Below are 230038 nucleotides of genomic sequence, written 5' to 3' on the forward strand. Positions count from 1 at the left end.
GCGCGTCGAGCACCTGGACGCGGACCGCGAGCACCCGCGTCAACCCCTCCGAAGGGGCCTGTTCTCGCAGCTCATAGCCGTCCTGGGCGAGGATCGACGCCGCCTCGGCGAGCCGGTCCGGCGGCAGGAGCAGGTGGTGCCGCAGGACGGCCGGTGCCGCGGCGACCCAGGCGGGTGAACCGGCGAGCACGGCGGAGTCCGCGACGACCGGGTCGAAGGCCTCGGCGACGATCTCCAACCCCGGCGCGTCAGGCGTCAGACCGGGCGTTTCCCGCTTCTTGACCAGGTCAAGCAGGCGGTCGAGTAAACCCATGAGTAGCTCTCACCTTCCCGGGCATCCGGTGTGATCGGTTACGCAGACGGCTCGCCGTGGACCCACCCGGCGGAGCGGCGGTGCGAGAGGACATAATGCGACGCGTGACAACGGCAGCTCCCACCATCAGTCAGCGGGTCCACTCGCTGAACCGGCCGAACATGGTCAGTGTCGGCACCATCGTGTGGCTTTCCAGCGAGCTGATGTTCTTCGCCGGACTGTTCGCGATGTTCTTCACCGTCAAGGCGCAGAACTCGTCCGGCCAGTGGCCGCCGCCGCTGCACGGCGAGGAGTTCCACCTCAACGTGGCGTACGCGATCCCGTTCACGGTGATCCTCGTGCTGTCCTCGCTGACCTGCCAGTTCGGCGTGTTCGCGGCCGAGCGCGGCGACGTCTACGGGCTGCGCCGCTGGTACATCATCACGTTGATCATGGGCGCGATCTTCGTCGGCGGCCAGGCCAACGAGTACCACAACCTGGTCGAAGAGGGGATGACGATCCCGTCCGGCCCGTTCGGCACGGTCTTCTACCTCGCCACCGGGTTCCACGGCCTGCACGTCATCGGCGGGCTCGTCGCCTTCGTGTACCTGCTCATCCGCACGAAACTGAGCAAGTTCACGCCCGCCCAGGCCACGTCGGCGATCGTCGTGTCCTACTACTGGCACTTCGTCGACATCGTGTGGGTCGGCCTCTTCGGTGTGATCTACCTCCTTCCGTAGGTCCCACCCAGCCGCCACCACCTTCACCATCGGCCTGAACTGACAGCAAGGGTTGCCGCAAGATGACCACCAGCACGAAATCCTCGGAGCGCCGCTACCGCGCGCGGTCGAAGCTGCGGAGGCGGTTCGCCGGCCTGCTCGCGCTCGGCATCGCGCTGGTGGGTGCCGGCGCCGGCTACGCCCTGCTCGTGCCGGAGCCGCAGACCGCGCAGGCCCAGGGCACGCCGGCGCAGCTGCGCCTCGGCGAGCAGGTCTACAACAACACCTGCATCGCCTGCCACGGCGCGAACCTCGAGGGCGTGCAGGACCGCGGGCCGAGCCTGATCGGCATCGGCGACGCCGCGGTGTACTTCCAGACTTCTTCGGGTCGCATGCCGGCCGCGCGCCAGGAGGCCCAGGCCGCGCGGAAGCCGCCGAAGCTGACCGAGGCCGAGATCGACGCGGTCGGCGCCTACATCCAGGCGCACGGCGGCGGCGTCCAGCGTCCCGCGGAGAAGGGCGAGGCCCTGCGCGGCGACGACCCGGCCCGCGGTGGCGAGCTGTTCCGCCTCAACTGCGCGTCGTGCCACAACTTCACCGGCCGCGGCGGTGCGCTGTCGGCGGGCAAGTACGCGCCGAACCTGGACCCGGCCAGCGAAGAGCAGATCTACACCGCCATGCTCACCGGCCCGCAGAACATGCCGAAGTTCTCCGACCGGCAGCTGTCGCCGGAGGAGAAGAAGGACATCGTCGCCTACGTGAAGTCGGTGTCGGACGGCAACAATGACCCGGGTGGTGCCGGCCTCGGCGGGGTCGGCCCCGCTTCGGAGGGCGTCATCGCCTTTATCGTCGGGATCGCCGCGCTGATCGGCGTGACGTTGTGGATTGGATCGAAGGCATGAGTGCCGAGGGGCCGAAGCCGCCGTCGGAGGCGGAACTGGCTGAGATGGACCGGGACCAGCTGGTCAAGCTGGGTGGGCAGCTCGACGGTGTCGAGATCGTTGAGTACCCGACCCCGTGGCCCGTGGAGGGCACCCGCGCGGAGAAGCGCGCCGAGCGCCTGGTCGCGTTCTGGTTCGGCCTGTCCGCGCTGGCCGGGATCGGGTTCGTCGTCTCGCTGATCTGGTGGCCGTGGCAGTACGAGGCGCCGGACAACGAGAGCGGCCACTTCTGGTACAGCCTCTACACCCCGATGCTCGGCGTCACGCTCGGCCTGGCCATCCTCGGCCTCGGCATCGGCGTGATCCTGTACACGAAGAAGTTCGTGCCCGCCGAGGTCGCGGTGCAGCAGCGCAGCGACGCGGGCGGCGAGGGGTCGGCCGAGGTCGACCGCCAGACGATCCTGGCGCACCTGGCCGACGCCGGGAACCGCAGCACCATCGCCCGCCGCTCGCTGATCAAGCGCTCGGCGATCGCCGGTGCGGGTGCGCTCGGCCTCGCGGCCGCGGCGCTGCCGATCGCGTCCTTCATCAAGAACCCGTGGAAGGACACGGAGACCCGCGATTCGCTGTGGCACACCGGCTGGCAGCCGAACTTCCCCGGCGAGAAGGTCTACCTGCGCCGGGCCACCGGCAAGCCGGTCGAGGTGGAGCACGGCAAGGAGACCGAGATCTCCCTGGTCAAGGCCGAGGACCTCGACGCCGGCGCGATGGAGACGGTGTTCCCGTTCCGCGAGTCCGAGCGCAACAACGCCGAGGCGCTGGCCGCCGCGCTGATGCGCGTCGACAACCCGGTCATGCTGATCCGCCTGCGCCCGACCGACGCCGCCAAGGTCGTCAAGCGGGCCGGCCAGGAGGACTTCAACTTCGGCGACTACTACGCGTACACGAAGATCTGCAGCCACGTCGGCTGCCCGACCTCCCTGTACGAGCAGCGGACCAACCGCATCCTGTGCCCGTGCCACCAGTCGCAGTTCGACGCCCTCCACTACGCCAAGCCGATCTTCGGCCCGGCGACCCGTCCGCTGGCCCAGCTACCGATCACGGTGGACGAAGAGGGATACTTGATCGCGCGAGGCGACTTCATCGAGGCCATCGGTCCGGCCTTTTGGGAGCGTAAGTCATGAGTTCACTCACCACGCCGACCAAGGGCTCGAGTGCCGTCGAGCGGCACCTGGGCGAGGCCGCGAACAACGCCGACCAGCGGTACCACCTGGCCAAGGGCCTGCGGCACCAGATGAACAAGGTGTTCCCGACCCACTGGTCGTTCCTGCTGGGCGAGATCGCGCTCTACAGCTTCATCATCCTGCTGCTCACCGGTGTGTACCTGACGCTGTTCTTCGACCCCTCCATGCAGGAGGTCGTCTACCACGGCAGCTTCAAGAACATGCAGGGCCTGGAGATGTCGCAGGCGTTCCGCACGACGCTGGACATCTCGTTCGACGTCCGCGGCGGCCTGTTCATGCGGCAGCTGCACCACTGGGCCGCGCTGATCTTCGTCGCGTCCATGGCCGTCCACATGCTCCGCATCTTCTTCACCGGCGCCTTCCGGCGGCCGCGTGAGGCGAACTGGGTGATCGGTGGCCTGCTGCTGATCCTGGGCTGCTTCGAAGGCTTCTTCGGCTACTCGCTGCCGGACGACCTGCTCTCCGGCACCGGTATCCGCGCGACGCTCTCGGGCATCGTGCTCTCGGTGCCGGTGGCCGGCACCTGGATCCACTGGGCGCTGTTCGGCGGGGAGTTCCCCGGCGACCAGATCATCCCGCGCCTGTACACGCTGCACATCCTGCTGATCCCGGGCATCATGCTCGCGCTGGTCGGCGCGCACCTGGCGCTGGTCTGGTACCAGAAGCACACGCAGTTCCCGGGCGTGCGCCGCAAGGAGACCAACGTCGTCGGCGTCCGGATCATGCCGTACTTCGCGCTCAAGGGCGGGGCGTTCTTCACCCTGGTCGTGGGTGTGCTGGCACTGATGTCGGGCCTGTTCCAGATCAACCCGGTGTGGAACTTCGGCCCGTACAACCCGGCGCAGGTGTCGGCGGGTTCGCAGCCCGACTGGTACATGGCCTGGGCCGACGGCATGCTCCGGATCTGGCCGGCGTGGGAGGTCTACCTCGGGAACTACACGATCCCGGCGGTGTTCTTCCCCGGCGCGGTCGGCATGCCGATCCTGTTCGGCCTGCTGCTGGGCTACCCGTTCATCGAGCGGAAGCTGTCCAAGGACACCGCGCACCACAACCTGCTCCAGCGGCCGCGTGACGCACCGGTCCGCACGGCGCTGGGCGCGATGGCGCTGGGCTTCTTCATGGTCATCGAGCTGTCGGGCTTCAACGACATCATCGCCGACCAGTTCGACATCTCCCTGAACGCGACGACGTGGGCGGGCCGCATCGGCGTGCTGATCGTGCCGCCGCTGGCCTACTACTTCACCTACCGCATCTGCCTAGGCCTGCAGCGGGCCGACCGCGAGGTGCTGGAGCACGGCGTCGAGACGGGCATCATCAAGCGGCTGCCGCACGGTGAGTTCATCGAGATCCACCAGCCGCTGGCCGGCGTCGACAGCCACGGCCACGCGGTCGCGCTCGAGTACCAGGGCGCGTCGGTGCCGAAGAAGATGAACAAGCTGGGTTCGGCCGGTCAGGCCGTGCCGGGCACGTTCTGGTCCCCGGACCCGGCCGAGGAGACCGCGGCGCTGCAGCGGGCCCACGGCAACGGGCACTCCGGCGGCGAGAACGGGCAGCACGGCCAGCACGGCGAGTTCGACTCCGCCGAGGCCGCGTCGTCCGCGAAGCAGTCGGACCACTAGGTCCACCCACACCGAAGGCCACCTCCCGCGGGAGGTGGCCTTCGGCGTTCCGGAACCTGCGTATTGGCCGACGGCCAGCGCCCCAATGTGGCGTTCGGTGCGTCAGACGCACCCAATGTGGCGTTCGGTGCGTTGAACGCAACCAACGCCACATTGGGGCGCGGGAGTGGCTCGGAGCCCGCTCAGTCCTCGACGCCGATCGAGAAGGCCGATTCGGTGTCGGTGCGGCTGTAGGACCGGAACGCGATGTGCGTGACGGTGTCCAGCACGCCCGGCACCTTCCCGATCTTGCCGGGGATCAGGTCGGCGAGGTCCTCGTGCGTGGACACCTGCACCGTGGCGATGAGGTCGACGTCCCCGGCGCACGAGTACACCTCGCCGACCCCCTCGATGTCGGCGATCGCCTGCGCCGCGTCCGGGATCGCGTCCGCCTCTGCCTGGATCAACACGATCGCGGTGATCACCTGGGTCCTCCAAGACTCGTCTGCGGGTGTCCTCCGCGATCCTAGCTACGCCGCGGTGTGGGCCAGCCAGTGCGCGGCGAGTGCTTCGTCGCCGGTGACGGCGACGCTCTGGGCGGGCCGGCGCCGGCTGAAGACGAGCAGGAGGTTCTGCACCGGGCCGGTCAGCGTGACGTCCGCGGGTTTCGTGGCGCGGGTCCACCGGACGCCGTCGGGGGAGCGGGTGATGTGCCAGCCCGGGTCGGCGTCGTCGGGGTTCAGGAGGAGAGTCTGGCCGGTGCCGCGCAGCTCGGCGAAGGCCGGGTTGAGGGTCGCGGTGGTGGGGTCGGACAGCACTTCCAGCCATTCGCTGATCGCGTCGGCGGCGACGTCCGGCGCCACGGTGAACGCCCTGCTCGTCGTCAGGGCCGCGTCGGCGTGGTGGACGACCGTGTCGTGCAGCATCCGGCGCAGCCAGAACCGGGCGGGCTGCGGCCCGAAGAACGTCCACACCGGAGTGTCGCCGGCGGCTCGCACGGCGGCTTCGAGCTCCTCGGCGCCCTCGCGGAGCCAGGCGGACCACTTCTCGGGCGCGCCGGGGTCGGCGTCGAAGGGGTCGGGGACCGGCGACGGCCCGTCCCGGACGATGCTCGCGGCCCAGCGGTGGGCCTGTCCGATGTGGCCGGTGAGCGTCCGCAGGGGCCACTCCGGGCAGGTGGGCACCATCGTGGCGGGATCGGCGTTCTCGACGGCCGCGGCGAACCCCGCGGTGTGTTCGTGGAGGCCGTCGGCGAGTCTGGCGTTGTCCATGGCCGTACCGTAGGAATTCCACCCGGCTGGAGGTTCGACGGAAGGTGACCGGAGACACACTCGGCATCGGCGAGCTGGCGCGCCGGACGGGCGTGCCCGTCCGCACGATCCGCTTCTACTGCGACGAGGGCGTACTGGAGCCGGTGCGCAGCGCGGGCGGTCACCGCCGCTTCGACAGCGCGGCGATCGACCGGCTCACCCTGGTGCGCCGCCTGCGCGGGCTCGGGCTGGGCCTGCGCCCGATCACCGACGTCCTCGACGGCCGCCGATCCCTCGACGACGCCGTCGCGGCCGAGCGGACGGCCCTCGACCGCGAGCTGGCGACGCTGAGCTGGCGTCGGTCGGTGCTGCGCGCGGTGTCGGAGGTCGCGCCGGCCGACCGGGCGGCCCGGCTGGAGCTGCTGTCCGCGGTCCAGGACGGGTGGTCGGCCCACGAGACGCTGGTCCGCTTGTGGCGCCCGATGACGACGGGCCCGATCCCCCCGGACACGGCCCGCATGTTCCTGGCCGTCAGCGCACCGGAGCCACCGGCCGAGCCGTCGACGGCCCAGGTGGTGGCGTACGCCTCGCTGGTGCTGCTCGCGGCGGACACCCGGCTGGCCACGGACCTCGCGGCGAGCACGCTGGCGGGCCACGACCGCATCGCGGACCTGGGCGAGCTCCACGCGGAGGTGGGCGAGGCCTGCGCCTCGGCGGCGGTGCTCCTGGCGGCCGGAGCCGAGCCGGCGGCGGGCCCGGAGCTGGACCGTTTCGTGGCAGCCCACGCGACGGCTTTGGGCGCGACGGACAGTGTGGCGTTCCGCAGGGCGCTGAACCACCGGACGGCTCCGGATCGGAATCCGCGGCTGCGCCGCTACTGGCAGCTGACAGCCGAGGTGACGGGTGCTGCGGCGCCCCTGGGGCTGGCCCACACGTGGCTGCTGGACGCCCTGGACTCCTCGGTGGCCTGAGTCCTCGGCAACCACACGGTCGGCCCGCGTGCCTGGAGGGTCGGCAGGGGGTGCCGGGGTGGTCGGTGTGCGTGCTGGGCGGGGTTGGCTGGTGTGCCGGGGTGGTCGGTGTGCGTGCTGGGCGGGGTTGGCTGGTGTGCCGGGGTGGTCGGTGTGCGTGCTGGGCGGGGTTGGCTGGTGTGCCGGGGTGGTCGGTGTGCGTGCTGGGCGGGGTTGGCTGGTGTGCCTGGTCGGTCGGCGTGCGTGCCGGGCGGGGTCGGCCGGTGTGCCGGGTGGTCGGCGTAAGTGCCGGGCGGGTCGCCCGGTGTTCCTAGGCAGTCGGCCCGCGTGCCTGTGCGGTCGACCGTGGGCCGGCTCGTCGCGTGCGTGGGCCGGGCCGTCAGTGCACGTGTTCCAGCGAGTGCGCGTCCGCGACCAGGTCCAGCCACCCCCGCCACCCCGCCACCGCCGCCGGTTCGGCCCAGGGGCGGGTTGTCCGGACCAGCCGGACTCCCGGCCTTGCCAGCCAGCGCAGCAGCACCCCCACCTCCTCCGGGGGCGCTCCGTGCAACGGCCCCGGCTCCGGGAACACCGTCTCCGCCGACGCCACCAGCGCCTCCACCACCGGCATCGGCGGCACCCCGCGCCGCGCGACGCCTGCCGATGCCAGGCGGCCGTAGCGGATCACCGACAGCTCCCAGCCGCCCGCGCCGTCGGGGGCCGCCGCGATCAGCTCGCCGATCGATGCCAGCGATGCCTGCCTGTGGGCTCGCCCCAACGCGCGGATCAGCGCCGCCAGCTCGTCGCGGTGGCGCGCTGCCTGCTCGTAGTGCTGCCCCGCCGCCAGGCGCTCCACGTGCGCCGCCGCCGTGTGCAACGGGCCGCCGTCGACCCCGGCGATCAGGGCCGAGACCGACTCGACCGCCGGGACGTACGCCGCCTCGCTCTGCCGTCCCGCGCACGGTGCTCCGCAGCGCCCCAGCTCCGCCAGCACGCACGGGGTCCCGTTCGCCGACCGCGGCGAGATCCGCTGGGTGCACGTCCGCAGCCCCGATGCCCCCGCCAGGGTGTCGGCCGTCGTGCGGGCGTCCGCCTGGTTGCGGAACGGGCCCAGCACCCCCGGCCGCGGCAGGCGGACCACCGACAGCCGGGGGAAGGCCTCGTCCGTCAGGCCGATCCACCAGCCCTGGTGCCGGTTCTTCGACCGCCGGTTGTACGCCGGCCGGTGCGCCGCGATCAGCCGGAGCTCGCGGACCTCGGCCTCCAGCGCGTGCGCGCACACCACGTGGTCGACGCCCTCGGCCAGCGCGACCATCTCCCGGATCCGGCTGCGGTTCTCCGATCCCGTGAAGTACGTCCGCACCCGCCGCCGCAGGTCCTTGGCCGTGCCGACGTACAGGACCTCGTCCTTCGGCCCCTTGAACAGGTAGACGCCCGGTGCCGACGGCAGGTCGGCCGCCAGGTGCCGCTTCGCCCGCTGGGCGACTGTGACCTCCGGCAGGTAGCCCATCAGCTCCTCGAGCGAGTGCACGCCCAGGTTGCCGACCCGCTCCAGCAGGCCGTGCAGGACGTCCACCGTCGCGCGCGCGTCGTCGAGCGCCCGGTGCGTCGGCCGCGTCTTCGCGCCGAACAGCAGCGCCAGCGCCGTCAGGTTGTACCGGCCGACCTCGTCGCGCGGCACCACCCGCCGCGCCAGCCGGACCGTGCACACCACCGTCAGCTTCGGCCACACGTACCCGTGGCCCTCGCACGCCGCCCGCATGTGGGACGTGTCGAAGCCCGAGTTGTGCGCCACCAGCACCGCACCCCCGACGAACTCCAGGAACGCCGGCAGCACCTCCTCGATCGGCGGCGCGTCGTAGACCATGGCCTGCGTGATCCCGGTCAGTGAGACGATCTGCGGCGGGATCGGTGTGCCCGGGTTCACCAGCGTCGCGAACTCGCCCAGCACCTCGCCGCCGCGCACCTTCACCGCGCCGATCTCGGTGATCCCGGACGGCCCCGGCGGAGCCCCGGTCGTTTCGAGGTCGAAGACGACGAAAGTGGTGTCCCGCAAGGGAGTTCCGAGCTCGTCGAAGGCGAGCTGAGCCTGGACCGAACGCATGGGCGGGACTTTAAGGGTGACCACCGACAGTTTCGGCGCGCAGCCGGTCCGTGTGGTGCGCGGCGCGGGATGCGGGGGCGGGGCCTACCCTGGACCAATGCACCCGCAGCCGCTCGTGCCGGAGCCGCCGGAGGACCCCACGGGGCCCTCGGGCGTCGCGTCGCGTCCCGAGCCGGCCGAGGAGGCCGCTGACCAGGCCGGACATCCCGAGCCGGGCAGCTGGCCCGCCCTGCCCGAACCGGTCCGCGACCGGATCGCCGAGCTCGCCGCGGCCGCCGTCGCCAAGCTGCCCGCCACCGACGTGCCCCGCCAGCTGCGGCCGGTCGCCAAGTTCGCCCCGGCCAAGCGCGCCAAGCTCGGCGGCGCCGCCCTGCTCGCGGCGCTGGCCGACTCCTCCCAATTCCGGACCGCGGTCATCGAGTGGCTGCGCGAACACCGCACCGACGCCCTCGACCCCAACGCCACCGACTCCGTCGCCGCGGCGGCCGCCGCCGTCCTCCTCGGCGAGTCCGGGGCCACCGGGCGCGTCCGGCTGGTCGCGCGGAACGCCGAGGAAAACGCCCTGCGCGCCGAACGCGACGCCGCGCTCGCCCGCACCCAGCGGCTCGAAGCCGAGCTCGCCCAGGTCCGGGCCGAACTCGCCGAAGCGAAACAAGCCGCCGAAAACGCCCGCGGCGAGCGCGAGGGCGAAGTCGAGAAGCTCCTGAAGCGCCTTCGCGAACAAGGCGTCCAGCTGCGCCAGGCCAGGGACGCGGCCGAGGCGGCGGCCGCGGACGCCGAACGCGGCTCCGCGGCCCGCACCGACGAAATCGCCGCCCTGAACACCCAGCTCGAGCGCGAACGCCAGCGCGTCGCCGTCGAACGCGCCCGTGCCGAACGCGCGGTCGCCGACGCCGAGATCGCCCGCCAGTCCGCGCGCGAGGCCCGCCAGGCCGACGAGGTGCGGCTCGCCCTGCTCATCGACACCATCGACGGCGCCGTCACCGGCCTCCGCCGCGAGCTCGCCCTCGGCGCGCGCGGCGCCCGCCCGGCCGACATGGTGCGCGGCGCCAGCGCCGGCACCGGCCAGGGCGGCAAGATCGCCGACGTGTCCACCCTGGACCGCTACCTCGCGCTGCCGAACGTGCACCTGATCGTCGACGGCTACAACGTCACCAAGACGGGCTATCCCGAGCTCGCGCTCGCCGACCAGCGCGACCGGCTGATCCACCAGCTGTCGGCGCTGGCCGCGCGCACGTCCGCCGAGGTCACGGTCGTGTTCGACGGCGCCGGCGTGCTGTCGGTCCCGGCTTCGGTGCCCCGCGGGGTGCGGGTGCTGTTCTCCGACCGCGGGGTGCTGGCCGACGACGTGATCCGCAACCTCGTCGCGGCCGAGCCCGCCGGGCGGCCGATGGTCGTGGCGACGTCGGATCGTGCGGTGGCGGACTCGGTGCGTGGCCGCGGCGCCCATCCCGCTCCCTCATCCGTGCTGGTCAGCCGCCTGTCGAGGGTCTGACCGCCCGAAATTGTCGGTGGTGGCGCCTACCGTTCTCCCCAGTCGATCCCGACGTGAGGAGGACCCCATGAGCGGCACCCCCGAGCTGTCCGAAGTGGACGTCTCGCACATCGCCGTTTCCGACATCGAGAACCTGGTGGTCGATTGCGACCGCTGCGTCGTGCGGGGCATCTCGTGCCACGACTGCGTGGTGAGCGTGCTGCTCGGCGCGCCACCCGCCGTGGTGTGGGACGCCGACGAGCGGCGGGCGATCGATGCGCTGGCCGAGGCCGGGATGGTGCCCCGGCTGAGGCTGGTCGAAGACCCTGCCGCCTGATTTCCACCGTTTCGTGACGGCGCGCCGAATGGTCGATTGAATCGGTGAACGGTCGGTAGTCGAAAAGCGCTCCGGAGAAACCCCAGCGTGTAACGCCCATCACATGTATTCTCCCGCCCTGGTCCGATGGTGTTCAGCGGCGTCACGCACAGTTTTTGGGCGAGAGGTGGTGGACGCGGTGGCGCTCTTTTCGTAACCTGTCCGAGATCTCGTGGCCCCCGGCCGTCGGTGGAGACGGCGACGCGAGATCGCCGCCGGACGCAGCTTTGTCGGGAAGCTGGGAACCGGAACCACCACCGCGTGCTTCACCTGTTGCGGCTCGTGCATGGCAAAAGCGTGCATGCCAGAGCGCACGGTACGGGCGCGTGGTGGCGGGACAGCGGTGAAGAGGAAATCCCCGGCCTCTTCGTGCCCCGGTCCCCGTCGGCGGCCGAGACGCAAAGGAGACCCGCGCGACCGTGCAGTCGCATTCCCTCAGGCGCGTGGTTTCAGGTGCCCTCGCCGCGGCCTCGGTGATCACGCTCGTCACCGTGGCCCAGCCGTCGGCCATCGCCGCCCCCGTCCCCGTTCTCCAGACCCCGCCCACCGGCTCCGACGCCCTCGCCCAGTACCGCGACCTCGCGGCGCAGGCCGAGAAGCTCAACGAAGACCTGCTTTCGGCGCAGGACGACCTGAAGAAGAAGCAGGCCGACTTCGACAAGGCCACCGCCGACGTCAACGCGGCGAAGGCACAGGCCACCACGGCGTCCGAGAGCCAGAAGAAGTACCAGACCGAGGTCGACAAGTTCGCCGGTGCGTCGTTCACCAGCGGTGTCCAGCTGAACAAGCTGTCGGCGCTGCTGGCGGGCACGTCCACCCAGGACTTCCTCGACCGCTCCTCGGCGCTCGAGGTGCTCGCGACCGGCAAGAACGCCGCGATGGACAACCTCACCGGCGCCGTCCGGCAGGCCACCGACGCCGCGGCCAAGGCCAGCGACGCCGCGAAGCGCGCGCAAGACGCGCGGGACGCGGCGGCCAAGCTGACCGAGGACATCAAGGCCAAGCAGAAGACGCTCAACGACCAGATCGAGCAGCTCAAGGCGGCTAACCGGAACCTCAGCGCCGCCGACAAGGCCGCCCAGCGGGACCGCGGCGCGACTCCGCCCAGCAACATCAAGGCGCCCACCGCCGCGGCGCAGGCGGCCGTGGACGCCGCGCTGAGCAAGCTCGGCAGCGCCTACGTCTACGGCAACACCGGCCCGAACACCTTCGACTGCTCGGGCCTGACGTCGTGGGCGTACAAGCAGGCCGGGCTGACCATCCCGCGGACCAGCCGCGAGCAGTCGACCTTCGGCACCGCGGTGCCGCGTGACCAGCTCCAGCCGGGCGACCTCGTGTTCTTCTACTCGCCCGTTTCGCACGTCGGCATGTACATCGGCAACAACCAGATGGTGCACGCGCCCGACACCGGCGACGTCGTGAAGATCTCGCCGCTGCAGAGCCAGTACTCGGGAGCGCGCCGCCCGACGGCGTGAATTCGCAGCACTGTGTCCGATTCGAGGGGCGGTACCGCACACGCGGTGCCGCCCCTCCGGCGTCCGTTAGCCTTCTGGGCGTGCTCAAGACCCTGCTCGTGACCAACGACTTCCCGCCGCGGCCCGGGGGGATCCAGAACTACCTGAACTCCCTCGCCACCCGGCTGCCGGCGGACGACCTGGTCGTCTACGCGCCGTCGTGGGAGTCGCGGACGGGGTCGCACGAGGAGTTCGACGCCGAAGCGCCGTTCGAGGTCGTCCGGCACCCGACGTCGCTGATGCTGCCGACGCCGGACGTGCTCCGCCGGGCGAAGCAGATCATGCGCGCACGGGACTGCGAAGCCGTCTGGTTCGGTGCGGCGGCGCCGCTCGCGCTGCTGGGGCAGCCGCTGCGGCGGGCCGGGGCGCGCCGGGTCGTGGCGTCGACGCACGGCCACGAGGTCGGCTGGTCCATGCTCCCGGCTTCCCGGCAGGCGCTGCGGCGGATCGGCGACACGACCGACGTCGTCACCTACGTCAGCCGGTACACCCGCAGCCGCTTCGCCGCGGCCTTCGGCGCGATGGCCGGGCTGGAGCCGCTGCCGTCCGGGGTCGACACCGAGGTGTTCCGGCCGGATCCGGCCGCTCGCGCGGAGATCCGCGCCCGGCACGGCCTCGGCGACCGGCCGACCGTCGTCTGCGTGTCGCGGCTGGTCCCGCGCAAGGGCCAGGACCAGCTGATCCGCGCGCTGCCGTCGATCCGCGAGCGCGTGCCGGGCGCGGCGCTGCTGATCGTCGGCGGCGGCCCGTACCGCAAGAGGCTCGCCGGCCTGGTCACCGAGCTGGGCCTGGAGCGCGACGTCGTGCTCACCGGGTCGGTGCCGTGGGCCGAGCTGCCGGCGCACTACACCGCGGGCGACGTCTTCGCGATGCCCGCGCGCACCCGCGGCAAGGGTCTCGACGTCGAAGGGCTCGGCATCGTCTACCTGGAGGCCTCGGCGACCGGGCTGCCGGTGGTCGCCGGCAACTCCGGCGGGGCGCCCGAGGCGGTGCTCGACGAGGTCACCGGGCACGTCGTCGACGGCCGGGACGTCGGCCAGCTCGGCGAAACCCTGGCCAGCCTGCTGGCCGACCCGGTGCGCGCGCGCCGGATGGGCGAGGCCGGGCGCGCGTGGGTGACGGCGAACTGGCGCTGGGACGTGCTGGCGCGGCGGCTGTCCGGCCTGCTGGACGGCGATCCGGTGGCCGCCGTCCGCTAAGGCGTGTAGAGGGCCGGGTGCCGGGGATCGTCGACGCGCACCACGACGTCGGCGAGCGAACTCGGGCCGACCTCCTCCTCGTAGCGTTCGTAGGCCGGGACCGCCCAGGTTTCCGGGACGCGGCGGCGCAGCGCGGCGGGGGAGAGCCACAGGTGCACGGCCAGGTCGACGGCGAGGCCGGCGCCGAGCAGCAGCTCGCCGTCCAGGAGCACGACCCCGCCTTCGGGCAGCGGCACCCGCTCGGCGCGGGTCGCCCGGTCGCGGCCGGCGTCCCACAGCGACGGCAGGACCTCGCCGGACCCCTTGAGCGGGTCCAGGACCTCGCGGCGGAGGGCGCCGAGGTCGAGCCAGTCCGTGTAGCGGGCGTCGGGGTTGGTGCGGCCGTGCTCGAAGCGCAGTGACGCGGGACGCAGGAAGTCGTTCGCCGACACGCGCAGGGTCGCGCGGCCGCGCAGGCGCAGGGGATCGACCAGGGCGTCCGCCAGCTCCGCGGTCCCGGTTGCGCCCGCCGCGCCGTCGACGGCCACCGCGAGCCGCGGCCCGGGGAGCGCGTCGATGCGGTCGGTCAGTTCTTCGGCGAGGACGGCGGGGGAGATCGGGCGGTAGCGCACGGGTCCCCATCCTCCACCCGGACCGGTCGCCGGTTTTGTCGTACCCCGGTGCGAGGATGAGGCCATGACTTCTTCAACGGGGAAGACAGCCGATGTCGGGTGGAACATCGGTGTCTCGCGCACGCTGCCGTACCCGGCCGATGCGGTGTGGGACTTCCTGGTCAGCCGGGACGGCGTCGCGATCTGGCTCGGCCCCGGCGTCGAGCTGCCCAAGGAAGCGGGCGCGGAGTACGAAACGGCGAACGGCACGGTGGGCGAGATCCGCAGCTTCGTCGACGGCGACCGCGTGCGGCTCACGTGGCGGCCGAGCGACTGGGACCACGACTCGACCGTGCAGGTGCGGCTGAGCGGTTCGGGCGCCAAAACCACGCTGCGGTTCCACCAGGAATGGCTTGCGGACGCGGAAGAGCGCGCGGAACAGCGGGCATACTGGCAGGACGTGACCGAGCGCGTCGTGGCGGCACTCGCCGAACGCTGACGCCGCTGGACGGGGGGATGCCATGACGAGCGACGAGATCCTCGAGGTGCCGGAGGACTTCGCCCAGGATGCGCACGTCTTCGCGGAGATGCTGCGCGGCGGCGGCCCGGTGCGCCGGGTGCGGCTGCCACCGCGGGGGCTGCCGGCCTACGTGGTCACCGGGTTCGCGGACGCCCGGGCGCTGCTGGCCGATCCGCGGCTGCGGAAGAGCAGCCAGGGCATCCGGGAGCTCTTCGTGGCGAAGCTGCCGCCGGAAGCCCTGTTGAGCGGCTCCGGGGCGGACCTCAGCCAGCACATGCTCAACTCCGACCCGCCGGACCACACGCGGCTGCGGAAGCTGGTGAACAAGGCGTTCACCGCGCGGACGGTGGCGCGGCTGCGGCCGCGGGTCACCGAGATCACCGCCGAACTGCTCGACGCGCTGGCCGGGCAGGAGCAGGCGGACCTGGTGGCGTCGTTCGCCGCGCCGCTGCCGATCACGGTGATCTGCGAGCTGCTCGGCGTGCGCGAGGAAGACCGCTCGGAATTCGCCGGCTGGTCGAAGACGCTGCTGAGCGCGGCGGTGCGCGAGCAGGAGATCCAGGCCGCGGCGGCGAGCATGTTCGCGTACCTGTCGGGCCTGATCGCCCAGAAGCGCGCCGAGCCGGCCGAGGACATGCTGTCGGACCTGGTGCACGCGAGCGACGACGGCGATTCGCTGTCCGAGACCGAGCTGGTGTCGATGGCGTTCCTGCTGCTGGTCGCCGGCCACGAGACCACGGTCAACCTGATCGCGAACGGCGTGCTGGCGCTGCTGCGCGAGCCGGAGCAGCTCGCCCGGCTGCGCGCGGAGCCGGCGCTGCTGCCGGGCGCGGTCGAGGAGTTCCTGCGCTTCGACGGCCCGATCCACCTGGCGACGCTGCGGTTCACGGCGGAGCCGGTGGAGGTGGGCGGGGTGACGATCCCCGCGGACGAGTTCGTGCTGGTGTCGCTCCTGGGCGCCAACCGCGACGCGGAGCGGTACCCGGAGCCGGACAAGCTGGACATCACCCGCGCCGCCGGCGGTCACCTGGCCTTCGGGCACGGGATCCACTACTGCGTGGGCGCGCCGCTCGCCCGGCTGGAGGCGGAGATCGCGCTGGGCGGGCTGCTGGCGCGGTTCCCGGAGATCGCGCTGGACGCCAAGCCGGACGAGCTGGTGTACCGGCGCAGTTCGCTGGTCCACGGGTTGGAGGCGCTGCCGGTGCGGTTGCGCTGACCACCGCGGCAGACCGGCCGGCCGAGGCCGTGTCGTAGGGTCGGCGGATGGACTCCGCCGACCTGCTCGCCCTCGACGCCCAGCACGTCTGGCACCCCTACGCGCCCATGCCGGCGAAGGTGCCGTCGCTGCTGGTCACCGAAGCGAGCGGGGTCCGGCTGAAGCTGGCCGACGGGCGGGAACTCGTCGACGGCATGTCCTCGTGGTGGTCGGCCATCCACGGCTACCGGCACCCCGTGCTCGACGCCGCCCTCACCGCGCAGGCCGGGCGGATGAGCCACGTCATGTTCGGCGGCCTCACCCACGAACCCGCCATCACCCTCGCGAAGACCCTCGTCGACCTCAGCCCCGACGGCCTCGAACACGTCTTCCTCTGCGACTCCGGGTCCGTCTCCGTCGAAGTCGCCGCGAAGATGTGCCTGCAGTACCAGCGTTCCCGCGGGCGCACCGGCAAACACAAGCTGCTCACCTGGCGCGGTGGCTACCACGGGGACACCTTCACCCCGATGAGCGTCTGCGACCCCGACGGCGGCATGCACTCGCTCTGGCGCGGCGTCCTGCCCGAACAGGTCTTCGTGCCCGCGCCGCCGTCCGGGTTCGACACCCTGCCCGACCAGTCCTATGTGGACGTTCTCGCCGCCGCAATCGAGCAGCACCAGGACGAACTCGCCGCCGTGATCGTCGAGCCCGTCGTGCAGGGCGCCGGCGGGATGCGGTTCCACCACCCCGCCTACCTGCGTGCCCTCCGCGAAATCACCGAAGCGCACCACGTTCTCCTCATCTTCGACGAGATCGCCACCGGCTTCGGGCGCACCGGCGCGCTCTTCGCCGCCGAGCACGCCGGCGTCACGCCCGATGTCCTGTGCGTCGGCAAGGCGCTCACCGGCGGCTACCTGAGCATGGCCGCCGCCCTCTGCACGCCGGAAATCGCCGCCGGCATCGCGCGGGGCGAGCTGCCCGTCCTCGCCCACGGCCCCACCTTCATGGGCAACCCGCTCGCCTCCGCCGTCGCCAACGCCTCCCTCGGCCTGCTCGCCGACGGTCGCTGGCGCGGCGACGTCACGCGGCTGGAAAAGGGCCTGCTCGACGGCCTCGCCCCGGCGCGCGACCTGCCCGCGGTCGCCGACGTCCGGGTGCTGGGCGCGATCGGCGTGCTGCAGCTCGACCACCCCGTCGACATGGCCGTCGCCACCGACGTCGCCACGGCGCACGGTGCGTGGCTGCGGCCGTTCCGGGACCTCGTTTACGCCATGCCGCCCTACGTTTCGACTGACGACGACCTCGGCGTGATCACCCGGGCGATGCTTGCGGTCGCCGAAAAGGCCTGAATTCAGCACATCGGGTGTGACCACCGGCACACCGAGACCCGAAGGTCCCTCATCGTCGCCCTGCGTGGCAGACCGGGGTCGAAACCACGCGAACGGTCGAGACGGTAAGTGTGAAGGGACCGGGAAACCCGGTCCGTCCTGTGCCCGGGCGAACGCGAGAAATGCTTGCGTAGCGGACTTTTCGCGCGGTTTCGGCGATCCTGCCCCCATGATCGAGATCGTTCGTGGCGAACACGACACCGGACCCCCGAAGCGTTCCGCACACCGGGAGAACCTCAAGCACGATTTCCTCGCGTCGATAGTCGTCTTCCTCGTCGCCGTCCCCCTGTCCCTCGGCGTGGCCTTCGCCGCCGGGGCGCCGCTGCTCTCCGGCCTGATCTCCGCCGTCGTCGGCGGGCTGGTCGCGAGCCTCTTCGGCGGATCACCGCTGCAGGTCAGCGGCCCGTCCGCCGCCCTCACCATGGTGGTGGCCGACACGATCGCCACCCACGGCTGGCCCGTCACCTGCGCGATCACCGTCGCCGCGGGCCTGCTCCAGATCCTCTTCGGCCTCACCCGGGCCGCCCGTGCCGCGCTCGCCGTGTCGCCGGCGATCGTGCACGGCCTGCTCGCCGGCATCGGCGTCACGCTCGTGCTCGGCCAGCTGCACGTCGTCCTCGGCGGGACGGCGCAGGGATCCGCGCTCGCCAACGTCCTGGCGCTGCCCGGGCAGATCGCCGCGCACCACGACCAGGCCGTGCTGATCGGCGTGGTCACCCTCGGCGTGCTGCTGGCCTGGCCGCGGCTGCCGCGGGCCGTCCGCCGGGTGCCCGCGCCGCTGGCCGCCGTCACGCTGGCCACCGGCCTGTCCGTCGCGGTCGGCATGACCCTGCCGCGCGTCGACCTCCCCGCCGGCCTGCCCTCGCTGGGCCTCGTCCCGCAGCTGCCGGGCGGCGGCTGGGGCAGCTTCGCCGCCGCCGCGGTCACCATCGCGCTCATCGCCGGCCTGGAGAGCCTGCTGTCGGCCGTCTCCGTGGACAAGCTCCGCGGCGGCTCGCGCACCGACCTCGACCGCGAACTCATCGGCCAGGGCACGGCGAACGTCGCCGCCGGCGCGCTCGGCGGGTTCCCCGTCACCGGCGTCATCGTGCGCAGCATGACCAACTACGAGGCCGGCGCGCGCACCCGGGCGTCGGCGGTCCTGCACTGCGTCTGGATCCTCGCCGCCTGCCTCCTGCTCACCGGCGTGCTGCGGCTGATCCCGCTCGCCGCGCTGGCCGCGCTGCTGGTGTACGTCGGGATGAAGCTGGTGAACCTCCCGGCGCTGAAGGAGGTCCGGCGCCACGGCGACCTGCCGGTGTACGCCGTGACCCTGGCCGGCGCGGTCGCCGTCAACCTGCTCACCGGGGTCGCGGCGGGGATCCTGCTCGCGCTCGCGCTGATGCTGCGGCGGATGATCTTCTCCGGGATCCACGTCGAAAAGGACGGCGACCGCCACCGCGTCGTCATCGAGGGCGCGCTGACGTTCCTGTCCGTGCCGCGGCTGACCCGCGTGCTCGCTGGTGTGCCGCCGCACGCCGAAGTCACCCTCGAGCTGCTCGTCGACTACCTCGACCACGCCGCGTTCGACTGCCTGCGCGGCTGGCAGCAGGCCCACGCCGGGCCGGTCACGGTCGACGAGATCGGGCACCCGTGGTTCGAGCGCGGCCGCGCGGGGGAGCCGACCGTGCGGCGCAGCGTCGCCGCGCGGGTCGTGCCGCGGTGGCTCGCGCCGTGGTCGCAGTGGCAGGCCGAGCACGTCGTGCTGCCCGCCCAGCGCACCGCCAGCTCGCTGCTGTGCCGCGGTGCTTCGGAGTTCCAGCGCCGCACCGCGCCGCTGCTGCGCGAGACGTGGGACGGGCTGGCGCACGGCCAGCAGCCGCACACGCTGTTCATCACCTGCGGCGACGCGCGGATCGTGCCGAACCTGATCACCACCAGCGGGCCGGGCGACCTGTTCACCGTGCGGAACATCGGCAACCTCGTCCCGCCGTCCGACGGCAGTGACAGCTCGGTCGGCGCGGCGATCGAGTACGCCGTCGGCGTGCTGGAGGTGGCCGAGATCGTCGTGTGCGGGCACTCCGGCTGCGGCGCGATGAAGGCGCTGCTCGGCCGGGCCCCGGACGGGCTCGACCAGCTCGGCAGCTGGCTGCGGCACGGCGAAGCGACGCTGCGGCGCCGCAGCCGCGAGGCGCCGCTGCTGCTCGGCGGCGAGCGGCCGGCCGCCGAGGCCGACCAGCTCGCCCTGCAGAACGTGGTGCAGCAGCTGGAAACCCTGCGCGGTTACCCGGTGGTGGCGGCGGCCCTGGAGCGGGGCGCGCTGCGGCTCACCGGGATGTACTTCGACGTCGGCGCCGCGCAGGTGTCCCTTTTGGACGATGCCGCGCGGGGGTTCGTCCCCGCGAGCGCGCTGGAACACTGATCACCGGCGGAGGCCGCTTCCGGGCACCTGTGCTCCGGAGGCGGCCTTCGCCGTGCCCGGCCTCGCCTCAAGCGCCCCAATGTGGCGTTGGTTGCGTTCAACGCATCGAACGCCACATTGGGTGCGTTGGACGCACCGAACGCCACATTGGGGCGCTCGGGGCCCGAGAGAACCGTTGTATAGCACCGGATTTATCTGTCACGTGACAGGTCGGCGACGTGTTACCGACGTGTTAACGGCATGTCCGATTTGTGACAAAAGGGTGAAATGTGGCCAGTTCTTCACTCGATCGGGTGGAACGTAGCGGACATTTCACTCGATTTCCGGTTGCATGGTGATCATGAGACCCCTCGCCGTGCTCCGACACGACCTGCCGGCCTCACTGGTCGTCTTCCTCGTAGCTGTTCCCCTGTCCCTGGGCATCGCCCTCGCTTCGGGCGCCCCCGTGGCCGCCGGGTTGGTGGCCGCCGTCGTCGGCGGCATCGTCGCCGGTGCGCTCGGCGGCTCCGCGCTGCAAGTCAGCGGGCCCGCCGCCGGCCTCACGGTCGTGATGGCCGAAACCATCCAGACGTTCGGGTGGGCCGTCACCTGTGCGATCACCGTCGCCGCCGGCGCGTGCCAGATCCTGCTGGGGCTGAGCCGCATCGCGCGCGCCGCGCTGGCCATCTCGCCGGCGATCGTGCACGGCATGCTGGCCGGTATCGGCGTCACGATCGTGCTCGGCCAGCTGCACGTCATCCTCGGCGGCAAGGCCCAGAGCTCCGCCGTCGAGAACGTCGCCCAGCTGCCCGCCCAGATCGTCGCCCACCACGACTCCGCCACCATCGTCGGCCTCGTCACCATCGGCCTCCTGCTGGTCTGGCCGAAGCTGCCGGCCGCGGTCCGCAAGGTGCCAGGGCCGCTCGCCGCGATCGCGGTGGCCACGGTGGTGTCGGTCGTGTTCGGGATGACGCTGCCGCGCGTCGAGCTGCCCGGCGACCTGCTGAACATCCACCTCGTCCCGCAGCTGCCCGACGGCTGGGGCGGGTTCGCCCTCGCCGTCATCACGATCGCGCTGATCGCCAGCGTGGAAAGCCTGCTCTCGGCGGTCGCGGTCGACCGCATGCACACCGGGCCGCGCGCCAACCTCGACCGCGAGCTGGTCGGCCAGGGCACGGCCAACATGATCTCCGGCGCGCTGGGCGGCCTGCCCGTCACCGGCGTGATCGTCCGCAGCTCCACGAACGTCGCGGCCGGGGCGAAGTCCCGGGCGTCGGCGGTGCTGCACGGCGTCTGGGTGCTGCTGTTCGTCGTCCTGCTCGCCGGGCTGATCGAGAGCATCCCCCTCGCCGCGCTGGCCGGCCTGCTGGTGCACGTCGGCGCGAAGCTCGTCAACCCCGGGCACATGAAGACCGTGCTGGCCCACGGCGACCTGCCGGTGTACCTGCTGACCCTCGGCGGCGTCGTGGTGTTCGACCTGCTCACCGGCGTGCTGGCGGGCATCGGGCTGGCGGTGGTGCTGATGCTGCGCCGCACCGTCTGGTCGGGGATCCACGTCGAACGGGAAGGTGACGACTGGCGCGTCGTCGTCGAAGGCGTCCTGACGTTCCTGTCGGTGCCCCGGCTGTCGAAGGTGCTCGGGAGCATCCCGGGCGGTGCGGCGGTGCGGCTGGAGCTGGTCGTCGACTACCTCGACCACGCCGCGTTCGAAAGCCTGCACACCTGGCAGCAGGCGCACGAGCGCGCCGGCGGCACGGTGGAGGTCGACGAGGTCGGCCACCCGTGGTTCGGCAACGGCAAGGACGGCCGCCCCACCCGCCACCGCTCCGCGGCCCGGGCGGTGCCGCGCTGGCTGGCGCCGTGGTCGGAGTGGCAGGCGGCGGAGGGGGTCGAAATCCCGGCCCAGCAGACCCGCCGCGGGGCCACGGAGTTCCACCGCCGGGCCGCGCCGTTGCTCAAGGACACCCTGTCCGGTCTGGCCGACGGCCAGCGGCCGCGCACGCTGTTCATCACGTGCGGCGATTCTCGCATCGTGCCCAATCTCATCACCACGAGCGGGCCCGGGGACCTCTTCACCATCCGCAACATCGGGAACCTCGTGCCACCCGGGCAGGCCGACCCGTCGATGAACGCGTCGATCGAGTTCGCGGTCGGTGTGCTCGGGGTGTCGGAGATCGTCGTCTGCGGTCATTCCTCCTGTGGCGCAATGAAAGCCGTCGCGGACGGCGCGCCCGAGGGGCCGCTGGGCGACTGGCTGCGGCACGTCGGGCCGAGCACGCAGCGGTCCGGCGCGCTCACCGTCGACGGCGTCCGGCCCGCTCGCGACGCCGATCGGCTGGCCCTGCACAACGTTCTGCAACAGCTCGAGCACCTGCGGGAGTACCCGCTGGTCGCGGCGGCCGAGAAGGCCGGGAAGCTGCAGCTGACCGGCATGTACTTCGATGTCGGGGCGGCGAGCGTGCACCTGCTCGACGGGGAGGCGCGCACGTTCGTCGCCGCCGGGCAGTAGCCCGAACGGCGGTTCCCGGGTCCGGCCCGGCATGGAAACCTCCGGCGTCCACACGGCACACGGGATGGGGGCCCGCGCCGTCGCGCCGAAGGGGGATGGCCAGTCCATGTCGCTATCCAGACGTTTCCGGGTGCTCGTCGTGGCCGCGCTGGCCGCGGTCACCGCGTTTCCCGCCGTGCCGGCCGTCGCTTCGACGGCCGGCACGGCACTCACCTGGCAGCCCTGCGCCGGGGTGCCCGAACCGGCCCAGGGGCTGCAGTGCACGACGATGAGCGCGCCGCTGGACTACGCGCAGCCGTCGGGAGCCAAGATCACGCTCGCGTTCTCCCGGCTGCCGGCCGCCGATCCGGCCAAGCGCCGCGGGGTGCTCCTGCTGAACCCGGGATCGCAGGGCGACTCCCAGCTCGCCCTGCCGCTGCAGCTGCTGGCCCTGGGCCTGCCGCAGGCCGTGCGGGACGCCTACGACCTGATCGCCTTCGACCCGCGCGGGGCCGGGAACAGCACCCGGGTGACGTGCAACCTGCCCGTGACGTTCATGATCCCGCCCGCCTACGCCGTGACGCCCGCGGGCGTCGACACCCAGGCCGCGGTGGCCAGTCAGAACGCCCAGGGCTGCGCGGCCGCGCCGTCGGCACCGCTGCTGCCGCACATCACCGTCCGGAACGTCGCGCGTGACCTCGACGGCATCCGGGCGGCCCTCGGCGAACGGCGGATCTCCTTCCTCGGCTACTCGTTCGGGGCCTTCCTCGGCGCGACCTACGCGACGATGTACCCGCACCGCACCGATCGGGTGGTGCTGGACAGCTCGACCGGGCCGGGCGGGCTCGACTACACCTGGTCGCGCCGGTTCGCTTCGGGCTTCGAGAAGCACTTCCCCGACTTCGCCGCCTGGCTCGCCGCCCAGGACGCGACCTACGGCCTCGGCAGCACGCCGGAAGCCGTGAAGGCCAAGTACTTCGCGCTCGCCGCGAAGCTCGACCAGACGCCGATCGAGACCGTCGACGGCGCCACCTTCCGCTGGATCAACGAAGCCCTCACCCAGTCGGACGCGACCTTCCCGCTGCTCGCCCAGGTCTGGCAGCAGGCCGACAACGGCACGATCGCGCGGCCGCCGCTGCCGCCCGGGTTCGACTTCTCCGGGCTGCTGGCGATCGTCTGCAACATGGACGGCTGGCCGAAGGACGTCGAGGTCTACCGGCAGGCCGTGGCCGAGGACAGGGCCCGCTACCCGATGCTCGGCGCGGCCGCGGCGAACGTCTGGGCCTGCGCGTTCTGGCCGGCGCAGCGGACGGAGCCGCAGGTGCGCATCACCGACCGCGGCCCGTCGAACATCCTCATGGTGCAGAACCTGCGCGACAACGGCACCGACTACCCGGGCGGCGTCGAGATGCGCGCGGCGCTGGGGCACCGGGCCAGGCTGCTGACGGTCGACCAGGGCGGCCACCGCGCCTACCTGTTCGGCACCAACGCCTGCGCGAACACGGCGGTGGCCCGCTACCTCGCCGAGGGGGTGCGCCCGGCCGGGGACACGTTCTGCCCGGCCTGACCCGGTCGTCGCCCGCCGGCCGGGGTCACTATGTTGGTTGGTCGTGACCATGCTGGTGATGACGGGAACCGGGACCGGGGTCGGCAAGACGATCACCACGGCGGCGATCGCGGCGCTGGCGGTGGCCGGCGGGCAGCGGGCGGCGGTGCTGAAACCGGCCCAGACTGGTGTCGGCCCCGATGAGCCCGGTGACCTGCAGGACGTCGTCCGCCTCGCCGGGCCCGAGGTGACGACGCGCGAGCTGCGCCGGTACCCGGACCCGTTGTCGCCGGAGGCCGCGGCCCGCCGCAGCGGCCTCCCGGCGCTCGACCCCGGCGAGATCGCGCAGGCGGCGTCGGACCTGGACACCGGGCACGACCTCACCCTGATCGAAGGCGCGGGCGGGCTGCTGGTGCGCTTCAACGGCACCGGCGCCAGCCTCGCCGACGTCGCCTGGTCGCTCGGCTCGCTCGTCATCATCGTGGCCGAGGCCGGCCTCGGCACCCTCAACGCCACGGCGTTGACCGCCGAGGTCGCCACCAGGCGCGGGCTCACCGTCGCCGGGGTGATCATCGGCGCGTGGCCAGCCGAACCGGACCTCGCGGCGCTGTCCAACCTCGAAGACCTGCCGGTCGCGGCCGGGGCCCCGCTGCTCGGGGTGCTGCCCGCGGACATCGGCCGGGCCTCCCGCGAGGACTTCCTGACCGCGGCGCGGGCCGGGCTCTCGCCGTGGTTCGGCGGCGAATTCGACCCGGAGCTGTTCGCGGGCTGCGCTTCCGCCGGGAAGTGACCTGCATCGCTGTCCCCTCGACGTCCCTTCGTGCACGATGAGGGACGTTTGCCGCACCACCTCGATCAAGGAGCCGCCGTGACCGCAGTCCCGGACACCGATGTCCTCGCCCTAGCGCGCGAGCAGGTCCTCGAGAACGGCGTCGGCCTGGGTGAACAGCAGGTCCTCGACGTGCTCCGGCTGCCCGACGAGCGGCTGCCCGACCTGCTCGCCCTGGCGCACGAGGTGCGGATGCGCTGGTGCGGCCCCGAGGTCGAGGTCGAGGGCATCATCAGCCTCAAGACCGGCGGCTGCCCCGAGGACTGCCACTTCTGCTCCCAGTCCGGCCGCTTCCCGACGCCGGTGCGCTCGGCGTGGCTCGACATCCCGAACCTGGTGAAGGCCGCCCGGCAGACCGCCGAAACCGGCGCGACGGAGTTCTGCATCGTCGCCGCCGTCCGCGGCCCGGACAAGCGGCTGCTCTCGCAGGTCCGCGAGGGCGTCCGCGCGATCCGCGCGGACGGCAACGACATCCAGATCGCCTGCTCTCTGGGCATGCTGACGCAGGAGCAGGTCGACGAGCTCGTCGACATGGGCGTCCACCGCTACAACCACAACCTCGAGACGGCGCGCTCGCACTTCCCGTCCGTGGTCACGACGCACACGTGGGAAGAGCGCTGGGACACGCTGCGGATGGTCGCCGAGGCGGGCATGGAGGTCTGCTGCGGCGGCATCATCGGGATGGGGGAGACGGTCGAGCAGCGCGCGGAGTTCGCCGTGCAGCTGGCCGAGCTGAACCCGCACGAGGTGCCGATGAACTTCCTCATCCCGCAGCCCGGCACGCCGTACGAGCACTACGAGATCGTGGAGGGCCGCGACGCCCTGCGGACGGTCGCGGCGTTCCGGCTCGCGATGCCGCGCACGATGCTCCGGTTTGCGGGCGGCCGCGAGCTGACGCTCGGCGACCTCGGCGCGGAGCAGGGCATGCTCGGCGGCATCAACGCGATCATCGTCGGCAACTACCTGACCAACCTGGGCCGGCCGGCTTCGGCGGACCTGGAGATGCTGGACGAGCTCAAGATGCCCATCAAGGCGCTCAGTGACAGTCTCTGAGCCTGCCTTGGACGCTGCCTTCTGTGTCCACTGTGGACAGCAGTCGCCGGGTGGGGCGGACCACCCGGCGTGCCACAACCCCCGGACGGCGCTGGAGCCGCCGCGGTACTGCACGTTCTGCGCGCGCCGGCTGGTGGTCCAGGTGAGCCCGCTCGGCTGGACGGCCCGCTGCAGCCGCCACGGCGAGACGGCCAGCGGCTGACGGCGCCGCGCGGCTGGGTAACTAACCGGATCGTTCATTGGTGCGGCGCCGCGAGGGTGCTGCCGCCGGCGTAACTAACCGGATCGTTCACCAGCACCCCCGAGCGCGACACGGCGAGCGCCTCACCGCGCGCCCGCACCGACCGGTTACGCTCGGTGGGCACAGCCGCAGGAAACCGTCGCAGGAAGGAGTCCGGGTGAGTGAGTCGTCGGGGCCCGCGCACCGGCCGTCGGCCGTGGCCGGCCCGTGGTCCGTGCCCGTGCTGTTCCGGGAACGGCGGCCGCGGGTCGTCGTCAAGGCCGACCTGCTGCCCGCCGTCAGCGTGCTCGGCACCCTGACCCTGCTGAGCTTCCCGCTCGCCTTCGCGTGGTCGCGGCTCGCGCCGCCGGAGCGGGTCCGGATCGTCGCCGCCGACGGCACCCAGGGCGCGCTGGAACTGGAGAGCTGGCACCGCTTCGACGACCTGGCCGTCTTCGGGTTTCTCCTGCTGGGGCTGGGGATCGTCGTCGGTGTCGTCGTCTGGCTGCTGCGCGAACGGCGTGGCCCCGTGGTGTTCCTCGCCGCCGTGCTCGGCGTCGCGCTCGCCGGGGCGCTCGCGATGCTGCTCGGCGTCGGCTGGGCGAACAGCCACTACGCCGTCACCGGCCCGCCCGCGCTCGGCTCGGTGATCGAACTGGCGCCCCGCCTGGAATCCTGGTGGGTGCTGCTCACCGGCCCGCTCGGCGTGTCGATCGCCTACAGCCTCCTGGCCACCTGGAACGGCCGCGACGACCTGGGTCGCCGCCTCGGCTGACCGGTTTCCCCTAAGGTGGTGTCCGTCACCTACAGGGGGGATCCAGCAGTGACCGAAGACATCGAAGTTTCGCGGCACAACGCCGTCCGCTTCCCCGGCATCAGCCCGAGAGCGTACGAGCACCCGGTCGACCGCGGCGCGCTCGCCACGCTGCGTGCGGTGCCCGGGTTCGCCGACGTCGTCAAGGCCGTTTCGGGTTTCTACAACGAACGCGGCGAGCGGCTGATGGCGCTCGCGTCGTCGATCCGCGTCGGGCCGAAGCAGTACCCGGAGCTCGAGCGGCTGCGCCACGAATGCGCCGAGACGCTCGACCTGCCCGCGGTGCCGAACGTGTTCGTCTTCCAGGACCCGCAGATCCGGGCCGAGGCGGTCGGCATGGACGAGCCGTTCATCCGCGTCAGCACCGGGCTCGTCGAGCTGATGAGCGTCGACTCGCTGCGGTTCGTGCTCGGGCACGAGATGGGCCACGTGCTGTCCGGGCACGCCGTCTACCGCACGATCATGGTGCGCCTGATCCGCCTGCAGCTGGCGATGTCGTGGACGCCGGTCAGCGCGCTCGGCATCCGCGCCATCGTCGCGGCGCTGCGCGAGTGGTTCCGCAAGGCCGAGCTGTCGTGCGACCGGGCCGGGCTGCTGTGCAGCCAGGACCCGACGGCGGCGCTGCGCGCCCAGATCCAGGTCGCCGGCGGCATCGACCCGGCCCGCATCGACGTCCCGTCGTTCCTGCAGCAGGCCGCCGAGTACGAGTCCGTCGAGGACATCCGCGACAGCTTCCTCAAGCTCAAGTCCGTCGAGACCGAGGTGCACCCGTTCGCCGTGGTCCGCGCGGCCCAGCTGCAGAAGTGGGCGGCCTCCGAGGAGTACCGCGCGATCCTGGCCGGGGACTACCCGCGCCGCGACGGAGACTCGCCGTCGTCGGACTGGATGGACGACCTGAAGTCGGCGGCCAAGTCCTACAAGGAGGCGTGGAACTCGTCCACGGACCCGCTGACGAAGGTGTTCAGCGACGTCGGCGGGGCGGTCTCCGGCGCGGCGGGCAAGGTCTGGAACAAGTTCGGCAACGGCTCGGGGGACTGAGCCCCCGGCCGGGCCGGTCAGGCGCGGTCGTGCAGGGTGACCCGGTAGCCGTCGGGGTCGGCGAAGGTGAACGTCCGGCCGAAGGGGCCGTCGATCGGTGCGGAGACGATGGGGTGGCCGTCGGCGGCCAGCGCGTCGTGGATCGCCTGGACGTCGGTGGCGTGCAGCCAGATCGCGGCCCCGGCGCCCGGCTGCGCGAGATCGGTGCCGGGGATGACCTCCCGGAGGGCGAACGCGATCGGCTTCGTCTCGAAGACGACGGCGTGCGGCGGGCCGGCCGGCGAGCGGACGAGGCCGAGGTACCGCTCGTAGAACGCCTGGGAAGCGTCGAGGTCGCGCGCTTGGAACGAGATGAAGTCGGGGCCGGTGGCGGGCAAGGTGACGCTCCTTCGTTTCGTGTCAGGTTCCTGACACGGCCGACTGTATGTCAGGATACTGACATGAGTCAAGACGGCATCGACCTCCAGACGTCGCTGGGCTATCTGCTGAAGGAGGCGTCGAGCGCCCTCCGGGTGGCCATGGAGGAGGTGCTGCGGCCGCTCGGGATGAGCGTGACGCACTACTCCTGCCTCGAGCTGCTGGCCCAGCGGCCGGGCCTGTCGAACTCTGAGCTCGCGCGCGGCGCCTTCGTGACCCGGCAGTCGATGAACGTGCTGCTCCAGGCGCTCGAACGGGACGGCTACGTGACCCGGCCGGCCGCGCCGCCGGTCGGGAAGGCGTTGCCCACCCGCCTCACGCCGCTCGGCAGGCGCAGCCTGGAGCAGGCGACCGCGGCGGTGCGGGCGGTCGAGGTCAGGATGCTGTCCGGGCTGACCGGCGCCGAGCAGGCGGAGGCGTTCCGGCTCCTGCGGGGCATGGTCCGGTCGCTGCGGGACGGCTAGCGGTCAGTTCAAGCTGGCCGGCCGGCTCAGGTCGGTCAGCTCGCCCGGGGGCAGCGGCACCGCGCCCAGCGTGTTCAGGAACCCCGTCTCGCGCGTCAGCAGGCGGCAGGCGATGCGGAGCCGGCGCAGCGGGTGGAGCTCCTCCAGCAGCCGCTGGCGGTCTTCCAGTGGCAGCAGGCAGTCCGCGGCCAGCGCGTACGCCAGCTCGGCGAGCGTGGTGTCCGGGTCCGGGGCGTGCCAGTCTTCGCTGCGCCACGCCGTTTCGCAGTACCGCTGGTGGGCTGCGCGGGCCACCGTGGCCAGGCAGTCGGCCATGCCGCCGGACGGGGCGGGCGGGTCGTCGTCGACCCACTCCACCGAGGCGATCAGGTAGGGCGCCGAAACGCAGTCGAGCTCGCGCAGGCGGAAGCGGCGCCGAGCCTGCGTCACCACGTCGAACCGGCCGTCCGGCAGGCGCTTGGCCTCGCGCAGGACCGTGCTGCAGCCGATCTCGTACAACTGGTCCAGACCACGCACTTCGCGGGTGAGCGACGACCGCAGCGCGACCACGCCGAACTCGCGCCCCGGCACCGTGCCGCTCACCAGATCCGCCGTCAGCTGGCGGTACCGCGGCTCGAAGATGTGCAGCGGGAGCTTGGTGCCGGGCAGCAGCACGGTCTGAAGCGGGAACAACGGCAGGATCGTCGTCGTCGCGTCACTTTCCGATTCCGGCTCCGTCACGCGTCCACGGTAAAGGGAGAACGCCTCCGGCGCAGCACGGTCACTTGGACGGCGGCTTGAAGACCGCGAACGGATCGGTGATCTGCATGCCCTTGCCGGCGAAGGAGAACAAGGCCGCGGGCCGTCCGCCCGAGCGGCCCGGCGGCGCCGTGTGACCGGTGGGCACCAGCAGTCCGCGCCGCGACAGCACGCGCTGCAGGTTCGTCGCCGAGACGCGGTAACCGAGTGCCGCCGAATACAGGCCGCGCAGCGCGGAAATCGTGAACTCGTCGGGCGCCAGCGCGAAGCCGAGGTTGGTGTAGGAAAGCTTCGAACGCAGCCGGTCGCGGGCGCGCAGCACGATCGCCTCGTGGTCGAAGGCCGTGCGCGGCAGCTTCGCGACGTCGTGCCACTGCGTGTCCTCGGGCACCTCGGGGTCGACGTCGGACGGGACCAGCCCGAGGAACGCCGTCGCCACCACGCGCGGCCCCGGCACGCGGTCCGGGGCGCTGAACACCGCGAGCTGCTCGACGTGCTTGAGCTGGCGGACGTCGACCTTCTCGGCGAGCTGGCGCCGGATCGACGTCTCGACGTCCTCGTCGGGGCGCAGCCGCCCGCCCGGCAGCGACCAGCGGCCGAGGTGCGGGTCGAGTGCGCGGCGCCACAGCAGCACCCGCAGTGTGTCCGAGCGCACTTGCAGGACCGCGCCCAAAACCTCGTGGGCCAAGGGGGCCTGGGTGTTAAGATGACTTCGCACGGTTTTCGATTGTAAGGCGAAAACCGGAGACCGGTCCAGGAGGGCCAGCATGACTTCCACGCTCGATCAGGACCTCACCCCCTACGGCGGGGTCGAGGCGAACGCGGCCTGGGCCGAGGAGGTGCGGCGCCTGGCGAAGCAGCGCGACGCGGTCCTGCTCGCGCACAACTACCAGGCCCCGGAGATCCAGGACATCGCCGACCACACCGGCGACTCCCTCGCGCTCAGCCGCATCGCGGCGAGCAGCGACGCGTCCACCATCGTCTTCTGCGGTGTGCACTTCATGGCCGAGACCGCGAAGATCCTGTCGCCGGAGAAGACCGTCCTGATCCCGGACGCGCGGGCCGGCTGCTCGCTGGCCGACTCCATCACCGGCGCCGAGCTGCGGGCCTGGAAGGCCGAGCACCCGGGCGCGGTGGTCGTCTCCTACGTCAACACCACGGCCGAGGTGAAGGCCGAAACGGACATCTGCTGCACGTCCTCGAACGCCGTCGACGTCGTCGCGTCCATCCCCGCTGACCAGGAAGTTCTCTTCCTGCCGGACCAGTTCCTCGGCGCCCACGTCAAGCGCGTCACCGGCCGGGGGAACATGCACGTCTGGGCGGGGGAGTGCCACGTCCACGCCGGCATCAACGGCGCCGAGCTGGCCGAGCGCGCGGCCGCGGAGCCGGAGGCCGACCTGTTCATCCACCCCGAGTGCGGGTGCGCGACGTCGGCGCTCTACCTGGCCGGCGAGGGGGCCGTGGCGCCGGAGCGGGTGAAGATCCTCTCCACCGGCGACATGGTCCACGAGGCCCGCGACACGAAGGCCAAGACCGTGCTGGTGGCCACCGAGATCGGCATGATCCACCAGCTCCGCAAGGCCGCGCCGGGCATCGACTTCCGCGCGGTGAACGACCGAGCCTCCTGCCGGTACATGAAGATGATCACGCCCGCGGCGCTGCTGCGCTGCCTGCGTGACGGCCTCGACGAGGTCCACGTGGACGTCGAGACGGCCGCTCGCGCGCGGGCTTCGGTGCAGCGGATGATCGAGATCGGGCAGCCCGGCGGCGGCGAATGACCACGCCGGTTAATGACCCACGGGCGAAAACCCCGGTCTGGGAAGCGCGTGCCGACCTGGTCGTGATCGGCAGCGGCGTCGCGGGGCTGACCGCGGCGCTGCGCGCGCAGGCCCTCGGGCTGCACGTCCTGGTGGTCACCAAGGCCGCCGTCGCGGACGGCAACACGCGCTGGGCACAGGGCGGCGTCGCCGTCGTCCTGGAAAACGAGCACGACCTCGACGACTCGGTCACCCGGCACGCGGAGGACACCCTCACCGCGGGCGCCGGCCTGTGCGACGAGGTCGCGGTGCGCTCGATCATCGACGGCGGCCCGGCCGCGGTCGCCCGGCTGCGGGCCGACGGCGCGAAGTTCGACGTCGCGGCTTCCGGGTTGCTCGCGCGGGGCCGCGAAGGCGGGCACAGCGCGTTCCGCGTGATCCACGCGGGCGGCGACGCGACCGGCGCCGAAGTCGAACGCGCCCTGGTCGCGCAGGCCGGGCAGGCGGGGGTGCCGGTGCTGGAGCACCACATCGCCGTCGACGCGCTGCTCACCCCGGGCGGACGGGTCGCCGGCGTGACGGTCCTCGACCGCCACGGCGTGCCCGGCGCCGTCCGCGCGTCGGCCGTGCTGGTGGCCAGCGGCGGCCTCGGGCAGCTCTACCAGGCGACGTCGAACCCGGAAATCGCCACCGGCGACGGGCTGGCGCTCGCGCTGCGGGCCGGCGCGACCGTGGCGGACATCGAGTTCGTGCAGTTCCACCCGACGGTGCTCTACACGCCGGGCGCGCGCGGCCGCTGCCCGCTGGTCACCGAGGCGGTGCGCGGCGAGGGCGCGACCCTGGTCGACGGCGCCGGCCTGCCGGTGATGGCCGGCGTGCACCCGCTCGGCGACCTCGCGCCGCGCGACGTCGTCTCGGCGGCGATCACGCGGCGGATGGGGACAGCGCCGGGCGGCATCGACGACCACGTCTTCCTCGACGCGACCGGCGTCGCGGGCTTCGCGCAGCGGTTTCCGACGGTGTTCGCCGCGTGCGCGGCGCTCGGCCTCGACCCCGCCGTGGACCCGATCCCGGTGACCCCGGCGGCGCACTTCTCGTGCGGCGGCGTGGTGACCACTACCGACGGACGCTCGTCGGTGGCCGGGCTCTACGCGGCCGGCGAGGTCGCGCGGACCGGGCTGCACGGCGCGAACCGCCTGGCCTCCAACAGCTTGCTCGAAGGCCTGGTCGTCGGGCAGCGCGTCGCGGAGGCCGTCGCGGCGGACCTCGCGGCCGGGCTGCTGGCCGACCCGGCGCGGGGGCGCCTGCCGTCGCGGACCACCGCGCCGGCGGCCGAACGCGACTCCCTGCAGCGCGTGATGAGCCGGTACGCGGCCATCGGCCGGGACGCCGACGGGCTGGCCGCGGCCGGCTCGGTGCTCGACCTGTCCCTTTCGGACACTCCGTTGTGGACGTACGCGGGCGTCGAGGACGCGGCGCTGACCGTGGTGGCGCAGGCGTTGCTCGCCGCGGCCGTCCGGCGCACCGAGTCGCGGGGCTGCCACGTGCGCACCGACTTCCCGGGGCGCGAAGACGGCCGGCGGCGCAGCCAGCTCATCCGCCTCAGCCCGTCCGGCCAGCCCGTGCTGGCCGACCCGATCCCCCTGGAGGGCGTGGCATGACGTTCCCGATCTCCGACTCCGTCCGCCGCCTGATCGCGGCCGCCGGGCTGGACGTCGACGACGTCGAGCGCGTGGTCACCACGGCGCTGGGCGAGGACCTGCGGTACGGGCCGGACGCGACGACGGCGTCGACCGTGCCGGCTTCCGCCGTCGCCGTCGCCGAGCTGACCCCGCGGGTGGACGGCGTGGTCGCCGGGCTGCCGGTGGCGCTCGCCGTGTTCGACATGGTGCTGGGCGACGGCTACGAGGTGCTCGCCCGGCGCGAGGACGGCGACCGGCTGGTCGCGGGCGAGCCCGCGCTGGTGCTGGCCGGGCCGGTGCGCGGGCTGCTCACCGCCGAGCGCACGGCGCTGAACCTGCTGTGCCACCTCTCCGGCGTCGCCACCGCGACCGCCGCGTGGGTGTCCGAAGTGGACGGTACCGGGTGCGCGATCCGGGATTCCCGCAAGACGTTGCCGGGCCTGCGGCTGCTGCAGAAGTACGCCGTCCGCTGCGGCGGCGGCGTCAACCACCGGCTGGGCCTCGGCGACGCGGTGCTGATCAAGGACAACCACGTCGTCGCCGCGGGCTCGGTGACGGCGGCGCTGGCCGCGGCCCGTGCGCACGCGCCGGAACTGGCCTGCGAGGTCGAGGTCGACACCCTCGAGCAGCTGGAGGAGGCCCTGTCCGCCGGGGCGGACGAGGTGCTGCTGGACAACTTCACGCCCGAGGAGTGCCGCCGGGCGGTGGCGCGCCGCGACGACGTCTCGCCGAAAACGCGGCTGGAATCCTCTGGTGGGCTCACCCTCGACCGTGGTAAGGCCTACGCACTGTCCGGTGTGGACTATCTGTCGGTGGGCGGGCTGACGCATTCCTCGCCGGCGTTGGATCTCGGCATGGACCTTCGCTGAGACGTCGTTCCGGGCTAGACTGGCGGTGGCGGACTTCCTTGTCCGCCACCGTCTTTCGGTTTCGGGGGTTCGGGTGCGGTTACCGGCGGTGCTCGCGGTGGCGGGTCTCGTGGCGGCCTCCGGCGCCTGTGGCGTCTTCGGGGCACCGGCCGCTTCGGCGCAGGGGTGCGCGAACCCGTCCGGCACGTACTCCGGCGAGATCCCGTGGGGCCAGCGGCTGGTCGACCCGGCGCGGCTGTGGCCGCTGACGCGGGGCGAGGGCCAGCTGGTCGCGGTGATCGGCACCGGCGTCGACGGGCAGAACGCGCAGTTCGCACCCGGCCAGCTCGAAGGCGGCGCCCGCACCGAGCGCACGGACTGCGACGGCCGCGGCACGATCGCGGCCGGGATCGTCGGCGCGCAGCCGGACCCGTCGACGACGTTCGCCGGCGTCGCGCCCGGCGCGCACCTGCTGCCGATCCGCTACGCGACGTCCGACGGCGGAGACCCGGGCGAGCTGGCCGAGGCGATCGACACGGCCGTCGACCGGCGCGCGGGCGTCATCCTGGTGGCGGTGCCCGCGGCGGCCGACAGCCCGGCGCTGTCGTCGGCGGTCGCGCGGGCGCGGTCGGCAGGCGCGGTGGTCGTCTCGGCGGCAGCGGCGTCCCAGCAGGGCGCCCGGACGTACCCGACGGCGACGTCCGGCGTGCTGGCCGTCGGGTCGGTGAACCCGGCGGGCGAGCCGGTGCAGACGGAGGCGGGTGACCACGTCGGCCTCGCGGCCCCGGGCGCGGAGCTGGTGAGCACGTCGGCGGGCGCGGGCGGTGCGGTGGCCCACCGCTGGCCGGTGACCGACCCGGGCCTCGCGGCGGCGTACGTCGCCGGGGTCGCGGCGCTGGTGCGGGCGTACCACCCGGCGCTGTCCGGGGAGCAGGTCGTCACGCGCCTGACGCTGACGGCCCACCGCCCGCCGTCCGGCGCGCACGACCCGCGGCTAGGCTGGGGAGTCCTGGACGCCTACGCGGCGGTGTCGTCCACCCTGCCGGCCGACGTCGCCGGGCCGGGCGCGGTTGCGCCTGCAGCCTCTGCGCCGACGGTGGTCCCGGCCGCCGCACCCGCGCCCCGCCCGTCCGACGTCACGGCCGGCACGATCGCGCTGGCCGGAGTGGCTCTGGCCGCGGCCGCGGGAGTCACGGTGGCGGCGGTCCGCCGGGCTCGCCGCCGGGGCTGGCGCCCCTCCCGCTTCACCCCGTAGCCCGTGTCGACCCCTCAATCACGCGTGTCGACCCCTCAATCACGTGAGTTGACCCTTCCATCACGCGAGTTTGAGGATCTCGCGTGATGGGGGAGCCGACACGCGTGATTGGAGGGTCGACACGCGTGATTGGGGGGACGACACGGGGGTCAGGCCGGGACGGGGCGGGTTGAGCCGATGATCGTCACCGCGGCGGCCACGTGGACCGTGAAGTCGGCGCCGTCGCGGGTGAAACGCGTGATCTGTTCACGGGGGGTGCTGCGGTCGTGGGATTGCCAGCCGTCGCGGTGCAGCGTCGGGAGCAGCGTGGCCAGGCCGGTGGAGGGCGAGGCCGGGTGGTCGACGCGGACTCCGTACTGCCAGCACGTCAGGTGACCCGGGCGGGTCGGGTCGCAGTCGAGCTCGCCCGAGACCGTCGGGGCGGCCGCGCCGAACGCTGCCGCGGCGTCGTCGATCACCGACGTCAGCTCGGTTGCCAGGCGGCTGAGTTCCGGGGTCACAGCTCACCGCCCGAGGTGAGGACGCGGTAGATGTTCGTCCACGAATCGGAACCCGGCTTCAGGACGTCGTTGTGCGACGACACGCCCCAGAGCACCGAACCGTCGGCGGCGGAACCCGTGCCCAGTTCCGTCACCCCCGGGAAGACGTCCGGGTCGGCGCCGTGGCCGATGCCCGTCCACTCCAGGCCCCACGCGTTGCCCTGCGCCACCACGATCGGGTCCAGGGGCGCCGTCATCGAGAACCGCTGGACGCCCGCCTGGCTCGCCGGCAGGTCCGCCGGGGACCACACGCCGTGGCCCATGCCCGCCGACTCGACGTGCAGGACGCGGTCGACGTCGAGGCCGTGCGCTTCCGCCAGCCCGACCGTCGCCCCGCCGTAGCTGTGCCCGATCGCCGTCAGCGTGACGCCGGAACCCGCGTGGCCCGCGATCTCGCCGCGCAGGTCGTCGGCGAAGTGCTTGAGGTCCGGCGCCATCGCCTGCGCGTACCCCGCGTCCGGTCCCTGCGCCACCGGGCCCTGCGGGAACACCCCGTCGGCCCAGACGACGACCGCCGTGCGCCCGGACGGGTCCGCGGCCACCAGGCTGCGCCCGAGACCGGCGTAGGCGTCGAAGTTCGACAGCTGCGTGTTGACGCCCGGCACGAACAGCCCGACGTTCCGCGTCCCCGGCTCGATGTGCCCGACCAGCTCGGCGATCCGGCCGTTGCCCGCGGGATCGAACCGCAGGATCTGCCGGTCGTGCGCCAGGATGTCCTCGTAGAGCTTGATCCGCGCCTGCGACCGCGCGATGGCGTCCGCGTCGGTCGACGCCGCCAGCCGCGCACGCTCGGCCGTCAGGGCGTCGGCGACCTTGACGCGGTTGTCCGCGATCGCGTGCGCCCACGCGCCGGTGTCGGCCGCACCGCCGATCCCGGCCGGATTTCCCGCGCGGGGCAACGGTTCCTCGGGCAGCAACGCCCGGTACATCGCGGCCACCTGCGCGTCCGCCCGCCGATAGCCGGCCGCGCAGGCGGTCAGTCCATTGTGGATCGTCCGCAGCCGGGAGACGCCGGACTGGAGCTGCGAACCCAGCTCCGTCATGGTTTTCTCGAACGTCTTGGCCGCGGCGGCGGACTCGCTCACCTGGCCGAACGCGGCGGCCGGCAGCTGCTCACCCGCCACCGCGGACTGCACCGAAGACAGCGCCTCGGCACGGGAACCGGACTCGCCGGCCACCGCGTCGAGGCGGGCCGGCGCCACGCGATAGCCCGCCGCCGTCATCAGGAGCCGTCTTCGCCGATGACCGGCGGCGCGACCGGCGCCGACTGGCCCCAGACGTTCTCCGTCTCCACCAGCCACGCCGGGATCCGCCGCCCGGAGCCCATGTCCCCGCCGCCGCCCATGCCCATCGGCATCATGGGCATCATCGGCATCGCGCCCTTGGCCGCCGCCGCGCCCGCGGCCCCGGCCGCGCCCCCGGCGAGCCCGCTCAGGGCGTTGCCCGCCCCGCCGTCGCCGGCCAGGCCGGAGTGCGCCGCCGGGACTTCGCCGGGACCGGTCAGCCCGCCGCCGACCGGGACGCCACCGCCGCCGAGCGAAGGCGCGTCACCGCCGCCGATCGGGATGCCGCCCCCGGCGCCGCCCGCGACCCCCGCGCCGCCCCCGCCGAGCTTCGTGCCCGGCGGCTGTTCCTTGTCGTCCTTGGCATCCTTGCCGGTCGCCCACGACGGCACCTTCGGCATGATCGAGCCGAACCGGCCGAACGCGGCGGCCGAGGCCGCGGCGAGCCCGGCGGTGAACATGTCGCCGAACAGCGGGTTCGACGTCGGCACGGTCGTCCCCGGCTGGGTCGTGGTCCCGCCGCCGGGCAGCGGGTGCCCGTCGGCCGGGGTGACGACGACGCCGCCCCCGCTCATGCCGTTGCCGACGAGCCCTGGCGAACCGGGGCTGCCCGCGCCGCCACCGGCGGGCGGGGTCGACGGCACCGGCACGGCGTTCGGCGACGCCGGGATCGACTCCTCGGCGGCGGTGTACTCGCCGGCCAGCTGCGTCATGACGACGATCGCGCGGCCGTGCGCCGAGCCCGCGGCGTTCGCGGCGGCCTGCTGGGCCTCGACGTTCGCGATGGCCTGCTGGCGCTGCTGCGCGGCGGCCTGCACGAGCGCGGGCGAGGCGTCCGGCGGCAGCAGCGGCGGGTTCACCGCGAGCGCGACGTCGGCCGGGGCGACGTCCGGCACCGAGACCGGCGGTGGCATCTCCTTCTTGGCCTTCACCAGCGCGTCGGCGGCGTCGCCGAGCGTCACGTTCATCGCCTCCGCGGTCCGCGCCACCTTCGAGATGCCGTTCGCGAGGTCGATGATCATCCGCTGGTACTGGTCCGCGGCCCCACCGGTCCACTGGTCCTTGAACTCGAGGAGCTCCGCGTTCAGGTTGTGGGCCTGCTCGTGCAGGTGCCGCGCGGCGGACTGCCACTTGTCGGCGGCGTGCCGCGCGCTGTTCGGGTCGCCGGCCTGCAGCATCGCGTACAGCTGCTGGTGGCTGAACGCGGCGAAGTTCGTGTGGGCGGTGTTCGTCATCCCTTGCGGCTCCCGTCCGTGTTCCCGCCGCCCAGCAGGCCGAGCACCGGGTCGAGCAGGCCGGTGACGGCGCCCGACGCGTGCAGGTCGCCGGCCACCGACTGGTCGGCGTGCTGGTAGCCGTCGGCGACCGTGGTGGTCACGTCCTGGGCGAACCCGATCGCGCTGCGGACCTGGTCGAGCAGGCCCTGCATCTCCGAGACGGCCGCGCGGTGGGCGTCGGCCAGCGACCCGGCCTCGCCGAACTCGCCGAACAGCAGCGGTTCCTCGCCGAGGGTGAGCAGGAAGTCGTTCGGTTTCGACATCGCGTGGATCTGGGTCTCCAGCTCCCGCACGAAGTCCTTCAGCGATTCCAGGTGGACGTAGTACGACTGGTCTGGCATCGGTCCCGGCTCTCTGGCGCGACGGCTGACATGGGGAAAGCCGGTCGGCCGGTGCGAGCGGGGGGTTTCCCGCACCGGTCGACCGACGTCTTGGCGCGGCTCAGCCCGCGAACAGTCCCTGGTTGCGGTTCTCCAGCGACTGCTGGAGGTCGTGCGCCTCGCCGACCTTCCCGCCGAACTGCGCGATGATCGCGACGATGTCCGCGGTGGCCTGGCGCAGGCGCGTCTCGGCCTGGCGGGCGGCGTCACCGGCGGAGCTGCCGGAGGCGTACCAGGTCGCGGTGATCGGCTGCAGGTTCTGGTGCAGCTGCTCCAGCTGCGAGGTGAGCGCCTTGGCCTTGGCGGCCAGGGATGCCGAGCTGTGCTGCAGCGCGGCGAAGTTGATTTCGACGACGTCGGCCATGGTGGGCGTCCTTCCGGTCAGGGGTTGAGGCGGGGGAGCACGCCCGAGCCCTCGAGGGAGTTGCCGACCCCCTGGAAGCTCTGGTGGACGTCGGCGTCGCCGCGGCCGTAGTTCGCGTGGCTGGTGTGGACGAGCTGCGACATGGTGTCGAGCTCCTTCACCGCGACGCTCATCTTCTCCTGCAGCCGCCGCTGGAGGTCCCAGAAGGCCACGGCCTGGTCACCCTTGTAGTTGCGCAGCGCCTCGGTCAGCTCGGACTCCAAGCTGGCCATCGTGGACTTGGCGTTCGTCGCGGTTTCCTCGAAACCCTGGACGGCGCGCGTCATGGCAGCGGAATCTGCCTGGAATCCCGGACTGGACATCGACGGGCCACCTCCTTCCTGAAGCGAATTCCCCTGGCGCGGTGGTCCGCGCGGTGTGAAAGTCACGCTAGAAAAGAGGCCTGTGTGGTCAAACGGCACAACTGCCGGTCGTGGTGACGGCACTATTACCCACGCGGGCGGCGGTAGGGCGTTCCCCACCTGCCGACGGTGGCGCGCTCCAGTGTTTCCGCGCCGCGCCCGCGCCAGGCTTGAGCCCATGGCAGACAAGGGAAATCCGCTGGTCACGCTCCGCGCGTGGCACCGCCCGCTGGTGGTGCTCGCCGGGGCGATGGGGGTGCTGTGCGCGGTCTCGCTGCTCGGCTTGCTCTTCGATGATCGCACGCTGGTCAATGCGCCGATCTGGCTGAAGCCGTTCAAGTTCGCGGTTTCGGTCGGGTTGTACGCGCTGACGCTGGCCTGGCTGCTGACGCTCCTGCGCCGCGGCCGGCGGGCGGGGTGGTGGTTCGGCACGGTCTTCGCCGTGGCCATCGGCACGGACGTGGGCCTGCTGGTGTGGCAGCTGACCGTCCGCGGTCACACCCTGCACTTCAACAAGGCGACCCCGGCCGACGTCGCGATCAACAACGTGGTCGGCGGCGGCGCCTACCTGGCGTGGCTGATGACGGCCGCCGTGGTCGTCCTGCTGCTGTTCCAGCGCCTGCCGGACCGGGCCCTGAATTCGGCGCTGCGCTGGGGGACGAGCCTGGCGCTGGCCGGGATGGCCACCGCGATGCTGATGTTCTCGCCCACGCCGGCGCAGCAGGCCGTGCTCGACGCGGGCAGCAAGCCGTCGACGTTCGGCGCGCACTCCGTCGGCGTCGAGGACGGCGGGCCCGGCCTGCCCGTGCTCGGCTGGAGCACCGTCGGCGGCGACCTGCGCATCCCGCACTTCGTCGGCATCCACGGCCTGCAGGTGCTGCCGCTGGTCGCGTTCGGACTGCTCCTGCTGGCCCGCCGCCACCGGGTGCTCGAATCCGACCTCGTCCGCCGCCGGCTGGTCCGGACCACGGGCGCCGGCTACGCGGGCCTGCTCGCGCTGCTCACCTGGCAGGCCCAGCGCGGCCAGTCCGTCGTGCACCCGGACTTCTGGACGCTCACCGCGGCCACCGGGCTGCTCGCGGCGGTCGCCGTCGCGGCCACGCTGTCGCTGCGGACGCGGCCGCGGGTCGGTTCTGCCGAAATTCTGAGATCCGCCCGGTAGACCGGGAGCCCCCGGGCGAAAGGTGCGTCGAGATGGTCCACCCGCAGGCACTGCTGGACGAGCTGGCACGCGCACCCGAGGTCCCCGCGTTCGAGCACGGCTCGCGGGTGACGACCCGCGGCGAGCTGCGGGAACTGATCGGCCGGTGCGCCGCGGGCCTGCGGGCGGCCGGGCTCGGCCCCGGCGACGGCGTCGGGCTCGCCACCGGCGTCACCCCGGAGGGGTTCGCCGCGCTCGTCGCGGTGCACGTGCTCGGCGCCCGCGCGGTCGCGGTGCGGGCCGGGTTGCGCCAGGCGCAGCTGCGGCACATCCTCGGCGACGTCGCGGTGGTGGTTGCCGACGAGCCGTGGGAGGCCGGGGTCCCCGTGCTGCCGGTGGAATCCCTGCCGGGTCCCTGCATCGAGCCGGTGCCGCAGGGGCGGCTCGACGACATCGCGACGGTCGTGTTCACCAGCGGCAGCACCGGCGTCCCCAAGGGCGTGGCCTACAGCTACCGCGCGCTGACCGAAGGCCGCGTGTGGCGGCCGCCGGTGCCGGGCTCGGCGCACGAGCGGTTCGGCGCGGGGTTCGGGCGGTACCTGCTGTTCGGGTCGCTCGCCAGCGCGGTGATGGTCGAGCAGCTGGGGGTGTGCCTGTTCGCGGGCGGCACGGCGGTGATCCCGCAGGCGCCGCCGGACTTCCCGGGCGTGCTGCCGCGGCTGGGCATCACGGCGGCGCTGACGACGGTGCCGCGGCTGAACGGGATCCTGGACGTCCTGCGCGCCGAAGACGTCGACCTGGGCTCACTGCGGCGGCTGGTCGTGGCCGGCTCGCCGGTGCCGCCGCACACGCTCGCCGAGGCGGCCGAGCGGATCGGGCCCGCGATGCACCACGCGTACGGCCAGACGGAGACGGGGATGCTGACGATCTGCCGCGCCGACGAGGGGCTCGGCTCGGTCGGGAAGCCGTGCGACACGGTGGAGATCTCGGTGCGGGACGGCGAGGTGTGGGTGCGCACGCCGTCGGCGTTCGCGGGCTACTGGCGTGATCCGTCCGGCTCCGCCGAGGTGCTGCGTGACGGCTGGGTGCGCACGCAGGACCTGGGGTTCGTCGACGCCGAGGGCTACCTGCACCTGTCCGGCCGCGCGCGGGACGTGGTGATCGTGAACGCGATCATCCACTACACCGGCCCGATCGAGCGGGCGATCGCGGCGCACCCGGACGTCGACCAGGCGTACGTGGTCGCGGTGCCCGACTCCGCGACCGGGGAAGCGGCGCACGCGTTCCTGGTCGCGGCGCCGGGCCGGACGCCGGACCTCGACGAGGTGCGCAAGGCCGTGGCGGCCGAGCTGGGGGAGGCGGCGGTGCCGGCGCGGTTCGCCTTCGTGGACTCGGTTCCCGTGGCGCCGTCGGGGAAACCCGACAAGGCGGCGCTGCGGGCGTCTGTTGTGGACTGATTATTCTCCGGCACGCAGGTCGGTGATCACCTTGGCGACGCGCCGCTGCCGGGTCTCCTCGGTCTTCGCCTGGCCGATCGGCAGCACGAACCGCTGTTTCGCGCTGTAGGACAGGCTTTCGAACCGGGCCCGCGCGGTCTCGTCCGCGGCGAGCGCTGCGGCCAGGTCGTCGGGGATCTCGAGGACGCGGGGTGCCGTGTCGAGGGCGATCTCCACCTCGACGTCGTCCCCGGCGGCCACCCCGGCCAGGCCCCGGTTCTCCGCGCTGAGCGGCACGAGGAACTGCCCGCCGCGGCTGGCGACGGTCGTGCGGTACGTGTGCCCGCCGAGGGTCACCGTGACCGCGGGCTTCTTGCCGGCGCCGAGCGCCTCGACGACGTCGGCGGGAACCGGCAGGCCGGTCGCGGTCTTGCCGCCGAGCAGGACCTGGGTGCGGAATCTCATCCACCGAGTATGCCGCGAGCCGGGCGCCCGGCTCGCGGCATACGGCGTCGTCAGACGCCGGCGGTGTTGCGGATCCAGGTGCGGCTCGAGGCGATGCTCGCGTAGTTCTGCGTGCCCTGGGTGTTCGAACCGGAGTTGCTGCCCGTGGAGCACACGCCGACCTGCACGCCGTTGTACAGCTGCGGGCCGCCCGAATCGCCGTGCCACGCCGAGCCGGTGACGCCCTGGCTGGCGATGGCCGTGCCGCCGTACGCGTCGGAGCTCAGGCCCGTGACGCGCACGTTGGCGGTCTTGAGGGTGCTCGACGGCGGGCTGCTGCCCTGCGTGCGGCCCCAGCCGTAGATCTGGTTGGTCGACCCGGTCGGCGGGTTGCCGGTGCCGAGCTTCATGTACGTCGTGTTCACCGCGGTCGTCAGGTGCAGCAGCGCGATGTCCCCGTTCGGGGAAGCTTTCTGCTGGTCGACGTCGGCGCTCGTGCCCTGCTGGAGCGCCACGTTCCCGACCTTGACGTTCATGCCCGGCGAGTTCAGGCAGTGCCGGGCGGTGAGCACCCACTGCGGGGCGATGATCGTCCCCGAGCACTCGAAACCGCCGTAGGTCGTGACGTTGTCCCAGTAGATCTGGGCGCCCCACGGCGCGGAGGAGACGGTGGTCCCGCCGATGATGTCCTGCTGGGCGTCCGCCACTCCCGCGGAGACCAGGCTCAGCGCCGCGGCGGCCGCTCCGATCGCGCCCACAGCCCTCGACATTCGCATGAAAATGCCCTTCGGCCAGGTGATCCGGATATCCGCCCCGAACGGGACGGTCCGCTCAACGTAAAAGCCGTGAAGGATTTTCGGAACCTACCGAAGTCGGTAACTCTCCCCCGGGACCCGTGGGTCCCGGGGGAGAGCGCGTCAGAGAACCGTGATCGCCCGCGGCACGGGCACCTCGGCGTTGTAGGCGAAGAAGTCGTGCCACTTCGCGCTGGTGCCGAACCTGGTGCCCTCCGAGCGGGCGACGAACACGTCGGCCGCGGAGCCGCGGACGAACAGCCCGAGGTCGGCCTTGCCGTCACCGTCGAAGTCCCCGACGGCGGGGATCTCGCCGTTGATGCCGAAGAACTCGTGCCAGAGCGCCGAAGTACCGAACTTGGTGCCGTCGGACAGTGCGACGTAGACGTCGCCGGCGGTGCCGCGGACGAACACGACGATGTCGTCCTTGCCGTCGCCGTTGAAGTCGCCGACGGTGGGCACTTCGGCGGCGATGCCGAAGTAGTCGTGCCACTTCAGCTCGTTGCCGACGAACCTGGTGCCGTCGGAGAGGGCGACGTAGACGTCGCCGGTGGTGCCGCGGGTGAACGTGGCGATGTCGTCCTTGCCGTCACCGTTGAAGTCGCCGACCGCGGGAACTTCGTCGTTGGGGGCGAAGTAGTCGTGCCACTTGGCGCTGGTGCCGAACTTCGTGCCGTCGGAGAGGGCGACGAACACGTCGGCCGTGGAGCCGCGGACGAAGACGGCGATGTCGTCCTTGCCGTCGCCGTTGAAGTCGCCGACCGCCGGGATCTCGGCGCCGATGCCGAAGAAGTCGTGCCAGAGCGTCGCGGTGCCGTACTTGGTGCCGTCGGACAGGGCGACCACGACGTCACCGCTCGAGCCCCGCTTGAAGACGGCCGTGTCCACCTTGCCGTCGCCGTTGAAGTCGCCGCCCAGCGGGAGTTCGCCGTCGGCCGCGAGGTTGTCGTGCCACTTCACCTCGTTGCCGACGAACTTCGTGCCGTCCGAGGTCGCGGTGTAGGCGTCCGCGGCGGTGCCGCGGGTGAAGGTGGCGATGTCGTCCTTGCCGTCGCCGGTGAAGTCACTGGCCGACCGCCCGCGGGTGGTGACGACGATCTGCGGGCTCGTGACCCCGACCGAAACCATGACCAGGTAGTGCCAGGTCTTGTGGGCCGTGGCCGAGTGCAGCAGCGTGGTCGACTTCGTGCTGCCGATGAACTGCTCGGCGGAGTAGGCGGCGGGGCCGTCCGGGCTGGCGTAGACGGAGTAGGTCGCGTCGTCGGAGGCGGCGAGCGGGGTCCAGTTCAGCGTGACTCCGTGGCCGGCCGCCGTGGCCGTGCCGGTGATGGCCAGGCCGCGGATCCAGTCGCGCAGGTCGTCGGCCCGGGCGGCGGTCGTGCCCTGCCGGGTCCCGGTTTCGCCGAGGCAGCCGTGCTGCCAGGACGCCCCGGCGACCGCGACGAGCGTGCCGTCCGCGCGGAAGACCGGTGCCCCGGCGTCGCCCTTGCAGGCGTCGGCGGCGCCGGTCAGCGACAAGGTCGTCGCGCTGGAAGCCGAGACGGTGAACTTGCCGGTGTGGGCCTCGTTCGGCAGCCACTCGGTGTCCGTGCGGCCCCAGCCGGCGAGCGTCAGCTCTTCCGACGCACCGGGCACGCCGGCGGTCGCGCCGAGCTTCAGCGTCGCGACGTCGGTGATCGTGGTGTCGATCCGGACGAGCGCGACGTCGCGATCGGTCCGGGGCAGCACCGCCGTCACCTTGGCGACGTGCGACCCGACGGTGACGCTGACGGGCTTTTCCGCCGGGTTCCCGGCGAGGCAGCTCGCGGCCGTGAGGACGAGCGCGGGCTCGACCAGCGCGCCGCTGCAGGCCCGGCCCTCGGTGGTGATCTTGGCCGCGAAGCCGAGGTTCACGGCGGCCGGGCCGGGCACGGCGGCCGCGGGGACGATGCCGGCCGCGGTCGCGGCGAGCACGGCGGCCGAGACCGCCGTCAACCTCTGACAAGTGCGTGAACGCAACGAAACTCCTTGCGGGAAGGTCAGCCGGCGAGCTTGCAGGTGTCGGGCGCGGCGGTCACGTGGAGCTCGGTGTTCCAGCCCGAGCCGATCGTGACGCCCATGTGGTCGGGGCCGGACGGGGCCCACGTCTCGGTGTTCGCGGTGTAGCGGTACCAGCGCAGCACCGGGCCGGTCTGCCCGTTGAAGGGGCTGGTGCCGGTGCTGCCGCGGCCGTACAGGATGTCGCCGCCCGGCGAGAAGATCTCGCTGAACATCTGCCAGCCGACGCCGACCGGCTTGCCGGGGCCGGCCCACGCCTTGGCCGTGAAGTCGTACTTGAAGCGGAACAGCTCGCCGCCGGGCTTGCGGGCGTACAGCACGCCGTCGCCGGCCGCGGTGATCGAGTCGAAGCGGGACCAGCCGGTGTCGAGGACGTCGCCGGCGCCGTTGACCCACGCGCCCGTCGTGTCGTTCCAGAGGTAGTACTTCAGCTGGCCCTGGTCGTCGATCATGAAGATGCGGTTCTTCTCGTCGACGGTGATCCGGTTCTTGTACTCGTCCGTGAGGTACCGGCCCCAGCCGCTGCCGACCTGGCCGCCGCCGCTCCAGCCGGTGCTCGTCGAGTACACCCAGCGCTTCAGCGAACCGTTCGGGTACGGGTCGCCCGCGCTGTTGTTGCGGTGGATGTCCCAGATGACGCCGCCCTTGCCGGCCAGCACGCGGCCGGTCCAGCCGGAGCCGACCGCGCTGCCCGGCTGCGTCCAGCTGACCGCGCCGCCGGCGGGGTCGAGGTGGACGTAGCGCCACAGGGAACCGTCGGCGCGGGCGGTCCAGATCGGGGCGCCTGCCGGGCACGAAACCGGGGTCGGCACGGTGTTGTCGCGGATCCAGCCGGCGAGGTCGTCGACGCGGGTTTCGGTGCCGCCGGAGCGGGTTTCGGTGACGTCGAGGCAGCCGTGCTGCCACGACGTGCTGCTCAGGGCCACCAGCTGGGCGGTGCCGCCCGCCAGGCGGAACGCGGGACCGCCCGCGTCGCCCTTGCAGGTGTCGGTGCCGTCGGCCGACGAGACCGACACGGTGGCGCCGGTGACGGCCGAGACGGTGAACGGCGCGACGCGCGGCCGCGCGGGCACCCACTCGGTGGCGGTGCGGCCGAACCCGGCCACCTGCAGGGTTTCCCCGGCCTGCGGCGCGGTGGTGGCGAGGGCGACCGTCGCGACGCCGGTCGCCGGCTTCTCCAGCTTCGCCAGGACGACGTCGCGGTCGGTGCGGCGCACGACCTTGGTCAGCGTCGTGGTGAAGCCGGCGCCGGTGCTCAGGTCGACGTCGCCGACCACGACGGTCGCGGCCTCGGCCGGGGCGCCGGAGTCCGCCGCCGTCAGGCAGGACGCCGAGGTGAGGATCCAGGACGGGTCGACGAGGGCGCCCGTGCAGGCCTTGGTGGGCGTGGCGATCCGGGCGAGGAACGGGTGGGTGCCGACCGGCACGGCGGTGCCGCCGGACAGGGCCTGCGCGGGGGTCGCGGCCAGCAGGCCGCCGGCGAGCAGGGTGACGGACAGGGCGGCGGAACTCAGTTTGCGCATGGATTTCCCCTCGGGTGGCCCGCGGTGGCGGCGTCCGCGGGGGACACCGCCACCGCGGGGGTCAGAGCAGGGTCGACTGGGCGGCGTTGAACGTGCCGTTGCTGCTCCACTTGACGCCCTCGTGGTCGAAGCCACCGGTGGCGTTCGCGCGGAAGCGGAACACGTTCGTGTTCGAGCCGCCGTAGTCGTAGGTGGCGAACAGGTCCGTGCGGCCGTCGCCGTCGAAGTCGCCCGCGGTCCACTGCGACTGGCCGAGGTTCCACTGGCCCGGCCCGCTCGTCCACTGCGTGACCGGGGCGTCGACGCCGGTGGCCGTGGCGTGCCAGGTGCGGAACGTCAGGTTCGCGCCGCCGAGGTCGATCGCGGCGCCGAGGTCGGTGCGCCCGTCGCCGTCGAAGTCGCCGGAGACGAACTTCGCCTTGCCGGTCGGGATGCCGCCGTTCCACTTGACGCCCTGCGCGTCGAGCCCGCCGGAAGCGTTGCCGTGGAAGAGGAACAGGTTCGCCGTGTTGTCGTGGTAGTCGTAGAACGCGGCCAGGTCGGCCCGGCCGTCGCCGTTGAAGTCGCCGCCCCGCCAGCTGGACTGGGCGAGGTACCAGTTGCCCGGCCCGGTGCGCCACTGCGTGACCGGGGCGTCGAACCCGGTCGTCGTCGCGTGCCAGGTCAGCATGCTCAGGTCGGCGTTGCCGTTGTCGTAGGCGGCCGCGATGTCCGTGCGGCCGTCGCCGTCGAAGTCGCCCGCGGTGAGGCGCGCGTTCAGCGGCCGGAAGGCCCCGCCCCACTTGATGCCCTGGTGGTCGAACCCGCCGGAGCTGTTGGCGTACCAGAGGAACAGGTTCGAGCCGCCGTCCAGGTAGTCGTAGAACGCGGCGATGTCGGTGCGGCCGTCGCCGTTGAAGTCGCCGCTGACCCAGCGGGCCTTGCCGGCCTCCCAGCCGTCGGCGCTCCACTTCAGCGCCGGCGCGCCCACGCCGCCGGCCGCGGTCGTCGGCCAGACGTACATGCCGGTGCGGGCGTTGCGCAGGTCGTAGGCCGCGCCCGCGTCGTCCTTGCCGTCGCCGGTGAAGTCGTTGCCCGCCGAGACCGGCGTGGTCGCGGAGAGCACGTCGGTCGGCGTGCTGGTGCCACCGTCGGTCGTCGCGACGACGACGCGGTAGTAGCGGGTCTGCTTGGCGGGCAGGCCGGTGTGCGTGTACGACGTGCCGTCGACACTGCCCAGCAGGTGCGTGCCGTCGACCGGGACGTCCGGGGTGGCCGAGGCGTAGACGCGGTAGGCGGTGCGGTCGCTCACCGGGTGCCAGGACAGGGTGATCGCGTGCCCGACGGCCTTGGCCGACGGTGCCAGCGCCTGCTGCCGGATCCAGCCGGCGAGGTCGTCGACGCGGGCGGCGGTGGTGCCCTGCCGGGTCGTGGTCTCCCCGAAGCAGCCGTGCTGCCACGAGGCGCCGGCCACGGCGACGACGTCGGTGCGGCCGCCGGCGTCGCGGAAGATCGGCGCCCCGGCGTCGCCCTTGCAGGCATCGGTGCCGTTCGTGCCGGTGAGGGACAGGGTGGTCGCCGTCGACGAGGAGGCCTTGAACGCGCCGACGTGCAGCGTGTCGGGCACCCATTCGCTTTCGGTGCGGCCGTACCCGGCCAGGCTGAGCGTCTCATCGCCGGCCGGGGTGGTGCCCAGCGGCAGCGGAGCGATACCGGTGACGGGCGTGGCGAGCCGGGCCAACGCGACGTCCCGGTCGGCCCGGACGACGACGTTCGTGACGGCCGCGACGTGGCCGCCGGTGCCGCTCAGGCTGGTTTTGCCGATGGTGGCGGTGGTCGCCCTGGCAGGCACCCCGCCCTGCGGGTTTTCGGGGAAGCAGCTCGCGGCGGTGAGGACGAGATCGGGTTCGACGAGCGAGCCCCCGCAGGCCCGCCCGTCGGCGGTGAGCTTGGCGGCGAACGGATAGGCACCCGGAGTGGCGGCGGTACCGCCGGAAACGGCCTCGGCGGGCGCTGCGGTCAGCAGCCCGGCCGCGATCAGGGCGACGGCCGTGGCGGTGCGGGAAACAGACATGAAGGCTTGTTCTCTCTCGCGGATCGGTGGATTCGTCCGCTACGCCGTCACTCGGATTTCGAGAAGCGCGGCCGGGTCGTGGTTCGGCATCGATTCGCCGACCGGGGTCCACTGGCCCGGCTGGATGACGACCGTTTCCGTCGCGCTTTTCGCCGTCAATGTGGCTTTCGCGGTGTGGCTGTCACCCTTGATGAAGTAGGTCTCTGGGATCTGCATGGTCACGAAGCCGGGCGTGCCGGTGACGCGGAAACAGGCGTCCCCGCCCTTGATCTTGTAGCTCTGCACGACGATGAGGTCGCCGCCGCTCGCGCAGTCCACCAGCAGGACGTGCCCGTCGCCCTTGAGCAGGGTGATGTTCCGCTCGGCGAGGATCCGGTCCGCGCCGGGGTAGTCGTAGGTTTCGACGATCGGCGGCGGGGTGTCGTCCGCGGTGGTGGCGCCGGTCGCGCCCGCCGGGGCGGTGATCACCGTGGTGGCCAGCGCGGCCAGCCCGAGCAGGCCGGCGCCGAAGGCAGCGAGACGGGTGCGAGCAGAATTCACGATGACCGTTCCTCCGTGTCGAAATCGGGAAACGGTGCCCAGGCAGATGCTTGGCACGACAGACCGCCCCCCTTGCGAAACGCTAGGCAGGACAGGTGTCGGAAGAATTCCTGGATGGTAAAATTCACATAACTATGACTTTGATCACAATTTAGGCTGGGCGGCTAACGTTTTGCCGGAATGCAATCCGACGTGATTAATCGCGCTGGCCTTCGGTGTGCCGACGAACGGAGGATTGACAGATCCCGGAATCGATGCCGCCTGGTGCTGTGCATTGTCGGGTGGTTATGGTCGCTTCGTCTGATCATGCGAATTCATTCGAGGGGGATCGAGCAGGGTGGGAACCAGACGTGGCGGCGTGCCGGTGCGGCGCGCCCTGGTGGTGCTGGCCATGGTCGGCACGTTGGTGGCGGGAACGGCGGGTGCCGGGCCGGTCGCCGGCGCCGACACCCCGGACGGCGGGACGGCCGACCGGGCGCGGGTGCTGGCGATCGTGCAGACCGGCACAGCGGGGGTGGCCAGGGCGGCGGAGATCGCCTTGGCGGGCTCCGACGCGGAGGTCGCCGAATTCCTGCGGACCGGCGAGACCGCGGCGCGCGTGCAGGACGACCGCGTCCGGGTCGGGCAGGTCCTCGCCACCGGCGGCCGGGGGCTCCGGGAAGCGGCGCAGGCCGCGCTGAACGGGACCCCCGAGGACGTGCGGGCCTTCCTGGCCGACGGCTGGCGGGCCCCGCTCGAGCAGGACATGCGGGTCCGGGTCGGCCAGATCATGAGCACCGGCGGCCGCGGTGTCCGGGAAGCCGCGCAGGCCGCGCTGAACGGGACCGCCGACGACGTGTGGCGGTTCCTCACCACGGGGCAGTTCGAGCCGGCCGAGCGCGACAACCGGGTGCTCGTCGGCCGGATCATGGTCGAAGGCGGCCCGAACGTGAAGCAGGCGGCCCAGATCGCCCTCTCGGGCACCGCCGACGACATCAAGGAGTTCCTCGCCTCCGGGCAGTACATCGCGCGCGCCCGTGACCAGGAGACGACGTCCGTCGCGCAGCTGGCGGCGCTGGCCAAGCAGTCCGGTGAGGAAGCCGCCCGCGAGACCGAAGCGGCCAAGGAAGCTTCGGCCCGTGCGGTCGAGTCCTCCCGCCTGGCCAAGGAGGCCGCGCAGCGGGCGGCCCAGGAGACCGAGGCGGCGAAGAACGACGCCGGCCGGGCCGCGGAGGCCGCGGGCCGGGCCGCCGATTCGGCCGGGCGGGCCGCGGACGCGGCGCAGGCCGCGATCGCGGCGGCCAACGCGGCGAACCAGGCCGCGCGGGTCGCGGCGAACGCCGCGGCCAAGGCCGCTTCCGCCGCCGCGGCCGCGGGGCAGGCCGCGGTCCGGGCCCGCAACGCCGCCGCCGCGGCGGCCGGTGACGCGAGCCAGGCCGACGCGGCCCGCCAGGCCGCGGTGGACGCCAGGGCGGTCGCGGCCGCGGCCAACCTCGCCGCCGACGCGGCGACGGCGGCCGGTGCCGCCGCGGTGAACGCCGCCTCCGCGGCCGGCTCGGCCCGCAGCGCCGGCGCGAACGCCGACGCCGCCGCGGCCGCCGCGAGCGAAGCCGCCGGGTACGCCGGCTCCGCCGGCGCGGAAGCCCAGCGGGCCAGGAACGCGGCAGCCACGGCGAAGCGGAAGGCCGCCGAAGCCAACCGCGCCGCGAACGCCGCGGAGTCGTTCGCCAACCAGGCGGCGAGCGCGGCGGCCGAGGCGTCCCAGGCGGCCCGTTCCGCGGCCGGGCACGCGGAGGCGGCGGCGACGGCCGCCGAAGAGGCGGCCAAGCACGCCGGACAGGCCCAGGACGCGGCCAAGGAAGCCACGCTCCACGCCGAAGCGTCGCTTCGCGCGGCAGACGCCGCCACGGCGGCGGCCACCGAGGCCGAACGGATCGAGGCGACCGCCAGGCAGAGCGAGGCCGACCGGCTCGCGAACGACACCGCCGAGGCGATCGGCGTCGCCGAGCAGGCGAAACAGGCGTACGACACGCGACGAGCCGACGCCGAGTGGGAAGCGGCCGAGGCCGCCCGGCTGGACCAGGAGACCCAGCGGCTGATCGCCGAGGCCGGGGCACCGGACGCGTCGGTCGCGACCAAGGTGGCGAACGGGCGCAAGATCGCGATCCAGCTGCGCAGGACCGGCGGGTCGTGGACGAAGGAGGCCGCGGAAGCGGCGCTGGCCGGCAACGAGGCCGACGTGCTTTCGTACGTGCGGACCCAGCGTCAGGTCGCGGCCGAGAAGGACGACCGGGCCCGCGTCGCCTACCTGGCGGACTCCGCGGGCAAGGCGGCGAAGAAGACCGCCGCCGAAACCGCGTTGTTCGGTGCCTACCCGGGTGTCCAGGAGTTCCTGCGCACCCAGTACTACGACGGCAAGGTGGCCGACGACCGGGTGCGCGTCGGCCAGATCATGAGCACCGGCGGACCGGCCACGAAGGACGCCGCGCAGCAGGCGCTGAACGGCACCCCGGCGGACGTCGAGCAGTTCCTCGCCGTCGGGCAGTACACGGCGGCCGAACACGACGACCGGATCGCCGTGGGCCGGATCATCAGCACCGGCGGACCGAACGTCAAGGCCGCCGGCCAGGTCGCCCTGTCCGGGCCGCCGTCCTTCCTGCGGATCTTCCTCCAGGTCGGGCAGTACAAGGCCCAGCGGATGGACCACGACGCGGCGACCCACGCCGCGGAGATCCGGCGCTACGTCGCCGAAGCGGCGCGGCTGGCGGCCGAAGCCAGGGCGAGTGCTGCCGAGGCGGCGCGGGCGGCCGCGGTGGCCCGCAACGCCGCCGGTGAGGCGCAGGCCTACGCCGACCAGGCGAAGCGGGCGGCCGAGGAAGCCAAGGGTGCCGCGGATCGGGCCGCGCAGTCCGCCCGCGAGGCACAGGAGTCGGCGGACGCGGCCGCGCGCTCGGCCCAGCAGGCCCGCGACGCGGCGAACTCGGCACAGAGCTCCGCACGGTCGGCCGAACAGTCGGCTGCCGAGGCGTCGTCGTCCGCGGCGCAGGCCCGGGCGTGGGCCGCCGAGGCACAGGAATCGGCGGACCAGGCCCGTGCTTCGGCCCTCGCGGCCAGGAAATCGGCCGACGAAGCCGCGCAGGCGGCGGCGGACGCGTTGAAGATCTATTCGGACAAGCGCGACGCGGAGGCGAAGGCCCAGCGCGAGAACCCGGTGCCGGTGCCGCAGGAACCGACCGGTGAGGCCGATCCGGTCGTGCCCGAGGAGATGGTCCTCGAGGGCGGGATGTCGCTCGCCGACCTCGCCGGCCTGCTGATCGACATCGCGAGCATGTTCGACCCGACGCCGGTGACCAACGTCGGCTCCGGTCTGATGAGCCTGTTCAACGGCGACTGGGCCGGCGTGGGGATGTCGGTCGTCGGGGCCATCCCGGGGCTCGGCGCGGGAGCGGACCTGGCCAAGGCCGCGCGCCGGATCGAAAAGGCGTTCGTGAACCTCGCGCCCTACCTGGGGCGGCCGGGATTCCTGGAGAACGTCGCGCACAACCTGAAGGGCCTCTCGCCCGAGCACGCGAACCGCGCGCTCGGCGTGATGAACGCCATGCAGCGGGACGCGGAAAAGTTCCTCAGCGGCAAGGGACCGGAGTTCCTCCGTGCCCTCAAGGACGCCAGGCTGCCGACGATGGGGCCGATCCGGTTCGTGCCGCCGAAGAACTTCAACCCGGCCAAGCCCAAACGCAACGGGATGTACGAGGACGCCTACGGCAACGGCTGGAAGTGGGACCCGAACAAGTCCGAATGGGACGTCCAGATCAGAAATGGCGATGGTAAGATGGACTACTTCGCCAAGGACGCAGGGCACGCGAATATCTCGCCTGAAGGACGTGTAACGCACAAATGAGGTTTTCCACATCGGACGTCGTGGCGAATATCCTGATCGGCGTCGAAACCGAGGAATTCGCCACGGCGGCCGGTGTGTCCGCGGCGCTGGCCGGGGAGTTCGGGGCTTCGGCACTGGAGCTCCGGCGCGCCGACCCGGAAGGCGGCCGGAAGGGCTTCACCCTTTCCCTGTTCCTTTCCTGTCCGGTGGCCGAGGCGGAGACCGCCGGCGAGGCGCTGCGGCGCGCGGTGCTGCCGGTGGCCCTTAAGTACCGCCTTGATCCCGCCGCCCTCGAAATCCACGGTGACCCGGAGGCGGGCGGCTACGCCGACCTGCCGTTCGGGGAGCTGGCGGTCGACGGCTACGTCGTCTACGGGCTGCTAGCCGTCCCCGGGGGCGGCGAAACGCGGGTCGCGACCTACGTGACCCGCCCCGACTTCACCCCCCGGGCGGACTCGGACCTCGTTTCACGGGTGCACCTGCGGGTCCCGGGGGCCGATCCGGGGCAGGCGCTCGAGCGGTACCGGCCGGTCGCCGAAGCGACGCGGGCGTCGACCGTCCAGATCGTCTCGGCGCGGGCGGCAGGCTCGGCGGCGGAGTACTGCGAGGTCGCGCTGCTCTCGGCCGTCCCCGCGCTCGACGGCGAGGACGCCGAGGCGGGGCAGCGGCGGGTGGCCGGGATGCTCGCCGACCGGCTGGACGCCGTCCCGGCCGGCCACCTCGAATCAGTGGCCGTGCGGGTCGAGGACGATCCGCTCTACGAGGATTGAGACCTGGGCGGGATGTCCGAGCGACAGCACGATCCCGAGCTCTTCGACGAGCTGATGCGCACCGAACTCCGGCAGCAGCCGGTCAGCGGGTACGCGATCGCCACCCTGGTGTTCGGCCTGATCGGCGGGGTGCTCGCGCCGGTGTGCGGTGCCGTCGCGATCTCGCGGATCCGGAAACAGCGGCAGCGGGGTCTCGGGTTCGTCGTCTGCGGGCTGGTGGCCTTCGTCGCCTGGGTGGGCGTCTTCGCGTACGGGGTCGGCACCGGGACGTTGGGGTGGCCGCGGCCGGCCGCCCAGGAACGGCTGCCCGAGGGGGTGGTGCACGGGCTCGACCTCGCCGTCGGCGACTGCTTCTGGGCGCCGGCCACCTCGGGTGAGGCCGACGTGTTCCGGAGGCCGTGCGCGGCCGGGCACACCGGTGAGGCCTTCGAGGTGCTCCCGCTGGGGGAGGGCCCGATGCCCGACGTCCTCGAGCTCTACCGGACCACCCTGGCCCGCTGCGAAGCCGGCGCCCGCTCGGTACCCGGCGTCCGCGTGCAGGTCATGACGCCGACGTCGGCGCGCTGGGCCGAGGGCAAGCACCGGGCGATCTGCTGCTCGGCCTGCTGCGGGCCGGTGGGCGGGCCGTGGGTGCGCGCGAGGTGCTTGAGTGCCGTCACGGCGCGGCTCCGGTGAAGCGGCCGCTGGACGAGTGGCCGTGCTCGTCACCGGCCTCGGGTACGCCCTGGTCACGGGCACTCCGCGGTTCCTCCGCGCCGCGCTGCCGCACGGGGTCGACGACGCGCGGGCGCGGTTCGGCCGGGTGGCTCGGCGGCTGGGCTGTCCCGAATTGCTGGCTGCCGCCGAGCGGTTCCCGCCCGGCGCGCACGCGTGGCGGTCGCCGGCCGAGGTGGCGTCCGGTTCGGGGGTGGCGTTCGCCCACGGGGACCTGTCCGGCGCCGAGTTCGCCCGGCGCTGGTACGCCGCTCGCCGACGGGCGGACGAGCGCGGCGAGCGGGTGCGCGACCGGTTGGCGTGGCTGCTCGGCGAGGTGTTCTTCCTGCTCGAGGACTACCCGATCGACCCCGAGCTGCGCGAGCCGGGCGACGTCACCGACGAGGAGCTCCTCGCGGGTGTGCGGACCCTGCTGGAGTGACCACGGGGGCTACGACTCCGCCGGCTTCGTCCACGCCACCTGCACCAACCCGGTCCCGTGCCGTCGCGACACCAGCGTTCCCCGCCCCGGCGGCTGCGGCGAAGGCTTCACGTCCGCCAGCAACGCCCCTTCGTCCTTCGTCCCCGACATGATCAACCCCGGCGAGCCCAGCTCTCGCAGCCGCTGCAGCACCGGCTCGAACAGCGCCCGCCCGGCGCCGCCCGAACCGCGGACGATCACCAGGTGCAGGCCGATGTCCCGGGCCTGCGGCAGGAACTCCAGCAACGGCTGCAACGGGTTCCGCCCGACCGTCGCCACCAGTTCGTAGTCGTCCACCAGGACGAACAGCTCCGGTCCGCGCCACCACGAGCGGTTGCGCAGCTGCTCCGGCGTCACCGACGGGCCCGGCAGGCGGTTGCGCATCGCCGTCGCGCACTCGCCGATCAGGTCCGTCAGCTTGCCCTCCGCCCCCGCGTAGCCCAGCAGGTGCGGCTCGGACACCGCACCCAAGAGCCCCCGGCGGTAGTCCGCCACGATGATCGCCGCTTCCTCCGGGGTGTACGCCGATGTGATGCCCTGAGCCAGCGCACGCAACAGCGAACTCTTGCCCGACTCCACGTCGCCGAAAGCCACGAAGTGCGGGTCCGTCGCGAAATCCAGGTACACCGGGCGCAACGTCGACTCCGCGATACCCAACGTCACCTGCCGCGAAGGGGCCGCGGGCAACCCGTCGAGGGGCACCTCGGGTGGCAGGAGCCGGACCTGGGGGGCGCGCGGTCCCTGCCACGCCTCGGAAATCCGCCGCACCAGGTCGACGCCGCCGGCGCCGATCGTCTCCGGGCGCTGGTCGGTGTCTATGCGGGGTAGCGCCGCCAGGAAGTGGAGCTTCTCCGCCGTGATGCCGCGGCCGGGGCGGTCGGCGGGGACGTTGGCCGCCACCTTGCGGTCGATCGACGAATCCATCGGGTCGCCCAGGCGCAGCTCGAAGCGGGTGCCGATCGCGTCGCGCAGCTGCGCGCGGACGCCGATCCACTGGTTGAGCGAGACGATCACGTGGATGCCGAAGCCGAGGCCGCGCGCGGCCAGCCCGGTGATCTGCTCCTCCAGCTGCTCGTACTCCTGGCGGATCGTCGTCCAGTTGTCCACGAACAGGAACACGTCGCCGAACTCGCGCTCGTCCGTGCTCTCGGTGAACTCCGCGCGGCGGGCGCGGAACGCCGCCATCGACTCGATCCCCTGTGCCGCGAAGAACTCCTCGCGCTGCTCCAGCAACGTCGTCAGCTCGGCGACCACCCGGCGGCAGCGCTGCGCGTCGCGCCGGGTCGCGTAGCCCGACACGTGCGGCAGGCCGGCGATCGGCGCCAGCGCGCCGCCGCCCATGTCCAGCACGAACAGCTGGACCTCGGCCGGCGTGTGCGTCAGGGCGAGCATGCCCGCGATGTCCTTCATCAGCGTCGACTTGCCGCTCTGTGGGGCGCCGACGATCAGCGCGTGCCCGGCCGCTCCCGAAAAATCCGCCCACAGCAGGTCGCGGCGCTGCTCGAACGGCTTGTCCACCAGCGCCACCGGGATCGTCAGCTTCCCGTTGCCGCCCCAGCCGAGCGGGCACAGGCCGCGCGCCGCGTCCTCGCCCAGCGGCGGCAGGAGCTGGTCCAGCGTCGGCGGTTCGTTCAGCGGCGGCAGCCAGATCTGGTGCGCGGCCGGGCCGCGGCCCTCCAGGCGGGACAGCATCGCGCCGATGATCGTCTCGCCGGTGCCCTCCGCTTCCGCAACGGGAGACACCTCGGTCGTGACCGGGATTTCCACCGGGGCCAGGGAAAACGGCAGCACACCCAGCTCCTGGCCGTCCTCGCGCACGACCGTGCTCCGCGGCGGCAGCTCCCCGGAGACGTAGGCCGCCTTGAGCCGGACCAGCGTTTCGGTGTCGGACTTCAGGTACGCCGACCCCGGCACCGGCGGCAGGTGGTAGGCGTCCGCGACACCCAGCACCGCCCGGCTTTCCGCGGCGGAGAACGTCCGCAGCCCGATCCGGTACGACAGGTGCGAGTCGAGCCCGCGCAGCCGGCCCTCCTCCAGCCGCTGGGACGCCAGCAGCAGGTGAATCCCCAGTGAGCGCCCGAGCCTGCCGATCGCGACGAACAGGTCGATGAACTCCGGCCGCGAGGACAGCAGCTCGCTGAACTCGTCGATGATCACCAGCAGCGACGGCAGCGGTTCGAGCGGCGCGCCGTCCGCGCGGGCCTTCTCGTAGTCCCGCACCGACGCGTAGTTCCCGGCCGCGTGCAGCAGTTCCTGCCGCCGCAGCAGTTCGCCGTTCAACGCGTCCGCCATCCGGTCGACCAGCGCGAGGTCGTCGGACAGGTTGGTGATGACGGCGCACGTGTGCGGCAGCCCGGTCATCCCGGCGAACGTCGCGCCGCCCTTGAAGTCGATGAGCGCCAGGTTGAGCGTCTCCGACGAGTGCATCACGGCCAGCGCCGTCACCAGCGTCCGCAGCAGCTCGCTCTTGCCGGACCCGGTCGCGCCGATGACCAGCCCGTGCGGGCCCATCCCGCCTTCGGCCGACTCCTTGAGGTCCAGCTCGACCGGCCGGCCTTCCGGGTTGACGCCCAGCGGGATCCGCAGCCGGTCGCGGGCCGCGCGCGGGGCCCACGTCACGGTGGTGTCGGTGTCGCGCGGATCGCCGATGCCGAGCAGCCCGGCCAGCCCGAACGTCGTCGACATCGGTTTCTCGCCGACGACCGCGGCCGCGGTGTGCAGCGGCGTCAGCATCCGGGCCAGTGCCTCGGCGGCGCCGCGGTCGAGGGTGTCCGGGCGGCCGAGGAAGCCGAGCCGCGACTCGCCGCCGTCGCTGACGACCATGCCGAGCGACTCGGGTGCGGTGTGCAGGCTCAGCAGCTTCTCGGTCGACGACGCCCGCGGGTGCTCCGGCCCGGCCTCGATGACGGTGACGCCGAGCCTGCCGTCCTCGCCGATCAGCCGGGGTTCGCCGTGAGCGGTGCCGCCGTCGACGACGACCACGAGGTGCGGCAGGTCCAGCTCCGCCGCGGCGCGCCTGCTGAACGCGGGGCGTTCGCCCAGGTCGGCGCCCAGCAGTTCGGCGAGCCCGGCCGCGGTGTCGGCGGCGAGCCGTTTCGCGCCGACGGCGTCGGCCGCGCCGGCCGCCGTCGCGTGCGGCAGCCACTTGAGCCATTCCCAGTCGTGCTGCCGGTCCGGTGACACGCAGACCGCGACCCGCAGGTCCGCGGGGGAGTGGAAGGTGACGAGCTGGCACAGCAGCGCCCGCACCAGGCCGAGCACGTCGGGCCGCCGCCCGGCCACGGTGACCGCGGCGAACGACCGCAGCGACAGCGCGACCGGCAGCCCGTCCACCGTCGAGTAGGTGCGGATGAAGTGCTTGAGGCTGGTGGAGGACACCGGGTCCAGGTCCTCCAGCGGCACGGTCTGCGGCGCCTTCAACGGCGTCGCGAGCCGCTGCGGCCCGGTGCCCGCGCGCACCTGCGCGAAGTGGCCGTCGCCGCGCCGCCGGTCCCACAGCTTGCCGGTCTCGACGTAGGCCCACAGGTCGGCCGGGTCGGGCTGGACGGCGATCATGGCCGCGCGCTGGCCGTCGGCGATGTCGCGGACCTGGGCGCGCAGCCCGGAGAGGTAGCGCTGGTAGTCCCGGCGTTCGTCGTTGATCTGCGCCTTCTTCGCCATCCCGCCGCGGCCCAGCGACATCACGACCATGCCGCCCATGGCGCAGATGAACAGGGCGCCGAAGATCCACGTCATCACGCCGCCGTCGCGTCCGATGTAGACGAACGACATCGCGCCCATGCCGAGCATCATCGGCAGGAACATCATCAGCTGCACCATGCCGCCGGACGAGCTCTTCGGGAGCATCGGCGGCGACTGCAGCACGATCTCGGACGGGCGCTCGGGCGGGATGCTCATGCAGCAATGCTCCAGCGGATCGGGGCGGCTCTGACCGGTATTTTGGCCACTTGCCGCTCGCGCGCGGTGGGTACTTTTGCCGTCCGCCCGCTTCCGGGGCCGAACTTACGCTCGGGCCGTGCAAGCCACCCGGAAGGAGAGCCATGGCCGGCGAGTACCGGGCTGAGCCCGAGGCGATGCGCTCCGCCGTGGGCAACGTCGGGGGCATCATCGCGCACGGCATCAACGCCGTGGCCGACCTCGAACGGCTCGTGGTCCAGCCGATGTCGTTCGCGACGTTCGGCAGCGCGGTCGCCGCCGCGAACGCGGCCCTGCACTCCAGCCAGATCACCGCCGTCCGCACGCTGCTGCAGCTGCTGCAGCAGGTCAACGGGCTCGTCAAGGCCAGTGCCGACGCCTACCAGGCGGCCGACCAGGACGTCGCTTCGGGCTACGGCGGCGGGCACGCACCGGGCGGCACCGCGTCGTCGATCTGGGGCAGCTCGCACGCGTCCGAGCTCGCCACCCTGGCCATCAACGACAGCGCGGGCGCCCGCGGCGAGCCGTCGTCGGTCGGGAACGTGCTGCGCTACCTGGGGGACGCGCGGCTGGGCAGGCTCGGCGACCACCCGATCACCGACACCCGCTTCCACGGCGTCGCCGACTTCAACGACTGGCTCGCCGGCGACGCCGACAACCAGGCGCGCGTCGGGCTGATCGAGGTCTACGCCGGCACCGCGCGGACGTTCTCCGACGTGCCCGGCGGCGTGCACAGCGGTGACGTCGTGGTCGTCGAGCCGCTGCTGTTCTCCGACCGGCAGCCGGTCATCGGCGTCGCCGGCGACGGTGGCCGCCTCTACAACCACGGGCTGCTCGACGCCCGCACCGGCGGGCTGGCGAAGGTCAGCGTCTACCGGCCCGCGTCCGTCGTCTGATCGTCCGCCCTCGAATCTTTGTGAGGATTGATGCTGACTTTCCCGAACTCCAGCGCGATGGACGCGACCGCGTCCTCGGGCGGGCCGATCACCATCCTGCCGCAGATCGTCACCGGGCAGCCGGAGCAGATCGCCAAGCACGTGGTGGACCTGGTCCGCAAGGCCGAGCAGTTCCTCTCGATGTACAACGAACTGACCAAGGCCGCCGACCAGCTCGGCAAGATCTGGTCGGGCGCGGCGAGCGAGTCGGCGCTGAAGAAGATCAACGACTCGCTCGACCAGCTGACGAAGATCATCAACGTCGTCCAGAAGGGCGCCGAGCTGCTCGGTGTCTCCGGCACGCTGATCAAGACCGCGCAGGAGGCCTACCGCGCGGTCGTCTCCGCGGTGAACCCCACGGTCGCCGCGCTGATGTCGAACTGGTGGACCTACGGGGCGGCGGTCGCTTTGTCGACCGCGACGAGCGCGTCGCTGCGGGCGTTCATCACCGCGATCGGCGCGCTGCTCAAGGCACTCGGCGCGGTGGACCTCGCCCAGCAGGTCACCACGCTCGCGCAGGTCATCGGCCAGATCGAGAAGCTCTTCCACCACTCCTCCGGCAGCTCGAGCGCGACGTCGCCGTCGATCGGGAGCACCCCGGTCACGGCGCCGCAGACCCCGCCGCCGGTGGCGAGCCCGTCGGGGCAGCAGGCTGCGTCGTCAAGAAATCCCACCCCCGGCGGTGAGGGGATCCCGCAGCAGCCCTCGTTCACTGACTACACCCCGCCCGCGCTCGCCACCGGCGGCGGTTCCAGCGGCGGCGCCGCGAACAGCTGGATCCCGATCGACCATCCCGCAACGCCGCCCTCGATCCCGGCCCCGGCACCCGCTCCGGCGCCGCTGCCCGCCCCCGCCGGGCACGCCGACGAGGTCGTCATCCGCACCAACCTGACCACCGGCGAGTCCACTGTGGAGGCTCCCGGCGGTCAGGACTTCGACCTCGACATCAGCATGGACTACAACGGCAAGCACTTCAGCCAGCACGTCGACTACGACGCGGCGGAGAACTAGCCGATGGGCGGGGCGGTCGATGCGTCGGGAGTGGTCAGCTCCGTGCTGTCCGGGTACCGGCGCGTGCTCGTCGAGTGCCGTCGCCGCGTCACCGGCGATCCCGGCGCGCTCAGCGCCGCGTCGCAGCGAGTCGCGACCCGGGCAACGGCCGTTTCGGGCCAGGCGCGGGAAATCGACGAGTCCGCCAAGGCGCTGCACGCGGACTGGGACGGCGACGCCTACACCGCGTTCGCGACGGCGGCGGGCGAACTCGGCAAGGAGCTCGCCGGCACCGCCACGAAACTCGACGACCAGGCGAAGCGGCTCGCCGCGGCGGCGCGGCTCGTGCAGTCCGCGGAAGCCGCCGTGGACTCGGTGCTCGCGCAGTTCGACTCCTACGCCGCCCAGCTGACCGCCCAGGCCCGCGCGGTGAACTCCGCCGCGGTCGGGGCGTTCATCCAGGCCGCGCGGCAGCTCGGCGAGCAGAGTGGCGCGGCGGCCCGCCAGGTGGTCGACGAGTTCTCCGACGCCCTCGCCGAGCTGTTCCCGCCCGAAGGCGTCGGCCGGCTCGAGCACGAGCTCGGCAAGTGGGCGCGCGGCCCCCTGCACTGGCTCAACGGCGAGCCGATGGACGGCCGGAAGCGGCCGCGGACCGTGCCCTCGTGGTTCGGCAACTCCGGCTGGAAGAAGCTCACCTGGGACGGCCTCGAAGGCACCCGCGCGCCGAGGAAGGCCGACACGCCGTTCGGGCAGCCGGAACCCGACGGCGTCAAGGAAAAGCTCGCCCGCAACACCGAGATCACCTACTACAAGTTCCAGCACGAGCAGGACGGCTGGTCGCCGGGCTACGACGGGAAGATCACGTCGAAGGGCTGGGACGCGTCCGCGTCCGGGCACGCGGAACTCGCGGCGCTGCACGGCGAAGCCGAAGCCAAGAAGGCGTGGGGCGTCGCCGAAGCCCACGCCAAGGGCACGGTGTTCGCCGGCGGCGAGGTCAGCGCGTCCGGCACGATCGGCGCGCACGGCGTCGGCGCGCACGCGAACGCGTTCGTCGGTGGGAAGGTCGAAGGCGAGGTCGCCGCGGACGTCGCGGGCATCGGTGTCGGCGCGAACGGCACCCTGCAGTACGGCCTCGGCGCGCAGCTCGACGCCCAGGCCGTCTACGACGCCGGGCACCTCAAGGTGAGCTTCAAGGCGGGCGCGGCGCTCGGCCTCGGCCTGGGCGTCGGCGCGAAGATCGACATCGACCTGCCGAAGCTCGGCCACACGATCGGCGAGTACGGCGGCGCGGCCGTCGACGCCGTCAGCCACGCGGCGTCGGACGCGGCCGACGCCGTGGGCTCCGCGTGGGACGACGCCGTCGCGTACGTGGGGTTGTGATGACGCTTCCCCTCGACTTCGTGATCCCGGACGGCTGGACCGCCGTCGACCCGGGCGACTCCGGCGCGGTGTTCGTCGCCGTGCACGACGCCGCACCGGGCGAGTTCACCCCGAACATCACCGTGAGCGTGCAGCAGCGGCCGGACGACGCCACGATCGACGCCATCGCTGCTGAGGCCGTCGAACGCCTTTCGCGGACGCTGGCCGGGCTCGACGTGCTGATCGTCCGCGACGTCGGCGAGCCGGCCGCGCCGGGCGTCATGCAGCTGCTGCGGCTGCGCACCGGCGAAGGCACCGAGCTGATCCAGACCCAGGTGCACCTGACGGTCCCCGGCGCCACGCCGGCGGAGCGGCTGGTGCTGGAGCTCGCCTGCACGGCCGCGCCCGCGACCGCCCGGCGGCTCGCACCCGGATTCCAGCGGTTCGTGGCGAGCGTCCACGTCCGCCAGCACGAAGGGACACAACAGTGACCGATCCGTACGCGGTGCCCGACATGGACGAGCTGCTCGCCCAGGTGCGCAAGCAGACCGAAGAGGTCCAGCGGATCCAGCGCACGGTCGAGGCGATGGAGGTCAAGGCGCACTCGCGGCAGAACGAGGTCACCGTCACCCTCCGCGGCGACGGCCGGTTCACCTCGATCGACATCGACCCCCGCGCGATCCGCGAGTACGACGCGCGCAACCTGTCGGAGATCGTCCTGGAAGCGGTGAACGCCGGGCTGCAGAAGCTGGCCGAAGCCAGTTCCGCCAAGTTCGCCCCGGTCATCGCGGCCGCGAAAGACGTCTGATGACGGCTTCTCTGACCGGGACGACGCGCCGGGTCACGGTGGTCACGCCGCGGGCCCGCGTCGACGTCGCCCTGCCGCAGCAGTCGACGTTCGCGGAGCTGGTCCCGCAGCTCGTGCGGCTGGCCGGAGCGTCCGGCCAGGCGTCGGCCGAGCACCCCGGCTGGGTCCTTTCGCGGCTGGGTGGCGCACCACTGGCACTGGGCCTGAGCGTGGCGGCGGCCCAGATCCGGGACGGCGAAGTGCTGCACCTGACCCCGCGGGAGCGCCCGCGGGGTCCGCTGCTGTTCGACGACGTCGTCGACTCGATCGCGAGTGTGGCGGACGCCGACGGCGGCTGGGGCCCGTCGGTCGCCCGGCGGTCCGGCCTGGTCGCCGCGGTGGTGCTGCTCCTGGCGGGCGGCCTGCTGGTGCAGGCGGCGGCGTCGGGCAGCGTCCTGGCGCCGATCGGGACGGGGTTGCTGGCGTTGGTGCTGCTGCTCGGCGGCGGCGCGTTGAGCCGGGCGTACGGCGACGCCGAGGCGGGCGCGGCGGGTTCCCTGGCCGGCGTCGGCGTGGCGCTGCTGGCCGGGATGTCGGTGCTGCCCCCGCATCCGCTGTTCTCGCTGTCGGCGGGCCCGCTGGCCGCGGGCTTGGCGGCGGTGACGGTGTACGGCGTGCTGGCGGCGGTCTCGGTGGCGGACCGGCTCCCGTGGTTCGTGGCGATCACCGGCGCGGCGGGCTTCGGCGCGGTGACGTCCGGGGTCGTGCTGCTGGGCGGCGTCTCCGCGGTGTCCGCCGCGGCGGTGGTCGCGGTGGTGTGCACGGCCCTGGCGGCGGTGGCGCCGATGCTGGCGCTGCGCCTGGCCCGCCTGCCGCTGCCGCGCGTGCCGGACGACATGGCGGCGTTCCGCGCGGACGAGCAGCCGTCGCTGGGCACGGAGATGATCGGCCGGACGTCCCGGGCCCAGGCGGTCCTCACGGGACTGCTGGTGGCGCTCGGCCTGGTGGTGCTGGCGGGTTCGATGGTGCTCGCGTCCGGGGGTCCGTGGGAAGCCGGGCTGGCCGGTTTGCTGGGCCTGGCGTGGATCCTGCGGTCGCGGTCGTACGCGGGCCGGGCACAACGGCTGGTCCTGGTGGGTTTCGGCGTCCCGGCGCTGGTGTGCGCGGGGGTGTGGCTGGTGGCCTCGGGCAACCGCACGGCGGTGTTCGCGGCCGGGTGCGCGGTGGTGCTGGCGGCGGTGGTCTGCCTGGTGTACGCGACGCGGGTGGCGCGCGGACTGCGTTCGCCCTACTGGTCGCGGCTGCTGGACGTGACGGAGTTCCTGGTGCTGCTGTCCCTGGTGCCGGTGGTGGCGATGATCGCCGGGGTGTACGAGGCCGTGCGCGGCTGAGCCTTCTCCCGGCGGTCGACACATTCGACTGAACCTTTCATTGACGGTGCCGCGCGGGCACTGTTAGGACTGTTTCGGGAGCGCTCCCAGGTGGTTGCCGGCCGACTTTCCAGGGAGATGCCATGTCAGCACGTCCAGAGCAGTCCGAAAGTTCGCCGCTCGTGCGCCGGCGCACCGTGCTGGCGGCAGGCGCCGCCCTGCCGGTGGCGCTGGCGGCGACCGCGACCCCGGCCGCGGCGGCCGCGGCGGTGGTCGTCGAGCCGTCGAACGTGCAGCAGACGATCCTCGGCTTCGGCGGGATGAACCACACCGTCTGGATCAGCGACCTCACCGCCGCCCAGCGCGAGACGGCGTTCGGCAACGGCACGAACCAGCTCGGGTTCACCGTGCTGCGCATCCCCGTCCACGAAGACCGCAACAACTGGAGCCGCGAGGTCGCCACGGCGAAGCGGGCGAGTGAGCTCGGAGCCAAGGTCATGGCCTCGCCGTGGAACCCGCCCGCCTCGATGACCGAGAGCTTCTCCGGTGGCAAGCGGCTGAAGTACGGGTCCTATGGGGCTTATGCGCAGCACCTGAACGACTTCACCGCGTTCATGAAGAACAACGGCGTGAACCTGTACGGGATCTCGGTGCAGAACGAGCCGGACTACGCGCACGACTGGACGGCGTGGACCGCCGCCGAAATCGTCAAGTTCCTGCGCGAGAACGCCGGCTCGCTCACCACCCGGGTCATCGCGCCCGAGTCGTTCCAGTACCGCAAGAACATGTCCGACCCGATCCTCAACGATCCCGTCGCACTGGCCAATGTGGACATCATCGGCGCGCACCTCTACGGCACGTCGTTCTCGAACCTGCCCTACCCGCTCTTCCAGCAGAAGGGCGCCGGCAAGGAGCTGTGGATGACGGAGGTGTACTACCCCAACAGCACCGATTCGGCCGACCTGTGGCCGCAGGCGCTCGACGTCGGTGAGCACGTCCACCGCGCGTTGGTCGACGGCCGGTTCCAGACGTACGTCTGGTGGTACATCCGCCGGTCGTACGGGCCGATGCGGGAGGACGGGCAGATCAGCAAGCGGGGCGCTTGTATGGCGCACTTCGCGAAGTGGGTCCGGCCTGGGTACCAGCGCATCACCGCTACCGCGAATCCGCAGTCGAATGTCTATGTTTCGGCGTTCAAGAGCGGGGCTCGGGTTGTCATCGTCGCCATCAACAAGAACACGTCGGTGGTCGATCTTTCCGTTACGATCCGGGACACCGGTTCGGGGACCGCTCAGACCTGGTTGACCAACCAGAGCGCGAATCTCGCGCCCGCCACCGGCATCACCATTTCCAATGGGGCTTTCAACGCCCAGCTGCCGGCGCGCAGCATCCGGACGTTCGTCGTGAACTGAGGTCAGCCGTCCAGGGCGAGGGGGAGGGTGCGGCGCACCCCCGCCTCGTGGCGGCCGTGCAGCGGGATCATCGCGGGGGGCGCGGGCACCGGAGCACCTGCCCGCGCCCCCACCCGAACCGTCACCTCCGCCTTCTCCCTGCCGGCGGCCGTTTTCGTCAGCGTGTACGACGTTGCCGTGAATGCTGCTCCCGGGACTGCCATGTCCAGTACCCGCGGTGAGCGGGGGCGGAAGCAGGCCTGGGCCGACTGGCCCCACGTCCACGACTTCCAGCGATCCGGAGGTCCCGAAGCCGGCCCCTGGACGCCCAGCGCCACCCGGAGTTCCTTGGCCAGCTCGCCGGCCTCCAGGACCGTGCTCTGGTAGCCCGCTTCGGCCAGTGCTCCCATCAGGCTCAGCGCCGCCGACGCCGTGCTCCGGAGGGCTCCCAGGTCGCCGCCGCCGCGGGCCAGTGCTGCGGTGGGGGCCTGGTCCGGCCGGTAGCGGACTGCCAGCCAACGCACCTTGAGTACCTGGTCGGCGCGGGGGATGGCCCAGGTCAGCAACTGGGCCGATGCCAGGGGGATGTCCGTGCGCCCGTACGCCGCGTGCAGGGCGTCCACCAGGGGCTCCGGTGCGCCCGGTCCCGGCGTCAGGCGGACCAGTGCACTCCAGCCGCCGTCGACCTCCGCGACGCCGAAGCGGTTTCCCGCCCGGTCGACGTGCTGGCGTACCTTCACCGGTCCGGCCACGCGGAACAGCGGGTCCGGGTTGTCGCGGCGCGTGTCGTGGCGGCGCAACCGGTAGCCCGTCCACGTCAGGGCCCAGCCCGCCAGATGACGGCCCGCGAACCGCGCCGACGTCAGCAGCACCACCAGCCCCGCGGCCACGCTCACGCCGATCCGCGCCGGCTGCGCGACGCCGTCGACGAGCCACGCGAGCAGCACCGCGATCGCGGCGAGCTCCCACAGCGCGGCCTGCAGCGGGCGGATCGGCAGCAGCCACGGCAGCGGTGCGGGCGCGGGCCGGGACGGTGCCGGGCGGACGGCGGTATCGACGGACACGGGCTCCCCTTTCCCCGGCCTTCGACGCTACTGGCTGCCCGGATACCGCGTGGGCGTAAAAATTACCCTCGCCGCGCCCCGGTCCGGTGCCTAGCATCGGCTGCTCGGGAGGATGACGCACACATCCGGGGGCACAGCAGCGTGTGGACGCAGCGGGACCAGATCCAGGCGTACCAGTTCCTCCGCCGCAGGCTCGTTTCCGCGCTCGTCGCCGCCGACGCCAACCATCCCGTTTCGCCGAGCCGGCGGCTCGTGCTGGGCACCGTCCTCGGCGTCGTGGCCGCCCTGCTGGTGACCGCCGTCTTCGGCATCATCGGGCTGCTGAACCCCTCCGGCGGCAAGGACTGGCTGGCCGGCGGCAAAGTCATCGTCGAAGAAGGCACCGGCGCGCGGTTCGTGCTCGGGGCCGACGGGGTGCTGCACCCGGTGCTCAACTACGCGTCCGCGCGGCTGCTGGCCGGCGGCACCGGCGACGCCACCGTGACCGTGTCGCCGTCGAACCTCGGCAAGGCGGGGCGCGGGACCCCGATCGGCATCCCCGGCGCCCCCGATTCGCTGCCGCTGAAGACCGCGCTCGGGACCACGCCGTGGACGAGCTGCAGCCGGACCACCCAGGACGCGCCCGCGTCGGCCGAGCCGCGCACCGCCGTCCTGCTGGCCGCGCCCGCCTCCGGTGTCGAGCTGCCACGCGACCAGGGCGTGATCGTGCGGCTGCCGCAGGGGGAACGCTTCCTGCTCGCCGGCGGCCGACGTCACAAGCTGAGCGACGAAGCCGCGACCGCGCTGCAGTTCGACAGCTACCCGACGATCGCCGTGTCCTCGCGGTGGCTCGACACCGTCCCGGCCGGCCGCGACCTCACCGCGCTGCCGGTCGACGGCGCCGGCGACCCGGGACCCGCGGTGGGCGGCCGCGGCACCCGCGTCGGCGAAGTCCTCGCCGTCGTCGACGCGATGGCCGCGCCGGGCAGCGCCACGTCCTACTACCTGGTCCGCCGGGACGGCCTGGAGCCGGTCGGGCAGACCGAAGCGAGCCTGCTCGTCACCACCGAGGCGAACGCGTCCGCCTACGAGGGGACGCCGAAGCCGGTCGACGTGCGCGCCGCCGACGTCGCCGCGGTCGCGAAGGCCGGCGCGCCGCGGGCCGGCGGTGCCGACCCGGCCGCCTACCCGGACCGCATTCCCGGCAAGGCGCCGATCACCGGGAACTCCGCGGCGCTGTGCGTTCAGGGCAGCCGGTTGCTCGTTTCGGCCGAATTTCCGCTTCCCGTTGGCGCCCAAGCAATCCAGGTCGCCACCCGGACCGAAGCAAGGGTGGCGGACGAGGTGTTCGTGCCTCCCTCGGGGGGAGCCGTCGTCGTCGAAGCCGGTTCGGTCACCACGTACCTCGTGACCGACACGGGCCGGAAGTACCCGGTGGTGAACGCGCAGGCCTTGGCCTCGCTCGGCTATGGAGGCGTGGCCGCACCACCGGTCGCAGGTAGTTTGCTGGCATTGGTGCCGACGGGCCCCGCGCTGGACCCGGCCACGGCCGGACGGCCGGCTCCGTCGGGTGGAACGGGGTGAAAGTCGTGCACATGACAGAAGAGCGTCCGACCGAGGGTGAACTGGGCCAGGGGCGGGTCCGGGTCGCGGTCATCGAAGACCACCCGCTGTACCGCGTCTCCGTCGAACGCGTACTGGCCGAAGCCGACTTCGTCGAGCTGGGCGCGGTCGTCGATTCGGTCGCCCGGTTCCACGTGCACCGGCAGCCGCCGGGCAGCGTGGTCCTGCTCGACCTGGGCCTGCCGGGCGTCGCGGGGGCGGCGGCCGTGCTGGAGGTGTGCGAGCTCGGGCACCACGTGCTCGTGGTCTCCGCACAGGCGGAACCGGAGGTCGTGCTCGGCGCGATCGCGGCCGGGGCGCGCGGGTTCCTGTCCAAGGACGTCGACGCCGACGAGCTGCTGATCGCGATCAAGACGGTCGCCGGCGGCGGCGCGTACGTCTCGGCGGTGGTCGCCGGGATGATCATGAAGGACAACGCCGACCGGCCCGCCGTGTCGGCCGACGCCGAGCTGTCCCCGCGCGAGGAACAGGTGCTGCGGCTGGTGGCGGCCGGGGAGCGGGACGTCGACATCGCGCTGATCCTCGGCATCGGCGTCCGGACGGTCCGCGGCTACCTGGACCGCATCCGCGACAAGACGGGCGAGCGGCGGCGGCCGGGCCTGGTCAAGGAGGCCATCCGGCGCGGCCTGATCGGTGAGGCCGGCCCGCGGCGCGGCGGCCGCAAATGAGCGGGCGCATCGCCGTCGGCGTGATCGAGGACCACCCGCTCTACCGGTACGCGCTGACCCGCGTGCTGACCGAGGCGCCGGACATCGAGCTCGGCGCCGTGGCGGACTCGGTGGCCCGGTTCGCGGTGCAGGACCAGCCGGCGGGCAGCGTCGTCGTCCTCGACCTCAAGCTGCGCGGTGTCCAGGACGCGGCCGCGGTCCTGGAAGTGGGGCAGATGGGGCACAAGGTGCTGGTGGTGTCCGCGCACGCGGAACAGCCGGAGGTGCTCGGCGCGATGCAGGCGGGCGCGAAGGGCTTCCTGTCCAAGGACGTCGACGGCGACGAGCTGCTGCGCGCGATCCGCACGATCGCCGACGACAACGCGTACGTGTCGCCGACGCTGGCCGGGATGATCATCCAGGACAGCGAAGAGCGGCACGCGGGTCCGAAGATCGTGTTGTCGGAGCGGGAAAAGCAGGTGCTCCGCCTGGTGGCGGCGGGGGAGCGGGACGTCGACGTCGCGGAGATCCTCAACATCAGCGTCCGCACGGTCCGGTCGTACCTCGACCGCATCCGCGACAAGACCGGCGAACGGCGACGCGCGGGCTTCGTGCGCGTCGCCATCCGCGAAGGCCTCCTCCGCTAGCGCCTGTAGGGCACTTTCACGTAAAAGTGCCCCGGAGCGCGCACTCCAGGGCACTTTCACGTGAAAGTGCCGCTTTGCGGTTCAGAGGCGGCGGTTGGCCAGGGCCCCCGTCGCCGCGCGGGCCTTGGCCGACACCGCCGGATCCACGTCGACCAGGAGCGTTTCCGTGCCCGCGCCCGCGGCGGCGACCACCCGGCCGAACCCGTCCGCGACCAGCGAATACCCGATCCCCGTCGGCGCGTTCGGGTTGACCGTGACGCCCGTCGCCGCGGGGTCGGCCTGGCCGCACGCCAGCACCCAGCAGCCCGAGTCCAGCGCCCGCGCCCGGACCAGGACCTCCCACTGCTCGCGCTTGCCCTCGCCGGCGCCCCACGACGCCGGCAGCAGCACGACGTCGGCGCCGTCGTCGGCCAGCGCGCGGAACAGCTCCGGGAACCGCACGTCGTAACAGGTCGCGACGCCGAAGACGACGCCGTCGAGTTCGAACGTCATCGGCGCGGTGCCCGGCGCCACCGTGTCCGACTCGGCGAACCCGAACGCGTCGTAGAGGTGGATCTTGTCGTAGCCGCGGTGGTGGCCGCCGCCGGTGATCAGGAGCGTGTTGCGGACCCGCCCGTCGTCCGCCGGGGTGAACATGCCGGCGACGACGACCACGTCGTGCTCGGCCGCCACCGCGGCCACGGCCGACGCCCACGGGCCGTCCAGTGGCTCCGCGACCGGCTCCAAGGGCCGCCCGAACCGCGCCATGGCCGCTTCCGGGAACACGACGATCCGCGCGCCGTCCGCGACCGCTGCTTCGACGCCTTCGCGAACGAGCTTCAGGTTCGCCTCCGGATCGTCACCCGAGTTGACCTGGCACAACGCGATTCGCGCCACCGCTGCCTCCTGCATGCTGGGATCGGCCTTCACGGGGGAGTATCGCTGAAAAGGCGCTGGGCGTGACCTCGTACCCTGGTGGTCATGTTGAACCGCACCGACCTGCGCGGGCAGGTCCCGACCACCGCCGAACTGCGCGCCACGCTCCCGCGCGCCGAATACGACGTGGACGCGGCGCTGCATCACGTGCGCCCGGTGGTCGAGGCGGTCCGTGACCGCGGTGTCGAAGCCGTCCTCGACTACAACGAGAAGTTCGACAAGGTGCGTCCCGCGTCCGTGCGGGTGCCGCGGGCCGCGTTGACGCAGGCGCTGGCGGAGCTCGACCCGGCGGTGCGCGCGGCGCTGGAGGAGTCGATCGCCCGCACCCGGAAGGTGCACGCCGAACAGCGCCGCACCGACGTCACGACCACCGTGGTCGAGGGCGGCACGGTCACCGAGAAGTGGGTGCCGGTCGAGCGCGTGGGCCTCTACGCCCCGGGCGGGCTGGCCGTGTACCCGTCGACCGTGGTGATGAACGTCGTCCCGGCGCAGATCGCCGGCGTCGGCTCGCTGGTCGTCTGCTCGCCGCCGCAGGCCGCGTTCGGCGGGCTGCCGCACCCGACGATCCTGGCCGCGGCCGAGCTGCTCGGCGTCGAGGAGGTGTGGGCGGCCGGCGGCGCGCAGGCCGTCGCGCTGCTGGCGTACGGCGGCACGGACACCGACGGCGCCGAGCTCGCCCCGGTCGACACCGTCACCGGACCGGGCAACATCTACCTCACCGCGGCGAAGCGGCTGCTGCGCGGCCTGATCGGCATCGACGCCGAAGCCGGGCCCACCGAGATCGCCATCCTCGCCGACGAGACGGCCGACCCGGTGCACGTCGCCGCCGACCTGATCAGCCAGGCCGAGCACGACCCGCTGGCCGCGAGCGTGCTGGTCACGACGTCGCCCGAGCTGGCCGACGCCGTCGACCGGGAGCTGACCGGCCGCGTCGCCGCGACGAAGCACAGTTCGCGGGTCGCCGAAGCCCTGTCCGGCAAGCAATCCGGGATCATTCTGGTGTCCACAGTGGACGAAGGGCTGCGCGTCGTCGACGCGTACGCCGCCGAGCACCTGGAGATCCAGACGGCGGACGCGCGCGCGGTGGCGGCCCGGGTCCGCAACGCGGGCGCGATCTTCGTCGGCGCGTACGCCCCGGTGTCGCTCGGCGACTACTGCGCCGGGTCCAACCACGTGCTGCCCACCGCCGGGTACGCCCGGCACTCCTCGGGCCTGTCCGTGCAGAGCTTCCTCAAGGGCATCCACGTCGTGGACTACAGCGAGGAGGCGCTGCGCGAGGTCGCCGGCCGCGTCGTCGCGCTGGCCGACGCCGAGGACCTGCCCGCGCACGGCGAGGCCGTCACCGCGCGCTTCGGAGGTGCGGTCCGATGACGATCGGCGAAGAGGTCACCCTCGACCAGCTGCCGCTGCGGGACGACCTGCGCGGCAAGTCGCCGTACGGCGCGCCGCAGCTGGACGTCCCGGTCCGGCTCAACACGAACGAGAACCCGTACCCGCCGCCGCCCGCGCTGGTCGCGGACGTCGCGGAGGCGGTCCGGCTCGAGGCGGCCGAGCTGCACCGCTATCCCGACCGGGACGCGGTGGCGCTGCGGCAGGACCTGGCCGACTACCTGAGCGTGTCGACACGGGTGGTGCTGTCGGAGGCGAACGTCTGGGCCGCCAACGGGTCCAACGAGGTCCTGCAGCAGATCCTGCAGGCGTTCGGCGGGCCCGGGCGCAGTGCGCTCGGCTTCGAGCCGTCGTACTCGATGCACCCGATCATCGCGTCGGGCACCCGCACCGAGTGGGTCCCGGCGCCGCGCCGCGACGACTTCAGCCTGGACACGGCCGCGGCGGCCGCTCTTGTTCGCGCGAAGCGGCCGGACATCGTGTTCGTGACCAGCCCGAACAACCCGACGGGTGGGTCGATCCCGCTCGACGAGCTGCGCTCGGTGCTCGACGCGGCCACCGGCGTGGTGGTCGTCGACGAGGCGTACGCGGAGTTCTCGTCGCAGCCGAGCGCGGTCTCGCTGCTGGCGGACTACCCGTCGTCGCTGATCGTCTCGCGCACGATGAGCAAGGCATTCGCCTTCGCCGGCGGCCGGCTCGGCTACCTGGCGGCGGCCCCGGCGGTGGTCGACGCGCTGCAGCTGGTGCGCCTGCCGTACCACCTTTCGCGGCTGACGCAGGCGGCCGCGCGGGCGGCGCTGCGGCACGCGGACGCCACCTTGGCCAGCGTGCACAAGCTGGCGGCCGAACGCGACCGCGTCGTGGAAGCGCTGGCGGGCCTGGGCTACGACCCGGTGCCGAGCGACTCGAACTTCGTCCTCTTCGGACTCTTTTCAGACCCGCACGCGACTTGGAAGTCCTATTTGGACCGCGGGGTGCTGATCCGCGACCCGGGCATCCCGGGTCACCTGCGCGTGAGCATCGGCACCCCGGAAGAGAACGACGCCTTCCTCGAGGCGAGTAAGGAAGTCTCGCGATGACCCGCATCGGCAAGGTCGAACGGACCACCAAGGAGTCCTCGATCACCGTCCAGCTGGACCTGGACGGCACGGGCGAGGTCGAGATCTCGACCGGCGTCCCGTTCTACGACCACATGCTGACGGCGTTCGGCGTCCACGGCTCGCTCGACCTCAAGGTCGAGGCCACCGGCGACGTCCACATCGACGCCCACCACACGGTCGAGGACACGGCGATCGTGCTGGGCCAGGCGATCCGCCAGGCCCTGGGCGACAAGAGCGGCATCCGCCGCTTCGGCGACGCCTGGATCCCGATGGACGAGACGCTGGCCCACGCGGCGATCGACGTCTCCGGCCGCCCGTACTGCGTCCACGTGGGCGAGCCGGAGCAGTTCAACACCTTCACGATCGGCGGCAACTACCCGTTCGTGCTGACCCGGCACGTGTTCGACTCGCTGGCGTTCCACGCCCAGATCGCGTTGCACGTGCGGGTGATCCACGGCCGCGACCCGCACCACATCGCGGAGGCGGAGTACAAGGCGGTGGCGCGGGCGCTGCGGGCGGCCACGGAGCCGGACCCGCGCGCGGGCGGCATCCCCTCGACGAAGGGCGTCCTGTGAGCAACGGAGTCGTCGGCGTCCTGCTGCTCGCCCTGGGCGGTTTCCTGGTGGGCGGCGTCTATTCGACCTGGAAGACGGCCAAGTTCATGGCGGTGGTGCTGGGCATCGCGGCGCTGCTCGCCATCGGCGGCGCGATCTTCTGGTTCTCGAGCTGAGCAAACGGAAAAGGCCCCCTCCTGCGGGAGGGGGCCTTTTCCGTGTTCGCTAGCGGCTCGCGCCGACCAGTTCCCGGTCCTCGGGTTCGTCGAGGTGCTTCGTGAGCTTCTCGCCCTCGACGTCGACGTCCGGCAGGATCCGGTCCAGCCACTTCGGCAGCCACCACGCGCCGCGGCCGAGCAGGGACATCACCGCCGGGACCAGCGTCATGCGGACCACGAACGCGTCCACCAGCACGCCGAACGCCAGCGCGAAGCCGATCGACTGGATCAGCGAGGACTCGGCGAGGACGAAGCCGGCGAACACGCTGATCATGATCAGCGCCGCCGCGACCACCACGCGGGCGCCGTGGCGGAAGCCCGTCACCATCGCCTCCTGCGGCTCGGCGCCGTGGACGTGCTCCTCGCGCATCCGCGTCACCAGGAACACCTGGTAGTCCATCGCCAGCCCGAACAGCACGCCGATCAGCAGGATCGGCAGCATGCTCATGATCGGGCCGGTGGATTCGACGCCGAGCAGGCCGGTCAGCCAGCCCCACTGGAACACCGCGACCACCGCGCCGAACGTCGCCGCGACCGAGCCGAGGAAGCCGATCGTCGCCTTCAGCGGCACCACCACCGAGCGGAACACCAGCATCAGCAGCACGAACGCCAGCCCGACGATGAGCGCCAGGTACGGCAGCATCGCGTCCGACAGCTTCTCGGAGACGTCGATGTTAGCCGCGGTCTGGCCGGTGACGGACAGCTTCGCGTCCAGGTGGCCGGATTCGGTGCGGATCGCGGCGACCAGGTCCTCGGTCTGCGCGCTGCTCGGGCCGCTCTTCGGGATCACCGTGAGCAACGCCGTGTCGCCGGCCTGGTTGAGCCGCGGCGGGGTGACGGCGGCGACGTCCGGCAGCTTCTGGATGTCGGCCGCGGCCTGGCCCAGTGCGGCCTGGCGGTTGGCGCTGCCGGAGACGTCGACGACGACCAGCAGCGGGCCGTTGGACCCCTCGCCGAAGCTGCGGCTGGCGATCTCGTACGCCTTGCGCTGCGTCGACTCCGGCGCCGCGGTGCTGTCGTTGGGCAGGCCGAGTTGCATGCTCAGGGCGGGCAGCGCGACGACGGCCATCCCGGCCAGCGCAACCAGCAGCACCGGGATCCGGTGGCGGCCGACGAACCGCGCCCAGCGCTCGCCGTGCGTCGTTTCGACCGGCTTGCGGCGCAGCCGGACGCGGCCGCCGGCGACCCGGGACCCGGCGAAGCCGAGGATCGCGGGCAGCAGCGTCAGGGCGATGAGCACGGCGATCGCGACGGTGACGGCGGCGGCGACGCCCATCTGGCCGAGGAACGGGATGCCGATCACGGTGAGGCCGGCCAGCGCGATGATGACGGTCAGCCCGGCGAAGACCACGGCGGACCCGGCCGTGCCCGCGGCGCGGCCGGCGGCTTCCTCGGGGTCGCGGCCGAGACCCAGCTCGTGGCGGTAGCGCGACACGATGAACAGCGCGTAGTCGATGCCGACGGCCAGGCCGATCATCAGTGCCAGGACCGGCGTGTTCGAGTTCAGCTCGAGGAACCCGGAGGCGAAGAAGATGCCCGCCATCCCGGTGCCGACGCCGATCAGCGCGGTGAGCAGCGGGATGCCGGCGGCCAGCAGCGAACCGAACGTGATGACCAGCACGACGGCGGCCACCGCGACGCCGAGGCCCTCGGTGGCGCCGGTCGCGGGCACGCCCTGGACGGCGTCACCGCCGAACTCGATGGTGAACCCGGCCGCGCGGCCGGCGTTCGCGGTGTCCAGCAGCGCCTGACGGTCTTCGTCGGTCAGTTCGTACGCTTTCGCTCCGTAACTGACCTGGGCGAGCGCGACGCGCCGATCGGGTGAGATCGACTGCGCCTGGAACGGGTCGACCACGGCCGCGACCTTCGGCGCCGTCTTCAGCTGCCCGACGAGCGCTTCGACGGCGGCCTTGCCCTTGGCGTCGGTCACCGTGGTCCCGGCCGGGGCCTCGATGACCACGCGCGCGGTGGCGCCACCCGCGTTGGCCTGCGGAAACTTCTCGGTGAGCTGGTCGATCGCCCGCTGCGACTCGGTACCGGGGATCGTCACCGAGTTCGACAGCTGGCCCGAGAGCGTCAGCGCGCCGAGGCCCAGCGCCACCAGGACCGCCGCCCAGACGGCCGCGACCAGCGCTCTGCGCCGGAAGGAAAACCGGCCGAGCCGGTACAGGAAGGTCGCCACGAGTCAGCTCCGTTTCGCCCGAACGGGGTCGGTTCACTCCACAGGGTCGTTTCCAAGCTAGCCGATCGGCAAGTGAGACTCCAAGCCGATCGGCAAGTATGTGACTTGCCGAACAGCAAGGTTTATCCCTAGCCGTTCGGCTAGTAAGGCGGTTTGCCGATCGACAAGGCGTGACGTAGGCTCCGACGGCTCGCTGAGGAGGAAGAATGACCGCCGGCCCGGCCGAGGACACCCGGACCCGACTGCTGCAGACCGCGCTGCGCCTGTTCACCGAACACGGGGTCGAGGGCACGTCGCTGCAGATGATCGCCGACGCGCTCGGGATCACGAAGGCGGCGGTGTACTACCACTTCAAGACGAAGGCGGAGATCACCGAGGCGGTGGCCGAGCCGGGCGTGCGCGACCTGGACGACCTGGTCCGCCGCGCGGCGGCCCAGAAGCGCCGCGGCGTGCAGGTGGACCTGTTGCTGGAGGGGTTCGTCGACCTGGTGATCCGCCACCGCGCGCTGGTGGCCCTGTTTTCCAGCGACCCGGGCATCGCCCGCGCGATCGAGAAGTCGGCCCACGGCGGCACGGAGGGCTTCGGCCAGGCACTCCTCGGCATCTTCTCCGGCCCCGACCCGGACACGACGGCCCGCGTCAACGCCCTGGTCGCCCTGACGGGCATAGCCATGGCAGGCGGCTCCCCGGAACTGGCCGGCCTGGGCGACGAGGAACTGCGCACGGAACTCCTCGACGTCGGCCGCCGCCTCCTCGGCCGCCCCCGCCGCCGAACCCTCACCCCCGTGTCGTCCCTCTGATCACGCGAGTCGACTCCCCAAACACGCGAGTTCCGCCCGTGATCACGCGAGTTCCGGCTTTGATCACGCGAGTCGCGCCCCCAATCACGCGAGTTCCGGCCCCAATCACGCGAGTCGCGTGTACCGGAGCGGACGACTCGCGTACCGGGGTGGACGACTCGCGTACCGGGGTGGACGACACGCGCGCCGGAAGGGTCGGTTCGGGTGTCGTCCGTCCGGGTACGCGTGTCGTCCATCGAGATACGCGTGTCGTCCGTCCGGGGTGCGCGAGCCGACCCTTCCGGTGCGGCTCAGCCGGTGTGCGACAAGTACTCCGGGGGAACCGCGGCGGTCAGCCAGACTCCGTTGGCGCTCACCTGGAACGCGTGGCCCGCCGCCGACATCGCCGCCGCGTCGATGCGGAGGATCACCGGCTTTCCGCGGCGGGCGCCGACCGTCCGGGCCGTGTCCGGTGTTGCCGACAGGTGGACCGCGTGGCGGTTCATCGGGCGCAGGCCCTCGCGGAAGATCGCGTCGAGGTACTTCGCCACCGTGCCGTGGTACAGCACGTCCGGTGGGGGTGCGTCCGGCAGGCCCAGCTCGACCGTGACGCTGTGGCCCTGGCTCGCGCGGATGCGCGTGCCCGTTTCGTCGTACGCGAACCGGCGCTTGTTGTTCTTCTCGACGACTTCGTCGAGTTCCGCGCGGGTGATCGACAGCGCGCGCACGAGGGTGTCGACCGCCACCCAGCCGCCGGGGGCGAGGGTCAGGCCGAGGGCGGCGGGATCGTGGCGCAGGTGCCGCGACATCCGCTTCGAAAGGCGGATCAGTTCTTTTTCGTTCATTGCCTCCCCAGCATCCTCCCCGCGCGCAACCGGTTTAGATGCCGCCTTCGACCGCGGGACGCAGTTTGCTCGCGCCCGGCCCGAAGCGGGCCAGCTCGTCGTCGTTGTTGTACAGCGCGCAGCTGCGCAGGGACAGGCACCCGCAGCCGACGCAGCCGGTGAGCCGGTCGCGAAGCCGTTGCAGGGCGTCGATCCGCGCGTCGAGCTCGTGCTGCCAGTCGCGGGACAGGCGCGCCCAGTCCGCCTTCGTCGGGGCGTGGTCCGCCGGCAGTGTCGCCAAGGCCGAACTGATGTCCTCGAGCGAGAGCCCGACCCGTTGCGCGGCGCGGATGAACGCGATCCGGCGCAGCACCGAACGCGCGTAGCGGCGCTGGTTGCCCGCCGAGCGCTCCGAACTGATCAGCCCCTTCTCCTCGTAGAACCGCAGTGCCGTGTGCGGAACCCCGCTGCGTTCCGCCACCTGTCCGATGCTGAGATGTTCAGCGAGCCTGGTCACCAGGTCAGGCTATCCTTGACTTCGAGTTTAGTCGAGGTTGCATCGTCGGTTCATGACCACGATGACCGAACGGGGCTACGCCGACCTGCCCCGGCTGATCTCCTTGATGACCGGCGACGAAAAGCACCACGGCGCCGCGGAGTCCACATTGGACGTCCTGTGGGTGCTCTACGACCGCGTGCTCGACGTCACGCCCGCGAACTTCCGCGAGCCCGGCCGCGACCGTTTCCTGCTGTCCAAAGGGCACGGGCCGATGGCGTACTACGCGGTGCTCACCGCGAAGGGGTTCATCGCCGAAGCGGAACTGGCGACGTGGGGCGACGCGGTGTCGCGGCTGGGCTACCACCCCGACCGGCGGCGCGTCCCGGGCGTCGAAATATCCAGCGGTTCGCTCGGTCACGGCCTGCCGATCGCGTTCGGCACCGCGCTCGGCCTGCGTGCCCGCGGCCTGACGGACGCGAAGGTCGTGACGCTCGTCGGTGACGCCGAGCTGGACGAGGGCTCGAACCACGAGGCGATCGTCGTCGCGGCGCGCGAAGGCCTGGAAAACCTGACCACCGTGGTGATCGACAACCAGTCGTCGACGCGCGGCTGGCCGGACGGCATCGCCCGCCGCTTCGCCGTCGAAGGCTGGGAGACGCGCACGGTGTCCGGCCGCGACCACGACGCGCTGTACGACGCCTTCACCGCACCCCACCCCGGGCGGCCGCTGGCCGTGGTCGCCGTCGTCGAACCCAAGGAGTGACCATGCTGCCGATGCGGGAAACCTTCCTCGCCGCCACCGAACGGATCGTCGACGCCGACCCGGACGTCGCGGTCGTGCTGGCCGACATCTCGGCGGCACAGCTCGCCGACGTCGCGCGGCGGCACCCGGACCGGGTGATCAACGTCGGGATCCGCGAGCAGCTGCTGGTCAGCACGGGCGCCGGGCTGGCGCTCGCGGGCCTGCGGCCGATCGTGCACACGTTCCCGTCGTTCCTGGTCGAGCGAGCCTTCGAGCAGATCAAGCTGGACTTCTCGCACCAGGAGACCGGCGGGGTGCTGGTGTCGTGGGGAGCGTCGTACGACATGTCGACGGCGGGGCGCACGCACCAGTCCCCGGGCGACGTCGCGCTGATCGATTCCCTGCCGGGCTGGACGGTCCACGTACCGGGCCACCCGGCGGAGGCCGAGCGCCACCTGCTGGAGTCGATCCCCGGCGACGACCGCGTCTACCTGCGGCTTTCGGCGCAGGAAAACGCTTCCCCGCACCTGGGAGTGGGCTTCACCCGCGTGCGCCAGGGGTCTCGCGGCGTCGTGGCGGCGGTGGGCCCGGTGCTGGACCGCGTACTGCGGGCGACGGCGGGCCTGGACGTGACGGTGCTGTACGCGTCGACGATCCGCCCGTTCGACGCGGCCGGCCTGCGGTCGGCGGTGCTTTCGGCCGCGCCTTCGGTGGTGCTGGTGGAGCCGTACCTGGCGGGGACGTCGGCGGCGTGGGTGGCGGAGGCACTTTCGGACGTACCGCACCGGCTGCGGTCGCTGGGGGTGCGGCGGGATGCGGAGGTGAGGATGTACGGGGGGATCGCGGACCACGATCTGGCGCACGGCTTGGACGCCGGGTCGCTGGGGTTGTCGATCAGGGAGTTCTTGGGGGAGTAGGAGCGGTACTGCCGGTGTCGGCACCCGGGTGTTCGTAACGCAGATTCACGTCGCTTCCGGCAATCAAGTGCATCAGTTTGAGGTTGTTATCGCGTTCTTCTTCAGTGTCCCAGGGAAGCTTCACGTGGAGGCTTTCGTAGAGCCTGAAGCGGTTGAGGTCGAGCACTGTGCCCACTGTGGCCATGTATTGGTCGGCCGCTGCAACGGCCGCGCGGTAGGCGATCCACGCGAGCAGGTACGGAGCGATCGTGGCGAGGAGCCACCAGCGGTCGGTCAGCAGCGCTGCCGCCGATTCCACGGTGGCGAGCAAAGCGACAACGCAGAGCCGGATCGAGGTATCCATCTGTTGCCGGGTGTCCTGCAGATAACTCAAGTGCAGTTCCGGAGCGACAAGGGCGATGTGCGGCGCAGCGCGGATGGCGTCCAGTCCGTACTGCGTGCCGATCCGGTCTTCGGCGGATCGTAGCGCGTTGCCCAGCCGGGTGGGCATCATCCGGCGGCTGGCCGGGTAGCGTTCGAGCTGGTGCGGGATCGACTCCAACGCAGCGTGTGCCCCGCTTGCGGCGTGTGCTCTCTTGTCGGGGAGCAGCTTCAGGAGCTCCTTGCGGAACTCGGAGTCTTCCATGGTGGCGGGATCTTTGACCGTATCAGGGTCGGTAGCGAGTCCGGTCCGGTAATTGCGCACGAGGATTTTCCGCAGCACGCGTTCACGTTGCCGGTCGAGCCGCTTTCGGCGGGCGTTGAGCCGGGCTCGTTTTTTGCGGTAATGCGTGATGCGCACGCGTAGCAGAACCGTGGCAACCCGCGAGCTTCCCCAATAGCCTTCGAGCAAGCGGGTCATTCCGAGCTGCAGAGGGTGCAGGAACAGCGCAAAGGTCACAGTCGCCAGCAAGATCCAGGCGTAACCGCTGAAGCTAACTGTGGTGAGCGCATCGGCCAGCTTCTTCGGATCCGGCTCGCCCGACCACGCCCCGCTGGCGACGAGGACGACGCTCCAAGCTGCGAGGAACAGTGCGGGCAGGAGGCTCACGAGGCTGAAGTATCGTCCGATCCGGGCGCCCGCGTTGAGCGCGACATCGGTCAGCGACGGTGTCGTCATGGCAGGAGACGGTCTTCTTTGGCGACGTAATGTCCATACTTTTCGCAGAAGAAGCCGTCGGGCTCCTTGACCAGGTACTCGCGCGGGTGCTTGGGGCAGCGACCCTGCCCGCCGTCCTCGCCTTGCCCCGGCAGATGCACAGGGGACTTGTCTGAACTGAGCGCGGCGAGACCGAAGATGAGCCGAAGTCTGCGCATCCGCCTCACCCCGCCCTCCAGGATCCGACCATGTTAGGTCAGCATTCAGGCCCAGTCGAGGTGTGCGGAACGAGGTGGGGATGGGGTTTTCGCCCTGGGTGGTGCCTCCCGTCGGGATCGTGGTCGTCGCTGTGGCCGGGGTGTTCGGGGCGTCGTGGGCCTGGCTGGCTGTCGGGGTGCTTGCCGGGGCCGGGGTCGGGTGGGTGGGACGGCTCGTTCTCAGGGAGGCTCGGGCCGCTAGCGTCACCGGCATGCCATCGATCCGGCCCATCGTGCTCGCCGTCATCCGGCGGGGGGACGCCCTTCTCGTGTTCGAAGCGCACGATGATGTCAAGGACCAGACCTTCTACCGGCCGCTCGGGGGTGGGATCGAGTTCGGTGAATACGCCGAAGCCGCCCTTGTGCGTGAGTTCCTCGAGGAGCTCGGCGCCGAGATCGCCGTCGGTGAACGGCTTGGCGTGCTCGAGAACGTCTTCGACTGGCGGGACCAGCCCGGGCACGAGATCGCCTTCGTCTTCGCCGCCGAGTTCGTCGACGAGCGCTTCTACCGGCGCGAAGCCATGAAGATCATCGACGACCCCGCCACCGCGCGCTGGGTCGACGTCCGGGACTTCCGGGACGGTGGCAAGATCCTCTACCCCGAAGGGCTCATCGGGCTCCTCTCAGCGGATCAGTGACCGCGACGTCGGGACCAGCTCGAACGACGACTCCGACGCGGTCCGGCCGAACCACACCGAAAACGGCCCGTCCGTGCGGACCGGCAGCCGCGGGAACGTGTTCGGGGACGGCTCCGTCTCGAACGCCGCGAACGCCGACTCGGGCGCCGGTGAAGAACCAGGGGAGATCGTGACGTGCACGCCCGCGCCCGGTGGTGGCGCCGCCAGGCCGCGGCGGACCGGGCGCAGCAACAGCACGTTGTCCGAGTCGGCCATCGTCGCGTTCGCCGCCGCGCGGTGGGCCTTCCAGACCGGGCCGGAGTAGAACTCCTCCAGCGCCGCCTTGCGCTCGGGCATCGAGCGGAATCCGCGCAGCCACACGAACTCGTCCGGCGACGCCCGCGCGCGGAAGAGCCCGAACAGGTGCGCGCCCGCCGCCTCCTGCGGCTCGACGAATTCGCGCTCGAACAGCTCGATCAGCTCGTCGCGCCGCCCCGGGTGCAGGGTGTAGCGACGGAGCTCCAAAACGGTTTCGAAGTCGGTTGACGTCATACCGCGCACGCTAGCGGCCACCACCGACAAAAACGGATCAGCGGAACGCCGGCAGCCCCGTCACGGCCTGGCCGAGGGACAGCGCGTGCATCTCCTCGGTGCCCTCGTACGTCAGCACCGTCTCGAGGTTCGCCATGTGCCGCATCACCGGGTACTCCAGCGAAATCCCGTTGGCGCCCAGCATCGACCGGGCCGTCCTGGCCACGTCCAGCGCCGACCGGACGTTCGCCAGCTTCCCGAAGCTGACGTGGTTGTGGTGCAACTGCCCGGCGTCCTTCAAGTGCCCGATCTGCAGCGCCACCAGCCCCGCGCGGTTGACCTCGACGACCAGGTCGGCGAGCTTGCGCTGGGTCAGCTGGAACCCGGCCAGTGGCTTCCCGAACTGCGACCGCGAGAGCGTGTACTCCAACGCCGCTTCGTAGCACGCGCGCGCCGCGCCGACGACGCCGAACAGGATGCCGTAGCGGGCTTCGTTCAGGCAGGACAGGGGCCCGCGCAGGCCGCGGACCTCGGGGAACGCCGCCGACGACGGCAGCCGGACGCCGTCGAGCACCAGCTCCGCCGTCAGCGACGCCCGCAGCGACAGCTTGTGCTTGACCTCGTTCGCGGTGAAGCCCGGCGTCGACGTCGGGACGACGAAGCCGCGGATCCCGTCGTCGGTCTGCGCCCAGACGACGGCGACGTCGGCGACGGTCCCGTTGGTGATCCACATCTTCGTGCCCGAGAGCACCCAGTCGGCGCCGTCGCGCACCGCGCGCGTCCGCATCGAGCCCGGGTCGCTGCCCGCATCCGGCTCGGTCAGCCCGAAGCAGCCCAGCGCCTCGCCGGTGGCCATCCGCGGCAGCCACTCCTGCCGCTGCTCTTCGCTGCCCCACCGGTGGATCGCGTACATCGCCAGCGACCCCTGCACCGAGACGAAGCTGCGCAGCCCCGAGTCGACGGCCTCGAGCTCGCGGCAGGCGATGCCGTAGGCGACGGCGCTGGTGCCGGCGCAGCCGTAGCCCTCCAGGTGCATGCCGAGCAGGCCGAGCGAGCCGAAGCCCTTCGCCAGCTCCGCGGCGGGGAGTGCGCCCGTTTCGTACCAGTCGGCGACGTGGTCGAGCAGGTGGTCCTTCGCGTACGCGCGGACGGCGTCGCGGATGGCGCGTTCCTCCTCGGCGAGCCCGGCGTCGAGGTCGAGGAAGTCGTGCGGATCAGGGGCACTGGACATGAGGACTCCCGGAGGACGCGTCGATGCGGCCACCGCAGGAAACCACAGTCAGGCGTCTGTTCTCCGCGTGGCGTTCGTCACGCGCGCGGCAGACGCGCCGGGCGTGCACCGGGGCCGGGTCTGCTGGCGCGGGATCAGCAGCTCGCTGAACTGCGGAAACGGCACGCTTTCGATGTCGTCGCGCCAGGCGTGCAGCATCTGGGACAGCACATCGTCCTCGGCCATCTTCGCCTCCCTGGCGTCCGGTCGTGGCGGCTGAAGGCACACGATCGGGTGACTTGATACCCGGTGTGCGGGACGGTCAAACGGGCTTCTCCAAGATTTTTCCGGTCGTCGACCGTCGTGTGGCAGGCCTATTCGGTCGAAGGTCGCCGGGCGCTGCGGCTACGCTGGGTGGCGTGTCTCGTGTGGTGATCCTCGACTACGGTTCCGGCAACCTCCGCTCCGCCGAACGCGCCGTCGCGCGCGCCGGGGCCGACGTCGAGGTCACCGCCGACCCGCATGCCGCCGTCGAAGCCGACGGCCTGGTCGTGCCCGGTGTCGGCGCCTACTCCGCCTGCATGGCGGGGCTGCTGGACGTGCAGGGGCACCGGATCATCGGCAAGCGCCTGGCCGGCGGCCGTCCGGTGCTCGGCATCTGCGTCGGCATGCAGATCCTCTTCTCCCGCGGCGTCGAGCACGGCGAGGAGACCGAGGGCACCGGCGAGTGGCCCGGCGTCGTCGACCGGCTGCACGCCGACGTCCTGCCGCACATGGGCTGGAACACCGTGCGCGCGCCCGCGGACTCGCAGCTGTTCGCCGGGCTCGACCCGGACGAGCGGTTCTACTTCGTCCACTCCTACGCCGCGCGCCGGTGGGAGCTCGACGGCCTGGTCGGCCAGGAGCCGAAGGTCACCTGGGCCCACCACGGCGAGGACTTCGTCGCCGCGGTCGAGAACGGGCCGCTGTGGGCCACCCAGTTCCACCCGGAGAAGTCCGGCGACGCCGGGGCGCACCTGCTGCGCAACTGGCTGGCGACCCTCTGACCGGGTGATCCGGGGCGCCGCCCTAGAGTTACCCGCGTGACTTTCACGCTGCTTCCCGCCGTTGATGTGGCCGATGGCCAGGCTGTGCGACTCGTCCAGGGCGAGGCCGGCACCGAGACCTCCTATGGCAGCCCGCTGGAGGCGGCGCTCGCCTGGCAGCGCGACGGCGCCGAGTGGATCCACCTGGTCGACCTCGACGCCGCCTTCGGCAAGGGCAGCAACCGCGAGCTGCTCGCCGAGGTCGTCGGCACGCTCGACGTCCAGGTCGAGCTGTCCGGCGGCATCCGCGACGACGCGTCCCTGAAGGCCGCACTGGACACCGGCGCCCGCCGGGTCAACCTCGGCACCGCCGCGCTCGAGGACCCGGAGTGGACGAGCCGGGTCATCGGTGAGTACGGCGACCGCGTCGCGATCGGCCTCGACGTGCGGATCACCGAAGCCGGCCACCGGCTGTCGGCCCGCGGCTGGACCTCCGACGGCGGCGACCTGTGGGACGTCCTCGAGCGCCTCGACCGCGACGGCGCGTCCCGCTACGTCGTCACCGACGTCAGCAAGGACGGCACGCTGCGCGGCCCGAACCTCGAGCTGCTGCGTGACGTCGTCGCCCGCACCGACGCGCCGGTGATCGCGTCCGGCGGGGTGTCGAGCGTGGCCGACCTGGTCGCGCTGGCGGGCCTGGCGTCCGACGGCGTCGAGGGGTCGATCGTCGGCAAGGCGCTGTACGCCGGGGCGTTCACGCTGCCGGAGGCGCTCGCCGCGGTCGCGAAGGTCTAGACGAGTAATGCGTAACTTGGTCAGTGGTCGTAGGCGGTCAGGGACCGGGTGGTGGGTTGGCCGGTGGCGCGGTTGTGCCAGATGGCGGCGGTGAGGGCCAGGAGGCGTTGGGCGATGCGGACTCCGACGCCTTCGATGGTGCGGCCGCCGTGCTGTTCGAGGTTGAGCTGGCCTTTGAGGGTGTCGTTGACCGACTCGATGAGCTGGCGGATGGACTTCAGCAGCGGTTCGCCGGGGTGGGGCGGCGGTTGCGGTAGGACGGGCGGATCAGCCGAATCCCGCGTTCGGTGAGGTAGTGGTCGAGCTCGCGGGAGACGTAGCCCTTGTCGGCGATGATCAGCAGGCCGGGACGCTCGGTGAGCAGGTGGGGTTCGTGGTCGCAGAGGGCCATGAGCACCTTCCGCTCGTCGACCTTCGGGTCGGCCAGGGCCCAGGCGATGGGGAGTCCGGCCGGGGTGCAGACCAGATGCAGCCGCAGTCCCCAGAACCAGCGCGAGTGTGAGCGGCAGAAGCCGTACTTGGCCCACCCGGCCAGCTCCGAACGCTGGACCGTCGGCCGGGATCGGCCGCACTCGACCGGGGTGGAGTCGACGATCCAGGTGGTGTCGGTCCACAAGTCCGTGTCCGCCGCCAGCCAGCGCATCACGTGCTTGATCAGCGTAACGCGGCGCGCAGGCGGCGGTTGTAGCCGGATTGGCCGGGTAGGTAGCGGAACGCGCCGGGCATCCGGGCGGGCAGGAACCGCAGCCAGCGGGCCTCGGAGGTGAACCCCAGCAGCGCCTGGGCCACGGCCAGGGTCACCAGCTCGGCGTCGGTCAGCTTCGGTGGTCTGCCCGTTCGGCGCCGGCCTGCGAGGTGGTCGTCGATCTTGACGTAGAGTGCGGTGAGAAGGGTGTTCAGGTCTGTCGTCACAAACGGATCTTGGACACCCTTCGTCCGTCTCCGGTCACCACCCGGACTTACGCATTACTCGTCTAGCTCGCGCGGTAGGTGGTGATCGTGCCGCCGTGGCCGAACGTCAGCACCTCCGCCGGCGTGAACGCGCGCGGCCCGAAGCCACCGGTGAACATCGGCAGCCCGCCGCCCGCCGCCACCGGGTAGGACTTGACCACCAGCTCGTCGATCTCCGGCAGCAGCTGCCCGGCCAGGTCCGCGCCGCCGCACAGCCAGATGTCCAGGCCGTCCTCGGCCTTGAGCCGCCGCACCAGCGCCAGCGGATCGCCGGGCACCAGGGTGACGGCCGGGTCGGCCTCGGTCAGCGACCGTGAGACGACGTACTGCCGCAGGTGCGGGTACGGGTTGGTGACGCCTTCGGCCTGCGGGACCACGTAGGTCCCGCGCCCCATGAGCACCGTGTCGTACCGCCGGTTCGGCGTGTCGGCGGCCATCCCGATGAGCGGCCGGATGTGCACCGGCATGGTCTCCGGGTACTCGGCGCGCACGTGGGCGACCATGTCCGGGTCGAGCGGGTGGAAGTCGGTCTCGCCGCCCGGTCCGGCGATCACGCCGTCGATGCTGACGCCGACGAAGTACACGAGCTTGCGCACAGATCAACTCCGGATGTAGTACTTTGCTTGAAGTGGTTCGAACCGTAGTACTACATCTGGAGTGGTGTCAACGTCATGGTGCGACGCAACCCCGAGCGGCGGGCGGCCCTGCTCGACGCCTCGATCGAGGTCCTGGCCAACGAAGGCGCGCGCGGGCTCACCTTCCGCGCGGTCGACCAGCAGGCCGGGGTGCCGGTCGGCACGGCGTCCAACTACTTCGCCAGCCGTGACGAAATCCTCACGCACGCGGGGGAGCGCGTGTACGAGCGCCTGATCGACGAAGCGGTTCTCGCGGACGGCTTGGCGGGCTCGCGCGACCGGGCCCGCGTCACGGAGCTGATGCACGAGCTGGTCGACCGCGTGGCCGCCTTCCCGACGGGGTTCGTGGCCCTGCTGGAACTGCGGCTGGAGGCCACGCGCCGCCCGGAGCTGCGTGCCGTGCTGACCCGCCGCATCCGCGCGGACGTCGACTTCAACGTCGAGTACCACGAGAAGTCCGGCCTGCCCGGCGACGGCACGATGGTGGTCCTGCTGTGGCTGGCGCTCAACTGGCTGATCATGGAACGGCTGACGCTGCCCGACCTGTTCACCGAGCGGGAGCGCCACGACCTCGTCACGGCGCTGGTGGACCGGCTGCTGGCCGGGCAGCCGGCGTGATCGACGCCGCGGCGCGGCTTGACGCCGAAAAGCGGCTGACAGCGATCCCCGGCCGTCGTAGGTTGCCGCGGGTGGAGGAGATCGTCACCCAGCTCGAGATGACCGCGCCCGAGCAGCTCAACCCCGCCCCGCTCGTCGACGGCGTCGGGCTGCGGACCACCGGGCCGGGGCCGCTGGTCCGCGCGCTGCACGTCCGGATCGGGACGCCGTACCGGTGGCCGAGCGCGACTCGCGGGGACGTCGAATGGGACCGCTGGCTCGCCGCGCCGCAGCGGGAATACCGGCTGATCGAGTACCGCGGTGAGATCGCCGGCGCCGCGGATTTCGAGCCACAGCCCGGGAACGCCGTCGAGATCACCACGTTCGGCCTGCTGCCGGAGTTCGTCGGCAAAGGACTCGGCGGGTTCGCGCTCACCCTCGTCGTCGCCGACGCGTGGGCGCTGCCCGGGACGCGGCGCGTCTGGCTGCACACCTCGACGCTCGATCACCCGAACGCGCTGCCGAACTACCTGCGGCGCGGCTTCCGCGGCTTCAGCCGTCCACACTGATCGCGATGCCGACCGTCCGGTCTTCCGGGCCGCGCAGCTTCGAGAAGAACATCGTGACGCGCCCGACGATGCCGTACTTGCGGGCGATCGCGCGCCGGGCCAGCTCGGTCTCGGTGGCGTCCAGCAGCCGGGCCTGGCCGGACACCTTCGCGCCGTGCGTCTTCTGCCCGCGGACGTCGCAGGCCTGGACCTCCACCCGGCCGCTGTTGCGGATGCGCTTGACCTTGCCGGTGTCCCGAGCCGACCACAGCACGAGCTCGCCGTCGCGGCCGGCCACCCAGATCGGGGTCGGCACGGCCCGCCCGTCGCGCCGGAACGTGGTCAGGACGACGTAGCGCTCGGCGGCGAGGCGGTCGGTCTCGGAGGTCATGCGCCCACCGTAGCCGGGTGGCGGACGGCGATGCCGGGATAGCGGGTGATCAGGCCCGTGTCGTCGTATTCGAGGACGCACGCGAAGCCGAACGCCGGCGCCGCGTAGGCGTACCGGCCGGGCGACAGGTGCTCGTAGGTCTGCTCCAGCCGGTCGACGCCGAGGTCGGCCGCGCGGACGTAGGCGGCGGGCGCGTCGGCCCGGGCGCCGGTGGGCAGGGCGAGCCGGTGCACCGGGAAGGTGTTCGTCATCGCCGAGGCTTCGAGGTCCAGGTCGAGGCAGCCGTCCAGGTGCGGCGCGGGTTCCCCGTCGAGCCGCCAGTGCCCGCGGCCGTCCGCTTCGACCGTCAGCTCCCGTGCCCCGAGGCCGCCGATCCGCGCCGACCGCAGTGTCCACTGTGGATCGACGGTCAGCGAGTACCGGACGGCCCAGGCGACGCCGTCCTCGACAGCGCTCGTGGCGCCTTCGACGAGCCAGCCGCCGTCCTGCCGGCGGAACCGGGCGACTTCGAAGCCGGTGCGGGCGTCTTCGTGCCGCCAGGCGGCGCTGCCGGGGAAGGTCATGGCCCACCGTAACCGGCGGGAAAAGTGCCTAGGCCTTTCGGCGCCAAAACCCCACACGCCTGGCCGAAGCGTTTCAACACCTGCGCCTGCAACGCTTCGTGGGCTGCATTCCCGCATCCTGGAGGGCGTAGATGGCGGTCAAACAGCAGGTTCCGGTTCATCCGCAAGCAGGCTTCTTCGGCGCCGGGCCCTATCCGGCGCGCCGGGCCGCCATCGCCGTCGCGGCGATCGTGGCGGGGTTCGTGCTCACCACCATCTGGTCGGCGCCGTTCGTCGACTCCGTGATCGGGGACAGCGTCGCGAACGGCCTCCTCGGCCACGACGCCAAGGCCACGCCGATCAGCGGCGTCGTCGCCGGGACGCTCTTCGCGTTCGTCTCCGGCCTCGCGGGCTCCTTCACCGCCTGCAACATCGCCGCGTTCGGCGCCGTCGCGCCGCTGGTGGGCGACCAGGCGGGCGGGAAGCGCAGCGCGCTCAAGCCGCTCGGCTGGATCTCCGCCGGCATGCTCACCGTGTCGGTGGTCTACGGCGTGATCGTCGCGCTCGTCGGCACGCGGATGCCGCAGTTCTCCACCGCGAAGACCTCCGGGCTCTCCCCGCGCAGCATCCAGTCCATGGTCGCCTTCGGCATCGTCGGCGTGATCTTCCTGCTGATGGGCCTGATCGCCCTCGGCATCCTCCGCAACCCCTTCGAGAGCTTCACCCGCCGCCACCCCGCCGCGCCGCTGGTGCTGATGGGCGCGCTCATCGGCGGGTTCCTCATCGGACGGCCGTACCCGTTGTTCCGGATCATGTTCCGCGACGCCGCCGAGCAGCACAACGTCTTCTACGGCGCCGCCGCGTTCGCGCTGCAGTCGCTCGGCAACATCGTCGTCATGGCGGTGCTGTTCCTGATCCTGACGTACGCGACGGGCGGCCGCGTGCAGCGCTGGCTGGCCGCGAAACCGGCCCGGATCGCCACCGTGACCGGCGTCGCCCTGCTCGTCGGCGGCACGTTCACGCTGCTCTACTGGGACGTCCGCGTGCTCGGCAGGCTCGGGATCATCTGGTTCCCGATGATCAACTGGTAGTCCCGAGCCAGCGGTAGTCGGGTGCCGGGTCGAGCTGGACGCCGTTCGCGACGGCGACCAGCTCGGCCTGCGGCCGCGCGCCCGACACCCGCAGCCAGCGCCCCGACGGCAGCCGGACGAAGACCATCGGGTCCTTCCCGTCCGCCGGCGCCACGAAGAAGCCTTCGCCGCCGCGGACGGTCACCGACACCGCCACCTTCGGAGTCGGCGGGTTCGGGCCGGCGGTGACCCGCAGCAGCGGAACCGACGGCCGGGCCGGGTCCGCCGCGGTCAGCTCGGTGCTCGCGGTGCCGGCGCCGGTGCCCTGCACCGCGGCCGAGCGTTCGGCCAGCCCCGGCGGCAGCGGGCCGAACCGCACCTCGCCGCGGACGCCGACCGGGTCGGCGGCGACCGCGTCGGCGACCCGCTGGGCGACCGCGCGGGCGTCCGGGAGCCCGGCGATCGACGCGCGCAGCACGTGCGTGTCGTCGGCCAGCCAGGTGAGCTCCGCGGCGACGCCGGAGCCGGTGACCATGCCGACCCGGCCGTGCACCACGACCTGGTCCTTGATCGCCGCGATCTTCAGCGCGGCCTGCGACCACTCCGGGTCGGCGGTCGAGTACGCCGTCAGCGTGATCGACGCCGGCCCGGCGACCCACCGCCGGACCTGCGGGGTGGTCCCGGGCCCGCCTTCGCGGAACTGCTCGGTGAAGCCGCCGGGCAGCCACTCCGGGCCGTAGCCGAGCACCGGGCGGCTCGCGGCAGGCTCGAGGTCCGGCCGGGTCAGCAGCTGCGTCCCCGCGACGGCGCCGAGGACCAGCACCACCACGGCGGCGGCCACCAGTGCCAGCCGGGTCGACGGCCGCCGCGGCCGTCCGGCGCGCGCGAGGGCCTCGTGCACGGCCCGCCCGTCCGGGGCGCGGGTCGCGAGCCGGTCCAGGCTCTCCCGGATCAGCGTCTCGGTCTCGGACTCGGTGCGGGTCATTCGGGGGCTCCGGTCGTGACGGCGGTGTGCGGCAACCCGGCGTGGCGCAGGGTGGTCAGCGCGCGCGAGATCTGGCTGCGCACGGTGGAGACGCCGCACCGCAGGACCGCGGCGATCTCGGCGTCGGAGTAGTTCTCGTAGTAGCGCAGCACGACGGCCGCGCGTTGCTTGCGGGGCAGCGTGGCGAGCAGCCCGAGCATGGCGTCCCGCTCGTCGTAGGCGGCCGCCGGGTCGGGTTCGGGCGGGCCGAGCGCGTCGAGGTCGTCGTGGCTGCTGAGCACCAGCCGCCGCACCGCGCGCCGCCGCCACGAGAGGTACTCGTTGGTGATCATCCGCCGGACGTACGTCGGCGGCGCGGCGATGCCGTCCCAGCGCTGCTGGGCGCGCAGCAGGACGTCCTGGACGACGTCCTGCGCCAGGTGCGGGTCGTTCGTCAGGACGGTGGCGTAGCGGAGCAGCCCGTCCAGCCGCTCCGCCACGAACTCTTCGAAGGTCACACGCGTCCTCTCGGTCACTCCTGTGGACGCATGAGGGGGCCGTGCCGCTGCACGGCGGACGGAAGATTCTTATCGCCCGAGGACGTCCTCCAGCCGGAGGAAGGCGAAACCGGTGGTCGGGAGGTCGCCCACGGCCGGACGGCGCTCGCCGTCGTGGACCACCAGGAGGCCGTGCGGGAAGCGGTGGCCGAGAGACGCGGTGCTGATCGCCGAGCCGTCGGAGTGCTCGACCGAGTCCGTGCCGCGGCCGGCGACGATCCGCAGGTCGCGCACGTGCCTGCCGTACACGACGAACCGCGAGTCGCCCTGGCTGGAGGCGAACAGCGTGCCGTTCGCCACGGCCAGGCCCTCCGCGTCGGCGGTCAGCCACCGGCCGCCGAAGCCGGGGTCGGGGCCGTCCGGAACGCACTCCTCGCTTGCCGCGTCCCAGCGCTGCGGGACGCCGAACGAGCGCACGCGGTCGACCAGCTCGGGCTTCCCGAAGCCGGTGGACGTGAGCGGGATCCGCCAGATCCCGACGTCCTCCTGGGCGGTGTAGAGCACCCGGCCGTCGATGACCGAGCCCTCCAGCTGCGGTCCCTCGCCGGGCTCCTCGCACGGCGACCACGTCGAGCCGTCCGGCAGGCGGAACTCCGACGGCAGGTCCACCGTGTCGATCGGGGCGGTGCCGACCGTCCCGTCCGGCCGGTCGACCAGCCGCCGCAGCGCCACGCGCGTCTCGTGCCGCCGGGTCACCGCGACCCACCGGACGCCGGTGCGCGGGTCCCGGCCCGCGGCCAGGCCGTAGGCGGTCCGCTGCTCGTCCACTTCGGACTCCGACGCGGAGAACACCGGCGCGGCGGCGGGATCGGTGACGTCCCGCAGCACGTGCGCGCCGGCGGCCGAGCCCGCGGGATCGATCCGGTAGACGCGGACCCGGTCCCGGCCGCGATCGCTGACGACGGCCAGGTCGCCGACGACGTCGACGTTGTTGAACCGCCCGCCCGGCCCGGCGGGGACCAGCTGAAGGGTCCGCGCGCCCAGGTCGAACACGGCGAGGCCGCCCTCCTTGAGGGTGCCGAGCACGACGCTGCGTCCGGGGTCGTGCGGGTGCACCCAGATCGCGGGGTCGTCGGCGTCGGCGCCGGCCGGGGTGGCCCCGGCGTCGTCGACGAAGGCCTGCGTCTGCAGGACAGGCGCCGGGTCGCGGGGCGCGGCGGAAGCGGGGACGGCGGTCAGGAGCGAGGCGGCGGCCACGGCCACCGGGAGGAGTCTGCGCACGCGCGGAACCTAGCCGGACCGGGTGGCCGGGGCGTGAACAGCGGATGCCGGATCGCGGGTCGCCCGGGCCCCATGACTACGCTGGTGGGCATGTCTGTCGCGGTGCGGGTGATCCCCTGTCTCGACGTCGACGCGGGCCGGGTGGTGAAGGGTGTCAACTTCGCCGGTCTCCGTGACGCCGGTGACCCCGTCGAGCTGGCCCGGCGCTACGACGCCGAGGGCGCCGACGAGCTCACCTTCCTCGACGTCACGGCGTCCTCGGGCGACCGCGAAACCACCTACGACGTCGTCCGCCGGACCGCCGAGCAGGTCTTCATCCCGCTCACGGTCGGGGGTGGCGTCCGCAGCAACGACGACGTCAACCGGCTGCTGCGGACCGGGGCCGACAAGGTGAGCATCAACACCGCCGCCATCGCGCGGCCCGAGTTCCTCAGCGAGGCGTCACGGCGGTTCGGCGCCCAGTGCATCGTGCTGTCCGTCGACGCCCGGCGCGTGCCCGAAGGCGGCGAGCCGACCGCCTCCGGCTTCGAGGTCACCACCCACGGCGGCCGCCGGGGGACCGGCATCGACGCCGTCGAATGGGCCGCCCGCGGCGAGGAGCTCGGCGTCGGGGAGATCCTGCTCAACTCGATGGACGCCGACGGCACGAAGAACGGCTTCGACCTCGAACTCATCGGGCTCGTCCGCAAGGCGGTGCGCGTCCCGGTGATCGCCAGCGGGGGCGCCGGCGCCGTCGGGCACTTCCTGCCCGCGGTGCGGACCGGGGCCGACGCCGTGCTCGCCGCCAGCGTGTTCCACTTCGGACAGCTGAAGATCGGGGACGTCAAGGACGCCCTGCGCGAAGGCGGGGTCGAGGTCCGGTGAAGTCCTGGCAGGCACCCGTCGAGGTGAAGGTCACCGCCGGCCTGCTGGCCGGGCTGCCCGTCGCCTGGGCGCTGCTCAACCTGATCCCCGTGCTGAGTGCCGGGGCGAGCCTGAACATCTACCGGATGCCCGCGCTCGCGCTGATCCTCGGCGGCGTCGTCACCACCGGGCTGGTGCTGAAGATGGGCAGCGCGCGGATCGGCGGCCTGGTCGTCGCCGTCGTCTTCGCGCTGCTGCACGCGTTCCTGCTGCTCGGTGCCGAGCTGTGGTTCAACAAGCTGTTCTCCGGCCTCTCCTTCGCCGGTTACGCCTACGCGTTCGTCCTGCTGAACTCGATGCCGCTCAAGCGGCACATCCTGGGAGCCCGAGCATGACCCTGGACGCGGCCGTCTCGGCGCGCCTCAAGCGCAACGCCGACGGCCTGATCGCCGCGGTCGTCGTCGAGCACGCCACTTCGGACGTGCTGATGATGGCCTGGATGAACGACGACGCCCTCGCCGCCACCCTCGCCACCCGCCGCGGGACGTACTGGTCGCGCAGCCGGCGGAAGCTGTGGGTCAAGGGCGAGACGTCGGGGCACTACCAGCACGTTCGCGAGGTGCGGATCGACTGCGACGGCGATACGGTGCTGCTGCGCGTCGACCAGACCGGCCCGGCCTGTCACACCGGCACGCACACCTGCTTCGACACCGAGGAACGCCTCCTCCTGGCCGATGAGAAAGAGCACGCGTGACCATCGTCGCCGATATCCTGGTCGGGCTCGTCGCCCTGATCCACCTCTACATCGTCGTCCTGGAGATGTTCCTCTGGACGAGCCCCCGCGCTCGCGCCGGCTTCGGCACGACGAAGGAGTTCGCGGAGCAGACGAAAACGCTCGCCGCGAACCAGGGGCTCTACAACGGCTTCCTGGCGCTCGCGCTGGTGTGGGGGCTCGTCGCGAGCGACCCGACCGGGTTCCAGCTCAAGCTGTACGGCATCGTCTGCGTGATCGTCGCGGGCCTCTACGGCGCCGCGACGGCCAGCAAGAAGATCCTCTTCGTGCAGGTGGTCCCGGGCGTGCTGGCGCTCGCCGCGCTGCTGCTCGCCCGCTGACCGTCACCGGGCGGCTTCGCGCAGCAGCGCCTGGGACTCCTCTTCGCCCAGCGCCGTTTTGAGCAGGAGCTTGGCGACTTTCTGGTGCCCGGAAATCTGCGTGTCCTCGTGGAGGAAAGCCGTCGAGCAGACGTGTTCGACGGACGCGATCGGGGGCGAGCCGGGGAACTCGTGGATTTCGAACGGGCCGACCAGGCCGGGGTGGTAGCCGATTCCGGCGGGGACGATGCGCAGGCTGATGTTCCGGCGCGCGGACAGCGCCAGCAGGTGGTCGATCTGGTCGGACATCACCCCGGGCGGGCCGAAGTTCTCCTGGAGCGCCCGTTCGCCGAGCACCGCGGTGAAGCGGATCGGGTCGTAGCCGGTGAGGATTCCCTGCCGGGCCAGCCTGACCCGCAGCTGCCGGTCGGCCTGGTCGATCGGGACCGCGGAATTGTCCATGATGGCCCGGATGTAGTCCGGGGTCTGCAGCAGTCCGGGCACGATCAGCGGCGCCCACGCCGTGATGGCCGACGCGGTCCGTTCGAGGTCCAATTTCGTGGTGAGCGCGAACGGGATGTCGGTGTTGCCGGACGCGAGCCAATTGGGTTCGCGGGTGTGCCGGGCGAGTGCCCGGATCCGGTCGCGCTTTTCGCCGGTGACACCGAGCAGCGCGAGGATCGCGGACACGTCTTCGACGCTCGGCAGGCGATGTCCCTTTTCCCAGACGGACAGCAGCTGGGGCAGGATACCCAGTTTGTCGGCGAGCGCCCGCAAACCGATTTTGCGTGCTTCGCGTTCTTCACGCAGTGAAGCGGCGAGAGTTCTCGCGGCGGGTCCCGAAGACGTTGGCTTCATGCGGCGATGATACGAATACCGTCGATTCCCCGATTGTGCGAATGGTGTCCACGAATCACGATTCGCCGCCATTTCATCCGGCGTCCGGGTGACGATTGCCTGCTCACTTGCACGTCCGGCGCGGGCGTCCGGTTGCCTTCGGGCGCTGTGCCTTTTCTCGCAGCATCGGCGCCGCGCACGGCTCCTGTCCGTTGGATCGCCGTGGCCGGCAGCGGGATCGCCGGACTGGTCCTGTTCGACAAGGCGGCCGACGAGCTCCGTGCAGCACCACACCCGGGGCCGGATGACGTTCCGGGTGCGCTACGGCACCCGGACCGCGGAGATCGCCCGTGATTCGAGGGATTCCTGCTCCGTCGGCGAGAAAGTCACCGTGATCTACGACCGCGCGGACCCGGACCGGGCGCGCACGCCGAAGGAGGCGAACAAGAGCCGCGGTGGGCTGGTGGGGCCGGGCCCGCGCGGTCGCGGCCACCGGGTGGCGGAACGCGACGGTCGACATCGTGCGCGTCTTCGTCCCCCGGCACCGCTCCCTGCGGCGGCCCCCGCCGGACATCCACGTCCGCTACCGCGAAGGCACCGGGATCCGGTTGCGGGCCATGTCTTCGACGCACGGGGCCAACGCGCTCGCGGACTTCACCGACCGGCTCGCGTGGGCCGGGGGCTGGGCACGGCACATGGTCGTCCTCTTCCCGAACGGCCCGCGCCGCCCCGGGCCCTACGCGGTGCCGGCGTACGCGCTGACGCGGCGCACCGAGGGCGGGGACCACCGGTGAAGGGGTGGTTCGTGGTGACCGCGGCGCTGGGCTGGTGGCGCCGGGTGGCGGATCGCGGCGGTGACGGTCGGGCCGTGGGCCCGGCGCGGGCCGGAGATCGAGGCCCGGTACCGCGACGGCAGCGGCATCACGCTGCGTGGCGCGCCGTCGCCGCACCGCCCGGCGTCGTGGTCGGCCGTGGATCGGCGGCTGGGGGCGGCAGGTGGTCGTGCTGTTCGCGGGCGGGCGCGCGATCCCGGTGCGCGCGACCGGGCCGCGGGGCTAGCCGATGTCGCCGGTGAGGTAGCGCTGCAGGTTGGGCGCGATCGCCCGGACCAGTACCTCGACATCCTCGGTGGTGAGCGGCTCGAACTTCGCGACGTACCGGACCATGCCCAGGCCCACCATCTGGGTCGCGCAGAGGTTCATCCGCAGCGGGATGCGGTCCGAGCCGACCGAGTCGATCAGCGCGCTGAAGAACCGCTGGAAGAAGTCGCGCAGCACGTGCCCGGCCTGCTCGTGGCCGGTGATGCTGCGGATGAGCGCCACGAACACGCCGCCGCCCGCGGTGTCCCAGCTGGTGATGAAGGTGCGGACGATCCGCTCGCCCAGCTCGTCGGCGGGGCCGTCGAGCAGCGCCTTCTGCAGCACCAGGGGATCGAACGGCAGCTCGAGGACGGCCTGGGCGAACAGGCCCTCCTTGCCGCCGAACCAGTGGTTGACCATGGCCGCGTCGACGCCGGCGCGGGTGGCGATCGCGCGCACGGTCGCGCCGTCGTAGCCCGTTTCGGCGAACACGGCCCGCGCGGCTTCGACCAGCGCCGTGCGGGTGTCCTGGCCCGCGGGCCGCCGGCCGCGGCGGCGGGCCGTAGTCTCGGTGTTGTCGGTGGTGCTCACGGTTCCATCATGACGCACGGTGCCATCAAATTCAAAGAGTGTTGAATTTGACACCCGGCATCGCCGGTCGTCCGCGGACCGGCACAATGAGGGCCATGGTCAGCGCATCCGCCGGTTCGACCGGTCCCGGCCCGGTCAGCCCGTCCCGCGAGGACTTCCGCGTCCTCGCCGAGAGCCGCCGCGTCATCCCGGTCGTGCGCCGGGTCCTCGCCGACGGCGAGACGCCGATCGGGGTGTACCGCAAGCTCGCCGCCGACCGGCCCGGCACGTTCCTCTTCGAGTCCGCCGAGAACGGCGCGTCCTGGACCCGCTGGTCGTTCATCGGCGTCCGCAGCCCGGCCGCGCTCACCGTCCGCGACGGCGAAGCGGTCTGGACCGGCACCCCGCCGGTCGGCCTGCCCACCGAGGGCAACCCCCTCGAAGTCCTGCGCGAGACCATCGAGGCCCTGCACACCGAGCCGCTGCCCGGGCTGCCCCCGCTGACCGGCGGCATGGTCGGCTACATCGGCTACGACGCCGTGCGCTGGCTGGAAAAGCTGCCCGAGCTGGCCGAGCGCGACCTCGACGTGCCCGAGCTGACCATGCTCCTGGCCACCGACCTCGCGGCCTTCGACCACCACGAGGGCACGGTCACGCTCATCGCGAACGCCGTCAACTGGGACGACTCGCCCGAGCGCGTGGACGCGGCCTACGACGACGCCGTCGCCCGCCTCTCCGCCATGACCGAGCAGCTGCAGGTGGCCGCGCCCGCCACTGTCGCCGCGTTCGACCGGCCCGCGCCGGAATTCACCCGGAAGCGGTCGAAGGCGGACTTCCACGCGGCCGTCGAGAAGGCCGTCGAGGCGATCAAGGCCGGCGAAGCGTTCCAGATCGTGCCGTCGCAACGGTTCGAGATCCCGACCGCGGCCGACGCGATCGACATCTACCGCGTGCTGCGGACGTCGAACCCGAGCCCGTACATGTACCTGCTGCGGCTGGAGGGCTTCGACATCGTCGGCTCCAGCCCCGAATCCCTCGTCACCGTGCGGGACGGCCGCGCGACCACCCACCCGATCGCGGGCACCCGCTGGCGCGGCGCCGACCCGGAGGAGGACGCCCAGCTGGCCAAGGACCTCCTGGCCGACGAGAAGGAGCGCGCCGAGCACCTGATGCTCGTCGACCTCGGCCGCAACGACCTCGGCAAGGTCTGCAAGCCGGGCACCGTGCGCGTCGTCGACTTCTTCCAGATCGAGCGCTACAGCCACGTCATGCACATCGTGTCCACCGTCACCGGCGAGCTGGCCGAGGGCAAGACGGCGTTCGACGCGGTCACCGCGTGCTTCCCGGCCGGGACGCTGTCCGGCGCGCCGAAGGTCCGCGCGATGGAGCTGATCGAGGAACTGGAGCCGGTCCGCCGCGCGCTGTACGGCGGGGTGGTCGGCTACCTCGACTTCGCCGGTGACGCCGACACGGCGATCGCGATCCGCACCGCGCTGGTCAAGGACGGCATCGCGCACGTCCAGGCCGGGGGCGGGGTGGTCGCCGACTCGGTGCCGGACTACGAGGACACCGAATCGCTGAACAAGGCCCGGACCGTGCTGTCGGCGGTGGCCGCGGCGCAGACGATGGTGGCGGCGGGCGCCCTCGACCCGGCCGCGGACGCCGCGCATGTCTGACACGCCGGACGCGCCGGGGCAGCCGGGCGCCGCCGCGCCGGCCAGGGACGCGGCCACAGATGCGGCCGGCGGCGCCCCGGCCACGGATGCGGCCGCTCCGGCGGCGAAGCGTCCACTGTGGATGATGGTCGTCGCGCTGCTGCTCGGCGCGCTCGCCCTGTGGGGTGCGTCACGCCTGACGTGGTTCGCCGAGTTCCGCGACGGCGGCGTTCGCGGCACCGTCCTGTACCGCGAGACCGGCGAGCAGCGGGCGAGCGCGCTCGTGCCGCTGGCGCTGCTGGCACTGGCCGGCGTGGCCGGGCTGGTGGCCACCGGCGGCTGGGCGCGGCGCGTGCTCGGCGTGGTGCTCGCGCTGGCCGGCGTGGCGGCGGTCTGGCTCGGCGTCGCCGGGGTCCGGTTCTCCGGCTACGCCGACGGCCTGCCAGTGACGGAGATGCTGCTGGGCCGCGGGCTCGTCGTGCTCGGGGGAATTCTCGTCGCCACCGGCGGGTTGGCCGCCGTCAAGGGCGCGTCCCGGGCCACCCGGCTCGGCGCCAAGTACGCGGCTCCGGCCACCCGGAAAAAGGTCCGTGACCCCGACGCCCAGCTGTGGGACGCCCTGTCCGAAGGGGAAGACCCGACCGACGTCCGGGGCAGGCATTCGGAGTAACGCGCACACCCGGAACCGGGCGTCTCGGATGCGGGGGTTAGCATCGTTTCGGCGGGAAGGGGAAGGTTTTTGTGAGCGACCTTGCGAGTGAATCCGTGAGCACGCGCCCTGGTGGGGGCGCCCGGTGAGCGTGCTCGAAGACATCGTCGCCGGCGTGCGGGAAGATCTCGCCGTGCGGGAATCCGCGCTGCCGTTCGACGAGCTGAAGATCCGCGCGGCCGCCGCCCCGGCGCCGCGCGACGTGATGGCCGCCCTGCGCGAGTCCGGCATCGGCGTCATCGCCGAAGTCAAGCGGCGCAGCCCGTCGAAGGGCGAGCTGGCCGACATCCCCGACCCGGCCGCGCTGGCGAAGGACTACGAAGCCGGTGGGGCGCGCGTGATCAGCGTGCTCACCGAGCAGCGCCGCTTCGGCGGCTCGCTGGCCGACCTGGACGCGGTCCGCGCCGCGGTGGACATCCCCATCCTGCGCAAGGACTTCGTCGTCAGCCCCTACCAGGTGCACGAGGCCCGCCTGCACGGCGCCGACATGGTGCTGCTGATCGTCGCCGCGCTGGAGCAGAACGCGCTCGTCGCCCTGCTCGACCGCGTCGAGTCGCTGGGCATGACGGCGCTGGTGGAGATCCACAACGCCGAGGAGGCCGACCGCGCGCTCGAAGCGGGCGCCAAGGTCATCGGCGTCAACGCGCGCAACCTGCACACCCTCGAGGTCGACCGCGACGTCTTCTCGCGGCTGGCCCCCGGCCTGCCGATGGACGTCTACAAGGTCGCCGAGTCCGGCGTCCGCGGCCCGGGCGACTTGATGTCGTACGCCGGTCACGGCGCCGACGCGGTGCTGGTCGGCGAGGGGCTCGTGGCCTCCGGCGACCCGAAGGGCGCCCTGGTCAAGCTGGTCACCGCCGGATCCCACCCCGCCTGCCCGAGGCCGTCGCGGTGACCGCAGAGCACGACAAGCACGACCCGGACGAGCGCGGCTACTACGGCCCGTACGGCGGGCGGTTCATGCCGGAGGCGCTGATCGGCGTCGTCGACGAGGTCGCCACCGAGTACGACAAGGCCCGGCACGACCCGGAGTTCCTGAACGAGTTCAACCGCCTGCTGCGTGAGTACGCGGGCCGTCCGTCGCTGCTCACCGAGGCCAAGCGCTTCGGCGAGCACGCCGGCGGCGCGCGGGTGTTCCTCAAGCGCGAGGACCTCAACCACACCGGCTCGCACAAGATCAACAACGTGCTGGGCCAGGCGCTGCTCACCAAGCGGATGGGCAAGAAGCGGGTCATCGCCGAGACCGGCGCGGGCCAGCACGGCGTCGCGACGGCCACCGCGTGCGCGCTGCTCGACCTCGACTGCGTCGTCTACATGGGCGAGGTCGACACCGAGCGCCAGGCGCTGAACGTGGCTCGCATGCGGCTGCTCGGCGCCGAGGTCATCCCGGTCAAGACCGGGTCGCGGACGCTGAAGGACGCGATCAACGAGGCGCTGCGCGACTGGGTCACCAACGCCGACACCACGCACTACCTGTTCGGCACGGCCGCGGGCCCGGCGCCGTTCCCGACGATGGTGCGCAACTTCCACCACGTCATCGGCACCGAGGCGCGCGAGCAGATCCTCGAGCAGGCCGGTCGGCTGCCGGACGTCGTCGCGGCGTGCGTCGGCGGCGGGTCGAACGCGATCGGCATCTTCTCGGGCTTCTACGACGACCCGTCGGTGCGGCTGGTCGGCCTGGAGCCGGGCGGCGAGGGCATCGAGGGCAACCGCCACGGCGCGACGCTGACCAAGGGCACCCCGGGCAACCTGCACGGCGCGATGACGTACCTGCTGCAGGACGAGGACGGCCAGACGGTCGAGTCGCACTCGATCTCGGCCGGGCTCGACTACCCGGGCGTCGGCCCGGAGCACGCGTGGCTGAAGGACACCGGCCGCGCCGAGTACCGCCCGGTGACCGACGCCGAGGCGATGGACGCGTTCAAGCTGCTGTCCCGCACCGAGGGCATCATCCCGGCGATCGAGTCGGCGCACGCGCTGGCCGGCGCGCTGGAGCTGGGCCGCGAGCTGGGCCCGGACGGCCTGATCGTGGTGAACCTGTCGGGCCGCGGCGACAAGGACATGGACACGGCGGCGAAGTGGTTCGGACTGGTGAACGAATGAGCGGGTTGGACGACCTCTTCGCGGCCACGCGTGCGGAGGGCCGCGGAGCCCTGATCGGCTACCTGCCCGCCGGGTTCCCCACGGTCGACGGCTCGAAGGACCTGATCGCGGCGTGCGTCGACGGCGGCGCGGACCTCATCGAGGTCGGCGTCCCGTACTCGGACCCGGTGATGGACGGCCCGACCATCCAGGCCGCCTCGGTGACCGCGCTGGACAACGGCTTCCGGTTGAAGCACCTGTTCGAGGTCGTGGAGTCGGTGTCGTCGCGCGGTGGTCGTGCGGTCGTGATGACGTACTGGAACCCGGTCAACCGCTACGGCGTGGACCGCTTCGCGCGCGACCTGGCGTCGGCGGGCGGGCTCGGCCTGATCACGCCGGACCTGATCCCGGACGAGGCTTCTTCCTGGATGACTGCCTCTTCCGAGCATGGTTTGGACCGCACGTTCCTGGTGGCGCCTTCGTCCTCGGAGGAGCGGCTGGCGTTGACGGCGGCGGCGTCGTCGGGCTTCATCTACGCGACCGCGGTGATGGGTGTGACGGGTGCGCGTGACCAGGTCGGCGCGGGCGCGGAGGAGCTGGTGCGGCGCACGCGCGCGCACACGACGTTGCCGATCGGCGTGGGCCTGGGCGTGCGTTCGGGCGACCAGGCGGCGGAGGTGGCATCGTTCGCGGACGCGGTGATCGTGGGCTCGGCCCTGGTCACGGCGGCGGCCGAGGGTGCCGAGGGCGTTCGTGCGCTGTCGGCCGAGCTGGCGGAAGGTGTGCGCCGGGCCGTCACACCTGCGTGACACCCCTCGCCCGATCAGGCCTGCCGGTGGCGGTGGGCGCGCTGGACCGTCGACGAGGTTCTCACCCTGCCCGCGGCACAAACCTTGGCGCAGCGGATCGAACTCGTCGGCGGAGTCCTCGTCGTGAGCCCGTGGTCGGAGCACCGAGCTGCTGCCCGGCCATCACGAAGAGCGGCGAAACGGATATCGAGCTCACAAGGCCCTTCAATGCCACAATCCGCCTCGCCTGACCGCCTCTTGTACGAAACCTGTACGCACCCGCGTCAAAGTCCCGCCCATGGACATCGCACACCTCCCGCGGCGCAGCTTCCTCCGCGGTGCCGCCGGCCTCGCCGTCGCCGGGGCTGCCGGCCTGGTCCTCCCCGGCGCCGCCCGCGCCGCCGGGACCGAGCCGCGCATCTACAGCTGTGACGAGTGGGGTGCGCGGCCGCCCGCCGATGCGCTCACCACGCTCGACCACCCCGCGAACCGGATCCTCGTCCACCACATGGCCAGCGCCAACACCACCGACTACTCGCTGGCCCAGGCGTTCCAGATCGCCCGCGACACCCAGCACGACCACATCGACAACAACGGCTGGTCGGACTCCGGCCAGCACTTCAGCGTCAGCCGCGGCGGGTACCGGCTCGAAGGCCGGCACGGCAGCCTCGGCACCGTGCGCGGCCGCACCACCATGATCCAAGGCGCGCACTGCCCCGGGCAGAACACCAACGCCATCGGCATCGAGAACGAAGGCCTCTACAGCGCTGTCGAGCCGCCCCAGGCGCAGTGGGCGTCGCTCGTAGTGCTGTGCGCCTACATCTGCCGGCAGTACGGCATCCCCGTCGACGAGATCAAGGGCCACCGCGACTACTACAACACCGAATGCCCGGGCGACAAGCTCTACGCGAAGCTCCCGCAGCTGCGCAGCGAAGTCGCCAAGGCGCTCAAGTCAATGTAGGTACCGCATCACGGCGCACAGCTCGTCCGGCGGCAGCGCACCCAGCCGGTCGAGCTCGCCGCGGCGGACGTCCGCCAGGGTCGTCGCCAGCTCCGGGCCGAACGCCGACGTCAGCGCCGCGTCCGCCTCGAACGCCGTCACGGCTTCGGCCAGCGAGGTCGGCAGCCGCTCGGCGCCGGGGAGCGTGCCCGGGTCGACGTCGACCGGCTCGGGCAGCGTCGAGCGAGCCGACACCCCGGCCAGGCCCGCGAAGATCAGCGCCGCCACCACCAGGTACGGGTTCGCCGTCAGGTCGAAGCACTTGACCTCGAAGTTCGCCGCCCGGTCACGCTGCCCGGCCGGGCCCTGGACCAGCCGCAGCGGCGCCTCGCGGTTCTCCAGGCCCCACACGCGGAACACCCCGGCCCAGTGGTGCGGTTCGAGCCGCAGGTAGCTGACCACCGACGGCGCGCCGATCGCCAGCAGCGCCGGCAGCCGCGAAAGGATCCCCGCGCCGAACGCCTCCGCCGTCTCCGTGAGCCCGAACCGCCGGTCGCCGCCGGAGCACAGGTTGCGGTCGCCGTCCCACAGGCTCAGGTGGACGTGGCCGCCGTTGCCGACGCCGTCCGGGGCGAACTTCGGCGTGAACGACGCCCGCAGCCCGTACTGCTCGCTGACCGTCCGGATGGTCTCGCGGGTCAGCACCGCGACGTCCGCCGCGCGCACCGGGTCGCCCGCGGCCACCGACACCTCGAACTGCCCGGCCGCGTACTCCGGGTGGATCTGTTCCACCGCGACCCCCTGGGCGGCCAACGTGGCCACCAGCTTGCGCAGGTAACCCGCCTGCGAAGACAGCCGCGCGTAGCCGTAGGCCGGGCCCGCGGTGGCCGAGCGCGGGTCGTCCGGCGCGTCCGCCGCCGTGATCACCCACTCGATCTCGAACGCCGTCCGCGCGTTGTAGCCCAGGTCCGCGAGCCGGGCCGTCGCGGTCGCGGCCAGTGCCCGCGCGTCCTGCGGGTGCGGCTCGCCGTCCTGGTCGTACCGCCACGCCGGCGCCCACGCCCAGCCGGGCTGCGCGGCCAGCGGCACGAGCGCGTCGAGGTCCGGGTGCAGCCGCAGGTCGCCGACCGGGCCGCGGGAATGCGCACCGCCGACGATGTCGTCGGTGGCCAGGAAGAAGTCGAACGAGTTCGACGCGCCGACACCCCACGCCGCCGCGGACCACAGCCGGTCCACCGGCACGGCCTTGACCCGCGCGATGCCGCTGTTGTCCACGAAGGTCAGCGCGACGAGCTCCACGCCGGCGGCGCGCAGGCCGTCGGCCCGGAGTGCGCCCTGTTGCGCGAGTTCTGCCCGATCGAGCCGGCTCATCCCGCCCCCGTCCGTTCCGCTGCGAAGAAGGGAAGATCGTGTCAGACACCGTCGGAACGCGTCCAGGTCTCGCCGCCGGGGGTTCGCTCGTAGGGTGGGGGAGAGGCCGACGAGTGTGGACGGAGGCGCATGAGGAGTTTGCTCCCGTTCGTCGCGGATCTGCCGCTGGTGGACCACCACTGCCACGGCGTCGTCACCCGCGACGTCACCCGCGCGGACTTCGAGGCGATGCTGACGGAGGCCGACGCGCCCTCGCCCCTGGGCACGAGCCTGTTCGACTCGTTGATCGGGCTGGCCGTGCGCGAACGCTGCGCACCCGTGCTCGACCTGCCGCAGCACGCGGACGCCGACGTCTACCTCGAGCGCCGGGCCGAACTCGGCGCGGCCGAGGTGGCGCGGCGGTTCCTGCGGGCCACCGGCACGACCGACTTCCTCCTGGACGGCGGGTTCCTGCCGGACGCGCTGACCACCACGCCGGAGTTCGCCGGGCTCGCGGGCACCCGCGCGCACGACGTCGTCCGGCTGGAACAGGTCGCCGAAGCGGTGATCCACGGGACGACCGCTCGTGGGTTCGCCGGAGCCTTCGCCGACGAGCTGGGGAAACGCGCCGAGACCGCGGTCGGGCTGAAGTCGATCGCGGCCTACCGCGTCGGCCTGGAACTGGCGGGTTCGCCGCCGTCCGCGTCGGAGGTCGAAGCCGCGGCCGGGCGGTGGCTCGCCGCGGGCGGCGGCAGGCTGGCCGACGAGGTGCTGCACCGGCAGCTCGTGTTCACCGGCCTCGATCTCGGCCTGCCGGTGCAGTTCCACGTCGGCTACGGTGACGCCGACGTCGACCTGCGCCGCTGCGACCCGCTGCTGCTCACCGGCCTGCTGCGGGCCACCCGCGGCGGCGGGGTGCCGATCCTGCTGCTGCACAACTACCCGTTCCACCGCCAGGCGGCGTATCTGGCGCAGGTCTTCGAGCACGTGTTCGTCGACGCCGGGCTCATCACGCACAACGCGGGGTTCCGGGCGCCGGCCGTGCTGGCCGAGCTCCTGGAGATCGCGCCGTTCGGGAAGGTGCTCTTCTCCACCGACGCCTTCGGCCTGGCCGAGCTGTACCACCTGGGCACCGCCCTGTTCCGGCAGGGCCTGTCGGACTTCGTGCGGGCCGCGCTCGACGCCGGCGCGATGTCCGAAAAGGACGCCGTCCGGCTGTGTGCTTTGGTGGGACACGAGAACGCGAAGAGGATCTACCGCTTGGAGCACGTGTGAGTGATCTGTGGACCCGGTGGACGCAGGCGATCGCCGCCGAACTGCCCGCCGCCGTCGAGCTCCGGCACGCCGTGCACGCCGACCCCCGCGGCTCCGGCGACGAGGAGGACACCGCCCGCCTGGTCGCCGGCGCGCTCGGCATGGGCGACGGCACCCGCGTCGCCAAGACCGGCCGGGCCGTCCCGGTGGCCGGCGGGACGGGCCCGGCGGTGGCGCTGCGCGCCGAGCTCGACGCGCTCCCGGTGCTGGAGGGCACCGGCGTGCCGTGGGCGTCCGGGAACGAGTTCATGCACGCCTGCGGCCACGACGTCCACCTCGCGGCGCTGGTCGCCGTCTGCCGGGCCGCGCGGCACGTCGGCGTGCCGCGGCCGATCCTGGCGCTGCTGCAGCCGCGGGAGGAGACCTCGCCGCCCGGCGCGGTGGACGTCGTCGAGTCCGGGGTGCTGGCCGAGCACGGGGTGGACACGGTGATCGGCGCGCACGTCCAGCCGCGGATCGCGCACGGCGTCGTCTCGGCGGCGCCGGGCCCGGTGAACGCCTCGACCGACGAGTTCGAGGTCACGATGCACGGCCAGGGCGGCCACGCCGGCTACCCGCACCTGCTGCGCGACCCGATTCTGGCGCTGTCCCAGCTGGTGGTGAGCCTGCAGCAGCTGGCGTCCCGCCGGATCGACCCGGTGTTCGGCGCGGTCTGCTCGATCGGGCGCATCCAGGGCGGCGCGGCCGCGAACGTCGTCCCGAACAGCGCGAGCGCGTTCGGCTCGCTGCGCCTGATGCGCACGAAGGACCGCGAGCGCGCCCTGGAGACCCTGGCCGACATCGTCCACGGCACCGCGCGGGCCCACGGCTGCACGGCCGAGCTGGAGATCAGCCCGTGCGAGCCGGTGCTGGACAACGACGCGGCGCTGGCGGCGGGTGCGCAGCAGTGGCTGCGCCACGCCGGCTTCGTGGTGGACGAGGGGTTCCGCTCCTTCGGCGCCGACGACTTCGCCCACTACTGCGGCGGCGCGACCCGCGGCCTGATGTTGTTCGTCGGCCTCGGCGACACGGCGGGCGTGCCGAGCCTGCACGACGAGCGGTTCCTGCCGCGTGACCAAGCCGTCACCCAGGTCGCGCACGCGCTGGTGGCGGGGTACCTGGCCGCCTTGGATGCTCCGGTGCGTTAGCGCTACGGTGGCCGCGTGATGAGCGCCTTTCTCGCGACGATCCCCAGCCCCGACCGCGGCGTCTGGCACCTGGGACCGATCCCGCTGCGCGCGTACGCCCTCTGCATCATCGCCGGCATCATCGTGGCGATCTGGTGGGGCGAGCGCCGCTGGGTGGCCCGCGGCGGCACCAAGGGCACGGTGATCGACATCGCGGTGTTCGCGGTGCCGTTCGGCCTGGTCGGCGGCCGGTTGTACCACGTGATCACCGACCCCGAGCTGTACTTCACCGAGGGCCGCAACCCGTGGAACGCGTTCGCCATCTGGGACGGCGGCCTCGGCATCTGGGGCGCGATCGCCCTCGGCGCGGTGGGCGCGCTCATCGCCTGCCGCCGCCGCGGCATCCCGCTGCCGGCGATGGCGGACGCGGTCGCCCCCGGCATCGTCGTCGCGCAGGCGATCGGGCGCATCGGCAACTACTTCAACCAGGAGCTGTACGGTGCGCACACCGACCTGCCGTGGGGCCTGGAGGTCTACCAGCGCTTCAACCCGGAAGACCCGAACAACCTGCTGAACGGCGTCGCGACGGGCCACATCCCGCTGCCGGAGAGCCCGGTCCACCCGACGTTCCTGTACGAGCTGATCTGGAACCTGCTGGTCGCGGCCCTGGTGGTGTGGGCGGACCGCCGCTTCAAGCTCGGGCACGGCCGCGCGTTCGCGCTGTACGTGGCGGGCTACACGGCAGGCCGCGGCTGGATCGAGATGATGCGCACGGACACGGCCAACCACATCCTCGGGCTGCGGGTGAACGTGTGGACGTCGATCCTGCTGTTCGCGGGCGCGGTGGCGTACTTCGTGGTGGCGGCGAAGCGGGGGCCGCGGGAGGCGCCGGAGACCCTGGCGGGCAAGGACGCGGCGGCGGCTGCTGCGGACGCTTCGGGCTCGGGTTCGGATTCGGACGCGCCTGAGGTGGCCGAGGAGCCCGAACCCGCCAAGGTGACGGCCGACGCGCCAGCTTCGGAAAAGCCCGCTCCGGAAGCACCGGCCGAGGAGCCGAAGAAGACCGACGAGAGCTGACCGCTCAGGTTTCAAGCGCCCCAATGGGGTTTTCTCAGTAGCGGCCGTGGTGTTCGTGGTGGGTGAGGACGAGGGCTGCTTGGACGATGTGGCCGATGCGGTGGGGGCAGAGGGTGATTCGTTGGAGTGCTGACCAGCGGGTTTTGAGGAGTGCCATGGCGCGTTCACCCAGGGCGCGGGCTCGGGCGTGCAGCAGGTTGTGGACCCGTTGCCGGGCGTTGAGGGGTGGTTGACCTGCGGTTTTCTTGAACGGGGTGAGGATGCCGATCCCGGCGGCGTGGTAGGCCTTGTCGGCCAGAGTTCTCAGGCCCTGGCCGGCGGCGGCGGTCAACGCGCCGACGATTCCGTGGTCGCGGGCGGCGGAGAGGTCGTTGCGGGAGCCGGGCAGCACCGCCGAGACCCACAGCGGGAACCCGTCGGGGCTGGCCAGGAACTGGATGTTCCCGCCGAAGGCGCGGTGCTTGCCCGAGTACCACAGGTGCACGATCCGGCCACGGTTCTTACCTTTGGTTTTGATCGTGGTCGCCGCGACCCGGTCACACGGGATCAGGGTGCCGTCCAGGATCACATGCGTGTCACCGGCGGCGTGCCGCTCGCGCAGGACCTGATGCAGGTCCGGGGCGCAGGCGGCGAGGGCGGTGATCGCTTCGTGCAGGTAGCGGTAGGCGGTGGCGACGCTGATGCGATGGTCGGCCGCCAGCCGGTGCAGAGGGGTGGCGTCGCGGAACCAGCGCAGCACCAGCACCGCCTGCCAGTACGGGGTCAACGCGCGCCGGCCCCGGCGGGTGCCACGCCGCCGACGCTCGGTGTGCAGGACACGGGCAACGAACCAGACCAGTTCACGCGCCACATCGAGGGTGGCACCATAATGGATCACGTGGGGCCTCTGGAACTCTAGGATTCGATCTTCGCAAATCCAGTCCTACCAGGGGCCCCACGCCTCATCCCACGCCAACACGCCCACCCGAGCCCAGCCCTACTGAGAAAACCTCAATGTGGCGTTGGTTGCGTTCAACGCACCGAACGCCACATTGGGTGCGTTGGATGCACCGAACGCCACATTGGGGCGCTGGCGGCCGGTCAACAGCGGCGGGGTCAGAGGTCCGGCAGGCCCAGCTCCAGGTTCGGCGTCTGCAACCCGCCGTCCACCTCGAGGATCTTGCCCGTGATGTACCCGCCGGCCCGGGACGCCAGGAACACCACCGTGGCCGCGATGTCCTCCGCCTCGCCGATCTTCCGCAGTGGTGTCGCCGACTCCATTGTGGCGCGAAGCTCCGGGTTGCCCACCACGATCTCCAGCGCCGACGTCGCCACCGAGCCCACCGAGATCGCGTTGACCCGCACTCGCGGGGCCAGGTCCGCCGCCGCCAGGCGGGTGTAGTGCGCCAGGGCCGCCTTCGCCGTCCCGTACGCCGCGAAGCCGCGGCCGGACACCCGGCCCATCACCGACGAGATGTTGACGACCGAGCCGCCCGTCTCCAGCAGTGAAGGCGCCGCCGCCACCGTCAACGCGTGGGCCGTGGCCACGTTGAACCGGAACGCCTCCTCCATGAACTCCACCGACGACTCCAGCAGAGGCCGCGGGTACGTGCCGCCCACGTTGTTGACCACCAGGTCGAGCCGGCCGAACTCGGACACCGCCGTCGATGCCAGTGCCGCCGCCGCTTCGGGCGACGAGAGGTCGGCGGGCACCGGAAAAGCCCGGCGGCCCGCTGCCGACACGAGAGCGGCGACCTCGGAAAGCTGGGACGAAGTGCGCGAGGCGATGACCACGTCGGCGCCCGCCTGGGCGAGGGCCACGGCCGTGGCCGCGCCGATCCCGCGCCCGGCGCCGGTGACCACCGCGACCTGGTCGGTGAGCTTGAACCGGTCGAGGATCATGGCGCGAAATGTAACACGTTCTAGTGACCGGGGACACACCGCGCCGATCACGTCACGTTGGTCTTGACCGGAGTTGACGAGCCGTATACTTAGCGGACCGAACTACCGGGAACCCATCAGGAACTATGTCGTTCCGCGCAGCCAGATCGTTACCGTCCGACGTCGTCCGGGGCGCTCCGAAGTGCTGCTCCCGTGTTTCCCAGGTGTTAAAGTCGCGCTAACGAAGCGGGCCATCGTCGTCCCGTGCGCTCCCCCGGCCGGTAGCCCGGCCCCGCACGACAAGACGACGAAGGAGGTCCCGTTGATCTTCTCCGCCATGCCCGGCAAGCAGGGTCTGTACGACCCGGAGACCGAGCAGGACTCCTGCGGTGTGGCCATGGTGGCCGACATCCGCGGGCGCCGTTCCCACGGCATCGTCACCGACGGCCTGGCCGCGCTGACCAACCTCGACCACCGCGGCGCCGCGGGGGCCGAGCCCACGTCCGGCGACGGCGCCGGCATCCTGCTCCAGCTGCCCGACGCGCTGCTGCGCGCCGAGGCCGGCTTCGAGCTGCCCGCCCCCGACGAGCAGGGCCACCACACCTACGCCGCCGGCATCGCCTTCCTGCCGCAGGACGCCGAGCAGCGCCGCAAGGCCGTCGAGCTGGCCGAACGCATCGCCGTCGAAGAGGGACTCGAGGTCCTCGGCTGGCGCGAGGTCCCGGTCGACGCCGACCGCGCCGACATCGGCCCGACCGCCCGCTCGGTCATGCCGCACTTCGCCATGCTTTTCGTCAGCGCTGACGAAAAATCAGGCCTGGAGCTGGACAGGTTGGCCTTCTGCCTGCGCAAGCGCGTCGAGCATGAAAGCGCGAACTCGGGCTGTGGCACCTACTTCCCGTCGCTGTCCTCGCGGACGATCGTCTACAAGGGCATGGTGACGCCGGAGCAGCTGCCCGCGTTCTTCGGCGACCTCCGTGACGAGCGGCTGGAAAGCGCCATCGCGCTGGTGCACTCCCGCTTCTCCACCAACACCTTCCCGTCGTGGCCGCTGGCCCACCCGTTCCGGTTCGTGGCGCACAACGGCGAGATCAACACCATCCGCGGCAACCGCAACCGCATGCGGGCCCGCGAGGCGCTGCTCGAATCCGACCTGATCCCCGGCGACCTCTCCCGGCTCTTCCCGATCTGCTCGCCGGACGCGTCGGACTCGGCGTCCTTCGACGAGGTCCTCGAGCTGCTGCACCTCGGCGGCCGGTCGCTGCCGCACGCCGTGCTCATGATGATCCCGGAGGCGTGGGAGAACCACGCCACCATGCGGCCAGAGCGCCGCGCCTTCTACCAGTTCCACGCCAGCCTCATGGAGCCGTGGGACGGCCCCGCGTGCGTCACCTTCACCGACGGCAGCCTGGTCGGCGCGGTCCTCGACCGCAACGGCCTGCGCCCGGCGCGCTGGTGGCAGACGGCCGACGGCCGCGTCGTGCTCGCCAGCGAGGCCGGCGTCCTGGACGTCGCCCCGAAGGACGTCGTCGCGAAGGGACGGCTCAAGCCCGGCAAGATGTTCCTCGTCGACACCGAGGCCGGCCGGATCGTCGACGACGAAGAGGTCAAGTCCGCGCTGGCGAGCGAGCTGCCCTACGACTCGTGGCTGCACGCCGGCCTGCTCCAGATCGCCGAGCTGCCCGACCGCGACCACGTCGTGCAGAGCCACGACTCCGTGCTGCGCCGCCAGCTTTCCTTCGGCTACACCGAAGAAGAGCTCAAGATCCTGCTCGCGCCGATGGCCGAGAAGGGCGCCGAGCCGATCGGCTCGATGGGCTCGGACACCCCGCCCGCGGTGCTGTCGAAGCGGTCCCGGCTGCTCTACGACTACTTCAAGCAGAACTTCGCCCAGGTCACCAACCCGCCGCTGGACGCGATCCGCGAGGAGCTCGTCACCTGCATGGCGCGGATCATGGGCCCGGAGCGCAACCTGCTGGCCCCCGGCCCGGCGTCCTGCCGCCACCTGAAGCTGCCGTACCCGGTCATCGACAACGACGAGCTCGCCAAGCTCATCCACATCAACGACGACGGCGACCTCCCCGGCTTCGCCTGCAGTGTCCTTTCCGGACTGTACGAAGTGGACGGCGGCGCCGAGGCGCTGGCCGGCGCGATCGAGCGCGTCCGGCGTGAGGCGTCCGAGGCGATCGCGGCCGGCGCGCGCACGCTCGTGCTGTCCGACCGCGACTCCGACCACCGGATGGCGCCGATCCCGTCGCTGCTGCTGGTCTCCGCGGTGCACCACCACCTGGTCCGCACCAAGGAACGCCTGCGCGTCGCGCTGGTCGTCGAATCCGGCGACGCGCGCGAGGTGCACCACATCGCGCTGCTGCTCGGCTACGGCGCCGCCGCGGTCAACCCGTACCTGGCCTTCGAGACCATCGAGGACATGATCTCCCAGGGCGCGGTCACCGGCATCGAGCCGGCCAAGGCCGTCCGCAACTACGTGTACGCGCTGGTCAAGGGCGTCCTGAAGATCATGTCCAAGATGGGCATCTCGACGGTCGGCGCGTACACCGCCGCCCAGGTCTTCGAATCCCTCGGCCTGAGCCAGGACCTGCTCGACGAGTACTTCACCGGGACGTCGTCGAAGCTCGGCGGCGTCGGCCTCGAGGTGCTCGCCGAAGAGGTCGCGACGCGCCACCGCCGCGCGTACCCGGAGAACCCGACCGACCGTGTCCACCGTGGACTCGAGACCGGCGGCGAGTACGCCTACCGCCGCGAGGGCGAGCTGCACCTGTTCACGCCGGAGACGGTGTTCCTGCTGCAGCACGCGTCCAAGACCGGCCGCGACGAGGTGTACCGCAAGTACACCGACGAGGTGCACCGCCTCTACCGCGAAGGCGGCACGCTGCGCGGGCTGTTCAAGTTCAAGGACGGCGTCCGCGAGCCGGTGCCGCTCGACGAGGTCGAGCCCGCCGAGGCGATCTTCAAGCGCTTCAACACCGGCGCGATGTCGTACGGCTCGATTTCGGCCGAGGCGCACGAAACGCTGGCCATCGCGATGAACCGCATCGGCGGCCGGTCCAACACCGGCGAGGGCGGCGAGGACCCCGAGCGGCTCTACGACCCCGAGCGCCGCAGCGCGATCAAGCAGGTCGCCAGTGGCCGCTTCGGCGTCACCAGCGAGTACCTGGTGAACGCCGACGACATCCAGATCAAGATGGCGCAGGGCGCGAAGCCCGGCGAGGGCGGCCAGCTGCCGCCGAACAAGGTGTACCCGTGGATCGCGCGGACCCGGCACTCCACGCCGGGCGTCGGCCTCATTTCGCCGCCACCGCACCACGACATCTACTCCATCGAGGACCTGGCCCAGCTGATCCACGACCTCAAGAACGCCAACGAGCACGCCCGCATCCACGTGAAGCTGGTGTCCTCGCTCGGCGTCGGCACGGTCGCGGCCGGCGTGTCCAAGGCGCACGCCGACGTCGTGCTCATCTCCGGCCACGACGGCGGCACCGGCGCGTCGCCGATGAACTCGCTCAAGCACGCGGGCACGCCGTGGGAGATCGGCCTGGCCGAGACCCAGCAGACGCTGCTGCTCAACGGCCTGCGCGACCGGATCACCGTGCAGGTGGACGGCGCCATGAAGACCGGGCGTGACGTCGTCGTCGCGGCGCTGCTCGGCGCCGAGGAGTACGGCTTCGCGACGGCCCCGCTCGTCGTCGCGGGCTGCATCATGATGCGCGTCTGCCACCTCGACACCTGCCCGGTCGGCGTCGCCACGCAGAGCCCCGAGCTGCGCAAGCGCTACACCGGCCAGGTCGAGCACGTCGTCAACTTCTTCAAGTTCGTCGCCGAAGAGGTCCGGGAAACGCTGGCAGCACTCGGCTTCCGTACGCTCGACGAGGCCATCGGCCACGCCGAGCTGCTGAACACCGACGAGGCCGTCGACCACTGGAAGGCGTCCGGGCTGGACCTGGCGCCGATCTTCGAGATGCCGTCCGAGACGCCTTATGGTGGCGCGAAGCGGCGCACCCGCGGCCAGGACCACGGCCTCGAGCACGCCCTGGACCGCACGCTCATCCAGCTCGCCGAGGCGGCGCTGGAAGACGCGCACCACGTGAACATCGAGCTGCCGGTGCGCAACGTCAACCGGACCGTCGGCACGCTGCTCGGCTCGGAGATCACCCGCCGCTTCGGCGGCGACGGCCTGCCCGACGACACGATCAACGTCAAGCTCACCGGTTCGGCGGGCCAGTCGCTCGGCGCGTTCCTGCCGCGCGGCATCACCCTCGACATGGTCGGCGACGCGAACGACTACGTCGGCAAGGGGCTTTCGGGCGGCCGGATCGTCGTCCGCCCCGACCCGGAGGCGTCCTTCGCCGCCGAAGCGCAGACGATCGCGGGCAACACGATCGCCTACGGCGCCACCGGCGGCGAGATCTTCCTGCGCGGCCAGGTCGGCGAACGCTTCTGCGTCCGCAACTCCGGCGCCACGGTCGTCGCCGAAGGCGTCGGCGACCACGCCTTCGAGTACATGACCGGCGGCCGTGCGGTGGTGCTCGGCCCGACCGGGCGCAACCTGGCGGCCGGCATGTCCGGCGGTATCGCCTTCGTCCTCGACATCGACGCGAAAAAGGTCAACCAGGACATGGTCGACCTGCTGCGCCCGACCGCCGACGACCTGGCGTGGCTCAAGAAAACCGTGCAACAGCACTACGATCTCACCCGCTCCGCGGTGGCGGCCTCGCTGCTCGGCGACTGGCCGCGCCGCTCCGTGGCGTTCACGAAGGTGATGCCGCGCGACTACCAGCGGGTCCTGGACGCGGCGAAGGCGGCTCGCGCCGCCGGCCGCGACGTCGACGAGGCGATCATGGAGGCAGCTCGTGGCTGACAATTGGCGGAGCCTCGGCCACGAGGGCCGACTGGGTGCGGGTATCCCGCAGGACACAGGGGCCGCTCGTGGCTGACCCGACCGGTTTCCTGAAGTTCGACCGCGAAGAGCCGAAGAAGAAGTCCACAGAAGAGCGGCTCGCGACCTGGGGCGAGGTCTACGCGGACGTCGACCCGAACGAGCGCAACGAAAGCGTGCGCAAGCAGGCGTCGCGGTGCATGGACTGCGGCATCCCGTTCTGCCATTCCGGTGGTTCCGGCTGCCCGCTGGGCAACCTGATCCCGGAGTGGAACGACCTCGTCCGCCGCGGCGACTGGGCCGCGGCGAGCGACCGGCTGCACGCCACCAACAACTTCCCCGAGTTCACCGGGAAGCTGTGCCCGGCGCCGTGCGAGGCCGGCTGCGTGCTGTCGATCTCGCCGCTTTCGGGCGGGCCGGTGTCGATCAAGCGCGTCGAGCAGACGATCGCCGACCAGTCCTGGGAAGCGGGCTACGTCCAGCCGCAGGTGTCCGAAGTGTCCAGTGGCCGCCGGGTGGCGATCGTCGGCTCCGGGCCGGCCGGGCTCGCCGCCGCGCAGCAGCTGACCCGCGCGGGGCACGAGGTCACGGTGTTCGAGCGCGACGACCGCCTCGGCGGGCTGCTGCGCTACGGCATCCCCGAGTTCAAGATGGAGAAGAAGGTCCTCGACCGGCGCCTCGCGCAGCTGCGCAAGGAAGGCACCCGGTTCGTCACCGGCTGCGAGGTCGGCGTCGACCTGTCGGTGGACGACCTGCGCGCGCAGTACGACGCCGTCGTGCTCGCGGTCGGCGCCCTGCGCGGCCGTGACGACACGACGACGCCGGGCCGCGAGCTCAAGGGCATCCACCTGGCGATGGAGCACCTGGTGCCGGCCAACAAGTTCGTCGAGGGCGACGGCCCGCCGTCGATCGACGCGCGCGGCAAGCACGTGGTGATCATCGGCGGCGGCGACACCGGCGCGGACTCCTACGGCACGGCCACCCGCCAGGGCGCGCTGTCGGTGACGCAGCTCGACCAGTACCCGATGCCGCCGGTCGCCCGCGACGACAACCGGTCGCCGTGGCCGACCTGGCCGTACATCCTGCGCACGTACGCGGCGCACGAGGAGGCGGGCGAGCGGAAGTTCGCGGTCGCGGTCAAGCGGTTCGCCGGCGACGACGAGGGCCGCGTGACGGCGGTGGAGCTGCAGCAGGTCCGCGTCCAGAAGGACCCGGCCACCGGCCGCCGCGAGGTCATCCCGGTCAACGACGAGGTCGAGACGTTCCCGGCCGACCTGGTCCTGCTGGCGATCGGCTTCGAGGGCGTCGAACAGATGCCGCTGCTCGACGGCCTCGGCCTCTCGCTCACCAAGCGGGGAACGCTCTCGTGCGGCGCGGACTGGCAGACGGAGACCCCGGGTGTCTTCGTCTGCGGCGACGCGCACCGCGGGGCGTCGCTGGTGGTGTGGGCGATCGCGGAGGGCCGCTCGGTGGCCAACGCGGTCGACACGTACCTGACCGGAGCGTCGGACCTGCCGGCCCCGGTGCACCCGACGGCGCTGCCGCTCGCCGTCGTCTGACGTACTACGCCGCCATTCGGCCGTAACGGATACGGCCGAATGGCGGTGTGCGCTCTGTGGTCCGGCGCTTACTTTCGAGTAGCTGTGTCGCCTTTGCGACGATTCACTTCTGCCGAAGGTGGGGCGTCTTGAAGCACACGAAAACCGCGGTGGTCACCGCGATCCTCTCGCTCGCACTGGCCCTGGTCGGCACCCCGGCCCAGGCCGCTCCGAAGCCCTTCTGGACGCCCGACGCCATGCGGGCGGCCGTTCCGATGGACTCTCTCGTCAAGGCCCCGGCCTTCACGCCGAAGGACGTGGCGAAGGGGCAGAGCGCGATCATCCAGAGCATCCCCAACGGCGGGGGCCCCTGGACCGGCGGCGGCAAGGTCACCCAGACCGCCGGGCGCGTGTTCTTCCTCTTCAACGGCCAGAAGGCCTCCTGCTCCGGGGACGCCGTCACCAGCACCAACGGCAGCGTCGTCATCACCGCCGGGCACTGCGTGAAGTACCAGGGCAGCTGGCACACCCAGTGGGTCTTCGTGCCCGGCTACAACAACGGCAACGCCCCCTACGGCCAGTGGGCGGCGAAGACCACCCTCACCACGCCCCAGTGGGAAGCCAGTGAGGACATCAACTACGACGTCGGCGCGGCGGTGGTCAACCCGCTCAACGGCCAGCGGCTCACCGACGTCGTCGGCGCGCAGGGCATCGCCTTCAACCAGCCGAAGAACCAGAGCATGTACACCTTCGGCTACCCGGCCGCGGCGCCCTACGACGGCACGAAGCTGATCTATTGCAGCGGCAGCACCTTCACCGACTTCCTGCTGACCAGGGACCACGGCATGAACTGCAACATGACCGGTGGTTCCAGCGGCGGTCCGTGGTTCCTGTCGTTCAACGAGGGCACCGGCACCGGTGTGCAGGCCTCGGTGAACAGCTTCGGCTACAACTTCCTGCCCGGTTACATGTTCGGGCCGTACTTCGGCACCGACGCGCAGAACCTGTACAACCGCGCGCAAGCCGCGTGAGGTGAACGTCGGCCCAGGGGCGGAGCGGGAGTTCCGGTCCCTGGGCTGACGTCCGCGCGAACGGACCACAGCAAGCTCGGGGCATGCGGAAAATGCTGATCGCCCTGGCCTTCCTGCCGCTCCTCGCGGCACCCCCGGCGGACGCGGCGCCGACACTCCGGTGGACGGCACCGTGCCCGGACTACGGCATGTCGCCGTCGCCGACGGCCGGCCTCGAATGCGCCACCCTGCGCGTGCCGCTCGACTACGCGCACCCGGACCGCACCATCGAGCTGACCCTGTCCCGCAGCGCCGGCACGCCCGGCAAGCGCCGCGGGGTGCTGCTGATGAACCCCGGCGGCCCGGGCAGTCCCGGGCTCGCCATGCCCGCCCAGCTGCGGCAGCGCATGGGCGGCTCCGGCCTGCCGGACGCCTACGACGTGATCGGCTTCGACCCCCGCGGCACCGGCTACAGCACGCCGGTGACGTGCGGCATGACGACGGCGGAGGAGCGCGGCGCGGTGCTCGGCCCGTACGCGGACGGGCCGCGTGACGTCGCCGCCACCGCGGCGAAAGCGCGTGCCGTGGCCGAAAAGTGCGGCCGGGCGGCGACCCGGGACCTGCTGCCGCACATGACGACCGCCAACACCGCCCGCGACCTCGACCGGATCCGGGAAGCGCTGGGGGAGCGGAAGATCTCCTACTACGGCGTCTCCTACGGCAGCTACCTCGGCGCCGCCTACGCGTCGATGTTCCCCGGCCGCACCGACCGGATCGTGCTCGACAGCGTCCTCGGCCCGCGCGGTCTCGACGTCCGCGCCAACCAGCGGTTCGCCGAAGGCTTCGACGACCGCTTCCCGGACTTCGCCGCGTGGGCGGCGCAGCGCGACGACGTCTACCACCTGGGCCGGACCCCGGCGGCGGTGACGGCGAAGTTCTTCGAGCTCGCCGCCGCCCGCGGGCCCGAGTTCCGGGCGAACACGTGGAACGGCCTCTACGACGACGCCTTCTTCCCGGCCCTGGCCCGGGAGTGGGCGGGCACCGCGCGCACGGCGGCCGGTCCGCTCGACGGCGACAACCACGCCGCGCTGCAGCTGCAGGTGCTCTGCAACGACGCGAACTGGCCCGAGCAGGCCGGCTACTACCAGCGCGCGGTCGAACGCGAGCGGGCGCGGCACCCGATGTTCGGCCCGGCCGCGGCGAACGTGAACCCGTGCGCGTTCTGGCCGGTGGAACGGGCCGAGCCGCCGGTGCGCGTCGGCGGCCCCGGCCCGGCGAACGTCCTGCTGGTGCAGAACCTGCGTGACCCGGCCACCCCGCTGTCCGGCGCGCGCGAGACGCGGGCGGCGTTCGGCGCCCGCGCGCGGCTGGTCACCGTGGACGACGGCGGGCACGGCGTCTTCACCCGGGAAAACGCTTGCGGAAACGAAACAGTGCTGGGCTATCTGCGTGACGGGGTCTTCCCCGCCGCGGACGGTTTCTGCCAGTCTTGGCGGTGAGGGGGACATTTCCCCCTCGGGGGAAATACGGGGAGAAAATGATGAAAAAGATGATGTTCTTCGTCGTGTCCGTGCTGGCCGCGGTGCTGCTGGCGGCGCCTTCGGCGACCGCGGAATCCGCACCGGCAGGCCCGGTCTGCATTTCGGAAGCCCTGTGGCTGTACGGCCCGAACGGAACGGCGATGTGCACGGGGGCGGCGATTCCGTCGATCAATCCGGCGTTCACGGCGGTTTCCGAAAGCAATGGCAGCCAGAACGCCTGGTGCCTGTACTCGCAGCCGAACTACCTCCGTTTGGTGGCCCGGATCCCGGCGTTCTCCCGTGCCGACGCGTGGGTGACGGTCGCCTCGGCGCGGCCCTGCTGATTCCCGCGGTCAGCTCGCGGCGGTGAGCAGCGCCCAGTAGCCGCCACCGCCGACGACGACCCCCATCAGCAGGCCGGCCAGCACCTCCGGGGTGGTGTGGTCGCGCAGCGCCACGCGCGACCACGCCACCCAGGCCACCGGCAGGGCGAGCAGCAGCGCCCACGGGCCGTACGTCAGCGTCAGCACCACGAGGGCGGCCGAGGCGACCGCGGCGTGCAGGGAGATCTTGAACTTCGCGCCGAACGTGATCGCCACCGCGACCACCAGGCTCGCCAGCATCGACGCCGCGAGCGCGACCAGCTGCGCGGGGGCGTCGCCCACCAGCAGCGCGACGAACCCGAGGCCGAGCGACACCCCGGCGACCAGCAGCGGGACCCGGCGGCCCGCCCGGTTCGTCACGTGGTGGCCGTCCCACCTGCCGCGTTTCGCCCCGCGGACGATCACCGCCATCGGGATCAGCGAGCCGGTGACGGAGATCAGCAGTCCCCAGCCCAGCGTCGGGAGCGGCCGGTGCCCGGTGGCGGCCCAGGCGACGGCGAGGGGCAGCGTGAGGACCCATACCCAGGGGGCCAGGACTTCGGTCGCAAACCTGGCGAAGCGGAGCACGACGGGAACCCTATATTGGAGGGTGTGAACTGGACTGTGGACGTCCCCGTCGACACACTGCCCGAGCTGCCGCCCCTGCCGCCCGAACTGCGAGCGCGGCTCGACAAGGCCCTGGCGCTCCCGGCCGCGCAGCAGCCGGAGTGGCCCGACCCCGAGGCGACCCGGCGGGTCCGCGCCGTGCTGGAGAGCGTGCCGCCGATCACCGTCCCGCCCGAGATCGACCGGCTGAAGGGCCGGCTGGCCATGGTCGCCCGCGGCGAGGCGTTCCTGCTGCAGGGCGGTGACTGCGCGGAGACGTTCGAGTCCAACACCGAGCCGCACATCCGGGCCAACCTGCGCACCCTGCTGCAGATGGCGGTCGTGCTCACCTACGGCGCCAGCCTGCCGGTGGTCAAGGTCGGCCGCATCGCGGGCCAGTACGCGAAGCCGCGCTCGGCCGCGACGGACGCGCTGGGCCTGCCGGTCTACCGCGGCGACATCATCAACTCCCTGGTCGCGAAGCCCGAGCTGCGCGTGCCGGACCCCGGCCGGATGATCCGCGCCTACGCGAACGCGGGCGCGGCGATGAACCTGGTCCGCGCCCTCACCGCCGCGGGCATGGCCGACCTGCACCAGGTGCACGACTGGAACAAGGACTTCGTGTCGGCGTCGCCGGCGGCACAGCGCTTCGAATCGCTGGCCAACGAGATCGACCGCGGCCTGCGGTTCATGAGCGCCTGCGGCGTCACCGACACGTCCCTGCAGTCGACCGAGATCTTCGCCAGCCACGAGGCGCTGCTGCTCGACTACGAGCGCTCGATGCTGCGGCTCGACCACGCGGACTCGGCGAACCCGAAGCTGTACAACCTCTCGTCGCACTTCCTCTGGATCGGCGAGCGGACCCGCCAGCTGGACGGCGCGCACATCGCCTTCGCCGAGCTGCTGGCCAACCCGATCGGGTTGAAGATCGGCCCGACGACCACGCCGGAGCAGGCGCTGGAGTACGTCGAGCGGCTCGACCCGCGCTTCGAGCCGGGCCGGCTGACGCTGATCGCGCGGATGGGCAACGGCAACGTCCGCGAGGTGCTCCCGGCGATCGTCGAGAAGGTCGAGGCGTCCGGGCACAAGGTCATCTGGCAGTGCGACCCGATGCACGGCAACACCCACGAGTCGTCGACCGGGTACAAGACCCGCCACTTCGACCGGATCGTTGACGAGGTCCAGGGCTTCTTCGAGGTGCACAACCAGCTGGGCACCTACCCGGGCGGCATCCACGTCGAGCTGACCGGCGAGGACGTCACGGAGTGCCTCGGCGGCGCCCAGGAGATCTCGGACGTGGACCTTTCGGGCCGCTACGAGACGGCGTGCGACCCGCGGCTGAACACGCAGCAGTCGCTGGAGCTGGCGTTCCTGGTCGCGGAGATGCTGCGCGGCTGACCCTCACACCGGGGCCAGGCCCGCGGTGCGGGCCAGGGTGATCGCCTCCGCGCGGCCCCTGGCCCCCAGTTTCACGCTGATCACCGACACGCGGTTGCGCACCGTCTTCGGGGCGATCCCGAGGCGGCGCGCGATCACGGCGTCGGCGACGCCACCCGCGGCCAGCGCCAGGATCTCGCGGTCCCGCGGGCTGAGGTCCGGCAGCGGCGCGGGGGAGCGCAGCAGCCCGGGAATCCGGTCGGCGATGCCGTCGCCGAACACGACCGCGCCGGCGGCGACGTTGCCGATCGCCCGCGTGACGTCGGCCGGGGCGGTGCGCGCGGGCAGGAAGCCGCGCACCCCGGCACGCAGGGCGCCCGCGATCGCCGTGTCGTCCGGCTCGGTGATCGCCAGGACCGGCACCCCGGCGCGAGCCGCCACACCGGCGCCCAGCGCGAGGTCCAGCACCAGCACGTCCGGGCCGTGCGCGCGGACGGCCTCGATCGCTTCGGCGCCGGTGCCCGCCGTGGCCACCACCGCGATCTCGGCGGTGGCCACGGGGCAGGTGCCGGCCAGGACGACGGTGGTCATTCCCCGACCGGGACGGGCGGGCCCTGCCAGACGTTCTCGCGGCTGATCCGGCCGTCGCGGAACTCGCAGACGTGCAGCAGCCGGAAGGTCACCCGCTGCCCGGCCGGCGCACCCGGGAACCCCTCGCCGGTCAGGCAGGTGACCTGGCATTCGTCGACGAGGAAGTCGTCGCCGTACCGCCGGGAGACGGGTTCGATCCGCTCGTCCAGCATCGCCGTGAACAGGAACTCGTAGCGGGCGCGGATCGCCTCGGGGTCCCGCAGCTTCTCCACCGGGAACCCGACCGCGTCGTGCACGACGTCGTCGCTGAGCGTCGCGAGGATCGCGTCGAGGTCGTGCGCCGCCTCGGCCGCGAAGTGCGCGCCGAGGACTTTGTCCATTTCTTCCGGAGTCATGAGCCTCCCCCTCCTGTGACGATGCTATCGTCATGAGAAACGCCTCTCATGTCAAGGAGAATTTCCCACGATGAGCCGCGACAACCAGAAACAGCGCACCCGCGTCGCGCTGCTCGAGGCGGCGGCCGGCATGGTCAAGGACGGGCACCCGCTGACGGTGGCGGCGGTCGCCGAGGCCGCGATGGTGTCCACGGCGACGGCGTACCGCTACTTCCCGAACCCGCAGTCGCTGTGGGCAGGGCTGGCCGAGCGCTCGGGCCAGAACCTGCACGTCGGCGGCCTGCTGGCGGAGGCGGGCGACGACCCGGCGGAGCGGATGGACGCGATGATCCGCTACATCGCCGGCCTGCAGTTCGGCGACGAGCCGTCGTGGCGCGGCCTGGTCCGCGCCAACCTCGACCGCTGGTTCGAGCAGGGTGGCAGCTCGGCCGAGTCCCCGGTGCGCGGCGAAACCCGCATCCGGATGACGCGCCAGGTCCTGGAGCCGCTGGAGGGCGTGCTCCCGCCCGAGGTCCACCGCCGGCTGACGATGGCCCTGATGCTCGTGTACGGCGTCGAGGCGCTGATCGTCACCCGCGACGCGTGCCACCTGGAGCCGGCGGAGGCCACGGAGGTGATGCGCTGGGCCGCCCAGGCCCTGATCAGGGCGGCCGAGGCCGAGCGCGGTTAGCGCCCCAAGCGCCCCAATGTGGCGTTGGGTGCGTTGGATGCACCGAACGCCACATTGGGTGCGTTGGATGCACCGAACGCCACATTGGGTGCAATGGATGCACCGAACGCCACATTGGGTGCGTTGGATGCACCGAACGCCACATTGGGGCGCATGGGCGGGCTGCGCGAGGTTGAGCGTGGCCGCCGGGGGTCAGGAGGCGTCGAGCAGCCGGGCCGCCGACTTCAGCACCGCGTCCCGCAGGGAACCGACGTCCGGCACCGCCGCGCCGTTGGCCTGCAGTCCGATGTGGACCGAATCCCGGTACGTCGCGACCGCGATGCCCACCGCGTGGCGCGGGGCCAGCGGCACGAACGGGTAGACCTCGGCCAGGCGGGCGCCGTCGAGGGACAGGCGGGCCGGGGGCAGGGGGACCGTGGTGATCACCAGGTCGAACAGCATCGGCGCGGCCTGGCCCGCCGTGCGGGTGCCCAGGCGGTGCAGCAGCGGCGGGACGCGGTCGGCCAGCAGCGGCAACGCGCCCGCGCCGCGGCTGGGGCCCGCCGCCTTGTTGCGTGTCATCGCCCGGCGGACCACCCGCAGCCGCTCGACCGGGTCGTCCTCGCCGACCGGCAGGTCACACAGGTAGCCCGAAAGCTTGTTGCCGCCGAGCTGCTCCCCGGCCCGGCCGCGCACGCTCACCGGGATCAGGGCCCGCAGCGTGCGGCCGTCGGCGCGCTGCCCGCGGTTGACCAGCCATTCGCGCAGCGCCCCCGCCAGCACCGCCAGCACGACGTCGTTGGTCGTCCCGCCGTGGGCGCGGCGCACCCGGCGCAGCTCGGTGAGCGGCAGCCGCACGAACCCGAGGCGCCGCTCGGCCGACGGCGGGGCCGACACCGGCGACAGCGGCGGGCGCGCGGCCCGCACGAGCGACGACGCGATCCCGGCCTGGCCCCACACCGTGCCCAGCGCGTCCCGCACCGTGTCCAAAGTGGACCGCGGCGCGGGGATCGGCGCGGGGATCCGCTCCGGCAGCTTCACGCCGTCGAGCAGCCCGGCCGCGACCGCGTACGCGCCGGCGCCGTCGGTCAGCGCGTGGTGCAGTTTCAGCAGCAGCGCGAACTTCCCGTCCGGGAGCCCGGTGACGAGCGTCAGGTGCCACAGCGGCCGGGTCGTGTCGAGCGGCTCGGCGATCCAGCGGGACGCGTACGCGGAGAGGGGGTCGGGCTCGTACAGGGAGCTCAACACGACGTGGTGAATGTGGTCGGCCGCAACAAATCCCGGGTCGTCGCTCCAGCTGGCCGAGCCGGGCGGGAACAGCTCCGCGCGTGCCCGCTGGCGCAGTTTCGGCAGCCGGGCGGCCCGCTCCGCGAGCAACGCCGTCAACGCGGCCGGGTCGACCGGGCCGCGGGCGGTGAAGGTGACCACCGCTCCCATGTGCATCGGGGTGGTGTCGCTTTCCAGGCAAAGGAAAGCGACGTCGAGTGCGCTGAGCGGCGAGCCTGCCATGGGCGACCTTTCCGGGTTCGCGGGGGGCGCACGGCCACGTGCGTCGGAAGGGAAGGAACCCACTGCACCAGCCCGACATGACGGCCGGGTGGTCGAAGTGTTTCCACGACGCTAACTCGCCACCCCGTTCATCCATTCGAGATACCCCGGGCCGCGGTGCCCGGGCTCACAGATCGAGAAAGGGATTCATTCCCCTGGAGCAGGCCGGGGTTCTTCCGCCTGGCCGACCGCGGCCCCCCAATCGGGGGTGAGCGCGACCTGCTTGCCGACGCGGCGCACCGGCAGGCCGTTCACCTGCCGCTTGCCGAGCCCCGGCCAGATCTCCGCGGCGTCCTTCGCCGCGGCGCGGATCGCCCCGCCGTCGAGCGTCGTGCGGGTCTCCGGGATCTCCCGGTCCGTCCACTGCACGACGAGCTTCAGCGGGCCGGCCGAGGGGAGCGGCCACAGGAACACCTCGTGCTCGACGGCGAACCGCGTGCCGCCGACCGGCGTGGCCCGCAGCACCGGGGCGTCCGGTTCGGACGCGGACGGCACCGAGATCGTCTCGGAGCTCGCCCGGCTGCCGTCGGCGTAGAGCACGCCGATGAGCAGCCCGTTGTAGTCGGGTTTGCGCCGGTGGTCGATCAGGCCCTCGGCGGGGTCGTCGACCAGGCTGTCCCGGGAGTACACCGTGACGCGCAGGGTCACCGCCTGCGGCCACACCTCGATGACCCGCAGCGCCACCACCGTGCGCTCGGACCGGCCCAGCGGCTGCGCCCACGGCAGCACGGCCGGGACGATGTGCTCGCGCGGGGGATCGGTCCAGTGCCGTCCGTTGAACGCGTAGAGCTCCTGCTCCGGGACGGGGAACAGGGGACGCTCGCGCGGACCGCCGGTGAAGAAGCTGCTCATCGGGCGGCCCGCGACACGCTGTCCGGCACCATGCGCCCACGGTAGGACAACCGCCCGGGAATTTCCGCCCCCGATCGGGCGTACGGCCCGTGCTTCCCGTGATCCGGGACACACCGGGCCGTACGCAGCGTGACCCGTCAGTCGCTCAGCTTGAGCTCGCCGTTCTTCCGGGCGGCCTCCGGCTCGGCCGGCTTGCCCATGGCGTCCATCAGCTGCCGGGCCAGGCCGAGGCCGGTCCCGCCGAGCGACAGCGCCTTGGCGAACATGTCGGACATGCCGTCGGCGCCGTTGAGCACGACCATGTGGTCGACGTTGCCGAACGCGCTCGCGCCCGCCTCGACGATCTCCGGCCAGCGCTCGGCCAGCTGCTGCGCGACGACGGCCTCCTGGTTCTCCGCCAGCGCCGCCGCGCGCGCCTTGATCGCGTCCGCCTCGGCGAGACCCTTCGCGCGGGCCGCCTCGGCCTCGGCGAGGCCACGCGCCTTCGCCGCTTCCGCGTCCGCGAGGCCGCGGGCCTTGGCCGCGGCGGCTTCGGCCTCACCGGTCGCCCGGGTGGCGCCCGCCATCGCCTCGGCGCGGGCCTTGGTGGCCTGGGCCTCGGCCTCGGCGGCCGTCTTGACGCGGGTGGCGTCCGCGGCGGCCCGCAGCTCGGTCTCCCGCGCCTCGGCCTGTGCCTTGGCGATCGAGGCGTCCCGGGCCGCGTCGGCCGCCGTCCGCGTGTCGTACGCCTTCGCGTCGGCCGGCTTGCGGACCTGCGACTGCAGCCGCTGCTCGGCGAGTGCGGCCTCCAGCTCGGCGGCCCGCGTCTCCTGGACGACGACCTCCTGGCGCGCCGACGCTTCGGCCAGCGGCCCGGCCTGGCTGGCCTTGGCCCGCGCTTCGTCCACCTCGGCCTGGTAGCCGGCCTGGTGGATCTGGCTCTCGCGGACCGCGGCCGCCTTCTTCGCGGCGGCGATCTGCTCGGCCTCGGCGGCCTCCTGGTCGCGCTGCGCCTCGGCGATGCGCGCCGACGCGGCGACCGCGGCGGCGTGCGGCTTGCCGAGGTTCAGGATGTAGCCGGTCTCGTCGTCGATCTCCTGGATCTGCAGGGAGTCGACGATCAGCCCGAGCTTGATCATCTCGTTCGCCGACGACTGCCGGACCTCGCCGGTCAGCGCGTCGCGGTTGTGGATCATGTCCTCGAGGGTCAGGCCGCCCACGATCGAGCGCAGGTGGCCGCTGAACAGCTCGTGGATCGTGTCGTTCATGCCCTTCTGCTGGTCGAGGAACCGGCGGGCGGCATTGGCGATCGAGGCGTAGTCGTCGCCGACCTTGTAGATGACGACGGCGCGCACGGTGACCGGCAGCCCCTGCTTGGTGACGCAGGAGACCTGCAGGTTGACGCCGCGGGTGTCCAGTGAGAGCCGCCGGGCGGTCTGGAACCCGGGGATGACGTTCACCCCGCGGCCGGTGATGATCTTGAAGCCCAGGCTGTCCGCGGTCTCGGCGCGGTCGACGCGCACGCCCAGCCCGGAGATGATCAGCGCCTCGTTCGGTTCGGCCACCTTGTAGAGCAGCCGCAGGATCCCGAACACGACGATCAGCACGGCGATGACTCCACCGGCGGAAACCAGCAGGATTTCCACGAGGCTCATGGCACCGACCCCTTGTTTCTTTTCGGTTGTGGGTTGTGCCTCTTCCACGCCGTCAGCGGGTCAGGGGTTGCCACCGCTCGACGTAAACCGTCCGCGGCGGCTCGAAGTCCACGACCAGCACCTGCGTGCCCGAAGTGAACGTCTCCGCCGGGTCCGCCGGGTACGCGTAGAACGCCTCCGTGCCGCCCCGGACGTTCAGCAGCACCTCGCCGATGAGGCCGGGGCCGATCGTGCCCGTCACCCGGCCCCGGCTGCCGATCATCCCCCGAAGCCCTTCAGCTTGACCTTGGAGTTCTTCGCCACGAACGTGCCCGGCTCCGGGTCCTGCTGGAACACGAAGTCGAACCCGCCGCCGCCGTTGCCGCGGCCGCGGCCGCCGTCGCGGTCGGCCTTCAGGCCCGCCTGCTCCAGGAGCTTCTGCGCGTCCTCGAACGAGCGGAACCGGACGTCCGGCACCTGGACGGCGTTGTTGACGAACACGCCGATCCGCTTGGCCTTCGCCTGCGAGCCACCCGGCGGGTCGGTCCGGGTGACCGCGCCGGCCGGGACGTCCTGCTTGAACTCCTCGCCCGCCTGGAACGGCTCGAACCCGGCCTGCTGCAGCAGCTGGAACGCCTCGTCCTTGGGCCGGCCGGTGACGTCGGGAACCGGCGGCAGCGGGATCGGGCCCTTCGACACGATGATGGTGACCTGGCCGCCGATGGTGAGCTGGCTGCCCGCCGACGGCGTCGTGCGGATGACCGCGCCCTGCGGGACCTCGGCGTCGAAGTCGTCGGCGCCGCGGACCGGCGTCAGCTGGGACGCCTTGATCGCCTGCTCGGCGTCGGGCAGCGCGGTGCCGGGGCGGATGTCCGGCACCACCGGGCGGCCCTTCGACAGCACCACCGACACCGTCGCGTTCGGCGACAGCGGCGTGCCCTCCGCCGGGTCGGCGCGCAGCACCGTGTTCGACGGGGCCGTGTTGTCGTATTCCTGGCTGAAGGTCGGGTTCAGCTTCACCGCCCGCAGCGCGTCGCCGGCCGCGGCCTGGTTGAGCCCGACGAGCTTGGGCACCCGTGCGGTCTTGTCGCCGCCGGTGTCGGTGAGGATGAACGCGAACGCCCCGATCAGCCCGCCGAGCAGCAGCACCGCGGCCGCGATCACCAGGATCCGCTTGCGGTTGTCCGGCGGCGGCTGCTCCGGTTCCGGCCGGCTGCGCCGCCGCGGCGGGGGCGGCGCCACGGGCGGCACGTGCGTGGTCGGCGGCCCGGCGGCGTGGCTCAGCGCCCGCGTCGCGTTCGGGCGGTGCACCGGCATCGTCCGCTCGGTGTCCGGCACCTGCGGGATGCGCGGCAGCGTGCGCTCGGTGTCGGCGAGGTCGCCCTGGCCGTGGGACACCGGGATCGGCACGGTCACCGGCAGCAGTCCCAGCTGCGCGCGCACCGCGGTCAGCTCGGTGAGGAACTCCCCGGCGTCGGCCGGGCGCAGCCGCGGGTCGCGCCGCGTCGCCCGGACGACCAGGTCGTCGAGCGCCGGCGGCAGGTCGGGGCGCAGCAGGCTCGGCGGCGGCACGTCGTCGTTCACGTGCCGGTAGGCCACCGAAATGGCGGTGTCCCCGGTGTAGGGGACCTGGCCGGTCAGCATTTCGTACAGCAGGATGCCGGCCGAGTAGACGTCGCCGCGCGACGACGCCGCGCCGGTCTCGACCTGCTCGGGGGCGAGGTAGGCGACCGTGCCGAGGATGACGCTCGAGGAGGTCGTGCCCGCGCTCGCCACGGCCCGCACCAGGCCGAAGTCCGCGACCTTCACCGCCCCGCCGGTGTGCTGCCCGACCCGGCCGATCAGCACGTTCTCCGGCTTCACGTCCCGGTGCACCAGCCCGGAGGCGTGCGCGGCGGCCAGCGCCGACAGCACGGGCTCGGCGACGCTCAGCGCCACCGCCACGTCCAGCGGGCCCTCGTCGTCCAGCAGGTCGCGCAGCGTCCCGCCGTCGACCAGCTCCATCACCAGGAAGGCCAGCCCGGTCTCCGCGCCCGGCGGCAGGTCGAACCCCTGGTCGTGCACCGCCACGACGTGCGGGTGGTGCAGCTGCGCCGCCGACTGCGCCTCGCGCACGAACCGGTCCACGAACGACCGGTCGTCGGCGAAGCGCGGGTCCATGATCTTGATCGCGACCGGACGGTCCAGCCGGGTGTCCGTCCCCCGATAGACGGAAGACATTCCGCCGTGGGCGAGCAGCCGGTCCACCCGGTAGCGCCGCTCCAAGAGCGTGCCGACCAGGCTGGGTTGGGTGCGTGTCACGAGTATGGATCGTACGGAATCGCACACGCCTCGTGGAGGAGACCTCGCGGGTCACCCGTGCGCACTAGCGGGTGAGGGGACGAAATGTGGCACAGTGTCACCTGTGAGTGGGATTCCTGTCGCCGAAGACATCCTCGACACCGCCATCGCGGTCCTCCCGTTGACGGAGGTGGCGACCGTCCTCGGGACCTCGACCAACAAGGTCCGGCAGATGCTGCGCGACGGGCAGCTGATCGCGCTGAAGCGCGGCGGTGAACTGTGCGTGCCCAGCGACTTCTTCGTCAAGGACGGCGTCGTCAAGGGTCTGACCGGCACGATCACCGTGCTCGCCGACTCCGGGTTCAGCCGCACCGAAATGCTGCGGTGGCTGTTCACCACCGACGACACCCTGCCCGGCAGCACGCCGATCAACGCCCTGCGGACCAGCCACGGCACCGAGGTCAAGCGGCGCGCCCAAGCGATGGCGTTCTGACCTGCTGAAACAGGTCGCGATCAGCTGAACGCCCGCCGCGGCCAGCAGGCACGCGGGGAGTGACCACGCGGCCAGCGGGCCGGCCAGTGCCGCGCCCGCGGCCAGCCCGGTGATCTTCACGCTCGCCGCCGTCGTGAACACCTGCGCCCGGACGTGCTCGGGTGCCTCGCGGTGGCGGATCGCGAACAACGCCGTGAGCTGCGGACCTTCGGCGATCCCGGCCAGCACGGCCGCGACGACCGCGTGCCCACCGGCGGCCAGGAGGCAGCTCGCGGCCAGGAGCAGCGTGCTCAGCCGGATGATCCGGTCGGGCGCCCACGGCAGCGGCCACTTCGCGAAGACGGCGTTGGCCAGCAGGGACGCCACCGCGAGGACGGCCAGCAGCAGCGCGCCGTCCGCCGGGCCGCGCAGGTGCGCCGCGCCCAGCAGCGGGTAACACACGGTGACCATGCCGATGCCGGCGCAGGAGACCGTCGAGGCGACGGTCGCCTGCCGCAGCGGCACGTTGCGGACCAGCACCCGGAAGCCGTCCTTGAGACGCGTCTTCGTCGGTGTCCGCTTCGGCAGGAACCACGCCACCGGAATCGCCGCGGCGACCATGCCGACCGCGACGACGAGCCCGGCCGGACCGCCGAGCAGCCCGGCGAGCCCGGGCCCGGCGAGCGCGGCGGCGGTGAACGTCATGGCGTCGAAGCGGCTCGCCCGCGGCAGCAGCTCGGGCCCGGTGACCGCGGGCAGCTGAGCGGTCCAGCCGCCGGCGATGGCGGGGTTGAGCAGTCCGGTCACCACCGCCACGGCGACGACGGCTTCGAGCGGCAGGTGCCCGAAAATTGCGCTGACCAGCGCGATCCCGCCCGCGTAGCCGCCGAGGGCGACGGCGAGCAGCCGTCCCGGGGTGGCGCTGCGGTCCAGCAGGGCGCCGAACACCGGCCCGCCCACCGCGGCGGCCGCGGTCAGCCCGGCGAGCAAGGCGGCGCCGGCGTGCGGGCCCGTGGTCATCCCGAGCAGCAGGAGCGCGGGCGCGGACAGTTCGTCGCCGGTCCGGGCGAGGGCGGCACCGACCAGGTAACGTCTTATCATCGACAAGACGTTACAATGCGGCATGGCTTTTCCGCACCGTGATTCCGTGCAGCGCGCGGTGGACCTGCTGAACGTTCTGCTGGGGGACCCCGACGCGGTCGCCGTCGCGCGGGTGCTGCGCGAGCACGGCGAACCGGAGCCGTCGCTGTCCGAGGAGGACGTCGCAGAACTACGGGCGGCGGCTCTGGAGCTCCGCGAGGTCTTCGCGGCGCCCGACGTCGCTTCGGTGGCTTCGGTGCTGAACCGGCTTTTCGCCGCGTACGCGCGTCCGCCGCGGCTGACCGACCACGAAGACGGCTACGGCTGGCACCTGCACGTCGACGCGGCGGACGACGGGCCGTGGGGCGCGTGGCTGGTGACGTCGTCGGCGCTGGGGCTGGCGTCGCGGCTGGCCGAACGGCAGGACGTGCCGGGCGCGTTGTGCGCGTCACCCTCGTGCGGGAAGCCGTTCGCCCACACGGGTGGCGGCAGCCCGCGGCGGTACTGCTCGCCCCGGTGCGCGACGCGCGAACGCGTCGCCGCGCACCGAGCTGCCCGAGGTGTCACGCAATAAGGTCGATGGGCTCAGGGAGCAGGGTCTTTCGGCCTGTTTCTGGTTGCACTGGGTAACGACGCCCCGGAGGAGCGCGACCTCGCGGAGGAACGTTTCGCAGACCAGGAATCGAGCGCGCATGTCCGTCCCCGCCATCCAGCCGCCGGTACTCGGCCGGAAGAAGTGTTTCAAGTGGCCGTGGTTCACCGCCGCGGCGGCCGCGGCTGTCCTTGTCGGCGCGATCTCCGTCGCCACCGAGCCGAAACCGGCGTTGACGGCCGACGCCACCTCGGTGGTGGCGACCGAGCCCGTCCGCACGACGGATCCGGTGGTCGCGGCTGCCGAGAGGTCTGCCGCCGAGGCTGCCCGGGAAGCGGAAGAAAGCTGTGCATCGGAGTCCGCGCGCCGGTTCTTTGAAGCGGCCGCCAGTTCTTCCGCAGCCGCCGAGGCGCAACGCAAGGCCGACGAAGAGGCCGAACGCAAGGCGAACCAAATTACCTACAGCGTCACGACGACCGGCTCCGGGATCTCGACAGTCACGTACTCGAAGCCGGACTTCAACATCTCGCAGGAAAGCGATGTCCGCGGCCGGAAGTGGTCGAAGACCATCGACACCGCCGGGGACGCCGTGAGCATCGGGCTGAACGCCCAAAACGCCGGCGGGGGCACGATCACCTGCCGGATCACCCGCGGCAACGGCAGCGTCGTGGCCGAGAACAGCAGTTCCGGTCAGTATGCCGTCGTCACCTGCGGCTGAAGGTGGTCGAGACCCGGACGGGTCTCGACCACCACCGCGGTGAGTTCAGCCCTGGGTCTTGTCGCGCCAGGCGATCCAGGACTTCAGCGCGTCGAGGTCGTAGTCCGGGCCGCCGACGCCGACGGTGAACGTCGTGACGCCCAGCTCCAGGAGCTTCGGGCCCAGCTCGTCCGGCTCGCCCTGCACGCCGCAGGACCGCTCGATCTCGCTCGGGTCGCGGCCGACGTCCGCGCAGTGCTGGTCGAGGATCTTGACCTTGCGCCCGACGACCTCCGGGTCGCCGAAGCCGTGCCAGATGTCGCCGTGCCTGGCGACCAGCTTGAGCGTCTTCTTCTCGCCGCCACCGCCGATCAGGACGGGGATCTTGCGGGTCGGCGCCGGGTTCAGCTTCGCCAGGCGCGATTCGATCCGGGGGAGGGACTCGGCGAGGTCGTCGAGGCGGCCGCCCGCGGTGCCGAACTCGTAGCCGTACTCCTCGTAGTCCTTCTCGAACCAGCCGGAGCCGATGCCGAGGATGAGCCGCCCGCCGGAGATGTGGTCGACGGTGCGGGCCATGTCGGCCAGCAGTTCGGGGTTGCGGTAGCTGTTGCACGTGACGAGCGCGCCGATCTCCACCCGGGACGTCGACTCCGCCCAGGCACCGAGCATCGTCCAGCACTCGAAGTGCAGGCCGTCGGGGTCGCCGTACAGCGGGTAGAAGTGGTCCCAGTTGAAGACGATGTCGGCCCCGAGGTCTTCGGCGGCCGACGCGGTGCGCCGGATGCTGTCGTAGTCGGCGTGCTGCGGCTGGAGCTGCAGGCCGATCCGGATGCGTCGTTCGGTCATGATCGCAGCCTACGACCGCCGCGGAACGTCTCGCGCGCCCAGACGGCGGCCAAGGGTGGTAGTGCCACCACCAGCCTCCGCGCCTTCGGCACCACCGCCCGCCGGGTCAGGATGTCGTGGTCCAGCGCGACGATCTCGTCGAGGATGCCCTCGTACAACGTCAACGCCGTCCGCACGCACGCTCGCGATTCCGGGCGCAGCAACGCCACGCCCGCCTCGGCCCGCCGGTACACCGCCCGCGTCCGCGCGACGAAGTACGCCAGCGCCGCCCGGATCCGCGGGTCGGGCCGCCGCGCCTCGAGCAGCTCGCGGGTGACGCCGAACGCGGCCAGCTCAGCAGTGGGCAGGTAGAGCCGCCCGCGGTCCAGGTCCTCGCCGACGTCGCGCAGGAAGTTCGTCAGCTGGAACGCCTCGCCGAGCGCGATGGCCCCCGGCGCAGCGTCGGCCAGCGGCCCGACCGTGCCGAACACCGGCAGCATCTGCAGCCCGATCACCGCGGCCGAGCCGTACATGTACTCGCCCAGCTCGGCGAACGTCCGGTACTCGACCGGCGCCAGGTCCATCCGCATCGACTTCAGGAAACTGTCGAACAAGTCCCGCGTGAGGCCGTAGCGCCGCACCGTGTCGGCCAGGGCCGCGAGCACCGGTTCGGCCGGGTTCCCGCCCTCGAAGACGACGTCGACCATCTCGCCGACCCGATCGAGCGAAACGCCGGGATCGCTGCCCGGCGCCGGGTTGTCGACGAGTTCGTCCGCCATCCGCGCGAACCCGTACAGCGTGTGCGCGGCGGGCCGGGCGCGGGCCGGCAGCAGCCGCGTCGCGAGGAAGAACGTGCGGCCGTAGTGGGCGTTGATGCGGCGGCACTCGGTGTACGCGGCCCGCAGGTCCGGCGCGAGAATGCCCGCCGCGTCGAGTTCGTTCACCGGCCGGTGATCCGTTCCGCCGCCAGTCGCCCGGAGATGAGCACCGGCGGGATGCCGACGCCGGGGGTGGTGCCGCAGCCGGCCAGCACGACGTTGCCCGCCGCGCGGACCAGGTTCGCCGGCCGGAACGGGCCCGTCTGGGTGAACGTGTGCGCCAGCGAGAACGGCGTTCCGGCCGCGAGCCCGCGCGCCGCCCAGTCGGCCGGGGTGATCATCTCGTCGACGCCGAACTCGTCGCCGAAGCCGGTCAGCCCGCGGGCCTCCAGCGTGCGAAGCAGCTCTTCGCGGTACGGCCCGCGGAGGCGGTCCCAGTCGATCGGGCCGCGCCGCAGGTTCGGCGCGGGCGCGAGCACCGAGACGATCTCGCCGCCGCGCCCGGCCAGCCCCGGGTCGGTCGCCGTCGGCCGGGTGACCAGCAGCGACGGGTCGCTCATGAGCCTGCCCTCGCGGATGATCTCGGCGAACGTCCGCTCCCAGGCGCCGCCGAAGAAGATCGTGTGGTGGCCGAGGTCCCACGGCTTCGAAGTACGCCCGTGCAGGACGACCGCCGACGGCGAGTAGCGCAGCGGCAGCGGGCGCCGAGGCCGCGCGCCGAGCAGCCGGTAGGCGGTGCTCAGCTCGGTGGCCAGCACGACGGCGTCGCAGGCGATCCGCTCGCCCGAGCGCGTCCGGACCGCGCGCACCCGCGAATTCACCCGTTCCAGCCACGCCGCTTCGGTGCCGAACCGCACGTCGGCGCCCGCCCGCGCGGCGGCCCCGGTCATCGCGCGGCCGATCTCGCCCATCCCGCCTTCGGGGTAGTAGACGCCGCCGACGGTGTCCATGTAGGCGATGACGCCGTACGCGCCGATCGCGCGCGCCGGGTCGAGACCGGCGTACAGCGCCTGGAAGGTGAACAGCCGCCGGACGCGCTCGTCGAGCAGGTAGCGGCCGACGCGCGGGCCGAGCCGCCCGAAGCCGCCCAGCGCGGCGAGTTTCGCCAGCTCAGGACGGGCGAGGTCGAACGGCGAGTCGAAGTTCGCCGCCAGGAAGCGGTCCTTCTGCACGGCGTACAGCTCGGTCAGCCAGCGCCGCAGCGCCCGGTACCCCGCCGCCTCGCGGGCGCCGGCGAAGGCGCGGATCTCGGCCTCCATCGCGTCGCCGTCGGTGTGCAGGGAGAGGGCACTGCCGTCGGCGAACCGCGCCCGGTACGCCGGGTCGAGCCTGGTCAGGCGCAGGTTCTTGGCCAGGGGCTCGCCGACCGCGGCGAACGCCTCCTCGAGCAGCTCCGGCATGGTGAGCACGCTCGCGCCGGTGTCCACGGCGTTGCCGTCGAAGCTCTGCTGCCCGGCCCGGCCGCCCGGGACGTCCGCCTGGTCGAGGAGGGTGACCCGCCGTCCCGCGCCGAGCAGGTGCAGGGTGGCCGAAAGCCCGGCCAGCCCGGCGCCGATGACGACGACGTGGCCGGCCGGTGCGTCGATCGTCCGCACGTCAGTACGTCCGCTGGGTGGCCTTGACGACCAGCCCGGTCAGCGCCTCGGGCGCCGGCTCGGCCAGGTGCGCGCGGTCGAGCGCGGCCATCGCCGCCGTCGTCAGCTCGTCGATCCGGCGCTCGACCGCGTCGACCGCGCCGACCTGCTGCAACGCCATCCGGACGGTCTCGACGCCCTCGTCGGACAGGTCGGCGTCGCCGATCGCGTCCGCGATCACGGTGGCCGCCGCCTGCTCGCCCTTCTCGGCGGCCAGCTGCAGGCCGAGCGCGACGAGCAGGGTGCGCTTGCCCTCGCGCAGGTCGTCGCCGGCGGGCTTGCCGGTGACCGACGGGTCGCCGAACACGCCGAGCAGGTCGTCCCGCAGCTGGAAGGCCACGCCGACCTCGCCGCCGAACTCCAGCAGCGTGGCGATCAGCTCGTCGGACGCCCCACCGAGCGCGGCGCCCAGGTGCAGCGGCCGCTGCACGGTGTAGGCGGCGGTCTTGAGCCGGTCGATCTTGAGCGCGGCCTCGACGGAGGCGTCCCCGGTGGCCTGCGTGCGGACGTCGAGGTACTGCCCGGCGAGCACCTCGGTGCGCATCGCGCGCCAGGCCGGGCGGGCCGCGGCCAGCGTCGCGGCGGGCAGCGGGGCGTCGGCGAACATGTCGTCGGCCCAGGCCAGCGCCAGGTCGCCGACCAGCACCGCGGTGGCCAGGCCGAACGTCGCGGGGGAGCCGAGCCAGCCGCGGTCGGCGTGCAGCTTCGCGCTCGCGATGTGCACCGTCGGGTTGCCGCGGCGGGAGTCGGAGGAGTCGATGAGGTCGTCGTGGATCAGCGCGCAGGCCTGGATCAGCTCCAGGCTGGACACCGCCTGCAGCACGCCCTCGGCGTCCGGGCCCGCCGGGTCGCCGCCCGCGCCGCGCCAGCCCCACCAGGCGAACGTGGGCCGCAAACGCTTGCCCCCGCCGAGCACGAACCCGCGCAGCGCGTCGATCCCGGCGGCCACGGTCGGTTCGGTTTCCAGGATCGCGGTGCCCGCCCGATCGAGGAACCCGGTCAGCGCGCGCTCGACGTGGGTGGGCAGGTCACGGTCGGCGGCGAGCGCGTTCATGCCCGTAATACTCGCCGAACACGCGGGCGCGCGGCCCGGCGGGGCTCTCGGATGTGGTGAATCAGACTCCCGCCGCGGGAGCCCAGAACGGACCGGTGAGGCCGGCTTCGGCGAAGTAGGCGACCGCGTCGTGCGGCTCACGCCGCCGGTAGCCGCGCTCCAGCCGGCCCGCGTACCAGCCGCGGGCGAGCCGCCAGAGCGTGACCAGGTCGAGCACGGAACCCTTGGCCTGCCCGGTTTCCGCCAGCCAGGCGTCCACACAGGACTCGCAGCAGAAGAGGCGCTGGTTGCCGCAGGTGTGCAGCACGTCGTCCCACATCCGCGCGGCGGGCACCAGGAAGTGCGCCACCTGGGTGCCCTCGGGCGGCACGCTCCGGTTCACCACCAGTGCGTGCGGCTGCCCGCAGCCGGGGCAGCGGGTCGCGACGAGCACCTCCGGCTCGGCGTCGACCAGGTGCGGGATGGCGAACGAATCCCACGCGCAGCCGCCCCACCACAGCGTGTGCGCGCCCATCACGGAGAAGCCGAGCGATTTCGCGGCGAAGGGGTGGGCCAGGACGACGTGCTCGCACTCGTCGAGCACCAGGTGGTGGGCGTCGGCGAGCCGGTGCAGGGCCTGTTTCGCGACGGCCAGCGACCCGCCCGCGGCGTCGGCCAGCTCGGGCGCGGTCGGCGCGCGGCCGTGGCGGGCGAAGGCGCGGTAGACCGCGAGGCGCACGTCCTCGTCCCAGCTCGCGTCGTCGTCCCGCATCGTTCACTCCTGTATCGAGTCTAGAGCGGGGCCCCTTAACATTCGAGGTATGACGTCGGTGATCGAGCGGTTGCGCGGAGACGGGCCGAAGTTCTCCATCGAGTTCTTCCCGCCCCGGGACACGGCGGACGAGGCCGTCCTCTGGAAGGCGATCCGGGAGCTCGAGCCGTACGACCCGGCCTACATGTCGATCACCTACGGGGCCGGCGGCTCCAGCCGCGACGGCACGGTCCGCAGCATCGCCCGCGTCGCGACCGAGACGACGCTGGTGCCGATGGCGCACCTGACCGCGGTGAACCACTCCGTCGCCGAGCTGCGGAACGTGATCGGCTGGTACGCCTCGGTCGGCGTCCGCAACATCCTCGCGCTGCGCGGCGACCCGCCGGGCGACGTCTACGGCGAGTGGATCCCGCACCCCGAGGGCCTCACCTACGCCGAAGAGCTGGTGCAGCTGGTCCGTGAGCTGGGCGACTTCTGCGTCGGCGTCTCGGCCTACACCTACGGCCACCCGCGCTCGTCCGACCTGGAGTCGGACACGAAGTACCTGGTCCGCAAGCTGCGGGCGGGTGCCGACTTCGCGATCGCGCAGCTGTTCCACGACCCCGAGGACTTCCTGCGGCTGCGCGACCGGGTCGCCGCGACCGGCTGCGACGTCCCCGTGCTGCCGGGCGTCATGCCGCTGACGACCATGCGGACCCTGCAGACGACGATCAAGCTGTCCGGCGCACCGGCCCCCCGCAAGGTCCTCGACCGGCTCGAGCCGCTGGCCGACGACCCCAAGGCGTTCCGCGCGGCGGGCATCGACGTGACCACCGAGCTGTGCGAGAAGCTGCTCGCCGAGGGCGTGCCGAACCTGCACTTCTACACGTTCAACCGCTCGAAGGCGACGCGTGAGGTGATCGCCCGGCTGGGCCTCGTCCCGGCCCGTGCTTAAGTACGTACCACCGAGTACGCACGGCCCGGTAGCGTGCGGCGCATGGCTTCTACTGCTTCCGAAGGCGTGCACGAGATCTGTGACCGCTACGTCGACGACTACGTGGCCGCGGACCCGGTCGCGGCGACCGTCCACGGCGTCACCGGCCACGACCACCGGCTGACCGACTACTCGGCGGACGGCTTCGCCGAGCGCGCCGGCCTGGCCTCGCGCGCGCACGCCGCCGTCACCGCCGCCGAGCCGCGGGACGCCGCCGAGCGGGCGGCGAAGGCCGTGTTCGCCGAGCGTGTCGGCCTGGGGCTGGAGATCCACGAGGCCGGTCTGGACGTGGCCGGCCTCAACGTCATCGCGAGCCCCGTCCAGGACCTGCGGATGGCGTTCGACCTGATGCCGCTGGAGACCGAGCAGGACTGGTCGGTCGTCTCGGCCCGGATCGGCGAGGTCCCGCGCGCGCTCGCGAACCTCCGCAGCGGCCTGCTTTCGGCGGCCGACGCCGGGCGCGTCTCGGCGCTGCGGCAGGTCGCGAAGGTCGCGGAGCAGTGCGAGACGTGGGCGGGCCTGAAGGAGGAGAAGGGCTTCTTCACCGGGCTCATCGCCGGCGCCTCTTCGCCGTCCTTGCGGGCCGACCTCGAGCGCGGTGCGCGGGCCGCGGAGGAGGCGTTCGCGGAGTTCGCCGGGTTCCTGCGTGCCGAGCTGGCACCGAAGGCCCCGGTCAAGGACGCCGTCGGCGAGGACGTCTACCGCCTGTGGTCGCGGTACTTCGTCGGCGCCGCGCTCGACCTGCGGGAGGCCTACGAGTGGGGCTGGGCGGAGTTCGCCCGGATCGAGGCCGAGCTGCGCGCGGTGGCGAACCGCATCAAGCCGGGCGCCTCGCCCGCCGAGGCGGCGGCGGTCCTCGACGCGGACCCGCGGTACCGCATCCAGGGGCGCGCGGAGTTCGAGGCGTGGATGCAGCGCCTGTCCGACGACGCGCTGGAATCGTTGCGCGGCAAGCACTTCGACATCTCCGACCGGGTGATGGCCCTGGAGTGCAAGATCGCCCCGCCCGGAGGCGGCGTCGGCGCGTACTACACGGGCCCCAGCGAGGACTTCTCGCGCCCGGGCCGTATGTGGTGGTCGCTGCCGGCGGGCCGCGAGGAGTTCAGCACCTGGCGCGAGACGAGCACGGTCTACCACGAGGGCGCACCGGGCCACCACCTCCAGATCGCGACGGCGGTGGACCAGTCGGTCGGGCTGAACAAGTACCAGCGGCTGCTGGCGTTCACCTCGGGCCACGCGGAGGGCTGGGCCCTGTACGCGGAGCGCCTGATGGAGGAACTGGGCTACCTGTCCGACGACGGCGACCTCCTGGGCATGCTGTCGGAGCAGCTGTTCCGCGCCGCCCGCGTGGTGGTGGACCTGGGCATGCACCTGGAACTGGAGATCCCGGCCGGAACGGGCTTCCACGAGGGCTCGCGCTGGACCCCGGAGCTCGGGCTGGAGTTCATGCTCACCCGCACGATCACCGACCAGGCCCACATCCGCGACGAGATCGACCGCTACCTGGGCTGGCCGGGCCAGGCCCCGGCGTACAAGATCGGCGAGCGCCTCTGGCTGGCGGCCCGCGCGGAGGCCCGCACCCGCGCCGGCGCGTCGTGGGACATCAAGAGGTTCCACACGGAGGCCCTGAAGATGGGCGGTATGGGACTGGACACGCTGCGGGAACAGCTGTCCCACCTGGACTGAGTACCTGAGTGATCGGGCTGGTCCATGTGCGGACCAGCCCGGTCAGGGCTCTCCTGGTGGCCTCTTGTTTTCAACACGGTCCTGGTCGTCCTTGTTCTCAAGCAGTGTGCGGAGCGCTTCCAACTGTGCCGGGGTGAACTTGCTCCCTGCGGACTTCTGGATCTGCTTCACGACGCGTCGCCGGCTGAACTCCCGGATCACGGCAGGCTCCAGTGCCTGCCGGACAACCCGGTAGAAGAAGGCGGCGACTGTCAGCCACACCGCGTGGCCGATGGCGCCGGATTCGAATGCTGCGACGGCGATCTTCGTGAAATCCATGGTCGGCTCCCTGCCGATTGGGCGGGGAGCCAAGGCCGTGTCAGGGCATTGCTCCGCCGCGGATGACCATCGAGGTGGACATCCGCGACGGACTGGGCCCCCGAGGTGCCCGGCCGGCGCAACGAGGGCGCTTTCGCACGTCACCCCTTCGGTGAAGTTCCTGCGAACGACGCTTTACCCGGGCCAGTCCGATTCGTGACGCGGGTCCCGCGCCCGCCCGCCACGCAAGGATGAGGACCCGCCGGAGCAGGAGGATCCAAGGAGAGACCAGGTGGAACGAAGATTCGTGTACGACGATGTCACCACCGGACCGGTGACTCCGTTCGGAGACGTCGACGGTCCATTCGTCCAGGACCGCCGCGATTCCCAACGCCGCGAGATCCATCAGCGCTACGACGTGGGCTGCGGGCGAGGAGAGCGGGGCTGCCGACCAGTCCGCTACACTCAGGCGTTGACCGAAACGGTCCGGCGAATCCGCGCAATCGGTGCGCGGGGTGAACTCAGCGCACGCCGGACAGTCGCATGACCTTTCGTTACTGCCGATTGCATACTCGTGCAGAAACGCTGTGAGAGCGTCTTCGACCGGGGACCACCGGGAGAAACCGTCCATGATCACCGCCATGGCGGCGACGCTTTTTCCCGCTCCCGTTGGGGAAGGTAGCGTCAGAAAAGAGGACGAAAAATCGAGTGCCAGCGGACGCTGTAAGCGACTGGTTCGGCCCAGACCGGTCATGCGGTACTCGCCGACCCTGAGTTCAAGGGAACCGACACCGGGCGCTGGCATAGTCGCATCCTAGCGTCGGGAGGTGTGGAAAACCGGTGGCCCCGCCGCGCGTCTCCCCGATAGGTTCCGTGCGTGCACCGGATCCTCTTCGTCACCCCGCCGCCCCGCGCCTGAGCGGGGTGGTCCGTCGCCGTGTGGCCTCGAAGGCCCGCGGCTGATTCGTGGTGCGCACTCACCCCGCGTCGTCGAACTCCCTTTTCCTTCGACGCAGGAGCGTTCCCTTTGGTGTCTCTGCCCACGCGCGCCCGTTCTTCGGCCGCGCTCGTCCTCGCCGGTGTCCTCTGGGGCACCGGTGGCCTCGCCGGCTCGCTGCTCGCCCGGCGAGCCGGCCTCCACCCGCTCGCCGTCGCCGACTACCGGCTGCTCGTCGGCGGTGCCGTCGCGATCGCCTTCCTGAAAGGCTTCCCGCGCACGGCCGAAGCGGCGAAGCGCATCCTCGCCGTCGGCGGCCTCTTCGCGATCTTCCAGGCGAGCTACTTCGCCGCCGTCGCGCTCAGCTCGGTCAGCGTCGCCACCATGACCACGATCGGCGCCGCCCCCGTCATCGTCACCCTCGTGTCGGTGCGGAAAATCCGGCGCTGGACGCTGGTCTCGGTGACCGGCACCCTCGCCGGCCTGGTGCTGCTCCAGTGGTCACCGGGCGAAGCGTTCTCGTTCGGCGGCCTCGGCTTCGCGCTGCTCGCGGCGGCCGGCTTCGCGACCCTGACCCTGGTCACCGCGAAGCCCGTCGAGGGCCTGGAGCCGCTGTCGACGACGGCGTTCGGCTGCCTCACCGGCGGGCTGCTGCTGCTCCCGGTGGCGAGCTGGTCCGGCATGGCGATCCCGCTGCACACCGACGTCCTCGCGCTGGTCTGCTACCTCGGCGCCGTCCCGACGGCACTCGCGTACGCCGCGTACCTGCGCGGCCTGGCCGACGCGCACCCGGTGCTCGGCGCGCTGTCGGCGGTCCTGGAACCGCTGACGGCCGCGGTGCTCTCCGCCGCGCTGCTCGGCGAGCGGCTGGGCGCCGCGGCGTGGTGCGGCGCCGCCGTGCTGGTCGCGGCGCTGGCCGTCGGCTACTGGCGGCCGGAACCGCGGTGAGGACCGCTGCCCCTCGGCTCAGCGCGGGTCGAGGGGCAGCGCCCGCCCCAGGATCGCGAACGGCCGCGGGTCGCCGGCGAAGTGGTAGTCGCGCAGGACGTCGACGAAGCCGGTGCGGCGGTAGAGCTTCCACGCGCGGCTGGTGCCCTCGGGCGTCGACAGCAGCACGTTCGCGCTCGGGACGCCTTCGAGCAGGCTGCGCAGCAGGTCCTCGCCGATCTGGTGGCCCTGGTTCTCCGGCCGGACGTGGATCTCGGTCAGCTCGAAGTAGTCGGCCAGCCAGCGGTCGGCCTCGGCGGTCCCGGACCGGCGGCTCAGGCCGTGGCGCACCTGCTCGTGCCACCACTGCCCGGCCCGCCCGCGGTAGCCGTAGGCCACGCCGAGCAGGACGTCGTCGGCGTCGAGGGCGGCCATGCAGCGCCAGCCCTCGCGCAGCGCGTGGGTGAGCCACATCGGCGCGCGCTGCTCGGCGGTGCCCGCGGGGTAGCGCATCGCCCGGACGTAGATGTCGAGCGCTTCGGGCAGGCGGGCGCGGAACTCGTCCGCGGAGAGCTGGACGTAGCGGGAGCAGCCGGCGGGCATCGCGGTCACGGCTGTCCATCTTCCTCCGGGCCGCCGAGGGCGCCCGGGGTGCCCCCGGTCAAGGCGACCAGCTCGGCGAAGGTGGTGGGGAAGACGGCCTTCGGGTGCCCGGCGGCGGCCCAGACGACGGTGTGTCCGCGCAGCGCGGTGTCGACGAGGGTCGCCAGCGGTTCGGGGTGCCCGACCGGGGCGACGCCGCCGATCGGCTGCCCGGTGTGCGCCCGCACGAAGTCGGCGTCGGCCTTGTGGATGGTGTCCCCGGCCAGCCGCTCGAGGGTGCCCGGATCGGCGCGGTGGGCGCCCGAGGTGAGGGCGAGGAGCGCTTTTTTGTCGGACCCCAGGCGGAAGATGAGGCTGTTGGCGATGGCCCCGACGGGCACGCCGAGTGCCTCGGCCGCGGCGGCGGCGGTCCGGACCTCGGCGGGCAGGACACGGATGCCCTCGGCGGCGGCGTGCTGCCCGGCTTCGGCCAGCGCGGCCGCCACCTTGGCGACGGCGGGGTGCTCCAGCGAACTCATGAACCTATGAGATCACGCCGCCGACCTGGTGTCCCGCACCACGTCCGGGGATTGCCCCCTGGGGTTGAGCGCGTACCGGGTCGGGGGTTACTCTGGAAAACGTTCGAACAAGCGTTCGACATCTGGTGAGCGCGCACCGGTCGGGTGCCCGGTACCGGGACGGGGGAAGCGTCTCGGCACCGGGCCCTTGATCGGGCTCACCCCGCGCAGGAGGAGGGTCGCCATGTCCGTCAAGGTCGTGTCCCCCACGGATCCCGGGCAGCCGGAGCTGCCCATGTCGTTGCGCCCGCAGCCGGCCCAGCCGCCCGCGGCACCCCGCGGACGCACCCGCCAGTGCCTCGCGGCCCCGGCACCGGACCCGCGGCAGCCACAGCTGCCGATCCCCCTGTGCCCCGCGGCGGCCACCCGCCCGTCTTCGGCCCCGGCGCAGCCGCTTTCGGTACCGGAGCAGCTCCGGCCGGCGAGTGCCGCCCTCCCGCTTCGTTCAGCCGCCTCCGGTGGGGAGCCGGGGCAGCTGGAGCTGCCGTCGCCGGGACAGCCGGGGACGCCTGCCGAGCCGTGGTCGACGGCGGCCGACGCCGGCCAGGCCGAGCTGCCGGTTCGGGAGGTTGCGGAACAGCCGCGGTCGGGGGCGGTTCCGGCTGCCGCTGATGCCGGTCGGCGCGAGCTGCCCGCTGTGGGGGGTGCGGTGCAAGCCGAGCCGGTTGCGGCAGAGGTGGGGTCCGGCGTGCCGGTGGCTTCGGCGGCGGCGTCTGCCCCACCTGCCGCCGACGCCGGTCGGTCCGAGCTGCCCGCTGTCGGGGATGCGGCGCAAGCCGAGCCGGTCGCTGCCGAGGTGGAGCCCCGCGTGCCGGTCGCCCCGGGTGCCGGCTCCGGATCGCCCGAGCTGCCCCTGTCCCTGCGGCCACCCACCGCCGCCGAGTCCGATCAGTCGGCGCTGCCCATGTCGCTGCGGCCGCCCGCGTCGCCCGCCGCTGCCGGGTTGCTTGCGCAGGCCCGGCGGGGGCTTGCCGAGGCCGTGCAGGAAAGCCGGCCCGCCGAACGCTTCATCGGGGCCTACCTCGCCGCCCTTCGGGGGGCCGCCGCCGTGCTGGCCGCGCGGGGGCGGCCGCACCGGGGGCGGGCGCGCCCGGCCAGCACCTGGGATCTGCTCGACTCCGTCGCCCCCGAGCTGCGCGAATGGTCCGCCTTCTTCGCCAGCAACTCGGCCACGCGCGCCGCCGCGCAGGCCGGGATCACCGGGAAGGTCACCGCCGAGTCCGCGGCCGGGCTGGTCGGGGCCGCCACGCCGTTCCTGGAACTCGTCCGCCGTCTGGTGCACGGCCTGCCGATCACCGGGGAAGCCCATGTCGCGTGAGCACGGCCCGGTCGACCAGGGGCGGCTGCTCACGGCGTTGGGAATCGAAGGCAGGCTGCTGGCCGAGGCGGTGCACGCCGCCCCGGCCGAAGCGCCGGTGCCCGCCTGCCCCGGCTGGACGATCGCCGAGGTCGCCCGGCACGTCGGCAGCCTCTACCGGATGGTCCGCCGCCGGCTGGCCGACGGCCGGAGCCCCGACGACTGGCCGCGCGACCCCGAACCCGGCCAGAGCCTGCAGGGCTTCCTGGTGGCGGGCCTGTCCGACCTGCTCGACGAGCTGGCCGCGCACGATCCGGAAGAACGCGCCGACACCTGGTGGCCCGCGGACCGGACGTACGGGTTCTGGCGGCGGCGGATGCTGCACGAAACCGTCGTCCACCGGGTGGACGTCGAGCAGGCGGCGGGCGCCGACCCGCGCGGCGTGCCCGACGACGTCGCCATCGACGGCATCGACGAGGTGCTCACCCTCTGGTTCGGGCAGAAGCTGCCGATGCTCGGCCTGACCGGCACGAAAGCGGGCTCGGTCGGCGTCCGGGCCGGCGCGCACAGCTGGATCGCGCGGGCCGGCCCCGACACCACGGAGGCCTGGCGCTGTTCGGCCGAGGAGGCCGAGGCCGCGGACGACGTCGTCACGGCCAAGCCCGCGCAGCTCTACCTGTGGCTCTGGGGCCGGGCGTCCCTGACCGCGGTGACCGTGCGCGGCGTGCACGACCAGGCGGCCCAGCTCTGGGCGCTGCTGCGGCTCGCGACCCGATGATCCGGCCGGTGGGGAAGCCGAACCGGAACTGTCGGAGGTGGCGGTTAGCCTGCGGCGCATGACCACGCGCCTGGTGAACCTGGTGATCGACGCGGCGCGCCCGGAGGCCCTGGCGGGCTTCTGGGCCGCGCTGCTCGGCTGGCACGTCGCCGTCGAGGAGCCCGGCGAGGTCGACGTCCGGGCCCCGGAAGACGACGGCTGGGACCTCGACCTGGTCTTCGTGCCGGTCCCCGAACCCAAGGAGGTCAAGAACCGCATCCACCTGGACCTGGCGAGCACCACCCCCGCCCACCAGGCCGAGCTGGTGGCGCGCGCCCTGGAACTGGGCGGCCGCCGGGTCGACGTCGGGCAGGGTGACGTGCCGTGGGTCGTGCTGGCCGATCCGGAGGGCAACGAGTTCTGTGTCCTCGAGCCCCGCGAGCGGTACGCGGACACCGGCGCGGTGGCGTCGATCCTGGTCGACGCGCACGACCCGGAGCTCCTGGCCGGCTTCTGGGCGCGGCTCACCGGCCGTCCGGTCCAGGCGCGCGAAGGCGACGTCCTGGTGGGCCTGCGCGCGCCGTCCGGCCGGGGGCCGTGGCTGGAGTTCCTGCGCAACGACGACGTCAAGCGGGTCAAGAACCGCGTGCACCTCGACGTCGCGCCCCCGGCGGGCGAAGACCTGGCTGCGGCGGTGAAGGAGGTCGTCGCGGCCGGTGCGGCGCCGGCCGACCCGGTCGGGCCCGCCCTGCCGTGGCGTGTGCTGACCGACCCGGAGGGCAACGAGTTCTGCGTGCTGACCCCACGCTGACCTAGCGTGTGATCATGGAGACCTTCGACTGGCAGGGGCGCCGGATCGCCTGGGAACGCGCCGGATCGGGCCCCGCGGTGGTGTTCTGCCACGGCACGCCGTGGTCGTCGTGGCTCTGGCGGCCCTTCGCCGAAGCGCTGAGCAGCGAATTCACCGTGTACCTCTGGGACATGCCCGGCTACGGCCGGTCGTCGAAGAACCCGGAGCACCCGGTCGATTTCGGCGTCCAGGCCGAGGCGTTCCGGGCACTGCTCGTGCACTGGGAGCTCGACCGGCCGCACGTCGTCGCCCACGACTACGGCGGCGCCGTCTCGCTGCGCGCCCACCTGGTCCACGGCGTGCCGTACGCGTCGCTGCTGATGGCCGACGTCGTGGCCATCCCGCCGGCGGGCTCGCCGTTCTTCCGGCTGGTCAAGGAGCACCCCGACGTGCTCGCCGCGGTGCCGCCCTACATCCACGAGGCGCTGGTCCGCGCCTACATCGGCAACGCGAGCTTCCGGCAGCTGCGCGAAGCCGACCTGGCCGAGCTCGTGGCGCCGTGGCTCGGCCCGGAGGGGCAGCCGGCGTTCTACCGCCAGATCGCCGCCTACGACGAGCGGTACCTGGCCGAGAACGAAGCGCGGCTCGACCGGATCGACCTGCCGGTGCGCGTCCTGTGGGGTGCCGAGGACACGTGGATCCCGCAGGCCACCGGCGAGCGGCTCGCGGCAGGCATCCGCGGCGCGACGTTCGCCCCGGTCGCCGGCGCGGGGCACCTCGTGCAGCTGGACGCCCCGGTCGCGCTGGCGACCGAGCTGCGGTCCTGGCTGAGTGTTTCGGCGGCGTTGCCGGGGCGCGACGAACGCTGACCTGAGCGAAACACCGGCGTCCTGGAGCGGCAACAACCGCGGGGGACCGTGGGGGCATGGAGACCTCCAGAGCGTTGCCCCAGACGGGCCGGACGGCCACCGCCGACGAGCCGGTCGCGCCGTCGGCGTGGCGGGTGCGGATCCGGATGCACGACCACCCGGGCACCCTCGCCCGCATCGCCATCCGGCTCGCCGACCTCGAGTGCAACATCCTCGGCCTGTCCGTGCTGCCGGTGCCCGGCGGGGTGCTCGACGAGATCGTGCTGCGTCCCGCGACCGGCCTGCCCCGGCGCCACCTGATCGACGCCATCCGCGCCGAAGGCTGCGAATGCACCGCGATCATCGACGCCGACGTCCACGAGCTGGTCGACCCGTCGGCGGCGACGCTGCTCGCGGCCCGCCGCGCGATCGACGACCCGAGCCGCCTCGCCGACGTGCTGAAGGACGTGCTGGCCGCGGACGTCGTCACGCTCGTCCCGGCGGCCGAGGCGAACCCGGCGCGTACGGAGAGCGGGCACCGGGCGGTGTTCGCGCTGGCCGGCGGCAGCGCGCTGGTGGCGCGCCGCCAGTGGGCGCCGTTCGTGCAGCTGGAACTGACCCGCGCGGAAGCCCTGGTGACGCTGCTCGCGGCGGCGGCCCGCAACGCGGCGGGCCCGGTGGTCCTCGACCGCCCGGACGGCGCGGCGATCGTCCTGCGCAAGGGTGTCCCCGGCGACGCCGACGCGGTGGCCGAGCTGCACCGCCGCTGTTCGATGGCGACGCTGTTCCGCCGCTACCACACGGGGGTGCGAACGGTGCCGCGCCGCCGCCTCCACCGGCTGCTGGTGCCCCCGCGCGGCACGAGCGTCCTCGCCGTCTTCGGCCGCGAGGTCATCGGCCTGGCCCAGCTCATCCCGATGATCACGGGCGGCGCCGAGATTTCCCTGCTGGTGGAGGACGACTGGCAGCGCCAGGGCATCGGCACGGCCCTGCTCGCGCGGCTCGCGGTGCTGGCGGAGGCCCAGGGCATCACGGAGCTGTCGGCGGACTGCCTGACGGGCGACGACATCCTGCCCCGCACGGCGGCCCGAGCCGGCCTCCGCACGGAACGCAGCATCGACGACGGCGCCCGGCTCCGGTTGTTCCTGCCGGCCTGAGTCTCAGCGCTTCCAGAACCAGTCTTTGCCGCGTGCTTCCCGCAGGGCGGACTTCTTGCGCTCGGCGGTGAGCCGGTCGAGGTAGAGAACGCCGTCGAGGTGGTCGGTTTCGTGCTGCAGGCACTGGGCCAGCACGTCTTCGCCTTCGACCTCGATCGGCTCGTTGTGGACGTCGACGCCGCGGACCTTCGCGTGCTTGGCGCGCCGGGTGGGGAACCAGAGCTCCGGAACCGAGAGGCAGCCTTCGTTGATCTCGTGCGTTTCTTCGGACAGTTCGACGATTTCGGGGTTGATGACGTACCCGGTCAGCCCGGCGACGTCATAGCTGAAGACCCGAAGCCCGACACCGATCTGCGGCGCGGCCAGCCCGGCCCGCCCGGCGGGCTTGACGGAGTCGAGCAGGTCCCGCACGAGCGCCTCGAGCTTCTCGTCGAACACGGTGACCGGATCGCAGACGGACTTGAGGATCGGATCCCCGAAATAGCGCAGTTCGCGCATCGCCATGAGCAGAACATCCTTCGTGCGTGTCGGACTGGCAGCTTAGGACAGCCCGGAAGACGATCGCGCGGCAATCGCCGAGCCGGCCGCGCGGGGGAGACGCCACCGTGGCCGGCTGACTGCGCCGGTGGGTGCTGCAGTGGGTGGCGGCGACTCGGGCCGCGAGCTGACCGGGTCGGGGGTGGGGCGCGCGGATTGCCCGGGCTGCGGGGTGGCGGGGCTCGCTGGGCTGGGGCGGGGCCGCGCGGATTGCCCGGGGGCATGCCGGGTTGGGGCAGGGCCCGCGAACTGTTGGCCGCGGCGTTCCCCGGCCGGCTTCCCGGAGGTCCGGCGACCCCGCGGGCCCGGCGGCGCCGGAGGTCCGGCGGCCTCTCAGGCCCGGAGGCGCAGACCGGATGGCGTGGCCCGGAAGCCTGCCTCCTGCAACACCTCCGCCAGCTCCGATGTCAGTGCCTGCTCGCCGTCTGCGCGTTGGACCGACAGTTGGCCCAGCCAGCCCTCGCGGACCGCTGATGACAGGGCCTGGGCCGCCTCCGACAATGCCTGGCGCTCCTCTGTGAAACTCAGCAGGGATCGGCCTCCTCGCTCCACGTACAGGGCCGGGACCCCGTCGACCAGGACCGCCAGTGCGCCCGCCTTGCGTGCCGGGCGGTGCTTTGTGTCGCCCGTGGCCGCCGGCCAGGGGAGGGCTGCTCCGTACGGTTGGGCCGGGTCCGCCGCGGCCAGGACCACCGGGCGGCCCGGTGCCGGGCGGCCCGGGCCCGACAGGGCGCGCAGGCGGTCCACCGCGCCCTTGGCCGCGAACTGGGCCGCGCCGAGGCCCTCCACCACGTAGCCGCGGATCACCTGGCCCGTGTCCTCCATGCCGCGGAGGACCTTGTAGATCCCGGAAAACCCGCCCGTGACGCGTTCGGTGTCGAGCGCGCCGCGGGTCAGGACGCCGTGGCGCTCCAGGAACGCCTCCGTCCGCGCGTGGGCGCGGCGGGTGGCGTCGGTTTCCCGTGGTGGGGTCAGTGCCCAGCGGCCCGCGACCGTCGGCGGCCCGGACCGTGACGGCATCGGGGGCCGCCCCGCCCGCAGCCGTGCGTAGCGGCCGCGCGGGGCCTGGCGTCGTGGCTTGTGGGCGCCGTGTCCGGCGACCTGGGCGCGCAGCGGGCCCAGGGTGTCGCCCGTGACCAGGCCCGCCCAGACCAGGTCCCACAGCGCCGCCACGACTTCGGCGTCGTTCGGGGCCTTGTCCACCAGTACCGTCGCGCGGTCCACCAGCTGGCGGAAGAACAGCGCGCCACCCTCCAAAGTGGACACGATGGCGTCGTGCAGTGGCCCGGTCGGGATGTCCTCGACGACTTCGGGCAGCAGGAGGTCGGCGACGTCGGTCGGGGCGAGGGCGATCCAGCCGTCGCCGCCGGACAGGGCGCCGCAGCCCGCCCACGTGACCTCGCCCGCCGTGGTCAGCTCGTCGAGCAACGCGGGGGTGTAGCCCGGCAGCCGGCCGGGCAGGATCAGCGACTCCACCGCGCTCGCCGGCAACGGTGCCCCGGCGAGCTGCTCGACCACCGACAGCACGTCGTCCGCCGTCGGGGCCGCCCGGACGCGGCCGCCGAACCCGTGCCACGCGGGCAGGAACCGGCCCAGCGCCGCCGGTTCGACCGGCTCGACTTCCGCCCGCAGCTTCGCCAGCGACGCCCGCCGCAGCCGGCGCAGCACCGCCGCGTCGCAGTATTCGACGCCGACGCCGTGGGTTTCCGGATGGCCGACCGGGCTCAGCTCGCCGCGCACCAGGCGGCCTTCGCCGGTCATCCGGTCGAGGACGCCGGTGACGACCGCGGTGCCGAGCCCGAACCGCGCGGCCGCGTCCGCCGCCGCGAACGGGCCCCGGCCGCGGGCGTAGCGCGACAGCAGGTCGCCGAGCGGGTCCGCCACCGGCTCGGTGAACGCCTCGGGCACGCCCACCGGCAACGCGGTGCCCAGCGCGTCGCGCACCCGGCCGGCGTCCTCGATGGCCAGGTACCGTTCCGCGCCACCGATCCGCACCCGGATCGCCCGCCGGGCCGCCTCCAGCTCGGCGAGCCACTCCGCCTGGATCCCGCGCTCCGCGGCCTCCTCGACCGTCAGGTCGCCGATGAACCGCAGCAGGTCCGCGGCGTCCTCGGCCGAGCGTGCGTGCCTGTCGGGATCGAGCCGCTGCAGCGACCGCTCCACTTCGGCGACGGCTTCGGGGTCCAGCAGCTCCCGGATCGCCTCGGTGCCCAGCAGCTCGGCCAGCAGCGCCGAGTCCAGCGACAGCGCCGCCGCCCGCCGCTCGGCCAGCGGTGCGTCGGTCTCGTACAGGAACATCCCGATGTAGCCGAAGAGCAGGCTGCGCGCGAACGGCGACGCGGCCGGCGTTTCGACCTCCACCAAGCGGACCTTCCGCGCCCGGACGTCCGCCATCAGCTCGCGCAGGCCGCTGACGTCGTAGACGTCCTGCAGCACCTCCCGCATCGCTTCGAGCACGACCGGGAACCGCTCGTACTTCGCCGCGACCGAGAGCAGTTGTGACGCGCGTTGCCGTTGCTGCCACAGCGGAGTCCGGCGCCGCGGGTCCCGGCGGGGCAGCAGCAGCGACCGCGCCGCGCACTCCCGGAACCGGGCCGCGAACACGGCCGAGCCACCGACCTCGGCGACGATCAGCTGCTCGACCTCCTCGGGGTCGAGCAGTACGTCGTCGGCGCCGATGGTGACCTCGCCGCCGTCGGCGTCCAGCGCGTCCGGCAGCCGCAGGACGATGCCGTCGTCGGAGTGCGCGACCTGGGCGTCGACCCCGCGGTTTTCCCGCAGCCGGGCGGCGATCGCGAGGGCCCACGGCGCGTTCACCTGCGCGCCGAACGGCGAGTGCACCACGATGCGCCAGTCGCCGAGCTCGTCGCGGTAGCGTTCCAGCAGGATCGTCCGGTCGTTCGGGACGTGCCGGGTGGCGGCCTTCTGCTCGGCCAGGTAGGCGAGCAGGTTGTCGCACGCCCGCTCGTCCAGGCCCGCCGCCTCGGCCCGCTCGCGCGCCTTCACCTCGTCCGAAGTGGACAGTTCGCGGACGAACTTCCCCAGCGCCCGGCCCAGTTCCAGCGGACGGCCCGGCGCGTCGCCCTTCCAGAACGGCATCCGCGCCGGTTCGCCCGGCGCGGGCACCACGATGACGCGGTCGTGCGTGATGTCGGTGATCCGCCACGACGACGTGCCGAGCAGGATGGTGTCGCCGACGCGCGACTCGTACACCATCTCTTCGTCGAACTCGCCGACGCGCGAACCGGGCTTGTCGTCCGCGCCCGGGGTCATGACGGTGAACAGGCCGCGGTCCGGGATCGTGCCGCCCGACGTGACGGCCAGCCGCTGCGCGCCGGGCCGGCCGCGCAGCTCGCCGCCGATGCGGTCCCAGGTGATCCGCGCCCGCAGCTCGCCGAACTCCTCGCTCGGGTAGCGGCCGGCGAGCATGTCGAGCACCGCGTGCAGGGCGTCGTCCGGCAGCGCGGCGAACGGCGCCGCCCGCCGGACCAGCGCCGCCAGGTCCGGCACCGTCCACGGTTCCAGTGCCACCATGGCGACGACGTGCTGCGCCAGGACGTCCAGGGGGTTGCGCGGGTAGCGGACCGCTTCGATCGCCCCGCTCGCCATCCGCTCCGCGACGACCGCGCAGGAGACGAGGTCACCGCGGAACTTGGGGAACATCACCCCGGACGACACCGCACCGACCTGGTGCCCGGCCCGGCCGACGCGCTGCAGGCCGGACGCCACCGTCGGCGGCGCCTCGATCTGCACCACCAGGTCGACCGCGCCCATGTCGATGCCGAGCTCCAGCGACGACGTCGCCACCACGCACGGCAGCTGCCCGGACTTCAGCGACTCCTCGACGTGCGTGCGCTGCTCCCGCGACATCGACCCGTGGTGGGCCCGGGCGATCACCGGCGGCGCACCGGTGCTCACGCCGGACTGCGCGATGGCTTCGGCGGGGAACGTGTCGGCCGGGGTGAGCTCGGTCTGCTCGGCGGCGAGCTCGTTGAGCCGGGCGGTGAGCCGTTCGGTGAGCCGGCGCGAGTTGGCGAAGACGATGGTCGAGCGGTGCGCGCGGATCAGGCTCAGCACCCGCTCCTCGACCGCCGGCCAGATCGACGGCCGCTGGACGGGGTTGCCGGCCATCTCTTCGAGGGTGCCCAGCCCGCCCGGCGCGATGTCCCCGGGTGGGAACGCCTCGGTCAGCGACTCCAGTGATTCCAGCGCGTCGAGCGGGCTCGGCGCCGGGCCGCTGCGGGGCGCGTCGAGGTTGCTCATGTCCTCGACCGGGACCTCGACGCGGACCTCGATGGTCTTCGCCAGCTTCGGCTGGACCACGCGCACCGGGCGGCCGCCGGCCAGGAACGCGCTCACCTCGTCGATCGGGCGGACCGTCGCCGACAGGCCGATCCGCTGCGCCGGCTTCGGGAGCAGTGCGTCCAGCCGCTCCAGCGAGAGCGCGAGGTGCGCGCCACGCTTGCCGCCGGCGACCGCGTGCACCTCGTCGACGATCACGGTCTCGACACCGCGCAGCGACTCCCGCGCCGACGACGTGAGGATGAGGAACAGCGACTCCGGCGTGGTCACCAGCACGTCCGGCGGGGTCTTGGCGAACGTGCGGCGCTCGGCGGCGGTGGTGTCGCCGGTGCGCATGCCCACCTCGATCCCCGGCACCGGGAGCCCGAGCCTGCGGCTGGCCTGCGAGATGCCGGCGAGCGGGGCCCGCAGGTTCCGCTGGACGTCGACCGCCAGGGCCTTCAGCGGCGAGACGTAGAGGATCCGGCAGCGTTTCGTCGCCTCCGCCGGCGGTGGCTCCACGGAGAGCCTGTCCAGCGCCCAGAGGAACGCGGACAGCGTCTTGCCGGACCCGGTGGGGGCGACGACGAGGGCGTGCTCGCCCGCGTGCGCGGCCCGCCAGGCCCCTTCCTGCGCCGCGGTGGGCGCGGCGAAGGCTCCCGCGAACCAGTCGCGGGTCGCGGGGGAGAAGAGGTCGAGCACGTCGGTTGCCACGTCATTCATGATGCGCGGCACCACCGACAATTTCGGAGCCGCCGGCCAGGATCACGCTCTGGGCGAACTGCGGGAACACGACGTCGACCCGGGGCTCGTCGGTGATCAGCCGGTAGTCGCGGTCGAGCGGTGTCCAGTACGAAAAAGGGGCCTGGTCCAGCTTGGAGTGGTCGGCCAGCACGTACGCCTCGCCGCCCGCGTGGAGCATCGCGTGCTTGACCACCGACTGCTCCAGTGACGGGCAGCACAGGCCGCGGTCCGCCACCAGGCCGTCCGCACCCAGGAACACCCGGTCGGGTGAAATGTGCCTCAGCTGGGCCAGCACGCTCTCGCCGAGAATCGCCTCGCCGGGGTGCCGCAGGCGGCCGCCGAGGACGACGAGGTCGATCCCGGCGAAGCCCGCGAGCTCGCGGATCGCGGTGACGCCGTTGGTCACCACGGTCAGCCCCTCGCGGTGGGCGAGGTGGCGGGCGAGCCTGCCCGTGGTCGTGCCGGCGTCGAGCAGCACCACTTCGCCGTCCTGGACGAGCGCGGCGGCCTCGCGGGCGATGACGTCCTTGGCCGCCGCGTGCTCCCGGTCCTTCTCGCGCGGACTGCGTTCGGTGTCGAGCGCGCCGCCGTAGGTGCGGACGACGTGCCCGGCATCGGCCAGCGACGCGAGGTCGCGGCGGATCGTCGACTCGGAGACGCCGAACTCTTCGGCCAGCTCCGCGATGCCGCCGGAGCCGTCGCGGACGGCTTCCAGGAGCATCGCGCGCCGGTCACGGGTGCCTGGTCGCGGCTGGGACATGCGCCGACCCTTCCACAGTCACGGGTTTCAGCCCGAAGAACGCCAGCCCGGCGGCCACGGCGAGGAACGCGGCCAGTACGACGAACCCGGTGGTCGCGGTGCCGGTGACGTCGGTGAGCCAGCCGACCAGGTAGGGGCCGGCGAACCCGCCGAGGTTGCCGAGCGCGTTGATCAGGCCCATCGCCACGGCGACGACCTCGATGCCGAGGACCCGGCCGGGGATCGCCCAGAACGGCCCGTACGGCATGTACAGGCCGGTTGCCACCACGCAGAGCAGGAGCAGCTGCACGGCCGCCGGCCAGTGCACGAGGTTGCCCAGCAGCAGCCCGGCGATGGCGACCAGCAGCGGCGCCGTGACCGCGAGCCGCCGGTTGCCGGTGCGGTCGGACCACTGCGCGCACGCGACCATCCCGGCCAGCGCCAGCACGTACGGCACGGCCGACAGGAAGCCGACGGCGGTGGCCGAGCCGCCGGTCATCGTCTTCACCACCGACGGCAGCCACAGGGAGAAGCCGTAGAAGCCGGTGATCCAGAAGAAGTAGACGCCGACCAGCAGCAGCACCTGGCGGTTCGCGAGCGCCTGCCGGTACCCCTGCTTCGCGAACGCCGGCTTCGCGTCTTCTTCGGCTTGCAAGGTGGTTTCGAGGTACTCGCGTTCCGCCGGCGAGATCCACCTGGCCTGCGCCGGCCGGTCGGCCACCGCGAACCACCAGACGGCCGCCCACACCAGCGGCGGCAGCCCTTGCAGGACGAACACCCAGCGCCAGGACATGTGGTCGAGCATGAACCCGGACAGCGGCGACATGAGGATCGCCGAGATCGGCAGGCACGTCATCCACAGCGCGTTGGCCCGTGCCCGTTCGGCCTGCGGGAACCAGGACGCCAGCAGGATCAGCACCGCCGGCCACACGCCGCCCTCGAACAGGCCGAGCAGCAGCCGGGCCAGGTACAGCTGGGTTTCGTTCCGCACCAGCCCGCACAGCACCGCCGCGACCGCCCACGCGATCATCAGGATCAGCACGGTCCTGCGGGCGCTCCACTTCGCCGCCAGGACCGCCGCCGGGATCTGCAGCACGAGGTAGCCGACGAAGAAGATGCCGCTCGCCAGGCCCTTCGCGCCGGCGGACAGCGGGAAGTCGGCGCCGATGTAGGGCAGGATCACCGCGACGTTCGTGCGGTCGAGGTAGGCCAGCATGTACATGACCACCGCGACCGGGATGACGTACGCCCAGCGCTTGCCGGGGATCATCGGACCCCCGGCGGGTAGATGACGGGCAGTTTCCGCGCGTACGGCGCCAGGGTGGCCGCGGCCTTGAACGCCGCCCGCATGGTGCCGTGCGACGCCCGGCCGGTGCCGGCGATGTCGAACGCCGTGCCGTGGTCGACCGACGTGCGCAGGATGGGCAGGCCGACCGTCACCGACACCGTGCCGTCGAAGTCGTACGTCTTCGCGGCGATGTGGCCCTGGTCGTGGTAGAGCGAGAGCACCCCGTCGAACCGGCCTTGAATCCCTTGGTGGAACACGGAATCCGCGGGGATCGGGCCGACCACGTCGAGCCCGGCCACCCGCGCGGCGGCCACGGCCGGGGCGATCGCGATGATCTCCTCGTCGCCGAACTTGCCGTTTTCCCCGCCGTGCGGGTTGAGCGCCGCCACGGCCAGTCTCGGTTTCTCGGTGCCGAACACCTCCAGCGCGGTGTACGCCTCCCGGATCGCGTGCTCGATGTTCTCCCGCGTGATCTGGTTGATCGCTTCGCGCAGCGAGAGGTGCCGGGTGGCGAAGAAGATCTTCAGCCCGGAGACCCAGAACATCGTGTTGAACCGGGTCGACCCGGTCAGCTCGCCGAGCATTTCGGTGTGCCCGAGGTGCTGCGAGCCTGCCGCCCAGATGGCCTCCTTGTTGATCGGCGCGGTCACCACCGCGTCGACCTCACCGGCCAGCGCGAGCCGGGTGGCGACCTCGATCGCGCCGACGGCGGCGGCGCCCGCCGTCGCGTTGACCTCGCCCCACGGCAGGTCTTCGGTGACCACGCCGAGGTTGAGCACGTCGATCACACCGGTGGTGAAGCGCGCGTCGGCGACCGTGGCGATCGGGTTGATCTCCAGGTGCAGGCCCAGGTGCCGGACCAGGCGCTCCAGGACGATCGCGTCGCCCACCGCCACCCCGCGCGCCAGCTGGAGAGCTTCCGGCTCGGCGAGGGTCTTGAGGGTGATCTCCGGGCCGATGCCGACGGGGTCGCCGAGGGTGACGGCGAGGACGGGGAGGTCGCTCACGGGGTTCTTCCTTCCGGTGGCCGGGACGTGGTTCAGGTGTGTGGTGGCGAGGCGTGCCGGGTGCCTGAGTTCTTCACCGGAACCTCTCGATTGCGCGATCTGTGCAACTCTTATGACCGAACTGTGCAACTAGGATGCACCTTGATCACCATCCGCGTCAAGGAGCAGTGACTTTCCCGGGTCCGCACGCACGGTGACCGCGCGCATGGCAGCATCACCGCGGGCGCCGTTGGGGCGTGTTTTCGCGAAGGGGAGTGCTGTGCGGATCCTGTCGGTGGACCTCGGGACGTCGAACACCGTCGCCGTGCTTTCGGCGCACGGGATGCCGCCCCGGGTCGTCGAGGTGGACGGCTCGGCCAACATGCCGTCGGCGGTGTTCGCCACCGAAGAGGGCACGATCATGGTCGGCCGCGACGCCGAGCGCCGCGCCCGGCTCGACCCGACGCGCTTCGAGCCGAACCCCAAGCGCCGCATCGACGAGCAGACCCTGCTGCTCGGCACCGACGTCGTCCCGGTGACCGACGCGCTGGCCGCCATCCTGCGCCGCGTGCTCGAAGAGACCTCCCGCCAGCTCGGCGGCGAGCAGCCCGACGAGGTCCGGCTGACCCATCCCGCGCAGTGGGGCCAGACCCGCCGCAACGTGCTGCTGTCCGCCGCCCGGCTCGCCGGGATGGGCCCGAACATCCTGCTGGTCCCCGAGCCGGTGGCCGCCGCGGCGCACTTCGCGTCGTTCCCCGGCAAGTCGCTCGCGCCCGGGCAGGCGCTCGCCGTCTACGACCTGGGCGCGGGCACCTTCGACGTCGCGGTCGTCGGCGCCACGCAGAACGGGTTCACCGTCCTCGCCGAGGACGGCCTGCCCGATCTCGGCGGCCTCGACGTCGACCAGGCGCTGATGGTGCACGTCGGGCGCGAGGTCTCGCACTCGGACCCGCAGCGCTGGCAGCGGCTGCTGCGCCCGGAGTCCACCGGCGACCGGCGCACCCGGCGCGCGCTGCAGGAGGACGTCAAGGCGGCCAAGGAGGCCTTGTCGCGGCACCCGCAGACCGAGGTGCCGATGCCCGAGCCGTTCAAGGACGTCCTGGTCACCCGCGGCGAGCTGGAAGGCCTGGTCCGCCCGGCGATGCTGCGCAGTGTCGAGCTGCTGTCGCGGACGCTGCGGTCGTCCGGGCTGACCCCGGACCGGCTGGCCGGCATCTACCTCGTCGGCGGGTCGAGCAGGCTGCCACTGGTCGGCACCATGATCGCGGAGAAGCTCGGCGTCGTGCCGGGCAGCCTCGACCAGCCGGAGACGGCCGTCGCGCTCGGCGCGCAGCACGTGGCCCGCGACGGGCTGTCCGTGCGCACCCAGAACGTCGAAGGCGCGGTGGCCGCGGGGGCGCCGCCGCACCGCCCGCAGTACGCGCCGCAGCCGCCTCCGCCGCAGTACCCGGGGTACGCGCCGGCGAACTTCCCGCCGAGCGGCCCGCAGCCGGTGCCGTCGAACTTCCCGGCGTATTCGCCGGCACCGGAGAAGGCCGAGCCGAAGGCGGGCGGGAAGAAGAAGCTGCTGATCGGGATCGCGGCCGCGGTCGTCGTCGCGCTCGCGGCGGGCCTCACGATCTTCCTCACGTCGTCGTCCTCGGTGCCGACCTACACCGCGGACCAGTGCAAGACGCCGGGCCAGGCGGACGACAAGGGCTTCACCGGCTGCCTGCGCCAGCTCGCCGGGAAGATCGCCGACACCGGCGACTGCAAGCGGGGCATGGGCAACGGGCCGGCGGCGCCGGCGCAGAGCCTGGGGGCCGCCTCGACGTGCTCGGCACCGGGCCGCGCGGGCACCCAGGTGACCTACGTCCACGGCGACAGCGCCGCGGCGCTCAAGCAGTACACCGACGGCCTGCTCGCCTCGGCGGGCGGCGACCGCACCGAGGCCGACTGGGGCGGCAACGGGCTGAAGGGGCACTACTCGTCGGCCGCGGGGAAGACGTCGGCGGTGCTCGTGTTCACGGTGGCGGACCGGCCCCTGGCCGGGTTCATCTACCAGCTGAACACGAGTGAGCAGGCGGCGGCGACCACGCCCGGCACGCTGGCCGACTACTTCGAGGCGAGCGTCCAGCCGGGTCAGTAGCCGTCGCGCCCGCTGGTTAGAGTGGGCTCGATGCGAATCACGGTTTTCCGGCGGCTGATGGCCGAGGAGTTCGGCTCCGGCCGAGCTCAGGTGCTGGCCAGGGACCACGTCCTGAGCGGGCTCGGCGGCCGCACCGTCGACCAGGCGCTGACCGCAGGAATCCCGGCGAAGGAGATCTGGCGCGAGGTCTGCGACGCCTTCGACGTGCCGGCCGAACGACGCTGACCTGCGGTTGTGGGAGTGCGCACCGACCCGGGCGGGCGAAAATCCTACCGCAAGGGTGTGTCGCTGCCGACCTCGAACAGGTGTTCGTCTAAGGTGTTGTCCACATCGGGTCCAGCGATCCACAGATTGGGCGCCGCGCCTGGAATTGTCGGTCCCCGCCGCTAGCGTCGGACCGGACAGCTGAAGAACCGACACAGAGAGCCCCTGACAGGGCTCCGACCAGCGAGGTGGACTTTCCATGCCTGCAGCACCCGACAAGGACAAGGCGCTCGAGCTCGCGCTCGCACAGATCGACAAGCAGTACGGCAAGGGCTCGGTGATGCGCCTCGGCGAGGACACCCGGCCGCCCATCGCCGTGATCCCCACCGGCTCGATCGCCCTCGACGTCGCGCTCGGCATCGGGGGGCTGCCCCGCGGCCGGGTCGTCGAGATCTACGGCCCGGAATCCTCCGGTAAGACCACGGTCGCGCTGCACGCGGTCGCGAACGCGCAGCGCGCCGGCGGCATCGCGGCGTTCATCGACGCGGAGCACGCGCTCGACCCGGAGTACGCGAAGAACCTCGGCGTCGACACCGACGCGCTGCTCGTGTCGCAGCCGGACACGGGTGAGCAGGCCCTCGAGATCGCGGACATGCTGATCCGCTCCGGCGCCCTCGACATCCTGGTCATCGACTCCGTGGCCGCGCTCGTGCCGCGCGCGGAAATCGAAGGCGAGATGGGTGACTCGCACGTCGGCCTCCAGGCCCGCCTGATGAGCCAGGCGCTGCGGAAGATCACCGGTGCGCTGTCCAACTCCGGCACCACCGCGATCTTCATCAACCAGCTCCGCGAGAAGGTCGGCGTCATGTTCGGCTCCCCGGAGACCACCACCGGTGGTAAGGCGCTGAAGTTCTACGCGTCGGTCCGCCTGGACGTCCGCCGCATCGAGACCATGAAGGACGCCGGCGAGGCGGTCGGCAACCGGACCCGCGTCAAGATCGTCAAGAACAAGGTGGCCCCGCCCTTCAAGCAGGCCGAGTTCGACATCCTGTACGGCCAGGGCATCTCCCGCGAGGGCTCGCTCATCGACATGGGTGTCGATCAGGCCATCGTGCGCAAGTCGGGCGCCTGGTACACCTACGAGGGCGACCAGCTCGGCCAGGGCAAGGAGAACGCGCGCCGGTTCCTGCGCGACAACCCGGACATCGCCAACGAGATCGAGAAGCGCATCAAGGAGAAGCTCGGCATCGGGCCGCAGCTCGACGCGGACGCCGTCGAGGCGGTTCCGGCGCCGGTCGACTTCTGATCGTCCGGCGTGGGTGAGCCCACCGTGGTCCAGGTCCACGGTGGGCGTGAAGATGAGGAGTGACTCAGGTGGCCAGGGCGCCCAAGGTGCTGCCGGCCGAGCTTCCTCCTGAGGAGCGGTACAAGAAGGCCAAGGAGATCTGCTTCGATCTCCTGGCTGCTCGTCCGCGCACCCAGGAGGAGCTGCGGCAGGCGTTGCACCGCAAGGGGTTCGACGAGGAGACCTGCGAGACCCTGCTCGGCAAGCTCGACCGGGCCGGGCTGGTCAACGACGCCGAGTTCGCGGAACTGTGGGTGAAGTCCCGGCACGCGAACCAGGGCCTGTCCCGCACGGCGCTGGTGGCCGAACTGCGGCGCAAGGGCGTCGACGGCGAGGTCGCCGCGCAGGCGGCCGGCGAGGTCGACCGCGAGTCCGAGGAGCAGATGGCCAGGGAACTGGTCCGCAAGCGCCTCGGGTCGCTCGGCAACGTCGACGAACAGACCGCCCTGCGGCGGCTGCTCGGCTTCCTCGCGCGCAAGGGCTACCCACAAGGACTCGCCTACACCGTGATCAGGGAAGAACTCCGCGCGTACGGCGCGGAGTCCACCCTGCTCGACGACGCCGTCATCGACTGACGGTCGCCAGCCACAGGACCGTCGAGCAGCCCGGCGGGTCCGGGGCAGAGCGAAGTCAGCGTAGGAGATGATGACCCGGCTGCTCACGGACCGAGATGCCGAGCCTAAGGGATCACGCTGATCTGCAGCGGTATGTTCGCGGACGTCAGTGAGATCGCAGCGGACACCAGGGCTGATCGTGCGAAGGTGAAGAGGGTGCTCGGCAGAAGCGGCTTGTCGGATCGATGAATCGCGTATACCAACCCCTCAGGCCTGGAGCCGAGCGTATCGGCTCTGGCGGGGTCCTGCTCTCGGACCAGTTCGACGAACTCGGTCCACGTGGCCGGATCGTTGAGGCTCTCAACGGCCACCAGGCCTTGGGCGAAAAGGTGACTGAGGACAGAGGAGCCAGTCCCGCTACTGACCTTCTTCACGTGGACGAGAAAGTTGTCGGGACCCAGCAGATCGCAGGTTTCGAACCCTTGTGGATGAACCCTCGTTCTGAGCAACTTGCGATCGAGACACAGGAAACGGTCGTCCACCGCAGGGACGTATCCGTTGTAGTCGCGTTCGTGCACTGAGTTGGTCGTGGAGCTGAGCGGGGCCATGTTCCAAGCTGGAAGTGTCCATGTCGGAGTGTTCGCGAACGCCTCGGTGACGATCCGGTCCACGTGCCGGAGGTACTTGTCGCCGAGTCGGTACCAATCGCCGTCGAGAAGGATGTAGCGACACGTGGGATCGATGATCTCGGCAGCCATCCAATGGAGCGCACTGACATTTCCGCCGAGAGATTTGCCGGTTTCGTCAAGGCCTTCGATTGTGCTGGTGCGTAGTGTCCGGAGCTGGTCCCCGGTGGGCTGGCTCACGACCCCCGAGCGGAGGTCATCGATGCCGAGGTCATCAGTGTCGATCCGAACGCTTCCGACGTGGCCTCGGTAGATGCGAACATCCGGACCGTCGTAGTACCTCGCAGGATAGGCGATGCCTACTTCGCCGCGATCCGGATCTGGATGCGCAAGCAGGTCGACCACGGTCGAATCGAGTAGATCCCGCAGATCGTGTCCGGGTGCAAGACGGCGTACCCATTGCAGCGGCTCCAGCCGATCGCGAACCTTCAACTGGGCGACGACCTGAGTCAACTCGCGCAAGTCCGACGTCAGAGATTCCCCTTGGATGCCCAGGGGAAGCTGGACCCCGTCGCCGCACTCCAAGTTGAGTCGGAAGTTCCGGTAGTTGCCGCGTTGTCGGACGTAGGCAAGGTCGACCGTGATGTCGCCGTGCACCTTGCCGCTGAGCTTACGCACCAGTTCGGCGTGTTCTCTCAGGCCGAATGCCCAGAGACCTTGGCCGCCAGGGACCATGTTCTGGTCGACTCTTGCCTTGGCGCTGAGCGCCCACCGTGTAATGCGACGGATCTCGTCGGGATCAAGCAGCCGGACTGCTACGTCGAGGCCGAACTCGCGGTCGAGCTTGCTGTCTCGCAGGTATCGCCACCCGTGCCCGAAGGTCAGTGCGTAGTTGATGTCGTCAATCCGAAGGAACAGGGCGGCGGAGGCGGTAGCGCTGGTGAAGCCGAGGTCAATCCCGGTCAACGAAGTGATCGCCGGAACCCACTCCACCACGTCCGCCGGTGACTCACCTGAAATCAACAGGCCCGGTATCGAACCGACTCGAACTTCGTGGTGGGTGAACCTCTCCGCCGTGTCCTCGAGAATCTTCAGCGCGGCGAGTTCCTGCAGGGAGTCGGCCGGATACATCCGGTACAGGCTCATCTTGCGTGTCGGGAATGAGTTCGGCTCGTCTGCTCCGATCGGGTGCTCGGTCATCCAGGGATCGATAGCAACGTCGGCTGTTCAAGTCCATGGTTTCCGAGAGGTGTTCACCCGGTCGGCTCACGGGTGAGACTCCGCAGTTATCCAAAGTGGACATATAGGGGTCATTTTCTGGAAAATCCGAGGACTCGGCTCTAGGTTTCGGAGTCTGATTCCGCGCCGAAGTTCCGATCCGTGGCAACGACACTCCATTCAGGCGGTATGAAGTGCAGTCACGGTGGCGGTGTCAAAGGGAAGTAGCGGACACCTTCTCCCGCCGCGCGGCGGGACGGCGGTCCGAGCGGTGCTTGCGGACAGCCAGCAGCAGCACCGCGAGCAACCCCATCGCCACGCACGTCACCACGGTCGTCAGTACCAGGAACTCGGCCAGCTGCCCGGCCGCCAGGGACGCGCCCAGTGCCACCGCCACCAGCGCGCACACCGCCCTGTCCACAATGGACTCCATGGACAGCAGGGTCGCGCGGTAACGGGAGTCCGGGATGGAGTCGTTCAGCAGCTGCTTCTGGACCGGGAACGCGATCCCCGTCGCCACCGCGAACACGCACAACAGCACCACCGCCGGGAGGGCGCCCACGAACACGATCACGCCGAGGCACAGGGCCATCACGATCGTCAGCGTGAACACCGATCCCACCGGGCCGATCGCGCGGCGGAGGCGGTGGGGGCGGGCCGCGCCCAGTGCCTCGAACACCGTCATCGCGGCCAGGACCGCGCCGAACCAGTTCACCGAGAGCGCCTTCGACTCCAGGATCGGCTGGAACAGGTTCACCTGGCAGATCCGGACCAGCGTGAACATCGCGACGCCCTGCACCATCAGCAGCACCAGCCACCGGGACGTGCGCAGCGTCCACAGCGCGCCGCCGACTCCGGCCAGCAGGGACGCCGTCTTGTCGGTCACCCGGCGGCCGCCGGGGATCGGGGGGAGCTTGCCCGCGAACGCGAGCGCGATGGCCGCGTTGATCGCCGTCAGCCAGTACGGGGAGGGGAGGCTCCACGTCATCAGCAGGCCGATCACCGGCCAGAACACGATCTTGCCGACCAGGCTGTACGCGCGGCCGACGCCTTCCACGCGCAGGTAGTGTTCGCCCGCGCCGGAGGCGTTCAGGTACTCGTACAGGTACGCGCTCTGCGCGCCGGACACCAGCGAGCGTGCCAGGGCAATCAGGATGAAGTGTGTCAGGAATCCCGCGTACGAAGCCAGGAACACCGGCACCAGGTTGGCCGCCACCAGCACTCCGGCGCCCGCGGCCAGCGAGGTGCGGTAGTCGAAGCGGTCGGCGATCATCCCGGTCGGGATCTCCAGCAGGCAGAACACGATGTAGTAGATGCTCTGGATGCCGAAGATCTCGCCGTCGGACAGCCCGGCCAGCTTCTGGTACGCGTAGAAGATCGGCACCCACAGCAGCAGGCCGAAGAAGAACTGGAACCCGTAGGTCAGCCGGACAGCGCGCTGAACGGCGGGTTCCGCGGGCAGGCGAAGGCCCAGCATGGTCGTTTTCTCCCGGAAAGGTCAGGCCGAATAGGGGCGCAGCTGCACGAGGTGGAGGTGCTCGCCGTCGGCGAGCCACTCGATGTCCACCGGCGAGTCGAACGTGTAGTCGGGCGAGAAGTGGCCCTGCAGCAGGCGGCCGGCGATCGCCAGCCGCTGCAGCCGGCCGTGCGCGGCTGCGTCGAGGTCCGCGGGCGCGTCGCCCAGCGACACCGTGCGGCCGCCGCCCTCGACCGTCGAATACAGGTACTGCATCGGCAGGGCCGAGCCGTCGACGACGTCCGTCACGCGCGGGGACACGTTGACGTACACCGTGCGGAAGTCGGCGCGGTTCATCGGGTTCGTCGTCACCAGCACTCCGCCGAAGTCCGCGGCGACCTGCTCCTGGATCACCACGCCCATGTAGCACTCGTCGAGGGAGATTCCGGCCTGCTGCCGCAGCCGGACGCTGCGCACCGACACCAGCGACGCCCAGACCTCCTTCACGCTGGCGAAGATCCGCTCGGCCGTGGTGACGTGGTTGTGCGACTCGTAGATCCCGGCGGCCGAAAACCCGGCGAGGTCTTCGGCGTTCGACGAACTGCGCACGACGAACGCCCGCACGCCGGCCAGCTGCGACACCAGCGCCGAGTCGATCTCACCGGCCAGCGCGCCCGGCAGGCGCGCCGAGCGGATCAGGCCCTGCAGCTCGACGCACAGCGGCTCGATCTCGCGCGCGTCCAGCTCGCACGCCATCTTCAGCTTCCCGATGGCCTGCTGGATCCGCGGTGACGACTCCAGGAACCGCCGTTGCAGCGAGAACGGCAGCGCGATGCCGCGCGGGACGCGGACGTGCTCGTCGAGCAGCCGGCGGGCCGCGGCGCCCAGATCCGCGTCGAGAGGGACGTCCAGCAGGCGGGCCAGGTACGGCAGCAGGTTGTCCCGCGGCGGCCGCGGCACCTGGTAGAAGCCGAGCAGCCGCTGCGACCCGTGCGCCAGCACGTGGTGCAGCTCGCCGAGGTTGGCCGCCTTGGTGCCGTAGCGGTGGCGGTCGGCCGCGCGCAGCCGCGCGAGGTTGACGATCGGGCTGTGGTCGGCCTCCGGCTGCTCCAGGGTGACGCGCTGGGCGTACCAGGACGGCGGCGCCGCGTCGGCCGGCTCCTCGACCTCCCGCAGCGTCAATGCCTGGGCGTCGACCGTGTACTCGACCCACTTGCCGTCGAGCCCGCGGCGCTCGACCTCGGCCAGCGCGCCGAGCTGGACGGCGTTCGGGATCTGCCAGCCGGTGGCGAGGACGTTGGTGTGGGACAACGGCGTCGTGTGCCGGGCGTTGACGATCCCCGCCAGCCGGGGGATGTCGTCGGGTACGCGGTCCATCACGATGATGTCGGTCCAGTCCAGCGTCGCGGCCCGGTACTCGGCCTCGGTGTGGAACGCCCGCACTCGCCCGGTGGCCGTGCCCGGGTTCAGCGGCACGAACGGCGCCGTGGAGAACAGCTCGTGCGCGAACACCCGCGGCAGCTCGCCCGCCGGGATCTCCCGGACGATCCGCTCCTGCAGCTGGTTGGCCGGCTTGAACAGCAGCGGCAGCGCCGGGTCGACGTACCGCGCGACGAAGGCGTGGAACTCCCGGATCAGCTCGGCCGGCATCGTGTCGACCTCGACCGTTTCCAGCGAAAACATCTGCGGGTGCAGCGCGAGAATGCCGAGCAGGAACCGGCGGTCCGGCGCGTGGTAGAAGGCCTCGTTGTAGGAGTCGATCTCGGCGCGCACGCGTTCTTCGCCGATCCCGAGGATCTCTTCGCCGATATAGATCGCGTGAAAGGAATGTCGCGCGTTGTTCAGGAAGTGGATCTTCGCCTGTTCGCGGTCGACCACGACCTTGACGAACGAATAGCCGCCGAGGGTGCCGCCGAGCTGGTGAAGTGCGGACACCGAAAGGCGTTCGCCGACGAGTGCGGCAACGGTCTCGGGGGCAGGACTGGGCGCGACCACGCTGGTCAGGGACACGTATTCTCCTCGCTGGAAACAGCGAAGAGAAACGATAACAGGCAGGTAAATAACCCACCAGGGCGGTGAATGCGCCGTTCAGTGGAACGCATGACCGGCGCCACACCCGCTCGGAGCACCGTTCCAGCGCGCTGGAACGGTGCTCCCGCAATGCGGACGCGCATTCCGCCGTTCGAGTACGGAAATGACGCGGAGTGATCTCGGCTACAGGGCCGCGACTACAGAGCCGCGGCCTCCGCGGCCAGCTTCTCGATCGTGGCGGGGTCGAGCGAGGCCGTCAGCCACGAGCCGCCGATGCAGCCGACGTTCGGCAGCGCCAGGTACGACGGCGCGGACGCCACCGTGATCCCGCCGGTGGGGCAGAAGCGCAGGGACGGCAACGGCCCCGCGATCGACTTCAGGTACGCGACGCCGCCGGACGCCTCCGCCGGGAAGAACTTCAGCGCCGACAGCCCGCGCTCGGCCAGCCGCATCGCCTCCGACACCGTGCTCGCGCCGGGCAGGAACGGCAGCCCGGTCTCGAAGCACGCGTCGACGACCGCGTCCGTGCAGCCCGGTGTCACGAGGAACTTCGCGCCCGCGTCGGCCGCCTGCTTCGCCTGGTCCGGCGAGACGACCGTGCCGGCGCCGATGACGATGTCCGGCACCTCCGCGGCGACGCGCTCGATCGCCGACAGCGCCGCCGGCGTGCGCAGGGTCAGCTCGATGACCCCGATCCCGCCGGCGAGCAGGGCCCGGGCCGTGGGCACCGCGTCGTCGGCGTCGTCGATCACCACGACGGGCATCACGGGGGACAGCTCGAGCAGGTCCTGACCGGTGGTCACTGACCGACCTCCTGTGTTGTGAAAGCGGGTGTTCCGAAGTGCTCCGGAGTCAAGCCGCCGAACACCGAAGCGCCCTGGTCGGCGGGGCCGACCGCGCGGCGCAACGCGGCGAACAGCTCTCGGCCGGTGCCGGTCCAGGATGCTTCGGACGGCGGCGCGTCCACAAGCGCACGCCGGGCGAGTTCTTCGTCACCGACGAGCACGTCGAGGGAGCCCGAAGTCGCGTCCAGCCGGATGACGTCGCCGTCCGCGATACGCGCGATCGGGCCGCCCGCCGCGGCTTCCGGCGTCACCTGGATGGCGGCCGGGATCTTGCCCGACGCGCCCGACATGCGACCGTCGGTGAGCAGCGCCACGGCGTACCCGCGGTCCATCAGCACACCAAGAGCCGGCGTCAGGCCGTGCAGCTCCGGCATGCCGTTGGCCTGCGGGCCCTGCTGCCGGATCACCACGACGACGTCGCGGTCCAGCTCGCCGGCGTCGAAGGCGACCTTGAAGTCCTCCTGCGTGGTGAACACCCGGGCCGGCGCCTGGACGACGCGGTGCTCCGGCGCCACCGCGGACACCTTGACCACCCCGCGGCCGAGGTTGCCCTCGACCATCCGCAGCCCGCCGTCCGCGGCGAACGGCCGCCACGCCGGGCGCAGGACCTCCTCGTCGAGGCTGCGGGTGGGGACGTCGCGCCAGACGAGCTCGCCGTCGGACAGGATCGGCTCGGCGCGGTAGCGGTGCAGCCCGAACCCGGCCACCGTGTGGACGTCTTCGTGCAGCAGCCCGGCGTCGAGCAGCGTGCCGACCAGGAACTGGATGCCGCCGGCGGCGTGGAAGTGGTTGATGTCGGCGCTGCCGTTCGGGTAGACCCGCGCCAGCAGCGGCACGACGGCCGAGAGGTCGGAGAAGTCGTCCCAGGTCAGCTGGATGCCGGCGGCCGCGGCGATGGCGACCAGGTGCATCGTGTGGTTGGTCGACCCGCCGGTGGCGAGCAGCGCGATGACGCCGTTGACGAACGCCTTCTCGTCGAGGATCCGCGAGACCGGCGTGTACTCCTCGCCGCGGGACAGCGCGACGATGCGCCGCCCGGCTTCCTCGGTGAGCGCCCGGCGCAACGCCGAACCGGGCTGGACGAAGCTGGCGCCCGGCAGGTGCAGGCCCATCACCTCGACGACCATCTGGTTGGAGTTGGCCGTGCCGTAGAAGGTGCAGGTGCCGGCCGAGTGGTAGGACGCCGCTTCGGCGTCGAGGAGGTCTTCGCGGGTCGCCAGGCCCTCGGCGTAGAGCTGCCGGACGCGCGCCTTCTCCTTGTTCGGCAGGCCCGAGTTCATCGGTCCCGCGGGCACCAGCACGGCCGGGAGGTGGCCGAACGACAGCGCGCCGATCAGCAGGCCGGGCACGATCTTGTCGCACACGCCGAGCAGCAGCGCGGCGTCGAACATGTCGTGCGAGAGCGCGATCGCCGTCGACATCGCGATGACCTCGCGGCTGAACAGCGACAGCTCCATGCCCGCGCGGCCCTGCGTGATCCCGTCGCACATCGCGGGCACCCCGCCGGCGAACTGGGCGACCCCGCCGGCCGAGCGCACGGACTTCTTCAGCCATGCCGGGTATTCCTGCATCGGCTGGTGCGCCGAAAGCATGTCGTTGTAGGAGGACACGATCGCGACGCCGGGGGCTCGGGCAGCCCGCAGTGCCTCCTTGTCGACGCCGTCCATCGCGGCGAAACCGTGCGCGAGGTTGCTGCAGGCCAGGCCGCGGCGCACCGGGCCTTCGGCGTACGCGGCGGCCGTGCGGTCGAGGTAGGCCGTGCGGGTCGCGGCACTGCGCGCGGCGATGCGGGCGGTGACTTCGGCGATGACGGGGTGCAACGATGGGGTCGGGCTCATGTCCGGCTCCGGATCACTGGGGGTGTGGTGGTCCGCGGGACGGCAGCGCTGACGCCTCAGGGTCGTGACACTGGCCACACTACCTCGGGAAAACGCCGAATCAAAATCGATTCAGAAGATCGACCCGCGTGACCCCGATCACCCTCGGAACCGTTAGTGTGCTAGTTGTCACACTGCACGACGCGTGGCACAGCCTTCGAAGGTTGCCTTCGCCGGTTCCCTGCCAGCCCCACCACACGGGAGGCATGATGTCCACCTCCGAGATCGCCGAGCTGCGGCGAACCATCGGCCAGCTCCGGCAGTGCGTCGGCGCACTGCGCTCGCGCTACGGCGACGCGTCGGCGGTGCGCCGGCTCGCCAACGACGTCGAGCGCCTCGACATCGACACCGCGGACCTCGACGGCGTGCCCCTCGCGGTGCCCGCGCAGGCGAAGGCCGCGGAGCGCGTCCCCGTCCCCGACACCCCCTACGACCCGGCGCTGTGGCACGGCGCCGACGACGAAGGCGTCGGCGGCTACAAGCGCGACCAGCGGTGAGCGCACCCGCTGACAACGGCGTCGGCACCGGCGTCCGGGCCCCCAAGCGGGCCCGGATCGCCGAGCGCACCCTCCGCACGGACCGGTGGTGGCTCCAGCCACTGCTGACCGTGCTCGGACTGTCGGCGTTCATCATCTACGCGACGGTCCGGTCGTTCGTGCGCACCGCCTACTGGGTGCCCGACTACCACTACCTGACGCCGTTCTACTCGCCGTGCCTGTCCACCTCCTGCGTCGAGGGCTCGAGCCACTTCGGCCACTGGTTCGGCGACCTGCCCGGGTTCATCCCGCTCGGCTTCGTGGTGCTGCCGTTCCTGCTCGGGTTCCGGCTGACCTGCTACTACTACCGCAAGGCCTACTACCGGTCGGTGTGGTTCTCCCCGCCCGCCTGCGCCGTCGCGGAACCGCACGCCAAGTACACCGGCGAGACGCGGCTGCCGCTGATCATCCAGAACGTCCACCGCTACTTCTTCTACGTCGCGCTGATCGTCTCGCTCGTCAACACCTACGACGCGATCACGGCGTTCCACGGGAAGACCGGCGGCTTCGGGTTCGGGCTGGGCAACATCATCCTGCTCGGCAACGTGATCCTGCTCTGGGCCTACACGCTGTCCTGCCACTCCTGCCGGCACGTGACCGGCGGCCGGCTGAAGCACTTCTCCCAGCACCCGGTGCGCTACTGGATCTGGACGAAGGTCTCGAAGCTCAACACCCGCCACATGACGCTGGCCTGGACGACGCTCGGCACGCTGGTGCTGACCGACTTCTACGTCATGCTCGTCGCCAGCGGCGCGATCTCGGACCTGAGATTCGTCAACTAGCGCCGCATCTTCCCAACCACAGACGTCCCCAGTTCCGAGGTGGAATCTCTTCATGACCGAGGTCGAACGGCACACCTACGACGTGGTGGTGATCGGTGCCGGTGGCGCCGGTCTGCGCGCCGTGATCGAAGCCCGCGAACGCGGCTTCCGCGTCGCGGTCGTGTGCAAGTCCCTGTTCGGCAAGGCGCACACGGTGATGGCCGAGGGCGGGTGCGCCGCCTCGATGGGCAACGCGAACTCGAACGACAACTGGCAGGTCCACTTCCGCGACACCATGCGCGGCGGGAAGTTCCTCAACAACTGGCGGATGGCCGAGCTGCACGCCAAGGAGGCGCCGGACCGCGTCTGGGAGCTCGAGACCTACGGCGCGCTGTTCGACCGCACCGCCGACGGCCGGATCAGCCAGCGCAACTTCGGCGGGCACACCTACCCGCGGCTGGCGCACGTCGGTGACCGCACCGGGCTCGAGCTCATCCGCACGATGCAGCAGAAGATCGTCTCGCTGCAGCAGGAGGACTTCGCCGAGACCGGGGACTACGAGGCGAAGATCAAGGTCTTCGCCGAGTGCACGGTCACCGAGCTGCTCACCACCGAAGGCCGCATCGCCGGCGCGTTCGGCTACTGGCGCGAGAGCGGGCGGTTCGTCCTCTTCGAGGCGCCCGCGGTCGTGCTCGCCACCGGCGGCATCGGCAAGTCGTTCAAGGTGACGTCGAACTCGTGGGAGTACACCGGCGACGGCCACGCGCTGGCCTTGCGGGCGGGCGCGAAGCTGATCAACATGGAGTTCGTCCAGTTCCACCCGACCGGGATGGTCTGGCCGCCGAGCGTCAAGGGCATCCTCGTCACCGAGGGCGTGCGCGGTGACGGCGGCGTGCTGAAGAACTCCGACGGCAAGCGGTTCATGTTCGAGTACGTGCCGGACGTCTTCAAGGGCCAGTACGCGGAAAGCGAAGAAGAAGCCGACCGCTGGTACACCGACCAGGAGAAGAACCGGCGCACGCCGGACCTGCTGCCCCGCGACGAAGTGGCCCGCGCGATCAACTCCGAGGTCAAGGAGGGCCGCGGCTCCCCGCACGGCGGCGTCTTCCTCGACATCGCCAGCCGGCTGCCGGCCGAGGAGATCCGCAAGCGGCTGCCGTCGATGTACCACCAGTTCAAGGAGCTGGCCGACGTCGACATCACCGCGGAGCCGATGGAGGTCGGCCCGACCTGCCACTACGTCATGGGCGGCATCGAGGTCGACCCCGACACGGCGGCGGCGAGCGTGCCCGGCCTGTTCGCGGCCGGCGAGTGCTCGGGCGGCATGCACGGCTCCAACCGGCTCGGCGGCAACTCGCTGTCCGACCTGCTGGTGTTCGGCCGGCGCGCGGGCCTCGGCGCGGCCGAGTACGTGTCCGGTCTCGACGGCAGGCCGGCCGTGCAGGAGTCCGATGTGGACGCGGCGGCGAAGATGGCGCTCGCGCCGTTCGACCCGCCTGCCGGCGCCTCGGCCGAGAACCCGTACACCCTGCACACCGAGCTGCAGCAGTCGATGAACGACCTGGTCGGCATCATCCGCAAGGCGGAAGAGATGGCGCAGGCGCTGGCGAAGCTCGACGAGCTGCGGGAGCGGATCCTGCGGGTCACGGTCGAAGGGCACCGGCAGTTCAACCCGGGCTGGCACCTCGCGATCGACCTGCGCAACATGCTGATGGTCAGCGAGTGCGTCGCGAAGGCGGCGCTGACGCGCACCGAAAGCCGCGGCGGGCACACGCGTGACGACTACCCGGGCATGGAAGCCGACTGGCGCAACAAGCTCCTCGTGTGCTCGGCGACGGCGGGCGACAACCCGGTGGTGCCGGACATCGACGTCGAGGTGAAGGAGCAGGTGCCGCTGCGGCAGGACCTGCTGGAGCTGTTCGAGTTCGGCGAACTCGGGAAGTACTACACCGACTCGGAGCTGGAGACGCACCCGGGGAGCAAGGCATGAGTTACAAAGCGAGTTTCCGGGTCTGGCGCGGCGACGCCGCCGGCGGCGGGCTGCAGGACTTCACGGTGGAGGTCAACGAGGGCGAGGTCGTCCTCGACATCATCCACCGCCTGCAGGCGACCCAGGCCGCGGACCTCGCCGTGCGCTGGAACTGCAAGGCGGGCAAGTGCGGCTCGTGCTCGGCGGAGATCAACGGCCGCCCGCGCCTGCTGTGCATGACGCGGATGTCGACGTTCACCGAGGACGAGGTGATCACGGTGACGCCGATGCGGACGTTCCCGGTGATCCGCGACCTCGTCACCGACGTGTCGTTCAACTACACGAAGGCGCGCGAGATCCCGTCGTTCACGCCGCCGGCGGACCTGAAGCCGGGCGAGTACCGGATGCAGCAGGTCGACGTCGAGCGGTCGCAGGAGTTCCGCAAGTGCATCGAGTGCTTCCTGTGCCAGAACACCTGCCACGTGGTGCGCGACCACGAGGAGAACAAGGAAGCCTTCGCCGGGCCGCGGTACCTGATGCGCATCGCCGAGCTGGAGATGCACCCGCTGGACGTCGCCGACCGCCGGGACGCGGCCCAGGACGAGCACGGACTCGGGTACTGCAACATCACGAAGTGCTGTTCGGAGGTGTGCCCGGAGGGGATCCACATCACCGACAACGCGCTCATCCCGATGAAGGAGCGCGTCGCGGACCGCAAGTACGACCCGATCGTGTGGCTGGGCAACAAGCTGTTCCGCCGGGACAAGTAGTTGCCGCGGCCGGCCGCCGGCTGCGTGGTGCTCGCCGGGGCGCGGGTGTTCGATCCCGAAACCGGCGAGACCACGCGCGCGGACGTGCGGCTGGACGGCTCGCGCATCGCCGAGGTCGGCCGGGGGCTGGACGGCCCGCGCGTCGACTGCTCGGGCGGGTTGCTGATCCCCGGGCTCATCGACTGCCACGTGCACGTGGCCTTCCCGCGGCCCGAGCCGCTGCCGCGCAGTGCTCGGGTGCTCGAAGCCGTGCCGGTGCTGCGGGGGCTGCTGGTGCGCGGGATCACCACCGTCCGGGACGCGTGGGGCGCCGACGCCGGGCACAAGCACGCACTGCGCGCAGGGTGGATCGCCGGGCCCGACCTGCTGATCAGCCTGCGCCAGCTGAGCCCGACCGGCGGGCTCGGCGACGGCTGGGAGCCGCCCGCGGGCGCCGTCGACCACTTCGGTGACCCGTCGCTGCCGGACCCGCTGTTCGACGGGCCGGACGCGGCGCGCGCGGCTGTCCGCCGGATGGTGCGCGCGGGCGCCGACTGGATCAAGGTCGGCGCGAGCGGGGCGATGCGGGCCGTGCGCGAGGGAACGGACGTCCGGCCGACCGACGACGAGCTCGTCGCGCTGGTCGACGAAGCCCGCCGCTGCGGCCGGGACGTCCTGGCCCACGCACACACCTCCGCCGCGGTCGTCTCGGCCGTCCGCGCCGGGGCGCGCAGCGTCGAGCACGGCACCTTCCTCGACGACGACGCCGTGGCCGCGCTCGAGCACGCCTGGTACGTGCCGACGCTCGCGCCGATCAGCGCGGGCGAGTTCGCCGAGACGCACCGGCGTTCGCTTCGCCTCGCGGGGGAAGCGGGTGTCCGCATCGCCGCCGGCTCCGACCTCGCCCCGCGTCCTCATGTCGACTTGACGACCGAGCTGCGGCTGCTGGCCGCGGTGCTCGGCGAGGCGGCCGCCCTGAAGGCGGCCACCACCGAGGCCGCGCGGCTGCTCCGCCTCGACGACGACCGCGGCCGCATCGAGCCGGGGTTGCGTGCCGACCTGGTGCTGCTGGACGGCACGGACCTCGACCTGACGGACCTGCCCGGCCGGACCCGCGCGGTCTGGCACGACGGGAGGCGTGTCAGCTGACCGCGGCGGCTCCGGCACGGGCCTGGCTGCCCGGCATGACGGGTCAGCACGTCCGGGCAGCTCCCTTCCGGGTGGGGAGGCCTGGCCGGCCGCGACCTCAGCGGTCGAGGCCGGCCAGGCGTTCGTACTCGTCGGCGAACCGGACGAGCCATTCCCGCGAGCGCCCCTCGGACAGGGCCACCTGTTCCAGGCGGGTGACGAGGAGGTAGAAGGCCTCCACCGCGATGCGGTCGTCCACGAACAACCCCGCGGTGTAGGTCTCCTCGTAGACCACGGGTGGGTGCTCGAGGAACTCCATGACCGTGAACGTCGTGCTCAGCATGCGGAACGTGGGATCCGCCTCCGGCACCACGCGGATGACGCAGTGCGGGAGGTTCGTGGCCAGCACGAGGTTCTGCAGCTGTTCGTGCATGAGGGCCGGACCGCCCACCACCGAACGCAGGGCGCGCTCGTGCACGAAGAAGGTGCAGTGCGGCGGGGCGTGGCGCTGCAGCAGCTGCTGCCGGTCGACCCGGGCCCGGGTCAGCACGTCCAGCCTGTCGGTGGTGTAGCGCCCGGTGAGTTCGAAACAGGTGTGGACGTAGTCCTCCGTCTGCAGCATGCCGGGGACGGCGGCCGGGCTGTAGTACACCAGCGAGCTCGCCAGGCTTTCCTGGACGACGAGCGACTTCATCGGGTCGGCGAGCCTGTCGAAGTGGGGCCGCACCCAGTACAGGTCGCCAGGCGGGGCGGCGAGCTCGAGCAGCCGCGCGCGTTCGGCCGCGCCTGTCCCGCAGTGGGCGAGGTAGATCGCGGCGTCGACCGGCGAGATCCGACGCCCGTTCTCCCAGGCCGACACCTTCGACGGCGACCAGTCCGCGCGACGGGCCAGCTCGCGCAGGGTCATCCGTTTCCGCTCGCGCTGGCCCCTGAGCTCGAAGGCCATTTCGCGCGTGCGCACCGTGCTCTTTTCGGTCATGCCCGCACGCTAGAGGGAGGCTCTGACAAAACGGCGTACGCCGCGCGCGGATTCACCGCAAGGAGGTCGGTGTTTCGCCTGTGTGACAACGAAACCGGGCGCGACGCGGTGCGAAGCGGCTTCGCTTGATGAAGCGTGCTTCGCGCCTTCGCGCGGCTTCGTGCGCGTTTGTTTTTGAAAGCTGCGAGGCTCGGGGTGTCGAATTCTGTATAAGCGGTTTTTGGTCTGCGGGGCTTTCGTGGCGCGGGGTTGATGGAGATGTTCGGGTATCGTTCCGGGGCACGGCGTTGGCTCCCGCGACCGGTGTTGCTGCGCGGGCGGGGCGCAAGCAGGTCGCTGCGCTCGGTGCCCGCATTCTCGCCCACTTGGTCCCGGAGGGTTCCGCGCGCTGAACGCACCGAACGCCACATTGGGTGCGTCCAACGCACCGAACGCCACATTGGGGCGCTTCCGGCCCCGCGACCGGCCGACCGGTGACACTGAGCCGGTGGCTCCGACGCGGGAGTTGTTCCTGCGGCGGAAAAGAACCGGGATGCGGGAGTCGAGTGGCCGGTTCGACGACGAGACCGGTACCCGGGCCGGTGCGTTGCTCGATGCCTTGGCTGAGCGTCGTACCGGGGATCTCAACTCTCCGGATCTGCCGATGCAGGCGGGGGAACGAGCCGACCGGCGCAGCCTGACCTCCCCGGACATCACCGCCCGGACAGGCCCGTGGCGTCGAGCCGTCTCAAGGCGTTGCCGAGGAATGCGTCCCGGCGCTGTCCCAGAATGCCCGCGTCGAGATCCGTTCTGCCCTGGTCGTGCAGGGCCGGCACGCAGAATGCCATGTCGGCCAAAGTTCCCAACGCTGCCACGACGTCCCAGTAGGCGACCTGGTCCGCGCGGCGGTTTGCCGCTCGCTGCCAACCTTCCAGCACTTGCTCGGCTGCCGGGAGGCCGAACATCAACGCTGCGTCGAACCGGGCGCTGCCGAGGTCTATTCCCGGTGGGCCCGCTCCGGCGCAGTCCCAATCCACGAGGCCGGTGCAGCGGTCGCCCGACCACAGGGTGTTGCCGAACCACAAATCACCGTGGACGAAGACCGTTGGGCCCTCCGGCACCGGGAGGCGGGACAGGCGATCCTCCGCCTCCGCCAACAATGCCGTGGTGCCCTTCTCGCGGCGTTGGGCCGCGAAGTCCACGTCCGCGATCGAACGGGTGCGCCGCGGCAGCGCGGTCCGAGGCGTCAGCGGGACCGACTGCAGCGCGGCCGCCGTGGCTCCCAGGCCGCGCAGCCGCTCGGGGGACGCGACCGGCGGGATCCGGCTGTGCCCGGGCAGGACCGTGGTCAGCACCGCCGGCACACCCGCCGCTGCGCCGTCCAGGTCGGTGGCGATCAGCCTGGCCGCGGGCAGGCCGTGGTCGCCGGCGAGTCGGAGGGCCGCGACCTCCGTGGCGAACCGCTGTCGGTGCTCGGGGTCGGTGGGGTCGCCGAGCCGGAGCACGGCCGCCTCGACTCGGGCGGCCGGGGCGAAGCGCACCAGCCACGGGTTGGCCTGCTCCCGCAGGCCGGTGACCGTGGCCACCCGGGCGTCGCCGCCGATTGCGGCTGTTACCCAGCTCAGTATCTCTTCGGACAGCATCTAGCCGAGTGCGCGGCCGCCGTCGACGAGCAGGCGCTGGCCCGTGATGAAGCCCGACTCCTCCGAGGCGAAGAAGCTCACCGCCGCCGCCACGTCTTCCGGGGTGCCCAGGCGGCCTGCCGGTACCCCGGCCAGGTAGGCCTCCCGCACGGCCTGGGGGACCTCCGCGTGCCGCTCCACCGGGACGAACCCGGGCGCCACCGTGTTGACCGTGATGCCGTCCGGGGCCAGCTCGCGGGCCCACGCCCGGACCAGCCCGACCTGGGCGCTCTTGGCCGTCGCGTACGCCGACCGGCCGGGGGGCGGGCGGTCCGCCACCTCCGAGTCGATGTGCACGATGCGGCCGTGGCCGCGGGCGCGCATCCCCGGCAGCACCGCGTGGCCCAGGAGCACCGGTGACCGCACGAAGAAGTCCAGCTGCGCCACATGCTCCGGCCAGCCGGTCGACGACAGCGGTGCCTCCGGCTGCGGGCCGGTCGCGTTGACCACCAGCACGCCGATCGGGCCCAGCACCGCCGTCACCGCGTCGACGAGCTCGCCGACCTGGCGGCGGTCGGTCACGTCCGCCGCGAACGCCGCCGCGCGGCCGCCCTCGGCGAGGATGCTCTCCGCGGCCGTCTTCAGGTCCGCGTCGTCGTCGCGGCCGTTGACCGCGACGGCGAACCCGTCGCGGGCCAGCCGGCGGGCGATCACCCGGCCGAGACCCCGTGAACTGCCCGTCACCAGTGCGACACCCATGCGTTGCTCCTATGTCAAGCCGCTGCGGGGAGCGTGGTTGGTTGTTGGGTCGTGTCGTGGTGGAGGGTGTTGTAGACGACGCGGGCGAGGCGTCGTTTGAGGGCGCGGAGTGCTTCCATGGTGGTGTCTCCGGTGGTTCGGCGTCGGTGGATGTAGTCGCGGCCGGGGCCGGCCAGGCGGGTTTGGGTGACGGCGATGCGGTGCAGCGCGGCGTTGAGTTGTCGGTTGCCGCCGCGGGCGAGGCGGTGTCGGTTTGTCTTGCCGGAGGAGGCGGGGATGGGGGCGACGCCGGCGTGCATGGCGAAGCAGGCTTCGGAGCGGAACCGGGTCACGTTGGCGGTTTCGCCGACGATTTTCGCTGCGGTCAGGGCACCGCAGCCGGGTATGGCGAGCAGGCGGGGTGCGAGGTGAGCCATCCGCTGGGCGAGTTCCCGCTCCAGTGCGTTGGCGCGGACGGTGAGTGCCCGGATGTCGGTGACCAGCTCGGTGGCGATGCGCACCACCATCGATGCCGGCTGCTGGGCCAGCCAGGCGGTGAGCCGGTCGAGTTCGCAGAGCCGGTCCAGGCTGCGGGCGGTGGGGTCGAGTTCGGGGTCGAGTTCGTGTAGGTGCCAGCGCAGCCGGTTCTGCATCTGGGTGCGGGTGTTGACCAGGTCTTCGCGGTGGTCGACGAGCAGTTTGACCTCGCGGGAGACGCTGTCGTGTGTGGCGGCCGGCAGGTTCGGTTCGCGCAGCGCGGCCCGGGCGATGGCCAGTGCGTCGATCGGGTCTGACTTGCCGCGCGTGCGCGCCGAGGAGCGAGCTCCGGCCATCAGCTTCGGCGGGACCCGGACCACGGTCTGGCCTGCGGCGAGCAGCGCTCGTTCCAGCCGGGTCGACACGTGCCGGCAGTCCTCCACCGCGAACGTCAGCTCGGTGTCTGGCCAGTTGCGCAGTGCCCAGCGCAGCAGCTGCCGGTGACCGGCATCGGTCGCGCGCACCGTCTTCTGGTCGAGTTTGCGCCCTACCTGCTCGACCGCGACCGCGGTGTGGGTGTTCTTGTGGACATCGATACCCAGCATCACCACCATGGGGATGGTCTCCTTCCAGCTCGAAGGGACGGCTGGGCCGGCCGGCGGACACACCTCAGTGGGGGCGCTGCCACGCTCCTATCAAGTCACGCCGGTCGGCCCTGGCTCACCGGTGACCGGCACAACGCATGATCGCCAACCCGCAAGCAGGTGGCAGCGACGCTACGAGCCAGGTCACCAGCGGCCAGGATCCCAACCACCGCAACAGCGGCAACACCACCCTGACACTGACGCCGACGCTAGGCGACACCCCGGGACACGACAAGGCCCCCGGGACGGATCCCGGGGGCCTCGAACGGGTGAGACTCAGGCCGAAGCGGCCGCGAGGTTCTCGGTCGCGGCCGGCGGGGCCGCCACGACCTTCTTGTTGCGGCGGTTGCGCCGTTCCAGGTACGTCGCCAGCGCCGTCAGCAGCAGGCACATCACGACGTAGATGGCCGTCGCCACGATCGTCGACGGCACGATCGGCCGCCCGAACGTGCCCTGCGAACCGATGTAACGCGCGTAGTACAGCAGCTCCTGGAACGTGATGATGAAGCCGAGCGCGGTGTCCTTGAGCAGCACGACCAGCTGGCTGATGATCGTCGGCAGCATCGCGCGGATCGCCTGCGGCAGCAGGACCAGGAACATCACCTGCGTCTTGCGCATGCCCAGCGCGTACGCGGCTTCGCTCTGGCCCTTCGGCAGCGACTGGATACCGGCGCGGAAGACCTCCGCGAGCACGGAGCCGTTGTACAGCGTCAGGCCGAACACCACGCCGAGGAACGGCGTCATCGGCACGCCGACCGTCGGCAGGCCGAAGTAGAACAGGAACATCAGGATCAGCGCCGGGATGGCCCGGAAGAACTCGACGACGAACCCGGCGATCCGGCGGATCCAGGCGTGGTCGGACAGCCGGCCGGCCGCGAAGATCGCGCCGAAGATCAGCGCGAGCACCGCGGCGGCGGCGAACGCCGCGACGGTCTGGAGCACCGCGTTGCCCAGGTCGCGCTGCACCTGCGCGTACTGCAGCCACTCCCACTTGCGGGCGGTGAACTGGCCGCTGTCGTAGAACCGCCACCCGATGTAGCCGATGAACGCGAGCACCACGAGCGTGCCGACCACCGCGTACGTGCGGTAGCGCAGCCGGGCCTTGGGACCCGGGACGTCGAACAGGACGTTGCTCATCGGGCCACGCTCCAGCGCTTCTCCAGGCTGCGTTGGACGAACGACAGCACGGCGACCAGGATGATGAAGCCGAGGGCGACCCACAGCAGGCCGATCAGCTGGTTCTCACCGCGTTCGGACAGGTACGAGCGGATCGCGCCGGCCTCCGCGACGGAGAAACCGGCGGCGATGGTGGTGTTCTTCAGCAGCGCGATCAGGGTGCTGATCAGCGGCGGCACGACCGATCGCAGCGCCTGCGGCAGCACGATCTGGCCGAGGATCTGGCCGAAGGTCAGCCCCAGCGCCCGGCCCGCCTCGGCCTGGCCGACCGGCACCGTGTTGATGCCCGAGCGCACGACCTCGCAGATGAACGCCGAGGTGTACACGGTCAGCGCCGTCACCGCGGCCGGGAAGTAGTCGAGCTTCACGATGTCGAGCAGCGGGTACGCGAAGACGAAGAACGCGAACACCAGCGTGAGCGGGGTGTTCCGGGCGATCGTCACGTACACCGTGCCGACGGCGCGGAAGACGGGGACCGGGCTCACCCGCAGCATGGCCAGGATCGTGCCCCACACCAGGCTGCCGACGGCCGAGAGCAGGAACAGCTCGATCGTGGTGAGGAAGAACGGACCGAACAGGTCCAGGTTGTTGAGCAGGACGTCCATGGAGCCTTCCCCGCGTCCGTTTCGTTCAAGCGGTGGTCAAGGGGTGGATGTACCGAGGCCGGTGGACCGGGCGCACCCGATCCACCGGCCTCGTGTCACGTCAGTACTTCTCGAGGGTCGGCTTGGTCGCGGTCGAGCCGGACTTGCCGAGGGTGGCGTCGTAGATCTTCTGCCAGGTGCCGTCGTCCAGCGCCTTCTGCAGGATCTCGTTGACCTTGTCGCGCAGCACCTTGTCGTCCTTGTTCAGGCCGATGCCGTACTTCTCGGTCGAGAACGTCTTGCCGACGACCTTCAGGGTGTCCGGCTCCTGGGCGGCGTAGCCCTTCAGGATCGCGTCGTCGGTCGTGACCGCGTCGACGTCCTTCGACTGCAGCTTCTCGACGCACTGCGAGTACTTCTGGAACTCGACGATGTTGGCCGGTTCGGTCAGGTTCTGCTGCCGGACCTTCTGGATCGGGGTCGACCCGGTCACCGAGCAGACCTTCTTGCCCTTGAGGGTGTCCGGGCCGGTGATCGAGGTGTCGTCCTTGCGGACGAGCAGGTCCTGGCCGGCGACGAAGTACGGGCCGGCGAAGGAGACCAGCGCCTTGCGCTTGTCGGTGATCGAGTAGGTGCCGACGTAGTAGTTCACGTCGCCGTTCGCGATCGTCTGCTCACGCGCACCCGAGTCGACCGTGCGGAAGGTGATCTTCTCCGGGTCGAAGCCGAGGCCGGCCGACACGAGCTTGGCGATCTCGACGTCGAAGCCGCCGAACTTGCCGGTGGTCGGGTCCTTGAAGCCGAGGCCCGGCTGGTCGTCCTTGGCGCCGACGGTCAGCGTGCCCGCCGTCTTCATCTTGGCGAACACCGGCGACCCCTGCAGGTCCACGCCGGTCGCCACCGGGTACGTCGGCAGCGCCGCGGCGTTCGTGCCGCTCTGCTCGCCCGAGCCCGGCGTGGCCGGCGTGCCTTCCTTGCCGCAGGCGGTCAGCGTGGTCAGCGCCAGGCCACCGGCGAGCAGTCCCACCGCGAGGGTGCGGATCCTCATGTGAATCTCTCCTGTGTGTCGTCACCCGGACGCCGACGGCGCCACGGAACGTTTCTCAGTGTGCGATCTCAGTGGGTCAGGATCTTGCCGAGGAAGTCCTTCGCGCGCTCGCTCTTCGGCGCGGTGAAGAACTCTTCCGGCGTCGTGTCCTCGACGATCTCCCCGTCGGCCATGAAGATCACCCGATCGGCTGCCCGCCGGGCGAACCCCATCTCGTGGGTGACGACGAGCATCGTCATGCCGTCCTTGGCCAGGCCCGTCATCACGTCGAGGACCTCCTGGACCATCTCCGGGTCCAGCGCCGAGGTCGGCTCGTCGAACAGCATGACCTTGGGCCGCATCGCCAGCGCCCGCGCGATGGCGACGCGCTGCTGCTGCCCGCCGGACAGCTGCGCCGGGTACTTGTCGGCCTGGTTGGCGATGCCGACGCGCTCCAGCAGCTCCATCGCCGTCTTGCGCGCTTCGGCCTGCGAGGTCTTGCGGACCTTCACCGGCGCGAGCATGACGTTCTCGACGATCGTCTTGTGCGCGAACAGGTTGAACGACTGGAACACCATGCCGACGTCGGCCCGCAGCGCGGCCAGCGCCTTGCCCTCGGCGGGCAGCGGGACGCCGTCGACGGCGATCTCGCCCGAGTTGATCGGCTCGAGCCGGTTGATCGCCCGGCACAGGGTCGACTTGCCCGAGCCCGAGGGGCCGAGCACCACGACGACCTGGCCGCGAGGCACCTCGAGCGTGATCTCCCTGAGCACGTGCAGGTCGCCGAAGTACTTGTTCACGGCGGACGCCTTGATCATCGGCGCCGCCACCTCCGCGGTCATCTGGCCTCCCGGGTCGTTCGTGCAGATCGGGCATGGGTCACCACGCGATGGGCGAGAACCTACCGTTGTCGTACCGGCTGGCAAGGCCGCTTGAGCAATACTTAGGGTTTCAACTGAGTATCGATGTCCATTTTGGGGGGTGTCCACCCGAGGTCACCGGGAGTGACCGTCCGGGTGGCCGGTGCGCGTCCCGCCCGGACCTCCTAGAGTTCGTCGCTACCGGCCGGTGAAGCAGGTCACCATGGGAGGCGGACGGGTGCGGGTGCTGCTGGTGGAGGACGACGACCGGGTCGCGGGTGCGCTCATCCCGGCGCTGACCCGCCGTGGCCTGGCGATCGCCCGGCTGGCCACCGGTGCCGGCGTGCTCGATCGGGTGCACGAGGTCGACGTCGTCCTGCTCGACCTCGGCCTGCCGGACATCGACGGCGTGACGCTGTGCCGCCAGATCCGCGCGGTGAGCGACGTCGCGATCATCGTCGTCTCGGCCCGCGCCGAGGTCGACGACCGGATCCAGGGGCTGCGCGCGGGCGCCGACGACTACCTGGTCAAGCCCTACGACGTCGAGGAGCTGCTCGCCCGGGTCGAGGCCGTGCGCCGACGGCGCGGGGAGCACCCCGCCGCCGAGCCCGTGGTCATCCGGGTCGGGGACGTCACCGTCGACGTCTCGCGGCACGAGGTGCTGGTCGACGGCAAGGCGGTCGCGCTGTCCCGCAAGGAGTTCCAGGTGCTGGCGCTGGTGGCGGGCGCGCGCGGCGCGGTCTGCTCGCGCGAGCAGGTGCTCACCGAGGTGTGGGGGCACCGCGGCGCGGCGGAGAGCCGGTCGCTCGACGTCCACGTCGCGACGCTGCGGACGAAACTGGGCCGCCCGGCGCTGATCGAAACCGTCCGCGGGGTCGGCTACCGGCTCGGCGGCCAGGTCGCCCGGAGCTGAGGGGTGCGCGTCCGGCTGCAGGGCATCGTGCTGACGCTGGTCGCGTTGCTGGTGTTCGGCCTGGGCATCCCGCTGGCCCGGAGCATCGCCGCCGGCGCGCAGCAGGACCTGTTCCTCGACCGGCTGACCGACACCGCGCGGTTCGCGTCGCTGGCCGAGCGGCCGCTGCTGGACAACAAGCCGTCGCTGATCGACCCCGACCTGATGCGCTACTACGAGGTGTACGGCGTCCAGGTGGCGGTCGTCGACCAGGACGGCAAGCTGTTCGCCTCCGCGCTCGGCGGGGGCGCCGCGCGGATCGACCTCAAGGACGAGCGGATCAGCGGCCCGGTCCACGAGGCGCTGGCCGGCCGCCGGTCCCAGCCGGCAGGCGTGCTGATGCCGTGGGATTCGACGCCGCTGGTGCTCGCCGAGCCGGTGCTCGCCGACGGCGAGGTGCACGGCGCGGTGCTCACCGTGTCCGAAACCGGCGCCGAGCGCGCCGACGTGCTGTGGTGGTGGCTGCTGCTCGCCGCGGGCGGGATCCTCGCCTTCACCCTCGCGCTGGCCGTGGCGATCCCGGTGGTCCGCTGGATCCTGCGGCCGGTGCACCGGCTCGACGACGCGACCGGCGCGCTGGTGGCGTCGGTGGTCAGCGGGCGGGAGGCCGAGCCGGTGGGCGAGAGCGGCGGGCCGCCGGAGCTGCGGCAGCTCGGCCGGTCGTTCGACCGGATGGCGTCGAGCGTGTCGGGCGCGCTGGCGGCGCAGCGCGCGTTCGTCGCCGACGCGTCGCACCAGCTGCGCAACCCGCTGACGGCGTTGAAGATCCGGCTCGGCAACCTCGAAGGCCACGTCGACGACGAGCCGGCGGCCGCCGACCTGGAGGCGGCGCGGGTCGACGCGGGCCGGCTGCACCAGATCCTCGACGGGCTGCTGTCGCTGGCCCGCGCCGAGGCCTCCGGCGGCGAGCTGGACCCGGTGGTGCTGGACGAGGTGGTGGCCGAGCGCGTCGCGGACTGGTCGGTGGTCGGCGAGGCCCGCGACGTCCGGCTGGTGGTGGCGGCGGACGGCGACGGCGCGCGCGTGTGCATGCCCCCGCGCGGCGCGGAGACGATCCTGGACGCGCTGCTGGACAACGCGCTGAAGTTCACCGCGTCGGGGACGGAGATCCTGGTCGCGGTGACCCGGGAGGGTGATCGGGTGCGGTTGTCGGTGCGGGACCACGGGCCGGGACTGCCGCCGGACGAGCTGGACCGGGCGCTGGACCGGTTCTGGCGCAGCCCGGCGCACCAGAACGTGCCGGGTTCGGGGCTGGGGCTGGCGATCGTGAGCGAGCTCGTGGCGCATTCGGCCGGACAGCTGGAGCTGGACCTGCCCGAGGGCGGCGGGCTGCGTATCTCGATGGTGTTCCCGGTCGCTTAGGTCTTCTGCGACCGGTAGTACCGCAGCGCGCCGGGGTGCAGCGGGATCGGCTGGGTCTCGATGCCCGGGTGGACGTCGATCGACAGGGCCGCCGGATTGGCGGACGCGAGGGCGCCGCGGGCGTCGAACAGCTCGCGGACCAGTGCCTCCGCCACGTCGTCGGGCATCGACTGGGGGACCACCAGGAAGTTCGGGACCACCAGCGTCGTCACCGGGGCGGGCTGGTTGTACATGCTCGCCGGGATCGTCGACGTGCTGTAGACCGGGCTGAGGGCCTGCATCTTCGGCATCAGGTCGGCGATGTCGAGCAGCCGCAGCGAGCCCTGGGTGTTGTAGCCCGCCAGCGTCGGCGTCGGCAGGCCGCCGGACCAGAAGAACGCGTCGACCTCGCCGCTCAGCAGGGCCTGCACCGAGGCCACGAGGCCGCGGAGGGTCGTGGTGACCGAGCCGGTCAGGCCGGCCACCTTCAGCAGCTTGTTGGCGATGTACTCGACCCCCGACGCCGGTGAGCCGATCGCGATCCGGTGGCCGCTCAGCTGGGACATCGACCGGATGCTGGAGTCGGCGCGGACCACCACGTGCAGGTAGTCGTCGTGGATCCGGGCGAGCGCCCGCAGGTCGGGGCGGCTCTCGTACTGGTCCGCGGCGACGTCGGCCGCGACGAAGGCGACGTCGGCCTGGCCGGCGAGCACCTTGGTGACGTTGTCGGGCGAGCCCTGGGTCTGCAGCACCTGCGGCCGCTCGATGTCCAGGCCGGTCTGCCAGGCGGTGGCGAGGGTCTGGGCGAGGTTGTAGTAGACGCCACCGGAGTTGCCGGCGGCGATCCGCAGCCTGAGGTCGCCGAAATCAACCGTGCAGGCGGTGAGCGCCAGCAGCAGGGCGGCCGCCGCCGCGAGTCCGCGCGTCCACCGCCTGCTGGTCACGGCCTGATCGTGCCAGACTCCGCGGTCGCGCGCGTTACCGCTTCAGCGGGTAACCCGGTAGCCTTCCCGGGGTGGGCGACAAGCAGGGCTTCCGCTTCCACGGCGGCCGTCCGTCGGTGAACTTCACGGCCACCGTCGGCGAGCGGTGGCGCGACGGCGGCTTCGAACGCGTGCCCGACCCCGCGGCGCTGGGCCGCTGGTTCACCGCGGCGGGCCTGACCCCGGAGGACCCGCCCTGCACCGCGGCCGACCTGACGGCGGCCCGCGAACTCCGGGAAGCCGTCTACCGGCTGCTGCGCGGGGGCACCGCGGGGGAGGACGTCGCCACGGTGAACCGGTGGGCGGCGCACCCGCCGCCGGTCACGACCCTGGCCGTCACCCCGGCGGGACTGCGGGCCCGGCCGGTCCCGGCGAGCGTGCCGTCGCTGCTCGGCCTGGTCGCCGCGGACGCCGTCGCGGTCCTCGGCGGTCCCGACGCCGCCCGCGTGCGCGAGTGCGCCAACCCCGAGTGCTCGCTGCTGTTCCTCGACACGTCACGGGCGGGCGCGCGCCGCTGGTGCTCGATGGGTTCGTGCGGCAGCCGGGAGAAGATGCAGCGCTACCGGTCCGGCGACCGGTAGCTCAGCCGGAGGACCGGTTCCCCGGCCGCGTCGCCCGCGGGGTCGCCGATGACGACCGAGAACCCCGGCGTCGTGACCGCCACCCCGTCCGCCGTCGCCCGCACTTCGGCCGCGAAGGGGACGTCGTCGTGCGGGCCGTACCGCACCGCGAAGACCGACGTGCCCGCCGGGGAGTCCGGCAGCGGGCCCGCCAGGACGTGGTTCGTGTCCGTCACCCGGTGCCAGCCCGCGTCCGGGTTCCCGTAGCCGCGGGGGTCGTCGGCCAGTGCGAACGCCAGCTGCTCCTGTGTCAGCCCGATCGTTTCCGCGCTGTTGAAGCTCGTCCGGCCCGCCGGCGGGTTGACCACCCGCAGCGCCGCCCCCGACGTGATGGCCATGCTGCCCGCGAGGAGCGTGCCGGCCGTGTCCAGGACCGCGCCGGGCGTGCTCAGGTCGAACAGCGTTCCGCCCGGCTCGGCCACCGTGACGATCTTGCGCTGGCCCGCTGCCGTTGCCTCGATGTACGGCAGCCCCGCGAGGAAGTCGCACCCCTCGGCCGGAACCACCGCGACCAGCGTCGTCCGCCGCGGCTCGACCACCCACAGCTGCTGCACGCTCAGCATCACCTGCGCGCGGGTGACCACCGCCTTGGTCACCAGCCGGGCGACGGCGTCGCCGTCGGAGGCGTCGGCCACGCGCAGCGGGCCCAGCGCGCGGGTGAGCAGCGTGCGGCCCAGGACCGGGCCGATGCCGTGCTGGCCCGCCACGACCGATTCGATCACCGCGGCGCCTCCCGCGTCGATCAGGTACGGCGTGTGGCTGCCGGTCCAGGACACGGACGCGTCGCGGTGGCGCAGCGAATACGGCGTCGTGACCGGAAAGGACGGTGTCCGGTGCCAGGCGCTGTCGTCCTGGCACAGCCACACCGTGGTGAACGCGAAGTGCCCGCTCGGCGCGCCGGTGCGGGCCAGGGGGTAGTAGGCGACGCGGCGGTCGGCCAGGTAGCGGCCGAGGTCGGTCGCCAGGTGCGCGCTGAAGTAGCGGAGGCCGAGCAGGCCTTCGGCGCCGCAGTGCTGCTCGCTGTAGCGGGGGCCGCCGTAGTCGAAGCCGCGGGCCGACAGCCGGCAGTCGAGGTGGCGGGCGAGCTCCGCGCCGTCGTCGAGGAACAGCCGGTCGGCCGTGACGCGGTGGGCCTGGGCGAGGAAGGACAGCGAGATCGGCAGGTAGTTCTGGTCGTGGCCGGCGCCGTGCTCGGCCGGCAGCGCGAAGCCGCGGTCGGTCACCCGCGACGGGCGGATCACGTCGGTGTAGAGCCGCATGGCCGCCGTGGTGACGCGTTTGCCTTCGCGCTCGCGGGAAACCCCGTCGAGGTGGCGGCCGAGCATCAGGCCCGCGACGACCGCGCCGAGGGCCTGGTTGCCCGTCTGCTGGGGGTTGAACATGCTCGCTTCGGTCAGCCACCGCCAGTACCCGAGCGCCAGTTCGGTCACCTCGGCGTACTGGCCGTCGGTGAGCAGGCCCGCGCCGAGCTCCAGGACGTTGACCGCGTGCAGCATCGCCCACACCGTGCTCGGCCAGTCGCCGAAGGGGTGTTCGCCGTCTCCGGGCATGTACCGCGCGTACGGCAGCCCGCTGTCGCGGACGCGCAGGAACGGCTCGCCGGGGTTGTCGCGCCGGAACACCCGGTGGGTCAGGAAGAAGTCCACACCGCGGCGGAGCGCGTCGGTGAACGCCGGATCGTCGGACGGCTTGCGCTGCCACGCCAGGCAGAGCAGGGAGATCACGCCGAGGCCCATGTCGCCGATGTCGTCGTCGGCCGCGGGGTCCTCGAAGTTGCCGTCCGGCTGCTGCGCGGCGAGCGCGTCGGCGGCCGCGGTGGCCAGGACGGCGTCCAGGCTTGCGGGGTCGTCGGGCAGGTCGTGCGAGCTCGCGTGCTGGCTCGGCAGCAGGATCGGATCCATCCGCTTCGCAGCCTCCCTGCCGTCCGCGGACACCCGGACCGGTCGACGTGTCGAGAAACGCTTTCTGAAAATTGATGCGGCTGGGACCCGCACTTGGTTAAGTAGTAAACAAACGAACTCCGGCGTTGTCAACGGGCGCGGGAGCCAGGCGGCTCATTCGACGGTTTCACCAAGGCGAAAGCAGGTGCAGATGGCGAAATCGGGCATCGGTGACCGGGCCGGCGAGGTCTTCGCCGCGCTGGCCGCCGCCGGTCAGGCCACCCGGCCGCAGCTCGCGGTGGCCTGCGGGCTGTCGAAGCCGACGGTCTCCCTGGTGATGGCGGAACTGGAGGCCGCGGGCCTCGCCGAACGCAGCGGCAGCTCCTCGGGCGCCACCGGGCGGACCGCGGCGGTCTACCGGCTGGGGCCCCGCGCCGGGTACGTGCTGGCGGTGGACCGCGGCTCGACGCAGGTGGCCCTGCGGGCGACCACGCTCGGCGGCGACCTGCTCGACGAGGACCAGACGTCGCGGCCGGCGTCCGCGGAAACCATGGTGAAGGCCGTGCTGCGCCGCGGAAGCAACCGGGGTCCGCTTCGGGCCGTCGTGGTCGCGGTGTCCGATGTGGTCTCCCCGCCCGGCCGCGGCGAGCCGGCGACCATGGCGCGGATCGCCGCCGCCGTGGCCGCGCTCGGGCTGCCCGACGGCGCGCCCGTGCACACCGAGAACAACGTCAACTGCGCGGCCATCGCCGAACTCGCCGAGGGCGCGGGCCGCGACCACGACAGCTTCGTGTTCCTGCAGGTCGGCGTGGCGATCGGGGCGGGTGTCGTGCTCGGCCGCCGGCTCGTGCGCGGGGCCAGCGGCGCGGCAGGGGAGGTGGCCCGCCTGGCCTACCCGTGGGCGGACGACCGGCCGCCGGTCCGCGACGCCCTGGAAGCCCGGCTCGGTTCCCGGGAGCTGTTGCGCCGGGCTCGCGGCCGCCGCCCGGACCCGGCACCGAAGACGGCCGCCGCCCTGTTCGCGCTGGCGGAGAAGGGTGACCCCGTCGCGCTGGACATCGTGGCGGAACACGCCGAAGCCGTCGGCAACCTGGCCGCGTCGATCTGCGCGGTCGTCGACCCCGGCCTGATCGTGCTCGGCGGCGGGGTCGGGCGGAACAAGCTGCTCCGGCCCGGTGTCGTCGCCACGGTCGGGCGGCTGAGCTGGCCGACCGACGTCGTGGTCAGCGAGCTGGGGGCGCGCGCCACCGTGCTCGGCGCGGCGCACCTGGCCAGGGAGAGAGGGATCCAGGCGGTACTGGCGGAAGGGTGAACGACCGGCCGTTGACAGCGGCCGAGCGTGCTGCCTAGAGTGCCGAGAAAGCGCTTCCAGCTCCCTGGGACGGAACCACTGGAACCGCGTGCGTCGGAAGAAGTGCCACGGCAGCCGCACCGTTTCGGGAGCGCTGCCGGTCCACGCTGGAGTCCCGGGAGCAGCCGATGTCAGCCGAAGCAGCCACGCACCCCGTCGAGGCCGGGAGTGCGCCGACGGCGGAACCCGCGCCCGTCCGGCGCCGCCGGAAGCGGCACAAGGACAACGGCGCGGCCTACGCCTTCCTGACGCCGTGGTTCCTCGGCGTCTTCGGCTTCGTGCTGATCCCGATGGGGTACTCGCTGTACCTGTCGCTGACGAAGTTCGACCTGCTGAGCTCGCCGCAGTGGGTCGGCTTCGACAACTACCTGGCGATGTGGCAGGACGAGAAGTTCCTGCACTCGGTCAAGGTCACGCTCACCTACGTCGTCACGTCGGTGCCGCTCAAGCTCGCGGCCGCGCTCCTCGTCGCCGCGGCGCTGAACCGGGGCCTGCGCGCGCTGGGGTTCTACCGTTCGGTCTTCTACCTGCCGTCGCTGCTCGGCGCGAGCGTCGCCGTGTCGGTGATGTGGCGGCAGATCTTCTCCGGGCAGGGCCTGCTCAACCAGGTGCTCGGGATCTTCGGCATCCGCGGCGCGGACTGGATCGGCGACCCGCGGTTCGCGCTGTGGACGCTGGTCCTGCTGTCGGGCTGGCAGTTCGGCACCCCGATGCTGATCTTCCTCGCCGGGCTCAAGCAGATCCCGCGGGAGCTGTACGAGGCCGCGGAGCTCGACGGCGCCGGCCGGATCCGGATGTTCTTCCGGATCACCGTGCCGATGCTGTCGCCGGTGATCTTCTTCAACCTGGTGCTGGAGACGATCAACGCGTTCCAGACGTTCACCCCGGCCTACGTCGTCAGCGGCGGGCTGGGCGGCCCGATCGACTCGACCATGCTGTACACGCTTTACCTCTACCGCAAGGGCTTCTCGAGCCTGCAGATGGGCTACGCCTCGGCGATGGCGTGGGTCCTGTTCGTGGTGATCGGTCTCTTCACCGCGCTCTACTTCGCGTCTTCGCGGCGCTGGGTCACCTACGCGGACTGAAAGGACCGGAATGACCGTCAACGTCAAGGCACCGGCGAAGACCCACTGGCGCGCGCACGTCGTGCTGCTCGTCGCGGTCGTCGTGATGATCTACCCGCTGGTGTGGCTGGTCGGGGCTTCGTTCAAGCCGGAGAACCAGATCTTCAGCACGCTCGACCCGATCCCGTGGCACTTCACCATCGAGAACTACCTGAGCGGCTGGACGGCGACCGGGACGTCGTTCACCGTCTACCTCGCGAACTCGGCGACCATCGCGGCGTGCGTGGTGATCGGCAACATCGCGTCCTGCTCCCTGACCGCCTACGCGTTCGCGCGGCTCGACTTCGCGTTCCGCAAGATCTGGTTCGGCCTGATGCTGGGCACGCTGATGCTGCCGTTCCAGGCGACGATGATCCCGCAGTACACGATCTTCTACAAACTGAACTGGATCAACACGTTCCTGCCGCTGGTGGTCCCGCAGCTGCTGGCCTGCGACGCGTTCTTCATCTTCCTCATGGTCCAGTTCATCCGGGGCATTCCCCGCGAACTGGACGAAGCGGCGGCCATCGACGGCGCCGGGCACGTCCGCATCTTCTTCTCGCTGATCCTGCCGCTGCTGCGCCCGGCCCTGCTGACCACCGGCGTCCTGACGTTCATCTGGACGTTCAACGACTTCCTCCGCCAGCTGGTCTACCTGTCCGACAAATCCCGGTACACGGTCCCGCTGGGCCTCAACTCCTTCATCGACCGGGCGAGCGGCTCCAGCTACGGCGGGATGCTCGCGATGTCGGTCGTCACCCTCGTGCCGACGGTCGCGGTGTTCCTGATCTGCCAGAAGCGCCTGGTGGACGGCGTGGCCAACACCGGCATCAAAGGCTGAACCCCGAATTCCGGCACAACGAAAGTGAGACCGCCATGGCACAGCACCTGTCCAGGAGGGGGTTCCTCGGGATCGCCGGGGCGGGGGTGGCTTCGGCCGCGCTCGCCGGCTGCGGTTTCGCGCCACCCAGCAACAGCGGGGGCGGCGGCGGGACCAACGCCCTGACCTTCCGCTGGTGGGGCGGCAACGCCCGCAACGACGCCTACCAGAAGGCGGTGAAGATCTTCACCGAGAAGACCGGGATCGCCGTCACCACCCAGTACTCCGGCTACGACGGGTACTTCGACAAGCTGAACACCGAGTTCGCCGGCGGCAACCCGCCCGACATCTTCCAGATGGACACCGCCTACGTCAGCACCTACGCGAACCGGAGCACGCTCGTCGACCTGGGTACCTACATCCCGGGCACGATCGGGCTGGACACCCTCTACGCGCCGGTGCGCGGGGCGGGCGCGGTCAAGGGCAAGACCTACGGCGTCCCCTCCGGCTCCGGCAACGCCCCGGTCCTCTACGACAAGTCCGTCTTCGACCAGCTCAAGATCACCCCGCCGACCAACGACTGGACGTGGCAGGACTTCGGCACCCTCGCCGGCGAGATCTCCAAGGCCTGGGGCCCGAACAAGTACGGCGCGCTGGACGCGTCGAAGGACGACTCGGGCGCGCTGCAGCCGTGGCTGCGCCAGCGCGGCAAGGACCTCTACACGCCCGACCAGACCCTCGGCTTCGGGCCGGAGGACCTGACCGAGTGGTTCACCTTCTGGGACGGCCTGCGCAAGTCCGGCGCGATCTGCCCGCCGACGCTGCTGAGCAACACCGACGCGGCGACCGGCAACCACCCGCTGATCACCGGCCAGATCGCGATGACCACCGGCTGGGGCCTCGCCCAGATGCAGCCGCTGACCCAGCACGAGCTCAAGCTCGTCGTCGTGCCGCGCGCCAACGGCAAGACGGGCCAGGCGCTCTCCGGTGGCGTCCTGCTGTGCATCCCGGTGAAGAGCAAGAACCCCGAGGGCGCGGCGAAGCTGATCAACTTCTTCCTCAACGACGACGACGCCATCAAGACGATGAAGCTGCAGCGCGGGCTGCCGCCGTCGGACAAGGCGAAGAACCTCCTCGCCCCGACCGCCACCGCGCCCGAAAAAGCGGACATGGAGTTCGGCGAGTACGTGGCCGCGGAGGTCGCCAAGGACGGCCTGCCCACCGCGCCGACCGCGCCGCCGGGCTACGGCGACGTCAAGACCGCGCTCGACTCGGCGGCCAAGCAGATCGCGTTCGGCAAGCTGTCGATCGCGGCCGGCGTGACGCAGTTCTTCAGCGACGCCAAGAACGCCCTCGCCAACGCCAAGTAGGAGAACTGTGCGCATCACGGCCGTACGGGGCACCGATCTGTTCGTCGGCTCGGCCGCCGCGGCCCGCCAAGTGGTCAGAGTGACCTTGAGCGGGCCGCGGGCCCCGGTGCGAATCCGCGTCGAGGGCAAGCGGGTCTTCACACCCGAGCCGGTTCTCGTCGACGTCGTTCCGGACGGCGTGACCGTCGAGGTCGGCGTGGTCTTCCAGGCGCCCGAAGGCTCCGAGCACCGGGTCACCGTGGTCGCGGAGTCGGCCGGGGAGCGCGTCACCGCCGAAGCCGACCTCGTCGTCGCGGAGACCGGCTGGACGATGTGGATGGTCTCGCACTTCCACTACGACCCGGTGTGGTGGAACACCCAGGCCGGCTTCACCGACACCTGGCTCGACCTGCCGCTCGCGCAGGAAAAGCGGATGAACTTCCAGCGGTCGGCGTTCGACCTCGTCCGCGCGCACCTGGAAGCCGCCCGCGACGACGAGGACTACCGGTTCGTGCTGGCCGAGGTCGACTACCTCAAACCGCACTGGGACGCCTTCCCCGGCGACCGCCAGGACCTGGGCCGGTTCCTCCGCGACGGCCGGATCGAGCTGGTCGGCGGCAACTACAACGAGGCCAACACGAACCTGACCCACCCGGAGTCGACCATCCGCAACGCCGTCTACGGCGTCGGCTACCAGCGGGACGTCCTCGGCGGCGACCCGCGTTCGGCGTGGATGCTCGACGTGTTCGGCCACGACCCGGCCTACCCCGGGCTGATGGCCGACGCCGGCCTGGAGTCCAGCGCCTGGGCGCGCGGGCCGTGGCACCACGTCGGGGCGAAGCGGCACACCGGCGACATCGGCCGGATGCAGTTCCCGTCGGAGTTCGAGTGGATCTCGCCGAGCGGGCGGGGCCTGCTGACCGCCTACATGGCCGACCACTACGTCGCCGGCTGGGGCATCGAACGCCAGGACACCCTCGAAGAGGCGATGGCAGAGGCCTACCGGCAGTTCAGCACGCTGCGGCAGGTCGCCGCCACGCGCAACGTGCTGCTGCCGGTCGGGCACGACCACAACATCCCGTCGCGGTTCTGCACCGAGATCCACCGCACCTGGAACGCCCGGTACGTCTGGCCGCGGTTCGTCGTCGGCCTGCCGCGGGACTTCTTCGCCGCGGTCCGCGCGGACGCGGCGGCGCGCGGCACGGCGATCAGCGTGCAGACCCGGGACATGAACCCGGTCTACACCGGCAAGGACGTCTCCTACATCGACACCAAGCAGGCCCAGCGCGCGGCCGAGGTGGCCGTGCTCGACGGCGAGCGGGCGGCCACCCTCGCCGCCCTGCTCGGGGCGAAGTACCCGCACGAGGCGCTCGACAAGGCGTGGCGGCAGCTGGTCTACGGCGCCCACCACGACGCCATCACCGGCACCGAATCCGACCAGGTCTACCTCGACCTCCTCACCGGCTGGCGGGAAGCCGCCGACCGCGGCCGCGAGGTCCTCGACGGCGCCATCACCGAGCTCGCCCACCACGCCGACACGACCGGCGACGGCGAAGCCGTCTTCGTGCTCAACACGCTGTCCTGGACCCGGGACGCGATCACGACGGTGACCGTGCGCCCGGGAACCGCGGGCGCACGGGTCGTCGATCCGGACGGCCGTGAAGTTCCCGCCGTCACCGACGCGGTCGTGCGCCGCGCCGACGGCTCCCTGGAAGAGATCACGCTGACCTTCCTCGCGTCCGCGGTGCCCGCGCTGGGCTACCGGGTCTACCGGGTCGTCGACGCTGCCGACGTCCCACCCGGGTGGACGGTCCGGCCGGGGCCGCCGTCGATCGAGAACGCCGTCTTCGCCGTCGAAGCCGACCCGGCGCGCGGCGGAGCGCTCAAGCGCGTCCACGACCGTCGCAGCGGCCGCGAACTGCTGCGCGACGGCGGGCTCGCCGCCGGGCTGGTCGTCCAGGACGAGCACGCCGAGCACCCGGTGTGGGGCGAAGGCCCGTGGCACCTGCTGCCGAAGGGACCCGGCCACGGCCCGGGCGCGGCGGACGTCGTCGTCGAGACCAGCCCGGTGGGGGAGCGGCTCGTCGCGACCACGGCTTTGGACGACTTGCGGATCACCCAGCGCACGACGCTGTGGCACGGAGTGTCCCGAGTGGACGTCCGCACCGACGTCGACGGGTCGCTCGGCCAGGACCGGCTCCTGCGCGCCTGCTTCGACTTCGCCGTCCCGGGTGCCCTGCCGGTGGCGGAGGTCGGGTTCGGCGCCATCGGCCGGTCGTTCGGCTTCCCCGACGTCGACGCGGCCGAGCACCTCTGGACGCTCGACACGCCGGCCCACACCTGGGCCGGGCTGTCGGCGACCGCCCGCATCGCGCTCAGCCACGACGACGGCAGCCGCGCCATGCACGCCATCGGCGTCGCCGAAGTGGTCGAGCCGCTCGCGCCCGGGCCCGAGGTCCGGGAGCTGGTGGCGGTGCTGGCCGCGAAGGGCGTCACGGCCACCTGCACCCGGCCCGGCGGGCCGCGCTACGGCGCCCTCGACGTCGACTCGAACCTGCCCGACGTCCGGATCGTCGTCGGCGCGGACAACCCGTACGCCGCCGAGGTCCTCACCGAGCCCGGCTACCGGGACGCGCTCGAACGCCACGGCCGGGTGTTCGTCCCGGCCGCCCGGACCCGGCGCGAAGCCTGGGTACCCGACGCCGACCTCCGCGGCCCGCGTGACCTGCCAGTGGTGATCATCGACGACGTCAAGGCGGCCGTCGCCGAGCTGCGGGCGGCGGCCACCCTCGACATCCGGGTCCCCGGCGGGCTGGACGGCACCGCCGAGCCCGCCGACAGCTACTCGGTCGCGGTCGTCAACCACGGCACGCCCGGGTTCGTCGTCGACCCGGACGGCACGCTGCACCTGTCGCTGATGCGCGCGTGCAGCGGCTGGCCCAGCGGCGTGTGGATCGACGGCGAGCGCCGGACCGCGCCCGACGGCTCCAGTTTCGCCTGGCAGCACTGGACGCACACGTTCGGCTTCGCGATCGTCGCCGGGGAGGGCGACTGGCGGGAGGCCGGATTCCCGCGTGGCGCGCAGGAAGCCGCGCACCCGCTGCGAGCCCGTCCGGTGCCGGCCACCCCGGGCCCGCTGCCACCCACGCTGAGCCTGATCGCGGTCGAGCCGGCCGAAGTCGTGCTCACGGCGGCGAAACCCGCGGGCAACCCCCTGGCTTCGGGTGCGGTGATCCCGCCGGCGGACGCGATCACCCTGCGGCTGTACGAATCGACCGGGTCACCGGTCACGGCGTCCGTGGCGCTGCACGGCGGGATCCGGTCGGCCTGGCGCACCGATCTGCTCGAAGAGCGCGGCGAGCCGGTGAAGGTCGACGACGGCCGCGCGCACGTCGAGCTGGGCGCCGCCGACGTGGCCACCCTGCGGCTGGAACCCGTCGTCCGGTGGGGACCCGGCCGGGACATCGCCACCGAACCGGTGCAGCCGGTCCCCACCCGGTACTGGCTGCACAACGAAGGCCCGGCGCCGGTCGGCAACCTGCCGGTGAGCGTGCACGTGACGCCGACCCGGGCGAGGCTCGAGGACGGGCGGGCCCGGTTCGACGTCACGGTGAGCTGCAGCGGCCGCCCGGCTCGCGGGCGGGTCGACCTGGAGCTGCCACCGGGATGGGAGGTCGTGGACGTTCCGGACCTCGACTACGACCTGGCACCGGGGGAGCACGCGAAAACGGCGGTCGAAGTGCGGGGGCCGGAAACACCCGGCCGGTACCTGCTCGCCGCCCGGATCACCGACGACCACGGGCAGCTCCTCGAAGACACGGCCGAAGTCCTCGTCGGCACACCCCCACCCCGCGACGACCTCGTCGAGGTCGGTCTCGCGGAGGCGGTCGTCGTGAAACCGGGCGGGTGTGCCGAACTGCCGGTGTCGGTGGAAAACCTGGCCCAGAGCGAGATCCGGGGCGCGATCGCGGCGATCAGCCCGTTCGGCACCTGGGGCACCGAGTTGGCGATCGGCCCGCGCCTCCAGCCGTTCCGGCTCGCCGCCGGCGGGAAGGCGACGGTGCCGATCACCGTCCGGGCGGGACACACCGCCCGGCCGGGCGCGCACTGGTGGGTGCTGGTCCGCGTGGCCGCCCACGGACGGCTCGTCTACAGCCCCGCCGTCGAAGTCCGGATCGAGTGAATTCGTCGAATTCGCGATATATCCGCAAAAGAACAGGTTACTGCTCGGCGAATTACTCCGGACGCTCCTTGACCGGGGGTCCGCCGGGCGCTGATCATTCCAGCGATTCCCGTGCGCTTTCCGGCGCCTTCTCAGGAGAACCAGTTGAGCATCGCTCCCTTGGACCGGCGGACTTTCCTGCGCTGGTCCGCGCTCGTCCCCGCCGTCGCCGCCGTGCCCACCGTGCTGGGCGTGCCCGCCTGGGCGGAGGCGACGACGGCCTTCGTCGACAGCTACCGCACGAACGTCCCGGCCAACAAGACGCCGGAGACCAACGCGGCGGTGCGGATCCTGAGCGGGATGCAGCGCGTGTGGCGCACCGGGTCCACTTGGGACAGTGGCGTCGTGCTCGACGCGGCGGTGCTGCGCGCGAACGTCCGGCACTGCGTCGCCGTCACCCGCGCCCGGACCGACGCCGAAGCCAAGCGCTCCTTCGTCTACGACCGCCAGCACCAGTCCTACGCCGCCATCGGCGGCCTCGGCCCGCTGGCGGACCTCTACCGCGGCGGCGCCAAGGCCGTCACGAGCATCACCAGTGCCCCCGACGGCACCCCGCCGGCCAAGATCGACGACGCCGTCCCGGCCGACGCGCCGGCGGGCTCGGCGCTCGGCGCCGGCTCCCACGACTCGGAGCTCGGCCTGGTGGCCACGCTCGTCGACACCGTCCGCGGGAACTTCGCCTCCGGCAACCCGAGCAAGGCCGCCTACCAGTACCCGCGGCCGTGGCGGCTGACCGCCGACAGCACGGTCGTGCCCACCGGCGCGACCGACGCCCTCGGCTACCCGGTCTACGACTCCGACGTGGTCGTCGCACCGCAGCTGCTGCGTCAGCGCAGCACGACCCCGGCCGAAGACGGCGGCTACCCCAGCGGTCACACCAACGCCTTCCACCTGGCCTGCCTCGCGCTCGCCTACGCGGTCCCGGAGCGGTTCCAGGAGCTGGTGGCGCGGGCCTACGACCTGTCCGACACGCGGATCGTCGCCGGGATGCACTCGCCGGTGGACGTGATCAGCGGCCGGACCCTGGCCACCGCGCTCACCGCGGCCACCCTCGCCGACCCGGAGAACGCCACGCTCAAGGCGGCGGCGCGCGAGCAGGCGCTGAAGTACTTCACCGCCAAGACCGGCACGACCCCCGACACGCTCTTCGCCCGCGCGCACACCGGCGCCGACGAGTACCGCGACCGCCGCGCGAACGCCGCGATGGTCGCGCGCCGGGCGACCTACGGGCTCCCGAGCCACGGCGCGCGGACGCCGATGCAGGTCCCGAAGGGCGCCGAAGTGCTCCTCGAAACCCGCCTGCCGTACCTCGGCGCGGCCCAGCGGCGGGAAGTCCTGCGCACGACGGCGTTCCCGGGCGGGAACCCGCTGCTCGACGGCCCGGAGCTGTGGGGACGGCTGAACCTCTTCGCCGCGGCCGACGGCTACGGCGCGTTCGACACCGGCGTCCGCGTCACGATGGACGCCACCCGTGGCGGGTTCAGCGCGAACGACAGCTGGCGCAACGACATCGGCGGCGACGGCGGGCTCGTCAAGGCCGGCACCGGGACGCTGACGCTCGCCGGGGCCAACAGCTACCGGGGCGGCACCCGCGTCGAGGCGGGCACGCTGGCCGCGACGGGGCCGGGTGCGCTGGGCACCGGAAACGTCGAACTCGCCGGCGGCACGCTGCGCGTGTCCGGCCTGCGCGCGGGCGGCTACCACCAGACCGGCGGCACGCTGTCCGCCGCCGCCGGGCCGGCGGTGGTCGTGCGCGGCGACGCGACGCTGGAGCGCGGCAGCGTCCTGGAGCTGCGGATCGACGGCTCGTGCCCGTGGCACGAGGTCGACGTGCTGTGCGCGCGGCGGCTGCGCGGCCGGTTCGCCGCCATCCGAGTCGACCGCCCGGGCCACCGGGTGGTTCCCCGTTACACCCCCACCGGTTTGTCCGTCCGAATCCTGCGGGAGTTCTCGTGAGAAAACGCATCGCCGCGTTGGCACTCGCCGTCACTGCGTCCACAGTGATCAGTCCGGCGGCCGCGCACGCGGCCGACGGCGGCAGCTTCTCGGTGCTGGCCTACAACGTCGCCGGCCTGCCGGAAAGCATCTCCAGCGCGCCGACCCCGCGTGACCCCGCGACGACGGCGATCGGGCAGCGGCTCGGCCCGTACGACGTCGTGCACGTCCAGGAGGACTTCAACTACCACGCCAAGCTCTACGCGGCCGACCAGCACCCGTACCGCACGCCCACCAGCGGCGGCGCGGGCATCGGCAGCGGGCTGAACACGCTCTCCTCGCTGCCGTACGACGCCGACGACTTCGAGCGCGTCCGCTGGAACTCCTGCCAGTTCGACTCCGGCGACTGCCTGACCCCGAAGGGCTTCACCTTCATGCGGGTGCGGCTGGCCGAAGGCGTGTACGTCGACTTCTACAACGCGCACACCAACGCCGGCACGAACGACGGCGACCAGGCGTCGCGCGCGTCGAACCTGGCGCAGCTGACCGCGTTCATCAGGTCGCACTCGGCGGGCAACGCGGTGGTCGTCATGGGCGACACCAACACGCGCTACACCCGCGCGGCCGACACGATCGCCCAGTTCGGGGCGGACAACGGCCTCACCGACGCGTGGGTCAAGCTCGTGCGCGGCGGCGTCGCGCCGGCCCCGGGCAGCCCGGCGCTGGTGTGCGACCCGGCCGCGGTCACCAACGACTGCGAGGTCGTCGACAAGGTCCTCTACCGCGGCAGCAAGCTGGTGAACCTCGACGCGACCTTCTACAACAACGAGCACGCGAAGTTCCTCGACGACGCTTCGGGCAAGATGCTGTCCGACCACGACCCGATCACCGTGCGGTTCAGCTGGACGCGCAACCCGGCGCTGCAGCTGTCGGACCAGTACGGCGGCCCGCACGGCGACTACTTCACCGACGTCCCCGCGGTGCCGGCGGCCGCCCGGGTGCGGACGTGGTCGCTGCGCAGCGGCAACCGCGTCGACCAGGTCGGGGTGACGCTGGAGAACGGCACCACGCTCACCCACGGCGGCTCGGGCGGCACGGCGCAGTCGCTGACGCTCGGCACCGGCGAGTACGTCACGACGGCCACCCTGTGCCAGGGCAAGTACAACAACACGACCCGGATCTTCTCGGCCCGGTTCACCACCAACCTCGGCCGCGTCCTGGCCGGCGGTGCGACGACCGGTGACTGCGTCACCCGCACGGCCCCGGCCGGCTGGCAGCTCGCCGGCTTCCACGGCCGCACGGGCAGCGAGGTCGACAAGATCGGGTTCGTCTACACGCAGCGGTAGTCGCCCGCGACGCCCCTCGGCGCCCCGCGGTCCGGAGCAGCTTCCGGACGGCGGGGCGTCACGCTGTTCAGCAGCTCTTCGGCGACGGCCATGGTGGGCCGCGCGGTGGGATCGGGGTGCAGCAGGTGCAGCACGGCCTCGGTGAGCGGGTGACGCTGCTCGCTGCCCGTCTCACTGCCCAGGGCGGCGTACAGCGTCGCGCCGAGGGAGTACACCTCGGCCGGGAAGTCCGGGAAGCCGCCGTCGAGCACCTCGGGGGCGAGGAAGGCGCGCAGGGCCCGCCCGCCGCCGACGATCCCGGCGTGCCCCGCGGCGGAGATGACGACGTGGTCCGGGTCGACGGCGGCGTGCAGCACACCGTCGTCGTGCGCGGCAGCCAGCGCGGCGGCCAGCTGCGCCCCGAACCGGGCGACGAGCCCGGGCGCGAGCGCACCCTGCTCGCCGAGCAGTTCGGTCAGCGTCCGCGCCCCGGGGTATTCGAGCACCAGGTAGGTGGTGCTGTCCTGGTCGACGACATCACAGATGGCCGCCCGCGGCGCGGGGATGGCGGGCACCGCGGGCGGCTCGTCGAACAGCGGCTTGACGGCGACGATCCGGTCGAGCCGTTCGTCCTGGGCGTGCCAGACCACGGCGCCCTGCCCCGCGGGGCCGAGCAGCCGGTACCGGTCGCCGATCAGGGTCCCTTCACGCGCCACGTCGTCGTCCCTCCGCGTCGTCCACCGTCCTGAAGGGAGATACGGCCGGAAAGCGGATCCGGTTCGCTTGATCGGCACGTTTTCCCCCGGCCGGGTGGGCCGGCCCCGAGCGCCCCAATGAGGTTTTCTCGGTGGGGTTTGGTCCGCTGGTAGGGCGCGCGAGCTGGCGTGGTTCCTCGCCCGTGTCCTGCGGGCCGAACGCCGGGCCGCGGCATCCGGCGCGGCCGGCGGGTGCTGACGCCGTATCGGCAGGCGGTGCTGGTGCTGTGGTGGTTCCGCGAGGCCACCCCGGTCCACCGGCCACCGCATCAGCGTCGCCACCGCCTACCGCCACCTGCACGAAGCCATCACCGCCCTAGCACCGCGGCTTCGGCGGCAACGTGCAGTTCCTGGCCGGCCCGGACGGGTTCCCGCTGTGGGTCTCGGCGGTGCTGCCCGGCTCCCGTAATGAGCCCGCGCACTGGGTGAACGTGCCATGGCCCTGCTCAAAACCCGCTGGCGAGCTCTCCGCCGCATCAGCACCACGAACACCACGGACGCTACTGAGAAAACCCCAATGTGGCGTTCGGTGCGTCCAACGCACCGAACGCCACATTGGGTGCGTTGGACGCAACCAACGCCACATTGGGGCGCTTGCCGCTACCGCGGCGGCCGGACGCTCCCGAGCGTCGGCACGACCTTCGTGATCAGCCCGTCGGCGCCGAAGCGCAGCCGGTCGATCGTCACCTCGCGGTGCGTCCCATCCCCGCCCGGGATGGCGAAGCGGTGGTAGGCGATGTACCACTCGTCCTTGCCCGGCACCTGCACGATGCTGTGGTGGCCCGGCCCGAGGATGCCCAGCGACGGGTCCTTCTCCAGGATCACGCCCCGGTTCACCAGCCCCGCGCCCAGCGGGCTCGTCGCCGTCGCGTAGCCGACGCGGTAGTTCTCGCTGCCCGTGTCGTCGATCGACCACGTCAGGTGGTACGTCCCCGCGCGCTTGGTCATGAACAGCCCCTCGCGGAAGCCGTCGAGGCCGGTCAGGCGGGTGATCTTCGCCGGGTCGTACGACGTCAGGTCGGCGTTCAGGGGCACCACGTAGGCGTTGCCGTTGCCCCAGTACAGGTACGTCTGGCCGTCGTCGTCGGTGAACACCGCCGGGTCGATCGCCTGGCCGCCGCTCGGGTTGGCCGCGATCAGCGGCTTGCCCAGCACGTCGGTGAACGGACCGGTCGGGGATGAGGACACCGCGACGCCGATCTTGGCGTCCGCGCAGAAGTAGAAGTAGTACTTCCCGTTCTTCTCGGTGATCGTCGGTGCCCACGCCCGGCTGTCCGCCCAGGACACGTCCGGGCCGAGGTCGAGGATCTTCGGGTGCCGCGTCCAGGTGACGAGGTCCTTGCTCGACCACGCGTCGAACGTCGTGCCCGACCAGCCGGGGTAGCCGTCCGTCGTCGCGTAGATGTAGTACGTGTCGCCGAAGCGGACGATGTTCGGGTCCGCGGTGAAGCCGGGCAGGACCGGGCTGTTCATCACCACCGCGGTGACCGTCCACGTCCGCCGCTGCCAGCCGGCGCCGACGACCGAGTAGCCCACCGGGCCGGTGAAGTCCTGCCGCGACCCGTTGTGCGGGAACACCTGCGTGCCGTCGGCGACCTGCAGCACCGGCGCGAGCCGCCGCACGTCCGTGCCCGGCTTCACCGGCAGGACGATCGTGCCCTTCGCGCTGTCGATGATCGCCGGCACCTTGAGGGAGTCCAGGGTCACCGACCCGACGGCCGTCTCGTTGCCCGGCGCGCCGAGCACCTCCTTGGCGGTCAGGCCGCGGTTCCACACGGTGAACCGCCGCATCTTGCCCTGGAAGTACTTGTCGGCGCCGTAGGCCGAGCGCCCGAGGTAGTTCGACGTCGTGATGCCCGCGCCGAGGTCGCCGGGTTTCGCCGTGACACCGTCCACACGGGACACTTCGACGCCGTTGTCGTACAACCGCGCCGTCCCGTTCGCCAGGGTGTACGTCAGGGTGTGCCAGGCGCCGCGGGTCAGCGCCCGCTTGCTGTCGGCGTTCTGCTCGGTCGACCAGTTGCCGGCGGCGATCGCGGCCCGGTAGGTGTCCCCGGTCGCGAACAGGTAGCCGTCACCGGCGTTGTCGGTGCTGTTGCCGAGGTTCCACAGGAAGTACGGCGTCTGCTGGCCCGGGTCGACCCACACCTGCGCCGACACCGTGATCCCGGAAAGACCGCTCATCAGGTTGTTCGGCAGGGCGACGTAGCCGTCCTTGCCGCCGAAGGCGAGTCCGTCCGCCGAGCGCGTGACGCCGCCGTGCACCGTGGCGTCCCGCCCGTTCCCGGAGACGTCGGTGACGGTGTCGCCGCGGCCCGCCGCCGTGAGGTCGTAGTCGGCGACGACACCCTTCTTGTCGGCGGTGACCGGCGGCGGTCCCTGGCGCAGCCGGGCCAGCTCGGCCTTCGTCACCGGCAGCACCGTGCCGTGGCGCGGGCTCTTCGGGAGCTGGTACTCCGCCGGGATCGTCCAGTTCGGCTTCGCCAGCGAATCCGTGACGAACGGGACGTACCCGCGTCGCGGCGTCTCGTCCATGAAGGCGTAGTACTTGTTACTGTCGTTGGCCTTGAACAGCGTCGGGCCCTCGACCCAGTCGGTGCCGAGCTTGGTGCGGATGCAGTCGCTGACCAGCTCCCAGTTGCGCGGCTTCGTCGTCGGGAGGTCCACCGCGCGCAGGTTCTTCGACCGCTCCAGCACGATGTCGCGCTCGCAGGAGCCGATGACCTTGCCGTCGGTGGTCAGCCGGTAGTAGTAGTCGCCGTCCTTGGTGACGGTGGAGTCGATGACGCCTTCGCCGGGGTCGTTCCACACCTGCGGCTTGCTGAAGGTCCGGAAGTCGCGGGTGGTCGCGTACATCATCCGCGGGTACGTCGCGCCGGTGTGGTCGACGTCGGTGGGGGCGTAGGGGCTGGTGGCCCAGTAGACGACGTACGCGCCGATCGTGGGGTCATAGGTCGCTTCGGGGGCCCACGTCATGCCGGCGGTGTCGTCGGAGACCCGGACGTGCCGCTGGTTCGACCAGGTCACCAGGTCGGTCGACTCCCAGATCTCCAGGTACTGGCTGCCGTGCCGCTGCGCCTGGTCCCAGCCGCGGCCGTCGTTGATCTGCAGGTCGGTGGCGACGATGTAGAACCGGTCGCCTTCGGGGCTGCGCACGATGAACGGGTCGCGCACGCCGGTTTCGCCGTAGTTCGAGCGCAGGACGGGCTTGCCGCCGTTGAGCTCGTCCCAGTGCAGCGGGTCGTTCCCGCGGCTGGCCGCGAAGTGGATCTGCTCGGTGTCCTGCGTCGCCTCGCCGGTGAAGTAGGCGAACATGTAGCCCTCGAGCGCTTCCTTCTTCGGCAGCGGCAGCACGGTGAGGGTGAACGCGCGTTCCGCCGTCGCGGAGCCCTTGGTCGCGCGGACCGTCAGCCGCGCCTTGGCCGGCCGCGCGCCGGGCGCGGGCCGGGTCACCTCGCCGGTGGCGGTGACGACGCGGGGGTCCTGGCTGCGCCACGTCAGCGTGACGTCGCGGGCGCCCTTGACCGGCAGCGTGATGTTGCCGCGGATCGCGTCCTGGTCGGGGATGACGATGTCGGCGAGCGCCTTGTCGACCTTCTGCCGGTCGGTGATGTCCTGCAGCACCGTGACGGTGAAGGTGCGGCTCGCGCTCTGGCCGGCGTAGGAGACCGCAGCCGTCAGGGTCACCGTCGCGTTGCCGGTGCCGGGAGCGGGCCGCGTCACCGCACCGGTCGCCGACACCACGGCCGGGTTGCTCGACGACCAGGCGATCGCCGAGCCGCCGGCCCCCGTCTTCGGGAGCGTGAGGTTGTCGGTGACGGCGGAGGTGTCGCCGAGGTCGAGGGCGGCCGCGTCGGCCGTCGCGCGCCCGGCGGCGGTGCGCTCGCCGAGGGCGCGGGCTTCGTCGGCGGTCACCGCGCGGTCGTAGACGCGGAAGTCGCGGACGTTGCCCTTGAGGTACTTGTCGCCGTCGTAGACCGACCGGCCGAGGTAGTCGGCGGTCGTGGTGCCGCCGCCGATCGAGCCGGGCGTGATCGTGATGCCGGTGTTGCGGGCGACTTCGATCCCGTCCTCGTACAGGACCGCGGTCCCGCCGCCGAGGGCGTAGGTGATCGTGCGCCAGCTGCCGCGCGCGAGGTTGCGTCCCGCGCTCGCGTTCTGTTCGGTGGACCAGTTGCCGGAGGCGATCGAGCCGCGGAAGGCGTCGCCCGTGGTGAACAGGTAGCCGTTCCCGGCGCCACCCGCCGTGTTGCCGAGTCCCCACAGGAAATACGGCGTGCCCTGGTCGGTGGCGATGTTGACCTGAACCGAAACCGTGATGTCCGTGAGACCTCGCATCAGGTTGTCCGGCAGCCGGACGTGCCCGTTCGTGCCACCCAGGCGCAGGCCTTCGTCGCCTTGCCACGTCGTGTCGCCGCTGACGCTCGCGTTGCGCCCGTGGCCGGACGCGTCGGGCACGGTGGTGCCGGCGCCGGCGGTGAGGTCGTAGCGGACGACCAGGCCGTCGTCCAGGGTCGCCGCGTGGCCGGAAGCGGCCCAGACAGTGGTGGACGCCGCGGCCACGGCCAGGGTGGCGAGGACCGTGGTCAGCGGGCGGGACCGCCGGAGGAACTTCGGCGACGACGTCGTCGCCGAGAGTCGAACGGGCATACCGGTTCTCCAGGAGTGGGCGCCGAAGGCGCGGGAAAGGAGGTGATGCGGCTGAATTCCGGGACCTGGGAACGGTCGCCGAGCGCGGAGTGAGCGCTAACATAGCTGCCGATCCCCGCGGGGTCAATTGGCTGTTTTGCCTGGTGGTGTCCCGCGGCCCGACGATCGGCCCCTTGACACCCTGTGGCGCGGGTCACCTACACTACGACCGCTTGTTAGCGCTAACAATCCTGTTCGTACCCGGCACTCGACGACGAGATGGGTGGACGAGACGATGATCAGTCGACGGGGACTGATGGCGGGTGCGGCGGGCGCCGCGGTCGCCGGCCTGCTCGGGAGCAAAGCCTTCGCCCAGACCGCCGCCGGTGCGTACGTCATGGCGTACTTCACCGAGTCGCCGTCCATGGCGGGCGCCGACTACGGGCTGCACCTGGCGGTCAGCACCGACGGTCTCGACTGGCTGCCGCTCAACCAGAACAACCCGGTCGTGACGCCGACGGCGGGCACCGGCGGGCTGCGCGACCCCTTCGTGCTGCGCAAGCAGGACGGCCGGTTCGTGGTGCTGGCGACCGACCTCAAGGGCACCGACTGGTCGCTGCAGAACCAGTACGTCCACGTCTGGGATTCCGCCGACCTGCGCGGGTTCACCGGCTACCGCCGGGTCAAGCTGCACTCGATGGCGACGCACAGCTGGGCGCCGGAAGCGTTCTGGGACCCGTCGCGCAACCAGTACGCGATCATCTACTCGGCGGCTTACGGCGGCCACGACGTCATCATGGTCAACTACACCACCGACTTCACGACGGTCAGCGCGCCGCAGGTGTTCTTCGACCCCGGCCACGCGACGATCGACGGGACGATGGCCACCATCGGCGGGGTCAACTACCTGTACGTCAAGAACAACACGAACAGCACCCTGGTCGGCCAGCGCTCGAGCTCGCTCGCCCCGGGCAGCTTCACCACCTACAAGACCGGGATATCCCCCGGGCGGGGGGTGGAGGCGCCGCAGATCGTGCCGGCGCCGGCGGGGAACCGCTGGTACCTCTGGGGCGACACCTGGAGCCCCAACGGCCGGTTCTTCTGCTGGGAGACCACCGATGTCGCGGCCGGGAACTGGACGCTGCTCAACGACCGCGCCTACACGCAGCCGTTGAACTCCAAGCACCCCGGCATCACGCCGATCACCGCCGCGGAGCGGTCCGCCCTCGTCGCGCAGTGGGGCGCCCCGGCGTGGCGGCGGCTCAAGTCCTACAACTTCCCCGGCAGCTACGTCCGGCACGCGAACTCCGTGGGCCGTATCGACGCCTACCCGTTCGACCCCTACCAGGACCAGCTCTGGAAGCTCGTGCCCGGCCTGGCGGACGCGGCCGGCGTCTCGTTCGAATCCGTCAACTACCCGGGCCGCTACCTGCGGCACTACAACTACGAGCTGCGGCTCGCCGCGAACGACGGCACGGCGACGTTCAAGGCGGACGCCACCTTCCACCAGACGGCGGGGCTGGCCGACGCGAGCTGGTCTTCGTTCCGCTCGCACAACTTCCCGGACCGGTACGTCCGGCACTTCTCCTCCGTGCTGCGGATCGACCCGCTGGGCAGCGCATCCTCCACTGTGGACAAGCAGGACGCGACCTTCCGCGTCGGCTACTGACACTCTCGGCGAAGGAGTTTCAATGATCGTGTCAAGCGGCGGCTGTGGCCGTGAGCGGTGGTGAGGGATGGAACTCGCGGCCGTCGCGCAGCAACGCCCAGATGACGTCGACCAGGCGGCGGGCCAAGGCGATCAGGGCTTGGGTGTGCCGTTTCCCTTCGCCGCGTTTGCGCAGGTAGAAAGCCCGAGAGGGACCGTCGGGGCGTTTGATGGCCGACAGGGCGGCCAGGTAGAACACCCGGCGCAGGCCGCGGTGGTAGCGCTTCGCCCGGTGCAGGTTGCCCCGTATCCGCCCGGAATCGCGGGGCACCGGCGCGAGACCCGCGTAGGCGGCCAGATGCGCGGAACTGCGGAACGCGGCCTGCAGGTCGCCGCCGGTCCCGGCGAGCAGCTGGGCCCCCAGGATGGGGCCGAATCCGTCGAGGCTGGTGATGGGCCCGGCGTCGGGGTGCTCGGCGAACCGTGCACCGAGCTGCTTGTCCAGGTCTTTGATTTCCCGGTCCAGTTCCAGCAGCTGCCGGGCCAGCCGGGCGATCAACGGTGCGGTCACCGATTCTCCCGGCAGGGCCACGGTTTGCTCCGCTGCCGCGGCGAGGGCCTTGTCCACCATGGCCGGAATGCCCTTGGTCCACGCACCATGCTCGGCCAGATAGGCCGACAGGCCAGTCGCTTCGGCCGCGCGGATGCCGGCCGGGGTCTGGAACCCGGTGAGCAGCACCAGCGCCGAGCGGGTGGAGTAGTCGAACGCCCGTTCCAGCGCGGGAAAAATCGAGGCCAGCAGTTCCCGGATCCGGTTGACCCCGCGCACCCAGTCGGCCATCAGGTCCTCGCGGCGCGCGGTGAGCACCTGCAGATCGGTGACGACCGCGTCGGGGCTGGTGATCGGGGCGAGATCGCTACGCAGGCGGGCGGTTTCGGCGATGGTGCGGGCGTCACGCGCGTCGGTTTTGCCTTCACCGGCGAACGCGCCGGCCATCCGGTTGACCAACCGGCCCGGCACCGACACCACCGGCTGGCCGGTGGCCAGCAGCAGCGTGATCAGCAGGCTCGCCGCACCGGAGGTCATGTCGACCGCCCACACCACCTCCGCGGCTTTCGCGGTGGTGCGGGTGATCAGCTGCTCGATCGCGGCTTGGCTGTTGGCGACCTTCCGGGAGAACACGATCTTGCCGGTCTCGTCCACCGCGCAGGCGTGGTGGAAGCCTTTGCCGACGTCGATCCCGACCCACATCTTGTGCACTGCCACGCAGCCTGTCCTCCCGTCTTCGCAGCTCAGCCCGGTGGACGACCCGCCGACAGCTCCATAAACAGCGACCGAGCGCAGATTTCAATCAGCGGCCAGGGCGTCCAGAACGACGGGGCGGCCACTCCTTCGAAGCCACCACACGAGGCAAGCCGTCATCAGCCACACCCCATCGCCCTGGGCATCCAGAACATCCCGTCCTGAACACCAACAATCTTATGGAGCCGTCATGCTACGACGACGTGGCACGGTTTTGTCCCTGCTCGTGCTCTTCACCCTGCTCCTCGGCGCACCCGGTGCGCACGCCGCGCCGGTGACGGTGACCAACGGGAGCCAGTTCACCGACACCTCCGGCGCCCTCGTGCACGCCCACGGCGGCGGGATGCTCAAGGTCGGCGCGTACTACTACTGGTTCGGCGAGAACCGCAACGCCGACGACACCTTCCGCGCCGTCTCGGCCTACCGCTCGACCGACCTGAAGACCTGGGAGTTCCGGGGCGACGTGCTGACCCAGTCGTCGGCGGCCGAGCTGGGCCGGGCGAAGATCGAACGGCCGAAGGTCATCTACAACAGCTCGACCGGCCAGTACGTGATGTGGATGCACAAGGAGAACGGCGACGACTACGCGGAAGCCCGCGCGGCCGTGGCGACCTCCTCGACAGTCGACGGCAGTTACTCCTACCGCGGCAGCTTCCGCCCGTTCGGCACCCACATGTCGCGGGACATCACGCTGTTCAAGGACGACGACGGCACCGCGTACATGGCGTCGGCGGCCCGCGAGAACGCCGACCTCAACGTCTACCGGCTCACCGCCGACTACACCGGCGTTTCGGCGCTGGTGCAGACGCTCTGGCCCGGCTCGTACCGCGAGGCGCCGGCGATGTTCAAGCGCAACGGCGTCTACTTCCTGCTCACCTCGGGTGCCACGGGCTGGTCGCCGAACCAGCAGAAGTACGCGACGGCGTCCAGCGTCACCGGCACGTGGAGCGCGCTGTCCAACGTCGGTGACGCCACCGGTTTCGGCAGCCAGACCGCGTACGTGCAGCCCGTGCAGGGCACGCAGGCGACGTCGTACCTCTACCTGGGCGACCGGTGGGCCGGCGCCTGGCAGCGTCCGGTCAACGAGTCGCGGTACGTGTGGCTGCCGCTGAGTTTCCCCAGCAACACCAGCATGTCCATGACCTGGTACCCGAAGGTCAGCGTCGACGCGGCCACTGGCGTGGTCGCGGGCGCCGGCACCGGCAGCGCGTACGAGACGTGGGTGGCCCGGCACAGCGGGAAGTGCGCGGACATCCCGAGTTCGTCCCGGAACGACGGCGTCGCGCTCACGCAGTACACGTGCAACAACGGCGCGAACCAGCAGTGGAGCGTGCTCGACCTCGGCGACGGCTACGTCAACCTGATCGCGCGGCACAGCGGGAAGTGCCTCGGCATCGCGGGCGCCTCGACGGCGGACGGCGCGGCGGCGGTGCAGAGCACGTGCACCACGGGCACGAACCAGCAGTGGCAGGCCCAACCGGTGAGCGGCGGGTACGTCCGGTGGGTGGCCCGGCACAGCGGGAAGTGCCTGGACGTCGTCTCCGCGTCCACGGCCGACGGCGCCGCGGTCAAGCAGTACCCGTGTACCGGGGTGACGAACCAGCAATGGCAGCGGAAGGCGGCCTGAACAGCGCCGTTCGGCCCTTGACGACGGGGTGACCGCTCGGTAACTTTTTGCGAAACTCCTTCACGTTTGGGGCCGCCATCATGCGCATGCTCGTGGCTTTGCTCACCGCCGTGGCGATGACGTCCGGCGTCGTCGCCTCCGCCGTCGCCGAAGACGTTCCGCAGCACCGGCTGACCGTGCGCGGCTCGGCGTTCGTCGACGCGTACGGCCGCGAAGTGGTCTTGCGCGGCTTCAACGTCTCGGGCGAGGTGAAGCTGGCAGAAAACGGTTTCCTGCCGTTCGCCAACGCCGCCGACGCGCGCCGCTCGGCTCAGGCGATGAAAGCGCTCACCGGCGCGAACGCCGTGCGGATCCCGATCGCCTGGGCCGGGACGCAGCCGGTGCGCGGGCCGGTGAACACGCAGTACCTGGCGAAGCTGACCGACCAGATGAAGGCGTTCCTGGACGCGGGCTTCACCGTCCTGCCGGACTTCCACCAGGACCTGTTCTCCCGCTACCTGTTCAACCGTGGCAGCTGGTACACCGGCGACGGCGCGCCGAAGTGGGTCGTCGACCTCGGCGGCTACCCCGCGGAGAGCTGCGGCATCTGCGCGCACTGGGGCCAGAACATCACCCAGAACGGCGCGGTCCAGGACGCCACGAAGGACTTCTGGCACAACGCCCGCGGCGTCCAGGACGAGTTCGTCGGCATGGCCGTCCAGACGATGACGTACCTGCGCACCAACCTGAGTGCCGCCCAGTTCGGCGGCATCGCGGGCATGGACCCGTACAACGAGCCGTTCGCCGGGCGGTACGACTCGGGCCAGGACAGCAAGGCCTGGGAGCAGAACGTGCTGTGGCCGTTCTTCAAGCGCTTCCGCGACGCGATGGATTCCGCCGGCTGGCAGGACAAGCCCGCGTTCGTCGAGCCGAACATGTTCTGGAACGCCAACATCTCCTTCCAGCTGCACCCCGGCGGCTTCCAGGACACCGGCGTCATGGGCCCGCGGTACGTGTTCAACACGCACTTCTACGACCAGCTCGCGCAGTCCGGCGTGTTCATGCCGGGCAAGGCGGGCGACGGCCAGTACAGCGGCGCTTTCGGCACGGTCCGCGACCGCGCGACGGCGCTGGGCACGACGGCGATCGTCACCGAGTTCGGCCACCCGTTGACGGGGTACACCTCGGACAAGGCCCCGACCGTGGACAAGGCGATGTACCAGGCCCTGGACTCGCGGGTGTCCGGCGCGAACTGGTGGGGCCGGCCGGCGCAGTCGGGCCCGGTGCTCTCGGCGACGCAGTGGCAGTGGGACATCTACAGCGGCCGCCACCACGAGCTGATGAACGACAACCCGGACAAGGTCAAGACCGAAGGCGACGCCTGGAACGGCGAGGACTTCTCCTCGGCCCGCACGGCCGACGACGGGACGGTCCAGCTCCGCCAGGACGCCCGCCTGCTCGACCGCCTCTACCCGGCGGCGGTCGCGGGCCACACGCTGGCGTTCACCTACGAGGACCGGTCCCGCGACGGCAGCCAGACGCTGACGTGGAACCAGATCCCGTCGACGATGCCGGCCACGGCGGCCCTGACGGGCACCGGACGCTACGGCGTCCTCGTGTGGCAGGGCGCGGCCGCGGGCGCCCCGACCGAACTGCACGTCCCGGCCGGCATGACCCCGACGGTGGTGACGGACCTGCCGTCGGCGACCCGCGTGGGCGACCGCCTGCAGCTGCCGGCGACCCCGGGCCTGCACTACGCACTGGTCGCGGAACCGGGTTCGGCGCCGACCGCGGCCCAGCTGGCGGCGGTCCGCGCGGAACTCGCGGCCTGGGCGCCCACGGCGGTGAAGTAGCCCGCCCGGCCCAAGCGCCCCAATGTGGCGTTGGTTGCGTCAGACGCACCCAATGTGGCGTTCGGTGCGTCCAACGCACCGAACGCCACATTGGGGCGCTCGGCCTGAGCGGCGGGCAACTTCCGCGCGCGGCCTTCAGTGCAAGGTCGCGATCCCGGCCAGGAAGATGTCGACGCCCGCGAGGAACTGCTCGCGGTCGTCGTGCTCCCGCAGCTGCGTCGCCGCCCGGTGGACGAACGGGTACCGCTCCGGATCGAGCGCCGCCCACTGGGCGGCGACGTCGCCCAGGAAGGCCGAGCGGTCCGTGGCGAGCAGCCGGGCGTTGGCGGCGTTCTGCCCGGCGACGCCGAGGACGTAGTTGACCAGCGCGCCCGCCGCGTCGAACAATGCCTGCTCCGGCACGTCGAGCGCGACGAGCAGCCCGCCGATCCGCTCGTAGACCTCCAGCAGCGCCGGCCGCCACGGCTCCCGGGACAGCTGGGCGCCGACCCACGGGTGGGCGTCGATCGCGTCGAACAGGCCCAGTGACACCGTGCGCAGCGCTTCCCGGGGCTCGTCCTCGACGACGGCGTCGGCCATGACGCGCGCGATGACGGCGTCGGTCGCCGCCGCGAGCAGGTCGCTCTTGTTGGCGACGTGGTGGTAGATCGCGCCGTAGCCGGTCGACAGGCGGGCGGTGAGCGCGCGGAACGTCAGCGCGGCCTCGCCGCCGTCGTCCAGGATCGCGGCCGCCGCCTGCACGATCACTTCCTTGGACAGCCCGTCCGCGCGCCGTTTCGCCATGGGCTGATCATCGCATGTTTGGAACGCCGATCCAAACTCGTGCTAGCGTGGTGATTGGAACGTCAATCCAATCGGAGGTATCCATGACTGTCACGATCATCGGAGCCGGCCTCGGCGGTCTCGTCCTGGCCCGCGTCCTGCACCTGAACGGCATCCCGGTCGAGGTCCACGAGGCCGACGCCTCGGCGGACGCGCGCCGCCAGGGCGGCATGCTCGACATCCACCCCTGGAACGGCCAGCCGGCCCTGGCGGCGGCCGGTCTGCTCGACGGGTTCCGGGACCTCGTCCTGCCGGGCCGGGAATCCACCCGGATCGTCGACCGCGACGGCACGGTGCTGCTCGACCGGCCCGACGACGGCACCGGCGAACGGCCCGAGGTGCAACGCGGCGAGCTGCGGCAGCTGCTGCTGGACTCGCTGCCGCCCGGCACCGTCCACTGGGGACACAAGGTCGCCGGCGTGCGGGCCCTCGGCGACGGCGCCCACGAGGTGAACCTGGCGAACGGCGACCGCTTCGTCACGAACCTGCTGGTCGGCGCGGACGGCGCGTGGTCGAAGGTCCGCCCGCTGCTCACCACCGCCACGCCGGAGTACGTCGGCGTGACGGTCGTCGAGACCTTCCTCTTCGACGGCGACACCCGGCATCCCGCCGCCGCGAAGGCGGTCGGGGCCGGCGCGCTCTACGCGCCGGCGCCGGGCCAGGGGATCGTCGCGCATCGCGAAAGCGGCGGGACCCTGCACACGTACGCGCAGCTGTTCAAGCCCCAGGACTGGCTCGCCGGTGCCGACGCCGCGACCGTGACGGCACGCGCTGCGGCGGAGTTCGACGGCTGGGCGCCCGAGCTGACCGCGTTGATCACCGAAAGCGACACCCCGCCGGTGCTGCGCCGCCTCTGCACGCTGCCGGCCGGGCACCGCTGGACCCGCGTGCCGGGGGTGACCCTGCTCGGCGACGCGGCGCACCTGATGCCCCCGAACGGCGAGGGCGCCAACCTGGCCATGCTGGACGGCGCCGAGCTGGGCCAGGCCCTCGCCGCCCACCCCGGCGACGTCGAGGCGGCGCTGGCGGAGTACGAGCAGGCGATGTTCGCGCGCGCCGCCGCGGAGGCGGCGGGCGAGGACGTCTACGCGATCATGTTCGGCGACGACGCGCCGCACAGCATGGTCGCCCTGTTCGACGGCGAGTAGCTACCCGATGCTCGCCCCGATGCCGTCGAGCAGGAAATCGAGGCCGATCCGGAAGGTCTCGTCGGCGTCGTGGTGGGCGGCGTCGCGCACGACCGTCTCCAGCGCGGGGAACCGGCCGGTGGCGAACATCCGCACCAGGTAGGGCCCCAGTTTCGCCTGCCACTGCCGCTGGTCGAGCCCGCTGGCGCGTTCGGCCCGCCGCTCGGCGATCTCGCGGCGGACCGCGCCGATCACGTAGGCGTCGACGGCGGTGACCATCGGCATGACGACGTCCACGTCGACGCCGTCGAGCGCGGCCAGCACCGCCTCGCCCCTGGCCAGCGCGTTCGGCCCGAGCTGGGGCCGCCCGCCGATCAGGTCGGCGAACCACTCGTGCCGGTGGGCGGCCTCGCGCGTGGCCTCGGCCATCGAGGTCAGCACCTCGCGCCACCCGGATCCGGCCGGCCGGATCTCGGCGTGGACGGCGTCGACCATCAGGTCGAGCAGCTCGTCCTTGGTGTCGATGTAGCCGTAGAGCCGCATCGGCCCGACGTCGAGCGTGCCGGCGAGCTTGCGCAGCGACACCGCTTCGAGGCCGGTTTCGTCGGCCAGCTCGACCGCCGTCCGGACGATGAGGTCCCGGCTCAGCGGGGCCGGCGCCGGCCGGTTCGGCGGCTCGGGCCGCTCCCACACCAACATGCGCGTGACAATACATCGACTCTCTCGATACAGTGTATCGAGAAATACAGCGTATCGGAGGGTTCATGACCATTGCCATCGTGGGAGCCGGCCTGGGCGGCCTGGCGCTCGCCCGGGTGTTGCACGTCCACGGCGTCGAGCCGGTCGTGTACGAGCGCGACGCTTCGCGCGAGGCCCGCCGCCAAGGGGGCATGCTCGACATCCATTCCGGGCAGCGGGCGCTGCGCGAGGCCGGCCTGCTCGAGCGGTTCCTGGCCATCGCCCGCGCGGAAGGACAGGACATGCGCCTCCTGGAGCCGGACGGCACGCTCCTGCTCCAGGAGGACACCCCCGACGACGCCCCGGCCCTGCGTCCCGAGATCGACCGCACCGACCTGCGCAACCTCCTGCTCGACGCGCTCCCCGCGGGAACGGTCCGCTGGGGCCGCGCGTTCGACCACGCCGAGGACGGCGTCCTGCACTTCGCCGACGGCAGCACCGAGCGCCACGACCTGCTGGTGGGCGCGGACGGCGCGAACTCCCGGGTCCGCCCGCTGCTCACCGACGCCCGGCCGGCGCACCTCGGCCAGAACGTCGTCGAGCTGTGCATCCCCGACATCGACCGCGCCCATCCCGACCTCGCGGCCATGGTCGGCCGCGGCAACTACTGGGTACTGGGCGACGGCAAGTCCCTGGCGGCCCAACGCAACGGCGACGGCTGCGTCCGCATCGGGCTGAGCTTCTACAACACGGGGGAGGACTGGTTCGCGCGCAGCGGCATCCCCTTCGAGGACCCGGCCGCCGCCCGGGCGCGGTTGATCGAGCTGTACGACGGCTGGGACGCCCGCTTCACCGCCCTGATCGCGGCGGCCGACGACACGGTCGTACCCCGCTCCCTCACGGCCCTCCCACCGGGCTTGACGTGGCCGACGAACCCCACGATCACCTTGGTCGGCGACGCGGCACACCTGATGCCCCCGGTGGGGGAGGGCGCCAACATGGCCCTCCTGGACGGCGCCGTCCTGGGCCTGGCGCTGGCGGAACACCGGGACGATTTCGGCGCGGCCGTGGCGGAGTACGAGCAGGAGATGTTCGAGCGCACCGCCGCGGCCGCCCGGATGTCGGCGGACATACAGGAGCTGCTGATGTCGCCGGACGCGAGCCGCCGGATGCTCGAGTTCTTCCAGCCGAGCTGACACGGCGGGCGTGCCCGGAATGTGACCCGGATCTCGGCCGGAGGAGGTCGACGCGCGATAGTGAACATCGTTAACTTCCGGCGATGAGTCCTGACAGCCGGATGGCCGCGGTCCCTCGTGATCCGCGCGCCGACGAGTACCCCATGCCCTCGGTGCCGCACGGCTGGTACGCGCTTCTGCGGAGCAGGCAGCTGCCGCGCGGCGAGGTCGTGCCGCTGCACTACTTCGGCCGCGCCCTGATCGCTTTCCGCGGCGCGGACGGAAGCCCGGCCGTGCGGGAGGCCTACTGCCCGCACTACGGCGCGCACCTGGGCGCGGGCGGGAAGGTGGTGGACGGGACGGTGGAGTGCCCGTTCCACGGCTGGCGGTTCGGTGCGGACGGCCGGTGCACGCACGCGCCGTTCGCCGTGCGGCCGCCGAAGGTGTCCCTCGGCGGGTTCCCCGTCCGCGAGCACAGCGGGCTGATCTTCGCCTACACCGGGCCGGGTGCGCCGGCCTGGGAGGTACCGGAGATCCCGGAAGCCACGTCCCGGCAGTTCGCCCGACCGATCGACGACGTGAACACCGCGCGGATCCACATCCAGGAGATGCGCGAGAACATCGTGGACGAGTCGCACTTCCACTTCATCCACGGGCAGCGCGAGCCGCCGGTGCAGGACCTGGTCACGGACGGGCCGTTCGCCGAGGTCCGCGGCCGCATCCAGCGGCGGGTCCTGCGCTGGGACATCGACAACACCTTCGACGTGTTCATGTACGGCCCCGGCGTCATGGTGGTGCGAGTGCACGGCGCCCTGCTTTCCCTGACCGCCGTTGCGCTCACCAACCCGATCGACGACCGCACCAGCGAGCTGAGGATGCTCTACCACGTCCGCAAGCCGGCCGGACTGCCGTTCCTGACGCCCGTTCTCAAGCTGGCCTTCCGGACGCAGGCCTTCGGCGAGGTCCGCGAGGAGATCGGGATCTGGGACCACAAGATCCACCGGGCCCGGCCGGTCCTGCTGCCGCACGAGAAGGGCATCAAGGCACTGCGCCGCTGGTACGCCCAGTTCTACCGCGGAACGTAGGGGACGCCGGGACGCAGGTGGGGGCGGGCTACTCTGGAAGCCGATGACCGAGAAGCAGGCACCCAGGGCGTACCAGATCCGCACCTTCGGCTGCCAGATGAACGTGCACGACTCCGAGCGGCTCGCCGGGCAGCTCGAGGACGCCGGCTACGTCCCGGCCGCCGCCGGGGACAGGCCCGACCTGATCGTGTTCAACACCTGCGCCGTGCGGGAAAACGCGGACAACAAGCTGTACGGCACGCTCGGGCACCTGCGCCCCGACAAGGTCGCGAACCCCGGCCTGCAGATCGCCGTCGGCGGGTGTCTCGCGCAGAAGGACCGCGGGGAGATCGTCAAGCGGGCGCCGTGGGTCGACGTCGTGTTCGGCACCCACAACATCGGGGCGCTGCCCACGCTGCTCGAGCGTGCCCGGCACAACGCCGAGGCCGAGGTCGAGATCCTCGAATCGCTCGAGACGTTCCCCTCGACGCTGCCCGCGCGGCGCGAATCGTCCTACGCGAGCTGGGTGTCCGTTTCGGTCGGGTGCAACAACACCTGCACCTTCTGCATCGTCCCCGCCCTGCGCGGCAAGGAACGCGACCGGCGGCCCGGCGAGATCCTCGCCGAGGTCGAGGCGCTCGTCGCCGAGGGCGTGCTCGAAGTCACGCTGCTCGGCCAGAACGTCAACTCCTACGGCGTCGAATTCGGCGACAGGCTGGCGTTCGGCAAGCTGCTGCGCGCGTGCGGCACGATCGACGGCCTCGAGCGCGTCCGGTTCACCTCGCCGCACCCGGCGGCGTTCACCTCCGACGTCATCGACGCCATGGCCGCGACCCCGAACGTCTGCCACCAGCTGCACATGCCGCTGCAGTCCGGGTCCGACCGGGTGCTGCGCGAGATGAAGCGGTCCTACCGCTCGGCGCGCTTCCTGAACATCCTCGACGAGGTCCGCGCGGCCATGCCGGACGCGGCCATCACCACCGACATCATCGTCGGCTTCCCCGGCGAGACCGAGGAGGACTTCCAGGCCACCCTGGACGTCGTGGCGCAGGCCCGCTTCTCGAGCGCGTTCACCTTCCAGTACTCGAAGCGCCCCGGCACGCCGGCCGCGACGATGGAGGGCCAGCTGCCGAAGGAGGTCGTGCAGGAGCGCTACGAACGCCTGGTCGAGCTCCAGAACGCGATCTCGTGGGAAGAGAACAAGAAGATCGTCGGCCGCCGCGTCGAGCTGCTCGTCGCCGCGGGCGAGGGCCGCAAGGACGCCGAGACGCACCGGATGAGCGGCCGCGCCCGCGACGGGCGCCTGGTCCACTTCGCGCCGACCGGCGCCCACGTCGACCGCGCCGTCCGGCCCGGTGACGTCGTCGAGACGGTCGTCACCTACGGCGCGCCGCACCACCTGGTGGCCGACGGCGACCTGCTGGCCCACCGGCGGACGCGCGCCGGCGACAACGCGGAGGCCGGGCTGCGGCCGAAGACGAGCGGCGTCACGCTGGGCTTGCCGGGCTTCGGTGCCCCGGCCGCCCAGCCCGAACCGGTGAGTGGGTGCGCACTGTGACCGAGTCCCGGGGCAACGGCGAGCTGGCCGAGCTGGCGGCCGAGATCGACGAAGCGGGCACGCGGGCGTCCCGCACGGTGGAGCTGGGCCGCCGCGGGTTCACCATCGCGGTGTTCACGTTCGTGCTGCTGATCTGCCTGATCCTGCCGTGGGTCGGCGCCCACGCGGGCTGGCAGGTCCTGGCCGGCGAGGGCGGCGGCATCCCGCAGCTGTTCGCGGCGACGTCGACCGGCGTCGGCATCCTGGCCTCGGCCTTGGCGCTGGTGACCCGCCGCTGGTGGCTGGCCTGGGTCTGCGCCGCGGGCGGCTGGTTCGCCTCCGTCGACGGGCTGCTGGCGATCTGGTCGCAGCAGTCGTCGCACGCCCCCGGTTCCGCGGGCGGCGGGCCCGGCATCGGCATGATCATCGCCTGGATCGCGATGATCTGCCTGGCGGCCTCGTGGATGCGCACGGCCTTTTCGCGGTCTTGAGGCCGGTGGGGACCGGGTTCAGCCGACGCGCAGGGTGAGCGTGCCGGCCGAATAGGCGGCGGCGTACAACGTCGTCTCGGGGTGGTAGAGCCGCAGCGAGACGGTGGCGCTCAGGCTGAAGCTGAGGCTGAGCGAGAAGCCGCCGTTGGGCCGGCAGGTCGTGTCGGCGATGTTCACCCAGGCCCCGGCCTGCAGCTGCTGCACGATGACGGCCTCGAGGGCCGTGTCGGAGCGGGCGGGGTCGAGCACCTTCAGGTTGCCCTTGAGGTCGACCTTCTCGTTGACCTTGACGTGGTCCTTGGCGAGCTTCCCGTCGACCTTCACCTTCCCCTTGCCGGCTTCGACGGCCGAGGAGAGCGGGGCGGCCCCGGCAGGGGCGGCGAGCGCGGGCGCAAGTCCGGCGAGAGCGACGCTGAGCGCCAGAGCTGTCAGGATTTTGCGGGGTGTGCTGATCATGCTCGACAGTGGAGCACCGGCAGTGCCGGAAGGCGCGCGGTGGCCCCCGGTCAGGGAACGCGCGACCCCGCTTCGGGTGACACGTCGACCACCCGGCCCGTCGTGAGTGGTAAGGCGTGTTCTGACGCGCCTCACCACTCACGACGTGGTCGGGCTCAGCGGTCCGCGACCGCCGCCTCGGCGGCCTGCAGCCACTCACGCCACTGCGCGGCCTGCTCGTCGGCCTTCTTCGCGCGCCGCTCGTCGCCGGCGGCCCGCGCCTTCGCGGCCTGGGACTCGAACTGCTCCACCCGCTCGCGGAACTGCGCCGCCCGGGCCTGGGCCTCCGGGTCCGTCTTCCGCCACCGGGAGTCCTCCGCGGCCTTGACCGCGTCCTGGACCGCCTTCAGCCTGCCGTCCAGCTCGCGGATCCGTTCGCGGGGGACCTTGCCGATCTCGTCCCACTGCTCCTGGATGCGCCGCAGCGCGCTCTTCGCCGCCTCCAGGTTGGCCGCCGCGTCGATCTTCTCCGCCTCGACCAGCAGCTCCTCCTTGCGGGCCGCGTTCGCGCCGAACTCCGCGTCACGCTCGGAGAACACCGCCGACCGGCGGGCGAAGAACTTGTCCTGGGCCGCCCGGAAGCGCTGCCACAGGGCCTCGTCGCTGTCCTTCGGCGCCCGGCCCGCCGCCTTCCACTCCGTCATCAGGTCCTTGTAGCGACCAGCCGTCTCGCCCCAGTCCTCCGACTCGCTGATGGCCTCGGCCTCGGCGATGAGCTCTTCCTTGCGCTGCTTGGCCGACGCGCGCTGCTTGTCCAGCTCGGCGAAGTGCGAGCCGCGGCGGCGGTTGAACGCCTCGCGGGCCTTCGAGAACCGCTTCCACAGCTCGTCGTCGGTCTTGCGGTCGACGCCCTTGACCGTCTTCCACTCGTCCAGGATCGCGCGCAGCCGGTCGCCTGCCGCCTTCCACTGGGTCGAGTCCGCCGCGATCTTCTCGGCCTCCTCGGCCAGCGCCTGCTTGCGGGCGACGGCGGCCGCGCGTGCTTCCTCGCGCTCCGCCTTCGCGGCGGTCAGGGCCTTCTCGGCGTGCGCGATGACGTACTCCAGCCGCGCGGCGAGCGCGGCCAGGTCGCCGACCACGGCCGCCTCGGCAAGGCCGTCGCGGATCTGGGTGGCGCTCGACAGCGCGTGCTTCGGGTCGCCGGCCCCGGACACCAGCCGGGTCTCCAGCAGCTCGACCTCGGTGCGCACGTCGTCGAAGCGACGCGCGTAGTGCACCAGCCCCTCGTCGGGGCTGCCGGCCTGCCAGACGCCGACCGCGCGCTCGCCCTCGGCGGTGACGACGTAGACGGTGCCCTCCTCGTCGATCCGGCCCCAGGTGGACGGGGTGGGTTCGGCGGGCGGCACGGGCGGGGCGGCGTGCCCGGCGTGCAGCGCGTGCGGCACCGGGTGCGGGGCCGGGGTACCGGTGGAAGTGTTCTCCTGGGCCATCGCAGGCTCCTTATCGCCTGTACGCCCGCTCGCGCGGGCGCCCCGCCGTTCGGGCGGGGCCGGGTAATGCGGTCGTCACGGGCCGTGCTCGGATGCTACGTCCCTTAGGCGGCATTCAAGCAGCTCAGCGCGCACCGTGGTACTGGATGGGCCACTCGAAGCTCGTGATCCTACTTCCGGTGGACGCTGCGTGTCGGCCCGCAGGTATCGTCAGCCGCCGTGAACAGCCCCGTCGCGGTGGTCGGCCCGACGGCCACCGGCAAGACCGCACTGGCCGTGGACCTGGCCCGCGAACTCGGCGGCGAAGTCGTCAACGCCGACGCGATGCAGCTCTACCGGGGCATGGACATCGGCACCGCCAAGGCCACCGAGGCCGAGCGCCGCGGCGTCCCGCACCACCTGCTCGACGTGCTGGACGTGACCGAGACGGCGTCCGTCGCGGCCTACCAGCGGCACGCGCGGGCCGAGATCGAGCGGCTGCTGGCCGACGGCAGGGTGCCGGTGCTGGCCGGCGGGTCCGGCCTCTACGTCCAGGCCGTGCTCGACGACCTGCGGTTCCCCGGCACCGACCCGGCCGTCCGGGCCCGGCTCGACGCCGAGGCCGAGCAGCTCGGCACCCCGGCGTTGTACACCCGCCTGGGTGAGCGCGACCCGGTCGCCGCCGCGAAGATCCTGCCGACCAACACCCGCCGGATCGTGCGTGCCCTCGAGGTCATCGAGATCACCGGCGAGCCGTTCTCGGCGAACCTGCCCGCGCCGGGGCCCGCCCGCTACGGCACGGTCGTCATCGGTGTCGACCGCGCGCCCGAGGAGCTCGACGAGCGCGTGAACGAACGCGTGGTGCGGATGTTCGAGGCCGGGCTGGTCGACGAGGTGCGGGAACTGGAGAAGCGGGGCCTGCGCGAGGGGAAGACGGCGTCGCGGGCGCTCGGCTACCAGCAGGTGCTCGCCGAGCTGGACGGCGACGGCGACTTCGACGCGGCCGCCGCGGCGACGGCGCAGGCCACCCGGCGCTTCGTCCGCAAGCAACGCTCCTGGTTCCGGCGCGACCAGCGGATCCACTGGTTCGACGGCGCCGATCCGGGGCTGGCCGCGCGCGTCCTGGATACCCTGGGCCGGTAATCTTGCCCCCATGGGCGGAATCGAGTTCCTCAAGGGGCACGGCACGCAGAACGACTTCGTGCTGCTCCCCGATCCGGCGGCCCGCCTCGAGCTGACCGAGGCCAGGGTGGCCGCGCTGTGCGACCGCCGCCGCGGCCTCGGCGCCGACGGCGTGCTGCGCGTGGTGCGGGCCGCCGCGCTCGACGCGCCGTCCGCGGGCGAGTGGTTCATGGACTACCGCAACGCCGACGGGTCGATCGCGGAGATGTGCGGCAACGGCGTGCGCGTGTTCGCCCGCTACCTCGTGGAAGCGGGCCTGGCGACCGAGGGCGAGTTCGTCGTCGGCACCCGCGCCGGCGACCGTCCGGTGGTGGTGCACCCGGACCGCTCGGTGACCGTCCACATGGGACCGGCGACGATCACCGGGACGTCGGTCACGGTGGTGGCGGGCCGTCCGTTCTCCGGCGTGGCGGTCGACGTCGGCAACCCGCACCTGGTGTCGGTGCTCGACGACGACGTGGCCGGGCTCGACCTGCGTGAGCAACCCGACTTCGACCACGACGTGTTCCCGCACGGCGTGAACCTCGAGTTCATCAACCGCCTCGGCGAGGGCGCGCTGCGGATGCGCGTCCACGAGCGCGGGGTGGGGGAGACGCGGGCCTGCGGCACCGGCACGGTCGCCGCGGTGGCGGCCGCGTTCCACCTGGCGGGCACCGACACCGGAAGCTCCACTGTGGACATCCCGGGTGGCCGGGTCGAGGTGACGGTGTCCCGCGGCGCGTCGACGCTGTCCGGGCCCGCGGAGATCGTGGCGCGCGGCGAGATCGACGAAGCCTGGTGGGCCGCCGCCGGTTCGTGACCGGGGCGGCCCACCGGCGTCAGACCTTGGCCTCGACCGCGAACTCGCCTTCGCGCGTTTCCACCGCACCGATCGCACCCGCGATGCGGATGTCGGGCTCGATCCGCCCGAACCGCGCCAGCACCTCCGCCGGCCCGGTCACCGTCAGGCTTTCCACCGCGGTGCGCATCGACACCTTCGCGTCCGTCTTCGCCCGGCGGACCGCGGCGATCACCTGGCTCGCCAGCGCCAGCAGCTCCGGGTCACCGTCGACGGCGGCCGGAGCGGGCCACGCCGCCCGGTGCACGGACCCGGGACGCCACCACGACCACACCTCTTCGGTCGCGAACGGCAGGAACGGCGCGAACAGCCGCAGCAGGTCCGAGAGCGCCGTCACGAGCGCCGCCCGCGCGGACTGGGCCGCGTCGGGACCGCGGTCACCGTAGGCTCGGCCCTTCACCAGCTCGACGTAGTCGTCGCAGAAGGTCCAGAAGAAGGTCTCGGTGGCCTGCAGTGCCCGGGCGTAGTCCGAGGCCTCCAACGCCGCGGTCGCCTGCTCGACCACGACCGCCAGCGACGCCAGCAGCGCCCGGTCCAGCGGCTCGGTGGCCACCGCACCGGGCATCGGCACGCCCAGGCCGAGCACGAACCGGCTCGCGTTGAGCAGCTTCGTCGCCAGCCGGCGGCCGACCTTCATCTGGCCCTCGTCCACCGCCGTGTCGACGCCGGGCCGCGCGCTCGCCGCCCAGTACCGGACCGCGTCCGAGCCGAAGCGCTCCAGCAGGTCCACCGGAGTGATCACGTTGCCGATGGACTTCGACATCTTCTTGCGGTCCGGGTCGAGCACCCAGCCCGCGATCGACGCCTCCCGCCACGGCAGCACGCCGTGCTCCAGCTCCGCGCGCACCGCCGTCGAGAACAGCCAGGTGCGGATGATCTCGTGCGCCTGCGGCCGCAGGTCCATCGGGAACACGCGCGCGAACAGGTCGTCGTCGACGCTCCACCGGCCGACGATCTGCGGCGTCAGCGACGACGTCGCCCACGTGTCCATCACGTCGGGATCGGCGGCGAACCCGCCCGGGACACCCCGCTGCTCCGGCGTGAAGCCCGGCGGGACGTCGCTGCTCGGGTCGACCGGCAGGGTGTCCGGGAGCAGCCGCGCGGCGTAGTCGGGCTCGCCGTGGTCGTCGAGCCGGTACCACAGCGGGATCGGCACGCCGAAGAACCGCTGGCGGCTGACCAGCCAGTCGCCGGCCAGGTTTTCAACCCACGAGGAGTACCGGACGCGCATGTGCTTCGGCACCCAGTTCAGCTCTTCGCCCCGGGCGAGCATCTTCTCCCGGAACGCCGCGTCGGTTCCGCCGTTGCGCAGGTACCACTGCCGGCTCGCGACGATTTCCAGGGGCTTGTCGCCCTTTTCGTAGAACTTCACCGAGTGCGTGATCGGCCGCGGTTCCCCCCGCAGGGCCCCGGCTTCGCGCAGCAGGCGCACCATGATCTCGCGTCCCGTGTGGACGGTCTTGCCGACCAGCGGCGCGTAGGCGTCGGAAGACACCCCGGACGGCGCCTCGGGCAGGAAGCGGCCGTCGCGGCCCAGCACCACCCGCGTCGCCAGCCGCAGCTCCCGCCACCACGTGACATCGGTCGTGTCGCCGAACGTGCACACCATCGCGATGCCGCGGCCCTTTTCGGGATCGGCGAGGTGGTGCGCCACCACGGGCACCTCGACGCCGAACACCGGGGTCCGCACGGTCTTCCCGAACAGCGGCTTGAAGCGTTCGTCGTCCGGGTGCGCCACCAGCGCGACGCACGCGGGCAGCAGCTCCGGCCGGGTCGTCGCGATCACGACGTCTTCGCCGTCCGGCCCGGTGAACGCCAGGTCGTGGAACGCGCCCGGGCGCTCGCGGTCCTCCAGCTCGGCCTGGGCGACGGCGGTGCGGAAGCTGACGTCCCACAGCGTCGGCGCTTCGGCCTGGTAGGCCTCGCCGCGTTCGAGGTTCCGCAGGAACGCGCGCTGCGAGATCAGCCGCGAGTCGTGCCCGATCGTCTGGTAGGTCATCGTCCAGTCGACCGACAGCCCGAGCTGCCGCCACAGCTGCTCGAAGACCTTTTCGTCGGTCTCGGTGAGGGTTTCGCACAGCTCGACGAAGTTGCGCCGCGAGATCGCGACGACGTCCTTGCCCGGCTTCTCCGGCGGCCGGAAGTCCGGGTCGTAGGGCAGCGACGGCTCACAGCGGACGCCGAAGTGGTTCTGCACCCGGCGTTCGGTCGGCAGGCCGTTGTCGTCCCAGCCCATCGGGTAGAAGACCTCGCGCCCGCGCATCCGCTGGAACCGCGCGAGGACGTCGGTGTGGGTGTAGGAGAAGACGTGCCCGATGTGCAGCGACCCGCTGACCGTCGGCGGGGGAGTGTCGATCGAGTAGATCTCGTCCCGGGTCTTGGTGCGGTCGAAGCGGTAGGCGCCGGTGGACTCCCATACGGGTACCCACTTGGCCTCCAGACCGTCGACACCGACCTTGTCCGGGACTCGTGGGCGCTCGTATGGGGTACTCATGAACCAACTCTAGGCGGCGGGAGAACCGGTTTTCGCTTCGGTGGGCAGGTCGCGCATGTGCCGCAACGGGGAGCAGACGACCCACAGCGCCGCGGCCGCTTCCCCGGCCACCGCGACCCACGCGGCCCCACGGAGCCCGAGCCCTTCGCCGAGCGCACCGCCGAGCAGCCCACCGAGCGGCAACGTGCCCCAGACCACGAATCGCGCGCTGGCGTTCATCCGGCCGAGCAGCCGGTCCGGGCAGATCGCCTGCCGGTAGGAGACCGAAGCGACGTTGTAGATGACGATCCCGAATCCGCCGAAGGCGGTGCCGAATCCGGCCAGGCCGAGCCGCCAGTCCGGCGCGGCCAGCGGGGCCAGCAGGTGCGCGGGCCAGGTGAGCAGGGGGATCAGCCAGATCGCGCGGGCGTGCCCGATCCGCCGCGTGACCGCGCCGGAACAGAGCGCGCCCACGATCCCGCCCGCACCGCCCACGGCCAGCATGACGCCGACCGCCGCCGGGGGCAGGCCGACCGTGCGCGTCAGGAACAGCACTTCGACCGCGACGAAGGCGCCCCCGAAGAAATTCGCCGTCGCCGTGCACGCCACGGTGGCGCGTAGCGGCTTGTCGGAGAAGACGAACCGCAGGCCCTCGGCGATCTGCGGCAGCAGCCGCTCGTGCCCGGTCCGCTCCGGCTCCGGCTCGACCGCGCGGATCCGCAGCAGGCACAGCGCCGACGTCAAGTAGCCGAAGGCGGTGACGAGCACCGTGTTCGCCGCGCTGATCAGCTGGACCAGCACACCCGCGCCGCTCGGCCCGGCGATCTGCGCGACCGACTGGACGGCCTGCAGCTTCGCGTTGCCCTCCAGGAGGTGCTCCCGGCCGACGAGCGAGGGCAGGTACGACTGGTAGGCGACGTCGAAGAACACCGTCGCCACACCCACGAGCAGCACGACCACCATCAGCTGGGCGAGCGTCAGCACCCCCGCCCACCAGGCGAGCGGCACGCTCAGCAGCAGCGCGAAGCGGACGAAGTCGGCGGCGAGCATGACCCGGCGGCGCCGCAGCCGGTCCACCCACACGCCCGCGGGCAGCCCGATCAGCAGGAACGCGAGTGTCTGCGCCGCGGTCAGCAGGCCCATCTCGAACGGCGTCGCGGCGAGGGTCACCGCGGCGAGGAGCGGGATGGCGGTGTACCCGACGGTGGTGCCGAACTGGCTGGCCGCATCGCCGGCGAAGAGCCGCCGGAAGTCGGCGTGGCGGAACAGTGACCCCCTGTGCATGGTCCCGAGTGTGCCGGGAGTGATTGGAAAGTGTCAATCACTGTTCGCTCTAGGCTGTGCGCGTGCCTGATGGGAAACGACGCCCCGCGACCGAAGCCGAGGCCGCCGCGCTGGCCTCCGGAATACGGCTGCGCATCATCCGGTTGACTTTCTCGGAGGCGCTGACGAACAAGGAACTCGCCGAAAGGCTGGGCCGGGACCCCGCGACGACGCTGCACCACGTGCGCAAGCTCGTCGACACCGGCTTCCTCGCCGCGCAGCCCCCGCGCCGCGGAGCCCGGGGCGCCCGGGAAATTCCGTATCTTTCGACCGGGCTTTCGTGGACACTCGACTCATGCGGTGACAAGGGCTTGGACCAGGCGATGCTCGAGGCGTATCTCGCCGAGATCGCCGAGACCGGTTTCGACGGCGTGCACCAGACACGCCTCGTCGTCCAGGTGGCCCCCGAGGAGCGGGCGGAGCTGGAAACCCGGCTCAACGCCCTGCTCGAGGAGTTCCGCGCGCGCCCCCGCCGTCCCGGCGCCGAGCGCACCGCGATCTACCTCGCCACCTATCCCAGCACGTAATAGTTCGGTTCCCGCGGCGAATCGTGGGAACATGGAGGCACGATGACAGAACTGACACACACCGAAGACCACGACGACGACCTGTACGACCCGTCGACCGGCGAGATGGAGCTCGAAGACCGCGCGTCGCTGCGCCGGGTCAGGGGACTGTCCACGGAGCTGGACGACGTCACCGAGGTCGAGTACCGGCAACTGCGGCTCGAGCGCGTCGTGCTGGTCGGCGTGTGGACCGAGGGCACGGCCCTGCAGTCCGAGGCGTCGCTGGCCGAGCTGGCGCGCCTGGCCGAGACGGCGGGCTCGGAGGTCCTCGAAGGCCTCATCCAGCGGCGGACCAAGCCGGACCCGGCCACCTACATCGGCTCGGGCAAGGTACGGGAGCTGCGCGACATCGTCGGTTCCACCGGCGCCGACACCGTGATCTGCGATGGCGAGCTCTCGCCGGGCCAGCTGCGGCAGCTCGAGGAGAAGGTCAAGGTCAAGGTCATCGACCGGACCGCGCTGATCCTCGACATCTTCGCCCAGCACGCCCGGTCCAAGGAGGGCAAGGCGCAGGTCGAGCTGGCCCAGCTGCAGTACCTGATCCCGCGGCTGCGCGGGTGGGGTGCGTCGCTGTCCCGGCAGGCCGGTGGCCGCGCCGGCGGCGCGAACGGCGGCGTCGGCCTGCGCGGTCCCGGTGAGACCAAGCTCGAGACCGACCGGCGGCGGATCAACAAGCGCGTGGCGAAGCTGCGCCGGGAGATCGCGGCCATGGACACCATCCGCGAGACCAAGCGCGGGCGGCGGCTGGCCAACGAGGTGCCCAGCGTGGCGATCGTCGGCTACACCAACGCCGGCAAGTCGAGCCTGCTCAACGCGCTGACCGGGGCCGGGGTGCTGGTGGAGGACGCGCTGTTCGCCACCCTCGACCCGACCACCCGGCGCGCGTCGACGCCGGACGGCCGCGGCTACACGCTGACCGACACCGTCGGGTTCGTGCGGCACCTGCCGCACCAGCTGGTGGACGCGTTCCGCTCGACGCTCGAGGAGGCCGCCGACGCCGACCTGCTCGTGCACGTGGTGGACGGGTCCGACCCGGCACCCGAAGAGCAGGTCAGCGCGGTGCGCGAGGTGCTCGGCGAGATCACGCGCAAGCGCAAGGAGCCGCTCCCGCCGGAGCTGCTGGTGATCAACAAGACCGACGCGTCCGACGAGGTCAGCCTGGCCCGCCTGCGCCACGCGCTGGCCGGGTCGGTGCAGGTCTCGGCCCGGACCGGGGCGGGCATCCCGGAGCTCGTCGAGGTGATCGCCGACCGCCTGCCGCGGCCGGAGGTCACGGTCGAGGTCCTTGTGCCCTACTCGCGCGGCGAGCTGGTCGCGCGGGCGCACGCGGACGGCGAGGTCCTCGAAGAGGAGCACGCCGAGGAGGGCACGCGCCTGCTGGTGCGGGTCCGCCCGGACCTCGCGGCGACCTTGCGCGAGTACGAGACCAACTCGACCAGGGCCTGACACGTCTCCGTAGTGTGCGGTCGGAGTGACCGCACACTACGGAGGTGGCTGGGTGCGCTGGGTTGTCGCGTTTGTCTTCATGGCCGTGCTGGGCGGGGCGGTTCCCGCCTGGGCGGCTCCGGCTCCGGAGCCGCTGTGCACGATGAAGGACTCGCGCATCGGCGAGCTGTCCGGCCTGGTCTCCGACGGGTCCAGGCTGTACGCGATCAACGACGGCGGCAGCAAGGTCCAGGTGTTCGTGCTGGGCCGGGACTGCAAGGTCCAGAAGGTCCTGACGGATCGCACGGATCCGTTCGACGTCGAAGACCTGGCCCGCACACCCGACGGCCGGCTCTGGCTGTCCGACACCGGCGACAACCAGAAGGGCCGGCTGACGGTCGCCCTGCTGGAGATGAGCCCCGAGGGCAAGGTCACGCTGCGCCGGCTCACGTACCCGGACGGCCAGCACGACACCGAAGCGCTGATCATGGACAAGGCGGGCACGCCGTACCTGATCACCAAGGACATCCTCGGCGAGGCCCGCGTCTACCGGCCTTCGGGGCCGCTGACGAGCCCGGGACCGACCACCATGGAGAAGGTCGGCACGGTGAAGATCGCGACGACGGACACCCAGGGCGGCCCGGTCGGCTCGATCGGCTCGGTCCTGGTGACGGGCGGCGCTTCGATGCCGGACGGCAGCGCGGTGGCGTTGCGGACGTACACGGACGCGTACGTGTACGCGGCGCCGGACGGCGACGTCCTGGCCGCGTTGCAGCGCAATCCCGTGCGGATCCCGTTGCCGGGGGAGAAGCAGGGCGAGGCGATCGCGTTCGACCCCGACGGGACGCTGATTTCGGGAAGCGAAGGCGTCGGCCAGCCCCTCCGCACGGTGCGGGGCGCGGCGGCATTGGCCGCTTCGGCGGCGCCCACGTCGGACGGAACTTCGGCCACGAGCGCCGGCGGTGGCGGCGGCTCGCCGGACGGCGGGGGAGTGCCGGTGCTGCCGGCGGCGGGTATCGCGGTGGCGGTGGTGGGCCTGGGCTGGTTCGGGTTCAGCAGGCTGCGCCGCCGCCGAGGCTGAGCGCGCGCCGCCACCGGACCCCTCCGCACGGTGCGGGGCGCGGCGGCATTGGCCGCGCAGTCCGGCGCACCGGCGGAGGGAACGACCTCGACCGGAACGAGCGCGTCGTCCGGCTCGGCAGCGGACGGAGCCGGGCTCCCCGTCCTGCCTGCCGCCGGGATCACGCTCGCGGTGGTCGGTTTGGGCTGGTTCGGCTTCAGCAAGCTGCGTCGCCGCGCCCGCCGCTGACCTTCGGCTCCCCACAGCCGAAGATCATCCGATCAGGTGGTTCTCCCGGGCCGTGCGAAAGCCGGGATCGCCCTCTTAAAGGCGGCGCAGGACCGCGACGACCTTGCCGAGCACCGTGGCGTCGTCGCCGGGGATCGGCTCGTAGGCCTCGTTGTGCGGCATCAGCCAGATGTGGCCGCCCTTGCGCTTGAACGTCTTGACCGTGGCCTCGCCGTCGATCATCGCCGCGACGATCTCGCCGTTGTCCGCGTCCGGCTGCTGCCGGACCACCACCCAGTCGCCGTCGGTGATGGCCGCGTCGACCATCGAATCGCCGGTGACCTTCAGCAGGAACAGCTCGCCCTCGCCGACGATCTCCCGCGGCAGCGGGAAGACGTCCTCGATGGCCTGCTCGGCGAGCACCGGGCCGCCGGCGGCGATCC

Annotated in this window: 206 protein-coding genes and 2 pseudogenes (2 of these 208 running past the window's edge); 118 read left to right on the top strand and 90 right to left on the bottom strand. The window is 71.9% G+C overall.

Translation table 11 applies throughout. From position 1 onward, the window contains the following. Window positions 1-313, bottom strand: partial view of a hypothetical protein gene (locus BLW76_RS14390; RefSeq protein ID WP_091307215.1) — the 5' portion only. The gene continues 101 nt to the left of window position 1, outside the view; only the first 313 of its 414 coding nucleotides appear in the window; the start codon lies at window positions 311-313; its stop codon lies off the left edge, out of view. A gap of 95 nt (window positions 314-408) precedes the next feature. Here BLW76_RS14390 and ctaE point away from each other — a divergent pair, with 95 nt between their 5' ends. The 4 genes from ctaE (at window position 409) to qcrB (ending at window position 4755) form a co-directional block, all read left to right on the top strand. Further along, a complete protein-coding gene (gene ctaE, locus BLW76_RS14395; RefSeq protein WP_063749462.1) occupies window positions 409-1032 on the top strand; it encodes an aa3-type cytochrome oxidase subunit III in 624 nt (207 codons plus the stop codon). Window positions 1033-1094: 62 nt separating this feature from the next. Next, window positions 1095-1913 (top strand): cytochrome bc1 complex diheme cytochrome c subunit, encoded by an 819-nt coding sequence (qcrC, locus tag BLW76_RS14400; RefSeq protein ID WP_091307218.1) that lies wholly within the window; start codon window positions 1095-1097, stop codon window positions 1911-1913. Further along, window positions 1910-3076, top strand: a complete 1167-nt coding sequence (gene qcrA, locus BLW76_RS14405; RefSeq protein WP_091307222.1) for a cytochrome bc1 complex Rieske iron-sulfur subunit — start codon at window positions 1910-1912, stop codon at window positions 3074-3076. Before qcrC ends, qcrA begins: the two co-directional genes overlap by 4 nt. Next, window positions 3073-4755 carry a cytochrome bc1 complex cytochrome b subunit gene (qcrB, locus tag BLW76_RS14410; RefSeq protein WP_091307224.1) on the top strand — a complete coding sequence of 561 codons (1683 nt, stop codon included), beginning with the start codon at window positions 3073-3075 and terminating at the stop codon, window positions 4753-4755. The genes qcrA and qcrB overlap by 4 nt, the downstream gene beginning before the upstream one ends. A gap of 182 nt (window positions 4756-4937) precedes the next feature. On the opposite strand, the gene BLW76_RS14415 is transcribed toward qcrB, so the two are convergent. Both BLW76_RS14415 and BLW76_RS14420 read right to left on the bottom strand, forming a co-directional pair. Beyond that, window positions 4938-5219 (bottom strand): Lrp/AsnC family transcriptional regulator, encoded by a 282-nt coding sequence (locus tag BLW76_RS14415; RefSeq protein WP_091307228.1) that lies wholly within the window; start codon window positions 5217-5219, stop codon window positions 4938-4940. A gap of 45 nt (window positions 5220-5264) precedes the next feature. After that, window positions 5265-6005, bottom strand: coding sequence for a maleylpyruvate isomerase family mycothiol-dependent enzyme (locus BLW76_RS14420; protein WP_091307231.1), 741 nt, complete (start codon window positions 6003-6005; stop codon window positions 5265-5267). A 44-nt stretch (window positions 6006-6049) separates the two neighbouring features. On the opposite strand from BLW76_RS14420, the gene BLW76_RS14425 reads away from it, so the two are divergent. Continuing rightward, the gene (locus BLW76_RS14425; RefSeq protein WP_091307234.1) at window positions 6050-6955 is read left to right on the top strand and encodes a MerR family transcriptional regulator; all 906 of its coding nucleotides are present in this window, start codon (window positions 6050-6052) and stop codon (window positions 6953-6955) included. 379 nt (window positions 6956-7334) lie between these two features. Here BLW76_RS14425 and BLW76_RS14430 read toward each other — a convergent pair whose 3' ends face one another. Next, complete coding sequence (locus tag BLW76_RS14430) at window positions 7335-9038, bottom strand: DEDD exonuclease domain-containing protein (RefSeq protein ID WP_091307237.1); 1704 nt, start codon at window positions 9036-9038, stop codon at window positions 7335-7337. Window positions 9039-9135: 97 nt separating this feature from the next. Between BLW76_RS14430 and BLW76_RS14435 the strand changes: the two genes are divergently transcribed. The 4 genes from BLW76_RS14435 (at window position 9136) to BLW76_RS14450 (ending at window position 13601) form a co-directional block, all read left to right on the top strand. After that, on the top strand, window positions 9136-10533 hold the full coding sequence (locus tag BLW76_RS14435; protein WP_091307240.1) for an NYN domain-containing protein: 1398 nt from the start codon (window positions 9136-9138) through the stop codon (window positions 10531-10533). 67 nt (window positions 10534-10600) lie between these two features. Beyond that, window positions 10601-10849 carry a hypothetical protein gene (locus BLW76_RS14440; protein WP_091307243.1) on the top strand — a complete coding sequence of 83 codons (249 nt, stop codon included), beginning with the start codon at window positions 10601-10603 and terminating at the stop codon, window positions 10847-10849. Between the two features lie 458 nt (window positions 10850-11307). Next, window positions 11308-12363 (top strand): C40 family peptidase, encoded by a 1056-nt coding sequence (locus tag BLW76_RS14445; protein ID WP_167384605.1) that lies wholly within the window; start codon window positions 11308-11310, stop codon window positions 12361-12363. Window positions 12364-12443: 80 nt separating this feature from the next. Continuing rightward, the gene (locus tag BLW76_RS14450; RefSeq protein ID WP_208613292.1) at window positions 12444-13601 is read left to right on the top strand and encodes a glycosyltransferase family 4 protein; all 1158 of its coding nucleotides are present in this window, start codon (window positions 12444-12446) and stop codon (window positions 13599-13601) included. Here BLW76_RS14450 and BLW76_RS14455 read toward each other — a convergent pair. Further along, complete coding sequence (locus BLW76_RS14455; RefSeq protein ID WP_091307247.1) at window positions 13598-14212, bottom strand: nucleoside/nucleotide kinase family protein; 615 nt, start codon at window positions 14210-14212, stop codon at window positions 13598-13600. The two genes, BLW76_RS14450 and BLW76_RS14455, sit on opposite strands and share 4 nt — an antisense overlap. 64 nt (window positions 14213-14276) lie before the next feature. On the opposite strand from BLW76_RS14455, the gene BLW76_RS14460 reads away from it, so the two are divergent. The 11 genes from BLW76_RS14460 (at window position 14277) to BLW76_RS14510 (ending at window position 27662) form a co-directional block, all read left to right on the top strand. Beyond that, the gene (locus BLW76_RS14460; protein ID WP_091307250.1) at window positions 14277-14690 is read left to right on the top strand and encodes an SRPBCC family protein; all 414 of its coding nucleotides are present in this window, start codon (window positions 14277-14279) and stop codon (window positions 14688-14690) included. A gap of 22 nt (window positions 14691-14712) precedes the next feature. Continuing rightward, window positions 14713-15927, top strand: coding sequence for a cytochrome P450 family protein (locus BLW76_RS14465; protein WP_091307254.1), 1215 nt, complete (start codon window positions 14713-14715; stop codon window positions 15925-15927). Window positions 15928-15974: 47 nt separating this feature from the next. Then, window positions 15975-17255 (top strand): adenosylmethionine--8-amino-7-oxononanoate transaminase, encoded by a 1281-nt coding sequence (locus BLW76_RS14470; protein ID WP_091307257.1) that lies wholly within the window; start codon window positions 15975-15977, stop codon window positions 17253-17255. A gap of 208 nt (window positions 17256-17463) precedes the next feature. Beyond that, window positions 17464-19695 (top strand): bifunctional SulP family inorganic anion transporter/carbonic anhydrase, encoded by a 2232-nt coding sequence (locus tag BLW76_RS14475; protein WP_091307260.1) that lies wholly within the window; start codon window positions 17464-17466, stop codon window positions 19693-19695. Between the two features lie 331 nt (window positions 19696-20026). Then, on the top strand, window positions 20027-22183 hold the full coding sequence (locus BLW76_RS14480; protein WP_091307263.1) for a SulP family inorganic anion transporter: 2157 nt from the start codon (window positions 20027-20029) through the stop codon (window positions 22181-22183). A 106-nt stretch (window positions 22184-22289) separates the two neighbouring features. Then, entirely contained in the window at window positions 22290-23729 is a 1440-nt protein-coding gene (locus BLW76_RS14485) for an alpha/beta hydrolase (protein WP_091319393.1), read from the top strand. 49 nt (window positions 23730-23778) lie between these two features. Beyond that, entirely contained in the window at window positions 23779-24498 is a 720-nt protein-coding gene (gene bioD / locus BLW76_RS14490) for a dethiobiotin synthase (protein ID WP_208613536.1), read from the top strand. A 78-nt stretch (window positions 24499-24576) separates the two neighbouring features. Further along, window positions 24577-25590 (top strand): biotin synthase BioB, encoded by a 1014-nt coding sequence (gene bioB / locus BLW76_RS14495; protein WP_091307266.1) that lies wholly within the window; start codon window positions 24577-24579, stop codon window positions 25588-25590. 7 nt (window positions 25591-25597) lie between these two features. Continuing rightward, window positions 25598-25792, top strand: coding sequence for a biotin synthase auxiliary protein BsaP (bsaP, locus tag BLW76_RS14500; RefSeq protein ID WP_091319397.1), 195 nt, complete (start codon window positions 25598-25600; stop codon window positions 25790-25792). 196 nt (window positions 25793-25988) lie between these two features. Next, window positions 25989-26585 carry a DUF2567 domain-containing protein gene (locus BLW76_RS14505; RefSeq protein WP_091307269.1) on the top strand — a complete coding sequence of 199 codons (597 nt, stop codon included), beginning with the start codon at window positions 25989-25991 and terminating at the stop codon, window positions 26583-26585. Window positions 26586-26633: 48 nt separating this feature from the next. Continuing rightward, window positions 26634-27662 (top strand): M48 family metallopeptidase, encoded by a 1029-nt coding sequence (locus BLW76_RS14510; protein WP_091307272.1) that lies wholly within the window; start codon window positions 26634-26636, stop codon window positions 27660-27662. A gap of 17 nt (window positions 27663-27679) precedes the next feature. Here the strand turns inward: BLW76_RS14510 and BLW76_RS14515 are convergent, their stop codons facing one another. Continuing rightward, window positions 27680-28039: a VOC family protein gene (locus tag BLW76_RS14515; protein WP_091307276.1), complete on the bottom strand. Its 360-nt coding sequence runs from the start codon at window positions 28037-28039 to the stop codon at window positions 27680-27682. Between the two features lie 63 nt (window positions 28040-28102). Between BLW76_RS14515 and BLW76_RS14520 the strand changes: the two genes are divergently transcribed. Further along, complete coding sequence (locus BLW76_RS14520) at window positions 28103-28543, top strand: MarR family winged helix-turn-helix transcriptional regulator (RefSeq protein ID WP_091307277.1); 441 nt, start codon at window positions 28103-28105, stop codon at window positions 28541-28543. Between the two features lie 3 nt (window positions 28544-28546). Here the strand turns inward: BLW76_RS14520 and BLW76_RS14525 are convergent, their stop codons facing one another. Together BLW76_RS14525 and BLW76_RS14530 are read right to left on the bottom strand one after the other, a co-directional pair. Beyond that, window positions 28547-29263: an LON peptidase substrate-binding domain-containing protein gene (locus BLW76_RS14525; protein WP_091307280.1), complete on the bottom strand. Its 717-nt coding sequence runs from the start codon at window positions 29261-29263 to the stop codon at window positions 28547-28549. A gap of 40 nt (window positions 29264-29303) precedes the next feature. Beyond that, on the bottom strand, window positions 29304-29936 hold the full coding sequence (locus tag BLW76_RS14530; protein ID WP_091319398.1) for an NUDIX hydrolase: 633 nt from the start codon (window positions 29934-29936) through the stop codon (window positions 29304-29306). Window positions 29937-30048: 112 nt separating this feature from the next. Between BLW76_RS14530 and nadA the strand changes: the two genes are divergently transcribed. From nadA to BLW76_RS14550, 4 genes are all read left to right on the top strand, one after another. Beyond that, a complete protein-coding gene (nadA, locus tag BLW76_RS14535) occupies window positions 30049-31059 on the top strand; it encodes a quinolinate synthase NadA (RefSeq protein WP_091307282.1) in 1011 nt (336 codons plus the stop codon). Next, the gene (locus BLW76_RS14540; protein ID WP_091307284.1) at window positions 31056-32699 is read left to right on the top strand and encodes an L-aspartate oxidase; all 1644 of its coding nucleotides are present in this window, start codon (window positions 31056-31058) and stop codon (window positions 32697-32699) included. Before nadA ends, BLW76_RS14540 begins: the two co-directional genes overlap by 4 nt. Beyond that, window positions 32696-33589 (top strand): carboxylating nicotinate-nucleotide diphosphorylase, encoded by an 894-nt coding sequence (gene nadC / locus BLW76_RS14545; protein ID WP_091307286.1) that lies wholly within the window; start codon window positions 32696-32698, stop codon window positions 33587-33589. Before BLW76_RS14540 ends, nadC begins: the two co-directional genes overlap by 4 nt. An 88-nt stretch (window positions 33590-33677) precedes the next feature. Next, window positions 33678-34823 (top strand): S8 family serine peptidase, encoded by a 1146-nt coding sequence (locus BLW76_RS14550; RefSeq protein ID WP_091307288.1) that lies wholly within the window; start codon window positions 33678-33680, stop codon window positions 34821-34823. A gap of 149 nt (window positions 34824-34972) precedes the next feature. Here BLW76_RS14550 and BLW76_RS14555 read toward each other — a convergent pair whose 3' ends face one another. From BLW76_RS14555 to BLW76_RS14580, 6 genes are all read right to left on the bottom strand, one after another. Then, window positions 34973-35323: a hypothetical protein gene (locus BLW76_RS14555; RefSeq protein WP_091307290.1), complete on the bottom strand. Its 351-nt coding sequence runs from the start codon at window positions 35321-35323 to the stop codon at window positions 34973-34975. Further along, complete coding sequence (locus BLW76_RS14560; RefSeq protein WP_091307292.1) at window positions 35320-36585, bottom strand: alpha/beta hydrolase; 1266 nt, start codon at window positions 36583-36585, stop codon at window positions 35320-35322. Before BLW76_RS14560 ends, BLW76_RS14555 begins: the two co-directional genes overlap by 4 nt. After that, window positions 36585-37880, bottom strand: coding sequence for a WXG100 family type VII secretion target (locus BLW76_RS14565; protein WP_091307294.1), 1296 nt, complete (start codon window positions 37878-37880; stop codon window positions 36585-36587). Before BLW76_RS14565 ends, BLW76_RS14560 begins: the two co-directional genes overlap by 1 nt. After that, window positions 37877-38263 carry a hypothetical protein gene (locus tag BLW76_RS14570; protein WP_091307296.1) on the bottom strand — a complete coding sequence of 129 codons (387 nt, stop codon included), beginning with the start codon at window positions 38261-38263 and terminating at the stop codon, window positions 37877-37879. Before BLW76_RS14570 ends, BLW76_RS14565 begins: the two co-directional genes overlap by 4 nt. Before the next feature lie 100 nt (window positions 38264-38363). Then, window positions 38364-38666: a hypothetical protein gene (locus BLW76_RS14575; protein WP_003057455.1), complete on the bottom strand. Its 303-nt coding sequence runs from the start codon at window positions 38664-38666 to the stop codon at window positions 38364-38366. Between the two features lie 17 nt (window positions 38667-38683). After that, window positions 38684-39028 (bottom strand): WXG100 family type VII secretion target, encoded by a 345-nt coding sequence (locus BLW76_RS14580; RefSeq protein ID WP_143060628.1) that lies wholly within the window; start codon window positions 39026-39028, stop codon window positions 38684-38686. Between the two features lie 217 nt (window positions 39029-39245). Here BLW76_RS14580 and BLW76_RS14585 point away from each other — a divergent pair, with 217 nt between their 5' ends. Together BLW76_RS14585 and BLW76_RS14590 are read left to right on the top strand one after the other, a co-directional pair. Next, entirely contained in the window at window positions 39246-40229 is a 984-nt protein-coding gene (locus BLW76_RS14585) for a hypothetical protein (RefSeq protein ID WP_091307300.1), read from the top strand. A 32-nt stretch (window positions 40230-40261) separates the two neighbouring features. Further along, the gene (locus BLW76_RS14590) at window positions 40262-41665 is read left to right on the top strand and encodes a class I adenylate-forming enzyme family protein (RefSeq protein WP_091307302.1); all 1404 of its coding nucleotides are present in this window, start codon (window positions 40262-40264) and stop codon (window positions 41663-41665) included. Here the strand turns inward: BLW76_RS14590 and BLW76_RS14595 are convergent, their stop codons facing one another. The 6 genes from BLW76_RS14595 to BLW76_RS14620 all read right to left on the bottom strand — a co-directional run bounded on the left by BLW76_RS14595 (window position 41666) and on the right by BLW76_RS14620 (window position 49035). Then, complete coding sequence (locus BLW76_RS14595) at window positions 41666-42109, bottom strand: YdeI/OmpD-associated family protein (RefSeq protein ID WP_091307304.1); 444 nt, start codon at window positions 42107-42109, stop codon at window positions 41666-41668. It abuts the gene before it with no gap. A gap of 50 nt (window positions 42110-42159) precedes the next feature. Beyond that, entirely contained in the window at window positions 42160-42864 is a 705-nt protein-coding gene (locus BLW76_RS14600) for a S1 family peptidase (protein ID WP_244170166.1), read from the bottom strand. 141 nt (window positions 42865-43005) lie between these two features. After that, complete coding sequence (locus tag BLW76_RS14605; RefSeq protein WP_091307306.1) at window positions 43006-44880, bottom strand: FG-GAP-like repeat-containing protein; 1875 nt, start codon at window positions 44878-44880, stop codon at window positions 43006-43008. A 20-nt stretch (window positions 44881-44900) separates the two neighbouring features. Next, a complete protein-coding gene (locus BLW76_RS14610) occupies window positions 44901-46442 on the bottom strand; it encodes a tachylectin-related carbohydrate-binding protein (protein WP_091307310.1) in 1542 nt (513 codons plus the stop codon). 61 nt (window positions 46443-46503) lie between these two features. Next, a complete protein-coding gene (locus BLW76_RS14615; protein WP_091307313.1) occupies window positions 46504-48495 on the bottom strand; it encodes a trypsin-like serine protease in 1992 nt (663 codons plus the stop codon). A 39-nt stretch (window positions 48496-48534) separates the two neighbouring features. Then, window positions 48535-49035 carry a hypothetical protein gene (locus BLW76_RS14620; RefSeq protein ID WP_091307315.1) on the bottom strand — a complete coding sequence of 167 codons (501 nt, stop codon included), beginning with the start codon at window positions 49033-49035 and terminating at the stop codon, window positions 48535-48537. A gap of 337 nt (window positions 49036-49372) precedes the next feature. Here BLW76_RS14620 and BLW76_RS14625 point away from each other — a divergent pair, with 337 nt between their 5' ends. From BLW76_RS14625 to BLW76_RS14640, 4 genes are read left to right on the top strand one after another with little or no spacing between them, the layout of a single operon-like run. Then, window positions 49373-52912: a polymorphic toxin type 17 domain-containing protein gene (locus tag BLW76_RS14625; RefSeq protein ID WP_143060629.1), complete on the top strand. Its 3540-nt coding sequence runs from the start codon at window positions 49373-49375 to the stop codon at window positions 52910-52912. Beyond that, window positions 52909-53661, top strand: a complete 753-nt coding sequence (locus tag BLW76_RS14630) for a hypothetical protein (protein ID WP_143060630.1) — start codon at window positions 52909-52911, stop codon at window positions 53659-53661. The genes BLW76_RS14625 and BLW76_RS14630 overlap by 4 nt, the downstream gene beginning before the upstream one ends. A 12-nt stretch (window positions 53662-53673) precedes the next feature. Further along, window positions 53674-54336 carry a DUF4190 domain-containing protein gene (locus BLW76_RS14635; protein WP_244170167.1) on the top strand — a complete coding sequence of 221 codons (663 nt, stop codon included), beginning with the start codon at window positions 53674-53676 and terminating at the stop codon, window positions 54334-54336. Window positions 54337-54358: 22 nt separating this feature from the next. Further along, window positions 54359-54796 carry a hypothetical protein gene (locus BLW76_RS14640; protein ID WP_091307323.1) on the top strand — a complete coding sequence of 146 codons (438 nt, stop codon included), beginning with the start codon at window positions 54359-54361 and terminating at the stop codon, window positions 54794-54796. Window positions 54797-54805: 9 nt separating this feature from the next. Here the strand turns inward: BLW76_RS14640 and eccCa are convergent, their stop codons facing one another. Continuing rightward, window positions 54806-58732, bottom strand: coding sequence for a type VII secretion protein EccCa (gene eccCa, locus BLW76_RS14645; RefSeq protein WP_091307325.1), 3927 nt, complete (start codon window positions 58730-58732; stop codon window positions 54806-54808). A gap of 143 nt (window positions 58733-58875) precedes the next feature. Between eccCa and BLW76_RS14650 the strand changes: the two genes are divergently transcribed. The 7 genes from BLW76_RS14650 (at window position 58876) to xynC (ending at window position 65603) form a co-directional block, all read left to right on the top strand. After that, window positions 58876-59646, top strand: coding sequence for a WXG100 family type VII secretion target (locus BLW76_RS14650; RefSeq protein ID WP_091307327.1), 771 nt, complete (start codon window positions 58876-58878; stop codon window positions 59644-59646). Window positions 59647-59676: 30 nt separating this feature from the next. Beyond that, on the top strand, window positions 59677-60696 hold the full coding sequence (locus tag BLW76_RS14655; RefSeq protein ID WP_091307330.1) for a WXG100 family type VII secretion target: 1020 nt from the start codon (window positions 59677-59679) through the stop codon (window positions 60694-60696). Window positions 60697-60699: 3 nt separating this feature from the next. After that, window positions 60700-62055, top strand: a complete 1356-nt coding sequence (locus BLW76_RS14660; protein WP_091307332.1) for a WXG100 family type VII secretion target — start codon at window positions 60700-60702, stop codon at window positions 62053-62055. Beyond that, window positions 62055-62525 carry a hypothetical protein gene (locus BLW76_RS14665; protein WP_208613293.1) on the top strand — a complete coding sequence of 157 codons (471 nt, stop codon included), beginning with the start codon at window positions 62055-62057 and terminating at the stop codon, window positions 62523-62525. The genes BLW76_RS14660 and BLW76_RS14665 overlap by 1 nt, the downstream gene beginning before the upstream one ends. Beyond that, on the top strand, window positions 62522-62842 hold the full coding sequence (locus tag BLW76_RS14670) for a YbaB/EbfC family nucleoid-associated protein (protein ID WP_004558471.1): 321 nt from the start codon (window positions 62522-62524) through the stop codon (window positions 62840-62842). The genes BLW76_RS14665 and BLW76_RS14670 overlap by 4 nt, the downstream gene beginning before the upstream one ends. Further along, the gene (gene eccD / locus BLW76_RS14675) at window positions 62842-64212 is read left to right on the top strand and encodes a type VII secretion integral membrane protein EccD (protein ID WP_091307337.1); all 1371 of its coding nucleotides are present in this window, start codon (window positions 62842-62844) and stop codon (window positions 64210-64212) included. The genes BLW76_RS14670 and eccD overlap by 1 nt, the downstream gene beginning before the upstream one ends. Window positions 64213-64334: 122 nt before the next feature. After that, window positions 64335-65603, top strand: coding sequence for a glucuronoarabinoxylan endo-1,4-beta-xylanase XynC (xynC, locus tag BLW76_RS14680; RefSeq protein ID WP_091307340.1), 1269 nt, complete (start codon window positions 64335-64337; stop codon window positions 65601-65603). Between the two features lie 2 nt (window positions 65604-65605). Here the strand turns inward: xynC and BLW76_RS14685 are convergent, their stop codons facing one another. Then, window positions 65606-66646: a type VII secretion protein EccE gene (locus tag BLW76_RS14685; protein ID WP_091307341.1), complete on the bottom strand. Its 1041-nt coding sequence runs from the start codon at window positions 66644-66646 to the stop codon at window positions 65606-65608. A gap of 141 nt (window positions 66647-66787) precedes the next feature. Between BLW76_RS14685 and eccB the strand changes: the two genes are divergently transcribed. The 3 genes from eccB to BLW76_RS14700 are packed head-to-tail and all read left to right on the top strand — an operon-like array spanning window position 66788 to window position 69542. Beyond that, window positions 66788-68209, top strand: a complete 1422-nt coding sequence (gene eccB, locus BLW76_RS14690) for a type VII secretion protein EccB (RefSeq protein WP_091307344.1) — start codon at window positions 66788-66790, stop codon at window positions 68207-68209. Window positions 68210-68220: 11 nt separating this feature from the next. Beyond that, window positions 68221-68916, top strand: a complete 696-nt coding sequence (locus BLW76_RS14695; protein ID WP_244170168.1) for a response regulator transcription factor — start codon at window positions 68221-68223, stop codon at window positions 68914-68916. Further along, complete coding sequence (locus BLW76_RS14700) at window positions 68913-69542, top strand: response regulator (RefSeq protein WP_091307348.1); 630 nt, start codon at window positions 68913-68915, stop codon at window positions 69540-69542. The genes BLW76_RS14695 and BLW76_RS14700 overlap by 4 nt, the downstream gene beginning before the upstream one ends. An 81-nt stretch (window positions 69543-69623) precedes the next feature. On the opposite strand, the gene BLW76_RS14705 is transcribed toward BLW76_RS14700, so the two are convergent. Next, window positions 69624-70418, bottom strand: coding sequence for a carbon-nitrogen hydrolase family protein (locus BLW76_RS14705; protein WP_091307351.1), 795 nt, complete (start codon window positions 70416-70418; stop codon window positions 69624-69626). A gap of 84 nt (window positions 70419-70502) precedes the next feature. On the opposite strand from BLW76_RS14705, the gene hisD reads away from it, so the two are divergent. From hisD to BLW76_RS48505, 4 genes are read left to right on the top strand one after another with little or no spacing between them, the layout of a single operon-like run. Then, window positions 70503-71828 (top strand): histidinol dehydrogenase, encoded by a 1326-nt coding sequence (gene hisD, locus BLW76_RS14710; protein WP_091319402.1) that lies wholly within the window; start codon window positions 70503-70505, stop codon window positions 71826-71828. Continuing rightward, window positions 71825-72925 carry a histidinol-phosphate transaminase gene (locus BLW76_RS14715; protein ID WP_091307353.1) on the top strand — a complete coding sequence of 367 codons (1101 nt, stop codon included), beginning with the start codon at window positions 71825-71827 and terminating at the stop codon, window positions 72923-72925. Before hisD ends, BLW76_RS14715 begins: the two co-directional genes overlap by 4 nt. Further along, window positions 72922-73521, top strand: coding sequence for an imidazoleglycerol-phosphate dehydratase HisB (gene hisB, locus BLW76_RS14720; protein ID WP_091307355.1), 600 nt, complete (start codon window positions 72922-72924; stop codon window positions 73519-73521). Before BLW76_RS14715 ends, hisB begins: the two co-directional genes overlap by 4 nt. Beyond that, complete coding sequence (locus BLW76_RS48505) at window positions 73518-73676, top strand: hypothetical protein (protein ID WP_167384606.1); 159 nt, start codon at window positions 73518-73520, stop codon at window positions 73674-73676. The genes hisB and BLW76_RS48505 overlap by 4 nt, the downstream gene beginning before the upstream one ends. Window positions 73677-73725: 49 nt before the next feature. Here BLW76_RS48505 and BLW76_RS14725 read toward each other — a convergent pair whose 3' ends face one another. Further along, on the bottom strand, window positions 73726-75900 hold the full coding sequence (locus tag BLW76_RS14725; RefSeq protein WP_091307357.1) for an MMPL family transporter: 2175 nt from the start codon (window positions 75898-75900) through the stop codon (window positions 73726-73728). Between the two features lie 206 nt (window positions 75901-76106). Here BLW76_RS14725 and BLW76_RS14730 point away from each other — a divergent pair, with 206 nt between their 5' ends. After that, entirely contained in the window at window positions 76107-76700 is a 594-nt protein-coding gene (locus tag BLW76_RS14730; protein WP_091307359.1) for a TetR/AcrR family transcriptional regulator, read from the top strand. A 290-nt stretch (window positions 76701-76990) separates the two neighbouring features. Here BLW76_RS14730 and BLW76_RS14735 read toward each other — a convergent pair whose 3' ends face one another. Together BLW76_RS14735 and soxR are read right to left on the bottom strand one after the other, a co-directional pair. After that, window positions 76991-77524: an RNA 2'-phosphotransferase gene (locus tag BLW76_RS14735; protein WP_167384607.1), complete on the bottom strand. Its 534-nt coding sequence runs from the start codon at window positions 77522-77524 to the stop codon at window positions 76991-76993. A 34-nt stretch (window positions 77525-77558) separates the two neighbouring features. Beyond that, window positions 77559-78020: a redox-sensitive transcriptional activator SoxR gene (gene soxR / locus BLW76_RS14740; protein WP_043783125.1), complete on the bottom strand. Its 462-nt coding sequence runs from the start codon at window positions 78018-78020 to the stop codon at window positions 77559-77561. A gap of 52 nt (window positions 78021-78072) precedes the next feature. Between soxR and BLW76_RS14745 the strand changes: the two genes are divergently transcribed. Both BLW76_RS14745 and BLW76_RS14750 read left to right on the top strand, forming a co-directional pair. Then, entirely contained in the window at window positions 78073-78765 is a 693-nt protein-coding gene (locus tag BLW76_RS14745; RefSeq protein WP_091307362.1) for a thiamine pyrophosphate-dependent enzyme, read from the top strand. Between the two features lie 5 nt (window positions 78766-78770). Then, a complete protein-coding gene (locus BLW76_RS14750; protein ID WP_091319405.1) occupies window positions 78771-79661 on the top strand; it encodes a transketolase family protein in 891 nt (296 codons plus the stop codon). Here the strand turns inward: BLW76_RS14750 and BLW76_RS14755 are convergent. Together BLW76_RS14755 and BLW76_RS47735 are read right to left on the bottom strand one after the other, a co-directional pair. Then, window positions 79639-80760: a hypothetical protein gene (locus tag BLW76_RS14755; protein WP_091307365.1), complete on the bottom strand. Its 1122-nt coding sequence runs from the start codon at window positions 80758-80760 to the stop codon at window positions 79639-79641. The two genes, BLW76_RS14750 and BLW76_RS14755, sit on opposite strands and share 23 nt — an antisense overlap. Continuing rightward, a complete protein-coding gene (locus BLW76_RS47735; protein WP_143060631.1) occupies window positions 80757-80957 on the bottom strand; it encodes a hypothetical protein in 201 nt (66 codons plus the stop codon). Before BLW76_RS47735 ends, BLW76_RS14755 begins: the two co-directional genes overlap by 4 nt. Window positions 80958-81019: 62 nt before the next feature. Here BLW76_RS47735 and BLW76_RS14760 point away from each other — a divergent pair, with 62 nt between their 5' ends. Then, window positions 81020-81634: an NUDIX hydrolase gene (locus tag BLW76_RS14760; protein WP_244170169.1), complete on the top strand. Its 615-nt coding sequence runs from the start codon at window positions 81020-81022 to the stop codon at window positions 81632-81634. Here the strand turns inward: BLW76_RS14760 and BLW76_RS14765 are convergent. From BLW76_RS14765 to BLW76_RS48510, 3 genes are read right to left on the bottom strand one after another with little or no spacing between them, the layout of a single operon-like run. Continuing rightward, entirely contained in the window at window positions 81620-82165 is a 546-nt protein-coding gene (locus tag BLW76_RS14765; RefSeq protein WP_091307367.1) for an NIPSNAP family protein, read from the bottom strand. The two genes, BLW76_RS14760 and BLW76_RS14765, sit on opposite strands and share 15 nt — an antisense overlap. 37 nt (window positions 82166-82202) lie before the next feature. Next, the gene (locus BLW76_RS14770) at window positions 82203-83375 is read right to left on the bottom strand and encodes an acyl-CoA dehydrogenase family protein (RefSeq protein ID WP_091307370.1); all 1173 of its coding nucleotides are present in this window, start codon (window positions 83373-83375) and stop codon (window positions 82203-82205) included. Window positions 83376-83423: 48 nt separating this feature from the next. After that, a complete protein-coding gene (locus BLW76_RS48510) occupies window positions 83424-83600 on the bottom strand; it encodes a hypothetical protein (RefSeq protein ID WP_167384608.1) in 177 nt (58 codons plus the stop codon). A gap of 182 nt (window positions 83601-83782) precedes the next feature. Here BLW76_RS48510 and hisH point away from each other — a divergent pair, with 182 nt between their 5' ends. Together hisH and priA are read left to right on the top strand one after the other, a co-directional pair. Next, a complete protein-coding gene (hisH, locus tag BLW76_RS14775) occupies window positions 83783-84400 on the top strand; it encodes an imidazole glycerol phosphate synthase subunit HisH (protein ID WP_091307374.1) in 618 nt (205 codons plus the stop codon). 36 nt (window positions 84401-84436) lie between these two features. Beyond that, window positions 84437-85174, top strand: coding sequence for a bifunctional 1-(5-phosphoribosyl)-5-((5-phosphoribosylamino)methylideneamino)imidazole-4-carboxamide isomerase/phosphoribosylanthranilate isomerase PriA (gene priA / locus BLW76_RS14780; RefSeq protein WP_091307377.1), 738 nt, complete (start codon window positions 84437-84439; stop codon window positions 85172-85174). 20 nt (window positions 85175-85194) lie between these two features. On the opposite strand, the pseudogene BLW76_RS14785 reads toward priA, so the two are convergent. Next, window positions 85195-86086, bottom strand: a pseudogene (locus tag BLW76_RS14785) (IS982 family transposase). Between the two features lie 62 nt (window positions 86087-86148). Continuing rightward, window positions 86149-86721, bottom strand: coding sequence for a dihydrofolate reductase family protein (locus BLW76_RS14790; protein ID WP_091307379.1), 573 nt, complete (start codon window positions 86719-86721; stop codon window positions 86149-86151). Window positions 86722-86796: 75 nt separating this feature from the next. Between BLW76_RS14790 and BLW76_RS14795 the strand changes: the two genes are divergently transcribed. Together BLW76_RS14795 and BLW76_RS14800 are read left to right on the top strand one after the other, a co-directional pair. After that, window positions 86797-87378: a TetR/AcrR family transcriptional regulator gene (locus tag BLW76_RS14795; RefSeq protein WP_091307381.1), complete on the top strand. Its 582-nt coding sequence runs from the start codon at window positions 86797-86799 to the stop codon at window positions 87376-87378. Continuing rightward, a complete protein-coding gene (locus BLW76_RS14800; RefSeq protein ID WP_244170170.1) occupies window positions 87375-87926 on the top strand; it encodes a GNAT family N-acetyltransferase in 552 nt (183 codons plus the stop codon). The genes BLW76_RS14795 and BLW76_RS14800 overlap by 4 nt, the downstream gene beginning before the upstream one ends. Here BLW76_RS14800 and BLW76_RS14805 read toward each other — a convergent pair. Together BLW76_RS14805 and BLW76_RS14810 are read right to left on the bottom strand one after the other, a co-directional pair. Continuing rightward, window positions 87910-88296 (bottom strand): PPOX class F420-dependent oxidoreductase, encoded by a 387-nt coding sequence (locus BLW76_RS14805; RefSeq protein WP_091307385.1) that lies wholly within the window; start codon window positions 88294-88296, stop codon window positions 87910-87912. The two genes, BLW76_RS14800 and BLW76_RS14805, sit on opposite strands and share 17 nt — an antisense overlap. Further along, window positions 88293-88859: a putative glycolipid-binding domain-containing protein gene (locus BLW76_RS14810; RefSeq protein ID WP_091307388.1), complete on the bottom strand. Its 567-nt coding sequence runs from the start codon at window positions 88857-88859 to the stop codon at window positions 88293-88295. The genes BLW76_RS14805 and BLW76_RS14810 overlap by 4 nt, the downstream gene beginning before the upstream one ends. Before the next feature lie 131 nt (window positions 88860-88990). Between BLW76_RS14810 and BLW76_RS14815 the strand changes: the two genes are divergently transcribed. Next, the gene (locus BLW76_RS14815; protein ID WP_091307390.1) at window positions 88991-89929 is read left to right on the top strand and encodes a hypothetical protein; all 939 of its coding nucleotides are present in this window, start codon (window positions 88991-88993) and stop codon (window positions 89927-89929) included. On the opposite strand, the gene BLW76_RS14820 is transcribed toward BLW76_RS14815, so the two are convergent. The 3 genes from BLW76_RS14820 to BLW76_RS14830 form a co-directional block, all read right to left on the bottom strand. Then, the gene (locus BLW76_RS14820) at window positions 89919-90893 is read right to left on the bottom strand and encodes a hypothetical protein (RefSeq protein WP_091307393.1); all 975 of its coding nucleotides are present in this window, start codon (window positions 90891-90893) and stop codon (window positions 89919-89921) included. The two genes, BLW76_RS14815 and BLW76_RS14820, sit on opposite strands and share 11 nt — an antisense overlap. Then, complete coding sequence (locus BLW76_RS14825) at window positions 90890-91390, bottom strand: SigE family RNA polymerase sigma factor (RefSeq protein WP_091307394.1); 501 nt, start codon at window positions 91388-91390, stop codon at window positions 90890-90892. The genes BLW76_RS14820 and BLW76_RS14825 overlap by 4 nt, the downstream gene beginning before the upstream one ends. Window positions 91391-91459: 69 nt before the next feature. Then, the gene (locus tag BLW76_RS14830; protein WP_091307397.1) at window positions 91460-92632 is read right to left on the bottom strand and encodes a phytase; all 1173 of its coding nucleotides are present in this window, start codon (window positions 92630-92632) and stop codon (window positions 91460-91462) included. 108 nt (window positions 92633-92740) lie between these two features. Here BLW76_RS14830 and hisF point away from each other — a divergent pair, with 108 nt between their 5' ends. Genes hisF through BLW76_RS14850 form a run of 4 tightly spaced genes read left to right on the top strand, consistent with a single transcriptional unit; the run spans window position 92741 to window position 94606 of the window. After that, the gene (hisF, locus tag BLW76_RS14835; protein WP_091319408.1) at window positions 92741-93514 is read left to right on the top strand and encodes an imidazole glycerol phosphate synthase subunit HisF; all 774 of its coding nucleotides are present in this window, start codon (window positions 92741-92743) and stop codon (window positions 93512-93514) included. Beyond that, window positions 93511-93888 (top strand): hypothetical protein, encoded by a 378-nt coding sequence (locus tag BLW76_RS14840; RefSeq protein ID WP_091307400.1) that lies wholly within the window; start codon window positions 93511-93513, stop codon window positions 93886-93888. The genes hisF and BLW76_RS14840 overlap by 4 nt, the downstream gene beginning before the upstream one ends. Beyond that, complete coding sequence (gene hisI / locus BLW76_RS14845; RefSeq protein ID WP_004561853.1) at window positions 93885-94247, top strand: phosphoribosyl-AMP cyclohydrolase; 363 nt, start codon at window positions 93885-93887, stop codon at window positions 94245-94247. The genes BLW76_RS14840 and hisI overlap by 4 nt, the downstream gene beginning before the upstream one ends. Then, window positions 94244-94606 carry a DUF1304 domain-containing protein gene (locus BLW76_RS14850; RefSeq protein ID WP_091307401.1) on the top strand — a complete coding sequence of 121 codons (363 nt, stop codon included), beginning with the start codon at window positions 94244-94246 and terminating at the stop codon, window positions 94604-94606. Before hisI ends, BLW76_RS14850 begins: the two co-directional genes overlap by 4 nt. Before the next feature lie 3 nt (window positions 94607-94609). Here BLW76_RS14850 and BLW76_RS14855 read toward each other — a convergent pair whose 3' ends face one another. Beyond that, window positions 94610-95443 (bottom strand): helix-turn-helix domain-containing protein, encoded by an 834-nt coding sequence (locus BLW76_RS14855; protein WP_091307404.1) that lies wholly within the window; start codon window positions 95441-95443, stop codon window positions 94610-94612. A gap of 434 nt (window positions 95444-95877) precedes the next feature. On the opposite strand from BLW76_RS14855, the gene BLW76_RS49125 reads away from it, so the two are divergent. Next, entirely contained in the window at window positions 95878-96216 is a 339-nt protein-coding gene (locus tag BLW76_RS49125) for a hypothetical protein (RefSeq protein ID WP_208613295.1), read from the top strand. Window positions 96217-96477: 261 nt separating this feature from the next. On the opposite strand, the gene BLW76_RS14870 is transcribed toward BLW76_RS49125, so the two are convergent. Beyond that, window positions 96478-97092 carry a TetR/AcrR family transcriptional regulator gene (locus BLW76_RS14870; RefSeq protein WP_091307405.1) on the bottom strand — a complete coding sequence of 205 codons (615 nt, stop codon included), beginning with the start codon at window positions 97090-97092 and terminating at the stop codon, window positions 96478-96480. Between the two features lie 95 nt (window positions 97093-97187). On the opposite strand from BLW76_RS14870, the gene BLW76_RS14875 reads away from it, so the two are divergent. The 6 genes from BLW76_RS14875 (at window position 97188) to BLW76_RS14900 (ending at window position 103266) form a co-directional block, all read left to right on the top strand. After that, a complete protein-coding gene (locus BLW76_RS14875; protein ID WP_091307408.1) occupies window positions 97188-98747 on the top strand; it encodes an anthranilate synthase component I in 1560 nt (519 codons plus the stop codon). A 121-nt stretch (window positions 98748-98868) separates the two neighbouring features. Continuing rightward, the gene (locus BLW76_RS14880) at window positions 98869-99396 is read left to right on the top strand and encodes a Trp biosynthesis-associated membrane protein (protein ID WP_091307409.1); all 528 of its coding nucleotides are present in this window, start codon (window positions 98869-98871) and stop codon (window positions 99394-99396) included. A 124-nt stretch (window positions 99397-99520) separates the two neighbouring features. Continuing rightward, the gene (gene trpC / locus BLW76_RS14885; RefSeq protein WP_091307414.1) at window positions 99521-100330 is read left to right on the top strand and encodes an indole-3-glycerol phosphate synthase TrpC; all 810 of its coding nucleotides are present in this window, start codon (window positions 99521-99523) and stop codon (window positions 100328-100330) included. Beyond that, entirely contained in the window at window positions 100327-101538 is a 1212-nt protein-coding gene (trpB, locus tag BLW76_RS14890; RefSeq protein ID WP_091307417.1) for a tryptophan synthase subunit beta, read from the top strand. The genes trpC and trpB overlap by 4 nt, the downstream gene beginning before the upstream one ends. Next, window positions 101535-102326 carry a tryptophan synthase subunit alpha gene (gene trpA, locus BLW76_RS14895; RefSeq protein WP_091307420.1) on the top strand — a complete coding sequence of 264 codons (792 nt, stop codon included), beginning with the start codon at window positions 101535-101537 and terminating at the stop codon, window positions 102324-102326. Before trpB ends, trpA begins: the two co-directional genes overlap by 4 nt. A gap of 277 nt (window positions 102327-102603) precedes the next feature. Continuing rightward, complete coding sequence (locus BLW76_RS14900; protein ID WP_091307423.1) at window positions 102604-103266, top strand: peptidoglycan recognition protein family protein; 663 nt, start codon at window positions 102604-102606, stop codon at window positions 103264-103266. Here the strand turns inward: BLW76_RS14900 and BLW76_RS14905 are convergent. Continuing rightward, window positions 103258-104616: a glutamine synthetase family protein gene (locus BLW76_RS14905; protein ID WP_091307426.1), complete on the bottom strand. Its 1359-nt coding sequence runs from the start codon at window positions 104614-104616 to the stop codon at window positions 103258-103260. The genes BLW76_RS14900 and BLW76_RS14905 overlap by 9 nt on opposite strands. A 129-nt stretch (window positions 104617-104745) precedes the next feature. Here BLW76_RS14905 and BLW76_RS14910 point away from each other — a divergent pair, with 129 nt between their 5' ends. From BLW76_RS14910 to lgt, 3 genes are read left to right on the top strand one after another with little or no spacing between them, the layout of a single operon-like run. Beyond that, a complete protein-coding gene (locus BLW76_RS14910; protein WP_091307429.1) occupies window positions 104746-105870 on the top strand; it encodes an amidohydrolase family protein in 1125 nt (374 codons plus the stop codon). Then, window positions 105867-107036: a M20 metallopeptidase family protein gene (locus tag BLW76_RS14915; protein ID WP_091307430.1), complete on the top strand. Its 1170-nt coding sequence runs from the start codon at window positions 105867-105869 to the stop codon at window positions 107034-107036. Before BLW76_RS14910 ends, BLW76_RS14915 begins: the two co-directional genes overlap by 4 nt. A gap of 18 nt (window positions 107037-107054) precedes the next feature. After that, window positions 107055-108092, top strand: coding sequence for a prolipoprotein diacylglyceryl transferase (lgt, locus tag BLW76_RS14920; protein WP_208613296.1), 1038 nt, complete (start codon window positions 107055-107057; stop codon window positions 108090-108092). 34 nt (window positions 108093-108126) lie between these two features. On the opposite strand, the gene BLW76_RS14925 is transcribed toward lgt, so the two are convergent. Both BLW76_RS14925 and BLW76_RS14930 read right to left on the bottom strand, forming a co-directional pair. Continuing rightward, on the bottom strand, window positions 108127-108969 hold the full coding sequence (locus tag BLW76_RS14925) for an HARBI1 family protein (RefSeq protein WP_091307434.1): 843 nt from the start codon (window positions 108967-108969) through the stop codon (window positions 108127-108129). A 218-nt stretch (window positions 108970-109187) separates the two neighbouring features. Next, complete coding sequence (locus BLW76_RS14930) at window positions 109188-109973, bottom strand: SDR family oxidoreductase (RefSeq protein WP_091307437.1); 786 nt, start codon at window positions 109971-109973, stop codon at window positions 109188-109190. A 301-nt stretch (window positions 109974-110274) separates the two neighbouring features. On the opposite strand from BLW76_RS14930, the gene gltB reads away from it, so the two are divergent. The 5 genes from gltB to BLW76_RS14955 all read left to right on the top strand — a co-directional run bounded on the left by gltB (window position 110275) and on the right by BLW76_RS14955 (window position 119258). Continuing rightward, the gene (gene gltB / locus BLW76_RS14935; RefSeq protein WP_091307439.1) at window positions 110275-114828 is read left to right on the top strand and encodes a glutamate synthase large subunit; all 4554 of its coding nucleotides are present in this window, start codon (window positions 110275-110277) and stop codon (window positions 114826-114828) included. 68 nt (window positions 114829-114896) lie between these two features. Continuing rightward, window positions 114897-116405 (top strand): glutamate synthase subunit beta, encoded by a 1509-nt coding sequence (locus tag BLW76_RS14940; protein ID WP_091307441.1) that lies wholly within the window; start codon window positions 114897-114899, stop codon window positions 116403-116405. A gap of 128 nt (window positions 116406-116533) precedes the next feature. Beyond that, a complete protein-coding gene (locus BLW76_RS14945; protein ID WP_091307444.1) occupies window positions 116534-117415 on the top strand; it encodes a trypsin-like serine peptidase in 882 nt (293 codons plus the stop codon). An 83-nt stretch (window positions 117416-117498) separates the two neighbouring features. Beyond that, window positions 117499-118893, top strand: a complete 1395-nt coding sequence (locus BLW76_RS14950; RefSeq protein ID WP_091307445.1) for an alpha/beta hydrolase — start codon at window positions 117499-117501, stop codon at window positions 118891-118893. A 41-nt stretch (window positions 118894-118934) separates the two neighbouring features. Then, window positions 118935-119258 carry a hypothetical protein gene (locus tag BLW76_RS14955; RefSeq protein ID WP_091307448.1) on the top strand — a complete coding sequence of 108 codons (324 nt, stop codon included), beginning with the start codon at window positions 118935-118937 and terminating at the stop codon, window positions 119256-119258. A gap of 9 nt (window positions 119259-119267) precedes the next feature. Here BLW76_RS14955 and BLW76_RS14960 read toward each other — a convergent pair whose 3' ends face one another. Continuing rightward, on the bottom strand, window positions 119268-119864 hold the full coding sequence (locus BLW76_RS14960; RefSeq protein WP_091307450.1) for a phosphatase PAP2 family protein: 597 nt from the start codon (window positions 119862-119864) through the stop codon (window positions 119268-119270). Window positions 119865-119888: 24 nt separating this feature from the next. Here BLW76_RS14960 and BLW76_RS14965 point away from each other — a divergent pair, with 24 nt between their 5' ends. Then, window positions 119889-121280: a class II 3-deoxy-7-phosphoheptulonate synthase gene (locus BLW76_RS14965; RefSeq protein WP_167384609.1), complete on the top strand. Its 1392-nt coding sequence runs from the start codon at window positions 119889-119891 to the stop codon at window positions 121278-121280. Between the two features lie 3 nt (window positions 121281-121283). Here the strand turns inward: BLW76_RS14965 and BLW76_RS14970 are convergent, their stop codons facing one another. Beyond that, on the bottom strand, window positions 121284-121850 hold the full coding sequence (locus BLW76_RS14970) for a LuxR C-terminal-related transcriptional regulator (protein WP_091307454.1): 567 nt from the start codon (window positions 121848-121850) through the stop codon (window positions 121284-121286). Beyond that, the gene (locus BLW76_RS14975) at window positions 121847-122245 is read right to left on the bottom strand and encodes a nuclear transport factor 2 family protein (protein WP_091307456.1); all 399 of its coding nucleotides are present in this window, start codon (window positions 122243-122245) and stop codon (window positions 121847-121849) included. Before BLW76_RS14975 ends, BLW76_RS14970 begins: the two co-directional genes overlap by 4 nt. Before the next feature lie 70 nt (window positions 122246-122315). Here BLW76_RS14975 and BLW76_RS14980 point away from each other — a divergent pair, with 70 nt between their 5' ends. Further along, complete coding sequence (locus BLW76_RS14980; protein WP_091307459.1) at window positions 122316-122915, top strand: C-type lectin-like domain-containing protein; 600 nt, start codon at window positions 122316-122318, stop codon at window positions 122913-122915. 192 nt (window positions 122916-123107) lie between these two features. Here the strand turns inward: BLW76_RS14980 and BLW76_RS14985 are convergent, their stop codons facing one another. The 5 genes from BLW76_RS14985 to pknB form a co-directional block, all read right to left on the bottom strand. Then, entirely contained in the window at window positions 123108-124403 is a 1296-nt protein-coding gene (locus BLW76_RS14985; RefSeq protein WP_091307461.1) for a wax ester/triacylglycerol synthase family O-acyltransferase, read from the bottom strand. A gap of 186 nt (window positions 124404-124589) precedes the next feature. After that, window positions 124590-125294, bottom strand: coding sequence for a hypothetical protein (locus tag BLW76_RS14990; RefSeq protein WP_091307465.1), 705 nt, complete (start codon window positions 125292-125294; stop codon window positions 124590-124592). Between the two features lie 137 nt (window positions 125295-125431). Further along, window positions 125432-126928: an SPFH domain-containing protein gene (locus BLW76_RS14995; protein WP_091307468.1), complete on the bottom strand. Its 1497-nt coding sequence runs from the start codon at window positions 126926-126928 to the stop codon at window positions 125432-125434. 52 nt (window positions 126929-126980) lie between these two features. Then, the gene (locus BLW76_RS15000) at window positions 126981-127190 is read right to left on the bottom strand and encodes a hypothetical protein (protein WP_091307471.1); all 210 of its coding nucleotides are present in this window, start codon (window positions 127188-127190) and stop codon (window positions 126981-126983) included. Further along, window positions 127187-129208: a Stk1 family PASTA domain-containing Ser/Thr kinase gene (gene pknB / locus BLW76_RS15005; RefSeq protein WP_091307473.1), complete on the bottom strand. Its 2022-nt coding sequence runs from the start codon at window positions 129206-129208 to the stop codon at window positions 127187-127189. The genes BLW76_RS15000 and pknB overlap by 4 nt, the downstream gene beginning before the upstream one ends. A gap of 103 nt (window positions 129209-129311) precedes the next feature. Here pknB and BLW76_RS48515 point away from each other — a divergent pair, with 103 nt between their 5' ends. Then, window positions 129312-129680 (top strand): Rv2175c family DNA-binding protein, encoded by a 369-nt coding sequence (locus BLW76_RS48515; protein WP_158104519.1) that lies wholly within the window; start codon window positions 129312-129314, stop codon window positions 129678-129680. Window positions 129681-129950: 270 nt separating this feature from the next. Here BLW76_RS48515 and BLW76_RS50670 read toward each other — a convergent pair. After that, window positions 129951-130784, bottom strand: a pseudogene (locus BLW76_RS50670) (MFS transporter); the annotation flags it as partial. On the opposite strand from BLW76_RS50670, the gene BLW76_RS15015 reads away from it, so the two are divergent. After that, window positions 130783-131313 carry a CGNR zinc finger domain-containing protein gene (locus tag BLW76_RS15015; protein ID WP_091307476.1) on the top strand — a complete coding sequence of 177 codons (531 nt, stop codon included), beginning with the start codon at window positions 130783-130785 and terminating at the stop codon, window positions 131311-131313. The pseudogene BLW76_RS50670 and the gene BLW76_RS15015 overlap by 2 nt on opposite strands. Before the next feature lie 118 nt (window positions 131314-131431). Continuing rightward, complete coding sequence (locus BLW76_RS15020) at window positions 131432-132049, top strand: MmpS family transport accessory protein (RefSeq protein WP_091307479.1); 618 nt, start codon at window positions 131432-131434, stop codon at window positions 132047-132049. A 45-nt stretch (window positions 132050-132094) separates the two neighbouring features. On the opposite strand, the gene BLW76_RS15025 is transcribed toward BLW76_RS15020, so the two are convergent. The 5 genes from BLW76_RS15025 to merB all read right to left on the bottom strand — a co-directional run bounded on the left by BLW76_RS15025 (window position 132095) and on the right by merB (window position 137110). Beyond that, the gene (locus BLW76_RS15025) at window positions 132095-132874 is read right to left on the bottom strand and encodes an LLM class F420-dependent oxidoreductase (protein WP_091307482.1); all 780 of its coding nucleotides are present in this window, start codon (window positions 132872-132874) and stop codon (window positions 132095-132097) included. Then, a complete protein-coding gene (locus BLW76_RS15030) occupies window positions 132871-133797 on the bottom strand; it encodes a phytoene/squalene synthase family protein (protein WP_091307484.1) in 927 nt (308 codons plus the stop codon). The genes BLW76_RS15025 and BLW76_RS15030 overlap by 4 nt, the downstream gene beginning before the upstream one ends. Continuing rightward, a complete protein-coding gene (gene crtI, locus BLW76_RS15035) occupies window positions 133794-135266 on the bottom strand; it encodes a phytoene desaturase family protein (protein ID WP_091307487.1) in 1473 nt (490 codons plus the stop codon). Before crtI ends, BLW76_RS15030 begins: the two co-directional genes overlap by 4 nt. Window position 135267: 1 nt before the next feature. Then, entirely contained in the window at window positions 135268-136359 is a 1092-nt protein-coding gene (locus tag BLW76_RS15040) for a polyprenyl synthetase family protein (protein ID WP_091307490.1), read from the bottom strand. 61 nt (window positions 136360-136420) lie between these two features. After that, window positions 136421-137110 (bottom strand): organomercurial lyase, encoded by a 690-nt coding sequence (gene merB / locus BLW76_RS15045; RefSeq protein WP_091307493.1) that lies wholly within the window; start codon window positions 137108-137110, stop codon window positions 136421-136423. Window positions 137111-137159: 49 nt separating this feature from the next. Between merB and BLW76_RS15050 the strand changes: the two genes are divergently transcribed. Further along, window positions 137160-138044 carry a methylenetetrahydrofolate reductase gene (locus BLW76_RS15050; protein ID WP_091307495.1) on the top strand — a complete coding sequence of 295 codons (885 nt, stop codon included), beginning with the start codon at window positions 137160-137162 and terminating at the stop codon, window positions 138042-138044. Between the two features lie 42 nt (window positions 138045-138086). Further along, window positions 138087-139769 carry a DUF885 domain-containing protein gene (locus BLW76_RS15055; protein ID WP_208613299.1) on the top strand — a complete coding sequence of 561 codons (1683 nt, stop codon included), beginning with the start codon at window positions 138087-138089 and terminating at the stop codon, window positions 139767-139769. Window positions 139770-139811: 42 nt separating this feature from the next. Here the strand turns inward: BLW76_RS15055 and BLW76_RS15060 are convergent, their stop codons facing one another. Continuing rightward, complete coding sequence (locus BLW76_RS15060; RefSeq protein ID WP_091307501.1) at window positions 139812-140087, bottom strand: hypothetical protein; 276 nt, start codon at window positions 140085-140087, stop codon at window positions 139812-139814. Window positions 140088-141093: 1006 nt separating this feature from the next. Between BLW76_RS15060 and BLW76_RS15065 the strand changes: the two genes are divergently transcribed. Next, window positions 141094-141951, top strand: coding sequence for a DMT family transporter (locus BLW76_RS15065; protein WP_091307504.1), 858 nt, complete (start codon window positions 141094-141096; stop codon window positions 141949-141951). A gap of 18 nt (window positions 141952-141969) precedes the next feature. Here the strand turns inward: BLW76_RS15065 and BLW76_RS15070 are convergent, their stop codons facing one another. Next, entirely contained in the window at window positions 141970-142542 is a 573-nt protein-coding gene (locus BLW76_RS15070; protein ID WP_091307506.1) for a GNAT family N-acetyltransferase, read from the bottom strand. Next, entirely contained in the window at window positions 142539-143051 is a 513-nt protein-coding gene (locus BLW76_RS15075) for a YbaK/EbsC family protein (RefSeq protein WP_091307507.1), read from the bottom strand. The genes BLW76_RS15070 and BLW76_RS15075 overlap by 4 nt, the downstream gene beginning before the upstream one ends. A gap of 223 nt (window positions 143052-143274) precedes the next feature. Between BLW76_RS15075 and BLW76_RS48520 the strand changes: the two genes are divergently transcribed. The 5 genes from BLW76_RS48520 to BLW76_RS15100 all read left to right on the top strand — a co-directional run bounded on the left by BLW76_RS48520 (window position 143275) and on the right by BLW76_RS15100 (window position 147939). Continuing rightward, window positions 143275-144408, top strand: a complete 1134-nt coding sequence (locus tag BLW76_RS48520; protein WP_167384610.1) for an SAV_6107 family HEPN domain-containing protein — start codon at window positions 143275-143277, stop codon at window positions 144406-144408. Then, window positions 144398-145165 carry a maleylpyruvate isomerase N-terminal domain-containing protein gene (locus BLW76_RS15085; RefSeq protein WP_091307509.1) on the top strand — a complete coding sequence of 256 codons (768 nt, stop codon included), beginning with the start codon at window positions 144398-144400 and terminating at the stop codon, window positions 145163-145165. Before BLW76_RS48520 ends, BLW76_RS15085 begins: the two co-directional genes overlap by 11 nt. Before the next feature lie 58 nt (window positions 145166-145223). Next, on the top strand, window positions 145224-145955 hold the full coding sequence (locus BLW76_RS15090) for a VOC family protein (protein ID WP_091307510.1): 732 nt from the start codon (window positions 145224-145226) through the stop codon (window positions 145953-145955). 14 nt (window positions 145956-145969) lie between these two features. Continuing rightward, complete coding sequence (locus BLW76_RS15095) at window positions 145970-146803, top strand: alpha/beta fold hydrolase (RefSeq protein ID WP_091319412.1); 834 nt, start codon at window positions 145970-145972, stop codon at window positions 146801-146803. Window positions 146804-146877: 74 nt separating this feature from the next. Next, window positions 146878-147939, top strand: coding sequence for a GNAT family N-acetyltransferase (locus BLW76_RS15100; protein WP_091307512.1), 1062 nt, complete (start codon window positions 146878-146880; stop codon window positions 147937-147939). Window positions 147940-147942: 3 nt separating this feature from the next. On the opposite strand, the gene def is transcribed toward BLW76_RS15100, so the two are convergent. The 5 genes from def to pdxA form a co-directional block, all read right to left on the bottom strand. Beyond that, window positions 147943-148443: a peptide deformylase gene (def, locus tag BLW76_RS15105; protein WP_091307514.1), complete on the bottom strand. Its 501-nt coding sequence runs from the start codon at window positions 148441-148443 to the stop codon at window positions 147943-147945. Window positions 148444-148809: 366 nt separating this feature from the next. After that, window positions 148810-153480 (bottom strand): DEAD/DEAH box helicase, encoded by a 4671-nt coding sequence (locus BLW76_RS15110; protein ID WP_208613301.1) that lies wholly within the window; start codon window positions 153478-153480, stop codon window positions 148810-148812. After that, entirely contained in the window at window positions 153473-154261 is a 789-nt protein-coding gene (locus BLW76_RS15115; protein ID WP_091307517.1) for a DeoR/GlpR family DNA-binding transcription regulator, read from the bottom strand. The genes BLW76_RS15110 and BLW76_RS15115 overlap by 8 nt, the downstream gene beginning before the upstream one ends. Further along, complete coding sequence (locus BLW76_RS15120; RefSeq protein WP_091307518.1) at window positions 154233-155510, bottom strand: MFS transporter; 1278 nt, start codon at window positions 155508-155510, stop codon at window positions 154233-154235. Before BLW76_RS15120 ends, BLW76_RS15115 begins: the two co-directional genes overlap by 29 nt. Further along, complete coding sequence (gene pdxA / locus BLW76_RS15125) at window positions 155507-156535, bottom strand: 4-hydroxythreonine-4-phosphate dehydrogenase PdxA (protein ID WP_091307520.1); 1029 nt, start codon at window positions 156533-156535, stop codon at window positions 155507-155509. Before pdxA ends, BLW76_RS15120 begins: the two co-directional genes overlap by 4 nt. Window positions 156536-156794: 259 nt before the next feature. Between pdxA and BLW76_RS15130 the strand changes: the two genes are divergently transcribed. From BLW76_RS15130 to BLW76_RS15145, 4 genes are all read left to right on the top strand, one after another. Beyond that, the gene (locus BLW76_RS15130) at window positions 156795-158642 is read left to right on the top strand and encodes an Hsp70 family protein (protein ID WP_091307522.1); all 1848 of its coding nucleotides are present in this window, start codon (window positions 156795-156797) and stop codon (window positions 158640-158642) included. Between the two features lie 30 nt (window positions 158643-158672). After that, the gene (locus BLW76_RS15135) at window positions 158673-158867 is read left to right on the top strand and encodes a DUF3046 domain-containing protein (RefSeq protein ID WP_091319414.1); all 195 of its coding nucleotides are present in this window, start codon (window positions 158673-158675) and stop codon (window positions 158865-158867) included. Between the two features lie 238 nt (window positions 158868-159105). Continuing rightward, window positions 159106-160152 (top strand): recombinase RecA, encoded by a 1047-nt coding sequence (recA, locus tag BLW76_RS15140; RefSeq protein ID WP_091307523.1) that lies wholly within the window; start codon window positions 159106-159108, stop codon window positions 160150-160152. 86 nt (window positions 160153-160238) lie between these two features. Next, a complete protein-coding gene (locus BLW76_RS15145) occupies window positions 160239-160766 on the top strand; it encodes a regulatory protein RecX (RefSeq protein WP_091319416.1) in 528 nt (175 codons plus the stop codon). A gap of 104 nt (window positions 160767-160870) precedes the next feature. Here BLW76_RS15145 and BLW76_RS15150 read toward each other — a convergent pair whose 3' ends face one another. The 5 genes from BLW76_RS15150 to edd form a co-directional block, all read right to left on the bottom strand. Continuing rightward, window positions 160871-162571, bottom strand: a complete 1701-nt coding sequence (locus BLW76_RS15150; RefSeq protein ID WP_091307525.1) for a DUF6119 family protein — start codon at window positions 162569-162571, stop codon at window positions 160871-160873. Window positions 162572-162803: 232 nt separating this feature from the next. Further along, on the bottom strand, window positions 162804-164066 hold the full coding sequence (locus BLW76_RS15155; RefSeq protein WP_091307526.1) for an MFS transporter: 1263 nt from the start codon (window positions 164064-164066) through the stop codon (window positions 162804-162806). 21 nt (window positions 164067-164087) lie between these two features. Next, the gene (locus BLW76_RS15160; RefSeq protein WP_091307528.1) at window positions 164088-166055 is read right to left on the bottom strand and encodes a PEP/pyruvate-binding domain-containing protein; all 1968 of its coding nucleotides are present in this window, start codon (window positions 166053-166055) and stop codon (window positions 164088-164090) included. 218 nt (window positions 166056-166273) lie between these two features. After that, window positions 166274-166879 carry a bifunctional 4-hydroxy-2-oxoglutarate aldolase/2-dehydro-3-deoxy-phosphogluconate aldolase gene (eda, locus tag BLW76_RS15165; protein WP_091307530.1) on the bottom strand — a complete coding sequence of 202 codons (606 nt, stop codon included), beginning with the start codon at window positions 166877-166879 and terminating at the stop codon, window positions 166274-166276. After that, complete coding sequence (edd, locus tag BLW76_RS15170; RefSeq protein ID WP_167384612.1) at window positions 166876-168759, bottom strand: phosphogluconate dehydratase; 1884 nt, start codon at window positions 168757-168759, stop codon at window positions 166876-166878. The genes eda and edd overlap by 4 nt, the downstream gene beginning before the upstream one ends. Before the next feature lie 248 nt (window positions 168760-169007). Here edd and BLW76_RS15175 point away from each other — a divergent pair, with 248 nt between their 5' ends. From BLW76_RS15175 to BLW76_RS15195, 5 genes are read left to right on the top strand one after another with little or no spacing between them, the layout of a single operon-like run. Then, window positions 169008-169295: a hypothetical protein gene (locus tag BLW76_RS15175; RefSeq protein WP_003054488.1), complete on the top strand. Its 288-nt coding sequence runs from the start codon at window positions 169008-169010 to the stop codon at window positions 169293-169295. Next, entirely contained in the window at window positions 169292-170116 is an 825-nt protein-coding gene (locus BLW76_RS15180) for a hypothetical protein (protein ID WP_091307532.1), read from the top strand. The genes BLW76_RS15175 and BLW76_RS15180 overlap by 4 nt, the downstream gene beginning before the upstream one ends. A gap of 52 nt (window positions 170117-170168) precedes the next feature. Continuing rightward, complete coding sequence (locus BLW76_RS15185) at window positions 170169-172085, top strand: fumarate reductase/succinate dehydrogenase flavoprotein subunit (protein ID WP_091307535.1); 1917 nt, start codon at window positions 170169-170171, stop codon at window positions 172083-172085. Then, the gene (locus tag BLW76_RS15190; protein WP_091307537.1) at window positions 172082-172834 is read left to right on the top strand and encodes a succinate dehydrogenase/fumarate reductase iron-sulfur subunit; all 753 of its coding nucleotides are present in this window, start codon (window positions 172082-172084) and stop codon (window positions 172832-172834) included. Before BLW76_RS15185 ends, BLW76_RS15190 begins: the two co-directional genes overlap by 4 nt. Then, window positions 172835-173962: a metal-dependent hydrolase family protein gene (locus BLW76_RS15195; RefSeq protein WP_091307540.1), complete on the top strand. Its 1128-nt coding sequence runs from the start codon at window positions 172835-172837 to the stop codon at window positions 173960-173962. A 97-nt stretch (window positions 173963-174059) separates the two neighbouring features. On the opposite strand, the gene BLW76_RS15200 is transcribed toward BLW76_RS15195, so the two are convergent. The 8 genes from BLW76_RS15200 to BLW76_RS15240 all read right to left on the bottom strand — a co-directional run bounded on the left by BLW76_RS15200 (window position 174060) and on the right by BLW76_RS15240 (window position 181985). After that, window positions 174060-174920, bottom strand: coding sequence for a helix-turn-helix domain-containing protein (locus BLW76_RS15200; protein ID WP_091307542.1), 861 nt, complete (start codon window positions 174918-174920; stop codon window positions 174060-174062). Between the two features lie 692 nt (window positions 174921-175612). After that, window positions 175613-176542: an aminoglycoside phosphotransferase family protein gene (locus BLW76_RS15210; RefSeq protein WP_091307545.1), complete on the bottom strand. Its 930-nt coding sequence runs from the start codon at window positions 176540-176542 to the stop codon at window positions 175613-175615. Beyond that, window positions 176543-177280 carry an SDR family NAD(P)-dependent oxidoreductase gene (locus tag BLW76_RS15215; protein WP_091307574.1) on the bottom strand — a complete coding sequence of 246 codons (738 nt, stop codon included), beginning with the start codon at window positions 177278-177280 and terminating at the stop codon, window positions 176543-176545. Between the two features lie 14 nt (window positions 177281-177294). Next, a complete protein-coding gene (locus BLW76_RS15220) occupies window positions 177295-178350 on the bottom strand; it encodes an IS110 family RNA-guided transposase (protein WP_208613302.1) in 1056 nt (351 codons plus the stop codon). Window positions 178351-178656: 306 nt separating this feature from the next. Beyond that, window positions 178657-179517: an amino acid ABC transporter permease gene (locus tag BLW76_RS15225; protein WP_091307576.1), complete on the bottom strand. Its 861-nt coding sequence runs from the start codon at window positions 179515-179517 to the stop codon at window positions 178657-178659. Beyond that, a complete protein-coding gene (locus BLW76_RS15230; protein ID WP_091307579.1) occupies window positions 179514-180161 on the bottom strand; it encodes an amino acid ABC transporter permease in 648 nt (215 codons plus the stop codon). The genes BLW76_RS15225 and BLW76_RS15230 overlap by 4 nt, the downstream gene beginning before the upstream one ends. Window positions 180162-180261: 100 nt before the next feature. Further along, the gene (locus tag BLW76_RS15235) at window positions 180262-181188 is read right to left on the bottom strand and encodes a glutamate ABC transporter substrate-binding protein (RefSeq protein ID WP_091307581.1); all 927 of its coding nucleotides are present in this window, start codon (window positions 181186-181188) and stop codon (window positions 180262-180264) included. A gap of 68 nt (window positions 181189-181256) precedes the next feature. After that, a complete protein-coding gene (locus BLW76_RS15240; protein ID WP_003054447.1) occupies window positions 181257-181985 on the bottom strand; it encodes an amino acid ABC transporter ATP-binding protein in 729 nt (242 codons plus the stop codon). Between the two features lie 280 nt (window positions 181986-182265). Between BLW76_RS15240 and BLW76_RS15245 the strand changes: the two genes are divergently transcribed. Continuing rightward, window positions 182266-182940, top strand: a complete 675-nt coding sequence (locus tag BLW76_RS15245) for a response regulator transcription factor (RefSeq protein ID WP_167384976.1) — start codon at window positions 182266-182268, stop codon at window positions 182938-182940. 3 nt (window positions 182941-182943) lie between these two features. Continuing rightward, complete coding sequence (locus tag BLW76_RS15250; protein WP_091307585.1) at window positions 182944-184341, top strand: sensor histidine kinase; 1398 nt, start codon at window positions 182944-182946, stop codon at window positions 184339-184341. Here the strand turns inward: BLW76_RS15250 and BLW76_RS15255 are convergent. Then, window positions 184338-185264 carry a TAXI family TRAP transporter solute-binding subunit gene (locus BLW76_RS15255; RefSeq protein ID WP_091307587.1) on the bottom strand — a complete coding sequence of 309 codons (927 nt, stop codon included), beginning with the start codon at window positions 185262-185264 and terminating at the stop codon, window positions 184338-184340. The two genes, BLW76_RS15250 and BLW76_RS15255, sit on opposite strands and share 4 nt — an antisense overlap. Before the next feature lie 71 nt (window positions 185265-185335). Between BLW76_RS15255 and BLW76_RS15260 the strand changes: the two genes are divergently transcribed. Then, window positions 185336-185884 (top strand): CGNR zinc finger domain-containing protein, encoded by a 549-nt coding sequence (locus tag BLW76_RS15260; protein WP_091307589.1) that lies wholly within the window; start codon window positions 185336-185338, stop codon window positions 185882-185884. Here the strand turns inward: BLW76_RS15260 and BLW76_RS15265 are convergent. Continuing rightward, on the bottom strand, window positions 185863-187824 hold the full coding sequence (locus tag BLW76_RS15265) for a hypothetical protein (protein ID WP_091307591.1): 1962 nt from the start codon (window positions 187822-187824) through the stop codon (window positions 185863-185865). The two genes, BLW76_RS15260 and BLW76_RS15265, sit on opposite strands and share 22 nt — an antisense overlap. Before the next feature lie 190 nt (window positions 187825-188014). On the opposite strand from BLW76_RS15265, the gene BLW76_RS15270 reads away from it, so the two are divergent. The 7 genes from BLW76_RS15270 (at window position 188015) to BLW76_RS15300 (ending at window position 199929) form a co-directional block, all read left to right on the top strand. Further along, window positions 188015-189115 (top strand): ROK family protein, encoded by a 1101-nt coding sequence (locus BLW76_RS15270; RefSeq protein WP_091319421.1) that lies wholly within the window; start codon window positions 188015-188017, stop codon window positions 189113-189115. Window positions 189116-189282: 167 nt separating this feature from the next. Then, window positions 189283-190239, top strand: coding sequence for a carbohydrate ABC transporter permease (locus BLW76_RS15275; RefSeq protein WP_091307593.1), 957 nt, complete (start codon window positions 189283-189285; stop codon window positions 190237-190239). A 10-nt stretch (window positions 190240-190249) separates the two neighbouring features. Further along, window positions 190250-191098, top strand: a complete 849-nt coding sequence (locus tag BLW76_RS15280; protein ID WP_091307595.1) for a carbohydrate ABC transporter permease — start codon at window positions 190250-190252, stop codon at window positions 191096-191098. 35 nt (window positions 191099-191133) lie between these two features. Next, window positions 191134-192447: an ABC transporter substrate-binding protein gene (locus tag BLW76_RS15285; RefSeq protein ID WP_091307596.1), complete on the top strand. Its 1314-nt coding sequence runs from the start codon at window positions 191134-191136 to the stop codon at window positions 192445-192447. A gap of 7 nt (window positions 192448-192454) precedes the next feature. Then, window positions 192455-196609: a glycoside hydrolase family 38 N-terminal domain-containing protein gene (locus BLW76_RS15290; RefSeq protein WP_091307599.1), complete on the top strand. Its 4155-nt coding sequence runs from the start codon at window positions 192455-192457 to the stop codon at window positions 196607-196609. Between the two features lie 144 nt (window positions 196610-196753). Next, the gene (locus tag BLW76_RS15295; RefSeq protein WP_091307601.1) at window positions 196754-198604 is read left to right on the top strand and encodes an autotransporter-associated beta strand repeat-containing protein; all 1851 of its coding nucleotides are present in this window, start codon (window positions 196754-196756) and stop codon (window positions 198602-198604) included. Further along, on the top strand, window positions 198601-199929 hold the full coding sequence (locus BLW76_RS15300; protein ID WP_091307604.1) for a jacalin-like lectin: 1329 nt from the start codon (window positions 198601-198603) through the stop codon (window positions 199927-199929). Before BLW76_RS15295 ends, BLW76_RS15300 begins: the two co-directional genes overlap by 4 nt. Here the strand turns inward: BLW76_RS15300 and BLW76_RS15305 are convergent. Beyond that, a complete protein-coding gene (locus tag BLW76_RS15305; RefSeq protein WP_091307606.1) occupies window positions 199914-200624 on the bottom strand; it encodes a protein kinase family protein in 711 nt (236 codons plus the stop codon). The two genes, BLW76_RS15300 and BLW76_RS15305, sit on opposite strands and share 16 nt — an antisense overlap. Window positions 200625-201263: 639 nt before the next feature. Further along, the gene (locus tag BLW76_RS15310) at window positions 201264-205313 is read right to left on the bottom strand and encodes a family 43 glycosylhydrolase (RefSeq protein ID WP_091307609.1); all 4050 of its coding nucleotides are present in this window, start codon (window positions 205311-205313) and stop codon (window positions 201264-201266) included. A 274-nt stretch (window positions 205314-205587) separates the two neighbouring features. Here BLW76_RS15310 and BLW76_RS15315 point away from each other — a divergent pair, with 274 nt between their 5' ends. After that, a complete protein-coding gene (locus BLW76_RS15315) occupies window positions 205588-206961 on the top strand; it encodes a glycoside hydrolase family 43 protein (protein WP_167384613.1) in 1374 nt (457 codons plus the stop codon). Between the two features lie 31 nt (window positions 206962-206992). Here BLW76_RS15315 and BLW76_RS15320 read toward each other — a convergent pair whose 3' ends face one another. Continuing rightward, a complete protein-coding gene (locus BLW76_RS15320; protein WP_425266053.1) occupies window positions 206993-208192 on the bottom strand; it encodes an IS110 family RNA-guided transposase in 1200 nt (399 codons plus the stop codon). A 241-nt stretch (window positions 208193-208433) separates the two neighbouring features. Between BLW76_RS15320 and BLW76_RS15325 the strand changes: the two genes are divergently transcribed. Both BLW76_RS15325 and BLW76_RS15330 read left to right on the top strand, forming a co-directional pair. Then, entirely contained in the window at window positions 208434-209870 is a 1437-nt protein-coding gene (locus BLW76_RS15325) for an RICIN domain-containing protein (protein WP_244170171.1), read from the top strand. An 80-nt stretch (window positions 209871-209950) separates the two neighbouring features. After that, window positions 209951-211702, top strand: a complete 1752-nt coding sequence (locus BLW76_RS15330; protein WP_091307619.1) for a cellulase family glycosylhydrolase — start codon at window positions 209951-209953, stop codon at window positions 211700-211702. Window positions 211703-211837: 135 nt separating this feature from the next. On the opposite strand, the gene BLW76_RS15335 is transcribed toward BLW76_RS15330, so the two are convergent. Further along, window positions 211838-212485, bottom strand: a complete 648-nt coding sequence (locus BLW76_RS15335; protein WP_091307621.1) for a TetR/AcrR family transcriptional regulator — start codon at window positions 212483-212485, stop codon at window positions 211838-211840. 83 nt (window positions 212486-212568) lie between these two features. Here BLW76_RS15335 and BLW76_RS15340 point away from each other — a divergent pair, with 83 nt between their 5' ends. Then, window positions 212569-213672 carry an FAD-dependent oxidoreductase gene (locus tag BLW76_RS15340; RefSeq protein ID WP_091307623.1) on the top strand — a complete coding sequence of 368 codons (1104 nt, stop codon included), beginning with the start codon at window positions 212569-212571 and terminating at the stop codon, window positions 213670-213672. Here the strand turns inward: BLW76_RS15340 and BLW76_RS15345 are convergent, their stop codons facing one another. After that, complete coding sequence (locus tag BLW76_RS15345) at window positions 213673-214350, bottom strand: TetR/AcrR family transcriptional regulator (RefSeq protein WP_091307625.1); 678 nt, start codon at window positions 214348-214350, stop codon at window positions 213673-213675. A 65-nt stretch (window positions 214351-214415) separates the two neighbouring features. On the opposite strand from BLW76_RS15345, the gene BLW76_RS15350 reads away from it, so the two are divergent. The 4 genes from BLW76_RS15350 to BLW76_RS15365 all read left to right on the top strand — a co-directional run bounded on the left by BLW76_RS15350 (window position 214416) and on the right by BLW76_RS15365 (window position 218596). Then, window positions 214416-215525, top strand: coding sequence for an FAD-dependent oxidoreductase (locus BLW76_RS15350; RefSeq protein ID WP_091307627.1), 1110 nt, complete (start codon window positions 214416-214418; stop codon window positions 215523-215525). Window positions 215526-215608: 83 nt separating this feature from the next. Beyond that, entirely contained in the window at window positions 215609-216589 is a 981-nt protein-coding gene (locus tag BLW76_RS15355) for a Rieske 2Fe-2S domain-containing protein (RefSeq protein WP_244170172.1), read from the top strand. A 43-nt stretch (window positions 216590-216632) separates the two neighbouring features. After that, window positions 216633-218126, top strand: a complete 1494-nt coding sequence (gene miaB, locus BLW76_RS15360; protein WP_091307631.1) for a tRNA (N6-isopentenyl adenosine(37)-C2)-methylthiotransferase MiaB — start codon at window positions 216633-216635, stop codon at window positions 218124-218126. Then, window positions 218123-218596 (top strand): Rv2732c family membrane protein, encoded by a 474-nt coding sequence (locus BLW76_RS15365; protein ID WP_091307633.1) that lies wholly within the window; start codon window positions 218123-218125, stop codon window positions 218594-218596. Before miaB ends, BLW76_RS15365 begins: the two co-directional genes overlap by 4 nt. 18 nt (window positions 218597-218614) lie before the next feature. Here the strand turns inward: BLW76_RS15365 and BLW76_RS15370 are convergent, their stop codons facing one another. Both BLW76_RS15370 and BLW76_RS15375 read right to left on the bottom strand, forming a co-directional pair. After that, complete coding sequence (locus tag BLW76_RS15370) at window positions 218615-219052, bottom strand: hypothetical protein (protein WP_091307635.1); 438 nt, start codon at window positions 219050-219052, stop codon at window positions 218615-218617. 155 nt (window positions 219053-219207) lie between these two features. Further along, window positions 219208-220521, bottom strand: a complete 1314-nt coding sequence (locus BLW76_RS15375; protein ID WP_091307637.1) for a DUF349 domain-containing protein — start codon at window positions 220519-220521, stop codon at window positions 219208-219210. Window positions 220522-220740: 219 nt separating this feature from the next. Between BLW76_RS15375 and miaA the strand changes: the two genes are divergently transcribed. Both miaA and dapF read left to right on the top strand, forming a co-directional pair. Continuing rightward, window positions 220741-221643 carry a tRNA (adenosine(37)-N6)-dimethylallyltransferase MiaA gene (miaA, locus tag BLW76_RS15380; RefSeq protein ID WP_167384614.1) on the top strand — a complete coding sequence of 301 codons (903 nt, stop codon included), beginning with the start codon at window positions 220741-220743 and terminating at the stop codon, window positions 221641-221643. Between the two features lie 10 nt (window positions 221644-221653). Next, window positions 221654-222481, top strand: coding sequence for a diaminopimelate epimerase (dapF, locus tag BLW76_RS15385; RefSeq protein ID WP_091307642.1), 828 nt, complete (start codon window positions 221654-221656; stop codon window positions 222479-222481). Between the two features lie 19 nt (window positions 222482-222500). On the opposite strand, the gene valS is transcribed toward dapF, so the two are convergent. Beyond that, on the bottom strand, window positions 222501-225014 hold the full coding sequence (valS, locus tag BLW76_RS15390) for a valine--tRNA ligase (protein WP_091307645.1): 2514 nt from the start codon (window positions 225012-225014) through the stop codon (window positions 222501-222503). A 9-nt stretch (window positions 225015-225023) separates the two neighbouring features. After that, the gene (locus BLW76_RS15395) at window positions 225024-226277 is read right to left on the bottom strand and encodes an MFS transporter (protein WP_091307648.1); all 1254 of its coding nucleotides are present in this window, start codon (window positions 226275-226277) and stop codon (window positions 225024-225026) included. 62 nt (window positions 226278-226339) lie between these two features. Between BLW76_RS15395 and BLW76_RS15400 the strand changes: the two genes are divergently transcribed. From BLW76_RS15400 to BLW76_RS15410, 3 genes are read left to right on the top strand one after another with little or no spacing between them, the layout of a single operon-like run. Further along, the gene (locus BLW76_RS15400) at window positions 226340-226843 is read left to right on the top strand and encodes an ArsR/SmtB family transcription factor (protein WP_091319423.1); all 504 of its coding nucleotides are present in this window, start codon (window positions 226340-226342) and stop codon (window positions 226841-226843) included. Between the two features lie 42 nt (window positions 226844-226885). Then, window positions 226886-228328: a GTPase HflX gene (hflX, locus tag BLW76_RS15405; RefSeq protein ID WP_091307650.1), complete on the top strand. Its 1443-nt coding sequence runs from the start codon at window positions 226886-226888 to the stop codon at window positions 228326-228328. 52 nt (window positions 228329-228380) lie between these two features. After that, on the top strand, window positions 228381-229388 hold the full coding sequence (locus BLW76_RS15410) for an esterase-like activity of phytase family protein (RefSeq protein ID WP_091307652.1): 1008 nt from the start codon (window positions 228381-228383) through the stop codon (window positions 229386-229388). A gap of 303 nt (window positions 229389-229691) precedes the next feature. Here the strand turns inward: BLW76_RS15410 and lexA are convergent, their stop codons facing one another. Further along, window positions 229692-230038, bottom strand: partial view of a transcriptional repressor LexA gene (gene lexA, locus BLW76_RS15420; protein ID WP_167384977.1) — the 3' portion only. It continues 313 nt past the right edge of the window; 347 of the gene's 660 nt are visible here — the last part of the coding sequence; its start codon lies off the right edge, out of view — the gene reads right to left on this strand; it ends in the stop codon at window positions 229692-229694.

The sequence above is a fragment of the Amycolatopsis tolypomycina genome (genome assembly GCF_900105945.1).
Classification (GTDB): Bacteria; Actinomycetota; Actinomycetes; order Mycobacteriales; family Pseudonocardiaceae; genus Amycolatopsis; species Amycolatopsis tolypomycina.

Bases quoted from the DNA above. Each gene is read 5' to 3' on its own strand.
- BLW76_RS14655 (WP_091307330.1), top strand. From the start codon at position 59,677: ATGCTGACTTTCCCGAACTCCAGCGCGATGGACGCGACCGCGTCCTCG.
- merB (WP_091307493.1), bottom strand. From the start codon at position 137,110: ATGCGGGACGACGACGCGAGCTGGGACGAGGACGTGCGCCTCGCGGTC.
- BLW76_RS14435 (WP_091307240.1), top strand. From the start codon at position 9,136: ATGCACCCGCAGCCGCTCGTGCCGGAGCCGCCGGAGGACCCCACGGGG.
- hisB (WP_091307355.1), top strand. From the start codon at position 72,922: ATGACCCGCATCGGCAAGGTCGAACGGACCACCAAGGAGTCCTCGATC.
- BLW76_RS14610 (WP_091307310.1), bottom strand. From the start codon at position 46,442: ATGCGCAAACTGAGTTCCGCCGCCCTGTCCGTCACCCTGCTCGCCGGC.
- BLW76_RS15235 (WP_091307581.1), bottom strand. From the start codon at position 181,188: ATGAGGATCCGCACCCTCGCGGTGGGACTGCTCGCCGGTGGCCTGGCG.
- hisI (WP_004561853.1), top strand. From the start codon at position 93,885: ATGACCCTGGACGCGGCCGTCTCGGCGCGCCTCAAGCGCAACGCCGAC.
- BLW76_RS14695 (WP_244170168.1), top strand. From the start codon at position 68,221: ATGACAGAAGAGCGTCCGACCGAGGGTGAACTGGGCCAGGGGCGGGTC.
- BLW76_RS15325 (WP_244170171.1), top strand. From the start codon at position 208,434: ATGCTACGACGACGTGGCACGGTTTTGTCCCTGCTCGTGCTCTTCACC.
- BLW76_RS14810 (WP_091307388.1), bottom strand. From the start codon at position 88,859: ATGACCTTCCCCGGCAGCGCCGCCTGGCGGCACGAAGACGCCCGCACC.
- BLW76_RS15225 (WP_091307576.1), bottom strand. From the start codon at position 179,517: ATGAGCAACGTCCTGTTCGACGTCCCGGGTCCCAAGGCCCGGCTGCGC.
- BLW76_RS14460 (WP_091307250.1), top strand. From the start codon at position 14,277: ATGACTTCTTCAACGGGGAAGACAGCCGATGTCGGGTGGAACATCGGT.
- nadC (WP_091307286.1), top strand. From the start codon at position 32,696: ATGACGTTCCCGATCTCCGACTCCGTCCGCCGCCTGATCGCGGCCGCC.
- BLW76_RS48520 (WP_167384610.1), top strand. From the start codon at position 143,275: ATGTCCGTCAAGGTCGTGTCCCCCACGGATCCCGGGCAGCCGGAGCTG.
- hisD (WP_091319402.1), top strand. From the start codon at position 70,503: ATGTTGAACCGCACCGACCTGCGCGGGCAGGTCCCGACCACCGCCGAA.
- BLW76_RS14590 (WP_091307302.1), top strand. From the start codon at position 40,262: ATGGTCCACCCGCAGGCACTGCTGGACGAGCTGGCACGCGCACCCGAG.
- BLW76_RS14950 (WP_091307445.1), top strand. From the start codon at position 117,499: ATGCGGAAAATGCTGATCGCCCTGGCCTTCCTGCCGCTCCTCGCGGCA.
- BLW76_RS15340 (WP_091307623.1), top strand. From the start codon at position 212,569: ATGACTGTCACGATCATCGGAGCCGGCCTCGGCGGTCTCGTCCTGGCC.
- BLW76_RS15315 (WP_167384613.1), top strand. From the start codon at position 205,588: ATGATCAGTCGACGGGGACTGATGGCGGGTGCGGCGGGCGCCGCGGTC.
- BLW76_RS15155 (WP_091307526.1), bottom strand. From the start codon at position 164,066: ATGCTGGGCCTTCGCCTGCCCGCGGAACCCGCCGTTCAGCGCGCTGTC.
- qcrC (WP_091307218.1), top strand. From the start codon at position 1,095: ATGACCACCAGCACGAAATCCTCGGAGCGCCGCTACCGCGCGCGGTCG.
- BLW76_RS14805 (WP_091307385.1), bottom strand. From the start codon at position 88,296: ATGACCTCCGAGACCGACCGCCTCGCCGCCGAGCGCTACGTCGTCCTG.
- BLW76_RS15135 (WP_091319414.1), top strand. From the start codon at position 158,673: ATGCGAATCACGGTTTTCCGGCGGCTGATGGCCGAGGAGTTCGGCTCC.
- BLW76_RS14465 (WP_091307254.1), top strand. From the start codon at position 14,713: ATGACGAGCGACGAGATCCTCGAGGTGCCGGAGGACTTCGCCCAGGAT.
- BLW76_RS14980 (WP_091307459.1), top strand. From the start codon at position 122,316: ATGAGCCGCGACAACCAGAAACAGCGCACCCGCGTCGCGCTGCTCGAG.
- hflX (WP_091307650.1), top strand. From the start codon at position 226,886: ATGACAGAACTGACACACACCGAAGACCACGACGACGACCTGTACGAC.
- BLW76_RS15355 (WP_244170172.1), top strand. From the start codon at position 215,609: ATGAGTCCTGACAGCCGGATGGCCGCGGTCCCTCGTGATCCGCGCGCC.
- BLW76_RS14430 (WP_091307237.1), bottom strand. From the start codon at position 9,038: ATGCGTTCGGTCCAGGCTCAGCTCGCCTTCGACGAGCTCGGAACTCCC.
- qcrB (WP_091307224.1), top strand. From the start codon at position 3,073: ATGAGTTCACTCACCACGCCGACCAAGGGCTCGAGTGCCGTCGAGCGG.
- BLW76_RS14995 (WP_091307468.1), bottom strand. From the start codon at position 126,928: ATGAGCCTCGTGGAAATCCTGCTGGTTTCCGCCGGTGGAGTCATCGCC.
- BLW76_RS15265 (WP_091307591.1), bottom strand. From the start codon at position 187,824: ATGGATCCGATCCTGCTGCCGAGCCAGCACGCGAGCTCGCACGACCTG.
- BLW76_RS14595 (WP_091307304.1), bottom strand. From the start codon at position 42,109: ATGAGATTCCGCACCCAGGTCCTGCTCGGCGGCAAGACCGCGACCGGC.
- BLW76_RS14650 (WP_091307327.1), top strand. From the start codon at position 58,876: ATGGCCGGCGAGTACCGGGCTGAGCCCGAGGCGATGCGCTCCGCCGTG.
- BLW76_RS14660 (WP_091307332.1), top strand. From the start codon at position 60,700: ATGGGCGGGGCGGTCGATGCGTCGGGAGTGGTCAGCTCCGTGCTGTCC.
- BLW76_RS15060 (WP_091307501.1), bottom strand. From the start codon at position 140,087: ATGGATTTCACGAAGATCGCCGTCGCAGCATTCGAATCCGGCGCCATC.
- BLW76_RS14665 (WP_208613293.1), top strand. From the start codon at position 62,055: ATGACGCTTCCCCTCGACTTCGTGATCCCGGACGGCTGGACCGCCGTC.
- BLW76_RS15040 (WP_091307490.1), bottom strand. From the start codon at position 136,359: ATGAACGCGCTCGCCGCCGACCGTGACCTGCCCACCCACGTCGAGCGC.
- BLW76_RS14730 (WP_091307359.1), top strand. From the start codon at position 76,107: ATGACCGCCGGCCCGGCCGAGGACACCCGGACCCGACTGCTGCAGACC.
- BLW76_RS14715 (WP_091307353.1), top strand. From the start codon at position 71,825: ATGACGATCGGCGAAGAGGTCACCCTCGACCAGCTGCCGCTGCGGGAC.
- BLW76_RS14635 (WP_244170167.1), top strand. From the start codon at position 53,674: ATGTCCGAGCGACAGCACGATCCCGAGCTCTTCGACGAGCTGATGCGC.
- ctaE (WP_063749462.1), top strand. From the start codon at position 409: ATGCGACGCGTGACAACGGCAGCTCCCACCATCAGTCAGCGGGTCCAC.
- nadA (WP_091307282.1), top strand. From the start codon at position 30,049: ATGACTTCCACGCTCGATCAGGACCTCACCCCCTACGGCGGGGTCGAG.
- BLW76_RS14700 (WP_091307348.1), top strand. From the start codon at position 68,913: ATGAGCGGGCGCATCGCCGTCGGCGTGATCGAGGACCACCCGCTCTAC.
- qcrA (WP_091307222.1), top strand. From the start codon at position 1,910: ATGAGTGCCGAGGGGCCGAAGCCGCCGTCGGAGGCGGAACTGGCTGAG.
- BLW76_RS15175 (WP_003054488.1), top strand. From the start codon at position 169,008: ATGTCCACCTCCGAGATCGCCGAGCTGCGGCGAACCATCGGCCAGCTC.
- BLW76_RS15000 (WP_091307471.1), bottom strand. From the start codon at position 127,190: ATGATCGGCAGCCGGGGCCGGGTGACGGGCACGATCGGCCCCGGCCTC.
- BLW76_RS14855 (WP_091307404.1), bottom strand. From the start codon at position 95,443: ATGAAGCCAACGTCTTCGGGACCCGCCGCGAGAACTCTCGCCGCTTCA.
- BLW76_RS15350 (WP_091307627.1), top strand. From the start codon at position 214,416: ATGACCATTGCCATCGTGGGAGCCGGCCTGGGCGGCCTGGCGCTCGCC.
- BLW76_RS15220 (WP_208613302.1), bottom strand. From the start codon at position 178,350: ATGGTGGTGATGCTGGGTATCGATGTCCACAAGAACACCCACACCGCG.
- miaB (WP_091307631.1), top strand. From the start codon at position 216,633: ATGACCGAGAAGCAGGCACCCAGGGCGTACCAGATCCGCACCTTCGGC.
- BLW76_RS14955 (WP_091307448.1), top strand. From the start codon at position 118,935: ATGAAAAAGATGATGTTCTTCGTCGTGTCCGTGCTGGCCGCGGTGCTG.
- BLW76_RS14910 (WP_091307429.1), top strand. From the start codon at position 104,746: ATGAGGAGTTTGCTCCCGTTCGTCGCGGATCTGCCGCTGGTGGACCAC.
- BLW76_RS14745 (WP_091307362.1), top strand. From the start codon at position 78,073: ATGACCACGATGACCGAACGGGGCTACGCCGACCTGCCCCGGCTGATC.
- lgt (WP_208613296.1), top strand. From the start codon at position 107,055: ATGAGCGCCTTTCTCGCGACGATCCCCAGCCCCGACCGCGGCGTCTGG.
- BLW76_RS15075 (WP_091307507.1), bottom strand. From the start codon at position 143,051: ATGAGTTCGCTGGAGCACCCCGCCGTCGCCAAGGTGGCGGCCGCGCTG.
- BLW76_RS15230 (WP_091307579.1), bottom strand. From the start codon at position 180,161: ATGGACGTCCTGCTCAACAACCTGGACCTGTTCGGTCCGTTCTTCCTC.
- BLW76_RS15185 (WP_091307535.1), top strand. From the start codon at position 170,169: ATGACCGAGGTCGAACGGCACACCTACGACGTGGTGGTGATCGGTGCC.
- BLW76_RS14560 (WP_091307292.1), bottom strand. From the start codon at position 36,585: ATGACGGCGGCGGGCTATCGCGTGGCGCCGGCCCGCCTCGACGCGGTG.
- edd (WP_167384612.1), bottom strand. From the start codon at position 168,759: ATGAGCCCGACCCCATCGTTGCACCCCGTCATCGCCGAAGTCACCGCC.
- BLW76_RS15055 (WP_208613299.1), top strand. From the start codon at position 138,087: ATGGCTTCTACTGCTTCCGAAGGCGTGCACGAGATCTGTGACCGCTAC.
- BLW76_RS14615 (WP_091307313.1), bottom strand. From the start codon at position 48,495: ATGTCTGTTTCCCGCACCGCCACGGCCGTCGCCCTGATCGCGGCCGGG.
- BLW76_RS15270 (WP_091319421.1), top strand. From the start codon at position 188,015: ATGGCGAAATCGGGCATCGGTGACCGGGCCGGCGAGGTCTTCGCCGCG.
- bioD (WP_208613536.1), top strand. From the start codon at position 23,779: ATGCTGGTGATGACGGGAACCGGGACCGGGGTCGGCAAGACGATCACC.
- BLW76_RS14875 (WP_091307408.1), top strand. From the start codon at position 97,188: ATGGTCAGCGCATCCGCCGGTTCGACCGGTCCCGGCCCGGTCAGCCCG.
- valS (WP_091307645.1), bottom strand. From the start codon at position 225,014: ATGAGTACCCCATACGAGCGCCCACGAGTCCCGGACAAGGTCGGTGTC.
- recA (WP_091307523.1), top strand. From the start codon at position 159,106: ATGCCTGCAGCACCCGACAAGGACAAGGCGCTCGAGCTCGCGCTCGCA.
- BLW76_RS14820 (WP_091307393.1), bottom strand. From the start codon at position 90,893: ATGACCCGCACCGAGTCCGAGACCGAGACGCTGATCCGGGAGAGCCTG.
- BLW76_RS15345 (WP_091307625.1), bottom strand. From the start codon at position 214,350: ATGTTGGTGTGGGAGCGGCCCGAGCCGCCGAACCGGCCGGCGCCGGCC.
- BLW76_RS14540 (WP_091307284.1), top strand. From the start codon at position 31,056: ATGACCACGCCGGTTAATGACCCACGGGCGAAAACCCCGGTCTGGGAA.
- BLW76_RS15200 (WP_091307542.1), bottom strand. From the start codon at position 174,920: ATGACCGAAAAGAGCACGGTGCGCACGCGCGAAATGGCCTTCGAGCTC.
- hisF (WP_091319408.1), top strand. From the start codon at position 92,741: ATGTCTGTCGCGGTGCGGGTGATCCCCTGTCTCGACGTCGACGCGGGC.
- BLW76_RS15335 (WP_091307621.1), bottom strand. From the start codon at position 212,485: ATGGCGAAACGGCGCGCGGACGGGCTGTCCAAGGAAGTGATCGTGCAG.
- BLW76_RS14420 (WP_091307231.1), bottom strand. From the start codon at position 6,005: ATGGACAACGCCAGACTCGCCGACGGCCTCCACGAACACACCGCGGGG.
- BLW76_RS15395 (WP_091307648.1), bottom strand. From the start codon at position 226,277: ATGCACAGGGGGTCACTGTTCCGCCACGCCGACTTCCGGCGGCTCTTC.
- BLW76_RS14470 (WP_091307257.1), top strand. From the start codon at position 15,975: ATGGACTCCGCCGACCTGCTCGCCCTCGACGCCCAGCACGTCTGGCAC.
- BLW76_RS15215 (WP_091307574.1), bottom strand. From the start codon at position 177,280: ATGGGTGTCGCACTGGTGACGGGCAGTTCACGGGGTCTCGGCCGGGTG.
- dapF (WP_091307642.1), top strand. From the start codon at position 221,654: ATGGGCGGAATCGAGTTCCTCAAGGGGCACGGCACGCAGAACGACTTC.
- BLW76_RS14930 (WP_091307437.1), bottom strand. From the start codon at position 109,973: ATGATCCTCGACCGGTTCAAGCTCACCGACCAGGTCGCGGTGGTCACC.
- BLW76_RS15025 (WP_091307482.1), bottom strand. From the start codon at position 132,874: ATGACCGAACGACGCATCCGGATCGGCCTGCAGCTCCAGCCGCAGCAC.
- BLW76_RS14475 (WP_091307260.1), top strand. From the start codon at position 17,464: ATGATCGAGATCGTTCGTGGCGAACACGACACCGGACCCCCGAAGCGT.
- BLW76_RS14770 (WP_091307370.1), bottom strand. From the start codon at position 83,375: ATGTCCAGTGCCCCTGATCCGCACGACTTCCTCGACCTCGACGCCGGG.
- BLW76_RS14900 (WP_091307423.1), top strand. From the start codon at position 102,604: ATGGACATCGCACACCTCCCGCGGCGCAGCTTCCTCCGCGGTGCCGCC.
- BLW76_RS14765 (WP_091307367.1), bottom strand. From the start codon at position 82,165: ATGACGTCAACCGACTTCGAAACCGTTTTGGAGCTCCGTCGCTACACC.
- BLW76_RS15110 (WP_208613301.1), bottom strand. From the start codon at position 153,480: ATGAATGACGTGGCAACCGACGTGCTCGACCTCTTCTCCCCCGCGACC.
- BLW76_RS15150 (WP_091307525.1), bottom strand. From the start codon at position 162,571: ATGACCGAGCACCCGATCGGAGCAGACGAGCCGAACTCATTCCCGACA.
- eccCa (WP_091307325.1), bottom strand. From the start codon at position 58,732: ATGAGCATCCCGCCCGAGCGCCCGTCCGAGATCGTGCTGCAGTCGCCG.
- BLW76_RS47735 (WP_143060631.1), bottom strand. From the start codon at position 80,957: ATGCGCAGACTTCGGCTCATCTTCGGTCTCGCCGCGCTCAGTTCAGAC.
- BLW76_RS15020 (WP_091307479.1), top strand. From the start codon at position 131,432: ATGTCCGTCCCCGCCATCCAGCCGCCGGTACTCGGCCGGAAGAAGTGT.
- BLW76_RS14735 (WP_167384607.1), bottom strand. From the start codon at position 77,524: ATGAACGAAAAAGAACTGATCCGCCTTTCGAAGCGGATGTCGCGGCAC.
- BLW76_RS15210 (WP_091307545.1), bottom strand. From the start codon at position 176,542: ATGCTGTCCGAAGAGATACTGAGCTGGGTAACAGCCGCAATCGGCGGC.
- BLW76_RS15320 (WP_425266053.1), bottom strand. From the start codon at position 208,192: ATGTGGGTCGGGATCGACGTCGGCAAAGGCTTCCACCACGCCTGCGCG.
- BLW76_RS15310 (WP_091307609.1), bottom strand. From the start codon at position 205,313: ATGCCCGTTCGACTCTCGGCGACGACGTCGTCGCCGAAGTTCCTCCGG.
- BLW76_RS15090 (WP_091307510.1), top strand. From the start codon at position 145,224: ATGACCACGCGCCTGGTGAACCTGGTGATCGACGCGGCGCGCCCGGAG.
- eccD (WP_091307337.1), top strand. From the start codon at position 62,842: ATGACGGCTTCTCTGACCGGGACGACGCGCCGGGTCACGGTGGTCACG.
- BLW76_RS14985 (WP_091307461.1), bottom strand. From the start codon at position 124,403: ATGGCAGGCTCGCCGCTCAGCGCACTCGACGTCGCTTTCCTTTGCCTG.
- BLW76_RS14970 (WP_091307454.1), bottom strand. From the start codon at position 121,850: ATGACCACCGTCGTCCTGGCCGGCACCTGCCCCGTGGCCACCGCCGAG.
- BLW76_RS14755 (WP_091307365.1), bottom strand. From the start codon at position 80,760: ATGACGACACCGTCGCTGACCGATGTCGCGCTCAACGCGGGCGCCCGG.
- BLW76_RS14795 (WP_091307381.1), top strand. From the start codon at position 86,797: ATGGTGCGACGCAACCCCGAGCGGCGGGCGGCCCTGCTCGACGCCTCG.
- BLW76_RS15370 (WP_091307635.1), bottom strand. From the start codon at position 219,052: ATGATCAGCACACCCCGCAAAATCCTGACAGCTCTGGCGCTCAGCGTC.
- BLW76_RS14575 (WP_003057455.1), bottom strand. From the start codon at position 38,666: ATGGCCGACGTCGTCGAAATCAACTTCGCCGCGCTGCAGCACAGCTCG.
- BLW76_RS14440 (WP_091307243.1), top strand. From the start codon at position 10,601: ATGAGCGGCACCCCCGAGCTGTCCGAAGTGGACGTCTCGCACATCGCC.
- BLW76_RS15190 (WP_091307537.1), top strand. From the start codon at position 172,082: ATGAGTTACAAAGCGAGTTTCCGGGTCTGGCGCGGCGACGCCGCCGGC.
- BLW76_RS15280 (WP_091307595.1), top strand. From the start codon at position 190,250: ATGACCGTCAACGTCAAGGCACCGGCGAAGACCCACTGGCGCGCGCAC.
- BLW76_RS15050 (WP_091307495.1), top strand. From the start codon at position 137,160: ATGACGTCGGTGATCGAGCGGTTGCGCGGAGACGGGCCGAAGTTCTCC.
- BLW76_RS14585 (WP_091307300.1), top strand. From the start codon at position 39,246: ATGGCAGACAAGGGAAATCCGCTGGTCACGCTCCGCGCGTGGCACCGC.
- BLW76_RS48510 (WP_167384608.1), bottom strand. From the start codon at position 83,600: ATGGCCGAGGACGATGTGCTGTCCCAGATGCTGCACGCCTGGCGCGAC.
- BLW76_RS14630 (WP_143060630.1), top strand. From the start codon at position 52,909: ATGAGGTTTTCCACATCGGACGTCGTGGCGAATATCCTGATCGGCGTC.
- BLW76_RS15285 (WP_091307596.1), top strand. From the start codon at position 191,134: ATGGCACAGCACCTGTCCAGGAGGGGGTTCCTCGGGATCGCCGGGGCG.
- BLW76_RS14570 (WP_091307296.1), bottom strand. From the start codon at position 38,263: ATGCCAGACCAGTCGTACTACGTCCACCTGGAATCGCTGAAGGACTTC.
- BLW76_RS14520 (WP_091307277.1), top strand. From the start codon at position 28,103: ATGAGTCAAGACGGCATCGACCTCCAGACGTCGCTGGGCTATCTGCTG.
- BLW76_RS14815 (WP_091307390.1), top strand. From the start codon at position 88,991: ATGGCGGTCAAACAGCAGGTTCCGGTTCATCCGCAAGCAGGCTTCTTC.
- BLW76_RS15330 (WP_091307619.1), top strand. From the start codon at position 209,951: ATGCGCATGCTCGTGGCTTTGCTCACCGCCGTGGCGATGACGTCCGGC.
- BLW76_RS15085 (WP_091307509.1), top strand. From the start codon at position 144,398: ATGTCGCGTGAGCACGGCCCGGTCGACCAGGGGCGGCTGCTCACGGCG.
- BLW76_RS15275 (WP_091307593.1), top strand. From the start codon at position 189,283: ATGTCAGCCGAAGCAGCCACGCACCCCGTCGAGGCCGGGAGTGCGCCG.
- BLW76_RS15095 (WP_091319412.1), top strand. From the start codon at position 145,970: ATGGAGACCTTCGACTGGCAGGGGCGCCGGATCGCCTGGGAACGCGCC.
- BLW76_RS14905 (WP_091307426.1), bottom strand. From the start codon at position 104,616: ATGAGCCGGCTCGATCGGGCAGAACTCGCGCAACAGGGCGCACTCCGG.
- BLW76_RS15240 (WP_003054447.1), bottom strand. From the start codon at position 181,985: ATGATCAAGGCGTCCGCCGTGAACAAGTACTTCGGCGACCTGCACGTG.
- trpA (WP_091307420.1), top strand. From the start codon at position 101,535: ATGAGCGGGTTGGACGACCTCTTCGCGGCCACGCGTGCGGAGGGCCGC.
- BLW76_RS15115 (WP_091307517.1), bottom strand. From the start codon at position 154,261: ATGTCCCAGCCGCGACCAGGCACCCGTGACCGGCGCGCGATGCTCCTG.
- def (WP_091307514.1), bottom strand. From the start codon at position 148,443: ATGGCGATGCGCGAACTGCGCTATTTCGGGGATCCGATCCTCAAGTCC.
- BLW76_RS15120 (WP_091307518.1), bottom strand. From the start codon at position 155,510: ATGATCCCCGGCAAGCGCTGGGCGTACGTCATCCCGGTCGCGGTGGTC.
- BLW76_RS14480 (WP_091307263.1), top strand. From the start codon at position 20,027: ATGGTGATCATGAGACCCCTCGCCGTGCTCCGACACGACCTGCCGGCC.
- BLW76_RS15015 (WP_091307476.1), top strand. From the start codon at position 130,783: ATGGCTTTTCCGCACCGTGATTCCGTGCAGCGCGCGGTGGACCTGCTG.
- BLW76_RS14565 (WP_091307294.1), bottom strand. From the start codon at position 37,880: ATGACGAACACCGCCCACACGAACTTCGCCGCGTTCAGCCACCAGCAG.
- BLW76_RS14990 (WP_091307465.1), bottom strand. From the start codon at position 125,294: ATGAGCAGCTTCTTCACCGGCGGTCCGCGCGAGCGTCCCCTGTTCCCC.
- BLW76_RS14485 (WP_091319393.1), top strand. From the start codon at position 22,290: ATGTCGCTATCCAGACGTTTCCGGGTGCTCGTCGTGGCCGCGCTGGCC.
- BLW76_RS15375 (WP_091307637.1), bottom strand. From the start codon at position 220,521: ATGGCCCAGGAGAACACTTCCACCGGTACCCCGGCCCCGCACCCGGTG.
- BLW76_RS14975 (WP_091307456.1), bottom strand. From the start codon at position 122,245: ATGACTCCGGAAGAAATGGACAAAGTCCTCGGCGCGCACTTCGCGGCC.
- BLW76_RS14880 (WP_091307409.1), top strand. From the start codon at position 98,869: ATGATGGTCGTCGCGCTGCTGCTCGGCGCGCTCGCCCTGTGGGGTGCG.
- BLW76_RS14600 (WP_244170166.1), bottom strand. From the start codon at position 42,864: ATGCGAATGTCGAGGGCTGTGGGCGCGATCGGAGCGGCCGCCGCGGCG.
- xynC (WP_091307340.1), top strand. From the start codon at position 64,335: ATGTCAGCACGTCCAGAGCAGTCCGAAAGTTCGCCGCTCGTGCGCCGG.
- BLW76_RS14580 (WP_143060628.1), bottom strand. From the start codon at position 39,028: ATGTCCAGTCCGGGATTCCAGGCAGATTCCGCTGCCATGACGCGCGCC.